The following is a 230686-nucleotide window of genomic DNA, read 5'->3' as shown; positions in this document are numbered from 1 at the left end:
CGGCCTGCTGTGCGGCTGCGGCAGCCAGGGCTGCTGGGAGCAGTACGCCTCCGGCCGCGCCCTGGTCCGCTACGCCCGGCAGCGCGCCCACGCCACCCCCGAGAACGCCACGGTCCTGCTGGGCCTCGGCGACGGCACCCCCGAGGGCATCGAGGGCAAGCACATCAGCCTGGCCGCCCGGCAGGGCGACCCGGTGGCCGTCGACTCCTTCCGTGAGCTGGCCCGCTGGGTCGGCGCCGGCCTCGCCGACCTGGCCTCGCTGTTCGACCCGTCGGCGTTCATCGTCGGCGGCGGCCTCTCGGACGAGGGCGACCTGGTCCTCGACCCGATCCGCAAGTCCTTCCGCCGCTGGCTCGTCGGCGGCAAGTGGCGCCCGCACGCGCAGGTGCTCGCCGCGCAGTTGGGCGGCAAGGCCGGACTGGTGGGGGCCGCGGACCTGGCCCGACAGGGCTAGCCGGCACGGTCCGCGGAGCACCCGGCTTCCGGCAGACAGGCTTCGGCACTTCGGCTTCACTGGAGGGCTCATGCTCGCGGACCTGCCCGCATCCTCGACCGAAGCGGACGCCTCCGTGGTCCGCGTGCTCAGCTACAACATCCGCTCCATGCGGGACGACGTGGGGGCGCTGGCCCGGGTGATCCGGGCCTGCGCCCCCGACGTCGTCTGCGTGCAGGAGGCCCCCCGGTTCTTCCGCTGGCGGAAGGCGGCGGCGCGGCTCGCCCGGGCGTCCGGTCTGGTGTACGTGACCGGCGGTGCCACTGCCTCCGGGCCGATGATCCTCTCCACGCTCCGGCCGCGGGTGGAACGCGCCGAGGACGTGCTGCTGCCGCGCACTCCCGGGCTGCACCAGCGTGGTCTCGCCACCGCCGTCCTGCGGTTCGGGCGGGCCCGGCTCGGCGTCGTCAGTTGCCACCTCAGCATCCGGGACGGGGAGCGATACGCGCAGGGGCGGCTGGTCCTGGAGCGGGTGGCCGCGCTGGGCGTGCCGCACGCCGTCGTCGCCGGGGACCTCAACGACCGGCCCGAGGGGCGGACGTTCGGGTTGCTGGCGGGGGAGATGCGGGACGGGTGGGCCGTGAAGCCCTGGGGGCGGGAGCATACGACGCGGCTTGGGGATCCGTTGCAGCGGATCGATGCGGTGTTCGCCACGGGCGGGGTGGAGGTGCTGGGGTGTGGGGTGCCCATGGGGCTGCCCGGGGTGAGTGAGGCTGATCTGCGGGCCGCTACGGATCACCTGCCGGTGCTTGCGGCACTGCGGGTGCCGGCGGAGCCGGCGTAGGGTGCCCCGGTCCCGCCCTTTCACCGTTTCCTGGGGGCAAGCCCCCAGACCCCTGAATCGGTGAAGGGGAGGGGCCGGGGCTCACACCACCGCGCCGCGCCCCGGATCATCCTCGTCCTCGTCCCCGTCCCGCATGCGCAGCACCAGCGTGGCGAAGCCGCCGAGGAACCCCCCGATGCCCAACAACGTGATCCACCACGTCAGTTCCTGCCGCAGCAGCACCATGATCAGCAGAAGCAGCGGGCCGCCGAGGACGGCGATCCAGGCGAAGCGGGAGGTGACGTCGCCGGTGGGGAGCGGTGGTGGCTCGGGCGGGACGAAGTGGCCCTCGTCGTCCGGGTCGTCGTCGGCGCCCTCGGGTGCCTTCGGGGTGGCCCAGTCGCGGGGGCCGACGCCGGGGGCGTAGACGATGAAGCCGCCGGGGCGGTCGGGTCCGCCGGGAGCCGGGGGAGGCTCGGTGGCCGTGGAGGTGGCCGCCGCAGCGGTCCCCTCCTCGTCGCCCGTCGCGGGCCAGCGGCCTTTCTCGGGGTCGGGCTGTTCGCCGTAGGCCGCGACGAGTTCCGCCCAGGCGGCGTCCTCGTCCAGCGGGTCGCGGCTGTCGTCGCGGTCGTGGCCCGCGTCGCGCTCAGCCACGGGAGGCCGTCCCCTGCGGGGTGGCCCCGGGTGCGGGGGTCCCCTGCCGGGTGAGCCGGGTGATGAACGCGTGCGTGTCCTCGAAGACCGCGGGGGCGTCGTGGTCCAGGGTGGCCACGTGGTAACTGCGCTCCAGGAGCCGCTCCGTGACGTCCCGGGAGGAGACCCGGGCCAGGATGCGGGCGGAGTCGGCCGGCGGGACGACGTGGTCCTCGGTGCTGTGCATCAGCAGCAACGGCTGGGTCACCTGGGGCAGTTCGCGGTCCACGAGCTGGAGGAAGCGGTGGAAGGAGTAGGCGGCGTGCAGCGGGACCCGGTCGTATCCGACCTCATGGCAGCCGGGCTTGGCGATGTCACTGGCGATGCCGGCCGTCGACGGGACGAGGTGGCGCAGCAGCGGCAGCGCCTTGACGCCGAGGCCGTGCACCCGGTTGGCGGGGTTGACGAGGGCGAGGCCGGAGACCGCGTCCCCGTGCCGGGCCGCGAGCCGCAGGGCCAGCGCGCCGCCCATCGACAGCCCGCAGAGGAAGACCTGCGCGCAGCGCTCGCGCAGGGCCCACAGTTCCCGGTCGACCTCGGCGTACCAGTCCTGCCAGCCGGTGATCTGCATGTCCTGCCAGCGGGTGCCGTGCCCCGGCAGCAGGGGGAGCGAGACGGTCAGGCCGCGCCCGGCGAGGTGGTCGGCCCAGGGCCGTACGGACTGCGGGGAACCGGTGAAGCCGTGGCAGACGAGCACGCCGACCTCTCCGCCGTCGTGGCGGAACGGCTCGGCGCCGGGGAGGAGCGGCACCGGGATCTCCGATCGATGGAGCGTGACCGCGGGCACGACGCGCGGCGGCCGCGGAAGGACAGGGTCTGTCCCTCAGCCTACGCGGAGCGCCGCATCGCGGGTAGGCGGGTTAAGGTCTCCTCGTCACACACAGGAGGTTCTCGGTTGTTCTACGGCGCTATGAAGCTGTCCATCGGCGGGTCGCTGAAGCTTGCCTTCAGGCCCTGGGTGGAGGGCCTGGAGAACGTGCCCGTCGAGGGGCCCGCGATCCTCGCGAGCAACCACCTGTCGTTCTCGGACTCGTTCTTCCTTCCCGCGGTCCTGCCCCGGAAGATCACGTTCATCGCGAAGCAGGAGTACTTCACCTCCCCCGGGGTCAAGGGGAAGCTGACGGCCGCGTTCTTCAAGGGCGTCGGCCAGCTCCCGGTGGACCGCTCCGGCGCCCGCGGCGCGGGCGAGGCGGCCATCAAGAGCGGCATCGAGGTGCTGGAGCGCGGTGAGCTCTTCGGCATCTACCCCGAGGGCACCCGGTCCCCCGACGGCCGCCTCTACCGCGGCAAGCCGGGCGGCCTGGCCCGGGTCGCGCTGGCCACCGGGGCGCCGGTGATCCCCGTGGCGATGATCGACACGGAGAAGATCCAGCCGCCGGGCAAGGTGATGCCCAAGCTGATGCGCCCCGGCATCCGGATCGGCAAGCCGCTGGACTTCAGCCGCTACCACGGCATGGACGGTGACCGCTTCATCCTCCGCTCGGTGACCGACGAGGTCATGTACGAGATCATGAAGCTCTCCGGCCAGGAGTACGTGGACATCTACGCCACGGCCGCCAAGCGGCAGATCGCCGACGCGGCGAAGAAGAAGGCCGAGGAGGAGAAGGAGGCCGAGAAGGCCGCCAAGGCCGCCGGCCTCGACCAGCCGGCGGAGAAGCGCAAGGGACGCCGGAGCGAGTAGCGGGCGGCGGGAGCGAGGACAGGGGCGGGCAGGCTCGGACGGGAGCGGGCGGGGGATGACGGACGGCGGCGGCACGGGACGTACCGGCCGAATACGCATGTCGGTGGAGCTGCCGCTGTGGCGGGCGCTCACCGGCTACCGGATCGTCACCCTCTGCTATGCCCTCGTGCTCTTCGTCCCCGACTACCACGAGTACGCCCACCCGCTCGGTGCCGCGCTCTACATGGGCGTACTCACCCTGTGGACGCTGCTCACCTGGAACCGCGTCTCGTCCGCCGAACGCTGTACCGGCCGCTTCCTCGTAGCGGACCTCGTCGTCGCGCTCGGCGGCATCCTGCTCACCGGCGTGCTGGACACCCGGTTCCGGATCGAGGACGGCGCCGCCACCCTCCCGTCCGTCTGGACCGCCGGCGCGGTCCTCGGCTGCGCCATCAAGGGCGGCTGGCGCTGGGCGGCCGGCGCCGCCACCCTCGTCGCCCTCGCCAACGCGATCGAACGCGAGGGGCTGCCCCGCGACACCCTCCACGACGTCCTGCTCGTCTGGGTCGCCAGCATCGCCATCGGCTACGTCGTCGAGGTCGCCCGGGTCAGCGAACGCACCCTCGCCCAGGCGCTGCGCATCGAGGCGGCCAACCGCGAGCGCGAGCGGCTCGCCCGGGACATCCACGACAGCGTCCTCCAGGTCCTCGCCATGGTCCAGCGGCGCGGCGCCGCCCTCGGCGGCGAGGCCGCCGAGCTCGGCCGGATGGCGGGCGAACAGGAGATCGCGCTGCGCACCCTGGTCGCCGGCGGGCTCGTCCCGCCCCGCAGGTCGCAGGGGCCCGCGGGGGCCCGGCCCGTCGACGCGGCCGCCGCCGAGCCCCTGCCCGTCCCCGCCGCCCGCGCCCCCGAAGGCCCCTGCGACCTGCGGGCCCTCCTCGCCCCCTACGCCGGCCCCGCGGTGACCTTCGCCGCGCCCGGCACCCCCGTCCTGCTGGAGTCGGCCGCCGCGGCGGAGCTCGCCGCGGCCGTCGGCGCCGCCCTGGACAACGTCGAACGGCACGCGGGCGAGGACGCCCGGGCCTGGATCCTCGTCGAGGACGAACCCGGCCAGGTGATCGTCAGCGTCCGCGACGACGGACCGGGCATCCCCGAGGGCCGGCTCGCCGACGCGGAACGCGAGGGACGCATGGGCGTCGCCCTGTCCATCCGCGGCCGGCTCCGCGACCTCGGCGGCACGGCGGAACTGGTCTCCGTGCCCGGCCAGGGCACCGAGGTCGAACTGACGGTCCCACGAGTCCCGCGAAAGAGTGAGGTGTGACGGCGGTATGACGGTTGCGGAACAGGCCGTGAAGGTGATGGTGGTCGACGACCACCCGATGTGGCGCGACGCCGTCGCCCGGGACCTCGCCGCCGCCGGCTTCGACGTGGTCGCCACCGCGGGCGACGGCCCCCAGGCCGTCCGCCGCGCCCGCGCCGCCGCCCCCGACGTGCTCGTCCTCGACCTCAACCTGCCCGGCCTGCCCGGCGTCGCGGTCTGCAAGGAACTCGTCGGCGAGAACCCCGCGCTGCGCGTCCTCGTCCTCTCCGCGAGCGGCGAACACGCCGACGTCCTGGAGGCGGTGAAGTCCGGCGCCACCGGCTACCTGGTCAAGTCCGCGAGCACGGACGAACTCGTGGCCGCCGTCCGCAGCACCGCCGCCGGCGACCCCGTCTTCACCCCCGGCCTGGCCGGACTCGTCCTCGGCGAGTACCGGCGCCTCGCCGCCGAACCCGCCCCCGCCGCGCCCGCCTCGGGACCCTCCGCGCCGGAGGCGCCCCGGCTCACCGACCGCGAGACCCAAGTGCTCCGGCTCGTCGCCAAGGGCCTCTCGTACAAGCAGATCGCCGAACGGCTGGTTATTTCCCACCGGACGGTGCAGAACCATGTGCAGAACACCTTGGGCAAGCTCCAACTGCACAACCGGGTGGAGCTCGTCCGCTACGCCATAGAGCGAGGTCTCGACGACGCCTGAGCCACCGGTCCGCCGCGGCCGGGCGGTCGTCCCGGCTGGAGGGAAGGTGTGCGTCATGCGTGTCGGAGTGCTGACCGGCGGAGGCGACTGCCCCGGGCTCAACGCGGTCATCCGGGCCGTCGTCCGCAAGGGCGTCCAGGACCACCAGTACGAGTTCACCGGCTTCCGGGACGGCTGGCGCGGGCCGCTCACCGGCGCCGCCGTCCCCCTCGACATCCCGGCCGTCCGCGGCATCCTGCCCCGCGGCGGTACCGTACTCGGCTCCTCCCGGACCAACCCCTTCAAGGAACGCGACGGCGTCCGCAGGATCCGCGAGAACCTGGCCGCCCTCGGCGTCGACGCGCTCGTCGCCATCGGCGGCGAGGACACCCTCGGCGTCGCCGCCCGGCTCTGGGAACAGCACGGCGTCCCCTGCGTCGGCGTCCCCAAGACCATCGACAACGACCTCTCCGCCACCGACTACACCTTCGGCTTCGACACCGCCGTCAACATCGCCACCGAGGCCATCGACCGGCTGCACACCACCGCCGAATCCCACATGCGCGTCCTCGTCGTCGAGGTCATGGGCCGGCACGCGGGCTGGATCGCCCTCCACTCCGGCCTCGCCGGCGGCGCCAACGTCATCCTCATCCCCGAGCAGCGCTTCGACCTCGACGAGGTGTGCGGCTGGGTCACCTCGCGGTTCCGGGCCAGTTACGCGCCCATCGTGGTCGTCGCGGAAGGCGCCATGCCGGTGGACGGCGAACTCGTCCTCAAGGACGCCTCCGCCGGCCTCGACTCCTTCGGGCACGTCCGGCTCTCCGGAGTGGGGGAATGGCTCGCCAAGGAGATCGAACGACGGACGGGGAAGGAGGCGCGGACGACGGTGCTCGGCCATATCCAGCGGGGTGGGACACCGAGCGCTTTCGACCGATGGCTGGCCACCCGCTTCGGGCTGCACGCGATCGCCGCGGTGCGGGACGGGGCGTTCGGGCGGATGGTGGCGCTGCGGGGGACGGAGATCGTCCGGGTGCCTCTGGGGGAGGCGACGGCTTCTTTGAAGACGGTGCCGGCGGAGCGGTACGAGGAGGTGCGGGTGCTTTTCGGCTGACGCCGGGGGGCTGCCCCTGTCCCTCCCCCAGAGGGGGGACCCCCACTTCACCGTTTCTTGCGGGGGCGGGCCCCCGCACCCCCCGAAGCGCCGGACGGGCTGTGGTCAGCCCGTCCGGCGTTTGAGGACAACCGCGCGGAGCGCGGTTTCAGGGGGTCCGGGGGCCTCCCCGGGAAACGGTGAAGGGGCGGGACAGGGGCGCACCCACCGCGGCCAGCAGCCGCGACACCACCCCCACCCCGTCCAGCGTCAGCACCGACTCCGGATGGAACTGCACCCCGGCGAAGCCGGGCCCACGCAGTGCGTGGACCTCACGCGTCACAGCGTGCACCGCGACCTCGACGCCGTGCGCCGCCAGCTCTCCCGCGACAGCGGCGCCGCACCGCGCCGTGAACGTGTTGTAGAACCCGACCGTCTCGGAGCGCCCGAAGAAGTCGATCCGCTCCTGCGCCCCCTGGAAGGGCACCGCCTTCCGGACGATGTCCAGTCCCAGTTCGGCGGCGATGAGTTCGTGGCCGAGGCAGACGCCGAGGAGGCCGTGCCGGTGGCCGGCGAGGAGGTCGGCGGTCAGTCCGCGCAGCAGCCGCATGCGGGGGTCGGCGGGGTCGGACGGGTCGCCGGGGCCGGGGCCCAGCACGACCGGGCCCTGGTGGGCGAGGGCGGCGTCGCGCAGGCCGGGCTCGTCGAAGCGGCGGACGGTGACGGCGAGCCCGGAGGCCCGGAGCAGATGTGCGAGCATCGCCGTGAACGTGTCCTCGGCGTCGACGACGAGCGCGTGCCCGGACGTCGTACCGGAGGGGGACTGCTCCCGCATGCGGAGCCAGAACGGCGCCAGGTCCGCCCGCCGCGCGTCCAGCGCGGCCCGCACCCGCGGGTCGTCGGCGAGCCGGGCGGGGGTGCCGGCGGCCGGGCGGCCGGTGGGGGGCCGGACGCCGAGCGCCGCCAGGACGGCCGCCGCCTTGGCGTGCGTCTCGGCGATCTCGCCGCGCGGGTCGGAGTGCCGGACGAGGGTGGCGCCGACGGAGAGCCGCAGCCGGCCGCGCCGGTCGATGTCGGCGGTGCGGATGAGGATGGGGGAGTCGAGGGTGCGGGCGCCGCCCGCGTCGCGGCCGATGAGGGCGAGGGCGCCCGCGTAGTAGCCGCGCCCGTCGGCTTCGTGGCGGCGGATGACGCGACAGGCGTTCTCCACCGGCGATCCGGTGACCGTCGCCGCGAACATCGTCTCCTTCAGCACCTCCCGCACGTCCAGCGACGACCGTCCGCGCAGTTCGTACTCGGTGTGCGCGAGGTGGGCCATCTCGCGCAGCCGCGGGCCGACCACCACGCCGCCCATGTCGCCGACGGTGCACATCATCTTCAGCTCCTCGTCCACGACCATGGACAGTTCCTCCACCTCCTTGCGGTCGTGGAGGAAGGCGAGCAGCCCCTCGGCGGACGGCCCCTCGGCCGGGTAGCGGTAGGTGCCGCTGATCGGGTTCATCACCACCGTGCCGCCGGACATCCGGACGTGGACCTCGGGGCTGGCCCCGACCAGCGTCCGGTCGCCGGTGTGCACGACGTACGTCCAGTACGCGCCGCGCTCGCCGGACAGCAGCCGGCGGAAGAGGGCCAGCGCGTCGGCCGGTCCGAAACCGTGGATCTCGCCCTCGAAAGTGCGGCGGACGACGAAGTCCGCCCCTTCGCCGCCGCCGATCTCGTCCCGGACGACCCGCTCGACGGTCCGGGCGTACTCCTCGTCGCCGACGTCGAACGCGCCGCCCTCCACCCGCACCTCGTGCGCGGGGAGCGCGGCGAGGACGTCCGCGAGCGGGAGCTCGTACGTCTCCTCGGGGCGCAGGACGAGCAGCGGCGTGCCGTCGTCGTGGACCTCGAAGCCGCGCTCGCGCAGTTGCCGGAACGGGACGAGGGCCAGCGCGTCGTGCGCCGGGGCGCCGGCCGCGGGCGGGCCGTCGGGCAGGGCGATGTCCGCCAGGCGTCCGGCCTCGGCGACCGGGCCGGTGAGCAGTTCGACGGTGTCCCCGGCCAGGCCGGGGGTGCGGCGGTGGAGAAGGGCGAACGGCGGGTGGTCCGGGGCGGTGAGCCGGGCCAGGAGGGCGGGGAGGGCGGCGGTCGTGGTGTCGTGCACGGGGGTTCCTTCCGGTGGGAGAGGAACGGCCGGGCCCGGAAACGCCGAAGGCCGCCCCTCGGGCGGCCTCGCGTCGGTTGGGTACGCGCAGTCAGTGGGCCGCCGGATGAGCGGTCCACCACCAGTTCTGGTTGCTGTACGCGTACATGCCGCGCACCTTACCGGATGATGTGCCGGATGGCGGAGAAGTTCGTCTCACAGTCCGGTCCTCCGGATGGACGGGTGCCCGCACCCCGTAATGTGGGAGCGTGACCGTGAACGCTGAAATCCACGCCGGTGGCAACACCTGGCGCTCCCTGCCCGCGGCGCAGCAGCCTGACTGGCCGGACTCCGAGGCTCTGCGCGATGTGATCGCCGAGCTCGAGTCCTATCCGCCGCTGGTCTTCGCCGGTGAGTGCGACCAGTTGCGTCAGCGTCTGGCCGCCGTGGCCCGGGGCGAGGCGTTCCTGCTCCAGGGCGGCGACTGCGCCGAGGCGTTCGACGCGGTCGGCGCGGACCAGATCCGCAACAAGCTCAAGACGCTGCTCCAGATGGGGGCGGTGCTCACGTACGCCGGTTCCGTGCCGGTCGTCAAGGTCGGCCGGATCGCCGGCCAGTACAGCAAGCCGCGTTCCAAGCCGACCGAGACCCGGGACGGCGTGACCCTGCCGACCTACCGGGGCGACTCGGTGAACGGCTTCGCCTTCACGCCGGAGGCCCGTACCCCGGACCCGCAGCGGCTGAAGCGGATGTACCAGGCGTCGGCGTCCACGCTGAACCTGGTGCGCGCCTTCACCACGGGCGGTTACGCGGACCTGCGCCAGGTGCACGCCTGGAACCAGGACTTCGTCCGCTCCTCGCCCTCCGGCCAGCGCTACGAGCAGTTGGCGCGGGAGATCGACCGGGCGATGAACTTCATGAACGCCTGCGGGGTGGACCCGGAGGAGTTCAGGACCGTCGAGTTCTACGCCTCCCACGAGGCGCTGATCCTGGACTACGAGTCGGCGCTGACCCGCGTCGACTCGCGGACCGGCCGGCTGTACGACGTGTCGGGCCACATGGTGTGGATCGGCGAGCGCACCCGGCAGTTGGACGGGGCGCACATCGAGTTCGCGTCGAAGATCCGCAACCCGATCGGGGTCAAGCTGGGTCCGACGACCACGCCCGAGGAGGCGCTGACCCTCATCGAGCGGCTGGACCCGGAGCGCGAGCCGGGCCGGCTGACCTTCATCACCCGGATGGGCGCGGACAAGATCCGCGACAAGCTGCCCACCCTGGTGGAGAAGGTCACGGCGTCCGGTGCCCAGGTGGTGTGGGTCTCCGACCCGATGCACGGCAACACCTTCGAGGCGGCCTCGGGCCACAAGACCCGTCGCTTCGACGACGTGCTGGACGAGGTCAAGGGCTTCTTCGAGGTCCACAAGGAGCTGGGCACCCACCCGGGCGGCATCCACGTCGAGCTCACCGGCGACGACGTCACCGAGTGCGTGGGCGGCGGCGACGAGATCTTCGTCGACGATCTCCACCAGCGGTACGAGACGGCCTGCGACCCGCGGCTCAACCGCAGTCAGTCGCTGGACCTGGCTTTCCTGGTCGCGGAGATGTACCGGGACCAGTGAGGGTCGTTGACCCGGCATACGCGAGGGGCGCGGATCTGTGATCCGCGCCCCTCGGCGTACCCGCGCGTTGTCGCCGCCGGAGCGGTGCGGGTAAGGTAAGGGTTACCTACCTTTTTGATCTTCTCCTTCGGCGAGGCGGTGACCGCGTGTACGTCTGCTCGTGCTTCGGCATCACGGAGCAGCAGGTGCGTGAGCACGCGGAGAACGGCGCGTGCACGCCCCGGCAGATCGCGTCCGCGAGCAAGGCGGGCACGGACTGCGGAAGCTGCGTACGGCGCATCCAGGCCCTGCTCGGGCGGGGCGCCTGCCCGCGGCGGGAACTGGTGGACCGGGGCTCCCGGGATCCGCTGGGCGCCGACCCGAACGCGCTCGTACCGACGGCGGGGCCGGCCGCGCCGCCCGCCCCCTCCGTACCGCCGGTGTCGTCCGTACCGACCGTGCCGGCCGTACCACCGGTGGCGCCGCCCGTGCCGCCGGCGGACGGGATCGCCCGCGCGGCCTAGTGTGACGCCTCGCCGCTCGACTGCTCGATGAACTGCGCCAGGTACAGCGGCTCACCCAGCTTCTCGATCAGCTCCAGTTGGGTGTCGAGGTAGTCGATGTGGTCCTCCTCGTCCGCGAGGATCGACTCGAAGATGTTCGCCGAGGTGATGTCGCCCTTGGCCCGCATCACCTCCACCCCGCGCCGGAGGCGGTCGATCGCCTCCACCTCGACCTGCCGGTCGGCCTGGAACATCTCCGTGATCGTCTGCCCCACGCGGACGTGGAAGAGCCGCTGGTAGTTGGGCAGCCCCTCCAGGAAGATGATCCGGTCCGTGAGGACCTCGGCGTGCCGCATCTCGTCGAACGACTCCGCCCGCGTGTGTTCCGCGATCTTGGTCCAGCCGTGGTGTTCCTGCATCTTCGCGTGCAGGAAGTACTGGTTGATGGCGGTCAGCTCGCCCGTCAGTTGCTCGTTGAGGAATTCGATGATCTCCGGGTCGCCCTGCATCGCGCGGGCTCCTTCCCAAGCTCATACCGGCAGGATGCGCGCATCCTCGCACCGGCCCACCGGGCCGTCCAGTAAGTGCACACTTAGTGGGAGTTGTCGGGATAGCGGGCGGCCCCCGGTCACCGGCATCCGCCGGGGTCTGACACCATGGAGGCATGGGTCAGTCGGGACGGTCGGGTCAGTCGGAAAGCCGTAAAGGGGAACATCTCCGGCTGCCTCCGGGGCAGCGTCTCCAGCGCGGCTGGCCGGTGACCCACTACGGGCCCGTACCGCGGTTCCGCCCGGACCGCTGGGAGTTCCGGGTCTTCGGCGCGACCGCCGACGGCGACAAGCGCTGCTGGACGCACGAGGAGTTCTCGGCCCTGCCGTACACGACGGTCGTCGCCGACCTGCACTGCGTCACCAAGTACAGCGTCCTCGACGCCGAGTGGGGCGGCGTCGCCACCCGCACCATCCTCGACCTCGCCCCTCCCGCGCCCGACGTCACCCACGTCATGGTCTGGGCCGAGTACGGCTACAGCTCCAACCTGCGGCTCTCCGACTTCGCCTCCGACCGGTCGATCTTCGCCACGCACAAGGACGGTGAACTGCTGACCGCCGAACACGGGTTTCCCGTGCGGCTCGCGGTGCCTCATCTGTATGCGTGGAAGGGGCCGAAGTGGGTGCGGGGTGTCGAGTACATGAGGGCTGATCGGCGGGGGTTCTGGGAGGAACGCGGGTACCACAACGTGGGGGACCCGTGGGCGGAGCAGCGGTACTCGTACCAGGAGGCGCCGGGGGACGGGCCCGAGCTTTAGGGGTCCCTGGAGGGTGAGCCCGTCCGGCGTTTGAGGACAACCGCGCGGAGCGCGGTTTCGGGGGTGCGGGGGCTTGCCCCCGCAAGAAACGGTGAAAGGGAGGGGCCGGGGCGACTCCCCGGGGCCTCAGCCCCGCAACCCCTTCAGCCGCGCCACATCCGCCGCGTGCCCGTCCTTCCCGCCCGGCGTCTCGATCGTCAGCGGGACGCCCGCCGTCTCCGGGTGGGAGAACAGCTCCGCGAACGGCGCGGCCCCGATATGACCGGCGCCGATGTTCTCGTGCCGGTCCTTGTGCGCCCCGGCCACATCCTTGGAGTCGTTCGCATGGATGAGGCCGAGCCGCCCCGGCCCCACGACGGAGACGAGCTCGTCCAAAGCCGCCTTCATGCCGCCGGGAGCGGCGAGGTCATGGCCCGCCGCGAAGAGGTGGCACGTGTCGAGGCAGACGCCGAGCTTCGGGTGGTGCGCGAGCACCTCGAAGTAGGGGCCGAGATCGGCGATCCAGGAGCAGAGCGACGCCCCCTGCCCGGCCGTCGGCTCCAGCAGCAGGCGAGGGTCCTCGTCGTCCGTGAGCTCGTCGAGGAGCGGCAGCAGCCGTTCGCCCACCTGGGCCAGGGCCTCGGCGCGCGGCCGGCCGCCGGTGGCCGCGCCGGTGTGGACGACGACGCCCCGGGCGCCGATCTGCCGGCCTCGCCGCAGGGAGTGCCGCAGTGATTCGACGGACCGCTCGGCGGTCGCCTCGGTGTGGGAGCCGAAGTTGATCAGGTACGGCGCGTGGGCGTACACCGGCAGCCCGGCTTCCGCGCAGCCCGCGCGGAACTCCTCGTCCTGCCGCGGGCTGCCGGGCGGGGTCGCCCAGCCGCGCGGGTTGGCGACGAAGACCTGGACGGCCTCGGCGCCGATCTCGCGTGCGTACGGCAGGCCGGTGCGGGCCAGGCCGCCGGCCACCGGGATGTGGCCGCCGACGGGGTTGCGGGGTATGCCCGCCGTCGCGGTGCCGGACATCACAGTGCTCCCTTGAGGCGGATGGTGATCGTGTCGCCGCGCGCGGCCTTGTCGCCGGCCCGGACCGACTGGCTCTCCACGGAGTCGCGGGGGAAGAAGAACGGCCGGTCCACCCGGACCTCGAAGCCCGCGGCGGCCAGGATCCGCTTGGCCTCGGCCTCGCTCTTCCCGGTGACGTCGGGGACGGTGAGCATCTCCTTGCCCTTGGACAGGGTGACGGTCACGGTGTCGCCCTTGGCCGCCTGCACGCCCCGGGCGGGGGACTGCTCGGCGACGTCGCCCTTGTCCCGGTCGGAGTAGACCTGCGCGTCCGAGACCTTGATCCGCAGGCCCGCGTCGCCCAGCACGGACTGGGCGTCGTCGGGCGACAGGCCGGACACGTCCGGCACCTCCACCGGCTCGCCCTTGCTGACGATCAGCGACACCGGCGTGTCGGGGCGGCGCTCGTCACCGCCCCGGGGGTCGCTGGCGAGCACCTCGCCCTGCGGGGTCTCGTCGCTGAACTGCGTCCGGACGTCGCCGACCGTCAGACCCGCCTGGGTGATCCGTTTCTTCGCCTCGTCCAGCCGCATGCCGACGACGTTGGGCACCTCGGCCCGCTCCGGGCCGCGCGAGACGACCACCGTCACCCGGCCGGTGTGCCGGATGCGCTCGCCGGGCTTGGGGTCGGTGGACATCACGTGGCCGCGCTCGACGGTGTCGCTGAACTCGGGCCGGATCCGCAGCTTGAGCCCGGCCTTGTCCAGCTTCTTCTCCGCGTCCGCCTGGGTCAGGTCCAGCACGGCGGGGACGGAGGTGAACTGACCGGCGTTGATGTACCACACGCCCGTAGCGGCCAGCAGCGCCAGCAGCACACCGGCCACCACCAGCACCGCGCGCCGCGGCCGGCGCCGCAGGGCGGCGAGCCGCCGGGGGCGGGCCGGGGGAGCGGGCGGCGGGGGCTCGAGGGCGCCGTCGATGCGCGCCGTCATGTCCATCGGGTCCGGTGCGGGCGCCTCCGCCGGAGGCAGCGGCTGCGCGGTGACCGGACGCGGCAGGACGCTCGTCGGGTCCTCGTCGTCCACCGCGACCCGCTCCCCGGCCAGCGGGGGCCGGGCGTCCAGTTGCTCGCGGGTCAGCGTCGCGCGCGCGGCCCGGACCAGGCCGAGCATGCCGACGGCGTCCGACGGCCGCAGCTCGGGGTCGCGGGCGGTGGCCACCGTCACCAGGTCGTCGAGCTCCGGGGCCATCCCCGGGACCTCCTGCGACGGCGGCGGCACGTCCCGGTGCAGGTGCTGGTAGAGGATCTGGGCGGGGCTGGCGCCGCTGTGCGGCTTGACGCCGGTGAGCATCTCGTAGAGGACGACGCCGCACGCGTAGACGTCGGTGCGGGTGTCCGCCGTGCCGTGCTCGATCTGCTCGGGCGCGAGGTAGGAGACGGTGCCCAGGATGGACCCCGTGTTGGTGGCGCTGCTGGTGCCCACGGTGCGGGCCAGTCCGAAGTCGGCGACCTTGACCCGGCCGTCGTCGCCGATCAGCACGTTCTCCGGCTTCATGTCCCGGTGCACCAGCCCCGCGCGGTGGGCGGCGCCCAGCGCGGCCAGCACCGGCTCCACGATGTCCAGCGCCGCCCTCGGCTGGAGCGCGCCCCGCTCGCGCAGCACGTCCCGCAGGGTGCAGCCGGCCACGTACTCCATCGCGAGGTAGACGAATCCGCGATCCGTCCCCTGGTCGTAGACGCCCACCACGTTCGGGTGGTCCAGGCGCGCGGCGGACTTGGCCTCCCGGATGAAGCGCTCGACGAAGACCTTGTCCGCGGCGAGGGCGGGGTGCATCACCTTCACGGCGACCACCCGGTCGAGCCGGGTGTCCAGGGCCCGGTACACCGTGGCCATGCCGCCCGCGGCTACCCGCGCCTCGATGCGGTAGCGGCCGTCGAGCAACTGGTCGACGAAGGGGTCCGGCAGGGTCGTATCCACGGTTGACGAGTCTACGAGTGATCGGGGGCGGGCCGTACGCTCGTGCGTCCGGACGGCGGGGTGGTCGTGCCCCGGTCCCCCCTTTCGCCGTTTCCCGGGGCCGCGCCCCGGGCCCCCTTTTCGCGGCTCCGCCGCTCGTCCTCAGACGCCGGACGGGCCGAAATGGCCGGGGCCACCCCTCTCAGCGCGCGCTGAACGCCGGCCGCTCCGGGTCCAGGACCGCCCTGCCCGCCGTGGGCGACGACGCCTCCGCGAAGTGGCGGCGCGGGATCCGTCCCGCCCGGTGCGCCAGCCGGCCCGCCTCCACCGCGTGCCGCATCGCCTCCGCCATGAGGACCGGCTCCTGGGCGCGCGTCACCGCCGAGGCGAGCATGACGGCGGCACAGCCGAGTTCCATGGCCAGGGCGGCGTCCGACGCCGTGCCCGCGCCCGCGTCCAGGATCACCGGGACCTTCGCCCGTTCCGTGATGAGCTGGAAGTTGTGCGGGTTGCGGATGCCGAGGCCGGAGCCGATGGGGGAGCCGAGGGGCATGATCGCGGCGCAGCCGACGTCCTCCAGGCGGCGGGCCAGGACCGGGTCGTCGTTGGTGTACGGCAGGACGGTGAAGCCGTCGTCGACCAGGATCTCGGCGGCGTCGAGCAGCTCGATGGGGTCGGGCAGCAGGGTGCGCTCGTCGGCGATGACCTCCAGCTTCACCCAGTCGGTGCCCAGCGCCTCGCGGGCCAGCCGGGCGGTGAGGACGGCCTCGCCGGCGGTGAAGCAGCCGGCCGTGTTGGGCAGGGCCCGGATGCCGTGCCGTTCGAGCACGGAGAGGACCGAGCCGCGGACCGCCGGGTCGAGGCGGCGCATCGCGACGGTGGTGAGTTCGGTGCCCGAGGCGAGGAGGGCCCGTTCCAGGACGTCGAGGCTGGGTGCCCCGCCCGTGCCCATGATGAGGCGGGAGGTGAAGGGGGTGCCGGCGATGGTGAGCACGTCGTCCGCCATGTCAGCCTCCCTGGACCGCGGTGAGGATCTCGACCCGGTCGCCGTCGCGCAGGGGCGTGTCCGCCCAGCGGCCGCGCGGGACGACGGTCTCGTTGACGGCGGCGGCGACGCCGCCGGGGGAGTCGGCGCCCGTGAGGCCTGTGACGAGCGTGGCGAGGGTGGTCCCGGGCGGGACGGTGCGCCGCTCGCCGTTGACGTGGACCGTGTGGACGGCGGGGGTGCCGGAGACGCGGGGCGATTCCGTGCCGGTCATGCGGAGGGCTCCTGAGCGAGGGAGGACGGGCGGGGGCCGGCCGGCGCGGCGAACCGGCGGGGGCTGAACGGACGGGCCTCCTCGGGCAGCCGTCCGGTGGTGAGCACCTCGGCCATGACGTCGCCGGTGAGCGGGGTCAGCAGGACGCCGTTGCGGTGGTGGCCGGTGGCCAGGTGGAGGCCGGGGAGTCCGGTCGGGCCGAGCAGGGGCGCGTTGTCGGGGGAGCCGGGGCGCAGCCCGGCCGAGGTCTCGGCGAGCGGCAGTTCGGTGAGGCCGGGCACCAGCTCGTGCGCGTCGCGCAGCAGCTCGTAGACGCCGCCGGCGGTGACGGTGGTGTCCCAGCCGAGTTCCTCGCTGGTCGCGCCGATCACCAGCTCGCCGTTCTCGCGGGGGACCAGGTAGACGTGACCGCCGCGGACGACCGCCCGGACGGTGCGGGAGAGGAACGGCCGGTACGCCTCGGGGACGCGCAGCCGCAGGGTCTGGCCCTTGACCGGGCGGACCGGCGGCAGGACGTCGTCCGGCAACCCGGCCAGCCGGCCGCTGTGGCTGCCGGCCGCCAGCACGGTCTGACCGGCGGCGACCCGCTCGCCGTCGGCGAGTTCGACGCCGACGGCCCGGTCGCCGTCCAGCAGCACCCGGGCGGCCGCCGCGCGGTGGAAGGCCACTCCGGCACGTTCGCACGCGGTCAGCAGGGCGGCGGCCAGCCGCCGGGGGTCGGTCTGGTGGTCGCCGTCCACCCGCAGGCCGCCCTGGACGCCCGGGGCGAGCATCGGCTCCAGGCGGCGGCACTCACGGCCGGACAGCCACTGGGCGTCGAGGCCGCAGCGCTGCTGGAACGCGCCGAGTTCGCGCAGGTGGGCGCGGTCGTCGGCGTCGAGGGCGACGGCCAGGGTGCCGCAGGCGCGGTAGCCGGTGTCCCGGCCGCTCGCCTCCTCCAGCTCGGCCGTGAAGCCGGGGTAGCGGCGGGCGGAGGCCAGGTTGAGGGCGAGCAGCGCCTGCTCGCCGTAGTGCAGTTCGGTGACGGCCGCCAGCATTCCGGCCGCCACCAGGGCGGCCCCGCCGCCGGGCGCCGGGTCGGCGACCGCGGTCCGCAGGCCCCGCTGGGCCGCCCGCCAGGCGGTCACCAGGCCGATGATCCCGCCGCCGACCACCAGGGCGTCGTACGGTGCTGAGCGAGAAGACGCGTGCATGGGCGTCCAGCCCCTCCCTTCGCCGGCATGACCCGGATCAGGTTCGTACGGTCGGAGGCCGTCCAGCCTCCCTCTCAGCCCGGTCCGTCCGGGCTCCCGCGAGTGCTTGTGCACCGGCCACCCTAGTACGGGCCGCGAACGCGGCGGAAGGCGGCGGGAGGCCGCCGGAAGGCGCGCGGCGCGGTGGTGTTGTGTCGGAGGTCTCGCCGCACGGTGCTCCGGGAGACCTCGTCCGCCCCCCTACAGTGATCAGGTGAGTGAGCAGACGAACACCCGCAGTGGTACGGCCCCCGGGCACTCCGAGGACACAGCCGAGGACACAGCCGGGGGCACGGCGCGGCGGCGCGTCGTCGTGGCCGGCGCCGGCATGGCCGGCGTGCAGACCGCCGTCGCCCTCCGCGAGCAGGGCTGGGAGGGCACGATCACCCTGCTGGGCGCCGAGCCCCACCCGCCCTACGACCGGCCGCCGCTGTCCAAGGCGGTGCTGCTCGGCAAGGCGGAGGGGTCCGCCTTCGAGGTCGACTTCGCCTCCCTGGACATCGAGCTCCGACTCGGGCTGGAGGTCACCGGCCTGCGCCCCGCCGACCACGAGGTCGACACGGTGCGCGGCCCGGTCCCGTACGACGTCCTGGTGGTGGCCACCGGCGCCGAGCCGGTCCAACTGCCCGGCGCCGAGGACCTGCCGGGCGTGCACCTGCTGCGCACCCTGGACGACGCGGAGCGGCTGCGCCCGCTGCTGGAGCGCAAGGGCGACGTGGTCGCCGTCGGCGCCGGCTGGATCGGCGCCGAGTTCGCCACCGCCGCCCGCGAGGCCAACTGCCGGGTGACCGTCGTCGAGGCCGCCGACCGGCCGCTGGCCGGGGCGCTGCCCGCCGAGGTCGCCGCGCACATGGCCGACTGGTACGCCCAGAGCGGTGCCCGGCTGCTCACCGGCGCCCGGGTGGCCGCCCTGGAGCCGGGCGCCGTGCTGCTGGCGGACGGGACGCGGCTCACCGCCGACGCCGTCGTGGTGGGCATCGGCGCGCGGCCGGCCACCAACTGGCTCGCCGGCTCGGGCGTCGAGCTCGCGGCGGACCGGTCCGTCGTCACCGACGACCGGCTGCGGACGTCCGTCCCGGACGTGTACGCGGTCGGGGACTGCGCCTCCTTCCCCTCCGCCCGGTACGGCGAACGGCTCCTCGTCCACCACTGGGACAACGCCCTCCAGGGGCCGAAGACCGTCGCGGCGAACATCGCGCACGGGCCGGCCGAGGGGCCGGTCTACGACCCGGTGCCGTACTTCTGGTCCGAGCAGTTCGGGCGGTTCGTGCAGTACGCGGGGCACCACGCGGCCGCCGACGAACTGGTGTGGCGCGGGGATCCGGCGGGGGCGGCGTGGACGGTGTGCTGGCTGCGCGCCGGCGTCCTGGTCGCGGTGCTGGCCGTGGGGCGGCCGCGGGACCTGGCGCAGGGACGGAAGCTGATCGAGAAGGGCGCGGTCGTGGACCGGGCGCGGGTGGCCGATCCGGCGGTGCCGCTGAAGGCGGCGGTGGGGTGAGGTGCCCCGGTCCCTCCCCCGGAGGGGGGACCCCCACTTTCACCGTTTCTTGAGGGGGCGAGCCCCCGTGCCCTCTGAAACCGCGCTCCGCGCGGTTGACCTCGAACGCCGGACGGGCCAAACCGCCTCCCCCGGGTGTCCCCGGGTACCGGCTGTCCGTGGCGGATGGCAGGCTTGTCCCGTGACCGAGATTGACACGAAGATCGACGCCCTCGTCTCCGAGTGGCTCACCCTCCCCGACATCGCCGAGATGCTCGACGTGGAGGTGACACGCGTACGGCAGTTGGTGAAGGAGGGCCAACTGATCGCCGTGCGCCGCGGGGAGAACCGGGCGCTCCAGGTGCCCGCCGCCTTCATCGGCGAGGGCAAGGTGATCAAGGGCCTCGCCGGGACCCTGACCCTGCTCAAGGACGACGGGTTCACCGACGAGGAGATGCTGGAGTGGCTGTTCACTCCCGACCCCACCCTGCCGGGCACGCCCGCGCAGGCGCTGCGGGAGAATCGCGGCACGGAGGTGAAGCGGCGCGCCCAGGCGCTCGCCGTCTGACCGTTCCGCAGTGAACCGCCCGCGGTGCGCGGACGGGCCCGTCCCGTCCGCGCACCGCCGACCCCGGGGGGAACCCACGATGTCCGCCACCGCCCGTACGCTCCCGCACGCCCCGGCCGGCTCCGCCCGCGAGGCCCTCGCGGGGGCCCGCCTGTACCTGTGCACCGACGCGCGCAAGCGCCAGGGCGACCTGCCGGAGTTCCTGGAGGCGGTCCTCGCCGGCGGCGTGGACGTCGTACAGCTCCGCGACAAGGGCATGGAGGCCGGTGAGGAGCTGGAGCACCTGCCCGTCCTGGCCGACGCCGCCCGCCGGCACGGCCGGCTGCTCGCGGTGAACGACCGCGCCGACGTCGCCCACGCGATCCGCGCCGACGTCCTGCACCTGGGCCAGGGCGACCTGCCCGTGCCCGCCGCGCGGGCCGTCCTCGGCGACGACGTGCTGATCGGCCGTTCCACGCACAGCGAGGCCGAGGCCGAGGCGGCGATGAGCGAACCGGGCGTGGACTACTTCTGCACCGGCCCCTGCTGGCCCACGCCCACCAAGCCCGGCCGCCCCGCGCCCGGTCTCTCCCTGGTCCGGCACACCGCGGCGCTGCGGCCCGAGCGGCCCTGGTTCGCCATCGGCGGCATCGACGAGGGCAACCTCGACCAGGTCCTGGACGCCGGGGCCCGGCGGATCGTCGTCGTCCGCGCCCTGACCGAGGCCGACGACCCCGGTGACGCCGCCGCCCGACTGGCCCGCCGGATCCGCGAGCGGGACTGAGGCGCGCCATCCGGCCGTGGGGCGGCCGTCGGCTCCGGTAGGTTGTCGTGTTCCTGTTCAACTTTGGATCATGGCAGAAGGAGACGGCCGGTGCGCGAGGCAGCACGGATCACGGGGGCGGCACTGGTGGCCGCTGTGCTGATGACGGGATGCTCCAGCGGCGGTGACGACAAGGACGGCAAGAAGGCCGACGCCAAGCCGGACCAGGCGACGGCCCGGTCCGCCGCTCCCGCCCAGGGCGGCGGTGCGACCGGAGGCGGCTCCGAGGGCAAGCCGGCCGCCGGCTCCCCCGAGGGCGTCTACCTGGCGCGGACCGCCGACGGACCGGTCGCCCTGACCATCGCCGCCGGGCAGGTCGCCCTGGCGTCCGACGGCGGCAAGCGGACCTGCACCGGCCCCCTCCGCGGCAAGTCCTTCATGCTCAAGTGCTCGGACAACGGCGAGAAGCGGTCGATGGGGCTGATCGAGAAGTCCGACGCCACCTCCCTGGTCGTCTTCTGGGAGGGCGGCCCGAAGGAGACCTTCACGCGGCAGGGCGGCGGCGCCAAGCTGCCCGGCGGGCTGGGCGGCCTGCCGAAGCTCGGCGGCTGAACCGCTCGGCTGAACCGCTCGGCTGATCCGGTCCGGTCCGGTTCGGTCCGGTTCGGCCGGACGGTCCCGGTCCGTCTCAGACCGTCCGCAGCATCTGTGCCGCCGCCAGTTCGCGGTAGGCGGCACAGGTGGACAGCAGGTCCTCGTGCCGGCCGGCGGCCACGGCCCGGCCCTCGTGCAGGACGACGATGCGGTCGGCGTTCTGCACGGTGGACAGCCGGTGGGCGATCACCAGGAGCGCGCACTCCTCGGTGATCTCGCGCATCACCCGCCCCAGGGCCAGCTCGTTGACCGCGTCGAGCTGTGACGTGGGCTCGTCCAGCAGCAGCAGCGCCGGGCGGGTGAGCAGGGCCCGGGCCAGCGCCACCCGCTGGCGCTCGCCGCCCGACAGGGTGGCGCCCCGCTCCCCGACCGGCCCGTCGAGCCCGCCCGGCAGCCGGTCCACCACCTCGGCGAGCCGGGCCAGTTCGACGACCCGCCGCACCTCGGCCCGGCTCGCGCCCGGTGCCGCGTAGGTGATGTTGTCCCACAGGGAGCCGTGGACGATGTGGGTGTTCTGGTCGACGACGGCGATGCGCGCCCGGCACTCCGTACGGGACATGGCCGTCGCCGGCCGGCCGTCGAACAGCAGTCGCCCGGCGTCCGGTTCGTAGAAGCGGGCGGCCAGCGCGAAGACCGTACTCTTCCCCGCCCCCGATCGGCCCACCAGCGCGATCTGCCGGTGCGGCGGCACCTCCAGCGAGACGCCGCGCAGCACCGGCCGGCCGGGGCGGTAACCGAACTCGACGTGTTCCAGGGCCAGGACGGGAGGGGCTGAGGAGGCCGGTGGGATGACAGAGGTCGGTGGGGTTGCGGGGGATGGGGAGGTGACAGGGGAAAGCGTGTCCGGAGCCGGCTCCGGCTGTGCGGCACCCGTCGGTTCCACCGGCAGCCCGAGCGCCTCCTCCACCCGCCCGAGCGCCCCCACACCCCGCTGGATCAGCCCCGCCGCGCGGAACACCGACGACAGTGGCACCACCAGGTAGCTGGCGTACAGCAGGAAGGCGACCAGGCCGCCGAGGCTGTGGGTGCGCCCGTCCACCCGCAGCCCGCCGATGACCAGGACGAGCAGGAACGAGCCGTGGACGGCCAGTTCGACCGCCGGGCTCATCACCGCCGCCAGCCGCGCGGTGCGGACCCCGGCGCCGTACGCCGCGTCCACCCGCTCCCCGATCCGGGCGGCCTCCCGCTCCTCGGCCCGGTGCACCCGGACCATCGGCAGGGCGCCCAGGGCCCGTTCCAGATCGGCCGCGACGGCTCCGACGGCGTGCTGCGTCCGCTCCGAGGCCGTGCGGATCCCGCTGAGGACGCAGGTCACCACCGCGGCGGCCGCCGCCACCGTGAGGGCGACCAGGAGGAGGAGCAGTGGGTCGAGCCAGAGCATCAGCGCCACCGCCCCCGCCGAGGCCAGCACCCCGGTGACCAGGTCGACCAGCGCCTGGGAGACGACCTCGCGCAGCACGGTGGTGTCGACGGTGACCCGGGAGACGAGGTCGCCGGTGCGGTGGCGCTCGTACTCCCGCATGTCCAGCCGCAGCAGCCGGCCGGTCAGGCGGTGGCGCAGCGCGCGGACGACGCCCTCGCCCATCCGCTCCAGCAGGAAGCGGCCCACCGCGGCCGTGGCGGCCTCGGCCACGAACAGCGCGGCCAGGAAGAGCAGCGGCCACAGCAGCCGGCCGTCCGCGCTCGCGTCCACGATCCGCTGCGCGAGCAGCGGCTGCGCCAGCCCCAGGGCCGATCCCACCAGGGTGAGGGCGGTGGCGGTGGCCAGCGCCGTCCGGTGGCCGGTGGTCAGCCCGAACACCGTGCGGACCGCGCCAGGACCGCGCCGCCCGGCCCCGGCCGGGGTCACGGCAGCGGCCGGCGCCGGGACGCCGGGGCGGGGGCGACGGTGAGCAGCCGGCTGAAGTAATCGTCCGGAACGCCCTCGTCCACCGGCCGGCCCTCCGCCTCCACCCAGGCGTGCGCGCTGAACGGCGGCACCTTGCGCACCCCCGTGCACCAGGTCGGCCAGTGGCCGTCGAACCGGCACAGCAGGGCCGTGCCGATCGACCGTGGCAGACAGCCGCGCGGCCCGGCGCAGTACAGGCTGACGGCGCACACCGCCCGGCGCGCCGCGGCGGCCCGTCCGTACGAGGCGGGGGCGGCGCCCCGGCGGAGCAGGGCGAGGACCGAGCGGAGCCGGCGGGGCGGCAGCAGGGCGAGCGGGAAGGCGACGGCCAGGGCGCAGCGCGCGGCCAGCCGCCGGGGGAACGGGACGCCGGAGGGCCGGACCAGGGCGCTGGGGGTGGTCATGCGGCCAGCCCCGCGTCCCGCAACAGGGCGACCAGCGCGGCGACGTCCGCGGCGGCCCGCCGCCGGTCCACGGCGAACTCGGTGACGAGCGCCTCCACGGCGTCCGTCTCCCCGCCGCCGCCCATCAGGGTGCGGACGACGAGCGTGCCGGTGGGGTTGAGCTCCCAGTAGCGGCCCTTGCGCTGGTCGAGGAGGACCGTGCCGTAGGCGGTCTCCGCCGTGGCGACGTCCGGGGCGAACCGCAGTGCCATGGAGCTTCCCTTCCTGCGGACGCCGTCGTCCGCGGTCCTGGGGTGCGAGTGCGGGTGCGGGTCAGCGGGCGAGGGTCCGCAGCCACACCTCGCAGCCGATCGTGGAGTAGAGGATCGCCTCGCTCAGGCCGGGCGCTGCGGGCCGCCGGGCGAGGGCGGTCAGGGCGTCGGCGTCGACCAGCCCCAGTCGGGCCAGGGACGAGTCCTCCCAGAGCTTCACCAGGTCGCCCCGGTGTTCCCGCAGCCCGTTCGACGCGTCCATCGAGGCGTGCGCCTTGTCGGTGCGGGCCAGGCACGCGTCCGGGACGATCCCGCGCATCGCCGCCCCCAGCAGCGGCTTGTACTCCCAGGGGGTGACGCGGGCGCGCGGGTCGACGGCCAGGCACGCCTCGATCACCCGGTCGTCGAAGAACGGCGACGCCATGGGCAGTCCGGCCCGTGCCGCCATCAGGTCCCACTGGCGGACGATCCGGGCGCAGATCCGGATCTGTTCCAGGTCCTGGTGGAGGCCGCGGTCCCGGTGCAGCGGCTCGGCGGTCGCGGCGGCCCGGCGCAGGGCCCGCCGGACGGTGTCGGCGGCCTCGGGGGTGACCCAGGGGAACAGCCGGGGCGGCGTGTCCCAGCCCAGCGCCCCCTCGGCGCCGGGCGGCAGCGGGTCCCGCAGGTGCGCCGCCGTGGAGGCCAGCCAGCGGCCGTAGGGGCGGGAGTCGGCGAGCGTGCGCACGGTCGGGACCAGGGGCCACTGGTAGAGGGTGCGGAAACCGCGCAGCCGCCGCAGCGCGAACCAAGGGCGCGTCCGCAGCAGCCGGTGGTAGTAGCCCTCCGAGCACCAGGCCACGTGGTCGCCGCCGATGCCCGTCAGGTGGACGGAACTGCCGCGGCGGGCCAGCTCCGGCAGGTGGTGCAGCGCCCGGGCCCGGTCCATGACACCGATGGTCGGCTCGTCCATGGGGTCGTCGATGTCCAGCAGGTCGGTGTAGACGAGCGGGGACGCGTCCGCGTCCCACACCACGTGTTCGACGTCCGGGAGGTGGCGGGCGGCGCGCCGGGCCCAGGCCAGGTCCGTGTCGGCGGGGTCGCGCCCCGGCCAGGTGCTCGCGACGACGCGGGCCGGGGAGTCGGCGGCCAGGAAGCAGACGGAGGTGGAGTCCAGCCCGCCGGACAGGTCGCAACTGACCGTGCCGCCCCGGTGGGTGCGGGCCGCCACGGCCTCGGTGAGCGCCTGCCGCACCAGCGGCGCGCCGCCGGCCATCGAGCGCACCGGCTCGGGCGGCGTCCACCAGCGGGAGTGGCGGGCCGAGCGCCCGTCGCGGCTGATGTACAGGGCGTCCTCGGCGGGGACGGCGGTGACGCCGCGCCACGGCGAGCGGGCGAACAGCGGGTGGGGGACGGGCCACAGCAGCCGTACGGCCAGCTCCTCCTCGTCCGGGGTGGAGTCCAGGGCGTGGGCGAGCGGCAGGGCGTCGCTCGCGGCCGTCTCGACGCCGCCGACGGTGGCCCGGAAGACCAGCTTGAGGCCGGACGCCGTGCCCTGGACGCGGACGGCGCCGTCCAGCGCGGCCACCAGGTGGAAGCTGCCGGGCAGGGCGCGGGCCAGGCCGTCCAGCGCGGTCAGGTCGCGGAGCGCCGCCGCCCGGCGGCGGAGCTCCGCGGGCCGGACGGGACAGCAGCCGATCACCGCCAGGGCGGCCCGGCCGGTCCGTACGGCGGTGACGTCGCCGTCGTGCCAGTGGCCGGCGATCCACGGCCGGCCGGAGGGGTGGGGGATGGTCCGGGTGTCCTGGCGGATGAGGGAGCGGGCCGCGGAGAGCGCGTCGTCGCAGTCCGGAAGGACCACGAAACGCGCCGCACCCGGGCCCGCTCCCCCCGCCTCGCGAGGCGTAGGCATTCAGCCCTCTGTCTCCGGCCGCCGGTCTCAGTTCTTGCTGAGGATCAGACGGTCGTTGCCCGAGGTGCGGAGCAGGCCGGTCTTGGCGCGGAACGTGCCGCGCTTGACCAGGGTGGGAGCCTCGTACGTCTTCTTCATGACGCCTCCTTGATTCGGAGTATCCTTTTCGCCCCGGATTCCGTCCGGTCGGCCGTGGCCTCCCGGGGGAGAGGTGCCCCGGCAGGGGGCCGGTGCCGGTCCGGCTCCAGGGCGTATCGCCATGCTATCCATGCCAAAAGGATTCATCGCAATCCAAGTCCGATAATCACCGGGAAAACGGGAGTGCGCTCATCCGAGTGCGCCGGTCGGTGGGGCGGAATTCGGTCCCGGTGAAATCAGGGAAAACAGAGGTGATCCACAGGATCGCGCGGGTGTGTCATTGTCTTCGAAAAGCGGACGGGAATTCGCCGCGCCGGAAATCCGGAATCCCTTCCACCGGGCCGGGAAAATCCGGAAAGTCGGGGTTTCGGGAACGGTGTACCGGACACCCTGGGCCGGGAAGCGGCCAGATCGTGGACAGCGTTGGGAAGATCGTCCCAGCGCTGGTTAACTTGACCGGTATGGCCCTTGGCACAGCCTCCACCAGGACGGATCACGCCCGTACCGTGCGTGACCTGCTCGCTTCCGGCGAGCGTTCGTACTCCTTCGAATTCGCGGCCCCCAAGACCGAGAAGGGCGAGCGGACGCTCTGGAACGCCATCCGGCGGATCGAGGCGGTCGCGCCCACCTTCGTCTCCGTGACCTACGGCGCCGGCGGCTCCTCGCGCGAGGGCACCGTACGGGCGACGGAGCGCATCGCGACCGACACCACCCTCACCCCCGTCGCCCACCTCACCGCCGTCAACCACTCCGTGGCCGAACTGCGCAATGTCATCGGCCAGTACGCGGACGTCGGCATCCGCAACATGCTCGCCCTGCGCGGCGACCCGCCCGGCGACCCCACCGGCGAGTGGGTGCGTCACCCCCAGGGGCTGCACTACGCCGTCGAACTGGTGCGGCTCATCAAGGAGTCCGGCGACTTCTGCGTGGGCGTCGCGGCCTTCCCCGAGATGCACCCGCGCTCCACCGACTGGGACACCGACGTCCGCCACTTCGTCGACAAGTGCCGGGCCGGCGCCGACTTCGCCATCACCCAGATGTTCTTCCACGCCGAGGACTACCTGCGGCTGCGCGACCGGGTCCAGGCCGCCGGCTGCGAGACGCCGATCATCCCCGAGGTCATGCCCGTCACCAACGTCCGCCAGATCGAACGGTTCGCGCAGCTCAGCAACGCGGCGTTCCCCGCGGACCTCGCGGAGCGGATCCGGGCGGTGGAGGACGACCCGGCGGCTGTACGCTCGATCGGGATCGAGTACGCGACGGAGCTGTGTGCCCGGTTGATGGCCGAGGAGACCCCGGGGCTGCACTTCATTACCCTGAACCACTCCACGGCCACCTTGGAAATCTACGAGAACCTGGGACTGCACCAGCGGTCCTGACGGCCCGCCGGTCACGGCGGCCGGACTGGAGGGGCGATTCATGGGCTGGACGGTCCTCTACTTCGCGTTCGGCGTCGTCGCGCTCTGGCTGCTCGCCGAAGTGCTGTTGCAGTACAAGGCCCGGCTGCGGTGGCGGCTGCTGGCCTTCACCGGCTTCCTCGGGGTGGTGGCCGGTGTGGTCATCCCGTCCGTGGCGGTCATCGTCGTCGGCGCCGTCGCCTTCGCGGTCGGCCAGATCTACGTCACGCTGTCGTTCCGGCGCGGCTTCTCGGCCGGGTGGGCGCTCCGGCGCTCGGGCCGGGACGGCGGGCGGCCGGGCGCGGACGGCTCCGCCGAGGGCTCGGGCCGGTCCGGCCGTTCCTCCCGGTCCGCCGGCCCCGCCCCCTCCGGCCGGGCGGCCCGCCGGCGCGGCCGCCCCGAGCGGACCGGCTCCGAGCCGGCCCCGGCCGCCGCACCGCCCGCCCCCGGCACGCCGCGCGCCGCCCGCAAGCGGCTGACGGAGGCCGAGGCGGGGGCGGCGACGGCCATGATGCCGACGGTGCCTCAGCAGCCCACCGACGAGCGCGGGGTGCCCGGGCCGGCGGGGCCGGCGGCACCGGCGGGACCGGGGGACACCGCCGCGTTCCCCGTGGTCGAGGAGGGGGCCTCCGTCTTCGGCGGCACCTACGACTACGGCTACGGCCAGGGCCAGGGCCAGGATCAAGGGCAGGGGCAGGGGCAGTACGCCGCGTACTCCGACCCGTACGTCGGGGCCGGCGCGCAGCCCTCGCCCGGGTACGAGCAGCCGCAGCCGTACGACGTGTACGGGCAGCAGGGCGGCTATGCGCCGCAGCAGCAGTACGGGCCTTACGGGCAGTACGACATGGACACCCCGCCGGGTGGGGTGTGGGTGCCGCAGCAGCGGCAGGGCGAGGACGGGCAGACGCCGCCGGCTCCGCCGCAGGGGTACGGGTACTGAGCTCGCCCCGGTCCCTCCCTTTCGCCGTTTCCCGGGGGCAAGCCCCCAGACCCCCTGATCGCGGCTCCGCCGCTCGCCCTCAAGCGCCGGACGGGCTGATTCAGCCCGTCCGGCGCTTGAGGACAGCGCCCGCGGGGTGCTTCGGGGGTGCGGGGGTCTGCCCCTGCGAGAAACGGTGAAAGGGAGGGGCCGGGGCACGCCTCACTGCGACCCCCGGAACCCCGCCCCCTCCACGATCAGCCCCGCCACCAGCGCCCCCGACATCCCCGCGTGCGCCAGCCCACCTCCCGGATGGGCAAACCCGCCCACCCGGAACAACCCGGGCAACTCCCCACTGTTCGAGGGGAACAGAAAAGCCCCTCCACCACCGCTCAGAGCGGGCGCGGGCACGCCCCCGCCCGGAGCCCCCGTGACCCGCTCCGTATCGGCGGGCGTCCGCACCTCCCGCCACAGCACCCGCTCCGCCACCCCGGGAACGGCCGCCTCGGCGGCCGAGAGCATCCGGTCGGCGAACGCGGCGACGACCCCCGTGTCCGCCCAGTCGACGCGCCCGTGGGGAGCGACGGTCGCCGTGAGGGTGACGGCCTCGTGCCCGTCGTCGGGCCGTACGGCGGGGTCGTCGGGGCGGAGGACGGTGACGGTCGGCACGTAGTCGGTGCCGGCCGCGTCGAAGACGCCCGCCAACTCGCCCGCACGCCACGGCGCGTGGACGACCGTGCGGTGCGCGACCCCCGCCGGCCGCTCCCCGCGCAGGGCGAGGAAGACGGTGAACCGGCCGGGGTACGAAGGCGCCGACGCCGGATCCGGCGCGCCGGTGACGACGAAGGCCGCCTCCTCGACGGTCCCGTCGGCGAGCCGGACGCCCGCCGCGCGGCCGTCCTCCTCGACCACCCCGGTCACCTCGGCGCCGAACCGGAACTCCACCCGTCGGGCCAGGCACCGCCGGTGCAGCGCGTCGGCGAGGCCGCGCAGGCCGCCGGCCACGTACCAACTGCCGAAGGTCTGCTCCAGGTACGGCAGGACGGTGGCGCTCGCCGGCGCGGTGCGCGGGTCGAGGCCGTAGGCCAGCGCGTGGCTCTCCAGCAGGGCGGCGAGCCGGGGGTCGCGCAACTCCCGGTCCGCGACGGCCGCCAGGGTGGCGGGCGCGCTGCGCCGGAAGAGGCCGCGCCGCGCCGGGTAGGCGTCACGGGCCAGGGCCGCCCGCTCCGCCGGGTCAGCGCTCAGCGGCTCCTCCAGCAGCGGGCGACGTGTCGCGTCCCAGGCCTCCCGGGCCCGGTTGACCAGCTCGCTCCAGCGTTCGCCCGCGCCCGGGCGCACCGCCTCGTCCAGCGCCCGGACGACGCCGGCGCGCGAGGCGTTGGGCAGCGCGAACGCCGTCCCGTCGGCGAAGAGGTGGGCGCTCGCCGGGTCCACCTGGGCGAGGTCGACGCTCCGCTCCAGGGACTCCTTGCCGGTCTTGACGAACAGGTCGCGGTAGACGGCCGGCAGGTGCAGCAACTGCGGCCCCGTGTCGAAGACGAAGCCGTCGCGGGCGAACCGTGCGACGCCTCCGCCGTGGGTCCCGCCGCGCTCGTACACCGTCACCGAGTGGCCCGCGACGGCCAGTCGGGCGGCAGCCGCCATGGCGCCCATGCCGGCGCCGATCACCGCAATTCGTGCCATGCCGCCGACCTTATCCGGAGGCGTTCATGCCGCCGGGGGCCGCCTCGGCCGTCGCGCGCCCCTCCCGCCGCGCCGCCCGCCGCTCCTTGCGCCGCCGCAGGAACGCGCGCACCCGGCGCCACAGGACCACCACCGTCCCGATGCCCAGCACCAGCAGCGTCCCGGCGATGCCCGCCGCGACCGCCGGATGGAACAGGGCGAAGACGACGAGGGCGGCCACGCCCAGGTCCTCGGCGATGCTCACCAGGATGGTGCTGAGCGGCTCGGGCGAGCTGTTGACCACCATCCGCGTGCTCATCTTCACCAGGTGTGTCACCAGTGCCGTCGTCCCGCCCAGTGCCCCGCAGGCCACCTCCGACAGCGAACCGCCGCTCTGCCCGGCCAGCAGCGCCCCGACCATCGCCCCGCAGGCGGGCCGGACCAGCGTGTGGACCACGTCCCACACCGTGTCCACGTACGGGACCTTGTCGGCGACGGCCTCGCAGAGGAACAGCAGCCCGGCGACGACCAGCACCTCCGGGCGCTGCAGCGCCCCGGGCACGTCGTCGCCGATGCCGGCCCTGCCGCAGAGGCCGAGCAGCAGGACCACCGCGTAGGCGTTGATCCCGCTCGCCCAGCCGCTGGTGAACACCATGGGGAGTACGGACATGGGGATGATCGTAGGCGGGAGTGCTCAGTCGGTGCGCATCCCGTACTCAGCCGGACGCCGCCGCTTGAGTACGGGATGAGTACCGGTACGGATGAGCCCGCGCCCCGGCACGCGGCAGAGTGAGGGCGTGGGGGGAGCACGGCGCCCGCACCGCCGGCACGGGGCGGCGGAGCGGGCGCCGCGCCCGGGCCGTCGGGGCGATCAGCGGGCGTGGCCTCCCACGCGCCCCTGCAACAGCCGTGACAGCGCCGCGTGCACCTCTTCCACCGACCGCTCCGGCTGGAACGACTGCCAGTCCAGTGCGGCGACAAGCACCATCCCGAACAGCGCCGACGCCGTCAGCGGTACGTCGATCTCCGGGCTCAGCTCGCCTCCGGCGACGGCCTCCGCCAGCACCCCCTCGATCACGGCGATGGCCTTCTGCCGCACCTGCATCAGCGTGGACTGCCAGGCCCGGTTGGTGCGCCACAGCTCCGCGACGTAGAGCTGCATCAGCGCCGGGTAGCGGGCGATGAAGTCCAGGCCCGCCCGCACCATCGCGTCGAGGGCGTCCACCCGGCCGCCGCCGCGGGCCGCGGTGTCGTCGGCGGCCTGGCGCAGGGAGACGGTCAGCAGCTCGATGCCGTCCCGCAGGAGTTCCTCGAAGAGCACCGTCTTGCTCGCGAAATTGTAGTAGACGGTGCCCTTGGCCACCCCGGCGCGTTCGGCGATCTCGTCGACGGTGGTGGAGGAGAAGCCCTGTTCGGCGATGAGGGTGACGGCCGCCTCGAAGAGGCGGCGCCGGGTCCTGCCGCGGCGCGTACTGCTGCTGTCCATGACGGTGATTCTCCCTGTACGCACCGTGTCCTCCGGTACGGGCCTCACAGGCTGAGCTCCGGATGCAGGTCCCGGACCGTCCAGACCTGCCGGCGCCGGGCCGTCCACGCGGTGAGCGCCAGGGCGCCCGCCGCGAACGCGGCGAGGACGGCACACGCACGCCATACGGCCGCCGGGTCGCCGCCGGTGATGAGGTGGCGCAGCCCGTCGACGACGTAGCTCATGGGCAGGAAGGGGTGCACCGCGTTGAAGAAGCCGGGGCTGGTCTGCACCGGGTACGTGCCGCCCGCCGACGTCAACTGGAGCATCAGCAGCATCAGGACGAGGATCCGGCCCGCCGGTCCGAAGCGGGCGTTGAGCCACTGCACGATCGCCGCGAAGCAGGCCGTCACCAGGCAGAGGAAGCCGATCGTGCCCGCCGCGCGGGCCGGGTGCAGGCCCAGCCCCCAGCACAGGACGGCCAGCAGGGCGCCGGCCTGGAGCACACCGACGGCGACGACGGGCAGCCAGCCCGCGAGGGCGGTCCGCCAGGCGGGGGCGCCGACGGCCAGGGCGCGTCGGTTGAGCGGCGGGAACAGCATGTAGGCCACCATCGCGCCGACCCAGAGGGAGAGCGGGATGAAGTACGGGGCGAAACCGGTGCCGTAGTTCGGCGCCTTGTGGGTGGCGCGGGAGGCGAGGCCGACCGGGTCGGCCATGACGCCGGTGCGGGCGTCGCGCTCGTCCTTGCCGTAGTCGGGGATCTTCTTGACGCCGTCGTGCAGCCCGCCGGCCAGCTTCGACGAGCCGTCGGAGAGCTTGACCATGCCGTTCCGGAGCGAGCCCGCGCCGTCGCGGAGCTTCCCCAGTCCGTCGTCGAGGCCGGTGGCGCCCTTGCGGGCGGTGCCGAGGCCGTCGCGCAGCTTCCCGGCGCCGCCGTGCAGCTTCTCCGCGCCGTCCGCGACGCGGTGGGCGCCGGAGTCCAGGGCGTTGACGTCGCGGACGGCGGCGTCGATCTCGGCCGCCAGGGTGGGCGCCTTGTCGCGGAGCTTCTCGGCGCCGGAGCGGAGGGCGTCCAGTTTGGCCGGGAACGCATCGAGTTCGCCGTTCCGGTTCTGCACGAGGGTGTCGAGCTCGCGGGCGCCCAGGGCGGACTGCCGGGCGGCGAACAGCGCCTTGCGCAGCTTCGGACAGAACGCCGGCGGTTCGGCGGCCCGTTCGCAGAGCTCGGTGTAGGAGTCGCCGAGCACCTGGGCGCCGGCCGCGCTGCCCCGGGCGAGTTTCGCGGTGGTGGCGGCGGACGGCAGGTCGTCCAGATGCCGGCGGAGCGTCCGTGCCTCGGCGGCCACCTTGCGGGCGTCCTCGCCGATCTCGCGGGCGTGGTCCTTCACATAGCGGGCGTCGGGGCCGGCCGCCGCGCCGTTGACCCGGTCGGCCAGCTTCCGGGTGCCGGCCGCCACCTTGCCGGCGCCCTCGGCGAGCCGCCCGGAGGCGTCGTCCAGCTTCCCGGCCCCGCCGTGGAGTTCGCCGACGCCCTTGCGGAGCCGTCCGCTGCCCTCGGCAGCCTTGGCGAGGCCGTCCTTGAGCTCGCCGGCCCCCTTGCGGGCGGTGCCGATGCCGTCGCCCAGTTTGTCCGCGCCCTCGGCGGCCTGCTCGGTCTTCCCGTGCAAGGTGGAGAACGAGACGAAGATCCGGTCGTAGAAGGAGCGGGACGCCTTGCGCGAGGCGGCGGCCCGGACCTCGGAGAAGACGGTCCGGGAGATCGAGCCGACGATGTAGTTGTTGGCGTCGTTCGTCCGGACCTGGAGCGCGCCGGTCTCCGGGGAGTCACCCGCGCTGGAGGCGACGCGCCGGCTGAAGTCGGCGGGGATGGTGAGCGACAGGTAGTACGTGCCGTCCTCCAGGCCCTTGCGGGCCTCGGCGGCGCTCGTCTCCCGCCACCGGAACGTCTTGCTGTCGTGCAGGCCGTCGACGATGGAGTCGCCGGCGGTGAGCCGCTTGCCGTCCACCGTGGCGCCCCGGTCGGCGTTCACCAGCGCGACGGGCACCTTGTCGAGCCGCCCGTAGGGATCCCAGAACGACCAGAGGTAGAGCGCGCCGTAGAGCAGAGGCAGGAGCAGCAGCGCGACGAGCGCGGCCCGCGGCAGCGCGCCCCTGCCGAACTTCCTGAGCTCAAGCGCGGCCAGCTTCGGCGAGCGCATCGGCCGCCTCCTCTCCGCGCGTGGCGACGATGACGTCGGCGTCCTCGGGCGCCTCGCCGCAGGCGGCGAGCACGGTGGTGCCCGTCTCCGCGACCGACCGCAGCAGCGCCCAGGCGTCCGCCCGTTCGGCGGGGCCGAGTTTGAGGTCCGCGTCGTCGACGGCGACCAGGCGCGGGCCGCCGATCAGGGCCAGGGCGAGCGACAGCCGCAGCGACTCCGGCCGGCCGAGGTCACGGGCGAGGGTGCGCGGGCCGGCGGGCAGCGCGTCCACGTCTAGTCCGACGGTGGCCAGGGCCGCCTCGGCGCGGGCCTCGGCCGCGGCCCGGCGCTCGCCCGGCGGGCGCAGCAGCTCGCGGAACCCTCCGGTGAACCGGCGGCACAGCAGGACCCGTTCGCGCAGGTGCTCCGCGACGCTGAGCGCGCCCTCCGGCTCGCAGACGCCGGCCATGTGGGCGAGGGCGGTGAACCGGCGGACCGCGGCCATCCGGCGAGGCAGGGGCACTCCGCCGACCTCGGCTTCTCCGGCGGTGACGCGCATTCTTCCGGTGAGGGCGAGCAGAAGACAGGTACGGCCCGATCCGGACGGGCCCTCGACGGCGACGAGGGCGCCGGGGTCCGCGGCGACGTCCACGCCGCGGAAGGTCCACCCGCGGGGCCCGGCGAGGCCGAGTCCGCGGGCCGTGACGGCGGCTCCTGGCGAGGTGGGGTCCATACGGCGGCCTCCGGGTGACGTGGCGGTGGTGCGGCTCCGGTACGGGAAAGCGTGTTGCACTGACCAGTCAGTGCAAAAAGTATGGCGCACCCCCCGACTGCCCCCGCACCGGGGTGGCATGTACCGGCGACCATGGAGGTAAGCGCAGGTCAGGGCGATTGTCAGTGGTGTGCAGGACGATGGCGGCAGACGGTGGTACGGGTGTTCGGCCCGGACCGCCCCGACGGAGGAGGTTCGTCATGGCCCGCAGCAGGAGCGACGTCCGCCTTTCCTCGGCCGTTCCGGCGGCCGTTTCCCCGGACGGCCCCGCGGTCCCGGCCGCGCCCGGGGTGTGGGACGTGCCCCCGCCCGCCCGCGCCACCGCCCCGCCCGCCGTCGTCGAGCTCCTCACCCAGGCCCGGCGCAGCCTGGTGGAGGCCGCCGCCCTCGACGCCCCGCACGAGCGGTTCGCCACCGCCCACCTCGCCGCGCTCCGCACGGCCGCCGCCGTCCTCGCCGCGCGCGGCCGGCCCGAGACCACGGCCCGCCGACGGCACCGGATCCGCAGCGCCTGGGAGGTGCTGCCCGAGGCCGCGCCCGAACTCGCCGAGTGGAGCGCCCTGTTCGCCGCCGGCGCCGAACGCCGGGCGCGGGCCGAGGCCGGCATCGCGTCGGCGGCGGACGAACGGGAGGCCGACGAGCTGCTGCGCGCCGCCGCGATGTTCCTGCGCCTCGTCGAGCGGGGGCTCGACCTCCAGCCCCGGCTGCCGGCGCAACCCGCCCCCGGGCAGGGGAGGGTGGGGTGACCGCGCCGGCGGCCCGCCGGCGGGCGCTCCACCGGGTGCGGAGTGCGGGCGGCCGGGGCCCGGCCCATTAGGCTGGGGCCGCCGACGACCGTCATCCGCCACCGCCGTCCCGGCGGTGCCGCCACCCGCGCCGAGGAGCCACCCGCCGTGTCCGAGCCTTCCCTGGGTGGGGAGACCCCATCGCGCCCCCGTGCGTCCCTGCGTACCGCCGTGGTCTGGGAGGTCCTGCGGGACGCCCTGGACCGGCGGGCCGAGGCCGGCGGCGCCGGTGCCGGCCTGGAGGTCCTCGACGCGGGCGGCGGCAGCGGCCAGTTCGCCGTCGAGGTGGCCCGCCTCGGCCACCGGGTCACCGTCGTCGACCCCAGCCCCAACGCGCTGTTCGCGCTGGAGCGGCGGGCCGCCGAGGCCGGCGTCGCCGACCGGGTGCGCGGCGTGCAGGGCGACACCCAGGGGTTGTTCGACGTGGTCGGGCGCGGTGCCTACGACGCCGTCCTCTGCCACGGCGTCCTGGAGTACGTGGACGACCCCGCCGAGGGTCTGCGGGCCGTCGCCGCGGCCCTGCGCCCCTCCGGCGTGCTCAGCCTGCTCGCCGCCGGCCTCGGCGGCGCCGTGCTCGCCCGCGCCCTCGCCGGCCACTTCACCGAGGCCCGGCAGGCCCTGACCGACCCCGACGGGCACTGGGGCACCGGCGACCCCGTGCCCCGCCGCTTCACCGCCGGCCAACTGTCGGACCTGGCCGGCGGCGCCGGCCTGGACGTCAAGGCCGTCCACGGGGTCCGCGTCTTCGCCGACCTGGTCCCCGGCGTGCTCGTGGACGCCCAGCCCGGCGCCCGGGACGCCCTGGCGCGGCTGGAGGCCGAGGCGGCGGCGCTGCCCGCCTTCCACGCGGTGGCCACCCAGCTCCACGTCCTCGCCGAACGGCCCTGACCGGGGGGCCGCCCGGCCCCCGTCCCGCACCGGAGCCGCACGACCCCGCCCGAACTGCCCGTTCGCCCCGTATGATCGGTAGACACCGTCCGGCATGACGGGTCGGCGGGCAGGGAATGAACGTTGCGACATCACACGACCGTCACACCACACCGCCGACCGCACACCGGACCGGTGGGCGAATTGGCGCAGAGGGGCGGGTTTCACGGGGGCGATTCCCTGCCTATCCTGAAAGGGTCGCACCCCGGTCGCCCCCCGCGACCGACGAGTAGGAGGACTCCGTGCCGCTCTCGGAGCACGAGCAGCGCATGCTCGAGCAGATGGAGCGAGCGCTGTACGCCGAAGATCCCAAGTTCGCCACAGCGCTCGAAGGCAGCGGCCTGCGCACGTACACCCGGCGACGGGTCTACCAGGCGATCGCGGGCTTCCTGGTGGGCATCGCGCTCCTCATGGCCGGAATGGTCGCCCAGTGGATCTGGATCAGCGTGGTGGGCTTCCTCGTCATGCTGGGGTGTGCGGTGCTCGTGGTGACGGGGTGGCGCAAGGCCCCCCGGCCCGGCGGCGCCGCGCCACACGGCGCGGGCCCGATGGGCGTCGGCGGCAGCCTGGCGGCGCGCCGCCAGGCGCGGCAGCGGCGCTCGATGATGGACCGGATCGAGCAGCGGTGGCAGCGGCGGCGGGACGAGCAGGGGCGCTGACGCTTCCGCGCTGCGGTGGGCGGGTCGGGGCTTGTGCCCCGGACCTCCCCCAGAGGGGGCACCCCCACTCGCCGTTTGAGGACAACCGCGCGGAGCGCGGTTTCGGGGGTGCGGGGGCAGGCCCCCGCAAGAAACGGTGAATGGGGGTGCCCCCTCCGGGGGAGGGACAGGGGTCTCCTACCGCCGAAGGCGAAAGCCCCGCAGCGCCCCGCCCAGTGACGCCGGCGCGAGAAACGCCCGCAGCCGCGCCCCCCGGCTCGCCGCCCCCCGAAGCCCGGCGAGGACGGCGGCGACCTCACCCAAGGGAACCCCGGCCGCGGGCCGTGGAGCGTACAGAGCCCGCTCCACCGCATCGGCCACCCGAGAAGCCGCCGCAGCCGTCTCCGCCCCCAGCCCCCCGTCCGAAACGATCCGCTCGACCGACCCCCGAGGCGTCCGCGTCGCGTCCGGAGCGATGCCGTAGTCCCAGGCGGTGTCCAGCAACTCCCGCCAAGCGGCGAGCGTGCGCCGCGCCGCCTCCTCCGGATCGCCGGGTTCCGGGCCGCCGAGGCGGCGGGCCCGGCGGCGGGCCCGCCACAGGGGCGGTACGGCCGGCAGGGCCAGCAACAGCGCGCCCGCGGCGATCAGCGGGATGACCGGGACGCCGGAGTCCGACCCCGGTCCGTCGTCGGAGGTCCCCGAGAAGCCCGTCCCGGACCGGCCGGGGCACTCGGCGTGCGACGGCCGTCCGGGGCAGTCCGCGCCCGCGGTCGGTGCCGGCCGGGGCGCGGCGGAACGGTCCGGGGCGGGCACGGGGGCGCTCGGCGACGCCCCCGGGGCGGGCTGCTCGACGGTGTACACCGGCCGGCTGCCCCGGCTGGGCGTCGGCTCGAAGCGGGTCCAGCCGACGCCCTCGAAGTACAGCTCCGGCCAGGCGTGGGCGTCCTTGGAGCCCACCGACAGGGAACCGTCCCCCTGCGGGTCGCCCGCGGTGAAGCCCACCGCCACCCGCGCCGGGATCCCCAGGGTCCGGGCCATCGCCGCCATCGAGAAGGAGAAGTGGACGCAGAAGCCCCGCTTCTCCTCCAGGAACCGCGCGACGGCCTCGTCGTCACCACCGGTCCGCACGTCGGTGTCGTAGGTGAACCCGCCGCCGACCGCGAACCACTCCTGGAGCCGTACCGCCCGCTCGTAGTCGCTGCGCGCGCCCCCGGTCACCTGCCGCGCCCGCTCCGCGACGGTCGCGGGGAGCGTCGACGGCACCTTGGTGTACTCGCGGCGCAGCCCCTCGGGCGGCCGGGGTGCGTTGGCCAGTTGCTCGGCCGTCGGCTGGGCGGCCAGGCTCGAGACCTGGTAGCGCAGGCCCCGGGTGGTCTGCCCGTGGTCGCCGACCAGCGTCCGGCCCTCCGGCTCGTACCGCCACTGGCCGCTCACCCGTACCGAGTCCGCCGGGTAGGGGAGCGGCAGGTAGTCCTGCCCGTAGGTGTCGGCGGCCACCACCGAGGTGTTCACCCGCACCGTGCGCACGTCGGGGGAGAGGCCCTGGGGCGCGGGCAGCCGGTCCGGCACGTCGGTGACCCGCCGCTCCGACGTGCGCCAGGTGGCGCCGTCGAACCGGTCGAGCGCGACGATCCGCAGGTAGAGGTCCTGCGGGGACTCCGACGAGGTGCGGTACCGCAGGAGCTCGCGGTTCTCCCGCTGGTTGAGGCTGTCCCGCAGCGAGACCAGCGGGTTGACCGCGGAGATCGTGCCGCCCTCGCGTTCCTGGCCCGAGGCCCGGCCGCGCGGCGCCAGCAGGCCGCCGCCGATCGCGGGCAGCACCGCCGGGACGGCAAGGGCCACCCCCAGCGCCAGGACCCCGATCCGGCGGCCGGCCCGGCCGAAGGCGAACGCGCCCGCGAGCGCGCCTCCCACCGGGCCCCCCGGCCCGGGTCCCGCGGCTCCGGCCGGGCCGGCGAGCCCCCGGCGGGCCAGGCGCTCCCGGCTCTCCGCGAGGAGCAGCAGCAGGTAACCGGCGGCGCCCGCCAGGAACCACAGCCAGTCCCGGCCGCCCTGCGCCAGCCCGGCCCCGACCGAGTACAGCGCCAGCAGCGGCAGCCCGGCGGTCGCCGCGCTCCGGTAGGTGACCGCCACCGCGTCCACGATCAGGCCGATCACCAGGACGCCGCCGACCAGCATCAGCCGGATGCCCGGGGACGCGGGCGCCGGTATCGCGTACCGCCCGATGTCCTCGGCGCCCTGGTGCAGCAGTCCGGAGAACTCCCGGAAGGCGGACGGGCCCGGCAGCAGCCCGGCGACCGCGTGGTCGCGGGCGAAGACCAGGGTGAGCAGCAGCAGCCCGGCGAGCGCCTGGGCGGCGACCGCCACCGGCCGGGGCGCCGCGAACCGCCGGACCGCCACCCCCGCCGCGGCCTGCACCGCGAGCAGCGCCGCCGCCTGCACCAGCCAGCGGGCGCCGTCCACCAGCGGCACCATCGCGCAGGCGGCCCCGACGGTCGCCGCCACGGCGCAGACGGCGGCCCGTATACCACCGCTCATCCGCGTCCTCCCCGCTCGCGCACGGACCACGCGGTCACGTCCGTCCCCCCGGCACTCCGCCGCCCGGCCATCGGCACAAAGGTCACTTCCGACACCCCCGACACGCTCGCCGCCTCTCTCGCCGACGACACCCGCGTCACCGGCGTCATCGGCCCCCTCCCTCTCATCCGCCCCACCGCCCCGCCACTCCGTCCGAGGTCAGCCCGCGCCCCACCGGCGTGCCCGCGAGGCGCCACAGTTCCGGGAACGGGGTGTGCGGCGTCAGGGCGAGGGCCGACCAGCCGGCCGCGTGCAGGGTGTGCAGCGGGGCGAAGGCGTTCGGATGGCCCGGGGGGGCGTACGGCCGGACCACCGGGTCGAGGAGGAAGGCGACCGCCGTGGTGCCGCGCCGCCGCAGCCCGGCGGCGCGCGCGGCCTCCTCCTGGGTCAGACCGCCGAAGAACGCCACGAGGAGCCCGCCGGTGTCGCCGCGCAGGGCGTCGTGGGCGCCGGACAGACCGGTGCCGGCCGAGTGGTCGACGACCGCCAGGGCGTCCAGCAGCGTGCCGGCCGCGTCCGCCGGGTCGGAGCCCGCCCCGCCGGCCCGGCCGCCGACGCCCTCCGGGCCGGGGATCCAGGCGCCGGTGTCGGTCAGCAGCCGCACGGTGAAACCCAGCCCCAGCAGGTGCGCGGCGACGGACGCGGTCGCCGCCACCGCCCGTTCGAACGGCGAGCCCGGCCCGGACCCGGGGTAGGCGACGCCCCGCGTGTCGAGCAGCACGGTGGCGTGGGCCCGCCGCTGCTGCTCCTCCCGGCGCACCATCAGCTCGCCGGCCCGGGCGGTGGCCCGCCAGTGGATCCGGCGCACGTCGTCGCCGTGCCGGTAGGCGCGCGGGATGATGTCGTCGTCGCCCGCGAGGGCGAGCGTGCGCAGGCTGCCGTCACCGCGTCCGGCCGCGTCGCCGGCCACCCGCAGCGGCGGCAGCGGCTCGCAGTACGGGACGGCGGTGAGCATCGCGCTCGTGCCGAAGCCGCGGGTGACCTCGCACATGCCGAACGGGTCGGTCAGCCGCATCCGCAGCGGCCCCAGCGGGTAGCGGCCCCGCAGGTCGGCCCGGACCCGGTAGGCCACCTCGCGGTGCCCGCCCGGCTCCATCCGGTCCAGGACGAACCGCGGGTGCGGGCCGAGCACCCAGGGCACCCGGTCCTCGACCGGCAGCGGGCCGACGGGGATCCGGGAGGCGTTGGCGACGCGCAGCCGCACCTGCGCCTCCTGTCCGGCCGTCACCCGGGCGGGGGACACCAGGCGGTCGCCGGTGATCCGGTGCCGGGTGCGGTGCACGACCAGGACGCACACCAGCGGCAGCACGGCCAGCAGCAGCCCCACCCGCAGCAGGCCCTCCTGGCCCAGGACGTAGGAGCAGACGACGGCGGCGCCTCCCGCGGCCAGGAACGACCGGCCGCGCGTGGTCAGCCCCCCGAACGCCGCCCGCAGCCCGCCGTCGCCGTCGGCGGCCGGTTCCTCCGGGGGGTACGGGTCGTCGGTCACGGCCGTCGCGCCTCCGGGGGCCGCGGCGCGGCCTGTTCCGGGACGGGGACGGGGGTGAGCCGCAGGATGTCCAGGACGATCTGCTCCGGCGTGCGCCGGTTGAGCTGCGCCTGCGCGGTGGGCAGCAGCCGGTGCGCCAGCACCGCGACGGCCTGGGCCCGGATGTCGTCGGGCAGCGCGTAGTCGCGGCCCGCCAGCGCCGCCGTCGCCTTCGCGGCCCGCAGCAGGTGCAGGGTGCCGCGCGGCGACGCGCCGAGCCGCAGCTCGGGGTGGTGCCGGGTGCCGTTGACCAGGTCCACCGCGTACCGCCGCACCGGCTCGGCGACGTGCACGGCGCGGACGGCCTCGACCAGCTTGACGATGTCGTGGGCGTGCGCGGCCGGCTGGAGGTCGTCCAGCGGGGAGGCGCCCCCGTGCAGGTCCAGCATCCGCAGCTCGGCCTCCGGGCTGGGGTAGCCCATGGAGACCCGGGCCATGAACCGGTCGCGCTGCGCCTCCGGCAGCGGGTAGGTGCCCTCCATCTCGACCGGGTTCTGGGTGGCCACCACCATGAAGGGGCTGGGCAGTTCGTGGGTCCGGCCGTCGGCCGTGACCTGGCGCTCCTCCATCGACTCCAGCAGCGCCGACTGGGTCTTGGGGGAGGCGCGGTTGATCTCGTCGCCGATGACGATCTGCGCGAAGATCGCCCCCGGTCTGAACTCGAACTCCCGCCGCTCCTGGTCGTAGACGCTGACGCCGGTGATGTCGGACGGCAGCAGGTCCGGCGTGAACTGGATGCGCCGCACCGAGCAGTCGATCGAGCGGGCCAGTGCCTTGGCGAGCATGGTCTTGCCCACCCCCGGCACGTCCTCGACGAGCAGGTGCCCCTCGGCCAGCAGGACGGTCAGCGCGGTCCTGACGACCTCCGGCTTGCCCTCGATCACGCCCTCGACGGAGGCGCGGACCCGCTCCGCCGTACTCGTCAGATCACTCAGGCCCGCTCGTTCGTCAAAGGTCGTCACCCCGGCCCTCCTCGGCCCGTCCACGCGTCCACGGGATCCCGTCCCCCCACCGGGAACGGCCCCTCCCCAACCCCACCGGCGTCCCGCCCGCGCGTGGCGGACGGGACGGCGGCTCGCTTTCGCATTCTCGCCGCCCGCGCGGCGCGACGGCACCGCGGGCGGGCCGTCAGTGCTGCCGCGGGTCGATCTCCCGCAGCAGCCCGGTGGTCACGTCGAAGACGAAACCGCGGACGTCGTCCTTGTGCAGCAGGAACGGGGAGGTGCGCACCCGCTGCATGGACTGCCGGACGTCCTGGTCCAGGTCGCGGAACGCCTCCACCGCCCACGGCGGGCGCTGGCCGACCTCCTCCTCGAGCTCGTGCCGGAAGTCCTCCGTCAGGTTCAGCAGACCGCAGCCCGTGTGGTGGATGAGGACCACCGAACGGGTACCGAGGGCGCGCTGGCTGATGGTCAGGGACCGGATGATGTCGTCGGTGACGACTCCGCCGGCGTTGCGGATGGTGTGACAGTCGCCGAGCTCCAGGCCGAGCGCGGCGTGCAGGTCGAGGCGGGCGTCCATGCAGGCGACGACCGCGACCTTGAGGACCGGCCGGGCGTCCATGCCCGGGTCGGTGAACTCGGCGGCGTAGCGCGCGTTGGCCGCCACGAGACGGTCGGTGACCGTGGAGTGGCCGGCGTCGGCGCCGGAGGTGCTGGGGGGCGGAGACGCGGATATCGACATGTGCACGAAGGTAGTCGGCTACCGGCCCGTCGGCCCCCCGAAGAGCCGGGCAAACGCCGTAAGGGCGGCCATCTGTGAGGCAAGCCACAGCTCGGGGAGGTGTGCGGCCGTCCGGGTGAGCCCGCCGCCGAGGCCCGTCCCCCGGCGCGCTGGGCGGTTGATTGACCGGCGGGACGAGTGGACTAAAGTGGCGCGAAGTGGGAGGCGAGCCGCTCCCTCGACGTACCGGAACCCAACGACCAGGCCGTCCCAGTCGTACCAGGAAACCCGCACGTGCGCGACGTGACCGTACCCCTCGGCCTCCTCCCGCTCCCCGGCCGTCCCGCGCCGCCCGCCGGCGCCGGGCCGGGCGGCGCATCCCCTTCGAGCGGGCGGGGACCCGGCGGTGCGTGCGCCCCGCGCCGTACCGCACTCCCAGAAGGGCGCATGAGCAGCAACGCGCGTCACGTCCCCGTCATGCTCCAGCGCTGCCTGGACATGCTCGCCCCCGCCCTCACGGAGCCCGGCGCCGTCGTCGTCGACTGCACACTGGGGGCCGGAGGGCACAGCGAGGCGCTGCTCACCGCCTTCCCCGAGGCCCGGCTCGTCGCCCTCGACCGCGACCCCACCGCCCTCGCCCTGGCCGGCGAGCGGCTGGCCCCCTTCGGCGACCGCGCCACCCTCGTCCAAGCCGTGTACCACGAGCTCCCCGAGGTGCTGGAGCGGCTGGGCATCCCGCGCGTCCAGGGTGTCCTGTTCGACCTCGGCGTGTCGTCCATGCAGCTCGACGAGGCCGACCGCGGCTTCGCCTACGCGCAGGACGCCCCGCTCGACATGCGCATGGACCAGACGAAGGGCATCAGCGCCGCCGAGGTCCTCAACACCTACCCGCCCGGCGAACTCGTCCGCATCCTGCGGGCGTACGGCGAGGAGAAGCAGGCCCGGCGGATCGTCGGGGCCGTCGTCCGGGAGCGCGAGAAGGAGCCCTTCACCCGCAGCGCCCGGCTGGTCGAGCTGATCCGCGACGCGCTGCCGCAGGCCGCCAAGCGCACCGGCGGCAACCCCGCCAAGCGCACCTTCCAGGCGCTGCGCATCGAGGTCAACGGCGAACTGGCCAGCGTCGAGCGGGCCGTCCCGGCCGCCGTCAAGGCGCTCGCGGTGGGCGGCCGGATCGCGGTGCTCTCCTACCAGTCGCTGGAGGACCGCATCGTCAAGCAGGTCTTCGCGGCCGGCGCCGCCACCACCGCGCCCCCCGGCCTGCCGGTCGTCCCCGAGCGGTACCAGCCCCGGTTGAAGCTCCTCACCCGCGGCGCCGAGCTGCCCACCGAGGCGGAGATCGCCGAGAACCGCCGGGCCGCCCCCGCCCGGCTGCGCGGGGCGGAGCGGATCCGTGAGGACGTGACGGACACGCCATGACGACCGTCGCGCGCGCCCGGGGCACCGCCGGCGGGAGCCGGCTCGGCCGGCTGCTGCCGGTCGGGACCGGCGGCGCGCGGCGTACCCCTTTCGTGCTGCTGGTCGTGGTGCTGCTCGGCTCCGGCCTGATCGGCCTGCTGCTGCTCAACTCCTCCCTCAACCAGGGCTCGTTCGAGCTGAGCAGGCTCCAGCGGAAGACCACCGAGCTGACCGACCGGCAGCAGGCGCTCCAGCAGGAGGTCGACCAGCTCGCCGCCCCCGACGCGCTGGAGCGCCGGGCCCGGGAGCTGGGCATGGTCCCCGGCGGCAGCCCCGCCTTCCTCAACCCCGACGGGACGGTCAGCGGCGTTCCCGCCCCCGCGCCCGAGGCCGGCGCGGCCCCCGCCGACGGCGGGGCGGACCCGGCCGCGTACCGGCAGCCGCCGGCCCCGGCCCCCGCCCCGGTGCCGTCGGTGGTGCCGTCGGCGGTGCCGGCCCCCGGGAGCCCGTCCGCTCCGAACGCCCAGCCCGCTCCGGCCGCGGCGCCACCGGCACCCACCGCACCGGCAGCACCCTCAGCCGCAGCACCTCCAGCCCCAGCAGACCCCACCCTCCCCGGACTCCCAGGCAGGTGACGTCGTGACGGCGCCCAGGCAGCAGCCCCGCCGCCCGGTTCCCGGGCCCGCCCGCCCCGCCGCGGTCCGCCCGGCGCGCCCCCGCGTCGGCACCCGCCCGCTGCGCCTGGGCAGCCCCAGGCCCCGGCTCCGGCTGATCGGCCTCGGCCTCACCCTGGTGCTGCTGGTGTTCACCGTGCGGCTGCTCCAGGTGCAGGCCGTCGACGCGGACGCCTACGCCGCCCGCGCCAACGTCAACCGCTACATCCCCGTCACCCTGGCCGCCGAGCGCGGCGCCATCACCGACCGCAACGGCGTCGACCTGGCCACCACCGTCGACGCCTACGACATCACCGCCGCCCCCGACCTGCTCAGCCCCAAGCGGACCGGGATCCGGAACGCCGCCCGCAAGGCCGCCGAGCTGCTGGCCCCGGCCCTCGGAGCGCCCGCCGACGAGGTGGAGGAGAAGCTCACCGCCAACCCCGCCGCCAAGTACGTGGTCCTGGCCCGGCAGCAGACCCCGCAGGTCTGGGACCGGATCCGGGAGCTGAAGCAGGGGAGCGCCGCCCGCCTCCGCGGTGGGCACGGCACCCTGAACCTGCTCACCGGCGTCAACCGCGAGGCGCACAGCAAGCGCGTGTATCCCAACGGCGACCTCGCCGCCGGGATACTGGGCTTCGTCAACGCCGACGGCAAGGGCGGCGGCGGGCTGGAGGCCCAGCTCGACGGCGAGCTGGCGGGCAAGGACGGCAAGCGGGTCTACGCCCAGTCCGGCGGCCGTCAGGTGCCCACCGGCGACCTGAAGGAACAGGCGGCCGTCCCCGGCTCGGACGTCGAGCTGACCCTCGACCGGGACATCCAGTGGGCCGCCCAGAGCGCCATCGCCGCCCAGGTCCGCGCCTCCGCCGCCGACCGCGGCTACGTCGTCGTCCAGGACGCCCGCAACGGCGAGATCCTGGCCATGGCCAACGCCCCCGGCTACAACCCCAACGACCTGGCCCACGCCGACCGCGCCGCCCTGGGCAACGCCGCGCTCCAGGACGCCTACGAGCCCGGCAGCGTCAACAAGGTGATGACCATGGCCGCCGTCCTGGAGGAGGGCGTCGCCACCCCCGCCACCCGGGTGGAGGTCCCCAACCGGCTGCCGCGCGCCGACCGGGCGTTCGCCGACGACATCGACCACGCCACCTGGCACCTCACCCTCAACGGCGTGCTCGCCAAGTCCAGCAACATCGGCACCATCCTGGCCAGCGAGCAGCTCGGCAAGACCCCGGAGGAGTCCGGCGCGGTCCTCTACTCGTACCTGCGCAAGTTCGGCCTGGGGCAGCCCACCGGGCTGGGCTTCCCGGGCGAGACCCCCGGCATCCTGGCCCCGGCGAAGGAGTGGAGCGCCTCGCAGCGCTACACCGTCCCGTTCGGCCAGGGCCTGTCCCTCAACGCCGTCCAGGCCGCCTCCGTCTACTCGACCATCGCCGGCGGCGGCGAGCGCGTCCGGCCGACGCTGGTCCGCGGCACCAAGGGCCCCGACGGGCGGTTCGTGCCCGCGCCCGCGCCGCCCCGCACCCGGGTGGTGAGCGAGAAGACCGCCAAGCTGGTGTCGGAGATGCTGGAGTCGGTGGTCGACGACCGGGACGGCACCGGGACCAAGGCGAAAATCCCCGGCTACCGGGTGGCCGGCAAGACCGGCACGTCCAACCGGGTGGATCCGCGCACCGGCCGCTACCACGGCTACACCGCCTCCTTCGCCGGCTTCGCCCCCGCCGACCAGCCCCGGGTCACGGTCTACTGCGCCATCCAGAACCCCACCCAGGGCAGCTACTTCGGCGGCCAGATCTGCGGACCGGTGTTCCAGCGGGTCATGTCGTTCGCGCTGAAGACGCTCCAGGTGCCGCCCTCCGGCAGCGAGCCGCCGCGGCTGCCCGTGGAGTACTGACCGTGCCGCCGCGCCGCGCCGCAGGGCCGTGCCGACTGTGACGCACCGCACGTCGGAACCGGGGAACCGCGGCCCGGCGCGCCCCTCGCTTCGCGACGGGCCGGGTGCGCCCGGTACGCTCACCGCCGTGCCCCACGCTGATCAGTCCCCAGCCCCCACCCCGGAACCCACCGCTCCGGGAGCGCCCCGCCCCACCCGGGTCCGGCCCGTGCCGCTCACGGAGCTCGCCGGTCAGCTTGGCGTCCGCGCCCCCGAGGGCGCGGGAAGCGCGGTGACCGGCATCACGCACGACTCCCGCGCCGTCCGCCCCGGCGACCTCTACGCGGCCCTGCCCGGCGCCCGGTTCCACGGCGCCGCCTTCGGCGAGCAGGCGGCGAAGCTTGGTGCCGCGGCCGTGCTGACCGACCCGGCGGGCGCCGAGCGCGCCGCCGCCACCGGTCTGCCGGTCCTGGTCGTCGACGACCCGCGCGGCCGGATGGGCGCCCTCGCGGCGGCCATCTACGGTGATCCCGGCCGCGACCTGCTGCGCGTCGGCATCACGGGCACCTCGGGCAAGACCACCACCGCCTACCTCATCGAGGGCGGCCTGCGCGCCTGGGAGCGGTCGCGCGCCGCCGAGGACGGCCGGCCGGCCGGGCTCACCGGGCTGATCGGCACCGTCGAGTCCCGCATCGGTGACGAGCGCGTCAAGTCCGAGCGCACCACCCCCGAGGCCACCGACCTCCAGGCCCTGTTCGCGGTGATGCGCGAGAAGGGCGTCCGCTCGGTCGCCATGGAGGTCTCCAGCCACGCGCTGGTGCTCGGCCGCGTCGACGGCTGCGTCTTCGACGTCGCCGTCTTCAACAACCTCAGCCCGGAGCACATGGAGTTCCACTCCGACATGGAGGACTACTTCCGGGCCAAGGCCGAGCTCTTCACCAAGGAGCGCAGCCGCCTGGGCGTGGTCAACCTCGACGACGCCTACGGCCGCCGGCTCGCCGGGGGCGAGTCCGAGGTCCCCGTCGTCACCTTCTCCGCCGAGGGCCGCGCGGACGCCGACTGGCGCGCGGTGGACGTCGAGTCCGGCCTGTTCGACTCGACGTTCACCATCGAGGGCCCGGACGGGGTCTCCGTCCCCGCCCGTTCGCCGCTCGCCGGCCCGTTCAACGTCGCCAACGCGCTCGCCGCCGTCGTGGCGCTGGTCGCCGCCGGCGCCGACCCGAGGACCGCCGCGGACGGCGTCGCCGCCGTCGCCGGCGTCCCCGGCCGGCTGGAGCGCGTCGACGCCGGGCAGGGCTACCTCGCCGTCGTCGACTACGCCCACAAGACGGACGCCGTCGAATCGGTTCTCCGCGCCCTGCGCAAGGTCACCCCCGGCCGCATCCACGCCGTGCTCGGCTGCGGCGGCGACCGGGACACCACCAAGCGCGCCCCGATGGGCGCCGCGCTGGCCCGGCTCGCCGACACCGCCGTCCTGACCTCGGACAACCCCCGCTCCGAGGATCCCCTCGCGATCCTCGCCACCATGCTCGCGGGCGCCGCCGAGGTGCCCGCCGCCGAACGCGGCGCCGTCCTGCTGATGGAGGACCGCGCCGCCGCGATCGCCGCCGCCGTCGCCCGCGCCGAACCCGGCGACACCGTCCTCGTCCTCGGCAAGGGCCACGAACAGGGCCAGGACATCGCCGGAGTGGTACGCCCCTTCGACGACCGCCAGGTGCTGCGCGAGGCCATCGAGCGCGGCGCCGGTTCACACGCGGTCACCAAGCACCGGAACGACCAGGGATGACAGACCGCCATGCGCGCACAACCCTCCCCTTGGCAGCCCGACCGAACGGCTGGAGGTGACCCCAGGTGATTCCCCTGTCCCTCGCCGAGATCACCGCCCTCGTCGGCGGGCGGCAGCACGACATACCGGACCCGGACGTCCTGGCCACCGGCCCGGTCGTCTACGACTCCCGTGAGGTGGTCCCCGGCGGCCTGTTCGCGGCCTTCGCCGGGGAGCACGTCGACGGCCACGACTACGCCGGACGCGCCATCGAGGCCGGTGCGGTGGCCGTACTGGCCACCCGGCCCGTCGGCGTACCCGCCATCGTCGTCCCGGACGTCGTGGCAGCCCTCGGGGCGCTGGCCCGCGCGGTCGTGGAGCGCCTGGGCGCCACCGTCGTCGGCCTGACCGGCTCCGCCGGGAAGACCAGCACCAAGGACCTGATCGGGCAGCTCCTGGGCCGCCTGGGACCGACGGTGTGCCCGGCCGGCAACCTCAACAACGAGATCGGCCTCCCGGTGACCGCCCTGCGCGCCACCGAGGAGACCCGCCACCTCGTCCTGGAGATGGGTGCCCGCGGCGTCGGCCACATCCGCTACCTCGCCGAGCTCACCCCGCCGCGCATCGGCCTCGTGCTCAACGTCGGCTCCGCGCACATCGGCGAGTTCGGCGGCCGGGAGCGCATCGCGCTGGCCAAGGGCGAGCTGGTGGAGGCGCTGCCGGCGGCGGCCGAGGGCGGCGTCGCGGTGCTCAACGCCGACGACCCGCTGGTCCGCGCCATGACCTCGCGCACCAAGGCCCGTACGGTCCTGTTCGGCGAGGCCGCCGACGCGGACGTGCGGGCGGCGGACGTCCGCCTCACCCCGGACGGCCGGCCCGCCTTCACGCTGCACACCCCCACCGGGTGCGCCGAGGTGACCATGCGGCTGTACGGTGAGCACCACGTGTCGAACGCGCTCGCCGCCGCCGCCGTCGCCCACGAGCTGGGCATGCCCGTGCAGGAGATCGCCTCCGCGCTCTCCGAGGCGGGCCAGCTCTCCCGCTGGCGGATGGAGGTCACCGAGCGCGCGGACGGCGTGACGATCGTCAACGACGCCTACAACGCGAACCCCGAGTCCATGAAGGCCGCGCTCCGCGCGCTGGCCGCCATGGGCGAGACCGCCAGGGCGCGGGGGGGCCGCACGTGGGCGGTGCTCGGCCGGATGGCCGAGCTCGGCGAGGAGTCGCTCGCCGAGCACGACGCGGTCGGGCGGCTGGCCGTCCGGCTCAACGTCAGCAAGCTCGTGGCAGTCGGGGACAGGGAAGCGGCCTGGCTGTGCATGGGCGCCTACAACGAGGGTTCGTGGGGTGAGGAGTCGGTGCACGTGTCCGACGTGCGGGCGGCGGTCGACCTGTTGCGCAGGGAGCTGCGCCCGGGAGACGTCGTCCTGGTGAAGGGGTCCAGGTCGGTCGGGCTGGAACAGGTCGCGGAGCAACTGCTCGCGGGTGAGGGCGAGGTCACCGGTCGATGAACCAGATCCTTGTCGCCGGAGTCGTCGGTCTCTTCCTGACGCTCATCGGCACCCCGCTGCTGATCAAGTTCCTCGCCCGCAAGGGCTACGGCCAGTTCATCCGGGACGACGGTCCGCGCGGTCACGCCGGGAAGAAGGGCACGCCCACCATGGGTGGCATCGCCTTCATCCTGGCCACCCTGGTCGCGTACGCCGTCACCAAGGTGGCGACCAGCAGCAAGCCGACCACCTCCGGCCTGCTGGTGCTGTTCCTGACCGCCGGCATGGGCCTGGTCGGCTTCCTCGACGACTACATCAAGATCGTCAAGCAGCGCAGCCTCGGCCTGCGGGCCAAGGCCAAGATGGCCGGCCAGTTGATCGTCGGCATCGCGTTCGCGGTGCTGGCCCTGCAGTTCGCGGACACCCGCGGCCAGACCCCGGCCTCCACCCGGCTGTCGTTCACCCAGGACTTCGGCTGGACGCTGGGCCCGGTGATCTTCGTGGTCTGGGCGCTGTTCATGATCCTCGCGATGTCGAACGGCGTGAACCTCACCGACGGCCTCGACGGCCTCGCCACCGGCGCCTCGGTGATGGTCTTCGGCGCGTACGTGTTCATCGGCACCTGGCAGCACGGCCAGTCCTGCGGCAACCCGCTGACCGCGGGCGCCGCCTGTTACGAGGTCAGGGACCCGCTCGACCTCGCCGTCGTCGCCTCCGCGCTGATGGGCTCCTGCTTCGGCTTCCTGTGGTGGAACACCTCGCCCGCCAAGATCTTCATGGGCGACACCGGCTCGCTCGCCCTCGGCGGCGCGCTCGCGGGACTGGCCATCTGCTCCCGCACCGAGCTCCTCATCGCCGTCCTCGGCGGTCTGTTCGTCCTCATCACCATGTCCGTGGTGATCCAGGTCGGCTCGTTCCGCCTCACCGGCAAGCGCGTCTTCCGGATGGCCCCGCTCCAGCACCACTTCGAACTCAAGGGGTGGAGCGAAGTCCTGGTGGTGGTCCGCTTCTGGATCATCCAGGGCCTGTGCGTGGCCGTCGGCCTCGGAATCTTCTACGCGGGATGGCTGGCCATCAAGTGACCACCTCGGAATTCCACGGCAAGCACATCACCGTCGCCGGCCTCGGCGTGAGCGGCGTCAGCGCCGCCCGCGCCCTGGCCGGCCTCGGCGCCCGGGTCACCGTCGTCGACGGCGGCGACGGACCGGCCCTGCGCGAGCGCGCGGCCGGTCTCGGCGACGCCGTCACCGTCCGGCTGAACGACGCCGACACCCTCCCCGAGGGCACCGACCTCGTCGTCACCTCGCCCGGCTGGCGCCCGGACAGCCCGCTGTTCACCGCCGCCGCCGAGGCCGGCGTCGACGTCGTCGGCGACGTCGAGATCGCCTGGCGGCTCCGCGGCGAGGGCGCGCCCCCGTGGCTCGCCGTCACCGGCACCAACGGCAAGACGACGACCGTCCGCATGCTCGCCTCCATCCTGGAGGCCGCCGGCCTGCGCACCGCCGCCGTCGGCAACATCGGCACCCCCATCGTCGACGTCGTGCTCTCCCAGGAGCCCTACGACGTCCTCGCCGTCGAGCTCTCCAGCTACCAGTTGCACTGGGCGCCCTCGCTGCGCGCCCACTCCGCGGCCGTCCTCAACCTGGCCCCGGACCACCTGGACTGGCACGGCTCGATGCGGGCGTACGCCGCCGACAAGGGCCGGGTCTACGAGGGCAACCGGGTCGCCTGCGTCTACAACACCGCCGACCCGCGCACCGAACAGTTGGTCCGCGACGCCGACGTCGAGGAGGGCTGCCGCGCCATCGGCTTCACCCTCGGCGCCCCCGGCCTCTCCGAACTCGGCGTGGTCGACGGCATCCTCGTCGACCGGGCGTTCGTCGCCGACCGGCAGCGCAACGCCCAGGAGCTCGCCGAGGTCTCCGACATCCACCCGCCGGCGCCGCACAACATCGCCAACGCCCTGGCCGCCGCCGCCCTGGCACGCGCCTTCGGCGTGGAGCCCAAGGCCGTCCGCGACGGCCTGCGCGCGTTCCGGCCGGACGCCCACCGCATCTCCCACGTCGCCGACGTGGCCGGGGTGGCGTACGTGGACGACTCCAAGGCCACCAACACCCACGCCGCCGAGGCGTCCCTGGCCGCCTACGAGTCCGTGGTGTGGATCGCGGGCGGCCTCGCCAAGGGCGCCACGTTCGACGAGCTGGTCACCGGTGCCGCCAAGCGGCTGCGCGGCGCCGTCCTGCTCGGGGCCGACCGGGCCCTGATCAAGGAGGCGCTGGCACGACACGCCCCGGATGTCCCGGTGGTGGACCTCGACCGGACCGACACTGGGGCGATGGCCGAGGCCGTCCGGGAGGCGGCCCGGCTCGCCGCCCCAGGCGACACCGTCCTGCTGGCCCCGGCCTGCGCGTCGATGGACATGTTCACCCACTACGGCGAGCGGGGCGAGGCGTTCGCGGCGGCGGTCCGGGAACTGGCCGGCCAGGCCGGGCCCGGGGAGTCCGCCGACGGCCGCGCCACGGAGAACTAGCCGCCACGGCCCCGCGCCGCGGGCCGGGCGGCCCGGAACAGCAGCGGAGGGGACCCGGATGTTGCACGCCGACCACGTCCACGCCACCGCGGGGCCGCCCGGGGCCTGGACGGCCCTCCGCGGGCCCTCCGCGCGTCCCCGGCCCGCCCGCCCCTCCGGCGCCGCCCCGGCCCGCGGGGCGGCGGGCAGGGGCCCGGGAACGGGCGGCCCGCCGCGCGGCCGGCTCCCCGGCGGCCCGGGCGGGCTGCGCGCGCTGCACGCCCGCGCCCGCCGCGCCTGGGACCGGCCCCTGACGGCGTACTACCTCATCCTCGGCGGCTCGCTGCTGATCACCGTGCTGGGCCTGGTGATGGTCTACTCGGCCTCCCAGATCAAGGCTCTGCAGAGCGGCCTCGCCCCCACCTACTTCTTCCGCAAGCAGCTCCTCGCCGCCGCCATCGGCACCGTCCTGCTGCTGACGGCCGCCCGGCTGCCGGTGAAGGTGCTGCGGGCGCTCGCCTACCCGCTGCTCGCCGTGTCGGCGTTCCTGCTCGTCCTGGTCCAGGTGCCCGGCATCGGCGAGACCATCAACGGCAACACCAACTGGATCTCCCTCGGCGGCCCCTTCCAGGCCCAGCCCAGCGAGTTCGCCAAGCTCGCCCTGGTGCTCTGGGGCGCCGACCTGCTGGCCCGCAAACAGCACAAGAAACTGCTCACCCAGTGGAAGCACCTCCTGGTGCCGCTGGTCCCCGTCACGTTCGTGCTGCTCGGCCTGATCATGATCGGCGGCGACATGGGCACCACCGTGGTGCTCACCTTCGTCCTCTTCGGCCTGCTCTGGGTCGCCGGCGCCCCCACCCGGCTGTTCGCCGGAGTGATCGGTGTCACAGGGGCCCTCGCCGTCCTGTTCATCAAGACCAGTGCCAACCGGATGTCCCGCCTGGACTGCATCGGCGCCACCGACCCGGGCGCCAACGACCAGTGCTGGCAGGCCGTGCACGGAATCTACGCGCTGGCCAACGGCGGCTGGTTCGGTGCCGGACTGGGTGCGAGCGTCGAAAAATGGGGCGAACTGCCCGAGCCCCACACCGACTTCATCTTCGCGATCACCGGCGAGGAGCTGGGTCTGGCGGGGACGCTGTCGGTCCTCGCCCTCTTCGCGGCTCTAGGCTATGCGGGTATCCGCGTGGCCGGACGCACGGAGGACCCCTTCGTGAGGTACGCCGCGGGAGCGGTGACCACCTGGATCACGGCCCAGGCCGTGGTCAACATCGGTGCGGTGCTCGGCCTGCTGCCGATCGCCGGTGTGCCGCTCCCGCTGTTCTCCTACGGAGGGTCCGCCCTGCTGCCGACCATGTTCGCCATCGGGCTCCTGATCGCCTTCGCGCGCGACGAACCCGGTGCGCGGGCGGCGCTGGCCATGCGGCAGCCTGGGGTGAGATGGAAGACGATGAGACGGCGCGTCAAGAAGCGGCCGTCCGGAGAGCGGTGAATTTCGGTGCATGTCGTACTCGCCGGCGGGGGGACCGCCGGCCACATCGAGCCCGCGCTCGCCCTCGCGGACGCCCTGCGCAGGCAGGACCCGACCGTGGGGATCACGGCGCTCGGCACGGAGCGCGGGCTGGAGACCCGGCTCGTGCCCGAGCGGGGCTATGAGCTGGGCCTGATCCCGGCGGTGCCGCTGCCGCGCAAGCCCACGCCCGAGCTGATCACCGTGCCCGGGCGGCTGCGCGGCACCATCAAGGCCGCCGAGCAGATCCTGGAGCGCACCAAGGCCGACTGCGTGGTCGGCTTCGGCGGCTATGTGGCCCTCCCCGGCTACCTGGCCGCCAAGCGGCTCGGCGTGCCGATCATCGTCCACGAGGCCAACGCCCGCCCCGGCCTGGCCAACAAGATCGGCTCGCGCTACGCGGCCGGCGTCGCGGTGTCCACCCCGGACAGCAAGCTGCGCAACGCCCGCTACGTGGGCATCCCGCTGCGCCGCACGATCGCCACCCTGGACCGGGCGGCCCTGCGCTACGAGGCGCGCGCCGCGTTCGGCCTGGAGCCGAACATGCCGACCCTGCTGGTGTCGGGCGGCTCCCAGGGCGCCCGGCGGCTGAACGAGGTCGTCCAGGCCGTCGCCCCGTCGCTGCAGCGCTCGGGCATCCAGATCCTGCACGCGGTCGGTCCGAAGAACGACGTGCCGCATGTCGACAACATGCCCGGAATGCCGCCTTACATCCCGGTATCGTATGTGGACCGCATGGACCTCGCGTACGCCGCGGCCGACATGATGCTCTGCCGCGCGGGCGCGATGACCGTCGCCGAACTCTCCGCCGTCGGGCTCCCGGCCGCCTACGTCCCGCTGCCCATCGGCAACGGCGAACAGCGGCTCAACGCCCAGCCGGTGGTCAAGGCCGGCGGCGGACTGCTGGTCGACGACGCCGAGCTGAGCCCCGAGTGGATCCACCACAACGTGCTCCCGGTGCTCACCGACCCGCACCGGCTGTACGACATGTCCCGCGCCGCCGCCGAGTTCGGCCGCCGGGACGCCGACGAGCTGCTGGTCGGCATGGTCTACGAGGCGATCGCCGCCCGCAGGGGCTGAGGTCGCGGGCAGGAGGCTGGGAAGCGTGGCCGGACCGACGACCGCCCGGCGCGGTGACGAACGGAACCGTAAGCCGAAGCGGAAGTCGCCGGCCGGCTCCTCCCAGGCTCCCAAGAACGCCGGCAAAGGCGGGAAAAAAGGCGGAAAAGAGGGCGGAAAGTCCTCGTCCGCCGGGACGGCGGGGGCCCGCACGGGCCTCCGCCGTTTCCTGCCCCGCCGCCCCCGCCTCGTCCTCTGGGCGGTCGCGGCCGTCCTCCTCGGCGCCGGCGCGGGCTGGGTGCTCTACGGCTCGGACTGGCTCCGCGCCACCCACGTGGACGTGGCCGGCGTCGAGGTGCTCTCCGCCGACGAGGTGCGCGAGGCGGCGGCCGTCCCGCTCGGCGACCCGCTGGTCTCCGTCGACACCGACGCCGTCGAGGAGCGGCTGCGCGAGCGGCTGCCCCGCATCGAGTCCGTCGACGTCTCCCGGGACTGGCCGCACGGCGTCGCCGTGGAGGTGACGGAGCGCCAGCCGCGGGCCATCGTCGAGAAGGGCGGGAAGTTCGTCGAGATCGACGGCTCCGGAGTGCGCTTCGCCACAGTCGACCGGCCGCCGGCCAAGGTGCCGCGGCTGGTGATGGAGGCCCCGGCGGGCGCCCCCGGCACCCGCCGCTTCGGGCGCCCCCGCCTCGAACGCGAGGGCGTGCGCGCCGCCGCCGCGCTCCCTGCCGAAGTGCGCCGCGACACCCGCGTGATCCGGGTACGCTCATACGATTCGATCATCATGGAGCTGACGGGTGGTCGGACCGTCGTCTGGGGCAGTGGCGAACGGGGCGATGCGAAGGCCCGTTCGCTGACCGCGCTGATGAAGGCGGCGCGAGGCGCGGACCACTTCGACGTGAGCGCCCCGGGTGCCCCTGCGGCGTCGGGGAGTTGACGGCGGTCGGGTACCGGCAGCACCCTGGTTGGCTACGCCTATGGGTGATCACATAGGGTGAAAAGAAAAACGGGAGGTTCGGCGTGTTCGTTGAACACGCGCCACTTGTCGACCTAGTGTCCTGTTCCGAGAACCCAGGGAACAGTGGCACGGGTAACCCTAAACTTCAACGTTAGGGTTCGGGTTGGCATTGCGAACCGTCCCCCAGGCATACGTAACTCGAGGCGAGAGGCCTTCGACGTGGCAGCACCGCAGAACTACCTCGCAGTCATCAAGGTCGTCGGTATCGGCGGCGGTGGCGTCAACGCCATCAACCGGATGATCGAGGTCGGTCTCAAGGGCGTCGAGTTCATCGCGATCAACACCGATGCACAGGCCCTGCTGATGAGCGACGCCGACGTCAAGCTCGACGTCGGCCGGGAGCTCACCCGGGGTCTCGGCGCCGGCGCGAACCCGGACGTCGGCCGCAAGGCCGCCGAGGACCACCGCGAGGAGATCGAGGAGGTCCTCAAGGGGGCCGACATGGTCTTCGTGACCGCGGGCGAGGGCGGCGGCACCGGCACCGGCGGCGCCCCCGTCGTGGCCAACATCGCCCGCTCGCTGGGCGCCCTGACGATCGGTGTGGTCACCCGCCCGTTCACCTTCGAGGGCCGCCGCCGGGCCAACCAGGCCGAGGACGGCATCGCCAGCCTCCGCGACGAGGTCGACACCCTCATCGTCATCCCGAACGACCGGCTGCTGTCCATCTCGGACCGTCAGGTGAGCGTGCTCGACGCGTTCAAGTCGGCGGACCAGGTGCTGCTCTCCGGCGTGCAGGGCATCACCGACCTCATCACCACCCCGGGCCTCATCAACCTGGACTTCGCGGACGTCAAGTCCGTGATGTCCGAGGCCGGTTCCGCGCTGATGGGCATCGGCTCGGCACGCGGCGACGACCGCGCGGTGGCCGCCGCCGAGATGGCCATCTCCTCGCCGCTGCTGGAGGCGTCCATCGACGGCGCCCGCGGCGTCCTGCTCTCCATCTCCGGCGGCTCCGACCTCGGCCTCTTCGAGATCAACGAGGCGGCCCAGTTGGTCAGCGAGGCGGCCCACCCCGAGGCGAACATCATCTTCGGCGCCGTCATCGACGACGCCCTCGGCGACGAGGTCCGCGTCACCGTCATCGCCGCCGGCTTCGACGGCGGCCAGCCGCCGGCCAAGGGCAGCCGCGACAAGGTGCTCGGCTCCTCCTACGGCCGCGAGGAGACCCCCGCCGCGCCGGCGCCGGCCGTGAGCCGCACCGAGCGCCCGGCCGAGCCGGTCCGCCCCTCGTTCGGCGGCCTGGGCAACGTGACCCCGCGCACCGAGGAGCCGGTCCCGGACCCGGTCCCGGTCGCCGAGGTCCCGCCGCCCCCGGTCGCCTCCCCGCAGGTGCCCCCGGCCCGCCCGTACCAGGACTCGACCGCCGAGGAACTGGACGTTCCCGACTTCCTGAAGTGACCCGGCAGGACGTGACCCCGGTGATAGGAAACCCGGCCCCGGACACCCGGGGACGGCCCCACGTGGCACACGCGAGCGGCGCGCACTTCGCCTTCACCGACCGGTGGGGCGGGGTGAGCGCCGCTCCGTATGCGGAGCTCAACCTGGGCGGCGCGGTCGGCGACGACCCCGCGGCGGTCCGGACCAACCGCGAGCGGGCGGCCCGTTCGCTGGGCATCGACCCGGCGGCGGTCGTCTGGATGCACCAGGTGCACGGCCGGGACGTGGCCGTGGTCGACGGACCGTGGGATGGGGGTACCTCCCATGCCGTCAAGGCTATGGGGGATGACGACGAGATCCCCGCGGTGGACGCGGTGGTGACGGACCGCCGGGGGCTCGCCCTCGCGGTGCTGACCGCCGACTGCACCCCCGTCCTGCTGGCCGACCCGGTCGCCGGGATCGCGGGCGCGGCCCACGCCGGCCGTCCCGGCCTGGTCGCCGGGGTGGTGCCCGCGGTGGTCGAGGAGATGACCGGGCTCGGCGCCGACCCGGCCCGGATCCTCGCGCACATCGGCCCGTCGGTCTGCGGCGGCTGCTACGAGGTGCCGGAGGCCATGCGCGCCGACGTCACCGCGGTGGTGCCCGAGGCGTGGGCCACCACCCGGTGGGGGACGCCGGCCGTGGACGTGGCCGCCGGGGTCCGGGCGCAACTCGCCCGAATGGGCGTCAGCCTCGCGGGGCAGTCGGACGTTTGCACGATGGAATCGGCGGACCACTTCTCCTACCGGCGCGACCGCGTCACCGGACGGCTCGCCAGTTATGTGTGGCTCGGCGACGACTGTCCGGACGACTGTGCGGGGGAAGGGGTGACGGGTCGATGACGGACCGTGGAGCGCAATTGGCCGACAACCTCGCCCGGGTGGAGGAACGTATCGCCCGCGCCTGCGCGGCGGCGGGCCGAAAGCGTGACGAGGTGACCCTGATCGTGGTCACCAAGACCTATCCCGCGAGCGACGTCCGGCTGCTCGCGGAACTGGGAGTCCGTCATGTCGCGGAGAACCGCGACCAGGACGCCGCCCCGAAAGCCGCGGAATGCGCGGATCTCCCGCTCACCTGGCACTTCGTCGGTCAATTGCAGACAAACAAAGTGAAAAGCGTGGTGAATTATGCCGACGTGGTGCACTCCATTGACCGGGTGCGACTGGTCACCGCGCTTTCCGCCGCCGCGGTACGGAAAGGCCGGGGACCCGGACGGGAAATCGGCTGTCTGATCCAGGTGGCCCTCGACGCGGAGACCGGCGACGGCGCCGGCCGCGGCGGCGTCGCGCCGGACGGGGTGGCGGCCCTCGCCGACGCCCTGGCCGAGGCCGAGGGGCTGCGCCCGGCGGGGCTCATGACGGTCGCTCCGCTGGCCGGGCCCTACGCGGGCCGGCCCCGGGAGGCCTTCGAGCGGCTGCGGGAAATCGCAACGGACCTGCGCGCGGCGCATCCGGCTGCGAACATGGTGTCCGCGGGAATGAGCGCGGATCTGGAGGACGCCGTGGCGGCGGGTGCGACACATGTACGCGTCGGCACAGCGGTACTCGGAGTCCGACCCGGCCTCGGGTAACGTCGCCAAGAGTCGGACCACAGCACAAAATATGGTCATTCCCGTCAAAAGGCGGGCGGACCAAGTGGATCCAGCGCCGTTGAGGAGCCGATCCACCACAGAGCGGAGGACGCAGAGAATGGCCGGCGCGATGCGCAAGATGGCGGTCTACCTCGGCCTCGTGGAGGACGATGGGTACGACGGCCGGGGATTCGATCCCGATGACGAGTTCGAGCCCGAGCCGGAGCCCGACCGGCGCCGGCAGCAGCACCAGCAACACCAGGCGCAGCAGACGCAAACGGACGAACCGGTACGGGTCGCCCAGCCGCCGGCACAGCGTGAACCGGCTCCGCTGACAGCGGAAACGGGACGACCCGCCCGAATCGCCCCCGTGTCGTCCATCACACCCGAACGCCACTCCCTGGAGAAGAACGCACCGGTGATCATGCCCAAAGTTGTGTCCGAGCGGGAGCCTTACCGCATCACGACATTGCACCCTCGGACCTACAACGAGGCCCGTACCATCGGGGAACACTTCCGTGAAGGCACCCCGGTGATCATGAATCTGACCGAGATGGACGACACCGACGCGAAGCGACTTGTCGACTTCGCCGCGGGTCTGGTCTTCGGCCTCCACGGCAGCATCGAACGGGTGACGCAGAAGGTGTTCCTGCTGTCTCCTGCTAACGTCGATGTCACGGCGGAGGACAAGGCCCGCATCGCAGAGGGCGGGTTCTTCAACCAGAGCTAGAGACGCACAATCAGGCAATGCCGGTGAGAGACGGTCAATAGGCCGGGCACAAGGGGAGAGGGAAGCGCGAGGATGGACATCGCACGGCAGGTGGTCTACATCGCGCTGTACGTCTTCCTCATGGTGCTCATCTTCCGGTTGGTGATGGATTACGTCTTCCAGTTCGCCCGCTCGTGGCAACCCGGTAAGGCGATGGTGGTCGTCCTTGAGGCCACCTACACTGTCACCGATCCGCCACTCAAGCTTCTGCGGCGGTTCATCCCGCCGCTGCGTCTCGGGGGCGTGGCGCTCGACCTGTCCTTCTTCGTACTGATGATCATCGTCTACATCCTGATCACCGTCGTGGAGCGGCTGTGAACGCGGCTGTGAACGATACGGTCTTGCCGATTGCCGACGACTACGTTGAGGTGAAGAAGAGATGCCGCTGAGCCCCGAGGACGTGCGGAACAAGCAGTTCACGACCGTCCGCCTCCGAGAAGGCTATGACGAGGACGAGGTCGACGCCTTTCTCGACGAGGTCGAGGCCGAACTGACCCGCCTGCTCCGGGAGAACGAGGACCTGCGCGCCAAGCTGGCGGCAGCGACCCGAGCCGCGGCGCAGAACCAGCAGCAGCAGAACATGCGCAAGCCCGAGCCGCAGGACCAGCGACCAGGTCCCGGGGCGCCGGTGCCCGCCGCCATATCAGGCCCGCAGCCGGTGCCGCCGAACCAGCAGCAGATGGGCGGCCCGCCGCAGCTTCCGGGCGGTGCCCCGCAGTTGCCGGCCGGGCCGGGCGGACACGGCCACGGTCCCCAGGGCCCGCACGGCGCGGGTCCGATGGGACAGAACCCCATGGGCCAGGGCGGTCCGATGGGTGGCCCCATGGGCGGTCCCATGGGTCAGGGCGGTCCCGGCCCCATGGGCCAGGGCGGTCCGATGGGCCAGGGCGGTCCCGGCCCGATGGGTCAGGGCGGCCCGATGGGCGGCCCCGGTCCCCAGATGCAGCAGCAGGGCCAGGGCCCGGGTGGCGACAGCGCCGCTCGTGTGCTCTCGCTCGCGCAGCAGACGGCCGATCAGGCGATCGCGGAGGCCCGCTCCGAGGCCAACAAGATCGTCGGCGAGGCCCGCAGCCGCGCCGAGGGCCTGGAGCGGGACGCCCGCGCCAAGGCCGACGCGCTGGAGCGGGACGCGCAGGAGAAGCACCGTGTGGCCATGGGCTCCCTGGAGTCCGCCCGCGCCACACTGGAGCGCAAGGTCGAGGACCTGCGCGGCTTCGAACGCGAGTACCGCACGCGGCTGAAGTCCTACCTGGAGAGCCAGCTCCGCCAGTTGGAGAACCAGGCGGACGACTCGCTCGCCCCGCCGCGCGCCACCAACGCCCCGTCGCTGCCGCCGGCCCCCTCGATGAGCGGGTCCATGGCGTCGGCCGGTGCGGGCATGGGTGGTCACAGCATGGGCGGCAACTCGTCCATGGGCGGTGGCCACGGCCAGTCGTCGGGCAACCAGTCGTACGGCGGCCAGCAGCAGATGTCGCCCGCGATGACCCAGCCGATGGCCCCGGTACGGCCGCAGGGGCCGCAGCCGATGCAGGCGCCCTCGCCGATGCGCGGGTTCCTCATCGACGAGGACGACAACTGACGGGCTTCGCCCGTTAGCGGGTGTCGTCGGACAATCACCAACGGGCCGGGCCCCGGGGATATCCCCGGGGCCCGGCCCGTTGTCGTGTGGTGTGCGCATGTATGCTGATCGGCAGCGCCGGGGTGTGTAGTTCAGTAGGTGGAACGCCTCGATGGCATCTAGGATGACGGCGGTTCGATTCCGTCCCGCTCCGGCGCGTTGGCTTTGGTGGAAGGGTGGGGCCCCGGTCCCGCCCTTTCGCCGTTTCTGCGGGAGGGCCCGCATCCCCGGCATCGCGGCTTCGCCGCGAGGTCCTCAAACGCCGGACGGGCTGAGTGGTGCGCCCGGGCGCGAAACCCAGCCCGTCCGGCGTTTGAGGACAACCGCGCGGAGCGCGGTTTCGGGGGTGCGGGGGTCGGCCCCCGCAAGAAACGGGAAGGGGCGGGGCTGGGGAGAAAACTCCCCGGCCCCGCCCCTTTTCGGCGGCTACGCCTTGCGCAGGCGGAACGTCAGGGACAGGGAATCGTCCGTGAACGGCTCGCCGAACGCCTCGTCACCCTCGCCCGTCGCGAAGTCCGTCGCCAGGACCTCGTCCGCGATGAGGGAGGAGTGGTCGGCGAGAGCCGTCCGCACCTCCTCATCGGAGGACGACCAACGCAGGGCGATCCGGTCGGCCACATCGAGACCGGAGTTCTTGCGTGCCTCCTGGATGAGGCGGATCGCGTCCCGGGCCAGCCCCGCGCGCCGCAGCTCCGGGGTGATCTCCAGGTCGAGGGCGACCGTCGCGCCGGAGTCGGAGGCGACGGACCAGCCCTCGCGCGGCGTCTCGGTGATGATGACCTCGTCGGGGGTGAGGGCGACGGTCTCGCCGTCCACCTCCACGGAGGCGTTGCCCTCGCGCAGGGCGAGGGACAGGGCCGCCGCGTCGGCCGCGGCGATCGCCTTGGCCACGGCCTGGACGCCCTTGCCGAACCGCTTGCCGAGGGCGCGGAAGTTGGCCTTGGCGGTGGTGTCGACGAGGGAGCCGCCGACCTCGGAGAGGGAGGCGAGCGAGGAGACGTTGAGTTCCTCGGTGATCTGGGCGCGCAGCTCCTCGCCGAGCGTCTCGAAGCCGGCCGCCGCGACCAGCGCGCGGGACAGCGGCTGGCGCGTCTTGACGCCGGACTCGGCGCGGGTGGCGCGGCCGAGCTCGACCAGGCGGCGCACCAGCACCATCTGGCGCGACAGCTCCGGGTCGATCAGGGACGTGTCGGCCTTCGGCCAGGTCGCCAGATGCACCGACTCCGGGGCCTCCGGGTCGACCGGGACGACCAGGTCCTGCCAGACCCGCTCGGTGATGAAGGGCACCAGAGGGGCCATCAGGCGGGTGACCGTCTCGATCACCTCGTGCAGGGTGCGCAGCGCGGCCGCGTCGCCCTGCCAGAAGCGGCGGCGCGAGCGGCGGACGTACCAGTTGGAGAGGTCGTCCACGAACGCGGACAGCAGCTTGCCGGCGCGCTGGGTGTCGTAGGCCTCCAGGGCCTGCGTGACCTGGTCGGTGAGCGTGTTGAGCTCGCCGAGCAGCCAGCGGTCCAACAGCGGGCGGTCGGCCGGGGCCGGGTCGGCGGCCGAGGGGGCCCAGCCGGCGGTGCGGGCGTAGAGGGCCTGGAAGGCGACCGTGTTCCAGTAGGTGAGGAGCGTCTTGCGGACGACCTCCTGGATCGTGCCGTGGCCGACGCGGCGCGCCGCCCACGGGGAGCCGCCGGCCGCCATGAACCAGCGGACCGCGTCGGCGCCGTGCTGGTCCATCAGCGGGATCGGCTGGAGGATGTTGCCCAGGTGCTTGGACATCTTCCGGCCGTCCTCGGCGAGGATGTGGCCCAGGCAGACGACGTTCTCGTACGACGACTTGTCGAAGACGAGGGTGCCGACGGCCATCAGGGTGTAGAACCAGCCGCGGGTCTGGTCGATGGCCTCCGAGATGAACTGCGCCGGGTAGCGCTTCTCGAAGAGCTCCTTGTTCTTGTACGGGTAGCCCCACTGGGCGAACGGCATGGAACCCGAGTCGTACCAGGCGTCGATGACCTCCGGCACCCGGACGGCGGTGTGCGCGCAGCCCTCGGCGGTGCAGGGGAAGGTGACGTCGTCGATGTACGGGCGGTGCGGGTCGAGGCCGCTCTGGTCGGTGCCGGTGAGCTCGGAGAGCTCGGCGAGGGAGCCGACGCAGGTGAGGTGGTCGTCCTCGCAGCGCCAGATGGGCAGCGGGGTGCCCCAGTAGCGGTTGCGGGAGAGCGCCCAGTCGATGTTGTTGGTCAGCCAGTCGCCGAAGCGGCCGTGCTTGACCGACTCCGGGAACCAGTTGGTCTTCTCGTTCTCCGCGAGCAGCTTGTCCTTGACGGCCGTGGTGCGGATGTACCAGGACGGCTGCGCGTAGTAGAGGAGCGCGGTGTGGCAGCGCCAGCAGTGCGGGTAGCTGTGCTCGTACGCCACGTGCTTGAAGAGGAGGCCGCGCGCGCCGAGGTCGGCGGTGAGCGCCTCGTCGGCCTTCTTGAAGAACTGCCCGCCGACGAGCGGCAGGTCCTCCTCGAAGGTGCCGTCGGCGCGGACCGGGTTGACCACCGGCAGGCCGTAGGCGCGGCAGGTGCGGAGGTCGTCCTCACCGAAGGCCGGGGCCTGGTGGACGATGCCGGTGCCGTCCTCCGTCGTCACGTACTCGGCGTTGACGACGTAGTGGGCGGCGTCGGGGAACTCGACCAGGTCGAAGGGGCGGCGGTACGTCCAGCGCTCCATCTCGCGGCCGGTGAAGCGCCGGTCCGTGGCCGTCCAGCCCTCGCCGAGCGCCTTCTCGAGGAGCGGCTCGGCGACGACCAGCTTCTCCGTGCCGTCGGTCGCCACGACGTAGGTGACGTCCGGGTGCGCGGCGGCGGCCGTGTTGGAGACCAGCGTCCACGGCGTCGTCGTCCAGACCAGCAGCGCGGCCTCGCCGGCGAGCGGGCCGGAGGTCAGCGGGAAGCGGACGAAGACGGACGGGTCGACGACCGTCTCGTAGCCCTGCGCCAGCTCGTGGTCGGACAGGCCGGTGCCGCAGCGGGGGCACCAGGGGGCCACGCGGTGGTCCTGGACCAGCAGACCCTTGTCGAAGATCTCCTTCAGCGACCACCAGACGGACTGGACGTAGTCCGGGTCCATGGTGCGGTAGGCGTCGTCCAGGTCCACCCAGTAGCCCATGCGGGTCGTGAGCTCGGTGAACGCGTCGGTGTGCCGGGTCACGGACTCGCGGCACTTGGCGTTGAACTCGGCGATGCCGTACGCCTCGATGTCCTGCTTGCCGGAGAAGCCCAGCTCCTTCTCGACGGCGAGCTCGACCGGCAGGCCGTGGCAGTCCCAGCCGGCCTTGCGGCCCACGTGGTAGCCCTGCATGGTCCGGAAGCGCGGGAAGACGTCCTTGAAGACGCGGGCCTCGATGTGATGCGCGCCCGGCATGCCGTTTGCGGTCGGCGGGCCCTCGTAGAAGACCCACTCGGGCCGGCCCTCGGACTGCGCCAGGGTGCGGGCGAAGATCTTCTGCTCCTGCCAGAAGTCGAGCACGGCGCGTTCGAGCGCGGGCAGGTCGACCTGGGCGGGGACGGAACGGTACTGGGGCGCGGCGCTCTGGGGGCTCGCGGAACTCATCGGTGGCTACCTCCGGCTGGACGGTTGTGCGCTGTCCGTCGGAGGGACGAGAGCCGTTGTCCGTACTCCCGCGGTACCACCCTCCTTGGCCGCAGGCGTGTGCCTCCGGCCCCCTCATTGGGGTCGCGATGCCGGTTCTACTCGCCGGGGGTGTGTGGCCACACCCCTGGCTTTCCTCCGGCGGCTCCGGGGTGATCTTCACACCGCGCACGCCTCCGGGCTCACACCGTCCCCGGATCGCTCATGGCTGCGTGCGGCGCTACTCGTCCCATCCACGCCTTTCGCTGCGCCCAGTGTACGGGGCGAGGGCGGGGCGGGCCGACCGGTTATTCCGCCCGGCGCGGGGCCGGGCGCGTCCCGCGGGTTACAGGGCCGGGCGCGGGGCACACGGGTCGGCACCGGCGTGCCCCGTTGCCGCGTGCTCCGAGCCGATTTATCGTTCCCGCACGATTCGCGCGCAAGATCATAAAATGTGAAGGGGTCGCGGTCATGGCGGAGAAGTCCTCGACTGGGGCGGCCACGGCGCGGGGGCCTGCCGGCCGGGTCGGCCGGACGGGACGGGCCGGGCGGGCCCGTCGGGGTGGTGGGGCCCGCCGGGTGCGTCCTGTCCGGCGGAGTGGGCTGCTGTGACGGTGGGAGCGGCGGCCGGCACGAAGACGGCGAAAGCGGCGAAGAAGGCTCCGGCGAAGCAGGCTTCGGCGAAGCAGGCTTCGGCGAAGAGGGCATCGGGGGAGAAGACCTCGGTGAAGGCGCGGGCCAAGGGTTCGGTCAAGGATTCGGCCAAGGCTTCGGTGAAGACCGTCTCGGCCGGAAAGGCATCCGCCAAGAAGACGGCGTCGAAGGCCGCCGCGCAGGGTGCGCCGGGGCCCGAACAGGCGACGGTGCGGGGGTCTGCCGGGAGGGCGGCGGTTCCTCCCGCGAAGAAGGCGGCCGGGGCGGTGGCCGGGAAGAGATCCGGGAAGGCGGCGGTGAAGGCGGCCCCCGCGAAGAAAGCCGCCGCGAAGGCGACCGCGAACGAGTCCGCCGCTGGGAAGACGGCGAAGGCCGGGCCGGGCACGGGTGCCTCGTCGAAGAAAGCATCGGCAAAGAAGGCCGCTTCCAAGGCGGCGCCCACCGGGAAGGCCGGGGCGAAGGAGACGGCGGCCGGGGAGGCGGCGCGCTCGGCGGTGAAGAAGGCTTCCACGGGGAAGGCCGGGCGCCCGGCCGAGAAGGCACCGGCGAAGAAGGCGACGGCGAAGAAGGTGGCGCTCACCGCTGCGGCGGCGGGCGGGGAAGCCGCTTCTTCCGGCAGGAAGAGCGCGTCCTCGGCCCCGGAGGCGTCGGGGAGAGGAACGGCGTCCGCCAGGAGCGTCGGCGGGAGGTCGGGCAAGGCGGCGGCGGGTGGGGCCGTGGCCGCTGCCGCGAGGGGCGGATCCTCGGGCGGGAAGGTGCGGGGGAAGAAGACGGTGACCGTGGCGGGCGGGGGAGCGGCTGGGGGTGAGGCGCCTCGGAGGCCCGGGTCCGGCGCGGGGACGCATAGTGCGGCGACGGCCGGAAAAGCGGAGGCCACAGCCGCGGGCTCCCGCGAAGAGGCGAGGGCCGCGGCGGGGAAGAGGTCGGCGAAGAAGGCGGCCTCCGCTTCGGCGCGGGGCGGGCGGACCGGGGCCTCGGCGGCGGAAGCGTCGGCGGGGGCCGGGGGACCGGCCGCGGCGGCGGGAGCGGCGCCCGCTCGGGAGCGGGGTGACGGCAAGGCCATGCCGGCGAAGAGCGTCGCGTCGCCGCACCGGACGCGGCTGTCGGGACGGCCCGCGCCGGCCGCCGCACCGGCCGCCGCGCCGGCCGTGGCGCGGAAGGCGGCCCCGGTCAAGACCGGGGCCGTGGGGGAGGGCATCGTCGTCGCGGGGGACGCGGCGTCGGCGGGTACCACCAAGGAGACGGGAGCCGGAAACGTGGTTGCGAAGAAGACGGTGGGCGAGGTGCCGGACGCGACGAAGGTGCCGGGGGCGAGGGCGGACGGCGCGGGCGCGGGTGACACCGCGGCTGCCGGGGAGCTGCCCGTGCGGCCCGGCGAGGAGCCCTGGTCGCAGGGGGAGGCGGACGAGGCGCGGGCCGTGCTGGAGAGCGAGGTCGCGCGGCTGCGGGGGGAGATCCGGTCGGCGGAGGAGGCGGTCAGCGGGCTGATGCGGGACTCGGGGGACGGGGCGGGGGACGATCAGGCCGACACCGGGACGAAGAACACCGCCCGGGAGCACGAGCTCGCCCTCGCCGCCAACGCCCGGGAGATGCTCGACCAGACCGAGCGGGCGCTCGTCCGTCTGGACGCGGGTACGTACGGTCTCTGCGAGAGCTGCGGCAGGCCGATCGGCAAGGCCAGGATGCAGGCGTTTCCGCGGGCCACGCTGTGTGTCGAGTGCAAACAGCGCCAGGAACGTCGCTGACCCCGCGCGGGTGGCGTGCCGTACCCTCGTCCTCATCCGGGCAGTGCACCCGGAGCCCATCAGACACAGCGGTGCTCGGCACTGTCATGACCGGTGGTGGGTGACGCACGGAACCGAAGGACTCACGTGACAGAGGCGGAGCAGGCCGGACGGCCCACCGGTGCGCCGGAGGGGACCGACGTGACCGGAGGGACGACAGGCGGCGAGGGCGCGACCAGGGGCAGGCGCCGGCTCGTGGCGCTGTTCTCGGTCGCCGCCTTCGCCTATCTCCTCGACCTGTCCAGCAAGATGCTCGTCGTGGCGAAGCTGGAGCACCACGACCCGGTCGAGGTGTTCGGCAGTTGGCTCCAGTTGGACGTGATCCGCAACCGCGGGGCCGCGTTCAGCCTGGGCGAGACGATGACCATCGTCTTCACGATCATCGCCTCGGCCGTGATCCTGGTGATCGCCCGGATCGCGCGCAAGCTCTACAGCCTGCCCTGGGCCATCGCGCTGGGCCTGCTGCTGGGCGGCGCGCTCGGCAACCTCACCGACCGGCTGTTCCGTTCGCCCGGCGGGTTCGAGGGCGGGGTGGTGGACTTCATCGCCCCCGCCCACTTCGCCGTCTTCAATTTCGCCGACTCGGCGATCGTCTGCGGTGGCTTCCTGATCGTGATCCTCTCCTTCCGCGGGCTGGACCCGGACGGGACCGTCCACCAGGACTGACCTCGCATCGGGGAGCCCCGGCCAGGGCTGTCGTACGGCGGCGGCTCACCCGTCCGGCATACTCGACGGGTGAGCACGATTCCCGAGATCCGCGCCCTGCCCGTACCCGACGGCCTGGAGGGCGAGCGCGTCGACGCCGCCATCGCACGCATGTTCGGGTTCTCCCGTACCAAGGCGGCCGAGCTCGCGGCCGCGGGCAAGGTCCAGGTGGACGGTGCCGAGGCCGGCAAGTCCGACCGCGTCAGCGGCGGTGCCTGGCTGGAGGTCGAGATGCCCGCGCCGCCCGCGCCGGTGCAGATCGTCGCGGAGCCCGTCGAGGGCATGGAGATCGTCCACGACGACGAGGACATCGTCGTCATCGTCAAGCCGGTCGGCGTCGCCGCGCACCCCAGCCCCGGCTGGACCGGCCCCACGGTCATCGGCGGCCTGGCCGCCGCCGGCTACCGGATCTCCACCTCGGGCGCGGCCGAGCGCCAGGGCATCGTGCACCGGCTGGACGTCGGCACGTCCGGGCTGATGGTCGTCGCCAAGTCGGAGCGCGCCTACACCCTGCTCAAGCAGCAGTTCCGCGAGCGCACGGTCGACAAGCGGTACCACACGCTCGTCCAGGGGCACCCGGACCCGATGAGCGGCACCATCGACGCGCCCATCGGCCGGCACCCGAACCACGACTACAAGTGGGCCGTGACCGCCGAAGGCAAGCCCTCGGTCACCCACTACGACCTCATCGAGGCGTTCCGCGCCGCCAGCCTCCTCGACGTGAAGCTGGAGACCGGCCGCACCCACCAGATCCGCGTGCACATGTCCGCGCACCGCCACCCCTGCGTCGGCGACCTGACGTACGGCGCCGACCCGACGCTCGCCAAGCGGCTGAAGCTCACCCGCCAGTGGCTGCACGCCGTCCGGCTCGGCTTCGAGCACCCGTCGGACGGGCGCTGGGTGGAGTTCGCCAGCGAGTACCCCGAGGACCTGCGGCGCGCCCTGGAGATCGTGCGCGCCGAGAGCGCGTGAGCGGGATCCCCGCCCAGGTGCGGGTCGTCGCCGGGCCGGAGGAGCTGGAGGGCTGCTTCGCGGTGCGCCGCGAGGTGTTCGTGGGGGAGCAGAAGATCCCCGAGGCGGAGGAGCTGGACGCTTATGACGTCCACGCCGTCCACCTGCTCGCCACCGGCCCGTCCGGGCCCGTCGGCACCGTCCGTTTCCTGCACGGCGAGCCCGCCCGCCGGAAGTACGCCCACGCGGGCGTCGCGGACGACCTCACGGCCGTGCTCGGCCGGCTGGCCGTGGGCCGGGCGGCGCGCGGCACGGGACTGGGCGTCGCCCTGGTCCGGGCCGTGGAGGACGAGGCCCGGCGGCTGGGCCTCACCCGCGTCTACCTGGAGGCGCAGACGCACGCGCTCGGCTTCTACGAGCGACTGGGGTACGCGGCGTTCGGTCCCGAGTTCGACGAGGGCAGCGGGATACCGCACCGGGCGATGAGCAAGGAGCTCTGACCTTTCCCCGGCTCCGGCCCTTCCCCTGCCTGGCTGAGGCCTTTCCGCCGGCTGCGGCCGTGCCACCCGCCGCGACCGCTTCTCCCGCCGCGATCGCTTCTCCCGCGGCGGCCTCCCCGCCCACCGCGCTGACCACGGGCGTCGGCACCCCCGGGGCCGCCTGACGAGCCGCTTCATGGCACGCTGGGGTGAACGACTGTTCCCCCATGCGCCCCGGAGGGCACTCGTGGACCAGCTAGCCCTGTTGTTCGTCTTGCTGCTCGGGGCGCTCGTCACGGTACCGCTCGGCGACCGGCTCGGCCTGCCCTCCCCGGTGCTGATGACGCTGGGCGGGATCGTCCTGGCCCTGCTGCCGTTCGTGCCGAACGTCGACGTCCCGCCGGAGTTCATCCTCCCGCTGGTCCTGCCGCCGCTGCTCTACGCGTCGGCGCAGCGCACGTCCTGGCGGCAGTTCGCGGCCAACAAGCGGCCGATCTTCCTGCTGGCCGTCGCACTGGTCTTCGTCACCACCTCGGCGGTCGCGGCCGTGGCGCACGCGGTCGTGCCGGGGATCTCGCTCGCCGCGGCCGTGGCCCTGGGCGCGCTCGTCGCCCCGCCCGACCCCGTCGCCGCGACCGCCGTCGCGGGCTCGATCGGGCTGCCGCGCCGCCTGGTGTCGATCCTGGAGGGCGAGGGGCTCTTCAACGACGTGACCGCCATCGTGCTCTACCACGTGGCCGTCGCCGCGGCCGTCAGCGGCAGCTTCTCGGTGCCGAAGGCCATCGGCGAGCTGGTGTTCTCCGCCGTGGTGGCGCTGGCGGTCGGCCTGGGGCTCGGCTGGGGCGCGAAACGGCTGATGGACGTCCTCGGCGACGCGACGCTCCAGATCGGGCTCACCCTGCTGGTGCCGTTCGTCTCCTACGTCCTCGCGGAGGAGTTCAAGGGCTCCGGGGTGCTCGCGGTGCTGACCACCGCCCTCTTCCTCGCCGAGTTCGCGAGCGACGCGGACGACGTCCTGGGACGGCTGGCCGGACACACCTTCTGGGAGATCGTCGACACCCTCGTCACCGGCGTCGCCTTCGGCCTCGTCGGCCTCGAACTGCACAACGCCGTCGAAACCGCCTCCGGCCGCTGGGGCGAGATGCTCGGCATCGGCGGCATCGTCCTCGCCGTCGTGGTCGTCGTGCGGCTGGCGTGGCTGCTGCCCGCCGCCTGGCTCGCCAAGCGGCTGCACAAGGGCCGCGACGTCGACGAGGAGATCCTCACGAGCTGGCGGGAGACCATCGTGATGTGGTGGTCCGGGATGCGCGGGGTGGCGACCGCGGCGCTCGCCCTGGCCATTCCGCTGACCACGGACGACAAGTCGGCCTTCCCGGCCCGCGACGAGATCCTCTTCATCGCCTTCGCCGTCATCATCGGCACCCTCGTCGTCCAAGGGCTGACGCTGCCCTGGCTGGTCGACCTGCTCGGCGTGCGCGCCGACACCGACTGGACCCGCGAGCTGGAGCGGCAGCTCGCCATCCGGGCGGCCAAGGCGGCCCGGCACCGGCTGCTGGAGATCGAACAGGAGGAGGAGCTCTCCGAGGACCTGCGGGAGATGCTGCATCGGCGCGCCTACGACGTGGGAGCGCGCATCAGCCCCGAGATGGTCGACGAGGAGCGGCGCGAGGCGCACTCCCAGCGCGTGCAGCGGCTGCACACCATCCAGCGCATCCAGGCCGAGCTGCTCTCGGCGGCGCGGCACGCGGTGCTCGACGCGCGGAGCGAGCCGTGGATGGATCCGGAGGTGGTGGACCGGGTGCTGCGGCAACTGGACATGCGGTCGTTGCGGGGGATGTGAACGGGTGCCGCTGGCGGTCCGGCTCCGGGCCACTCAGACCGGGCCCAGGTCCTTCGGAACGGGCCCCAAGTCTCTCGGGACGGGTCACGGCCTCTCCGATCAACCCCCGGGTCTTCCCGAGCGGTCCCGGGTCTCTCAGACCGGGCCCGGCCCCGGGCCGATGTCGCCCGACGTGGGCGGTACCTGCCGGCGGTCCGGGGTCTCGGCCGGGCCCGGTGCGGGTGCGGTGCTGATGCGCGGCAGGGCGTAGGGGTGCTTCCTGCGCAGCCACTCGACCAACTGCTCGCGCACGACGCAGCGCAGCGTCCAGATGTCGTCGGCGTCCTTGGCGGTCACCAGGGCGCGCACCTGGATGGTGGTCGGGGTGGTGTCCGTGACGACGAGGCTCCACGCTCGGCCGTCCCACTCCCTTGCCCCCTTCACCACCTCGTACAGCCGCTCGCGCATGAGGTCGATGGGGGCGGAGTGGTCCAGGTGGAAGAAGACCGTGCCGGTCATCCGGGGGTTGCCGCGCGACCAGTTCTCGAAGGGCCTGCTGGTGAAGTACGAGACCGGCATGGTGATGCGGCGCTCGTCCCAGGTGGTGACCACCAGGTAGGTGAGGGTGATCTCCTCGACCGTGCCCCACTCGCCGTTCACCACCACGGTGTCGCCGATGCGCACCATGTCGCCGAACGCTATCTGCAGGCCCGCGAAGAGGTTGCCCAGCGTGGACTGGGCGGCCACACCGGCCACGATGCCGATCAGACCGGCGGAGGCGAGGACGGACGTGCCGATCGTCCGCATGCCGGGGAAGGTCAGCAGCATCGCCGCCACCGCGACCACGCAGACGGCCGCCGTGACGATGCGGCGGATCAGCGTCACCTGGGTGCGGACCCGGCGCATGCGGGCCGGATCGCGGCTGGTGGCGGCGTAGCGCGCGTACGCCGCCTCGACGATGGCCGTGGCCACCCGCGTCGCGAGCCAGGCGCAGGCCCCGATGAGCACCAGGGTGAGCAGCCTGGTGACCAAGGTCTCATGTTGTTCGGACAGCTCGGCCGAGTCGTAGCCGCCGCGTAGCAGCGCCGTGCACAGCACCAGCCGCAAGGGCATGCGGCAGCGGCGCAGCAAATGCCACAACGGGGCTTCCGGATGCCGTTCGGCAATCCGGCGAACCGTTTTGTCAGCGGCCCAGCCCACCACGATGGTGACGACCAGGGCAGCGCCGAGGACTGCGAGAGGCCGCAGCACGTCCTCCATGAGCACCAGCTCCTTCCGGCGTCCTGCCGGGCGAGCGTCCCTCCTTCGACCGTAGCTGGCACGATGGAGGCCACGCGATCCAGCCCTGCAAGGAAGTGACTCCGGTGCCGTCTCCTACCACGATCGTCCTGTTCCATTCGGCTTACGGACTGCGATCGGCCGTACACACCGCCGCCGAGCGGCTGCGTAGTGCCGGGTACGACGTGCACGTACCCGACCTCTACGACGGGCGGACGGCCGACACCGTCGAGGACGGTATGGCGATCAAGGACGAGATCGGACGGGAGGAGCTGCTGCGCCGGGCGATCACGGCTGCGGCGCCGCTTTCCGAGCGGGGGCTCGTGTACGCGGGGTTCTCGCTGGGCGGGTCCATCGCGCAGAATCTCGCGCTCGGCGATGAGAAGGCCCGGGGGCTGCTCCTGTTCCACGGCACGTCCGATCTGGCGGAGGACGCAGCGGTGGACGAGCTGCCCGTACAGCTTCATGTGGCGGACCCGGATCCGTTCGAGCCGCATGACTGGCTGAACGCTTGGTACCTGCGGATGGGGCGGGCGGGGGCGGAGGTCGAGGTGCACCGGTATCAGGGGGCCGGGCATCTGTTTACGGACCCGGACCTTGACGATTTCGACGCGGAGGCTGCGGAGCGGGCCTGGCGGGTGGCGCTCGCGTTCTTGGGGGAGTTGTAGGGGCCCCGGTCCCGCCCTTTCACCGTTTCTTGCGGGAGGGCCCGCGCCCCGGCATCGCGGCTTCGCCGCGAGGTCCTCAAACGCCGGACGGGCTGGGTGTCGCGCCCTGGGCGCGCACTTCAGCCCGTTGGGGGTGCCCCCTCCGGGGGAGGGGCCGGGGCACCCCTATCGCGTCAGCGCTCAGCGCACCGGCGCCTTCACCCGCTCCACCCGCTGCGTCCCCGCGAGCGTCCGGTACGACCGCGCCCACTTCGACGTCGCCTTCGGGTCGCGCTTGTCGGAGAGGACGTAGTAGTCCATCTGCGCGCGCTCGGCGGTGATGTCGAGGACGCCGTAGCCGTGGGAGTCCATGTCGACCCACTTCACGTGCCGGTTGGCGGCCTTGATGGCGGCGACCGCGGGGAGGGAGACCGTGTGCGGGAGGACGTGGAGGGTGTCGTCGAGGTTGTCGGCGGTGACGGAGGTGACGACGAACTCGGTGGCGACCGAGCGGGAGGCGGGGTACGTGGCGGCCGTCTCCGGGATGTCGTTGGCCCAGGCCATGTGGATGTCGCCGGTGAGGAAGACCGTGTTGCGGATGCCGTGGCCGGTGAGGTGGCCGAGGAGTTCGCGGCGGTCGTGGGTGTAGCCGTCCCACTGGTCGGTGTTGGCGGCGATGCCCTCCTCGGGCAGGCCGAGCAGCTTGGCGAGCGGCTTGAGGAGGTGGGCGGGCATGGCGCCGAAGGCGAGCGGGGACATCATCACCGGGTTGCCGACGAGCCGCCAGGTGGTGTCGGAGGCGGCCAGGCCGTCCTTGAGCCAGTCGAGCTGGGCGCGGCCGGTGAGGGTGCGGGAGGGGTCGTCGACCGCGCCGCTGCCGGCCTTGACCTGCTCGGAGCGGAACGAGCGCAGGTCGAGCAGGTGCAGGTCGGCGAGGCGGCCGAAGCGCAGCCTGCGGTAGGTGGTGCCTTCGACGGAGGGACGCACCGGCATCCACTCGAAGTACGCCTTCTTCGCCGCCGCCACGCGGTCCTTCCAGTCGCCCTCGGCGCCCGGCGTGTGGTTGACGGCGCCGCCGGACCAGGCGTTGTCGGCGAACTCGTGGTCGTCCCAGATGGCGACGAACGGCAGGGCCGCGTGCAGGGCCTGGAGGTCGGGGTCCGTCTTGTAACGGCCGTGCCGGGTGCGGTAGTCGGCGAGCGTGACGATCTCGTGTCTGGGCTCGTGCGGGCGGACGACGTACTTGGCGGCCGGGTACTCGCCCGACTTGTACTCGTAGAGGTAGTCGCCGAGGTGCAGCACCGCGTCCAGGTCGCGGCGGGCCGCGAGGTGGCGGTAGGCGGAGAAGTGGCCCGACTCCCAGTTGGCGCAGGAGACCACGCCGAAGCGGAGCCCGTCCGTGTGGGCGTCGGGGGCGGGGGCCGTGCGCGTCCGGCCGGTGGGGGAGTGGATTTCGCCCGCGCCGCCGGTGACGGTGAACCGGAAGAAGTAGTCGGTGCCGGGCCGCAGTCCGCGGACGTCGGCCTTGACCGTGTGGTCGCCGGCGGCGGACGCGGTGACCGTGCCGGAGACGGCGACCCGGCCGAACCCGGCGTCCTCCGCCACCTGCCAGCTCACCTGGACGTCCGGCCCGAGGCCCGAGCCGGGGACGGCCTCCGGGGCCGGGGTGACCCGGGTCCACAGCAGGATGCCGTCGGGCAGCGGGTCGCCGGAGGCGACGCCGTGCAGGAAGGCGGGGGCCGTCGCCGTCTCGGCGCGGACCGCGGCGCGGGCGGCGGTGGCCGCCCCGGCGGTCGGGGCGACGGCGAGGGGCAGCAGGGCGGCGGTCGCCGCCGCACCGGTCACGGCGGCCCGGCGGGATATGGGGGGACGTGGGTTCACGGGCGATAACTTTAACGCCGTTCGCACGTATGAGCGCCCACCCTGACAGGAGTTCGTCCGGCCCCTCCCGTGCCGTCACCTCCGCTTCGCCCCGTGTTCCCCGCCGGGCGGCGTGGGGGGCCGCCGAACGGCGGGAGGCGGACGGCCCCGTGGCCGTCCGCCTCCCGAGTCCCCGCCCGCGCGCTACTTCTTGCGCGGACCGAACTCCTTGTCCATGACCTGCTCGTACAGCTCCTTGGACGCCGGCGGCATCGGGCCCCTGGGGCCGTCCACGGTCAGCTTCTTCTTGCCGTGCAGCACGGTCGGGGTGCCGTCCACGCCGTCCTTGCCGAAGAGCTTGCCCATCTCCAGCGCCCACCGGTCGTAGACGTGGTCGTTGACGCTCTTCTCGAACTTCGCGTTGCCCTTCAGGGCCGGGACCTCCTGGGCGATCTCCAGGAGCTTCTTGTCGTCGGCGAAGGCGTCGTCCCGCTCGTCGGGGTGGTTCTTCTTGGAGTAGAGGGCTTCCTTGAAGTCGAGGAACGCGTCCGGGCTGACGTTCAGGGCGGCGCCCAGCGCGCTGACGGCGTTCTTGGAGCCGTCGCCCATGAGCTGCCGGTCGAGGAAGTTGACCATGACGAAGCGGACCTTGAACCGACCGGCCTTCATGTCCTGACGGATGGTCGAACCGACTTCCTGCTCGAAATCAGAGCACATCGGGCAGCGCGGGTCCTCGAATATGGTCAGGGTCTCCTTGGCGCCCTTCTGGCCGATGACGATCTCGTCGCCGTTCTCGCCGGTGGTGTTGGCGGGCTTGACGAGCGTCTTCTCGGAGGCGGCCTTCCAGTGGTCGCTGGTGCCGTCGTTCATCTTGGTGACCGCGACGACCACCCCGGCCGTGACGGCCAGGACGCCCACGACCGCGGCGGCCACGATGAGTTGGCGCTTGGTCTTGTCCTTCTTGGCCTGGCGCTCGCGTTCGGCACGCAGCCGTTCGCGGGCGGCCTGCTTGTTCTGGGCGCTGTTGCGGTTGCTCATGGTGTCTCTCCGCTGAGGGTGTACGAATGTCGGGACTGCTCGCTCAGGCTGTGCAGGCCCGGGGCGGTCCGCGTCGTACGACGGAGTGGAGGAGCAGGGGGAGCGCGCGCGGGCGCCGGGTGTCGCGGCGCGGGCGGCGCGCCGGGCCCGCCGCGCCGGGCACCGCGGTCGTGGCGGTGACCAGCAGCAGCGGGCGGAACGCGAAGGCGGCCACCGCGCGCACCAGTCGGGCGAGGGCCACCTCGCCGCGGTGGAGCCAGGCGGCGGCCAGCAGGCCGACAGCGATGTGCAGGGCGAGCAGCAGCCACGGGAGGGCGGAGCCGACGGCGTCGGCCCCGCCGTGCGGAGCGGTCGCCAGATGCGCCAGCGGCGTCCCCACGTCGCCGCCGCGGCAGACGAGGTCGATGCCCATGGAGCGCAGCGGGCCCGCGACCGGGCCGCCCGCCGCGCCGTAGCAGGCGTGCTGGCCGGTGGTGAAGACCGTGTCGGCGGCCAGTTCGAGGGGGACGAGGAGGGCGGCGATGTGCCCGTAGCCCCGTTCCCGGCCGGCCAGGGCGTAGGCGAGGACGAAGAAGGCGGCCGACAGCGCGGCGACCGTGGACACCGGCAGCGGCATCCGGGAGAGGAGGACGTGGGAGGCGGCCGAGAGGGTGACGCAGACGGCGGTGAACAGCGCGGCGCGCAGCGCCCGCAACCGAACTCCCGTCCCCTTCATAACCGGGAAGTGTGCCATGACACGCCGTGATTGTCGTGTGGAGATTCGGCATCTTCCGGCGGAGCCCCGGTGGGACCGGTGGAGCCCCGGTGGGACGGGAGCCCGGCGGGCGGGCGGTCGCCTCGGCCGCTACTTCAGCCGTGCGTCGACGGCCTGGCGGAACTGCTCGGCGGTCAGCGGAGCGCCCTTGCCCTGGGGCGTGTCCACGGTCAGTTTCTCGCCGTCCAGCTTGAGGGTCGGCGTCCCGGTCACGTCCTTGTGGCTGTCGAACTCGTCGGACATCTCCAGCGCCCACTTGTCGAAGGTGCCGTCCTTGACGTTCTTCTCGAACTTCGCGTTGCCCTTCAGGGCGGGGACCTGCTGGGCGATCTTCAGCAGGGTGTCGTCGTTCGCGAAGGCGTCCTTGGTCTCGGCGGGGTGGTTGGCCTTGGCGTAGAGGGCCTTGTCGTAGGCCGAGAACGCCTCGGGGCTCACGTCGAGGGCCGCGCCGACGGCGCTGAGCGCGTTCTTGGCGCCGGTGCCGCCCATGCCGCGGTCGAGGAAGGCGCCGATGTGGTACGAGACCTTGTACTTGCCGGCCTTGACGTCCTTGTCGACGGTGTCGCCGACGTTCTGCTCGAAGACCGAGCAGACCGGGCAGCGCATGTCCTGGAAGATCTCCAGGGTGTGCTTGGCGTTCTTGTCGCCGATGACGATCTCGGTGCCCTTGTCGCCCGCGGTGTGGGCCGGCTTGACGAGGGTCTTCTTGGCGGCGGCCTCCCAGGCGGAGTCCTTGCCGTCGCCGCCGAGCTGGGTCACGGCCACGGCGATGCCGGCCGCGACGGCGAGGACGCCGACGGCCGCGCCGCCGACGAGGAGCTGGCGACGGGTCCGCTCCTTCTTCGCCTGCTGTTCGCGCTCGGCGCGCAGCCGCTCGCGGGCGGACTGCTTGTTCTCCCAGTTGTTGCGCTTGCTCATGATGCCGCTTCTCCGTGCTGTGGCTGAGGGGGTTCCGGTCAGGCGGGGAGGGGCCGGGCCGGGGGGCCGCGCCGGATGACGGAGTGGAGGAGCAGGGGGCGCGCCTCGGGCGGGAGGGCGTGCGGGGCGCGCCGTACGGGCGCGGCGGCGGCCCGGACGGCGGGGGTGACGCGGGCCGTGGCCAGGCGCAGCGGGCGGAAGGCCGCGGCACCGGCGGCACGGGCCAGTCGGGCGAGGGCCGTCTCGCCCCGGGCCAGCCAGGCGGCGGCCAGCAGGCCGGCCACGAGGTGGCCGGCGAGCACCAGCCAGGGGCCGGCCCCGGTCCCGGCGGCGCGGGCCAGCGGGCCGCCCACCCCGCCCGGGCCGCAGATCAGGGTGAGGGCGCCGGGCAGCGGCCGGCCGCCGGCGTCGTAGCAGGTGTGCTGTCCGGTGCCGAGCGCGGCGCCGGCGGCCAGCTCCAGCGGGACGAGGAGGGCGGCGATGCGCCCGTACCCCCGTTCGCGGCCGTACAGCGCCCAGGCCGCGGCGTAGACCCCGGCGGCGACCGCGGCCACGACGGTCACGGGGAGCTGCCGGCCGGACAGCAGGACGTGCGAGGAGGTGGACAGCAGTACGCACAGCGCCGTGAACAGGGCCGCCCGCAGGGCCCGCGGCGGTGCTGCCGATATGTCCATATAGCGAGTCTGGCACGTATCGCGGTAAGCGCTGCTTAAAGGGCGATTCATACTGGTCGTACTCGAATGTTCATACGAAGGGTCGCCCGTGCTGTGGGCGACCCCCGGTGAGGGCGTGGCGCCGGAGGCGGGCCGGTACCCTTCAGGACTGCCGAGCCCCCTGTTCCCGTCCGCCCCGCCGGAGGTCCTCCACCGTGAGCAAGCCGCCCTTCACGCACCTGCACGTCCACACCCAGTACTCGCTGCTGGACGGTGCCGCGCGGCTCAAGGACATGTTCAATGCCTGCAGAGAGATGGGCATGACGCATATCGCCATGACCGATCACGGCAACCTGCACGGCGCGTACGACTTCTTCCACCAGGCCAAGAAGGCCGAGATCACCCCGATCATCGGCATCGAGGCGTACGTGGCCCCCGAGTCCCGCCGCAACAAGCGGCGCATCCAGTGGGGCCAGCCGCACCAGAAGCGCGACGACGTCTCCGGCTCCGGTGGTTACACCCACAAGACCATCTGGGCGGCGAACAGGACCGGCCTGCACAACCTCTTCCGGCTCTCCTCGGACGCCTACGCCGAGGGCTGGCTCACCAAGTGGCCCCGGATGGACAAGGAGACCATCTCCCAGTGGTCCGAGGGGCTGATCGCCTCCACCGGCTGCCCCTCCGGCGAGCTCCAGACCCGGCTGCGCCTCGGCCAGTACGAGGAGGCCCGCAAGGCCGCGGGCGAGTACCAGGACATCTTCGGCAAGGACCGCTACTTCCTGGAGCTGATGGACCACGGCATCGAGATCGAGCGCCGGGTCCGCGAGGACCTGCTGAAGATCGGCAAGGAGCTGGGCATCCCGCCGATCGTCACCAACGACTCGCACTACACCTACGCGCACGAGGCGAGCGCCCACGACGCCCTGCTCTGCATCCAGACCGGCAAGAACCTCTCCGACCCCGACCGCTTCAAGTTCGACGGCTCCGGCTACTACCTCAAGTCCACCGACGAGATGTACGCCGTGGACTCCTCCGACGCCTGGCAGGAGGGGTGCCGCAACACCCTTCTCGTCGCCGAGCAGATCGACACCACCGGCTGGTTCGAGAAGCGCGACCTGATGCCGAAGTTCGACGTCCCCGAGGGGTACACCGAGATCACCTGGTTCCAGGAGGAGGTCCGGCGGGGCATGGCCCGCCGCTTCCCCGGCGGGGTGCCCGACGACCGCCAGAAGCAGGCGGAGTACGAGATGGACGTCATCATCCAGATGGGGTTCCCGGGCTACTTCCTCGTCGTCGCCGACTTCATCATGTGGGCGAAGAAGAACGGCATCGCCGTCGGCCCCGGCCGGGGCTCCGCGGCCGGCTCGATCGTCGCGTACGCCCTGGGCATCACCGACCTCGACCCCATCCCGCACGGCCTGATCTTCGAGCGGTTCCTCAACCCCGAGCGCATCTCGATGCCCGATGTCGACATCGACTTCGACGAGCGCCGGCGCTCCGAGGTGATCCGGTACGTCACCGAGAAGTACGGCGCCGACAAGGTCGCCATGATCGGCACCTACGGCACCATCAAGGCCAAGAACGCGATCAAGGACTCGGCCCGCGTCCTCGGCTACCCGTACGCCATGGGCGACCGCATCACCAAGGCCATGCCCGCCGACGTCCTCGGCAAGGGCATCCCGCTCTCCGGCATCACCGACCCCAGCCACCCGCGCTACAGCGAGGCGGGCGAGGTCCGGGCGATGTACGAGAACGAGCCGGACGTGAAGAAGGTCATCGACACCGCGCGCGGCGTCGAGGGCCTGGTCCGGCAGATGGGTGTGCACGCGGCCGGCGTGATCATGTCCAGCGAGACGATCACCGACCACGTCCCGGTCTGGGTGAGGCACTCCGACGGCGTCACCATCACCCAGTGGGACTACCCGAGCTGTGAGTCGCTCGGCCTGCTGAAGATGGACTTCCTCGGCCTGCGCAACCTCACGATCATGGACGACGCCGTCAAGATGGTGAAGGCCAACAAGGGGATCGACATCGATCTCCTGAGCCTCCCGCTCGACGACCCCACGACCTTCGAGCTGCTCCAGCGCGGCGACACCCTCGGCGTCTTCCAGTTCGACGGCGGGCCCATGCGGTCCCTGCTGCGGCTGATGAAGCCCGACAACTTCGAAGACATCTCCGCCGTGTCCGCCCTGTACCGGCCGGGCCCGATGGGCATGAACTCGCACACCAACTACGCGCTCCGCAAGAACGGCCAGCAGGAGATCACGCCGATCCACCCCGAGCTGGAGGAGCCGCTCGAAGAGGTCCTCGGCGTCACCTACGGTCTGATCGTCTACCAGGAGCAGGTGCAGAAGGCCGCCCAGATCGTCGCCGGCTACTCGCTCGGCGAGGCCGACATCCTCCGCCGCGTCATGGGCAAGAAGAAGCCCGACGAGCTGGCGAAGAACTTCGTCTTCTTCAAGGAGGGCGCGAAGAAGAAGGGCTTCTCGGAGGAGGCCATCCAGGCGCTCTGGGACGTGCTGGTCCCGTTCGCCGGCTACGCCTTCAACAAGGCGCACTCCGCCGCGTACGGCCTGGTCTCCTACTGGACCGCCTACCTCAAGGCCAACCACCCGGCCGAGTACATGGCGGCGCTGCTCACCTCGGTCAAGGACGACAAGGACAAGTCCGCGACGTACCTCAACGAGTGCCGCCGCATGGGCATCAAGGTGCTCCCGCCGAACGTCAACGAGTCCGAGGCCAACTTCGCCGCCCAGGGTGACGACGTGATCCTCTTCGGCCTCACCGCCGTCCGGAACGTCGGCGCCAACGTCGTCGACTCGATCATCCGCTGCCGCAAGTCCAAGGGGAAGTACACCTCCTTCCCCGACTTCCTGGACAAGGTCGAGGCGGTCGTCTGCAACAAGCGCACCGTCGAATCGCTGATCAAGGCCGGCGCGTTCGACGAGATGGGGCACACCCGCAAGGGCCTCACCGCGCACTACGAGCCGATGATCGACAACGTGGTGCAGGTCAAGCGCAAGGAGGCCGAGGGGCAGTTCGACCTCTTCGGCGGCATGGGCGAGGAGGACAGCAGCGAGCCCGGGTTCGGGCTCGACGTCGAGTTCTCCGACGTCGAGTGGGAGAAGTCGTACCTCCTCGCGCAGGAGCGCGAGATGCTCGGCCTCTACGTCTCCGACCACCCGCTCTTCGGCATCGAGCACGTCCTCAACGACAAGGCCGACGCCGGGATCAGCCAGCTCACCGGCGGCGACTACGCCGACGGCGCGATCGTCACCATCGGCGGCATCATCTCCGGCCTCCAGCGGAAGATGACCAAGCAGGGCAACGCCTGGGCCATCGCCACCGTCGAGGACCTGGCCGGCTCCATCGACTGCATGTTCTTCCCCGCCACCTACCAGTTGGTCTCCACCCAGTTGGTCGAGGACGCCGTCGTCTTCGTCAAGGGCCGGCTGGACAAGCGGGAGGACATCCCGCGGCTGGTCGCCATGGAGCTGATGGTCCCCGACCTGTCCAACGCGGGCACCAACGCACCGGTGATCATCTCCATCCCCACGGTGAAGGTCACCCCGCCGCTGGTCGAGCGGCTCGGCCAGGTGCTCACCCACCACCGGGGCTCCACCGAGGTGCGCATCAAACTCCAGGGCGCGCGCAAGACGACCGTGCTCCGCCTGGACCGGCACCGGGTCACCCCCGACCCGGCCCTCTTCGGCGACCTGAAGCAGTTGCTCGGGCCGTCCTGCCTGGCCGGCTGACCGACCGGTCGCGTACGACGGAGGGCGCGCCCGCTGACCGCGGGCGCGCCCTCACGTGCATCCGGGCGCCGGTCAGTTGTGGCCGAAGCGCTTCTGCCGGCTCTTGTGGGCCACGTCCGCCGGCGTCACCCGTGTCGACTGGGCCTCCATGGCCGATTTCTGCGCCTCCTGCCGGCCGCGCTCGCTCTGCGTCGCCTTCTGCTGGCTCCGGTCCTGCTTCTTGTTCTTGGCCATGGCCGTTGTTCGCCTCCACTCCGGATGCCCCCCGGGTGTTTCCGCACAACACCCTGGCACGCGCCGACGAAACCCGCATTTCGGTCCATAACCATGTGTGACAGCGATACTTCTCGGCCGCACCCCGTATCCGCCACGCCGATGATCCAGTTCGGACTGATAACCCCCGTGCGGTCGGGCAGACTCCTGGGAAAGCCATGTGACATCCGGGGCACTGCCGTGCCGGGGGCGACCGCATCACCCGACATGCCGGACATGCTGGACTTACGGAGAGAAGGTGCACCGTGGACCGCTGCGTCGTCCTGGTGGACGCCGGGTACCTGCTGGGCGCCGCCGCCAGCCTGCTGGCCGGGGAACCCGCCCGGTCCCGCATCACCGTCGACCACACCACTCTCATCCAGGGCCTGCGCGAACGCGCCGAGGACGACACCCAACGCCCCCTGCTCCGGATCTACTGGTTCGACGGCGCCCCCGACCGGGTGCCCCAGCCCGAGCACCGCCGGCTGCGCGTGATGCCCCGGGTCACCGTCCGGCTCGGCGCCCTCACCCGCACCGACGGCCGCTGGGCGCAGAAGGGCGTCGACGCGGCCATGCACGCCGAGCTCACCGAACTCGCCCGCAACCGGGCCTGCTCCGACATCGTCCTCGTCACCGGCGACGGCGACCTGCTGCCCGGCCTGATGTCCGCCAAGGAACACGGCGTCGCCGTCCACCTCTGGGCCGTCCAGGCCGCCGACGGCGACTACAACCAGTCCGAGGACCTCGTCGCCGAGGCCGACGAACGCCGCGTCCTCGACCGCACCTGGATCACCCGCGCCGTGCGCGCCCGCGAGCTCACCGGGTCCTGCGCGCCCGCGCCCACCGCCGAGCCCGAGATCGCGGCGATCCTCTCCGCGCCGCTGCCCGAGAGCGGTGGGCCGGGGGAGCGGGTCGGGGCGTCGGCCGTCTCCGCCGAGCCGCGCGAGCCCGTACGCAACGGGGTACGGCCCGCGCCCGCGCCCGCCGGCGGCGTCGCCGCGGCCACCGCCGAGCGGGGTGACGTGTCGGGCACCCGGACCGTGCCCACCCCCAAGGACCTCGCCGTCCTCGGCAAGGGGCCCGCCGCCGGGCCGGCCGTGTCCGCGCCGCCCGCCCTCGGGCACCCCAACGCCACGCTGCGGTGGTCCTCCGACCGGGGGCTGGTCGACCGGGGGCCCGGCAACGGCTCCGGAGAGCCTCCCGAGATCGCCGCCCTGCCGACGCTCGCCCAGCTCACCAGCGCGGAACAGCGGTGGGCCGACCGGGAGGAGGACATCACGACGGTCGGAGGCGATCCTTTCGAGGTCGGGCAGGTGTTCGCGCGGCGGTGGACGGAGCGGATCACCGACTCCGTGCATCTACAGCACCTGTCGACGGAGTACCCGCGGATTCCTCATCGGATCGACGGGGAGTTGCTGCGGTACGCGGCGCGGTTCGGATTGCTGGCGCATAAAGACGATCAGATTGACGAGCGGGACCGGTATGCGATTCGGGCCGGGTTCTGGCGGGAGATCGATGCGCGGACCGCTGCGGAGCATGCGCCTGCGGGGGATTGAGGGTGCCCCGGTCCCGCCCTTTCACCGTTTCCTGGGGGCTGCGCCCCCAGACCCCCCTTTTCGCGGCTTCGCCGCTCGTCCTCAAGCGCCGGACGGGCTGGATTTAGCCCGTCCGGCGTTTGAGGACAGCGCCCGGAGGGCGCTTCGGGGGTGCGGGGGCCTGCCCCCGCGAGAAACGGTGAAAGGGCGGGACCGGGGCAACACCCCCGCACCCCCGACGCAGCCGCTCCCCGCCGTACGCGTACCCTCATAGCTCGTGAGGATGGGCGTGAAGCAGGCGGCAGGGCACGCCGGAGAGCCGGTGGTGTGCTCCGTGCGCGGTCTCGTGAAGACGTACGCCGCCGCTCGCGGCCGTCGCGGAACACCGGCCGACCAGGAGATCCGCGCCAGCGACCGCATCGACCTCGACGTCCGCCGAGGCGAGATCTTCGGCCTCCTCGGCCCCAACGGCGCCGGCAAGACCACCCTCGTCCGTCAGCTCACCGGCCTCCTCCGCCCCGACGAGGGCAGCGTCGAGCTGCTGGGGCACGACCTCGTCCGGTACCCGGACCGCGCGGCGCGGCTCGTCGGCTACCTCGGGCAGCAGTCGAGCGCGCTGGACGAGCTGACGGTGGCGCTGGCCGCCGAGACGACCGGGCGGCTGCGCGGTCTCGGGCTGCGGGCGGCGCGGGCCGAGCGGGACGCGGTGCTGGACGAGCTCGGCCTCGGGCCGCTCGCGGGCCGGCCGCTGAAGAAGCTCTCCGGCGGCCAGCGCCGCCTCGCCTGCTTCGCCGCCACGCTGGTCGGCGACCGCCCGCTGCTGGTCCTGGACGAGCCGACCACGGGCATGGACCCGGTCGCCCGGCGCGCGGTGTGGGCCGCCGTCGACCGGCGGCGCGCCGAGCGCGGTGCCACCGTCCTGCTCGTCACCCACAACGTCATCGAGGCCGAGACCGTCCTCGACCGGGTCGCCGTGCTGGAGCGCGGGCGCATCATCGCCTGCGACACCCCGGCGGGGCTCAAGGAACTCGTCGCGGACGAGGTGCGGCTCGACCTCGTCTGGCGGGACGCGCCGCCGCTCGACGTCCCCGAGGTCGCGGCGCTCCGCGACACCGCCACCGAGACCGGCCGCCGCTGGTCGCTGCGGCTCGGCCACGCCGAGGCGCGGGCGGCCGTCGCCGCCGTGACCGGCGGCCCCGCCTTCGCCGCGCTCGACGACTTCACGCTCGCCACGCCCAGCCTTGAGGACGTCTACCTCGCGCTGGGCGGCCGTGCGGAAGGTCTGGTGAAGGGATGACGAGGGCCCGCAGAACGTCCGCCGCCGTGCCGCCGCCGCCCGTACCGAACAGGAGTCGTTCCGCGTGAGTGCTGTGTCCGCAGAAGCGGTGTCCGGAAAGGTACGGGAGCGGGGTGCGGCCCGGCCCCGGCCCGTGGGCGGGGAGCCCGCGCCGCTGGCGCCGCGCGCGCGGCTGCTGCCCGCGCTGGCGGCCGTCTACCGGGCGCAGCTCTCGCGCGCCCGGGTGGCGCGGATCCCGCTGCTGTTCGTGGCGACCTTCCAGTCCGTCGGCATCATGATCCTGATGCGCGGGGTCGTGGACGGCGGCGACGAGGCGCGGGCCGTGGTGGCCGGCTCCAGCGTGCTGGTCGTCGCGTTCGTCGCGCTCAACCTGCTGGCCCAGTACTTCGGCCAGTTGCGGGCGAGCGGCGGGCTCGACCACTACGCGACGCTGCCCGTGCCGCCCGCCGCGGTGGTACTGGGGGCGGCGGGCGCGTACGCCTCGTTCACCGTGCCCGGGACGGCCGTCACCGCCGTCGCCGGCAGCGTGCTGTTCAAGCTGCCGCTGGCCCACCTGTGGGTGCTGGCCGGCGTCATCCCGCTGTCCGGGGCCGCCCTCGCCGGGCTGGGCGCCGCCCTCGGGCTGCTCGCGCCCCGGCAGGAACTGGCGACGCTGCTGGGGCAGCTCGGCATGTCGGCCGCGCTGCTGCTCGGCGTCCTGCCCGTCTCGCACATGCCCGCGCCCATCGCCCTGGCCCGCGACCTGCTCCCGTCGACGTACGGCGTCGAGGCGCTCGCCCGCAGCTTCGACGCGCACCCCGACTGGCTGCTGGTCGCCGGCGACCTCGGCGTCTGCGCGGGCGTCGGCGTCGTCTCGCTCGCCGTCGCCACCTGGGCCTACCGCCGGGCGGCGGTGCGGTGAGGCGCGGGACCCGGGGGACGCGCCGCGCCGCCCGTACTGCCGCCGACGCGACTGCCACGACCTGGCACGATGGCGGGGTGACCGCACCACTGACACCCTCGTCGAACGACCCGACCCCGCCCGGCCACGGAACCCCGGCCCCCTCCTACGAGAGCCGGAGCCTCCTGGACGCGGTGCGCGCCGAACTGCCCGCCGCGGGCGTCGTCGCGGCGGCCGTGACGGTCTCCGGGGCGCTCTTCGGGCTGCTGTGGGTGTGGCTGGCGCCGCACGTGCCGCTGATCTCGGACGGCCGCGCGGTCTTCCTCAAGAACTCGGAGGGCGAGCAGGCGATCGGCGCCGACGGCACCTTCGCCCTGCTGGGCCTGGGCTTCGGCGTGGTGGCCGCGGCCCTCGTCTTCCTCCTCCGGCGGGCCGGCGGCATCGCCGTCGTCGCCGCCCTGGCGGTGGGCGCCCTGCTGGCCTCCGTGCTCGCCTGGCGGCTGGGCGTCTGGCTCGGACCCGCCTCCGACGTGGCGGCCCACGCGCGGGCGGTCGGCAAGGGCGTCGTCTTCGACGCGCCGCTGCGGCTCGGCGCCAAGGGGATGCTGCTGGCCTTCCCGATCGCGGCGATGGCCGTTCACCTGGCCCTCACCGCGGCCTTCGGACCGCGGGACCCGGAACCGGTCCCGCCGTGGGAGGCGGGCGCCGGTTCTCGGTGAGCTTTAGGCCGGGCGGCGGCCGTGGTTGGCTCGGTTCTTCTTGAGACGCCACTTGCGCTTGCGGGTGCGCTTGGACATGTGGGCCCTTTCGTGGGCGGTCGGGTGACGCTTCGCGCTCCTGTCGTAGCGCGGCGTTCCGCCGCCGTCTAGGCCCCGGTCCCTCCCCCAGAGGGGGGACCCCCACTTTCACCGTTTCTTGCAGGGGCTGCGCCCCCGCACCCCCGAAGCGCGCTGCGCGCGCTGTCCTCAAACTCCCCCAGAGGGGGCACCCCCAACGGGCTGATACAGCCCGTCCGGCGTTTGAGGACGAGCGGCGAAGCCGCGACAAGCGGGGTCTGGGGCGCAGCCCCAGGAAACGGCGAAGGTGGGGGTGCCCCCTCTGGGGGAGGGACCGGGGCCCCCTCACACCCGCGCGATGTCCGCGACCTTCGCCCCGGTCAGCCGCACCAGCACCCCCGGCTCCAATTCCACTTCCAGCCCCCGGCGCCCCGCCGACACATGGATCGTGGGATGCGCGAGCGCGGACGCGTCGACGGCAGTCGGGAGCCGCTTCCGCTGGCCCAGTGGCGAGATGCCACCCCGCACGTACCCGGTGCTGCGCTCCGCCGCCGCCGGATCCGCCATCGCGGCCCGCTTGCCGCCCACCGCCGCCGCCAGGGCCTTCAGGTCCAGGGAGCCGCTGACGGGGACGACGGCCACCGTCAGGGCGCCGTCCACCTCCGCGACCAGGGTCTTGAAGACACGCCCGGGCTCCACACCGAGAGCGTCGGCGGCCTCCTCGCCGTAGGACGCGGACGCCGGGTCGTGGGTGTAGGCGTGCAGGGAGAAGGGGGCGCCCGCCTTCTCCAGGGCGACCACGGCGGGGGTGCCGCCTGACGTACCTGCGGCTTTCTTCGCCAACTCGGCTTCGCCTCCGCTCAGTTGGGACTCGTCGGCTGCCGGGTGAAGTCCACCGCCGGCAGCGAGGGGAGCTTACCGATCAAGGCGGTCTCGGTGCGCAGGAGTTTCAGCTCGTCCGCCAGCCGGGAGGCGGTGTCGGGCGCCTGGAGCAGCCGCTGTTTGGCCGGGACGTCGAGCATGGTGGCCGAGGCGACCAGGTAGGACAGGACGGACGGCTCCTCCGGGATGTCCTGCCGGCCGGAGAGGGTCCGTTCGCTGGCCCCCGCGAGCCGCTTCTGGTAGGCGCGGAACGCCCGCAGCACCCCTGAGGCGAGCGCGCCGGCGCCCTCGCCCGGACGTTCCTCCAGCGGTTCCGTCTCGCCGGTGAGGAACGGGCCCGTCGCGTCCACCGACAGCAGCCGGAACCGGGTCGTCCCGGTGGCGAGGACCTCGAACGTGCCGTCCGGCCGTTCCCGCAGGGTCGCGGCCTCCGCGACGCAGCCGACGGCGTGGAAGGCGGCCATCGGGTCCGGGCCGAAGCCCGTCGCGGGGCCCGGCTCCGGCCGGGTCTCCGCCGGCAGCCCCGGGGCGCTGTGCGCCACCTCGAAGCCGTCGCGGATGGCCACGACCCCGAACCGGCGCGGGGCGTCGTCGGGCAGTTCCGCGAGGTGGCGCATCATCGCGCGGTACCGCTGCTCGAAGACGTTCAGAGGCAGGACGAGGCCCGGGAACAGCACCGAGTTGAGGGGGAAGATCGGGAGGCGCGCGGTGGTCACAGCCGGTAAGCCTAGGCCCTGCGGGGGCGGGAGCGCTCCCTTCCGACCGGTCCCCGGTCTCCGCGGCCGTCGGCGACCTCGGTCACTGCCGGCGCAGCAGCCGCGACGCGCCCGCCGCGACCGTCGTGGCCAGCACCCAGCCGACCAGCACCAGCGCCGTGGCCAGCCACTGCCCCGCCCCGCTGGTCTTCCACGCCCCGCCCTGCCCCAGGTCCACGACGGGCAGCAGCAGGTCGAGGGTGTAGAGCGCGGCGTTCCAGGTCGGCGCGCCCTCCTGTGGCTTGACCGGCGGCAGCGGGTGCCGGGCGAACCACAGGGTGCCCAGCGCCCACAGCACCGCCATCCACAGCGCGGCCCGTCCGGGGCGGTAGCCGTAGGCCACCGTCCAGTCCTGGAGGTAGCCCCACGCCTTCCCGGCCAGGGGCAGCGTCTCGCGGCGGCGGCGCTGCTTGGCGAGCAGCACCGCCCGGGCGTCGGTGTCCTCGCCGCTGACCCGCAGCGAGGCGGCCAGGCACTCGTAGGGTTCGGGCGCGTACTCCGGGGTCGCGGCGGCCACCCACTCCAGCCGCCGGGCCAGCGGGAACGAGCCGTGCGGTATCAGCGTCTCGTACGAGAACCCGGCCATCACCAGCCCACCCGGGCCGGGCCAGCTCTCCCACCGGTCGACGAGGTTGACCACCCGCGCGCCGGACAGCACCACCCGCCCGTGCTCCGGCCGCTGCCCGAGGAAGCGCAGCTCCGGCGTCTGGATCCGGCGCAGCGACACCTCCTGGCCGTCGGACAGCAGCAGCCGTGCCCCGCTGAAGTCGAGCGCGTCGCCGAACCGCCCGTCGTCCAGCCGCATCCCGCCCTCGCAACTGAAGTTCCGCAGCCGCGTCCCGTAGGCCGGGCCGCTCGGGGAGATGCCGTACGGGGGCGTGGCGCCCGAGACGACCGGGCCCTCCTCGGCGGCGGGCGTGAGGTAGACGGTCCGCTCGACGGTGAGCTGCGGGGCGTTGAGCGCCCGCCGGCCGAAGGGGTTGCTGAGGGTGGTGCCGCGCAGGCTGAGGGAGGCCCCTATCTTCGCGCCGCGCAGGCTCAGTTCCCCGTACGCCCGGGCGAGCTCCGCCTGGAGGTCCTGGCCGACGGTGAGGCCGTCGGCGGCGATGCACACCCCGCGCCGGTCGCGGCGGACCACGGCCTGGTTGAGCAGCAGGTCGGTGCCGACCCGGGCGTCGCTGAGCCGGATGCCGCGCCGGACCACGCAGCGCGGCAGGTGCAGGTCGCCCTCGGTGTGCAGCCGGGCGGCCTCCAGCCGGGGGAGGGAGCAGCCCACCAGCCGCAGGGTGGTGAACCGGCACTCGGGCAGCAGCACCTGCTGTTCGAAGCGGCAGTTCTGCAGCTCCACGTAGGGGACGACCGTGCCGCCGGACAGGTCGAGCAGCCCGGTGATCTGCACGCCGTTGAGCTTGAGCGCCGGCACCCGGCCGGGTAACGCCGGCGGGCCGTCCAGCAGCAGCAACGCGATCACCCGGGCCCGTACACTGCGCTCGGGGCCCCAGGTGTAGGGGCCGTCGGGGTCGTTCCGCTCCGGGTGCGGGGTGCGCAGGTCGTGGGTGGTGCCGCAGCGGAAGGCCTGCCACATGCCCCGTTCGGCCGGGGTGAGCTCCAGGCCGGGGGGCGGATCTCCGTCGGAGGACGCGGTCACGGTTCCCTCCCTCTCGAGCGCCCGGTCCGGCGCCGCACGCCTGTGACTCCCGTGGCGCCGACCGCGCGTACTGGCTCGATTCCCGGTGGGTGACCGCTTGAACACGCAGCGTGCGACGACTTTGACGGGCGCCCGTCAAGGGCGTCCCCGGGTGGGTGCGGCGGAGTGAAGATCGATTCCCGTGCGGCGTATCACTGGGTGGTACGGAGAGCCGTGCGCCGGGACGGGTCTGAGACAATTGGCCATGTGATCTCCCGAATCGATCTGCGCGGCGGAGCCGTCACCGACGGCGTCATCGACCGCGACCTGCTGCCCCGAGCCGAACTCGACGTCGAGGCCGCCCTGGAGAAGGTGCGGCCCATCTGCGAGGACGTGCATCATCGCGGGACGGCGGCACTGATCGACTACGCGGAGAAGTTCGACGGCGTCACCATCGACCGGGTGCGCGTCGCGCCCGAGGCGATCGAGCGCGCCCTGGCCGAGCTGGACCCGGCGGTCCGCGCCGCCCTGGAGGAGTCCATCCGCCGCGCCCGCCTCGTCCACCGCGAGCAGCGCCGCACCGACAAGACCGTCACCGTCGTCCCCGGCGGCACGGTCACCGAGCGCTGGGTGCCTGTCGAGCGCGTCGGCCTGTACGTGCCGGGCGGCAACGCCGTCTACCCGTCGTCCGTCGTGATGAACGTCGTGCCCGCGCAGGAGGCCGGTGTCGCCTCGCTGGCCGTTTCGTCCCCGCCGCAGAAGGCCCCTTCTCCTGATCATTGGGGCGGCGGCCTCCCGCACCCGACGATCCTCGCCGCCTGCGCCCTGCTCGGCGTCGACGAGGTGTACGCGGCCGGCGGCGCCCAGGCCATCGCCATGTTCGCCTACGGCACCGACGAGTGCCGGCCCGCCCAGTTGGTCACCGGCCCCGGCAACATCTGGGTCGCCGCCGCCAAGCGGCTGCTCAAGGGCCGCATCGGCATCGACGCCGAGGCCGGCCCGACCGAGATCGCCATCCTCGCCGACGACACCGCCGACGCGGCGCACGTCGCCGCCGACCTGATCAGCCAGGCCGAGCACGACACGCTGGCCGCCGCCGTCCTCGTCACGCCCTCCGAGGCGCTCGCCGAGGCCGTCGAGGCCGAGCTGAAGACCCAGGTCGCCGCGACGAAGCACGTCGAGCGGATCACCGAGGCGCTGGCCGGCCGGCAGTCCGGGATCGTCCTCGTCGACGACCTCGACCAGGGCCTCGCCGTCGTCGACGCCTACGCCGCCGAGCACCTGGAGATCCAGACCGCCGACGCCTCCGCCGTCGCCGCCCGGGTCCGCAACGCCGGCGCGGTCTTCGTCGGCCCGTACGCGCCCGTCTCCCTCGGCGACTACTGCGCCGGCTCCAACCACGTCCTGCCCACCGGCGGCTGCGCCTGCCACTCCTCCGGCCTGTCCGTGCAGTCCTTCCTGCGCGGCATCCACGTCGTGGACTACAGCCGCGACGCGCTCGCCGACGTCACCCACCACGTGGTGACGTTGGCGGAGGCGGAGGACCTGCCGGCGCACGGCGCGGCGCTCAAGGCGCGGTTCGACTGGAAGGTCCCTGGTAAGAGCGCGTGACCCGCATCGACGACCTTCCCCTCCGGGACGAACTGCGCGGCAAGACCCCCTACGGCGCGCCGCAGCTCGACGTCCCCGTCCGGCTGAACACCAACGAGAACCCCTACCCGCTGCCCGAGGCCCTGGTCGCCCGGATCGCCGAGCGCGTCGCCGAGGCCGCCCGGCACCTCAACCGCTACCCCGACCGGGACGCGGTCGAGCTGCGCACCCGGCTCGCCGAGTACCTCACCCGTACCGGCGGGCACGTGGTCGGGTGCGCGAACGTGTGGGCGGCCAACGGCTCCAACGAGGTCCTCCAGCAGGTGCTCCAGACCTTCGGCGGGCCCGGGCGTACGGCGATGGGCTTCGAGCCCTCGTACTCGATGCACGCCCTGATCTCGCGCGGTACCGGCACCGACTGGCTCGCCGGGCCGCGCCGGGACGACTTCACCATCGACGTGGACGCGGCGGTCGCGGCCATCGCCGAGCACCGCCCCGACGTGGTCTTCGTCTGCTCGCCCAACAACCCCACCGGCACCGCCGTGGACGCGGAGACCGTGCTGCGGCTGTACGACGCGGCGCAGGCGGCCAAGCCGTCGATGGTCGTCGTGGACGAGGCGTACGGCGAGTTCAGCCACCACCCGTCGCTGCTGCCCCTGATCGAGGGCCGGCCGCACCTCGTCGTCTCGCGGACGATGTCCAAGGCGTTCGGCGCGGCCGGGCTGCGGCTGGGCTACCTGGCCGCCGACCCGGCGGTGGTGGACGCCGTCCAGTTGGTCCGGCTGCCGTACCACCTCTCGTCCGTCACCCAGGCGACCGCCCTCGCGGCGCTGGAGCACACCGACACGCTGCTCGGCTACGTCGAGCGGCTCAAGTCCGAGCGGGACCGCCTGGTCGCCGAGCTGCGGGCGATGGGCTGCGAGGTCACCGCGTCCGACGCGAACTTCGTCCAGTTCGGGGTGTTCGAGGACGCCCACGCCGCCTGGCAGGCCATTCTCGACCGGGGCGTCCTGGTCCGGGACAACGGCGTGCCCGGCCGGCTGCGGGTCACCGCGGGCACCCCCGAGGAGAACGACGCGTTCCTGGACGCGGTGCGCGCCGTCATGAAGGAGAACCGATGAACCACCGCGTGGGTCGCGTCGAGCGGACCACCAAGGAGACGTCCGTCCTGGTCGAGATAGACCTCGACGGGACCGGGCAGGTCGACGTGTCGACGGGGGTCGGCTTCTACGACCACATGCTCGACCAGTTGGGCCGGCACGGGCTGTTCGACCTCACCGTCAAGACCGACGGCGACCTGCACATCGACACCCACCACACCATCGAGGACACCGCCCTCGCGCTGGGCGCCGCCTTCCGGCAGGCGCTCGGCGACAAGGTGGGCATCTACCGGTTCGGCAACTGCACGGTCCCGCTGGACGAGTCGCTGGCCCAGGTGACCGTCGACCTCTCCGGCCGGCCGTACCTGGTGCACACCGAGCCCGAGAACATCGCGCCGATGATCGGCACCTACGACACCACGATGACCCGGCACATACTGGAGTCCTTCGTGGCGCAGGCGCAGATCGCGCTGCACGTCCACGTGCCGTACGGGCGCAACGCGCACCACATCGTGGAGTGCCAGTTCAAGGCGCTGGCGCGGGCGCTGCGGTACGCGTGCGAGCGCGACCCGCGCGCCGCCGGAATTCTCCCGTCCACGAAGGGTGCGCTGTGAACGGCCTCTCCACCGCCCTGATCCTGGTCGGGCTCTTCCTCGTCGGCGGGATCATCTCCTTCGCCAAGCAGGGGATGCCCAAGGGCGTCATCGTGCTGCTGGGGATCGGTGCCGCGATGGCGCTGACCGCCGGGGTGATGCGGATCGAAAGCCTGTGGTCATGAGCAAGAAGGTCGTCGTCTTCGACTACGGGTTCGGCAACGTCCGGTCGGCCGAGCGGGCCCTCGCCCACGTCGGCGCCGATGTCGAGATCACCCGCGACTTCGACCGGGCCATGAACGCCGACGGCCTCCTCGTCCCCGGCGTCGGAGCCTTCGCCGCCTGCATGCGGGGACTGCGGGAAGCGCGCGGCGACTGGATCGTCGACCGGCGGCTGTCCGGCGGCCGGCCCGTGATGGGCATCTGCGTCGGCATGCAGGTCCTCTTCGCCCGCGGCGTCGAGCACGGCGTCGAGACCGACGGCCTGGACGAGTGGCCCGGCACGGTCGAGCCGCTCAAGGCCCCGGTCGTCCCGCACATGGGGTGGAACACCGTCGCCCCCGCCGAGGGCTCCGCCCTCTTCGCCGGGCTCGACGCCGACACCCGCTACTACTTCGTGCACTCCTACGCCGTCCGCGACTGGAGCCTCGAAGTCACCAACGAGGCCATCAAGCCGCCCCTGGTGACCTGGGCCGAGCACGGCGAGCCGTTCGTCGCGGCCGTCGAGAACGGGCCCCTGTGGGCCACCCAGTTCCACCCCGAGAAGTCCGGCGACGCCGGATCCCAGCTCCTCACCAACTGGATCGGAACCCTGTGACCAAGCTCGAACTCCTCCCCGCCGTAGACGTCCGCGACGGCCAGGCGGTGCGTCTGGTCCACGGCGAGTCGGGCTCCGAGACCTCGTACGGCGACCCGCTCGCCGCCGCCCGCGCCTGGCAGGACGCCGGCGCCGAGTGGCTGCACCTGGTCGACCTGGACGCCGCCTTCGGCACCGGCGACAACCGGGAGCGGATCGCCGAGGTCGTCCGGGCCATGGACATCAAGGTCGAGCTGTCCGGCGGCATCCGCGACGACGCCTCGCTGGCCGCCGCCCTCGCCACCGGCTGCACCCGCGTCAACCTCGGCACCGCCGCCCTGGAGACCCCCGAGTGGGTCGCCAAGGTCATCGCCCAGCACGGCGACAGGATCGCCGTCGGCCTCGACGTGCGCGGCACCACCCTGCGCGGCCGCGGCTGGACCCGCGACGGCGGCGACCTCTACGAGACGCTCGCCCGCCTCGACTCCGAGGGCTGCGCCCGCTACGTCGTCACCGACATCGCCAAGGACGGCACCCTCCAGGGCCCCAACCTGGAACTGCTGAAGAACGTCTGCGCGGCCACCGACAAGCCGGTCGTCGCCTCCGGCGGAGTCTCCTCCCTTGACGACCTCCGGGCGATCGCCAGTCTGGTACCGGAAGGTGTCGAAGGCGCGATCGTGGGCAAGGCCCTCTACGCGAAGGCGTTCACCCTGGAAGAGGCCCTGGAGGCAGTGTCCGTATGAGTGAGACCCCGGCCCCGCAGCGCGTGCAGACAGACAGCCCCTGGGAAGCGACGATCGGCTTCGCGCGTGCCGTGGCGGCCGGGGACCGGGTGCACGTCGCCGGGACCATGCCGCTGGTCGACGGCGTCCTCGTCGGCGAAGGCGACCCGTACGAGCAGGCCCGGGCCGCCTTCTCCAACGCGCTCGCCGCGCTGGAGCGGTTCGGCCTCGGCCCCGAGTCCGTCGTCCGCACCCGGATGTACCTGACCCACGCGCGGGACGTCGACGAGGTCGGCCGCGCCCACAAGGAACTCTTCGACGGGATCCGGCCCGCCGCGACCATGGTCGTCGTGTCCGGCTTCGTCGACTCGCGCGTCCTGGTCGAAGTAGAAGTAGAAGCATTCAGAGGAGTAACGGCGTGACCCTCGCGGTCCGAGTCATCCCCTGCCTGGACGTGGACAACGGCCGGGTCGTCAAGGGGGTCAACTTCCAGAACCTGCGCGACGCGGGCGACCCCGTCGAGATGGCCCGCCTCTACGGGCGGGAGGGCGCCGACGAGCTCACCTTCCTCGACATCACGGCCTCCTCCGGCAACCGCGAGACCACCTACGACGTGGTCCGGCGGACCGCCGAGCAGGTCTTCATCCCGCTGACCGTGGGCGGCGGGGTGCGGACCGCCGACGACGTCGACAAGCTGCTGCGCGCCGGGGCCGACAAGGTCGGCGTCAACACCGCCGCCATCGAGCGGCCGGACCTCGTGCGGGAGATCGCCGAGCGGTTCGGGCGGCAGGTGCTCGTGCTGTCCGTCGACGCGCGGCGGACGCCGTCCGGGTCCTTCGAGGTCACCACGCACGGCGGACGGCGGGGGACCGGGATCGACGCGGTCGAGTGGGCACACCGGGCGGCCGAGCTCGGGGCCGGGGAGATCCTGCTCAACTCCATGGACGCGGACGGGACGAAGGACGGGTACGACACGGAGATGATCACCGCTGTGCGGCGGCATGTGTCGGTGCCGGTCATCGCCAGCGGTGGGGCGGGGAAGCTCGCCGATTTCGCGCCGGCGGTGGCCGCCGGGGCGGACGCGGTGCTGGCCGCTTCCGTCTTCCACTTCGGCGATCTGCGGATCGGGGAGGTCAAGGGGGCGCTGCGGGATGCGGGGCATCCCGTGCGGTGAGGTCTGCCCCTGACCCGCCCTTTCGCCGTTTCTTGCGGGGGCTCCGCACCTGCACCCCCGGACGGGCTGAAATCAGCCCGTCCGGCGTTTGAGGACAACCGCGCGGAGCGCGGTTTCGGGGGTCTGGGGGCTTGCCCCCAGGAATCGGCGAAGGGGTGGGACCGGGGCGCCCTCAAATCCCCAGCCGCGCCGCCAGCAGCTTCGCCTTCGCGACCTCGTCGCCTTCCAGTTCCACCCGCGCGGCGGCCTGCCGCCCGAAGGCGAACAGCGTCAGCTCACTGGGTTCACCGGTGACGGTCACCACCGGGACGCCCCGGTTGCCGACCGCCGTGCGCCCGTCGGGGCGGCGGAGGACGAGTCCGACGGGAGCCTTGCGGCCGAGGACGCGGGCCATCTTCTCCAGGCGGGACCAGAGCGCGTCGGCGAAGACGGGGTCGAGTTCGCGGGGCGTCCAGTCGGGCTGGGCGCGGCGGACGTCCTCGGTGTGGACGTAGAACTCGACGGTGTTCGCCGCCTCGTCGATCTGCTTGAGGGCGAACGGCGAGGTGCGCGGCGGCCCGGTGCGGATGAGCTGGATCAGTTCCTCGTACGGCTTGGCGGCGAACTCGGACTGCACCCGCTCCAGGCGGGCGGCCAGCGGTTTGAACAGGGCGCCGGCCGCGGCGTCCGAGCGGCGTTCGCGCACCACGATGTGGGCGGCGAGGTCGCGGGCGCTCCACCCCTGGCAGAGCGTCGGGGCGTTCGGACCCGCGGTCTCCAACAGATCCGCGAGAAGCAGGCGTTCGCGCTGTGCGTGGGTCGACATGGCGGCAGCCTACGGTCGGCGCCGCCGCCGTGCCACGGCGCCGCGCCCGCCGGGTGCCCGGCCGCGGCGCCCCGGCCCCGGTCTACTCGGGCAGCGGTGCCGTCAGCTTGGCGCCGCCCGGCTTGTCGCTGCGGGCGATCCAGCAGGTGACGCGGCGCTCCCCGGTCAGCAGGTACGTCCGCTCGTTGGGGTAGAGCGCGAAGTAGTAGTACAGGCGGCCGTCGTTCACGGCGCGAAGCCGCCGCTCGGCGTCCGGCTTGCAGAGCCCCCGGGCCTTCTCCTGGATGTCCGTCTCGGTCAGCAGGCCGTTGCTCAGCGTCCGGTTGGTGATCGCCTCGCCGTCGTGGCTGCCGTCGCAGGACTTCTTCTCCACGCGGGTGACGGACGGGGTCATCGCCGGGTGGTCGAAGCACTCGCCGGGCTTGACGACGACCATGGGCACCACGATCGACGAGGAGCCGGAGGGCGACGGCTCGGCGGTGGGCGTCGGCGGGAGGGGTATGTGCGGGAGCGTGGGGAGGGGGGACGGTCTGGACGTCGGGGCGTCGCTCGACGAGGCGCTGGGCGTGGAGGAGCCCTTGGCGGCCGGTTTGTCGTCGCCTCCGGAGTCCTTGTTCGCGTAGATGACGCCGCCCACGATCAGGCCGACCACCAGCACCGCGCCGACCACGATGGCGGCGATCTTCGCCCCGCCGCCCCCCGAGGGCGGCGGGGGCGTGCCGGGCTGCGACCCGTAGGGGCCGTATCCGGGCGGCTGGTTCTGGCCGTAGGGCTGCTGCGGGCCCTGCCCGTAAGGGGACTGGCCGCCGTAGGGGGACTGGCCGCCACCGTACGGCGGGGGCTGCTCCGGCGGCGGGCCGAAGCCCGTCGGCGGTCCGAAGCCGCCGCCGCCCCCGGGCGGCTGCGGCGGGTTGGAGGGAGGGGGAGGAGGCGGTGAGGTCATGACGGAAGCATGCCGTATCCCTCGGACATCCATGCGACCGGTCCAAGAGCGGCACAATGGCTCCATGAACGGCAACGCCCTTTCCAGTTCCGAGCCCGCGCGGCCGGCCCCGGCCGTCCCGGACGCCCCGGCCGTCCCCGGCAGCACCGCGCTCGACCCCGCGGTCGCCGCGCGCCTCAAGCGCACCGCCGACGGGCTCGTGCCGGCCGTCGCCCAGCAGTACGACACGGGCGAGGTGCTGATGCTCGGCTGGATGGACGACGAGGCGCTGCACCGCACCCTCACCACCGGCCGGTGCACCTACTGGAGCCGCAGCCGCAACGAGTACTGGGTCAAGGGGGACACCTCCGGTCACGTCCAGCGGGTGAAGTCCGTGGCCCTGGACTGCGACGGCGACACCCTCCTGGTCAAGGTCGACCAGACCGGCCCGGCGTGCCACACCGGGACGCGCACCTGTTTCGACGCCGGTGACCTGCCCCTGGGCCAGTAGGCTCCGCTGCCATGGCTGCCACCACCGCTTCCGGCCCCGCTCCCGGTCCCGCTCAGGTCCCCGACGCCGACACCTTCCGCGCGCTGGCCAAGGACCGCCGGGTCATCCCGGTCACCCGGCGCTTCCTCGCCGACGGCGACACCCCGGTCGCCCTCTACCGCAAGCTCGCCGCCGAACGGCCGGGTACCTTCCTGCTGGAATCCGCGGAACAGGGCCGCAGTTGGTCGCGGTACTCCTTCATCGGCGTCCGCAGCGCCGCCACCCTCACGGCACGCGACGGCGAGACCCACTGGCTGGGCACCCCGCCCGTCGGCGTTCCCACCGACGGCGACCCGCTGCGCGCCCTGCGCGCCACCGTCGAGGCCCTGCACACCCCGCGCGACCTCATCGAGGGCGCCGGGCTGCCGCCCTTCACCGGCGGCATGGTCGGTTACCTGGGCTACGACGTCGTGCGCCGCCTGGAGAAGATCGGCGACCGGCACGGGGAGGGCGACGGGCTCGGGCTGCCCGAACTCACCATGCTGCTCACCTCGGACCTCGCCGTCCTCGACCACTGGAACGGCACGGTCCTGCTGATCGCCAACGCGATCAACCACAACGACCTGGAGACGGGCGTCGACGAGGCGTACGCGGACGCCGTCGCCCGCCTCGACGCGATGACCGCCGACCTGCACCGGGCCGTCCCCACCCACCCCACGGTGCTGCCGTCCGCCGAGCTGCCGGAGTTCACCGCCCGCTGGGGCGGCGCCGACTACCAGGCGGCCGTCGAGGACATCAAGGAGCGCATCCGGGCCGGCGAGGCGTTCCAGGTGGTGCCCTCCCAGCGGTTCGAGACGCCGTGCGCGGCCTCCGCCCTGGACGTCTACCGGGTGCTGCGGGCGACCAACCCGAGCCCGTACATGTACCTGTTCCGGTTCGACGGGTTCCAGGTCGTCGGCTCCAGCCCCGAGGCGCTGGTGAAGGTCGAGGACGGGCGGGCCATGGTCCACCCCATCGCCGGCACCCGCCCGCGCGGCGCCACCCCGCAGGCCGACGCCGCCCTCGCCGAGGAACTCCTCGCCGACCCCAAGGAGCGCGCCGAGCACCTGATGCTCGTCGACCTCGGCCGCAACGACCTCGGCCGGGTCTGTGAGCCGGGCAGCGTCGAGGTCGTCGACTTCATGTCGATCGAGCGCTACAGCCACGTCATGCACATCGTCTCCACCGTCACCGGGCGCCTCGCCCCCGGCCGGACGGCGTTCGACGTGCTCACCGCCTGTTTCCCGGCCGGCACCCTCTCCGGCGCGCCCAAGCCGCGGGCCATGCAGATCATCGAGGAGCTCGAACCGTCCCGCCGCGGCCTGTACGGCGGCTGCGTCGGCTACCTGGACTTCGCCGGGGACTCGGACACCGCCATCGCCATCCGCACCGCCGTCCTCCGTGACGGCACCGCCTACGTCCAGGCGGGCGCGGGCGTCGTCGCCGACTCCGACCCGGTGGCCGAGGACACCGAGTGCCGCAACAAGGCCGCCGCCGTGCTGCGGGCCGTGCACGGCGCCGCCCGGCTCACCCGCCCGGGGGCACCGGCGTGACCCCGGCTGCGCGGCACGCTCGGGCGCAGGGGATAGTGGAAGGGTGAGCGCAGCCGTACCCCACCCCCGCACCCGCACCGAGCCCGGACCCGGCCGGAGCGCCCGGCGCAGCGTCGGCGCCGCCCTGTTCCTGACGGCCGCCGGCGCCGCGCTCGTGCTGCTCGCGGGCGGCCGGACCTGGTCCGAGGGCACGGCGGCGGGCGTCCGGGACGCCGCCCGCGAGCAGGCCACCGGCCAGGACGTCACCGGCCTGCCCGGTGCCCTCGCCATCGTCGGGCTGGCCGCCCTCGTCGCCGTCTTCGCCGTGCGCCGGGCCGGCCGCACGCTGGTCGCCGCGGTGCTGGCGCTGTCCGGCGCGGGCGTCGTCATCGGCTGCGTCACCGGCGCCTCCGACACCGGGGCCCTGGAGGAGAAGGCGGCCAGGACCACCGGCCTGTCCAGCGCCGCCGTCGAGCACGTCACCCACACGCCGTGGCCCTGGGTGGCCCTGGCCGGCGGCGTCCTGCTGCTGCTCGCCGGGCTGCTCGCGCTGCGCTACGGCCGCCACTGGCCCTCCATGGGCGGCCGGTACGAGCGCGACGGCACCCCGCGCGCCCGCCGCCCGCGCCGGGCGCCGGACCCGGAGCGGCCCGAGGAGATCTGGAAGGCCCTCGACCGGGGAGAGGACCCCACCGGCGACCCCGCGCCCCGATAGCCGCCGCCGGGGGCGTCCCCAGGCCCACCCCACGTCGAGCCGGTCACCGGCCGTCAGGAACAATGACCATGAGGGTCATGCGCCCGCAGGCGCGATTCGGCGACCCCCAGCAACGAGGAGTCAAGTCATGTCGGGTCAGGTACACCACGGACAGACCCCGGCCGCCTGGACCGGTGTCATCATTTCCTTCATCGGCTTCTGCGTCGCCAGCGCGTTCATCGTGATGGCCAAGCCGGTCGGCTTCTGGGCCGGGGTCGGCGTCATCTTCCTCGGCGCGATCGTCGGCGGCATCATGCGCCTGATGGGCCTCGGCCAGGCCCCCAAGATGGGCTCGCGGCCCAAGGCGGACGCCCAGCCGCAGAACGGCTGACCCGCGGTCCGCCGCACCCACTCCCCCCTCGCGCACGGCGCGGCCCGGGCCCGTACGTCCTCCGTACGAGCGGCCTGAGCCGCGCTTTCGTGTGTCCGCACCGCGGCGGGTTCCCGGCCGCGCGGTCGCGCCCCCGCGCCACCCGGCGGAGACTGGCGGGGTGAGGGAGTCCGCTTCCGGCCCCCGCCGGGCCACCACCGCGCCGTCCGTCCGCCGGCTGGGCGCGCCGCTCGGCGTCGCCGCCGGGCTCGCCGCGGCGGCGGCCCTGGTCCGGACGGTGGACCCGAACGAGCCCGGTCACTACCCCGTCTGCCCGCTGTCGCGCCACACGGGCCTGCTCTGCCCCGCCTGCGGCGGCCTGCGCGGGCTGTACGCCCTGCTGCACGGTGACCTCCCGGCCGCCCTGCGCGCCAACGCCCTGGCCGTCCCGGGCTACGCCGTCTTCGCCGTCCTCTGGGCCGCGTGGTGCGTCCGCGCGGTGCGCCACGACGGCGGGATGCCCCTGGCCCTGCGGCCGGTCCACTGGTGGGGCGTCGGAGTCCTGGTGCTGGCCTTCACCGTGGTGCGGAACCTGCCCTGCGGGGCGGTGCTCGCCCCGTGACGCCGGGCTTCGGCACCGGCGGACGCGACGCCGCCGTCAACCGGATGCACGACCTCCGTCCGACGGCAAGTACCATCACAGTGTGCTGGTGGGATGAGTACGAACCGCATCAGCCCAGATCATCCGAGCCCGGAAGGGGGCCGCTCGCGTGAGTGTGCTCGACGAGATCATCGACGGAGTCCGTGCCGACCTCGCGGAACGGCAGGCGCGCGTCGGCCTCGACGAGCTCAAGGAGCGGGCCGCCAAGGCCCCGCAGGCCAGGGACGGCGCCGCCGCCCTGCGCGGTGAGAACGTCTCCGTGATCTGCGAGGTCAAGCGCTCCAGCCCGTCCAAGGGCGCGCTGGCCGCCATCGCCGACCCCGCCGGGCTCGCCGCCGACTACGAGGCCGGCGGTGCCTCCGTCATCAGCGTGCTGACCGAGCAGCGCCGCTTCGGCGGCTCGCTCGCCGACCTGGAGGCCGTCCGCGCCAAGGTCGACATCCCGGTCCTGCGCAAGGACTTCATCGTCACCGCCTACCAGTTGTGGGAGGCCCGCGCCTACGGCGCCGACCTCGCGCTGCTGATCGTCGCCGCCCTGGAGCAGGAGGCCCTGGTCTCCCTGATCGAGCGGGCCGAGTCCATCGGGCTCACCCCGCTGGTCGAGGTGCACGACGAGGACGAGGTCGAGCGGGCGGTCGCCGCCGGCGCCCGCGTCATCGGCGTCAACGCGCGGAACCTCAGAACGCTGGAGGTCGACCGGGGCACCTTCGCCCGGGTCGCCCCCGAGATTCCGGACGGCATCGTCAAGATCGCCGAGTCCGGGGTGCGCGGCCCGCACGACCTCATCGCCTACGCCAACGACGGCGCGGACGCGGTGCTCGTCGGCGAGTCCCTGGTGACCGGGCGCGACCCCAAGGCGGCCGTCGCCGACCTGGTCGCCGCCGGCGCCCACCCGGCCCTGCGGCACGGCAGGAGCTGAGGACGGCATGACCGCGTACGCGCGCCTGGCCCGGGGGTGCCGCCCCCGGGGCTGCCGCGCGCCGGCGCGGCGGGTGCGCGGACGCCGTGTCCGCTACCACATCGGGTGCGAGCCCGGACAGATCAACGGGCGCCGATGGCGCCGGACCGCTCACCCGTAGCCGGTCCCTTCGGCGAGCGCGCGCGGGGTGTGTCCCCGCGCCTTGCCCGCCGCCCTTTTCTGTCACAGGAGTACCTCCGTGTCCTCTGAGTTCTTCGTTCCCGACCCCGAGGGCCTGGTGCCCAGCGCGGCGGGCTACTTCGGCGCCTTCGGCGGCACCTTCATCCCCGAGGCGCTGGTCGCCGCCGTGGACGAGGTCGCCGTCGCCTACGAGAAGGCCAAGTCCGACCCGTCGTTCGCGGCCGAGCTCGACGACCTGATGGTCAACTACACGGGCCGCCCCAGCGCCCTCACCGAGGTGCCGCGGTTCGCCGAACACGCGGGCGGCGCCCGGGTCTTCCTCAAGCGCGAGGACCTCAACCACACCGGGTCCCACAAGATCAACAATGTGCTGGGCCAGGCGCTGCTCACCAAGCGCATGGGCAAGACGCGCGTCATCGCCGAGACCGGCGCCGGGCAGCACGGCGTCGCCACCGCCACCGCCTGCGCCCTCTTCGGTCTCGACTGCACCGTCTACATGGGCGAGGTCGACACCGAGCGGCAGGCGCTCAACGTCGCCCGGATGCGGATGCTCGGCGCCGAGGTCGTCGCCGTGAAGTCCGGCAGCCGCACCCTGAAGGACGCCATCAACGAGGCGTTCCGCGACTGGGTCGCCAACGTCGACCACACCCACTACCTCTTCGGCACCGTCGCCGGGCCGCACCCGTTCCCCGCCATGGTCCGCGACTTCCACCGGGTCATCGGCGTCGAGGCCCGCCGGCAGATCCTGGAGCGCGCCGGGCGGCTGCCCGACGCGGCCGTCGCCTGCGTCGGCGGCGGCTCCAACGCCATCGGCCTGTTCCACGCCTTCCTGGCCGACGCGGACGTCCGGCTGATCGGCTGCGAGCCGGCGGGACACGGCGTCGAGACCGGCGAGCACGCGGCCACCCTCAGCGCCGGCGAGCCGGGCATCCTGCACGGCTCCCGCTCCTACGTCCTCCAGGACGACGAGGGCCAGATCACCGAGCCGTACTCCATCTCGGCCGGCCTGGACTACCCCGGCGTCGGCCCCGAGCACGCCTACCTCAAGGACTCCGGGCGCGGCGAGTACCGGGCGGTCACGGACGACGCCGCGATGCGGGCGCTGCGGCTGCTGTCCCGCACCGAGGGCATCATCCCGGCCATCGAGAGCGCCCACGCCCTGGCCGGCGCCCTGGAGGTCGGCCGGGAGCTGGGCCGGGACGGCCTGATCGTCGTCAACCTGTCCGGCCGCGGCGACAAGGACATGGACACCGCCGCCCGCTACTTCGGCCTCTACGACACCGACGCCGAGGTGGCCGCCGACCGCACCGACACCGCCGAGATCGAGGGGGACGCCAAGTGAGCGGGAACGCCGAGCTGTTGACCCGTACCCTCGCCGCGGCGAAGGCCGAGGACCGCGCCGCGCTCATCGCCTACCTCCCGGCCGGCTTCCCGACCGTGGACGGCGGCATCGCGGCGATCAAGGCCGTCTTCGACGGCGGGGCGGACGTGGTCGAGGTGGGGCTGCCGCACAGCGACCCCGTCCTCGACGGGCCCGTCATCCAGACCGCCGACGACATCGCCCTGAAGGGCGGCGTCCGGATCGCGGACGTCCTGCGGACGGTGCGGGAGGCCCACGCGGCCACCGGCAAGCCCGTCCTCGTCATGACCTACTGGAACCCCATCGACCGCTACGGCGTCGAGCGCTTCACCGCCGAGCTGGCCGAGGCGGGCGGCGCGGGCTGCATCCTGCCCGACCTGCCCGTCCAGGAGTCGGACCTGTGGCGCGAGCACGCCGCCAAGCACGGCCTGGCGACGGTCTTCGTCGTGGCGCCGAGCAGCAGGGACGCGCGGCTCGCCACCATCACCGCGGCGGGCAGCGGCTTCGTCTACGCGGCCTCCCTGATGGGCGTCACCGGCACCCGCGTGTCCGTCGGCGCCCAGGCCCGGGAGCTGGTCGAGCGCACCCGCGCCACCGGCACCGCGCTGCCCGTCTGCGTGGGGCTCGGCGTCTCCGACGCGGCGCAGGCCGCCGAGGTCGCCGGGTTCGCCGACGGTGTCATCGTCGGCTCCGCGTTCGTCAAGCGGATGCTGGACGCCCCGGACGAGGCGGCCGGGCTCGCGGCGGTGCGGGAGCTGGCAGGGGAGCTCGCGGAGGGCGTCCGCAAGCGGGGCTGATCCCGCACCGGACGAGGCCGGGTACTCCGTTCGAAGGAACCTGGGACCGGGGGTGCGCTGGGGCGCACCCCCGGTTCGTTGTACGGGGACGTGAACGAGAAGAGCAGCAGCGACGGAAAGCGCAGCGCCCGCGAGCGCCTGCAGGAACAGCGCCAGAAGGACATCGCCCGCGCCAAACGCAAGAGGGCGATGATCGCGGGGCTGGCGGTGGTCGGGGTGCTGGGCACCGGCGCCGGCGTCGCGGCCGTCGTCGCGAACACCGGCGGGGAGAAGAAGGACGAGGCCGCGGGCCCGCCGCTGCCCCCGCAGGGAGCCCTCGGCAAGGACGGTTCCACCATCCCCGTCGGCAAGAAGGCGGCCAAGGCCACCCTCACCGTCTACGAGGACTTCCGCTGCCCGGCCTGCGCCCTGTTCGAGAACGCGTACCGGGACACCGTGCGCGACCTGGAGCAGGAGGGCAAGCTCAAGACCGAGTACCACATCGTCACCCTCATCGACCGGAATCTCGGCGGCACGGGCTCGCTGAAGGCGGCCAACGCGGCGGCCTGCGCGCAGGACGTCGGCAAGTTCGCCGCCTACCACGACGTCCTCTACAAGAACCAGCCGCCGGAGACGAAGGACGCCTACGCCGACACCTCCCGGCTGTACGAGCTCGCCGAGCAGGTCCCGGGGCTGAACACCCCCGGCTTCCAGAAGTGCGTGGACGACGGCATGCACGACACGTGGGTGAAGCAGGCGCACGAGGCGTTCCGCAAGGGCTCCTACAAGGCGACCCCGACCGTGCTGCTCAACGGGAAGAGCGTGTACGGGGACCCGGCCCACCCGCTGACCCCGGCGAAGCTGCGCGAGATGACGGTGGCGGCCGCCAAGAAGAAGCACTGAGGCGGGCGGGGTGAAGAAACACTGAGGCGGGCGGGGCGAAGAAGCACTGAGGCGGGCGGGGCTCGCTTCCGCGTGCGGGACCCACTTCCCCGTGTGGGGCGCGGGGCCCGTTACGGAGCTGTTGTCCCGGGTGGGTTGCCGCTCGCGCGCCCCGGCAGGGTAGCGTCGGTGATGCCATGAATCTCGCATACATTCCCAGCCCGTCGACCGGCGTGCTCCACCTGGGGCCGGTCCCGCTGCGCGGCTACGCCTTCTGCATCATCATCGGCGTCTTCGCCGCCGTCTGGCTCGGCAACCGCCGCTGGGTCGCGCGCGGCGGCCGGGTCGGGACCGTCGCCGACATCGCCGTCTGGGCCGTGCCCTTCGGCCTCGTCGGCGGCCGGCTGTACCACGTGATCACCGACTACGAGCTGTACTTCGGTGAGGGGCGGAACTGGGTCGACGCCTTCAAGATCTGGGAGGGCGGGCTCGGCATCTGGGGTGCCGTCGCCCTGGGCGCGGTCGGCGCCTGGATCGGCTGCCGCCGGCGCGGCATCCCGCTGCCCGCCTGGGCCGACGCCGTCGCCCCCGGCATCGCCGTGGCCCAGGCGATCGGCCGCTGGGGCAACTGGTTCAACCAGGAGCTCTACGGCAAGCCGACGGATCTGCCCTGGGCGCTGAAGATCGACGCGGATCCGGGGATCGGACGGATCGCCGGGACGTACCACCCCACGTTCCTGTACGAGTCGCTCTGGTGCCTCGGGGTCGCCGCCCTGGTGATCTGGGCCGACCGGCGCTTCAAGCTGGGGCACGGGCGGGCGTTCGCGCTGTACGTGGCGGCGTACACGGTGGGGCGCTTCTGGACGGAGTACCTGCGGGTCGACGACGCGCATCATGTGCTCGGGCTGCGGCTCAACGGGTGGACGTCGATCGTGGTGTTCCTGGCGGCGGTGGTGTACATCGCCGTGTCCTCGAAGAAGGTCCCCGGGCGGGAGGCCGTGGTCGAGCCGGGCGTCTCCGACGCGGTGCTGGACGAGTCCGGTCCGGACGTGAAGGATGCTCCTCCGGCGAAGCCGGCGGATGCTCCGAAGTCGGCGGATGGCCCTGAGGCGGCCAAGAAGCTCTGAGTGCTGCGCTGGGGCGGGATGGGGGTGCCCCTGTCCCGCCCCTTCCCGTTTCTTGCAGGGGCTGCGCCCCCGCACCCCCAAGCGCCCTGCGGGCGCTGTCCTCAAGCGCCGGACGGGCTGAATCAGCCCGTCCGGCGCTTGAGGACGAGCGGCGGAGCCGCGACAAGGGGGTCTGGGGCGCAGCCCCAGGAAACGGCGAAGGGGTGGGACCGGGGCACCGCAAAACCCCAGGTCAGCGAGGTAAGTTCGGCCTTCCTTGCTAGCGCGGACATGCCATCCGCGCGTACCTTCGAACCGATAGGGATCAGGGCGCAAGGCCCGCCCCCCCCGGCGAAGGAGCAACCCACCATGGCCGTCCTCGACACCGCCGCCACCACCCACATAGCCCACCGCGACAACCACACGCACCGCGATGTGAACGGCGGCTGGCTGCGTCCGGCCGTGTTCGGGGCCATGGACGGCCTCGTGTCGAACCTCGCGCTGCTGACGGGTGTCGCGGGTGGGGACGCGACGTCGCAGACGCTGGTGATCACCGGTCTGGCCGGTCTCGCGGCGGGCGCGTTCTCGATGGCGGTGGGGGAGTACACGTCGGTCGCGTCGCAGCGCGAGCTGGTCCTCGCGGAGCTGGACGTCGAGCGGCGTGAGCTGCGGAAGCACCCGACCGACGAGCTGGAGGAGCTGGCCGCGCTCTACGAGTCGCGCGGGGTGGAGCCGGCGCTGGCGCGCGAGGTGGCGCGGCAGTTGTCGAAGGACCCGGAGCAGGCGCTGGAGATCCACGCCCGGGAGGAGCTGGGCATCGACCCCTCCGACCTGCCCTCGCCGATGACGGCGGCGCTCGCCTCGTTCGGTTCGTTCGCGCTGGGCGCGTTGCTGCCCGTCCTTCCGTACCTGCTCGGCGCGTCGCAGTTGTGGCCCGCGGTGCTGCTGGCGTTGCTGGGGCTGTTCGCCTGCGGTGCGGTCGTCGCCCGGGTCACCGCGCGCGGTTGGTGGTTCAGCGGACTGCGGCAGTTGCTGCTCGGCGGGGCGGCGGCCGGTGTGACGTATCTCCTGGGTATTGCCTTCGGGACCGCCGTCGGGTGATGCTCTATGCGGGCGACCGCATAACGAACACGCGTCACGAGCGGGTTTCCGCGCGGTTTCAACCCTTCGGCAACAGGGCACATCTTCACAAGCGCCCGTGGGCAGTGCGGCCCGCGCCGTGTGCGCTCCATCCTCGTGGGTCTCGTGGATCCCGCCCCTGTTGTCCACATAGTGGAATCCATCTTCCACTGTGCGAGAAGCGGGTCATCATGTAGCCTGCACCAACTTTCGCGGAGGGCCAGCGTCGTCCCTCGGCACATGCACCGCCATGAATGCCAAGACGACGGGAGCGCCGATGCGTTCTGCATCCCACCCCGCTCAGCAGGGGATGTACGACCCCCGCCATGAGCACGACGCCTGTGGCGTCGGCTTTGTCGCGACTCTGACCGGCGAGGCGAGCCACGCCCTGGTGGAACAGGCGCTCACCGTCCTGCGCAACCTGGAGCACCGCGGCGCCACCGGCTCCGAGCCGGACTCCGGTGACGGCGCGGGCATCCTGCTCCAGGTCCCGGACGCCTTCCTCCGCGAGGCCGTGGACTTCGCCCTCCCGGAGCCGGGCGCGTACGCGGTCGGCATCGCGTTCCTGCCCGCCGAGGGCGGAGACGGCCGTGACGCCGTCGTCTCGCGCATCGAGACGATCGCCGCCGAGGAAGGGCTGACCGTCCTCGGCTGGCGTACCGTCCCCGTCGCCCCCGAGCTGCTGGGCAGCGCGGCACGGGCCACCATGCCCGAGTTCCGGCAGTTGTTCGTCTCGGACCGGCACGGCGTCGCCGACGGCGGGAGCACCGGAATCGCGCTGGACCGCAAGGCGTTCGTGCTGCGCAAGCGCGCCGAGCGCGAGGCCGGCGTCTACTTCCCGTCGCTCTCCGCCCGCACGATCGTCTACAAGGGCATGCTGACCACCGGCCAGTTGGAGCCCTTCTTCCCGGACCTGTCCGACCGCCGGTTCGCCACGGCCATCGCGCTGGTCCACTCCCGCTTCTCCACCAACACCTTCCCGAGCTGGCCGCTCGCCCACCCGTACCGGTTCGTCGCCCACAACGGCGAGATCAACACCGTCAACGGCAACCGCAACTGGATGCGCGCCCGCGAATCGCAGCTCGCCTCCGGCCTGTTCGGACCGGCGGAGAGCCTGGAGCGGACGTTCCCCGTCTGCACCCCCGACGCGTCCGACTCCGCCTCCTTCGACGAGGTGCTGGAGCTGCTGCACCTGGGCGGACGTTCGCTGCCGCACAGCGTGCTGATGATGATCCCCGAGGCCTGGGAGCACCACGCCTCCATGGACCCGGCCCGGCGCGCCTTCTACCAGTACCACTCCACCCTGATGGAGCCCTGGGACGGCCCGGCCTGTGTCACCTTCACCGACGGCACCCTCGTCGGCGCCGTTCTCGACCGCAACGGGCTGCGTCCCGGCCGGTACTGGGTCACCGACGACGGGCTGGTCGTCCTCTCCTCCGAGGTCGGCGTCCTGGACATCGACCCCGCCCGGGTCGTCCGCAAGGGCCGGCTCCAGCCGGGGAAGATGTTCCTGGTCGACACGGCTGGGCACCGCATCATCGAGGACGACGAGATCAAGGCCGGTCTCGCCGCCGAGCAGCCCTACCAGGAGTGGCTGGAGGCCGGGCTGATCGAGCTCAAGGACCTCCCCGAGCGTGAGCACATCGTGCACACCCACGCCTCGGTCACCCGCCGCCAGCAGACCTTCGGCTACACCGAGGAGGAGCTGCGCGTCATCCTCGCGCCGATGGCGAACTCGGGCGCGGAGCCGATCGGTTCGATGGGCACGGACTCGCCGATCGCCGCGCTCTCGGCCCGGCCCCGACTGCTCTTCGACTACTTCACCCAGTTGTTCGCCCAGGTCACCAACCCGCCGCTGGACGCGATCCGGGAAGAGCTGGTCACCTCGCTGGTCTCCTCCCTCGGCCCGCAGGGCAACCTGCTGGAGCCGACGGCGGCGTCCTGTCGCAGCGTCACCCTGCCGTTCCCCGTCATCGACAACGACGAGCTCGCCAAGCTCATCCACATCAACGCCGACGGCGACCTGCCCGGCCTCAAGGCCGCCACCCTCTCCGGCCTGTACCGGGTCTCCGGCGGCGGCGAGGCGCTGGCCGCGCGGCTGGAGGCGATGTGCGCGGAGGCCGACGCGGCCATCGCGGCCGGCGCCCGGCTGATCGTCCTCTCCGACCGGCACTCCGACGCCGAACACGCCCCGATCCCGTCGCTGCTGCTCACCTCGGCCATCCACCACCACCTCATCCGCACCAAGCAGCGCACCCAGGTGGGGCTGCTGGTCGAGGCCGGCGACGTCCGCGAGGTGCACCACGTCGCGCTGCTCATCGGTTACGGCGCGGCGGCCGTCAACCCGTACCTCGCCATGGAGTCCGTCGAGGACCTCGTCCGCGCCGGCACGTTCCTCGACGGCATCGAGCCCGAGGACGCCATCCGCAACCTCATCAAGGCGCTCGGCAAGGGCGTGCTGAAGGTGATGTCCAAGATGGGCATCTCCACCGTCGCCTCCTACCGCGGCGCCCAGGTCTTCGAGGCCGTCGGCCTGGACGAGTCCTTCGTCGACACCTACTTCCACGGCACCCCCACCAAGATCGGCGGCGTGGGCCTGGACGTCGTCGCCCGCGAGGTCGCCGCCCGGCACGCCAAGGCGTACCCCGCCACCGGCATCGCCGCCACCCACCGGCGGCTGGACATCGGCGGCGAGTACCAGTGGCGGCGCGAGGGCGAGCCGCACCTGTTCGACCCCGACACCGTCTTCCGGCTCCAACACGCCACCCGCACCCGGCGCTACGACATCTTCAAGCAGTACACCGGGCGGGTGAACGAGCAGTCGGAGCGGCTGATGACGCTCCGCGGGCTGTTCGCGTTCGCGAGCGACCGGGAGCCCGTCCCTCTCGACGAGGTCGAGCCGGTGAGCGAGATCGTCAAGCGGTTCTCCACCGGCGCGATGTCCTACGGGTCCATCTCGCAGGAAGCCCACGAGACGCTGGCCATCGCCATGAACCGGCTGGGCGGCAAGTCCAACACCGGCGAGGGCGGCGAGGACCCGGAGCGGCTGTACGACCCGGCGCGGCGCAGCGCCATCAAGCAGGTCGCCTCCGGGCGCTTCGGGGTGACCAGCGAATACCTGGTCAACGCCGACGACATCCAGATCAAGATGGCCCAGGGTGCCAAGCCCGGCGAGGGCGGCCAACTGCCCGGCCACAAGGTCTACCCGTGGGTCGCCAGGACGCGGCACTCGACGCCGGGCGTCGGCCTCATCTCCCCGCCGCCGCACCACGACATCTACTCCATCGAGGACCTCGCCCAGCTCATCCACGACCTGAAGAACGCCAACCCGGCCGCCCGCATCCATGTGAAGCTGGTGTCCGAGGTGGGCGTCGGAACGGTCGCGGCGGGTGTGTCCAAGGCGCACGCCGATGTCGTCCTGATCTCCGGGCACGACGGCGGTACGGGCGCCTCGCCGCTGACGTCGCTCAAGCACGCGGGCGGCCCCTGGGAGCTCGGCCTCGCCGAAGCCCAGCAGACGCTGCTGCTCAACGGGTTGCGCGACCGGATCGTCGTCCAGGCCGACGGGCAGCTCAAGACCGGGCGGGACGTCGTGATCGCCGCGCTGCTCGGCGCGGAGGAGTTCGGTTTCGCGACCGCGCCGCTCGTCGTCTCCGGGTGCGTGATGATGCGCGTCTGCCACCTGGACACCTGCCCGGTCGGCATCGCCACGCAGAACCCCGTGCTGCGCGAACGGTTCGCCGGCAAGGCCGAGTTCATCGTCAACTTCTTCGAGTTCATCGCGGAGGAAGTGCGGGAGCTGCTCGCCGAGCTGGGCTTCCGGACGCTGGAGGAGGCCGTCGGCCACGCCGAACTCCTCGACACCGGGCGGGCCGTGGACCACTGGAAGGCGCAGGGCCTGGACCTGGCCCCGCTGTTCCACGTCCCCGAGCTGCCCGAGGGCGCCGCCCGGCACCACACCGTCGCCCAGGACCACGGGCTGGCCAAGGCGCTCGACAACCAGCTCATCAAGCTGGCCGCCGACGCGCTCGACACGGTGGGGGCGGAAGAGGCCCAGCCGGTGCGGGCGCAGGTGCCCGTCCGCAACATCAACCGGACCGTCGGCACGATGCTCGGCCACGAGGTCACCAAGCGGTACGGCGGCGCCGGGCTGCCCGACGACACCATCGACATCACCTTCACCGGCTCGGCCGGCCAGTCGTTCGGTGCCTTCCTGCCGCGCGGTGTCACCCTGCGGCTGGAAGGCGACGCCAACGACTACGTCGGCAAGGGCTTGTCGGGCGGCCGCATCGTCGTCCGCCCGGACCGGGCCGCCGACCACCTCGCCGAGTTCTCCACCATCGCGGGCAACACGATCGGTTACGGCGCCACGGGTGGCGAGATGTTCCTCCGGGGTGCGGTCGGGGAGCGGTTCTGCGTCCGCAACTCGGGTGCGGTGGTCGTGTCGGAAGGCGTCGGCGACCACGGCTGCGAGTACATGACCGGCGGCCGGGCCGTCGTCCTCGGACCGACGGGACGGAACTTCGCGGCCGGCATGTCGGGCGGCGTCGCCTACGTCCTGGACCTGGACCCGCGCAACGTCAACAAGGAACTGGCGGGGGCGGCCGGGCCGGTGGACGCCGCCGACGCGCGATGGCTGCACGGCGTGGTGCGCCGCCACCAGGAGGAGACGGGGTCCACCGTGGCGGCCGGCCTCCTCGCCGACTGGGACACGGCGGCCGCGCGCTTCCGCAAGGTCGTCCCGCCCACGTACCAGGCAGTGCTCGCCGCCAAGGACGCCGCCGAGCGAGCCGGTCTCTCCGAGACCGAGACCCACGAGAAGATGATGGAGGCGGCGACCCATGGCTGATCCGAAGGGCTTCCTGACCACCGGGCGCGAGGTCGCCCCCACCCGTCCCGTCGCGGAGCGCGTGCGCGACTGGAACGAGGTGTACGTCCCGGGCTCGCTGCTCCCGATCATCAGCAAGCAGGCCGGCCGCTGCATGGACTGCGGCATCCCGTTCTGCCACAACGGCTGTCCGCTGGGGAACCTCATCCCCGAATGGAACGACTACGCGTGGCGGGGCGACTGGCGGGCGGCGAGCGAGCGGCTGCACGCTACTAATAACTTCCCCGAGTTCACGGGGCGTCTGTGCCCCGCGCCGTGCGAGTCGGCGTGCGTGCTCGGCATCAACCAGCAGCCCGTCACCATCAAGAACGTCGAGGTGACGATCGTCGACAAGGCGTGGGAGGCGGGCGACGTCACCCCGCAGCCGCCGGAGCGGTTGTCGGGCAAGACCGTCGCCGTCATCGGCTCCGGCCCGGCCGGCCTCGCGGCAGCGCAGCAGTTGACCCGGGCGGGTCACACGGTGGCGGTGTACGAGCGCGCCGATCGTATTGGTGGACTGCTGCGGTACGGCATTCCCGAGTTCAAGATGGAGAAGCGCCACATCAACCGGCGCATCGAGCAGATGCGGGCGGAGGGGACGAAGTTCCGCACCGAGGTCGAGATCGGGCGTGACGTCGACGCGGCGAAGCTGCGCGGACGGTACGACGCGGTCGTGATCGCCGCGGGCGCGACGACCTCGCGCGACCTGCCGGTGCCGGGGCGGGAGCTGCGCGGCATCCACTTCGCGATGGAGTACCTGCCGGTCGCCAACAAGGTGCGGGAGGGCGACTACGTCGCCCCCACCATCACGGCGGAGGGCAAGCACGTGGTGGTGATCGGCGGGGGTGACACGGGCGCGGACTGCGTGGGGACGGCCCACCGGCAGGGCGCGCTGTCGGTGACACAGTTGGAGATCATGCCGCGGCCCGGGGAGGAGCGTTCCGCTGGGCAGCCGTGGCCGACGTTCCCGATGCTGTACAAGGTCACCTCGGCGCACGAGGAGGGCGGGGAGCGAGTGTACTCGGTGTCCACGACCCACTTCGAGGGCGACGAGGAGGGGCAGGTGCAGTGGCTGCACCTGGTGGAGGTGGAGTTCAAGGGCGGGAAGCTGGAGCAGAAGCCGGGGACCGAGCGCCGGATTCCGGCGCAGTTGGTGACGCTGGCGATGGGCTTCACGGGCACGGACCGGGAGAACGGGCTGGTGGAACAGCTCGGACTGGAACTGGACGCTCGCGGGAACGTGGCGCGGGACGAGTCCTACGCGACGAACGTGCCGGGCGTCTTTGTGGCCGGTGACGCGGGGCGCGGCCAGTCGCTCATCGTCTGGGCGATCGCGGAGGGCCGCTCGGCGGCGCGGGCCGTCGACCACTACCTGACGGGGACGAGCACGCTCCCGGCCCCGATCCGCCCGACGGACCGGGCACTGGCGGTCTGAGGCGTTTATCGGCTGTGGCGTTCGTTTGGGTGTGACGTCCGTTTGGTTGTGACGTTCGCTTGATCGCGGCGTCCGTCTGGCTGTGGCGTTCGTCTGCTTGGCTGTGACGTCCGTTTGGCTGTGGCGTCCGCGCTCCCGATGTCGGCCGGGGGCGCGGACGCTGCGCGTTTCCGCCGTGTTGGCGCTCCGGGTGGCCGGAAGTCACTCGTGCGGTGGCACGGGGTGGTGGCGGGGTGGTCGGATCGCCTGTATCAGGAAGCGACTCGACTCTCCTGGAGGCATGACATGCGACGACGGTTGACGACAGCGGCCACCGCCCTCGTCCTGGCGGGCCTCGGCCTGACGGGCACGGCGGTCGCCGCCCCTGCCACGGCCCCCACCGCCCGGCCCGCCGCCACGGCCGACTGCCCGACGGGCTGGGGCAGCTCCGACAAGTCCGCTCCCGGCCACAACTACCGCTCCCTGAAGAACATCCGCACCGGCAGCCACGCGTGCTACGACCGCATCGTCTTCGACCTGGGCGACGCGTCACCGGGGCTCGGCTACCGGGTCGGCTACGTCGACGAGTTCCACCAGGACGCCTCCGGCGACCTCATACCCGTCAAGGGCGGCGCCATCCTGCAGGTCTACCTCACCGCCCCGAGCTACGACTACAACACCGGCAAGCCGTCCTACCCGGGCCGCGGTGGGCAATCCCTCCCGGGCATCGACCTCACGGGCTACCGCACCTTCCAGGACACGAAGTTCGGCGCGAGCTTCGAGGGCCAGACACAGGTCGCGGTGGGCGTACGGGCCCGGCTGCCGTTCAAGGCGGAGCAGGTGGGGGACAAGTTGGTGGTGGATGTGGCGCATAGTTGGTGAGGTGGGGATGACGCGACGTGGGCGTGATGGGTGGTATGGCGGCTTTGCCGGACTTTCAGGAAGTGAGTAAAAACGCGGGCCGACGCGGGTAAAACCGCAGGTGGCGGCCTGTGATCCCCGCGCGTGCGGGGGTGGTCCCGCGAAGTGACCGAGCGGGGCGGGTTGGTCCAGGTGATCCCCGCGCGTGCGGGGGTGGTCCCGGCCCCCGCCATGGCGCCGGGGAGCTGCTCAAGTGATCCCCGCGCGTGCGGGGGTGGTCCCTAACTAACCACCCGGGGGCCGGAGATGCCCGGGTGATCCCCGCGCGTGCGGGGGTGGTCCCCCGCTTCCGGATTACGACCCCTCATCTGGTTAGTGATCCCCGCGCGTGCGGGGGTGGTCCCTGGCGCTCCGGGGTGTCCACGAAGATGACCGAGTGATCCCCGCGCGTGCGGGGGTGGTCCCCGAAAGGACACACGAATGGAAGCGCACGACTTGTGATCCCCGCGCGTGCGGGGGTGGTCCCTTGAACGTCTCCCCGGTGAAAAACCGAGAGGGGTGATCCCCGCGCGTGCGGGGGTGGCCCCTTCGGGCGCGGTGGCTGGAAGTACACCGACGGGTGGTCACCGCGCCCGGGGCCCGAGCCGCCGACCGGCTACGAAAGGCCCTCGCGTGGCCCGTGCGCGGGAGGGGTCTCCGGCCTCGTTCAGGAGTGCCGCAGTTGGTGGTGGGTCAGGTAAGCGCCCGCCAACCGCATCGTCCGCTCCGGGTTTCCCGGATTCGCTTCCGGTTGGCGTTTGGCGTTCAGGTGGGTGCATACCGGGCAGCCGGGGGCCGGGGCCGGCATGGCGCGGGGGCCCGATGAGTGGGGGAGGGGGATCAGGGGGCGGAGGGGGACGTGGGGACGGGGCATCAGCATGGGGGGTCCCCTGGGGTGGTGTGTTCGCGTGCCGGTTCCGGTGGGCTTGCGGGGAGCGTGTGGTGGGTGGGGGGAGCGGGGGTCTCCCGGGTGCTGCTCGGGGGAGGGACGCGGGGTGCGCGGGAGTGCGCTACCCGCAGCGCGTCCCTTAGGCATTCGGACAGGCGTGTGCCGACGAAGCGCAGTTCGTGTTCCGGGGCCGACGGGTCGTCCAGTACCTCGTGGGCGTACTCCAGTACGTCGGCGGCCAGCGCCAGTTGGAGGGTTTCCACGTCGTTGGCCAGCCGGGACAGGTGTCCCCACCGGTCGTCGTCCGTCAGGAGCAGGCACGGTTTTCCGTCCTCCGTGGCCCAGGGCAGGAGCCGGGCCGTGTGCCATCCTGAGGCGGTGTCGGGGAGTGTGCGTCGCCGCTGCCCGTCCTCGTCGGTCCTGTGGGTCACCTGCGGTCCTTTCTCGTCGCGGGTTCGACGAGGGGACCGTATGGGCCCCGCCTCACCCGGACCACGGGCGGGACGCGGCAGTTCGCGTGGGAGACCGTGCGATGTACTTCGTTCCGGAGTGCTTAGCCCGCGACCCCCAGGTGGGTGGCCATGTCGCGCATGTCCTGTGTGAGGGTGCGTTTGCGGGTGCGCAGGATGTCCGTCATGACGTAGCGGGCCATGGGCTGGTGGGTGAGCCAGGCGCCTGACGTGCGGCGGAGGCCGGTGAGTTCGTCCATGGCGTCCTGGTGGGAGCCGAGCCGGGTGTGGGCCTGGGCGATGTCCAGGCGGTGGCGGCCCCAGTTGGGCGGGGTCGGGCGGCCGAGGGCGTGGACCGCGTTGTCGCTCAGCAGGCCGTCGTCGGCGCGGCGGAGGACGGCCCGGGCGTCACCTACCAGGGCCAGGTCCTCCACGGCTTTCATCTCGGCGGTCACCGGTCCGAAGCCGCCCCAGTGGTCGGGGAAACCGGTGAACTCGACGTTCAGCGCGCTCGCGGCCGTACCGGCCATCCGTCGCGCCTCCCGGGCGACGTCCGGGCGGTTGTTGCGGATGGACGCCGACGCGACCCGGAGCCAGAGTTCGCCCCAGACGGCCAGCCGCGCGGGGGCGGCGTCGGACATGCGGGGCTCGATCTCCTGCGCCGTGGCGGCGGCGAGTTCCTCGCTCTCGTCGAAGCGGTCCTGGCGCAGCAGCAGCCAGCACAGGCCGACGATCCCGGTGGCGGCGAGCTGGACGCGTTCGGCCTCGCGGGCCACCCGGATGGCTTCCACCAGGGCGTGGTACGCCATGTCGTACTGCCGCACCTGCGTGAGGTACTTGCCGGTGAGCAGCAGGATGTGGCACCGCGCGACCTCGGCCTGCCGTTGTTCCCCCTCATCGAGGGCGGCGACCGCGGCCTCGGAGTCCCGCAGCAGCTTGGGGAGCCGTTTCGCCACCGCGTCGTACTGGTCTGCCCAGTAGAGGGCGTGGCCTTCCCGCACGCCTTGGTGAAGGGTGGGGAGTTCGACGGCCTCGACGGCTTCCGCCGGCTCCGGCACGCGGCCGGCGAGTCCGACGGGCGGCATCAGGGCCTTGCGCAGCTCGACCAGCGAGCGCCGGTTCGTCTCGTCCAGGGGGCCGAGAACGGGCTTCGGGGCCTCCGTCGCGAAGAGCGCGGACGTGGTCACGCCCAGCGCGCGGGCCAGGGAGTGCAGCGTCTCGATCCGGACGTCACCGCCCTGTTCCACCTTGCGGACCGTGCTCAGTGACAGCTCGGCCGCCTCGGCCAGGCCCTCCTGGCTCAGACCGGCCGTCCGCCGGTACTTCCGCAGATTGTCGGCCAACCCTGTGGACATGGAGCTCACCATCCTTCCCGACGCCAGCGTATGGCCCGCCGCGTGCCGTACAAGGATGCGATTGCGACGGGTAAACCACCGGATGTACAAGGCCAGTTGTATTCGGCGGGCGTGCGGAAGGGCGCCGAGCGCCCGCGCGCTCACACGTTCAGGTGAGCGCCGATCATCGGTCTGTCGTATCCGGCGCACCGCGCCCTATGCAGGACGCATGGACGAACTCCCCGCTCAGAGCGGGCAACCGATTGTCTCCCGCCGACAGTTCACCGTCGCCGCCGGTGCGACCACCGCCGCCGTCGCCGCGCTCGGTGCGCCTGCCGCCGCCCCGGCGGCAGCGGCACCCGCCGCCGGCTCCGAGTCCACCGCCGACTGGGACACCTGCGTGGCGGTGGCCCGTGCCCTCCTCGTGGTGGACGAGAACGACCGGCCGCTGGTGCCGGAGTACAAGAGGATCCTGGACGACGGGCTGCCGCGCAGCGGCAAGAAGAAGGCCCGGAAGGTGCTGGTGGTGGGCGCCGGGCCGGCCGGGCTGGTGGCCGCGTGGCTGCTGAAGAGAGCCGGGCACCACGTGACGCTGCTGGAGGCGAACGGCAACCGGGTCGGCGGGCGGATCAAGACGTTCCGCAAGGGTGGGCACGAGCACGCGGTGCAGCCGTTCGCGGATCCGAGGCAGTACGCGGAGGCCGGGGCCATGCGGATCCCCGGCAGCCATCCGCTGGTGATGAGCCTGATCGACGGGCTCGGGGTGAAGCGCCGGCCGTTCTATCTGGTGGACGTGGACGGGCAGGGCAAGCCTGTCAACCACGCCTGGCTGCACGTCAACGGGATCCGGATGCGGCGTTCCGACTACGCCAAGGATCCCCGGAAGATCAACCGGTCGTTCGGCGTTCCCCGTGAGTTGTGGGACACGCCGTCGTCCACCATCCTGCGCCGGGTCCTGGACCCCGTGCGCGACGAGTTCAGCACGGCCGGGGCGGACGGCAAGCGGGTCGACAAGCCGATGCCGGAGCGGGTGAAGGGCTGGGCGCGGGTCATCCGGAAGTACGGGGACTGGTCGATGTACCGCTTCCTGACCGAGGAGGCCGGGTTCGACGAGCGCACCCTCGACCTCGTCGGGACGCTGGAGAACCTGACGTCGCGGCTGCCGCTGTCGTTCGTCCACAGTTTCATCAGCCAGTCGCTGATCAGCCCGGACACCGCGTTCTGGGAGCTGGTCGGCGGCACGGCGACGCTGCCGGACGCGCTGCTGAAGAAGGTGGACGACGTACTGCGGCCGGACCGGCGGGCGACGCGCATCGAGTACTGGTCCCCGGACCGGGCGGGGGCCGACCGCGCGACCCACGTCCGCGAAGGCGGGCCGCACGTCTGGATCGACACCGTGTCGGAGGGGCGGGACGGCAAGGTCGTCCGTGAGCAGTTCACCGGCGACCTCGCGATCGTCACCGTGCCGTTCACCGGGCTGCGGCACGTCCAGGTGAGCCCGCTGATGTCGTACGGCAAGCGGAGGGCGGTCACCGAGCTGCACTACGACAGCGCGACCAAGGTGCTGCTCGAATTCAGCCGCCGGTGGTGGGAGTTCAGCGAGGAGGACTGGAAGCGGGAGCTGGAAGCCGTCCAGTCGGGGCTGTACGCCAAGTACCGGGACGGAAAGGCGCCCGCCGACGGCAGCCTGCTCGGCGTCCACCCCTCCGTCCCGCACGGTCACATCACCCAGGCGCAGCGCACCCACTACGCCGCCAACTACTGGGCCGGGCGCGACCAGCCCGAGGCGGCGCACATCGTCGGCGGCGGTTCGATCTCCGACAACCCCAACCGGTTCATGATCAACCCCTCCCACCCCGTCCCGGGCAGCGAGGGCGGCGTCGTCCTCGCCGTCTACTGCTGGGCCGACGACGCCTCCCGCTGGGACTCCCTCGACGACGAGGCGCGCTACCCGCACGCCCTCTGCGGTCTGCAACAGGTCTACGGGCAGCGCGTCGAGGTCTTCTACACCGGCGCCGGCCGCACCCAGAGCTGGCTGCGCGACCCCTACGCGTACGGCGAGGCGTCCGTCCTCCTCCCCGGCCAGCACACCGAACTCCTCGGCGCCATCCGCGAACCCGAGGGCCCGCTGCACTTCGCGGGCGACCACACGTCCGTCAAGCCCTCGTGGATCGAGGGGGCACTCGAATCCGGCGTCCGGGCGGCGCTGGAGGTGCATCTGGCCTGAGGGCCGAGCCGAGCCGATCCGTTCCAGGGGCCCGGTGTGCCTGCCGGACGGGCGGACGGGTTCATGGGAACTCCCCTGCCCGTCCGCCCGCGAGGTGAGTTCTTGAGGAAGGTGGACCTGCGTCCGCACGCGACGCTGCCCGGCGCCGTACGACGGTGCGCGTGCGGCCGTTCTCCTTGTCCTGCCCGGCGGGCGGGTCTTCCTGGTGGTCGGCGCCGAAGCGCGGAACGCCCGGCTCGACGGCGCGCCTCTCAGCCGGTTCTCCGACGCCGTCGGACGCAGGTGGCGGCTTTACGTACGGGGGCGGTCGGTACGGCAGTGGTACGTCCTGGACGTCCGGCCCACCGGATCCGTCTGACCCATTGGACCCGTCTGTCCCGCCGGGCCCGTATGGCCTGCCGGACCCGCCAGCCCCGCCAGCCCTGCCGGACCCGCCGAATCCACCAGCCTCGCCTGTCCCCCCTCCTCCGCTTGGCGCGCGGGGAGCGTCAGTCGCCACCGGACCTCACCGTCCTGCCACTCCCCGGTGGGCGCCAGACCGCAGGCGGCGGCCACGGTGGCGGAGGCGCGGTGGTCCGGGTGGATGTGCGCGATGACCGTCCGTACGCCCCGGTCCGCCAGCCAAGCGATCCATGCGTGGGCCGCCTCGGTGGCCAGCCCCTGCCGCTGCCAGGCCACTCCCACCACCCACGCGATCTCAGGGACCGGCCACGGACCGGTCGCCTCCGACCCGGTCACCTCCGACCCGGTCACCGTCGCCTGGACCGTGCCCACCAGCCGTCCGCCGTCGCGGAGCCGGAGCACCCGGTTGTGCCAGACGATGGCGGGATCGGGGGAGCCCGCCGCCAGGCGGCGGTAGCGGTCCCGTAGCTCCCCTGCCGTGCTCGGGGCGCCGCCGGTGAACTCGTACAGTTTCGGGTCGGCCAGTACGGTGGCCATCTCGTCGGCGTGGTCGACGCGGAGCGCCGCCAACTCCAGCCGCCGCGTACGGAGTACGCCGTGGGCGCCGCCCGCGCCGCCTTTCCGGTCGCCCGGCAGGGGCCCCGCGGCGGGTGGGACGACGGCGAGCGGTTCGTCCCGGTCCCGCTCCGGCGGCCGGTGTACGGAGGGATCGTTCGGGAGGCTCACGGAAGCGGAGCCTACGGTCGGGGGCTGGTGAGACGGAAGCCTTGGCCCGGTGAGCGCGGATCCCGGTGAGCGTGGACCCCGCCCTCGCGCGCCCCCTCATGTCGTCGCCGCGCCCGCGCGTGCCGCGCCCCTCACGTCCCCGCCGAGCGTGCCACCACCTCGCTGAAGACCACCCGCGCGTCCTCCGTGTACACCCCCACGCTCCCCTTCAGGTACGGGCGTTCGCCGTCCTCGTAGGCGACCAGGCCGCGGCCGTCCACGCTCACCTCCATGCGGGCGCCGCGCTGGGCGACGCGGACGTCGGAGGTGCGGCCGATGGGGAAGGGGTCGCCGCCGGTGGCGAGGAAGCGCTGGCCGCCGGGGTAGGCGGGGTCGCGTTTGCCGAGTTCCCAGCCGTTGGGCTTGAGGGTGATGTAGTAGAAGTGCTCGGGGTCGGTGTAGGCCCAGACCAGCCAGGGCACCTCCCACGGGTTGGGCTTGGGGGTGCGGAGCTGGGCGACGGTGCGCATGCGGGCCTCGTAGTCCACGTTCTCGTAGGTCGCCGTGGAGACGACGAGGCCGGCGTGGGTCTCGTCGGCGCGCCGGGCCGGCTTGGGGGAGAGGGCCAGGCCGTCGTGGCGGCCGACGTTGGTGCCGTGGCCGTCGAAGACCGACCGCCAGGGGCCGTGGACCGAACCCTCGGCCCAGGGGCGTTCCGGCGCGCCCCCGCCGCCCCACAGGGCGTCCGCCGCGAAACCGAGGCCGACGAGCACGGCGACGGCGAGGGCGGCGAGGGCGAGCTGCCGGTGAACTCTGCTCATGCCGTCGAGTATGACCCCGGGCCCTCGGGAAGGCGGGCGATCACCTGATCGGTGGCCTGATCGGTGGACCGGACGGTGGACCCGTCGAGGGACCGGCCGGTGGGCGGGACGTCCGCGTCCGCGCCGAAGTCCTCCGCGAGCTGGGCGATGATGCGTTCGGTCGCCCGGCCGTCGCCGAACGGATTTCCGGCCTCCGCCATGCGGGCGTACTCCTCGGGGTCGTCAAGGAGCCGCTCGGTCGCCGCCAGGATCGCGTCGGGCACGGTGCCGACCAGTCGGGCGGCGCCCGCCTCGACGGCCTCCGGGCGTTCGGTGGTGGTGCGCAGGACGAGGGCCGGCTTGCCGAGAGAGGGGGCTTCCTCCTGGACGCCGCCTGAGTCGGTGAGGACGAGGTCGCAGGCGGCCAGGGTGGCGGAGAAGTCCAGGTAGCCGAGGGGTTCGACGACGCGGACGCGCGGGTGGCCGGTCAGCTCGGGGAGCAGGGCGTCGCGCACGGCGGGGCTCTTGTGCAGCGGGAGCAGGATCTCGACGTCACCGCGGTCGGCGAGGCGGCGTATCGCGCGGCCCATGCCGCGCATGACGTCACCCTGGTTCTCGCGGCGGTGGAGGGTGAGCAGGACGCGCCGCAGGCCGGGGCCGCCGGTGAACTGGTCGCGGCCGGTGCCGCGTTCGAGCACCCAGAGGAGGTTGTCGATGACCGTGTTGCCGGTGGTGAGCACCTCGGAGGCGGGCACCCCCTCGGCGGCGAGGTGCCGGGCGGCGCGCGGCGTCGGGGCGAAGTGCCAGCGGGCCACGCGGCCGATGAGCCGGCGGTTGAGCTCCTCGGGGAACGGGTTGTCGAGGACGCCGGTGCGCAGCCCGGCCTCGACGTGGGCGACGGGGACGTGCTCGTAGAACGCGGCGAGCGCGCCGGTGAGGGCGGTGGTGGTGTCGCCCTGGACGACGACGAGGTCCGGCCGCAGGTCGCGGACCACCTCGCCGAGGCCGTCCACGAGGCGGGCGGTGAGGGTGGACAGTTCCTGCCGTTCGCGCATCACGTCGAGTTCGGTGCGGCGGGGGACCCGGAGCAGGTCGAGCATCTGGTGCAGCATCTCGCGGTGCTGTCCGGTGGTCACGACGAGCGGGTCGAACAGCGGGGAGGCCGCCATGGCGCGGGCCACGGGGGCGAGTTTGATGGCTTCGGGGCGGGTGCCGAGGACGAGCATGGCGCGTACCGGGGCGTTGATCATGTTCGGGGACATGGGTCTCCCTGGGCGGTGGGTGTTTCCGTGTCGTGCGGTGGAGGAGTGACGGGCGCCGTCCGCGTCTCGCGCGGGCGACACCCGGCGGGCGCGCCGCGGACGATGTCCGGGCGCGGAAGTGCGGGCGGAGGTGTGGGGGCGGGCCGGGAGTGTCCCGGCGCGCGGGGACGTCCGTCAGGAGGCGCGCCTACGCCCCCCGCGTGACGTCACGTACGGGCCGTCTTCAGCCAGGTGCGCTTGCCCGTGAGCATGCGCCACAGGCCCCACCATCCGGCGGCGAACCAGATGTAGCCGTAGAAGATGAAGACGTGGGACAGCAGCACCGCCTGGACGAGGCCGAGTCCCTGCTCCCGCCGGGAGTAGACCCAGCCGTACACATAGGCGGCGGTGAAGGAGAGGACGTACGGGCCGAGCACCCACATCGGGGAGATCAGCGGCCGGCCGGCCTCGACCGAGCCGATGACCGTGCCGACGACGGCGACCAGGAACGACACCGGCAGCAGCGAGGTGAGCAGGATCAGCACCGGGCTGGAGAGGTGGTACAGCAGGTCCACCGCGGCCCGGGTGGGCACTTCCCTGACGATCAGCGGGACGAGCCCGGCCGACTGGAGATGGCCCTGGAACCAGCGCGACCGCTGCCGGACCAGCTTCCGGACGTCGAGGACGGCCTGCTGGGAGACGGCGGCGGAGGTGCAGTGCTGGTTGGTCCAGCCACGGGCGATCAGGCGGACACCGAGGTCCAGGTCCTCCGTCAGGGAATCGCTCCAGGGGCCGGAACCGTCCGGGCCCAGCAGCGTGTCCAGCGCGGCCAGCCGCATGAACTGGCCGTTGCCGCCCATCCCGACGCTGCCGATGGAGCGGCGGGCGCTCTGGAAGATGTCGCCGTAGATGACGAACTCCATGTCCTGGAGCCGGGCGAGCAGGCCTTTGTGCCGGTTGTACATCCGCACGCCGATCTGGGTGCCGCCGGTGCGCGGGTCGTCGAAGTACGGGTCGACCGCCTGGATCACATGCTGGTCGAGCCGGCCGTCGGCGTCCACGACGCAGACGATGACGTCACGGGGGTCGCGGCCGTCCAGCAGCCCGGACGAACGCAGGTGCGCGATACCGGCGTTGAGGGCCGCGCCCTTGCCCTTGCGGGCGTTCGGCAGGTGTCTGCGCAGCAGGTGCACCTTGCCCGGGTGGGCGGCGCCGGCCGTACGGGCGATGTCGGCCGTGCGGTCGTCGGAGGCGTCGTCGATGACCAGGGCCAGCGTGTTGCGGGCGGGCAGCGCGGTGATCCGCGCCAGGCTCTCGGCCAGCACCTTCTCCTCGTTGAGGCAGGCGAGGAGGAAGACGTAGAAGCGCTGTTCCCGGGGGCCGCGCGAGCGGCGGAAGCGGCGCCGGGAGATGAGGAAGAGGGAGGTGTTGTAGCAGCCGGCCATCACGATGATGGCGACGCTCGACCAGAGCAGGAGCTCGTCGAGCGGGAGGCCGCCGATCCGGGCGCTGCCGGGCAGGAGTGCCCGGGTGGTGAGAGCGTCGGCGGGGAGTGTCCGGGGGGTGAGTGCCCGGACGGTGAGTGCGCCGGTGGTGAGCGCGTCGACGGCGGGCGCGTCGGTCATGAGCGACCACCGGAATTCCGTATCCGGTACCAGCATTTCAGCGAAAGCAGGACGGCGGCTATCGAACAATAGAGCAGGAAGCCGGCTCCCGCTGCCTCCTGGAGGCCTCTCGCGAACGGCAGACCCGGCATCACTTTCGGCGCCGCGGTCAGCCCGGCCAAGGGCACGACGGTGCCCAGAGCAGGTTTTCCGTACATGGGTTCCCCCCCCCATTTTCCGCCTCCTGCGAGGCGTGCGCTGGGAACGTACCAGATCGTTCTGACGGCCCGGTCATACATCAGAGAAGTAAGAGAATTCGGGAATGTAAATTCTTGCGACCGGTCGGTAGTTCTGACAGTCGGCGCCGCGATTGTTACCTGTGTGACCTGCGGTCTATGCCAATCACCGGGATCCCTGGGATTTCGGCCCACATGCCCCCGAAATTCGGTGAGAGCGTCACGGATATGGCGAGTGCGTCACGGATATGCGGAAGCGCATTGACAGGCCCGGGGGGTCACACCAGAATCTGCCAACTGTCGGCTCGGTGCCGGCGATGCCGCAACGGCAGTCAGGGGGGAATGAGGATGAGAATTTCCCGAAGAAGACTGGGAAAGCCCCGGGTTTCGCTTACGCTTTCGATAGTCGCCGCTCTGTTGGGCGGTTTCGCGATATCCGAGGGCGCCGGAGCCGCCGACGCGCCGACGGCCTCACGGCCCCGCCCGTCGCACGCCCTGCAGGGCATCGGGCCGGCCGCGCTCTCCGACCTCGGGGTCAAGGACCTCAAGGCCTGGGAGTCCGTGCGGCTCGCCAACGACCGGCTGCGCCGGGCGGGCAAGCTCGTCGTCCCGACGCCGAAGGCCGGCGGCCCGAGCGGCGCGAGCAGCACCGGTGACCCGGGCGGCACGACCGGTACCGGCGGCACAGGCGGTGGGGTGAGCGCCCGCCAGGTAGCCGCGCCCGTGACGGGCGTCCCCGCCGTCACTCCCGCCGTCGCCCGCCTCCAGGGCCCCGACCAGGGCCCCGCCCAAGGGCCCGCCCAGAGCTCCACCACCGTCCGTCCTGCCGCCCTGGCCGGGACCTCGACGCTGGTCCTCTACGACACCACCGGCCCCTACGGGTACCTGGGCGAGCTCTACGCCATGGCCGCAGCCAACCTCGCCGGCCACTTCGGGACCGTGACCGCCAAGCCGGTCTCGGCGTACACCGCGGGCCTGGTCAACCAGTACACGGCCACCGTGTACCTCGGCTCGACGTACTACGGCGGTACCGTCCCGGACGCCGTGCCGGCCGCCTTCTACCAGGACGCGCTGGCCACCTCCCACCCGGTCACCTGGGTCGGGGACAACATCTGGGGCATGGCCAACGCCGTCGGCGTCGAGGCCTTCAAGCAGCACTACGGCTGGGACCCCACCAACTCGTTCTTCGAGAGCGGGGGAACCGTAGGGAACATCACCCAGGTGACCTACAAGGGGCAGCAGCTCACCCGGAAGATCCCCGCCGGCTTCGACGGCGGCGTGCTGCATCCCGCCCTGGCGTCCGGACCGGGCTACCCCCAGGTCACCCAGCTCGCCCAGGCCACCGACGCCAACTCCGGCGACACCAGCCCCTGGGCGATCCGTTCGGGCAACCTGACGTACCTCGGCGAGATCCCGTTCACCTACGTCTCCGAGAGCGACCGGGTGATCGCCTTCGAGGACCTGCTCTTCGACGGGCTCGCCCCCGCCACCGCCGAGCGGCACCGGGCGTTCGTCCGGCTGGAGGACATCAGCCCGAAGGCCGACCCCAACGAGCTGCGGCAGGTGGCGGATTACCTCGCCGCGCAGAAGATCCCCTACGGGATCAACGTCATCCCGGTCTACACCGACCCCAAGGGCGTGTACAACAGCGGGCGGCCCGAGACGGTCACGCTCGCCCAGAGCCCCCAGGTCGTCTCCGTCCTGAAGTACATGCTGGCGCACGGCGCGGTGCTGATGGACCACGGCTACACCCACCAGTACAGCAACGTGAACAACCCCTACAGCGGGGTCACCGGCGACGACTTCGAGTTCTTCCGCGCGCACGTCGACGCGTCCGACAACGTCGTCTACGACGGGCCGCCCGCCGAGGACTCGGCCGTGTGGGCGCAGTCGCGCGTCACCTCCGCGCTGGCGGCCTTCACGGCGGCCGGGCTGCCGAAGCCGACGGTGTGGACGACACCCCACTACGCGGCCTCCGGGACGGACTACCGTGTCCTCGGACAGAACTTCTCCGCGCGTCTGGAGAGATCCTTGTACTTCGCAGGCACCCTGCCCGGCACCACCGCGAACGCCGGCCGGTACATCGGCCAGTTCTTCCCGTACGCCGTGAAGGACGTCTACGGCACCACGGTCCTGCCGGAGAACCTCGGCAACTACGAGCCCGAGCCGTACAACAACCACCCGGCCCGGCTCCCCGCCGACCTGGTCGCCTCGGCCAAGGCCAACCTGGCCGTCCGCGACGGCGTGGCCAGCTTCTTCTACCACCCGTACTACGGGACGGCGCCGCTCCAGCAGACGGTGGACGGCATCCGCGCCCTCGGGTACACCTTCGTCGGCCCCACGGACCTGAACCAGTGAGCGCGAAGAAGAGGGCGGTCGTCGCCCTGGCGGCCGCGGCCGCCCTCTTCCTCGCGGGCTGCTCCTCGGACGACTCCTCCGACGCGCCCGCGTCCCCGCCCGCCGGCACCGCGAGCGGCGGGACGAGCGGGGGGACGAGCAAGCGCCCGGACAGCCGGAAGGAGGTCCCGCTGAAAGGGATCACGCTCCCCGCCTGGAACCGCAAGGACTACGAGAACCCCGAGGCGAAAACGTATCTGCGGCAGATCGCCGCCACCGGCGCCCGGTGGGTGACCTTCACCCCCACCTGGTACCAGGACAAGCTCACCGACACCGGCATGCGGCCCACCGACGAGACGGCCGACGACGACAGCCTGCGCCACATCGTGCGCCTCGCCCACGCCGCGGGCCTCAAGACGATGATCAAACCGCATGTGGACCTGACCGGCGGCGAGGACCGCTCGGGCATCCGGCCCGCCGACCCGGACGCGTGGTTCGCGGCGTACGGGCGGTTCATCACCCACTACGCGGACCTCGCCGCCGAGACCGGCGCCGAGCAGTTCTCCGTCGGCACCGAACTCGCCGGCGTCTCGCGGGACGGCGAGCACTGGAAGAAGACCGTCGCCGCCGTCCGCACCCGCTACAAGGGCCCGCTCACCTACGCCGCCAACTACGACGAGTACCGCGACGTCGCGTTCTGGAAGAGCCTCGACCTCATCGGCATCGACGCCTACTGGCCGCTCGGCGAGAAGCCCACCGCCGACGTGGCGCAACTGCGCGAGGCGTGGCAGCCGGTGGTGAAGGAACTGGCGGCGTTCTCCGCCGCCCAGGGGCGCAGGATCCTCTTCACCGAGGCCGGCTACGTCAGCCAGAAGGGCAGCACCACCGCCCCGTACTCGTGGACGGTCAGCAAGGCCGCGGGCGACGCCGAACAGGCCGCCGGGTACGAGGCGTTGCTCGCCGCCTTCGAGGGGAAGAAGTGGTGGGCCGGAGTGTGCTGGTGGATGTGGGACGACTGGCCGGACACCGGGGAGACGCCGAAGAAGCTCGCGTACACGCCGCACGGGAAACCGGCGGAGAAGGTGTTGCGGAAGTGGTGGGGGAACGGGTGAGCGGGTGAGCGGCGTGGCGGGTGGGAGGTATGGCGGGTGGGACGCGTGACGGGTGGGCTGCATGGCGGGTGAGTGGCGAGGCGGGCGAGCGGCAAGGCGGATGGGCGGCGAGGCGGGTGAGAGGCGAGGGGCTTCTCACGTCTCGCAGTCGTGCACGCTCCCGCAGAGGCCGCACCGGGCCCGGAGCCGCCCCCGGACCGGGACGCGGATGCGCTGGTGACAGGTGGGACAGGGGAAGCTGACGCGTTGCGGATCGCGCCCCTCGAACGCGTACTCGGCGGCGGGTGAGGAGGGGCCCGCGCCGCGTTCGGCCGCCCGGCGGTCGCGGGCGTACCGGTGCCGCCCGAGCCGGCCCGCCGCCGCCAGCGGCGGACGCCGCGCCTCCCGGCGGGCCCGCGCCGCACCCGCGACGTACGCGTCGTAGGCGCGCGGACTGGTGAACCAGGGCGCGGGGTCCTCGGCGAAGACCTCGGCGCGCTGGGCGAGGACGTAACCGAACTCCTCCGGGGTGAGGTAACCGAGCTTCTGCGTGCTGACCGCGTCCTCGCGGTACGCGTCGAGCAGCAGCCAGCCGGCGCCGAGGTAGGCGGCGACGGTGTCGGTGAGGATCTCGTTGTCCCGGGTGCCGGGGAAGTCGAGACCCAGCCGGTGCAGGTAGACGTGGGTCACCTCGTGGGCGAGGGCGGCGCCGATGTCCCCGCGGTGCTTCTTGAAGCGGGAGTTGAGCTCGACGAAGTACTCGGGCCCGGCCGCGAGTTCGACGTTGCCGGCATGCCGCATGTCGCGGAAGGAGACGATCATCCGCGCGTCCGGCAGCCGCAGGTGCCGCACCATGACGCCGGCGATCCGCTGGACGCCGAGGTAGGGGTCCTCGTCGTCGGAGAACGCGACGTCGGACGGCGCGACGCTGAGGGCGAAGGTGCGCAGGGTGTCGGGGGACAGCCGCCGGTAGAGGGCGGTGATCGCGGAGTGCACCGTGTCCAGGTGCGGGAAGCCGTGCAGGATCTCGACGCCCGTGCCCACCCGTCACCACCCCCGTGGCTTCGCCGGTCCCCCGTCCTCCCACCTTACGGGGGCGGGGGTGGGCGCGGGGAGGGTGCGGGGCCGGCGCCCGGGTCCGGGCCGGGGGAGGTTGCGGACCTGGGGGCGGGCCGGGGCTGCGGGGTCCTGGCCGGAAGCGTCCTTGCCGCCGCTCGCGTCCGCTCCGATACTCGGCACACCGCGTTCACCAGGTTCCGCTTCGGGCGAGCATCGGCAGCTTGTCATGAACCTGACGGATGACTGGTGAAACGCTCGACCCTTCATGAAGGGACCCCCCTTGAGCACTCACCTCATGGCCCTCAAGAGAACCGTCGCCGTCGGAGCCGTGGCCCTCGCCGCGTTCAGCCTCCAGCCCGGCGGGGCGCAGGCGGACGGCCGGCCCGGCCAGGGCGTCGTCGGCGGCGTCCTCGCACAACAGGGCGAGTTCCCCTGGATGGTCCGCCTCTCCATGGGCTGCGGCGGCGCCCTCTACACCCGGCAGATCGTCCTCACCGCCGCGCACTGCGTCGACGGCAGCGGCGCCAACACGTCCATCACCGCCACGGCCGGCGCCGTCGACCTCACCTCCGCGCAGGCGGTCAAGGTCAAGTCCACCCGGGTCCTGCAAGCCCCGGGCTACGACGGCAACGGCAAGGACTGGGCCCTGATCAAGCTCGCCAAGCCGCTGGACCTGCCCACCCTGAAGACCGCCGGCACCACCGCGTACGACTCCGGCACCTTCACCGTCGCCGGCTGGGGCGCCACCCGCGAGGGCGGCGGACAGCAGACGAAACTGCGCAAGGCGCAGGTGCCGTACGTCGACGACGCCACCTGCGGCAAGGCCTACGGCGGCAGCCTCATACCGGGCGAGGAGATCTGCGCCGGGTACGTGGACCAGGGCGGGGTGGACACCTGCCAGGGTGACTCCGGCGGGCCCATGTTCCGCAAGGACGAGGCGGGGGCCTGGATTCAGGTGGGCATCGTGAGCTGGGGGACGGGGTGTGCGCGGCCGGGGTACCCCGGGGTGTACACCCAGGTGAGCACGTTCGCGAAGGACATCGCGGCGGGGGCGGCGGGGCTGGGCGGCTGAGTGACGGATGCCCCGGTTCCGTGGATGCCGGACGGGCCGAATCAGCCCGTCCGGCGTTCGGGGGCGGCGCGCGCGGCGTGCGTGGCGTGCTGTGGGGGCGCGGGGGCTTGGCCTCGCAACGAACGGGACGTGAGGGTGCCCCCTGGGGGTGAGGGGTGGGGGCTCGGGTGCCGTGGGGGAAGGCGTCCGGCGCCGTGGGGGAAGGGTCCCGGGTGTCGGGGGAGGACCCCAGGCGCCGTGGGGGAGGGGTCACGGCACCCCCACCGCCCGACTCCGGTATGACGCGCGCCGACGCACCATCCTCCTTTCGGCCGAGCCGGAACACCCCCGATATGGCCCGCCGGTCGAGGTGTACGAAGCACGAAGGCCCGTAACGTGGATCCGCGGCGCCCGAGCCGCCCCGCAGGACCACGACAGAAAGAGCACCTCCGTGCCCGCCAGGACCCGTATCGCCGCCGTCACCCTCCTCGCCGCCGCGAGCGTGGCGCTCCTGCCGGTGACCGGCGCACAGGCGGCGGACGCCGGGCACCGCGACCGCACCGTCGAGGACCGGGCCGTCGTCCGCCACGACGGACCCCGCGAGCCGTCGGACGCCTCCTCCGCGCCCCGCGAGGAGACCGCCGTTCACCCGGCCGCGCGAACAGCCGGGCGCGAGGTGAACCCCCGTCAGCACGACCCTCGCGTCACCCACCGGGAGCACTCCGGCGTGTCGCGTCCCGCGGCGCCGCTCCGGCCGGCCGGCCGGCTCCACGGAGTGCGGCGGGCCGAGCAGACCGGACAGGCCGAGCAGACCCGACAGGCTGGACAGGCCGGACAGGTGACGAGGACCAAGCACGCCAAGCCAGTGAAACCGGTGAAGCGCCACGAGGCCGCCAGCAACCCCGTCCGCCGCATGGTGCAGGCCGGCCAGACGGTCGGGGGCCGGCGTGACGCCGGCACGCCGCTCGCCGTGGGCGGCGCGGCACTGCTGGCCGTCGGCGGGGGCGCGTACGGACTGCGCCTCGCGAGCCGCCGCCGCGCGACGCGCGCCGACGTGTAGCCCCCCGGCCCCCACGCGCCCCCGTTCTCGCCGCGGCCCGCGGCACACCGCCGCCTGCTGTTGCGGCCCCCGGCCGCCCCCGGTGACATGGAGGGACGCGCGGCGGACGGCCGGAACCGGCCAGGGGCCGGCCCGAGGACGACCCGGCGACCGCCCGGGCGGGACGAGCACCAAGGGGACGACATGGCGATCACCGTCGTCATCGCGGACGACCAGGAGATGGTCCGCACCGGCTTCCGGATGATCCTGGAGAGCCAGCCCGACATCGACGTCGTCGCCGACGTCGTGGACGGCGAGGCCGCGCTGGCCGCCGTCGAGGAGCACCGACCCGACGTGCTGCTCCTGGACATCCGCATGCCCAAGCTGGACGGCCTGGAGGTCACCCGCCGGATCTCCGCGCTCACCGCCGCCGAGCCCGAGCGCGGCGGGCGCCCCCGCATCGTCATCGTCACCACCTTCGACCTCGACGAATACGTCCACTCGGCGCTCCGCGACGGCGCCTCCGGGTTCCTGCTGAAGGACGCCAGCCCCGCCATGCTCGTCGAAGCGGTGCACGCCGCGGCCGTCGGCGACTCCCTCATCTCGCCCGCCATCACCGTCCGGCTGCTCCGCGACCTCGCCCCGGCGGGCGCGGCCGGAACGAGCGGTGGCGGCCGCTCCGTCAAGGTGCCCTCCGAGCCGCTGACCGAGCGCGAGGAGGACGTCGTCCGCTGCCTCGCGCGCGGGGCCACCAACGCCGAGATCGCCGCCGAACTGTTCATCTCCCTGTCCACGGTCAAGACCCACCTGGCCAACGTGCAACTGAAGCTCGACGCCCGGAACCGCGTCGAGATCGCCGCCTGGGCCTGGGAGAGCGGGCTGGCCACGGGTGGTACGTGACCGGCCGCGCCGGACTCGCCGTCCGGCACCCGCGGGGTGCCGCCGTCGCCAAGGCGGCGCTCGCCGTCTTCCTGCTCGGCCTGGTCGGTTTCGAGGGCCTCGTCCTCGCCCGGCAGCCCAGCCCGCCGCACGCCGTGGTCCTGGCCTCGGGCGTCGCCGTCTGCCTGTGCGCCGTGCCGTACACCTGGATCCCGCTCGACCTGCGCGCGGGCGTCGCCGTCGGCGTGTCCTGGACGACCTCCGCCGTCCTGATGGCCGGACCCCACCCCGGCGCGGTCTGGGGCATGGGGGAGGACGTCGCCCTGCTGGTGCTGCTCACCAACGTCGTCCAACGCTCCCCGGCCCGGCGCGCGGCCCTCCTGGGCCCGGCGCTCGCCCTGGCCGCGCTCGCCGCACCGGTGCGCGACCTCGACCCGGGCCGGTTCACGGCCGTGTTCACGCTGCTCACCGTGGTCGTCGGCGGGTACTCGCTGATGCTGCGCGCCCAGTCGGCCCAGCGCGTCCGCGACATGGCGGCCGTCCGGACCGCGGAACGCCTGGAACTGGCCCGCGAACTCCACGACCTCGTCGCCCACCACATCACCGGCATCGCCGTCCAGGCCCAGGCGGCGCGCTTCACCTCCGTCGAGGGGGACGCGGCCGCCCGCGCGTTCGAACGCATCGAAGGGTCGGCGGGCGAGGCGCTGGGCGCCATGCGCCGCCTCGTCGGCATCCTGCGCGAGGGCGCCGAACCCGAGACCGAGCCCGTCGCGGGCCTGCCCGAGGTGCGGTCCCTCACCGAGCGGTTCACCCGCACCGGCCCGCCCGTCGCCCTCTACATCGAGCAGGGCATGGAGAACTGGCTCCCCGGCGACATCGCCGCCGCCGTCCACCGCGTCGTCCGCGAGGCCCTGACCAACGTCCGCAAGCACGCCGCCGACGCCACGGCCGTCCGCATCGGCGTCCGCGGCGTCCCCGAGGGCGTCGAACTGCGCATCGCCGACGACGGCCGCCGGCCCGCCCCGCTCCCCGACACCGCCCGGGGCGGTGGCTTCGGCCTCGTCGGGCTGGCCGAACGCGCCAAGGCCATGGGAGGCCGGCTCACCGCGGGACCGGCGCCGGAGGGCGGATGGCTGATCACCGCGGTGTTCCCGGTGGAGCGGCGGCGGTGAGTGTTCGGGGTCTGCGGACGCTTTCGACGTCGTGTCGGGTGTCGGGGTGTCGGGCGGCCTGGGTGATCGGCGTGTGTGGTCGGCGTGGTTCGTGTGGCTCGCAGGACCCCTGCGGCAGGCATGACCGGCATGACCTGCGTGGCACGCATGGCTTGCGCGAGATGTGGGGCGTGTATGGCCTGTACCTCTGTACGTCCGTGCGGCCTGCGTGGCCTGCGTGATCTGCGTGGCCCGCGTGGTCAGGGTGTGCCGTGGAAACCGGCGAGTTGGTCCGCCGAGGCGATCACGCGGTCGACGAAGCCGTACTCCAGCGCCTCCTGGGCCGTGAAGTAGTGGTCCCGGTCGGAATCCGCCTCGATCTGCTCCACCGGCCGGCCCGTGTGGTGGGCGATCCGCTCCTGCACCAGACGCTTGACCGCCCGCATCTGAACGATCTGGATCCTGATGTCCGACGCGGAACCCGCGAGCCCCGCCGAGGGCTGGTGCATGAGGATGCTCGCGTGCGGCAGCGCGTACCGCTTCCCGGGCGCGCCCGCGCAGAGCAGGAACTGCCCCATGGACGCCGTGAAGCCCAGGGAGAGCGTGGCGACGTCGTTCGGGATGAACTGCATGACGTCGTAGATGGCCAGCCCGGCCGTGATCGAGCCGCCCGGCGAGTTGATGTAGAGGTGGATGTCGCGGTGCCGGTCCTCGGCGGAGAGAAGCAGCATTTCGGCGCAGATCCGGTTCGCGATCTCGTCGTCGACCTGCTGCCCGAGCACGATGATCCGGTTGCGCAGCAGTCGCTGGAAGACGTGCTCGGCGGCGGGGGACGCCGGCGGCGCGGCGGGAGAGGCCAAGGCGGGGGAGTGCGGGGAGCGTGGGGAAGGAAGGGAAGGAGGGGAAGCCAGGAGGGTCGGGGCGGCGGACAACGGATATGCGCTCATGACGTCAGGAAAACCGCAGCTCACGGGTGCTGTCCAACAACTTCCGCGGGCACTTTGACAACCCGGGGTTGTCGGTTGAGTCTGACGCCATGGAACCCGATCTCCCGGGCATGCGTGCCTTCGTCGCGGTCGCCGAGGAACTCCACTTCGGCCGGGCCGCCGCCCGCCTGTTCCTCACCCAGCAGGCGCTGTCCAAGCGCGTCCGTCGCCTGGAGGACGCGCTCGGCGCGCCCCTCCTCGAGCGCACCACCCGCAGCGTCGAACTAACGTCTGCCGGGCGGCGGTTGCTGCCGCTCGCCGTGGATGCGCTCACGGCCTTCGACGCGGCCGTCCGGACCGTCCGCGGCGCGGTGCGGCCGCTGCGCGTCGAGGTCTTCGCCGAGCGCTTCACACCGCTGCGGGTGCTGCGCGACACCGTCGCCCGGACGCCGGGGGTCCGGGTGGAGCCCAGCATGCGGCAGGGGCTGGCCGGCGCACTCCCGGCCGTGCTCGGCCGCGAACTCGACGCCGCGTTCGGCCGCGTCCACGACCTCGGCCGGCCCTGGCCCGCCGACCTCCGCCACCGGCCCGTCCACCTCGAACCCCTCCACGCCTACGTACTCGCCGGGCACCCCCTCGCCGACCGGACGTCCGTCCGTCCGGCCGACCTGCGGGACGCCGGGATCGCCATGCCCGACCCCGGCGGCGCGGAGGAGTGGCGCGGCTATCTGACCCGCTTCTGCGACGAGTTCGGCATCCCGCTGCGGTTCACGGCACCGGCGGTGGGCGCGCGGGACTACGGTGAGCACATGCTGCGCGAGGGGCGTGCGGTGACGGTGGGGGAGGCGGGGATGGACCTGCCGCACGACGGGCGGCTGCGCCGCCTCCCGATCGTGGACCCCGAACCCCTGCACCTGTGGTCCGTCACCTGGCACCGCTCCAACCGAGACCCCCAACTGGGCGCTCTGCTTCGGGCTTTGCCCGAGCCGGGGGAAGGCGCCGGACCGATGGATGATGCCTGGCCGGCGGATGATGCCGAAGCTTTGGATGGTGCCGGAACTATGGGTGGTGCCGGCGGTGTCGGGCGGCGCGGCGGGCGGCCGGCCGCCGTCTGGCTGCCTGAACCGGACCGTGAGGCGCTGGCCGCGTACCGCGGCACGGTCCCGGGCCGGAACCGCCGTCCCGGCCCGGGACCGAGGTGAGGGCACCGCGGGGGTCGTCCGCGGGGCTACGAGTAGCAGAGGCAGAACGGGTGCCCCGCCGGGTCCGCGAAGACCCGGAAACCCGACGTCGTCCCGCCGCTGTCATGCAGGAAACGCGCCCCGCGCTCGGTCACCTCCCGCTGCGCGCGCTCCAGGTTCTCGCGCGGGCCGACGGAGAAGTCCAGGTGGAACTGCTGGGGGTGCTCCGGGTCCGGCCACCGCGGCGGACGGTGGTCCTCCACCTTCTGGAAGGCGATCCGGGTGTTGCTCTCGGGGTCGTTCAGCCACACCCAGGCCGGGTCGCTCGCGTCGACCTTCCAGCCGAGGATCGCCCCGTAGAAGGCGGCGAGCGCCGCGGGGTCCGGACAGTCGATGACGGTGCAGTCCAGTTTCGCGATCATGCTGTGATGCTCCTGCACTCCCGGTGAGTTGTCCACCGGGCAAGAACGAACCCTGTGTTCTGGGGCGAGTGTGACGTCTGTTCTCTAACGAGCCTCCTGATGCGAACATCCGGACCAGTTGGTCCGGTCCGGACGGCTTCACGCCGCACGATCTGGGAACAACACCTCCACAGGGCCGTCCCGCTGGTCACCGTCATCGGCCGGTGATCAGCGGGACGGAGGTGTACACCACCCGACTTACCGGCTGCCCCGCCGACCGCCCTGCCGAACGTCCCACCGCCGATTCCGGCGAACGCCCTGACGCCGGTCGCGGGGGAGCGCCCTACCGCCGGCCCCTACCGCCGGCTACGGCGAACGTCTCACCGGCGCCCACGGTGAACGCCCTCGCCCCGGGCTGCGGTGATCGCCTCACCGTCGGCTACGGCGTACGCCTCACCGACGCTCGCAGTGAACGTCCCCGCGGGCTCCGGTGAACGCCTCATCCGCCGCTACGGCGTACGCCTCACCGACGCTTACGGTGACCGTCCCTGCCCCTCGGGCTCCGGTGAGTGCCTCACCGACGCTTACGGTGAACCTCCCCGCCTCCCGGGGGTCCGGTGAATGCCCCACCGACCGCTACGGCGTACGCCTCACCGACGCTTACGGTGACCGTCCCCGCCTCGGGCTCCGGTGAGCGCCCCACCGACGGTTCCGACGAGTGGCCGGCCGGCAGCCCGCCGAGCGACCGTCCGGCAGCCCTTACGAGCGACCGGCCGTCGCACCGCCGAACGGTCGGCCGGTGCTCTGCCCGTTCACCCCGCGGCTCATCCCTTCGGCTCATCCCTTCGGTTCACCCCCTCGGCTCGTCTCCTCGGCGCCTCGCCCCTCACCGGGCCCGCGAAGTGCTTCCGCGCCCGCCTCCGGAACCGGTTCCAATGACGGCCGCATCGTCCCCGCGCGCTCCATCTCCAGCACCAGCAGCTCGTTCAGCCCCGTCCGCAACACGGGCCCCGGGACCCAAAGCGTGAGCTGCGGTCCGGCGGACCAGTACCGTCCCAGACAGAAGCCGTTCACCCACACGAACCCCCGTTCCCAGCCCGGCAGTCGGAGTACCGCGTCGCCACCCGCCGGCAACCGGAACGCGCCGCGGTAGAGCCCCGGTTCGTCCCCGCCGGCCGGCCGCCACCGCACCACCGCCAGCGCGCCGTCCTCCTCGAGCGCCGCGAGCCGCAGCCCCCGCGTCCGCACGCCGTGGACGTACTGGCCTCCGTGTAACAGTCCGCCCGTCAGTCCCTTCCGTTCGCCCAGTCGCGGACCGTAGTTGACCCTCCCCAGCGACTCCACCCACAACTCGACCGACGCCGGCCCCGGAACGTCCCCGATCAGCCCGTCCTCCTCACGGAGCACGGCCGTCCGTACGCCGTCCACGGAGACGACGGCCAGGTCCCGCAGCCCGGTCACGCGCAGCGGCAGCGCCCGGCGCGGCCCCGGGACCGTGAACCGGTAGCGGACGACACCCCGGTCCACCCCCAGCTCCTCGAACGACGGCGGCAGTACGGTCTCCCGCGCGGATCCGCCGAGCGCGTCCATCACCTCGGCCGGCGGTGCCCACCGAGTGAGCTCCGCGCGCACGGGCTCCCGCAGCGCCGGGGGAGCGGGCGGCGGGTCCGGCGGCGGGCCGTCCCCGAAGGCTGTCAGCACCTCGCGGAAGGCGTGGAACTTGGCCGTCGGCCGGCCGTATTCGTCGACGGGCGCGTCGTAGTCGTAGGACGTCACCGTCGGGCACAGGGCGCCCCGGTGCTGCTCGCCGGCCCGGTTCGCCCCCGCCCAGCCGCCGAAGTTCGTCCCGCCGTGCGCCATGTAGACGTTCACGGACGCCCCGCACTCCAGCACCTCCCGCAGGGCCTCCGCCGCCTCCCCGGCGTCCCGCGCGGCCGGCGTACCGCCCCAGTGGGCGAACCAGCCGCACCAGAACTCCATGCACATCGACGGCCCGGCCGGCCGGTGGCGGCGCAGCGCCCGGAAGGCCTCCCGCGCTCCCGCGCCGAAGTTCACCGTCGCCGTGGCACCGGGGACCGTCCCGCCCGTGAGCATGTGGTCCTCCGGCCCGTCCGACGTCACCAGCGGTACCACCACCCCCGACGCCCGCAGCCGTCCCACGAGGTGTTCGAGGTACCTTTGGTCGCTGCCGTACGAGCCGTACTCGTTCTCCACCTGCACCAGCACGACCGGCCCGCCCCGGCCGAACTGCCGCCCGGCGATCTCGGCGCACACCGCCGCCAGCCAGCCGTCCGTCGCGCGCAGGAACTGCGCATCGCTCGTCCGGACCCGGCGCCCCAGCCGTCCCGTGAGCCAGAACGGCAGCCCGCCGTTCTCCCACTCCGCGCAGATGTACGGCCCCGGGCGCACGATCGCGTACAGGCCCGCCGCACCCGCCGCGTCCAGGAACCGGCCCAGCTCGCCCACGTCGTGGAACCGGCCCTCGGCGGGCTCGTGCCGGTTCCACGGGACGTATGTCTCCACGCAGTTGAGCCCCATCGCCCGCAGCATCGCCAGCCGGTGCGGCCAGTGCCCCTCGTGCACCCGGAAGTAGTGCAGGGCCCCCGACAGCAGCCGCACGGGACGCCCACCGATCCGGAACCCGTCCTCCGCCACGGTGAAGTCCGGCACAGCAGCCCCCCAGCCCCGTCGCCCCGCCCGAGCGGCCCGGACGGCCCGGGCCGCGCCCATCCTGACCCACGCCGGCCGCCGCCGTCACCGGGGCACGAGGCGCGACGGGGGGCGTACCACCGGGCCGCCGGAGCACCGGCCGCGACCCCCGCCCGCCGTCCGGGCACCCGTACCACCCGCCCCCGCCCTCCCCCCTCTCCCGGGGCCTCGGCGGTCACCGGTCGGATCATCGAATCGGCGTGGACGGCCGGTACCGCATAAGGTCGGTCGATATGAACGACAGCACCAATTCCGACCGCCCCGGCGCCGACCGTCCCGCCCCCGTCCCGTCCGGCGAGGCGGCCCCGGCCGCCGCCGCGGCCGGAGCGGGCGCGCCCGATGACGCCGTGCGGGCCGAGCTCTCCCGGCTGCGGGACAGCATCGACAACATCGACGCCGCGGTGATCCACATGCTGGCCGAGCGCTTCAAGTGCACCCAGCAGGTCGGCCACCTCAAGGCCGCGCACAAGATGCCGCCCGCCGACCCGGCCCGCGAGGCACGCCAGATCGCCCGACTGCGCCTCCTCGCCGAGAACGCGAAGCTGGACCCGGCGTTCGCGGAGAAGTTCCTCAACTTCATCATCGCCGAGGTCATCCGGCACCACGAGACCATCGCCCGTACCTAGCAGCCGTCCGCCCGCCGGAGAGCCCCTGCGCTCGCTCCAGGGGCCGGAGGGCCCGTACCGGTGCGTGTACGAGCGGCGGCGGCCGGGACCGGGCGGCCGGCCCATACCGCCCCTGCCCCCGCCCACTGGCCGTGTCCCCGCCGGCCGTGTCTCCACCGGCTGCGTCTCCACCAGCCGGGCGTCCGCCGGCTGCGCCTTCCCCGCCCGTGCCTTCCCCGGCCGGGCCCCCGCCTGTTGTGCCTGCCCCGGCCCCGCCTCCGCCTGCCCCGCCTGCCCCAGCCCCGCCTCCGCCGGCCGCGCCTCTCCCGCCCGTGCTTCCGCCGCCCGCGCCTTTCCTGAGCGTGCCCCCTCCGGCCGCGCCGCCCCCGGCCGCACGCGGGCCCGGGCCCCCGGCGCCGCCCGCCCGGCCGGCAGGTGCCCAAAACACCTCGTCCGTCGTCGGGACGCTGCGGCAGCATGGCTCCCATGACCGTACTGACGCACGACGAAGCACAGGCCAGGGCCCGGCTCCTGGACGTCCACAGCTATGACATCGACCTGGATCTCACCCGAGGCGAGGAGCACTTCCGCTCCACCACGGTCATCCGCTTTCACGCCCGCACCACGGGTGACACCTTCGTCGAAGTCCGCCCCGCCGCCCTCCTGAGCGCCACTCTCGACGGCCGCCCCCTCGACACCGCCTCGCTCGCCGACAACCGGCTCCCGCTCGCCGGGCTCACCCCCGGCGACCACGAGCTGCGCGTCCAGGCCGACATGAGCTACTCCCGTACCGGCGAGGGCATGCACCGGTTCACCGACCCCGCCGACGGCGAGACCTACCTGTACACCCAGCTCTTCCTCGACGACGTCCAGCGCGTCTTCGCCGCCTTCGACCAGCCCGACCTCAAGGCCGTCTTCTCCGCGACCGTCACCGCGCCACCCGCCTGGACCGTTCTCGGCAACACCGTCGCCACCCGCGTCGGGCCGCCCTCCGAAGGCCGCTGGAAGCTGCCCCCGAGCCGGCCCCTCAGTACCTACTTCGTCGCCTTCGCCGCCGGCCCCTGGCACAGCGTCCGCACCGAACACGCCGGACTGCCCTTCGCCCTGCACTGCCGCCGGTCCCTCGCCCCGCACCTCGACGCCGACGCCGACGAGCTCCTCGACATCACCCGCCGCTGCTTCGACCGCTTCCACCAGATCTTCGACGAGCCCTACCCCTTCGACTCCTACGACCAGGCGTTCGTCCCCGAATACAACTTCGGCGCCATGGAGAACCCCGGCCTCGTCGTCCTCCGCGACGAATACGTCTTCCGCTCCGCCGCCACCGACACCCAGCGGCAGACCCGCGCCGTCACCATCGCCCACGAGATGGCCCACATGTGGTTCGGCGACCTCGTCACCCTCCGGTGGTGGGACGACATCTGGCTCAACGAGTCCTTCGCCGAGTACATGGGCTACCAAGTCCTCACCGACGCCACCCACTTCACCGGCACCTGGACCGAGTTCGCCATCAGCCGCAAGGCCTGGGGCTACGATGCCGACCAGCGCGAGACCACCCACCCCGTCGCCCCCGAACCCGGCGCCGTCCACGACACCGCCGCCGCCCTCCTCAACTTCGACGGCATCTCCTACGCCAAGGGCGCCTCCGCCCTGCGCCAACTCGTCGCCTGGCTCGGCGAGAAGGACTTCCTCGCCGGCATCAACGCCCACTTCGCCCGGCACCGCTTCGGCAACGCCACCCTCGCCGACTTCCTCGACTCCCTCGCCGGCGCCTCCGACCGCGACGTCCACGCCTGGGCCGCACAATGGCTCCGCACCACGGGCGTCGACACCCTCACCCCCCGGATCACCACGACCGACGGCCACTGGCAGCTCACCGCCGACCACGAGGGCACCCGCCCCCACCGCATCGGCGTCGGCCTCTACGACCACGACCCCGACGACCCCCGACGCCTCACCGCCCGCCCCCGCACCGAGACCGACGTCCCACCCCATCCCGGACCCACGCCCCTGCTCACCGGCACCGGGCCCCGGCCCGCCCTCGTCCTCCTCAACGACGGCGACCTCGGCTACGCCAAGATCCGCCTCGACCCCGACTCCCACGCCACGGCCCTCCGCACCCTCTCGGGCCTGCCCGATCCCCTCAGCCGCGCGGTCCTCTGGAACGCCCTCCGCGACCAGGTCCGCGACGGCCTCCTCGCCCCCGCCGCCTACCTGCGGGCCACCCGCGAGCACCTCCCGCACGAGACCGACAACGCCGTCGTCGAAGGCGTCCTCACCTTCGCCCGCACCCAGATCGCCGACCTCTACCTCCCCGGCGACCACCGCGACGACGCCCTCGCCACCCTCCGCGACACCTGCCGCGACCTCCTGCGCCGCACCGAGGGAGGCACCGCCCCCGGCCCCCGCCTCGCCGCCGTCCGCACCCTCATCGCCAGCGCCGCCGACCCCGGCACCCTCCACGACTGGCTCCGCGCCGGCACCGTCCCCAACGGGCCCGCCCTCGACCCCGAACTGCGCTGGCGCGTCCTCACCCGCCTCGCCGTCCTCGGCGCCGTCACCCCCGACACCATCGACGCCGAACTCGCCGCCGACCCCAGCGCCACCGGCCGGGAAGGCGCCGCCCGCTGCCACGCCGCCCTCCCCGACCCCGCCGCCAAGCAAGCGGCCTGGCACGCCCTCTACGCGGACGACAACCTCTCCGCCTACCTCTGGACCGCCACCGCCCAGGGCTTCTGGCAACCCGAACAGCTCGACCTCACGCGCGTCTACCGCGACCACTACCACCACGACGCGACGGCACTCGCCGCCCGCCGCGGCACCGCCCTCGCCAACGCCGCCGGCAACCATGGATTCCCCCGTCCCCACATCGACCACGACACCCTGCGCCTCGGCGAGGAATGCCTGAGCGGCACGGAACCGACCCCCGCGCTCAGGCGTCAGCTCCGCGACCGGCTCGACGACCTCCGCCGAGCCCTCACCGTTCGCTACCCACAGTGAACACCACCCCACTGACAATGACCCCCGCCAGGCCCGTCACCGCATGACAAAGGCGCCCGCACCCCGGTTCGGGGTGCGGGCGCCAGGCCCGAAAAACGCTGCCTACGTCAGCCGCGCTTGTCCTCGATCGCGTTCGCCGGCTCGGCCGTGCGGAGCTCCTCCAGGAAGCGGTCCACGATGCCGCTCTCCCGCGCGTACGTCTCGACCGACTCGCCGACGATGCGGCCCGCCAGCTCGGTGGCCAGCGCGCCGACCTGCTCGCGCAACTGCGCCTCGGCCATCGTGCGCTCCGCGTCGATCATCGCGTGACCGGCGGAGACGATCTCGTCGCGCTGGCGCTGGCCCTCGGCCCGCAGCTCGGCGATGATCGCGTTGCCCTGCTCGACCGACTCCTGCCGCAGGCGCGCGGCCTCGTGCCGGGCCTCGGCCAGCAGCGCCTGGTACTCGGCGTGGACCCGCTCCGCCTCGGAACGCGTCTCCTCCGCCTCGCCGAAGCGCCCCTCCGTGGCCTGCTCACGCTCGGTGAGGACCTTGTTGATCCGCGGCAGGATCCCCTTCGCGATCACCGCGAAGACGAGGAAGAAGAGCACCAGACCCAGGACGAGGGGGGCGACGTCCGGCTTGAGCGGTCCGATGTCGATAGCAAGGTTCATCATGGCCATGGGGTGCAGGGTAGTCGACGCCGCGCCCGGGGCGCGCCCCGCACTCCGTCGCACCCCCTTCTCGCCCGCGCGACCCCCTGCTTCCCGCTCGCGCGGGGTCCGTACCACCATCGGGGGAAACATCCCCCACAAGGCGTCACGTCGCAGGTACAGCCGGTAGCTTGAAGCGTCCCAAAGTATCGAACAAAAAGGGCATAAACGACTTGTCCGGCTGTGTTCGCCGCCGCCCACGGGAAGGCCGCACCCCCGCATGAGCAACCCTCCGTCCTCCGACCACACTCCCGACGCACCCCTCGACTTCGCGGGCATCGGCATCGGCCCCTTCAACCTCTCCCTCGCCGCCCTCGCCCACCCGCTCGCCGACCTCCGCGCGGCGTTCTATGACGAGAATCACACGTTCCGGTGGCACCCCGGACTGCTCATCGACGGCACCCGTATCCAGGTTCCCTTCCTCGCCGACCTCGTGACCCTCGCCGACCCCACCAGCCCCTGGACCTTCCTCAACTACCTCAAGACACGCGAACGCCTCTACCCCTTCTACTTCGCCGAGCGCTTCCACATCCAGCGCGCCGAATACGACGCCTACTGCCGCTGGGTCAGCGAGAACCTCACCGGCCTCCACTTCGGCCACCACATCGACGCCGTCCGCTGGAATCCCGAACGCGTCCTCTTCGAGATCGACTACACCCAGCTCGACCGCGACGGCGAGGCCGAGGCCCTGGGCCGCACCTACGCGCGCAACGTCGTCCTCGGCATCGGCACCACCCCCGACATCCCCGAACCCCTCCGCCCCCTCGTCGAGGCCCACGGCGTCCCCGTCCACCACTCCGCCGACTACCTCGACCACCGTGCCGACCTCCTCGCCGCCGACCACGTCACCGTCATCGGCTCCGGGCAGTCCGGCGCCGAGATCTTCCTCGACCTGCTCCGCCACCGCCCCGTGGGCCGCGAGAAACTCCACTGGCTCGCCCGCACCCCCGCCTTCGCCCCCACCGAGACCAGCCGCCTCGGCCGCGAACACTTCACCCCCGACTACGGCCAGTACTTCCACGCCCTCCCCGAACCCGTCCGCGACCAGGCCCTGCCCCAGCAGTGGCAGCTCCAGCAGGGCATCGACCCCGCCACCATCACCGCCATCCACGACGAGCTCTACCGCCGCAGCCTCCACGGCGGCTGGCCCGACACCACCCTCACCCCGGGGGTCTTCGTCCGCACCGCCGGACGCGTCGGCACCACCCGCGTCGAGCTCCACCTCGAACACCACCAGCAAGGCACCCGATCCCGCCTCACCACCGACGCGGTCGTCCTCGCCACCGGCTACCGCGAACGCCGCGTCGACCGGCTGCTCGCCGCCCTCGACCCCTACATCCGCCGCGACTCCGGCGGCCGGCCCCGCATCGACGCCCAGCACCGCCTGGTCCTCGATCCCCTGGTCAAGGGCGCCGTCCACGTCCAGAACGCCGAAACCCACACCCACGGCATCGGCAGCTCCGACCTCGGCCTCGCCGCCTGGCGCAGCGCCACCATCCTCAACGCCATCACCGGCACCACCCATTACCCGCTGCCTCAGCGCACCGCCTTCACCAGCTTCGGTCTGGAGCCGCGGCCCACGCCACGGCCCCACACCACACCGTCCTCAGAAAAGCGGCACACCATCCCGCGTCAGCTTCCAGTCCACTGACGCGAACCTGGCCACGTCGATCACCTGCTGGGCCTTCACCCACCCGATGATCGTGTTACGGATCTCCTCCGAATTCGCCCACACCTGCTTCGCCCGCGCCACATGCGGGAAATTCCCTCCTCCGCTCGCCCGGTAGTTGTTCACCGCCAGCACGAACTGCGCGGAATCGTCCAGCGGCTTCCCGTCGAACAGCAGCTTCCCGATCCGCGCACCCGGCGCCTTCGCCACGTCGATCTCGTAGGAGAGACCGCTCACCACGTCGTAGTTGTAATCCGGAATGCTCTCCGCGTTCGTGAGCTTCGCCGGATCCACCGGTGCCCCCGCCGGCGTCCGCACGTAATACCGCGCCGAGAATTCCAGGTACTCCCGCAACTGGGCGCCGGTCAGCACCCGCGCCTCCAAGGTGTTCTCGAACGGATACAGCCCCGCCACCTGACGTACCGACACCTGGCCCGCCGGAACCGCCGCCGTCCGCGAGAAACACGAAGCCTGCGACAGCACCGGCAACGACGCGTACGCCGTGCCCTTCAACGCCGCCCGCACCGTCTCCGCCTGCACGTGGTTGATGAAATCGATGACGGGCGTGTCCCGGTACGGCGCCTCCGCCGCGCTCATCGCCGCCGTCGACGTCCCGATCCGCTGGTTGACGTACGCCACCACCTTCCGGTGCTGACCCCGCACCAGGCCGGTGACCATCGCGTCTTCCTCGGCGGTGTTGGAATTCAGCACCTTCGACGACACCGACGCGACCTGCCAGCGACCCCGCTCCCACACCAGGTCGAAGTCGAACAGCGTCAGCCGCTGCCCCCACTTCAACGGCTCGGACAACACCACCGACCGGCCCGTCTCCTTGTTCACCACCCGGTACTCCGGCACCTCCACATGCGCGTGTCCCACCAGGATCGCGTCGATCCCGGGCACCCGCTCCGCCACCAACGCCGCCGCGTTCTCCACATGGGGCAGCGCGTCACCGTAGGACGACGTCCCGCTCATCCCCGAATGCGCCGACACGATCACCACGTCCGCGCCCATCGACCGCAGTCGCGGCACCCACTTCGCCGCCTGCTCCTCCAGGCCGGGGAACACCATCTTCCCCTGCACATTCGCCTTGTCCCAGATGGCGATCCCCGGATTCGTCAGACCCAGCACCGCCACCCGCACATCCCGCCCGTGCGGCGTCCGCATCCGCTTGATGACATACGGCCGGAACGCCGGCCGCATCGTCTTCGCGTCCAGCGCGTTCGCCCCCAGCAACGGGAAATGGCACTGCTGCTCGAACTTCCGCAGCACCGGAATGCCGTAATTGAACTCGTGGTTCCCCAGCGCCGCCGCGTCGTATCCCATCGCGTTCATCGCCAGCGCCATCGGATGCACCGGCCCCCGGTGCCCGGTGATCGGCTCCACCCGCGCGTAGTAGTACGCCAACTGCGTACCCTGAATGGTGTCGCCCGCGTCGATCAGCAGCGTGTTACGCCGCCCCTTCTCCTTGCGGACCTGCTTCACCAACGTGGAGATCTTCGCCAGGCCCACATCGTTGTGCGCCTTGTCATCGAACTCGGCATCGGTGAAGTAGTCCCAGTTGAAGACGTTCCCGTGCAGATCCGTGGTGCCCATGACGGTGAACGCGTACCGCTTCGTCCTGCCGTGCCCGTGGCCCCCGGACGCCCCCTGCCCCGCGAGGGACTGCTCGGCGGCCGCCGCCGACGCGGCGCCCACCGCTCCGGTCAGGGCCACACCCGCCCCCGTAGCGGCCGTACGCCCCAGGAAACGCCTGCGGTTGAGCGGCATCGAATTCCCCATCCCTTTACCTGACGATCTCACCGCACCCGGCCCGGAGCCGACTGCGTCCGACAACGACACCGGGCGGCCGCAACACCACGACCCCCCGGTACAACGCGCGTAGATTCTGACCCCCACAGGCACCGAGGCAACACCCTTGCAAGGTTGCGATCCGATGACTCCGGACAGTCCCGCCGACGAACACGGACTGAGACGCTAGCCCCATGACCGCAACCGAGCCGCTGCCCTACGGAACCCCCGACACGCCGCGCGTCGCCGTCCGCGGCGAGGCCCACCTCGAAGTCGACCCCGAAATCGCCTGTCTCGGAATCACCATCAGCGCCCGCGGCACCGACCGCCACAAAGCCCTGGACGATCTCACCCGCCGCAACAACCACATCATCGAACTGCTCAAAACCCACGGCGACGCCGTCGAGAAAATCGAAACCGGCTCCATCACCATCACCCCCCAACTCAACGACAAAGGCCGCCACGAACGCATCCGCGCCTACCGCGGCCACGTCCACCTCACCGCCACCCTCAGCGACTTCACCATCCTCGGCGAACTCACCACCCGACTCGCCGACCTCGAACTCACCCGCATCGACGGACCGTGGTGGGCCCTCCGCGCCGACTCACCCGCCCACCGCGAAGCCCGCCGCCAAGCCGTCCACGACGCCGTCCGACGCGCCCGCGAATACGCCGAGGCCCTCGGCTCCCGCCTCGTCGCCCTCGTCGAACTCGCCGACACCGGCGCCGAACACCCCGCCCCCGCCCCACCCCCCGGCCGCCCCGCCATGCTCCGCAGCGCCGGCTACGCCGGCTCCGCCCCGCCCGCCCTCGACCTCGAACCCCAACGCCAGAGCGTCTACGCCCATGTCAATGCACGGTTGACCATGACCCCGCCGATCCTGTGAACCGGCGCGCGAGGGGGCGCCCCACCGCTCATCGGAGCGCCCCCGCGCACGTTTCACTAGTTGTCAACAGACCTTTACCCAACGGACGTTGGGTGGCCGTGTCCGGCAGATTCTCTACCCACCGGTAGGTCATAAGGTCGTGCCATGCGCCGAGCGAAAATCGTCTGCACCCTGGGGCCCGCCACCGACTCGTACGAGCAGATCAAGGCCCTCGTCGAAGCCGGCATGGACGTCGCCCGCTTCAACCTGAGCCATGGCACCCACGCCGACCACGAGGCGCGGTACGAACGGGTGCGGAAGGCCGCCGAGGAGACCGGCCGCAACGTCGGCATCCTCGCCGACCTTCAAGGCCCGAAGATCCGCCTCGGACGGTTCCTCGAAGGCCCCGTACTCCTTGAACGCGGCGACACCTTCACCATCACCGTCGAGGACGTCCTCGGCGACCGCCACCAGTGCGGCACCACCTACGACGGCCTCGCCGACGACGTCACCCGCGGCGAACGCATCCTCGTCGACGACGGCCGCGTCACCCTCGAGGTCACCGAAGTCAACGGACCGCGCGTCCACACCGTCGTCCTTGAGGGCGGCATGGTCTCCGACCACAAGGGCCTCAACCTCCCCGGTGTCGCCGTCTCCGTCCCCGCCCTCTCCGCGAAGGACGTCGAAGACCTCCGCTGGGCCATCACCACCGGCGCCGACATCGTCGCCCTCTCCTTCGTCCGCAGCGCACGGGACATCGACGACGTCCACCGCGTCATGGACGAGGAGGGCCGCCGCCTCCCCGTCCTCGCCAAGATCGAGAAGCCGCAGGCGGTCGAGAACCTCGACGGCATCGTCGCCGCCTTCGACGGCATCATGGTCGCGCGCGGCGACCTCGGCGTCGAAATGCCGCTCGAAACGGTCCCGATCGTGCAGAAGCGCGCCATCAAACTGGCCAAGCGCAATGCCAAGCCCGTCATCGTCGCCACCCAGATGCTCGACTCCATGATCGACGCATCCCGGCCCACCCGCGCCGAAGCCTCCGACGTCGCCAACGCCGTCATCGACGGCACCGACGCCGTGATGCTCTCCGGCGAGACCAGCGTCGGCAAATACCCCATCGAAACCGTCCGCACCATGAGCCGCATCCTCCAGACGGCCGAAGAGGACATCCTCGCCCAGGGCCTCCCCCCGCTCACCGAACGCAGCAAGCCCCGCACCCAAGGCGGCGCCGTCGCCCGCGCCGCCGCCGAGATGGGCGACTTCCTCGGCGCCAAGTTCCTCGTCGCCTTCACCCAGTCCGGCGACACCGTCCGCCGCCTTTCCCGCTACCGCTCACCCATCCCCCTCCTCGCCTTCACCCCCGAACCCGCCACCCGCTCCCAACTCAACCTCACCTGGGGCGTCGAAACCTTCCTCGGCCCCATGGTGCAGACCACCGACGAAATGGTCAGCCAGGTCGACGAATACCTGCTGCGCATCGGCCGCTGCCGCAAGGGTGACATGGTCATCATCACGGCCGGCTCCCCGCCCGGCACCCCTGGCACGACCAACCTCGTGCGGGTGCACCACATCGGAGAGGACGACGGGCCGAAGGGGTGACCCCACGGGCCGGCCGGCGAGGGGTCAGTATTTCGGGCCGATGTGCGCGTCCATGAGGGCCACGGACGCGCGCCGGGCGACCGAGACGTTGAACGGCGCGCCGTTGCGGCGGGTGACCGTCCACTCGACGCCGACCTTGTCGAGGGTGTCGCAGTACAGCCGCCGGATGTCGTCGGACTTGTTGGTGAAGAAGTAGCGGGGGTACTCGTAGCGCTTGCGTTCACCGCCGATGAGCCGCGTGGTCCGGTTCGTCATCCGGCAGCCGTCGGAGTGGACGAGGCCTCTCAGGAACTCCCATGGGTGCGCATCGACGACGGACCGCTGCCACGGCACCAGCGCGATGGTTCGCTCGTGTTTCCTGCCGGGACCGTGCTGGGGAAAGAGGCACGCCCAGTGCTTGCTGCAACTGGTGACGGAGACGCAGCCCTGCTTTCGGACGACGCATACGCTGTTCTCGGGGCGGACCCGCGTCATCGCGGTTCGGCAGGCGTCGATGAGTCCCGGCCACGCGTCCGCGCAGGCGACGCGCAGCGTGTAACCGCCGCTCGGATGTTCGCTGAGGCAGCCGTCGCCGAGGTAGAGCCCCAGGAGGTAGGCGTAGGCGGGAGCGTCGGCGGGCGGCTCGGGCCGGGGGCCGCACAGTGAGCAGCCGGTCCGCTTGGGCTCCACACGGATGAGCCACTGCCGGATCGCGTGCCGGGATATGCCGGTCTGCCTGCTGACCGAGTTGAGACTGAAACCCTGGTCTACGAGGGCGAGGGCCTGTCGGCGCGTGGCGAGGTCGTACACAGGAGCGAGCGTGACGCGCTCGGTGTCATCGATCCCGCGGATCGGGGCCTTGTCCACCTGAAAGGGTGAAGATCCCCAACGTCGGCTATCGCGCCGTGACCTTGGAAATGAAGGTAAAGTGCCCCGGGTCGGACTCGAACCGACACTGTATGGGTTTTGAATCCATTGCCTGCTGCCAATTGGGCTACCGGGGCCTTGCAATGTAAGGAGAGTGTATACCCCTGCGGTACTCAAAACTACCGCACTCGGTACCCTCATGGAGCACCGCCTTTCCAGGACCGAGGAGACCCGTGAGCGCCGCCGAGCCCCAGCCGCCCGTCGACGACGAGCCGCAGCACACCCCTCCGCAGACCACCCGTGTCGTGATCGCCGAGGACGAGGCGCTGATCCGTCTCGACCTCAAGGAGATGCTCGAGGAAGAGGGCTACTCCGTCGTGGGCGAGGCGGGCGACGGGGAGACGGCGGTCGCGCTGGCGCGGGAGCACCGGCCGGATCTGGTGATCCTGGATGTGAAGATGCCGGTGCTCGACGGGATCTCGGCGGCCGAGCGGATCGCGGCCGAGTCGATCGCCCCCGTGCTGATGCTCACCGCGTTCTCGCAGCGTGAGCTCGTGGAGCGGGCGCGGGACGCCGGGGCCATGGCGTACCTGGTGAAGCCGTTCAGCAAGAGCGACGTCGTGCCGGCGATCGAGATGGCCGTGTCGCGGTTCACGGAGCTGAAGGCGCTGGAGAAGGAGGTCGCGGACCTTTCCCAGCGGCTGGAGACGCGCAAGCTGGTGGACCGTGCGAAGAGCATTCTGCAGACGCAGTACGGGCTGACGGAGCCGGCGGCGTTCCGGTGGATCCAGAAGACGTCGATGGACCGCCGGATGTCGATGCAGCAGGTGGCGGAGGCCGTCATCGAGGACGCGCGGGAGAAGAAGGCGGCCAAGGAGCAGCCGCAGTAGCGGCCGGTGGTTGTTCGGTCCTGTTTCGCGGGGCCCGTGTCCGGGGTGGACGCGGGCCCTTCGTGTCGCCTGGGGCGGGGTGCGGGGTCAGTCCTCGCCGAGGTAGGCCTTGCGGACGGACGTGTCGCCGAGGAGTTCGGCGCCGGTGCCGGAGAGGACGATGCGGCCGGTTTCCATGACGTGGCCGTGGTCGGCGAGGGTGAGGGCGGCCTGGGCGTTCTGTTCGACGAGCAGGATGGTGGTGCCGTCGGCCTTGAGCTCGGCGATGGTGGTCATGATCTTCTGCATCATGATCGGCGAGAGGCCCATGGAGGGTTCGTCGAGCATGAGGAGTTTGGGGCGGGACATCAGGGCGCGGGCCATGGCGAGCATCTGCTGTTCGCCTCCGGAGAGGGTGCCGGCGGGTTGGCGGGCGCGTTCGCCCAGGATCGGGAAGAGGCGGTAGGCGTGCTCGATGTCCTGGGCGATGGCGGTGGTGTCCTTGCGCAGGAAGGCGCCGAGCTGGAGGTTCTCGGCGATGGTGAGGCGGGGGAAGATGTGGCGGCCTTCGGGGGAGTGGGCGAGCCCGAGGGCGACGATGCGGTGGGCGGGGATGCGGGTGAGGGGGTGTCCGTCGAAGCGGATGCTGCCGGCTGTGGGGCGGAGGAGGCCGGAGAGGGTGCGGAGCGTGGTGGTTTTTCCGGCGCCGTTGGTGCCGATGAGAGTGACGACCTCTCCGGCGTGGACGGTGAAGGAGATGCCCTTGACGGCTTCGATCTTGCCGTAGGCCACGCGGAGGTCGCGGACTTCGAGGAGGGCCGTCATCGGGGGTCGTTCTCCTCGGGGTGAGGGCGGGGTGTTCCGTTGGGGGCCGCGGTCGGGTGCTGTGGGGCTTGTGTTCGCCCGTCCGCCGGAGTCTCCGTCGCGGCCGGTGTCTGTGCCCTCGCCTCCGGCTGTGTCCTGGCCTCCGACTGTGCTCGCGCTTCCGACTGCGCCCGTTCCGCCGCCGTCGCCGCGGCGGCCGCCGCTTCCGCCGCCCGGGCCGCTTCCGCCGCCTCGACCTCGGCGGCCTCGTCCTGTCCCGGTGCGCCTTCGAAGGGGGTGCCGAGGTAGGCGGCGATGACGCGTTCGTCGCTCTGGACGGTCCGGGGGGTGCCTTCGACGAGTTTGCGGCCCTGGACGAGGACGGCGACGTGGTCGCAGAGGTTGAAGATGAAGCGTATGTCGTGCTCGATGACGAGGACGGCGATGCCCTGGTCGCGGATGGCGAGGACGAGGTGTTCGGCGGCGCGGGTCTCCTGGGGGTTCATGCCGGCGGTGGGTTCGTCGAGGAGGAGCAGGCCGGGGTCGCTGGCGAGGGCGCGGGCGATTTCGAGCCTGCGCTGTTCGCCGTACGGGAGGTTGCGGGCGAGGTGGTCCGCTTTGTCGGCGAGGCCGGTGAAGTCCAGGAGTTCGCGGGCGCGTTGGTGGGAGGCGCGTTCGGCGCGGTGGAATCCGGGGCCGCGGAGGAGGGCGGAGAAGAGGCCTTCGTGGGTGCGGGTGTGGCGGCCGACGAGGACGTTCTCCAGGACGGTCATGCTCGGGAAGAGGCGGATGTTCTGGAAGGTGCGGGCGATGCCTGCCTGGGTGACCAGGTGGGGTTTGGCGGGGAGCACGGTGTCGCGGTACGTGACGGTGCCTTCGGTCGGGACGTAGAGGCCCGTGAGGCAGTTGAAGAAGGTGGTTTTCCCTGCGCCGTTGGGGCCGATGAGGCCGACGATCTGTCGGTCGTGGACGGTGAGGTCGACGGACTGTACGGCGGTGAGGCCGCCGAAGCGCATGGTGACGCCGGTGGCGGTCAGGACGGGTGTGGCGCTGGGGACAGTGGTGGCGGTGACGTCGGGGGCCATGGGGTCACGTCTCCGCTCGGGTGAGGGGTGCGGCGCCGGGAGGGGCGGCGTCGTGGAATTCGAGCTGTTTCCGGCGGTCGGCGACGAGGCCCTCAGGGCGGAAGCGCATCAGGAGGATGAGGGCGACTCCGAAGAGCAGGAGTTGGTAGTCCTGCATGAAGTCCATCTTGTTCGGGATGAGGTACAGGAGGGCGGCGCCGACGATGGGGCCGGTGATGGTGCCCATGCCGCCGAGGATGACGGCGGCGAGGAGGAAGGCGGAGTTGGGTGGGACGGTTCCGGCGAACTGGTACTGGTCGGGTGTGGCGGTGGTGATGACGTGCGCCTGGACGGTGCCGGCGAGGCCGGCGAGGGCGGCGCCGAGGGCGAAGGCGAGGAGTTTGAGGCGGAAGGCGTTGATCCCCATGGCGGTGGCGGCGGTCTCGTCCTCACGGATGGCGATCCAGGCGCGGCCGATGCGGGAGGCGGCGGCGCGGCGGAAGACGAGGACGACGGCGAGGGTGGCGAGGAGCATGAGGAGGTAGTAGTTGCCGAAGCGGCCGATGGGGGTGCCGAGGAGGTCGTGGGTGTCGCCGAAGTCGAAGCCGCCGATGGCGAGGTCGGGGATGTTGGGGATGCCCATGGCGCCGTTGGTGATGTCGGGGCCGGTTTTCCCGTTGAGGTTGAGCATGGTGATGCGGAAGATCTCGCCGAAGCCGAGGGTGACGATGGCGAGGTAGTCGCCGCGGAGGCGGAGGGTGGGGGCGCCGATGAGGACGCCGAAGACGAGGGAGGTGCCGATGCCGGTGAGGATGGCCGCCCAGAACGGGAAGTGGACGCCGGCGGCGGATTCGGGGGAGCCGGAGACGAGGGCCGCGGTGTAGGCACCGACGCCGAGGAAGGCGACGTATCCGAGGTCGAGGAGGCCGGCGAGGCCGACGACGACGTTGAGGCCCAGGGCGACGGTGGCGAAGATGAGGATGCTGGTGGCCAGGTTGGTGTAGGTGTCGCTGGTGAGGGTGAGGGGGAAGGCCGCGGCGGCGATGAAGGCGGCGGTGAGGGTGATGGTGTGGTGCCGGGCCGTGAGGGTGGCGAGGCGGGTGGTGAGGCCGGAGCGGCCGAGGGCGGCCAGCCCGGTGCAGGCGAGCAGGAGGTAGCCGACGAAGAGTTCGCCGTACTCGGCTTCGATGCCGTAGGTGAAGAGGCCGAGACCGACGGCGAAGGCGGCGGCGACGACGAGGATTTCGGCCCAGGCGGGGAGTCGGGCGGGGGCGGCGGTACGGCCGGGAGTGAGGCTGTGGCGGAAGCGGTGCCAGGGGTTGGCGGGTGGCTTGTTCCCTGAGCGGTCCGAGCCGGCGGCAGGGCCCGGGGTCGGTGCGTGCCCGGAGTGGGCAGAGTGCTCGGAGCGGTCAGAGTGCTCGGCGGCTTCCGTGCGGCCTGGGCCCTCGTCGCCCGCTGAGCTTTCCGAGTGCGCCAAGCCGGCCGGGGGCTGAGAGCCGGCCGAGCCCGCGGAACCGCCCGAGCGCCGTGCCCGTGCTCCGTCCTCCGCCCGTTCTCCGCCCTCCGCCCGTTCTCCGCCCTCCGCGCGCTCCCCGTCCTCCGCCCGTTCCGGATAGGGCAGTGCCGGGGGCAGGGCCAGGGCGCCGAGGAAAGCGGCGAGGGTGGCGGCGCCGGCGAGGAACCCGCCGGGTTCGAGGTTGACGAGGCCGCCGAGGTCGGTGGTGATGGCGCCGAGTGTGTACCAGGTGGCGGCGAAGGTGCCGAGGGCCAGGAGGAGGGTGGGGGCCGTGGTGCCGGAGGGCGCGAGCCAGCGGAGGCCGCGGACGCCGTAACCGGCCAGGACGTGCAGCAGGGTGAGGGCGGCCCCGGCGAGAGTGATGTTCTGGAGCCCGCCGGGATAACCGGTGACGGTGAGGTTCCCGGGGAACGAGGTGGTCCAGGTCCAGGCGAGAAAGGTGGAGACGATCGCGAGGAGCGCTCCGGCGCCGGTGAGGAGGCGGGCGGCCTTCGGGGGCAGCGGGAGCGTGGCGCGCACCGGGGCCGTGCCGGGGGCCGGGACAGCGGCGGACGGTCGTCCTCCGGTGTGGTGGCGGTCGAGGGACACGGTCATCACGCCCGATCCGCGACGCGTTCGCCGAGCAGCCCCTGGGGCCTGAGCAGCAGGACGAGGATGAGGAGGACGAACGCCCAGACGTCCTTCCAGGAGCCGCCGCCGAACTGGGCCATGCCGGGGATCTCCTCGATGTAGCCGGTGGCGAGGGCTTCCGCGACGCCGAGGACGACACCGCCGAGCATGGCGCCGTAGATGTTGCCGATGCCGCCGAGTACGGCCGCGGTGAAGGCCTTGAGGCCGGTGATGAAGCCCATGCGGAAGTCCACCTGCCCGTATTTGAGGCCGTGGGCGACGGCGGCGACGGCGGCGAAGGTGGCGCCGATGGCGAAGGCGATGACGATGATGCGGTCGGTGTTGATGCCCATGAGCTTGGCGGTGTCCGGGTCCTGCGCGGTCGCCTGCATGCCGCGGCCGGTGCGGGTTCCGGCGACGAAGAGGCCGAGGGCGAGCATGCACAGCGGCGCGGCGATCAGCAGGAAGACCTCGCCCCGCTGCACGGTGGCGCCGAGTATCTCGAAGGACTCGCCCTTGAACTGGGGGAACACCCTGGCCTTCTTGGCGTCGGGGTACCACTTCCAGACGGCCTGCTGGAGTGCGATGGAGAGGCCGATGGCGGTGATGAGCGGGGCGAGGCGCGGGGCGCCGCGCAGGGGGCGGTAGGCGAAGCGTTCGGCGGCCACGGCGATGGCGACGGCGGCGGCGACACCGCCGAGGATCATGAGGGGGAGGGCCAGGAGCAGCGCGGTGCCGTCGGGTAGGGCGAGATGGACGGTGAGGGCGCCGAAGCCGCCGACCATGAAGATCTCGCCGTGGGCGAAGTTGATGAGCTGGACGATGCCGTAGACCATCGTGTAGCCGATCGCGATGAGGCCGTACATCGCGCCGAGGATGAGTCCGTTGGCCAGTTGTTGCGGCAGTTCGTGCACCGCCGGGCCTCCGTGGGATGAGACGTGCGGGGGACGTGCCGGGGACGTGCGGGGGAAGGGGGTCGCGGGCGGCCGGCGCGGGCCGGTGGGGCCGCGCCGGGTGGTGGGCGCCCATGGGCGGGTGAGGGCCGTGAGGGGAATCGTTTCGGCGGGAGCAGGCGGGAGCCGGCAAGGGCCGTTACCGGTCGCGGAGTCCGATCGGGGCCGTCTCAAGGGCCGTCGAGGGCGCGCCCGTGGGTCAGCGTTTGAACTCGGCGCTGTGGCGTGCCTTCCAGGCGTTCCCCTCGACCTGGTAGGCGGTGATCATGGTGTTGGTGGTGTCGCCGTACTTGTCGAAGGAGACGGTTCCGGTGACCCCGTCGAACTTGACCTTGCCGAGGGCCTCGACGACCTTGGCACGCGCGCCGTCCGGAAGTTTGCCGCCGTTGTCGGCGACGACGGCCTTGACGGCCTGGATGATGGCCCAGGTGGCGTCGTAGGTGGAGCCGCCGTAGGCCTCGTAGCGGTCCTTGTAGCCCGCGGCTTTGTAGTCGTCGATGAACTTCTTGGCGGAATCGAGCTGTTCGACGGGTTTGCCGACGGAGGTCGCGTAGTCGCCGGCGGATTTCTTGTTGAGTTTGATGTAGTCGGCGCTGTACATGCCGTCGCCGCCCATGAGCGGGGCCTTGACTCCGCTCTCCTTGAGCTGCTGGCTCAGGGGGGCGGCGGCCGGGTATTCGCCGCCGTAGAAGACGAGGTCGGCGCCGGAGCTCTTGGCCTTGGAGACGATGGCCTTGAAGTCGCGGTCCTCGGGGTTGACGTGCTCGGTGCCGGCGATCTTTCCGCCGAGGCTTGTGAACTGGGTGGAGAAGGCGGCCGCGAGGCCGACGCCGTAGGTCTTCTGGTCGTCGATGACGTAGGCGGTCTTGGCCTTGATGCGGTCGTGGGCGTATGCGCCGCCGAAGGCGCCCTGAACCTCGTCCGTGGTGGCGGTACGGAAATAGGTGCTGAACTGGCGCTTGCGCTTGTCCTGCTTCCAGTCCTTGCCCTGGGTGAGGTCGGGGGTGGTGTTGGCCGGGGATATCAGGGCCAGGGTGTTGGACTGTGCCACCTGCTGCATGGACTGGGCGACGCTGGAGTTCAGCGGGCCGACGACACCGACCACCTTCTTGTCGCCGGCGAGTTTGGTGGCGTTCTGCTGTCCGGAGGTGGGCTGGGCCTGGTCGTCCAGGGCGGACAGTTCGAAGGTGACGCCGGGGACTTCGCTGTTCTTGTTGGCGTTGGTGACGGCGAGGTGGGCGGAGTTCTTGATGCCCTGGCCGAGAGCGGAGAGGTCGCCGGTCAGGGGGGCGTCGAGACCGATCACGACGGTGGTCTTCCGGCCGCCTTTGTCGCCGTTGTCGCCCCCTTTGTCGTCGTCGCGTGATCCGCAGGCGCTCAGCGTGAGGGCCCCGGCGGTGAGTGCGGTGGTGAGCAGGAGCAAGGGACGGTGTCGCACGGTCAGTCCTTTCCCTGGCGCGGCGGCCTGCCGGGGTGCAGGCGCCGTATCGCTCGCCGGGCAACGGCGGAGGGTGGGAACGGGTGCGGACCGCCCGGCGGGGTGGTGGATGGCCGTGACTGTAAGGGCTGGGCGACAGCGTGGGGCAGAGGTGTCGTCCAGGATGTGACTCTCTTGTTATGACGGAGATCACATTCCGCAAACGCGGATCCGGATCGATCGCCCCGGGCTCACCGGCCGGCCGTGGAAGGCGCAACGGCCCTCCACGGCCGGGGAGTTGTCAGGCGGTCGGCTGCGGGTTGTCGCGGATGACGCAGGTGAGGCGGGCGGAGCAGACGCGCCTGCCCTGCTCGTCGGTGATGGCGATCTCGTAGGTGGCGCTGGTGCGCCCGCGGTGCACGGGGGTGGCGACACCGGTGACGAGACCGGAGCGGAGCCCGCGGTGGTGGGTGCAGTTGAGGTCGACGCCGACGGCGATCCGCGTGGGGCCGCCGTGCAGCATGGCGCCGACCGAGCCGAGCGTCTCGGCGAGGACGGCGGAGGCGCCGCCGTGGAGCAGCCCGTAGGGCTGGGTGTTGCCCTCGACCGGCATGGTGCCGACGACGCGGTCGGGGGAGGCCTCGACGACGCGGACGCTCATGCGCTCGCCGAGGTGGCCCGCCGAGAAGAGGGCGGGCAGGTCCAGGCCGCTGTCGGCCCAACTGTCGAGGATCTCCTGCGGAAAGACGGTCCGGCTCTGTTCGCCCATGCTTCTCGGCTCCCCTGGTGCTCTTGATGTACGTGAGGTGCGCGTGGCAGCAGGTACGCGAGGTACCTGAAGTAACGCGTAGACGTTTGTTATCAGGTGGTGTCGGCGGGGCGGTCGGTGGGTTCGAGCCGGATGACGACCGACTTGCTCGCGGGCGTATTGCTCTGGTCCGCGGTGTGGTCGAGCGGGACCAGGACGTTGGTCTCCGGGTAGTAGGCGGCGGCACAGCCGCGCGCCGTCGGGTAGTGGACGACGCGGAAGCCGGAGGCGCGCCGTTCGGTGCCGTCCGTCCATTCGCCGACGAGGTCGGCGTACGCGCCGTCGGCGAGCCCGTGGTCGCGGGCGTCGTCGGGGTGGAGGAGGACGACGCGGCGGCCGTTCTTGATGCCGCGGTAGCGGTCGTCGAGGCCGTAGATGGTGGTGTTGTACTGGTCGTGCGAGCGGATGGTCTGGAGGAGCAGACGGCCCTCCGGGACGTGCGGGAACTCGACGGGCGCCGCGGTGAAGTTGGCCTTGCCGGTGGTGGTGGGGAAGGTGCGGGAGTCGCGGGGCGCGTGGGGGAGGGTGAAGCCGCCGGGGTGCGCGACGCGGGCGTTGAAGTCCTCGAAGCCGGGGATCACGCGGGCGATGCGGTCGCGGATGGCGCCGTAGTCCTCCTCGAAGCGCTCCCAGGGCGTGGCGGAGCCGGTGCCGAGGACGGCGCGGGCCAGCCGGCAGACGATGGCGGGCTCGGAGAGCAGGTGCGGGCTCGCGGGGTCGAGCCGGCCGCGCGAGGCGTGAACCATGCCCATGGAGTCCTCGACGGTGACGAACTGGTCGCCGCCGCGCTGCCGGTCGCGTTCGGTGCGGCCGAGGGTGGGCAGGATGAGGGCCCGCGCCCCGGTGATCACGTGTGAGCGGTTGAGCTTGGTGGAGACGTGAACGGTGAGGCGGGCGCGGCGGACGGCCGCTTCCGTGACGTCGGTGTCGGGAGTGGCGGAGACGAAGTTGCCGCCCATGGCGAGGAAGACCTTGGCCCGCCCGTCGCGGAGCGCCCGGATGGCCCGGACCACGTCCAGGCCGTGCTCGCGGGGCGGGGCGAAGCCGAACTCCTTCTCCAGGGCGTCGAGGAAGGCGGGCGCGGGCCGCTCGAAGATGCCCATGGTGCGGTCGCCCTGGACGTTGCTGTGGCCGCGGACGGGGCAGACGCCGGCGCCGGGGCGGCCGATCGCGCCGCGCAGCAGCAGGAGGTTGACGATCTCCTTGATGGTGACGACGGCGTGCTTGTGCTGGGTGAGGCCCATGGCCCAGCAGACGACGGTGCGCTCGGAGTCGAGGACCATGCGCAGGGCCGCCAGGATCTCCTCCCGCGCCAGACCGGTGGCGCGCAGGGTCTCGTCCCAGTCCGCGGTGCGGGCGAGGGCGGCGAACTCCTCGTAGCCGTGGGTGTGCTCGCGGACGAAGTCCTCGTCGACGGCGCCCTCGGTCTCCAGGACCAGCCGGTTGAGGAGGCGGAAGAGGGCCTGGTCGCCACCGAGCCGGATCTTGAGGAAGAGGTCGGTGAGCGGGGTGCCGGCACCGGCGAGGCCGCGCGCGTTCTGCGGGTTCTTGAACCGTTCGAGGCCCGCCTCGGGCAGCGGGTTGACGGTCATGATCCTGGTGCCGCCGCGCTTGGCCTTCTCCAGGGCGGAGAGCATCCGGGGATGGTTGGTGCCCGGGTTCTGCCCGGCGACGATGATCAGGTCGGCCTTGTAGAGGTCCTCCAGCAGGACGCTGCCCTTGCCGACGCCGAGGGTGTCGGTGAGGGCCGAGCCGGAGGACTCGTGGCACATGTTCGAGCAGTCGGGCAGGTTGTTGGTGCCGAACTCGCGGGCGAACAACTGGTACAGGAACGCGGCCTCGTTGCTGGTGCGTCCCGAGGTGTAGAAGACGGCCTCGTCGGGCGAGTCCAGGGCGCGCAGCTCGTCGGCGATGATGCCGAAGGCCCGCTCCCAGGTGACCGGCTCGTAGCGGTCCGCCCCCTCCGCGAGGTACATCGGGTGGGTGAGACGGCCCTGCTGGCCGAGCCAGTAGCCGCTGCGGCCGGCGAGGTCCCCGACCGGGTGGGCGGCGAAGAAGGCGGGGGTGACCCGGCGGAGCGTGGCCTCCTCGGCGACGGCCTTGGCGCCGTTCTCGCAGAACTCCGCGGTGTGCCGGTGCTCCGGCTCGGGCCAGGCGCAGCCGGGACAGTCGAAGCCGTCCTTCTGGTTGACCCTGAGCAGGGTGAGCGCGGTGCGCCGGACGCCCATCTGCCGCTGGGCGGCGCGCAGCGAGTGCCCGATGGCGGTCAGGCCCGCCGCCGCGTGCTGCGGCGCGGTGACCTCGGGAGCGTCCTGGACGGGGTCGCCGGTCGGTGGTTTGCCTGCCATCTCGTTCCCCCTGAGCGGTGAGGCGGTTCGCGTGGAGTGCTGCCGGTGACGATCCTGTCACGGGGGTCGGACAGCCGGGGCGGCGGCGGTGTGGCGGGGATTGTCAGTGGGTCGTGGCAGGATCGGGGGCGTGGCAGCAAAGGCATCGAAATCACCGTCCGACGCGACCGAGCCGACCGGCCCCGAGGCCGTGGGAGGAGGTGCGGGAGGCCGTCCCCGTCTGCTCCTGATGGACGGGCACTCCATGGCGTACCGGGCGTTCTTCGCGCTGCCCGCGGAGAACTTCACGACCTCCGGCGGCCAGCCGACGAACGCGGTGTACGGCTTCGCGTCGATGCTCGCGAACACCCTGCGTGACGAGAGCCCCACGCACTTCGCGGTGGCGTTCGACGTGTCGCGCAAGACGTGGCGTTCCGAGGAGTTCGCGGAGTACAAGGCGACCCGGTCCAAGACCCCGGACGAGTTCAAGGGGCAGGTGGAGCTGATCGGCGAGCTGCTGGACCACATGCGGGTGCCGCGGTTCGCCGTCGACGGGTTCGAGGCCGACGACGTCATCGCCACCCTGGCGACCCAGGCCGAGGCCCAGGGCTTCGAGGTGTCGATCGTCACCGGCGACCGGGACGCGTTCCAGTTGGTCAGCGACGCCGTCACGGTGCTGTACCCGACCAAGGGCGTCTCGGAGCTGACCCGCTTCACGCCGGAGAAGGTCCAGGAGAAGTACGGCCTCTCGCCCGCCCAGTACCCGGACTTCGCGGCGCTGCGCGGCGACCCGTCGGACAACCTGCCGGGCATCCCGGGCGTCGGGGAGAAGACCGCCGCGAAGTGGATCAACCAGTTCGGTTCGTTCGCCGAGCTGGTGGAGCGGGTCGACGAGGTCAAGGGCAAGGCCGGGCAGAACCTGCGGGACCACCTGGAGGCGGTCAAGCTCAACCGCCGCCTGACCGAGATGGTGCGGGACGTCGAGCTGTCGACGGGCCCGGAGGGGCTGGTGCGGGAGGGGTACGACCTCACCGCGCTCGGCGGGCTGCTGGACCGCCTGGAGATCCGCAACCGGAGCCTGCGCGACCGGCTGTGGGGCACGGACCCGGCCGCGGTCGTCGAGGAGGCGGCCGAGGAGTCGGAGATCGAGCTGGACGGCCGGATGCTGGGCCAGGGCGAGCTGGCCGCGTGGCTGGCCGACATCCCGGCGGACGTCCCGGCCGCCGTGGTCGCCGGCTACGACTGGAAGCTCGGCACGGGCGACGTCCACGAGGTGGCGCTGGCCCTGCCGGACGACCGCGCGTGCTGGTTCGTCCCGCAGGAGCTGTCCGAGGACGACGACCGGGCGTTCGCCGCCTGGCTGGCCGACGCGGACCGCCCCAAGGTGCTGCACATGGGCAAGCGCGTCGTCCGCGTCTTCGCCGAGCGCGGCTGGCGGGTCGAGGGCGTCACCATGGACACCGCCGTCGCCGCCTACCTGGACGAGCCGGGGTCCCGGCCCTTCGAGACGGACCCGCTCAACCGCCACCGGCAGAAGCGGGCCGGCAAGGTCCGCGTCAACAAGGGCAAGCGCCAGCTCACCGAGCTGGAGGTGCTGGTCGAGGACAAGCTCGGCCGGACCCTCCCGCGTGTCGACCCCGACAAGGCCGAGGCCGGCCAGCAGGCATTCGACTTCGACGGCACGGCCGACAAGGAAGCGGCCGAGAAGCTGATGGTCGAGGCCCGCGCGGTCCTCGACCTGGGCGTCTTCTACGAGCGGAAGCTCGCCGGGACGGGCGGGCTGGAGCTCATGCGCGACCTGGAGCTCCCGGTCGGCGACCTGCTCGTCGCCATGGAGCGCGAGGGCATCGCCGTCGACCGGGCCCGCCTGGAGCGGCTGTCCGAGGAGTACCTGGGCGAGATCGAGCAAGCCGTCGCCGAGGCGCACCGCGCCGCCGGCCGCGAGTTCAACCTGTCCTCGCCCAAGCAGCTCCAGGAGATCCTCTTCGAGGAGCTCGGCCTGCCCAAGACCAAGAAGATCAAGACCGGTTACACCACCGACGCCGACGCGCTGGCCTGGCTCGCCGCCCAGACGGAGAACGAGCTGCCGGTCGTCCTGCTGCGCCACCGCGACCGGGCCAAGCTCAAGACCACCGTCGACGGCCTGATCAACAACCTGGCGGCGGACGGCCGGATCCACACCACCTTCAACCAGATGGTGGCCGCCACCGGCCGGCTGTCCTCCACCGACCCCAACCTGCAGAACATCCCGGTGCGCACCGGCGACGGCAGCCGCATCCGCCGCTGCTTCGTGGTCGGCGAGGGCTTCGAGTCGCTGATGACGGCCGACTACAGCCAGATCGAGCTGCGCGTCATGGCCCACCTGTCGGAGGACGAGGGCCTCATCGAGGCGTTCACCTCCGGCGAGGACCTGCACACCACGGTCGCCTCGCAGGTCTTCGGCGTCGCCAAGACCGAGGTCGACCCGGAGATGCGCCGCAAGATCAAGGCCATGTCGTACGGGCTGGCCTACGGGCTGTCCGCGTTCGGCCTCTCGCAGCAGCTCGGGATCTCCCCGGGCGAGGCGGGCGGCCTGATGGACACCTACTTCGAGCGGTTCGGCGGGGTCCGCGACTACCTGCGCCGGGTCGTCGAGGAGGCCCGCGCCACCGGCTACACCGAGACGATGCTCGGCCGCCGCCGCTACCTGCCGGACCTCAACAGCGACAACCGCCAGCGGCGGGAGATGGCGGAGCGCATGGCGCTCAACGCGCCCATCCAGGGCACCGCCGCCGACATCGTCAAGGTCGCCATGCTGCGGGTGGCCGAGGCGCTGACGAAGGAGAAGCTCACCACCCGGATGCTGCTCCAGGTGCACGACGAAATCGTGCTGGAGGTGGCCCCGGGCGAACGGGAGAAGGTCGAGGAGCTGGTCCGCCGGGAGATGGCCGCGGCCGTCACCCTGCGGGCCCCGCTCGACGTGTCGGTGGGCGTCGGCGGCGACTGGGAGTCCGCCGCCCACTGAGCCCGTGACAGCCGCCGCGCACCCGCCGACCCCGGTACCGAGCGTGTACCGGCCGTCGGCGGGTGCGCGCGTTTCCGGGGGACGTGAGGCCGGTGTTTCCGGGGTGCCCGAAGTTTTTCCGGTGAGATCGGTGTGCGCACGCCCGTTCCGTGACACACGATGGAGGGAAACCCGAACGGCCGGTCCCCGGCACAGGGGACCGCGGAGCAGAGGAGGCTCGCCGTGAAGGAGAGTCCCGAGGACGCGTCCACGGCATCAGCGCCGCAGCGGCTCTACACCGGGAGTGAGCGACCCTTCGACCCCGAGGACCTGGTCATGGCCTCGGGGCACGACGTCACTCCGGAACGGGTGGAGGCCGCCAGGCGGCACATCGAGGAGAAGGGCGCGGCGGCGCTGGAACGCTATCTGCCCTGACCGGGCCCGCCCGGCGCCCTACCGGCGCCGGGCGTTCGTCCGCCGGGTGGGCTCCGCCGTCGACGGGTCCTCCGGCCAGGGGTGCCGCGGATAGCGGCCCCGCAGCTCGGCCCGGACCGCCCGGTAGCCGTCGCGCCAGAACGAGGCCAGATCCGCCGTCACCGCCGCCGGCCGCCCGGCCGGGGACAGCAGGTGGACGACGACCGGAACCCGCCCGCCGGCCACCGTCGGCGTCCGCTGCCAGCCGAACAGCTCTTGGAGCTTGACGGCCAGCACGGGCCGCCCGCTGCCGTAGTCGACGCGGATCCGTGAACCGCTGGGCACCTCGATCCGCTCCGGGGCCAGCTCGGCGAGCCGGGCCGCCTCCCCGCCCGCCCAGGGCAGCAGCCGCTCCAGGGCGGCCCGGGCGTCCACCCGCTCCAGGTCGGCGCGGCGCCGCGCCGCGTCCAGGTCCGGTCCCAGCCACGGCTCGACGTCCGCGAGCAGCGCTTCGTCGGAGACGTCCGGCCACGGCGCGCCCAGCTCACGGTGGAGGAACGCGAGCCGCTCGCGCAGCCCGGCCGCCTCAGGGCTCCAGCGCAGCAGCCCCACGCCCTCGGACCGCAGCCCCTCCAGCAGGGCCGCGCGGAGCAGGCCGCGGTCGGGGTCGGACAGCGGCCGGGAGGCCAGCTCGACCGCGCCCAGGCGCGCGACGCGCCGGGCCACCACGTCGCCGCGCTCAGCCGACCAGCCCACCTCCTCACCCTCCTCGTACAGGGCCCCGGCGGTCGCCCGGGCCGTCTCCTCGTCGATCACCGCGCCCAGCCGTACCCGCGCCGACGCCGAGGCCACCGGCCGGTCGGCCACGGCCACCGCCAGCCAGGGCGCGCTGCGCAGCCGCGAACCGTCGCCCAGGACGGCGCCGGTCCCCGACACCATCAGGAACGCGCCCTCGCCGCGCGCCCGCGCCACCCGCTCGGGAAACGCCAGCGCCGCGACCAGACCCGCGGCGGCGTCGTCGGTGAGCCCCTCCCCGGCGCCCCCGGGCCTCCCCCCGGCGACACCGCGCAGGGCCGACTCCAGCCGCCGCGCCTCCGTCCGCCAGCGAGCGGCATAGGCGTCACCGCCCCGGCGCGCGGTCCGCCAGGCGGCCGCCAGATCGTCGCCGTACTCGCGCGGCGGCTCCTCGCTCAGCAGCGCCACGATCTCGGCCGTGCGCCGCGCCCCCACCTCCGCCGCGCCGTCCAGCAGCGCCCGGGCCAGCCGCGGGTGCACACCCAGCCGGGCCATCCGGTGCCCGCGCGCGGTGGGCCGGCCGTCCGCGTCCACGGCGCCCGTGGCCGTCAGCACGGCGCGCGCGGCGGCGAGTGCGCCGGGCGGCGGTGGGTCCAGCAGCGCCAGCCCGTTCGCCTCCGGATCGCCCCAGCAGGCCGCCTGGAGCGCGAACGCCGCCAGGTCGGCGACCAGGATCTCCGGCTGCGGGAACGCGGCCAGCCGCGTTTCCTCCGCCTCCGCCCAGCAGCGGTAGACGGCCCCCGGCGCCTCCCGCCCCGCACGCCCCGCCCGCTGCCGGCCGGCCGCCCGGGACGCCCGGACGGTGGTCAGCGCGCTCAGCCCGCGGGCGTGGTCCGTACGAGGCTCCCGGGCCAGCCCGGAGTCCACCACCACGCGGACGCCCGGCACGGTCAGGCTCGACTCGGCCACCGACGTCGCCAGCACCACCCGGCGCGTCCCCGACCCGCCGGCCAGGACCGCCTCCTGCACCGCGGCCGGGGCCCGTCCGTGCACCTGGAGCACCTCGGCCCCGAGCCGCGCCGGGCCGCCCAGCAGCCCCGCGACCCGGGCGATCTCGCCGACGCCGGGCAGGAAGCACAGCACGTCGCCCGTGCGCTCGCGCAGCGCCCGCCGCACCACCCCGGCCACATGCTCCAGCAGAACGGGGTCCACCCGCGTCCCGTGCGGCGGCCGGACCGTCCGCTCCGGCGGCGCCCACACCACCTCCACCGGGTGCGACACGCCCTCGGCCGTGACCACCGGCGCGTCGCCCAGCAACCGCGCCCACCCCGCCGCGTCGGTCGTCGCCGACGCGGCGACCAGCCTCAGCTCCGGCCGCAGCGCCGCCCGCACGTCCAGCAGGAACGCCGCCGCCGTGTCGGCGTCCAGGTGCCGCTCGTGACACTCGTCGAGCACCACCACGTCGACGCCGGGGAGCTCCTGGTCACGCTGGAGCCGCTGCAACAGCACACCGGTCGTGACCACCTCCACGACGGTCCCGGGCCCGGCCTTGCGCTCGCCGCGCACGGTGAACCCCACCCGGCCCCCGGGCTCCTCGCCCAGCAGCCACGCCATGCGCCGGGCCGCCGCCCGGGCGGCGATGCGCCGCGGTTCGGCCACCAGGACCCGCCGGACCGGTCCCGAACCCGGCACCAGCCCCGCCAGCACCAGCGGGACCAGCGTCGTCTTGCCCGTTCCGGGCGGCGCGCAGAGCACGGCGGTGCCCTGCCCGTCCAGGGCGGAGACGAGCGCGGGCAGCGCGGTGCGGACGGGGAGCCGGTCGAGGACGTCGGTACGGATCACGCCGACCAGTGTCGCCGACCCCTCGAAAACGGACGGATCCGCACCCCGGCCGCACCCTTCCGGCCACAAGGTGACCGACTATCCGGAACCCCGTTGATCACCCCTCCGGGCGGTGTGCATGCTGCTCGCCCCTGCCCGCGCGGAACAACCGGAGTGACACTCCGTAACGGTGTTTCCGCAGTTCAGAGCCGGTCCGGAGCACTCCGGGCCACAGAGGTCGCCTTGTGAACGCCGCTCTCGCCACCCTGCCCGTCCTCGTCACCCTGGTACTCCTGGCCCTGGGGGTCCGCGCGCTGTACGCCGCCCTGGCCGCCCTGGCGGCCGCGCTGACCCTCACCGCCACGGCCTTCCGCACCCCCCTGGCCGACCTCGGCGACGCCTCCCAGCGCATGCTGCCCACCATCGTCGAACTCGCGGCGATCCTCTTCGGCGGCATCCTGCTCAGCGAACTGATGACCCGCACCGGCGCCCAGGCGCGCATGGGCGAACGGCTCGGCAGCGCCTGCAGTTCGCCGGGGCGCGCGGTCCTGCTGGTGACGCTGGGCGTCACCCCCTTCGCCGAGTCGCTGACCGGATTCGGCATCGGCGTGATCGTCGCCATCCCACTGCTGCGCCGGCTCGGCCTGCCCCCGGCCCGCGCCGCCGTCGCCGGCCTGCTCGGGCTGGTCACCGTCCCCTGGGGCTCGCTGGCGCCCGGCAGTCTGGTCGCGGCGGAACTCGGTGACGTCGACTTCCAGCGGCTCGGCGTCGACTCCGCCCTGCTGTCCGCCCCCGTCTTCCTCATCTGCGGCGCCGCCGCCCTGACCGTCGCGCTCGGCGCCCGCCGCGCCCTGGCCTCGGCAGGCGACCTGGCCATCGCCGTGACCGCGCTCTGGGGCACGGTCTGGGCCGTCGACACCTACGTCGGCGTACCGCCCGCCGGAGTCCTGGGCGGGCTCGTCACGATGACCGCGCTGCTCCTCGTCTCCCGGCTGCGCGAGCGGAACGGCGGACGCGGCGAGCCCGTCGGCCGGGCCCTGTCCCCCTACGCGTTCCTGGTGGCCGGCCTGCTGGTGAGCCGGGCGGTCCTGGAGACGGCCGGAATCACAGAGGGGTGGTGGACGGTCGTCGCCGGCCCCGCCGGCTGGCTGCCGCTGACCGCGGTCCTCGCCCCCCGGCTGCTGGGCGCCCGCGAGCCGGTGCTGGGCGGGGCGGCCCGCGCCGCCTTCGGCCGCTGGTGGCAGGTGACCCTGACGACGGCCGTCTTCCTCGCCCTGGGCACCCTGCTCACCGTCACCGGCATGAGCCGGGAAATCGCCGCGGCCTGCGCCTCGCTCGGCTCGTCGTACCTCTTCCTCGCCCCCTGGATCGGCGCGGTCGGCGGGTTCCTGGCCGGTTCCAACACCGGGGCCAACGCGATGTTCGCCGCCGGCCAGGCCGAGACCGCCCGGGCGCTCGGCCACTCCGCGGCCCACCTCGTCGCCGTGCAGAACGTCAGCGCGGCCCTGGCCTCCGGCGCCGCCGGCGCACGCGTCGCCCTGGCGGCGCAACTGGCGGAGAACGCGCCGGGCCCCGCATCCGTCCGCCCTCGGACCGGGCCGGCCACGGCGGTCGGGGGAGCGGACGGGGGCGGCGCCACCTTGCGGGCTGCCACCGCTGCCACCGCTGTCACCGTCACCGCTCCCACGACGGCCACGGACACGATCGCCGGGCCGGCCGCCGACACGCCGGTGGACGCGCGCTGGGTGCTGCGGACGGTGCTCGGCGTGCACGCCCTGGTGTTCCTGACCGTCGGGGTGATCGGCGTCCTCTGGGGCTGACCCGCCCGGGGGCCGGGCCGGTCCGCGCGGCGGGAGCCGCTCGCGGACAGGACGCCGCGTGGCGCCGGGTTGCTCAGTCCCGTTCGCAGACGAAGATCGCCGTGCCCGGGATCAGGTGCCCGCGCAGCGGGGACCAGCCGCCCCACTCATGGGTGTTCCATTCCGGCCATTCCGGCTCGACGAGGTCCACCAGCCGGAAGCCGGCCGCCACCACGTCCCGCACCCGGTCGCCGAGGGTCCGGTGGTGCTCCACGTAGACGGCACGGCCCGTCTCGTCCTGCTCCACGTACGGGGTGCGGTCGAAGTAGGAGGCCGCGACGGAGAGGCCCTCGGGGCCCGGCTCGTCCGGGAAGGCCCAGCGGATCGGGTGGGTGACCGAGAAGACCCAGCGGCCGCCGGGCCGCAGCACCCGGCGCACCTCCCGCATCACCCGCACCGGGTCGGCCACGAACGGCACCGCGCCGTACGCCGAGCACGCCAGGTCGAAGGAGCCGTCCGCGAACGGCAGCGCGCCGGCGTCCGCCTCCACCAGGGGCACGCCGCCGCCGATCCGCAACGCGTGCTGGAGCTGCCGGTGCGAGAGGTCGAGCGCCACCGGCCGGGCCCCCTGGGCGGCGAGCCAGCGCGAGCACTGGGCGGCTCCGGCGCCGATCTCCAGGACGGCCCGGCCGGCCAGGTCCGCGGCCGGGCCCAGCAGCCCGGCGTCCGCCTCGTCCAGCCCTTCCGGACCCCATACGAAGCGGTCGTCGCCGAGGAACGCGCCGTGCTCCCGCTGGTACTCGTCGGCGTTTGTGTCCCACCAGCCCCGGCTGGCCCGGCTGCTCTCGGCCTCGCCGGTGTTCCGGCGGGTCGCCTCGGGCTCCGCGCCCTCGACGTCCTGGAGGCCCTCAAGGTCCTGGAGGTCCCGGCGGTCCTGCCGCGGCTCGTACGTTTCTGGCGTCATCTGAGTGGTCGCGATCCCGGGATGGTGGGGGTGAGGGGTGCTCGGAGGTAAGGTGTTCGGCCGCCGGGAGGCCCGAAAGGGCTTCCACAACGCGAGTTGTGCCGGGTTTGGGGTGTTTTGTCCCTGGTGTGCGCCTTCGCGCATTGACCGTGCCCGGCTGCCCCCGTATGCTACAAGTTGCGCTGCGAGCCTGCGCGCCTCGGACCGAGCAGGCCGCTTTCGTACTTGTTGTATGTCCCCTCGGTTGTCGAGGCGCCTTCGGAGCGATCCGGAGAGTGCGCTTCTAAGCTGTCCGGCTTCGGCGGTGCGATATACGGGCTCATGGCGTGGCAGTACCTACGACTCAATGTCCGTACCGGAGCCCTTTCCCACATGACGAGCAGCACCGAGACCACCGCCACCACCCCGCAGGTTGCGGTCAACGACATCGGTAACGAGGAAGCCTTCCTCGCCGCGATCGACGAGACGATCAAGTACTTCAACGACGGCGACATCGTCGACGGCGTCATCGTGAAGGTCGACCGGGACGAGGTCCTGCTCGACATCGGTTACAAGACCGAAGGCGTCATCCCTTCCCGCGAGCTCTCGATCAAGCACGACGTCGACCCCAATGAGGTCGTCAGCGTCGGTGACCAGGTCGAGGCCCTCGTTCTCCAGAAGGAGGACAAGGAAGGCCGCCTGATCCTCTCGAAGAAGCGCGCCCAGTACGAGCGTGCCTGGGGCACCATCGAGAAGATCAAGGAAGAGGACGGGATCGTCACCGGTACCGTCATCGAGGTCGTCAAGGGTGGTCTCATCCTCGACATCGGCCTCCGCGGCTTCCTCCCGGCCTCCCTGGTCGAGATGCGTCGCGTCCGCGACCTCCAGCCCTACGTGGGCAAGGAGCTCGAGGCGAAGATCATCGAGCTGGACAAGAACCGCAACAACGTGGTCCTGTCCCGCCGCGCCTGGCTGGAGCAGACCCAGAGCGAGGTCCGTCAGACCTTCCTCACCACCCTCCAGAAGGGTCAGGTGCGCTCCGGCGTCGTCTCCTCCATCGTCAACTTCGGTGCCTTCGTGGACCTGGGTGGCGTCGACGGTCTCGTCCACGTCTCCGAGCTGTCCTGGAAGCACATCGACCACCCCTCCGAGGTCGTCGAGGTCGGCCAGGAGGTCACGGTCGAGGTCCTGGACGTCGACATGGACCGCGAGCGCGTCTCCCTGTCGCTCAAGGCCACCCAGGAAGACCCGTGGCAGCAGTTCGCCCGGACCCACCAGATCGGTCAGGTCGTCCCGGGTAAGGTCACCAAGCTCGTTCCGTTCGGCGCGTTCGTCCGCGTCGACGAGGGCATCGAGGGCCTGGTCCACATCTCCGAGCTGGCCGAGCGCCACGTGGAGATCCCGGAGCAGGTCGTCCAGGTCAACGACGAGATCTTCGTCAAGGTCATCGACATCGACCTCGAGCGTCGTCGCATCAGCCTCTCGCTGAAGCAGGCCAACGAGTCCTTCGGTGCCGACCCGTCCGTGGTCGAGTTCGACCCGACCCTGTACGGCATGGCCGCGTCCTACGACGACCAGGGCAACTACATCTACCCCGAGGGCTTCGACCCCGAGGCCAACGACTGGCTGCCGGGTTACGAGAAGCAGCGCGAGGAGTGGGAGCGCCAGTACGCCGAGGCGCAGCAGCGCTTCGAGCAGCACCAGGCGCAGGTCATCAAGTCCCGCGAGGCCGACGAGCAGGCCGCTGCCGAGGGTGCTGCCGCTCCGGCCGCCGCCTCCGGCACCGGCAACGTCTCCGGCGGTTCGTACTCCTCGGAGTCGGCCGACAACTCCGGCGCCCTGGCGTCGGACGAGGCGCTGGCCGCCCTCCGCGAGAAGCTGGCCGGCGGCCAGAGCTGACGCTCTGACCGGCCGCGGTTGACCGCAGGCTGACGTGAGGCCCGTTCCCCTCCGGGGGAGCGGGCCTCACGCGTGTTCCGGGCCCGGGGCCGCCGCGGGGAATGGCGGCGGCTCCCAAGGACGTTCCCTCCCAAGGAACATGAGGAGGAACGGTCACCGTGTTGGATCCGCAGGGTTTGTACGAATGGGAGCCCAAGGGGCTCGCCGTGGCCGACCTGGCCCTGGCTCAGGAAACCGCCGGCCTGGTCATGCTCTACCACTTCGAGGGGTACATCGACGCCGGCGCGACCGGTGAGCAGATCGTCGAGCGGCTGCTCGACCAGTTGCCCAGCCAGGTCGTGGCCCGCTTCGACCACGACCGGCTCGTCGACTACCGGGCGCGCCGCCCGCTGCTGACGTTCCGGCGGGACCACTGGAGCGACTACGAGGTCCCGAAGATCGAACTGCGGCTCGTCCAGGACGCCACCGGCGCGCCCTTCCTCCTGCTCTCCGGACCGGAGCCGGACGTGGAGTGGGAGCGGTTCGCCGCCGCCGTACGGCAGGTGGTGGAGCGGCTGAAGGTACGGCTTTCGGTCAACTTCCACGGCATCCCGATGGGCGTGCCGCACACCCGGCCGGTCGGCATCACCCCGCACGGCAACCGCACCGAGCTGGTTCCGGGGCAGCGTGGCCACTTCGACGAGGCGCAGGTGCCCGGCAGTGCCGAGGCACTCCTCGAATACCGGCTGGCGGAGGCGGGCCACGACGTCCTGGGCATCGCCGCCCACGTCCCGCACTACGTCGCCCGGTCGCCCTACCCGGACGCCGCGCTGGTCGCCCTGGAGGCGATCACCTCCGCCACCGGCCTGGTGCTGCCCAACGCCGCGCACACGCTGCGCAGTCAGGCACTGCGGACCCAGGAGGAGATCGAGCGGCAGGTCGCCGAGGGGGACGAGGAACTGGTGGCGCTCGTCCGCGGGCTGGAGCACCAGTACGACGCGGTGGCCGGCGCGGAGACGCGCGGGAGCCTCGTCGCGGAGCCTTTGGAACTGCCCTCCGCCGACGAACTGGCCGCGGAGTTCGAGCGGTTCCTCGCCGACCGGGAGGGCGAGGGCGGCCGGTGAGCCGGCGGCCGATAGCGTGGGGCCCATGGTGAAGGTGGGTCTCACGGGCGGTATCGGCGCGGGGAAGAGCGAGGTGTCGCGGCGGCTGGCCGCGCACGGAGCGGTGGTCATCGACTCGGACCGGATCGCGCGGGAGGTGGTGGAGCCGGGAACGGCCGGACTGGCCGCGGTGGTCGCGGAGTTCGGGCCGGAGGTGCTGGCCCCGGACGGCTCCCTGGACCGACCCCGCCTCGGGGCCGTCGTCTTCGCCGACGCCGGACGGCTGGCCGCGCTGAACGCCATCGTGCACCCGCTGGTGCGCGCCAGGTCGGCCGAGCTGGAGGCCGAGGCGGCGGCGGACGCGGTCGTCGTGCACGACGTGCCGCTCCTGGTCGAGAACGGCCTCGCCCCGCTGTACGACGTGGTGATCGTCGTGGACGCCCGCGAGGACACGCGGCTGGACCGGCTGGTGCGGCTGCGGGGCATGGCGCCGGAGGAGGCCCGGGCGCGGATGGCCGCCCAGGCGACGCGCGAGCAGCGGCTCGCCGCGGCCGACATCGTGATCGCCAACGACGGTCCCGTGGCCGAGCTGGAGGCCCGGGTGGACGAGGTGTGGGCGGGACTGCGCGCCCGGGCGGCCGAACGGCGCGGGTGAGGGCGAGCCGTGCGGGCAGGGGCGAGCCGTGTTGGGGGAGGGCGAGCCGTGCGGGCAGGGGCGCCCGGGCGCCGGTGTGACACGGCGGCATTACGGCGTGACTGCGTGACGGCGCGGCCGGGAATAGGGCTTGACGCGTCGGCGTTGTGCGGGCCGCATCCTCGTCCTTCGGGGCCGTCGAGGGGTTGTCGACGAACCACCGAGGGGCCGAAGAGGGGTTACCGACAGGGAAGGACCGTGCCCGTGGCCGAGCCGACACCCGAGACGCACGTCATCGACTTCCGCTCCGCCGAGCGGCTGCTGGACGCCCGCGACCCGCGCGGCGCGGTCAAGCTGCTGGACTCGGTCATCGCCTCCCATCCGGAGAACACCGCGGCCCGCCTGCTGCGGGCCCGCGCCTACTTCGCCGCCGCCCGGCTGCGCCCGGCCGAGCAGGAGTTCCAGTACGTGCTGGAGCGCGAGCCGGACAACGCGTTCGCGCACTTCGCCCTGGGGCGGACGCTGGTGCGCGCGGGACGCCCGCAAGAGGCCGTACGCCACTTCCGGCTCGCCGCGGCGCTCGACCCGCGGCCGGACTTCGTGGCGGCGGCCCGCTTCGACGACAAGGGCTGAGCGCGCGGGTTCACCGGGAGACGGCGAGCGGGCGGGCAGGGGCCGCGGCCTTGTCCTGCTTTCGCGGGCCGGCGCGGGCCGGAAGAGCCGGTTCGCAAGGGGGGAGCTCGGCGCCGGCGACTTCGGGCCTGGGCGGCGGAGAGGCCGGGCCCTCGGGCCGGCTCATCCGGACCGTTCTGCCGGGTAGTGAGCGCAGGCTGTCTTCCCGGGCAGGCCGGTTCCCAGTGGAGGCCGTCTTCCCGTGTGCGGCCCGTTTCGCCGATGAGGGCCATTCCGCCGATGAGGGCCGTTCCGCTGACGCGGGCCGTCGGCCCGGTGCGGGCCGGTGGTGTGGTCAGGGCCGCGGCCCCGGCGGCTTCCCGTCCCGGAGCGGCTCGTACGGCGGCACGTCGCGGCCCGGCTGGTAGTGCGGGCCCTGGCGGATGTGGTGGATCACCACGGTCAGATCGGCGACGGTCACCAGGGCCAGCGCGGCGAAGGCCGCCGCCCAGCCGGGGTGGCCGGTGAGGGCGAACAGCGCGGCCCCCGCACCGGCGAACACCAGGCCGAAGACGGCCAGCCCGCAGCGCAGCCGCAGCGGACTGCGGGCCGTGAGGGGCTCGTTTCCCGTACGCATGGGCACCATCTCCCCCTCCAGGATCCACCCGCCGTCGCCCGCGCGGAACCCGGACCGCCCGCCCCCGCCCGCGTCCCCGGGCGCCGCCGGGTCAGACGAGCTGTCGTATCTCGCCCCGGACGCGGTAGAAGCCCCCGGAAGCCGGCGTGAGGGAGTCGACGACGTAGCGGGCGCCCGCCCGGCGGATGTGGCGCGGGAACTGGACGTTCCAGGCGGGCTCGAAGCCCTCGGAGACCACGTGCACGCGCAGCCGTCCGCCTTCCCGGACGCACTCGACGACGACGCCCGACGCCGGGACGGCGTCGATGGTGGCCACGGTGGTCGCCGGGGTGTAGGTGGGCAGGGCGGCGGCCGACTTGATGTCGCGCGGCACCGGGACGGTGCCGGAGCGGGCGGCGCCGATCGCCGCGTCCGAGGCGTCCACGCACACCAGGGAGCCGTCGGTGGTGACCATGTAGAGCCGCTCGTCCAGGTACTGCATGGACAGCGCCGAGCCGCCGCCGGTGCCGAGCTTCCACAACCGGGTGCCGTCGGCGTCGAAGCAGTAGACGGACGAGGAGTTGTCGCCCGCGAAGACGTACCGCCCGCCGGGGGCGGTGGCGCAGGAGTAGACGACCCCGTCGCACCGGTACGTCGCCTCGACGGCGCCCGTGGCCTTGGAGAGCCGCTGTACGACGTGGAGGGCGGTGCCCGCGTAGACGGAGTGGTCCTCCTGCCAGCCGAAGAGGACCGCGCCGGGGGTCGGACTGTGCCACAACTGCCCGGTGCCGTCGGCGGCGTACGCCGTCACTCCTGAGAAGTGGCCGTGGTAGACGGCGCGTTCGTCCCGGCGGACCATCCAGGCGTGGTGTCCGGCGCTCCGCCGGGACCACTGGTGCTCGTCCTCGTGGTCGATGACGGTGAGCGTGCCGTCGCTGTCGGAGACGTTGAGCACGCCTTCGTGGATGTCGAGCCAGAAGATGTCGACGGCCGAGGTGATCTCGTAGGCCGCGAAGGGCAGCTTGGACGACAGGTCGTAGACGGTCCCGTCGTCACACCCCGCGTAGATCCAGAAGTCGTCCGCCACCAGGCACTTGACGCCGTCGGGCAGTCGGTAGCGGGCGAGGACCTCGCCGCCGTGGCCGAGCGTGAAGACGTCGCCGGCCTGGTTGCCGACCCAGCAGCGCTCCTCGTCGACGTGGATGCCGAAGGCCGCGGCGCCCGTGCGGAAGCGCCACAGCACCGGGGCCACCGCGCGGGCGGTCGACGGGGCCGAGGTCACCTCGCGGCGCGTCACCGGCCGGGCGGCCCGTCCGCCCGGCACGGCCGGTGCGTAGCCCTTGCGGACCTTCTCCCCGACCTTCTTCGCGGCGGCGGCCCGGGCCTTGGCCTCGGTGGGAAAGGTGGAGGTCTGCACCTGCCCCGGCGCGCCGATCCGGCCGTAACGGACGGTGACGGTGGTGCCGGCGACCGTGACCTCGTAGAACTTGTGCGCGCCGCCGCCCTCCTGCGAGAGCTCCAGGTAGGTGCGCTCGGACGCGCCGGACGCGGGCGGTGTGACGGACATGGCAGGGCCCCCTTCCCCGGCGGCCTCGGCTGGCCGCCCTCACTGCCCGGAACGTTAGGGGGTGCCACTGACAACGGGTCGTTTTCGCAGGTCGCCGCAGGTATGCCGCCCGCGGTCCAGGCCGCGGGCGGCGTATCGCGCGGGGCGGGTCAGGTGGCGTCCTGGAGGCCGGCCCGGGTGAGGGCGGAGTCGCCCTCGGCGTCCTTCTCCAGCGCGTCCGCGATCACGTGCGGGGCGTTGGTGATGATCGCGTCCACGCCGAGGTGGGCCAGGGCGACCGCGCGGCCGGGGTCGTCGACGGTCCAGGCGGAGACCTCCAGCCGCCGGCCGTGCGGGCCCTTGACGCCGTGCACCGACCGCACCCAGGCCGCGTTGATCTTGCTGTGGTCGGGGTTGATCTGATCGGCGAACTTGGCGTAGTCGCGGAGCTCGGCGGGCTTGGGCGCGCCGAGGAAGCCGGTCTTCACGTCGGGGCGCAGGCCGTGGAAGGTCCTGAGCGAGGCGGCGTTGAAGCTCTGGACCACCAGCCGGCCGCCGACGTGCCGCCGGTCGAGCCAGCCGGTGCGGCGGAGCTCCGCCACCAGTTGGCGCTCGACACCCGGGTACAGCTCGGGGGCCTTGACCTCCAGCAGCAGTCTCTGGCGGTTGTGGTCGACGCGCCGGAGGTAGCTCTCCAGGGTGGGGACGCGCTCGCCGGCGAAGCGGCGGTCGAACCAACTGCCCGCGTCCAGCTTCCGGATCTCGGCCAGGGTGAAATCGCCGACCTTCCAGGGCGCCCGGTCGGGGAAGCGCTTCTTGACGTCGGTGGTCCGGGTGAGGGTGGTGTCGTGGATGACGACCAGTTTGCCGTCCTTGGTGCGCTGGACGTCGTTCTCGACCCAGCCGACGCCCAGCTTGGCGGCTCTGTCGATGGAGGCGAGGGTGTTCTCGGGGGCCTGGACCGGCACCCCGCGGTGGCCGATCGTGAGCGGCACCCGGGCGTGTTCCGTGGCAGCGGAGTCCGGCGCGGCACCGGCGTCCGGAGTGGCCTCGGCGGCCGGTGCGACGAGGCCCAGCGCGACCGGGACGGTCACGGCCAGGCCCAGGAGGGTACGGGTCACGGGGGAGGCTGGGCGGATGCGCATCGGGGCTCCTCGCGGCGTCCGGGGTGCCGGGCGCGGGTGGCGACCGGTCCATGGCGTACGGAGACAGTCGTACCGGATACCCCCGCCCCCGCGCAGCAGGAAGGACGGCCGGGCGGCGGATCGTCCGCAGGATCCTCACTTCTGGTCCATCTGGGAAAACCGCAGGTGAGGGCGGTGACACCGGCCATTGTCAGTGGCAGGTCGTACGGTGGTCCCATGCGGCCCGTTTCCCAGATCGAACGCAAGGTGGCGCCTTTCGAGGTCGTCAGCCCCTTCCAGCCCAGCGGTGACCAGCCGGCGGCCATCGACGAGCTGGAGCGGCGCATCCGCGCCGGCGAGAAGGACGTCGTCCTGCTCGGTGCCACCGGTACCGGCAAGTCGGCGACCACGGCGTGGATGATCGAGAGGCTGCAGCGGCCGACGCTCGTCATGGCGCCCAACAAGACGCTCGCGGCCCAGCTCGCCAACGAGTTCCGCGAGCTCCTGCCCAACAACGCGGTCGAGTACTTCGTCTCGTACTACGACTACTACCAGCCCGAGGCGTACGTCCCCCAGTCGGACACCTACATCGAGAAGGACTCCTCGATCAACGAGGAGGTGGAGCGGCTGCGCCACTCCGCGACCAACTCGCTGCTCACCCGGCGGGACGTGGTCGTGGTGGCCTCCGTGTCCTGCATCTACGGCCTGGGCACGCCCCAGGAGTACGTGGACCGCATGGTCCCGCTCAAGGTCGGCGAGGAGATCGACCGGGACGACCTGCTCCGCCGCTTCGTGGAGATCCAGTACACCCGCAACGACCTGGCCTTCACCCGGGGCACTTTCCGGGTGCGCGGGGACACCATCGAGATCTTCCCGGTCTACGAGGAACTGGCCGTCCGCATCGAGATGTTCGGCGACGAGATCGAGGCGCTGTCCACGCTGCACCCGCTGACCGGCGAGGTCATCTCGGACGACCGGGAGCTCTACGTCTTCCCCGCCAGCCACTACGTCGCCGGCCCCGAGCGGATGGAGAAGGCCATCGCCGGGATCGAGGCGGAGCTGGAGGAGACCCTCGCCCGGATGGAGAAGCAGGGCAAGCTGCTGGAGGCCCAGCGGCTGCGCATGCGCACCACGTACGACATCGAGATGATGCGCCAGATCGGCTCCTGCTCCGGCATCGAGAACTACTCGCTGCACATGGACGACCGCGAGCCCGGCTCCCCGCCCAACACCCTGCTCGACTTCTTCCCGGACGACTTCCTGCTCGTCATCGACGAGTCGCACGTCACGGTGCCGCAGATCGGCGCCATGTACGAGGGTGACGCCTCCCGCAAGCGGACGCTGGTCGAGCACGGCTTCCGGCTGCCGTCCGCCATGGACAACCGCCCGCTGAAGTGGGAGGAGTTCACCGAGCGCATCGGGCAGACGGTGTACCTGTCCGCGACGCCAGGGAAGTACGAGCTGGCGAAGTCCGACGGCTATGTCGAGCAGATCATCCGGCCCACCGGCCTGGTCGACCCGGAGGTCGTCGTCAAGCCGACCGAGGGCCAGATCGACGACCTGGTGCACGAGATCCGCGAGCGCACCGAGAAGGACGAGCGGGTCCTGGTCACCACCCTCACCAAGAAGATGGCCGAGGATCTGACGGACTACTTCCTTGAGCTCGGCATCCAGGTGCGCTACCTGCACAGCGACGTCGACACCCTGCGCCGCGTCGAGCTGCTGCGCGAGCTGCGGGCCGGCGAGTACGACGTGCTGGTGGGCATCAACCTGCTGCGGGAGGGCCTCGACCTGCCCGAGGTGTCGCTGGTGGCGATCCTCGACGCGGACAAGGAGGGCTTCCTGCGCTCCGGCACGTCGCTGATCCAGACCATCGGCCGGGCGGCGCGCAATGTCTCCGGCCAGGTGCACATGTACGCCGACAAGATCACTCCGGCGATGGAGAAGGCCATCGACGAGACCAACCGGCGCCGCGCCAAGCAGATCGCGTACAACAAGGAGCGGGGCATCGACCCGCAGCCGCTGCGGAAGAAGATCGGTGACATCGTCGCCACCATCGTCCGCGAGGAGATCGACACCCAGGAGCTGCTGGGCTCGGGCTACCGGCAGCCGGCGGACAAGGGCAAGGGCGGCGAGAAGAAGGGGAAGGCGCCCGTCCCGACGGCCGCCGGCGGCGGCAAGAGGGGCAAGGCGAAGCCGGCCGTCGCGACCGACCGGCCGGCGGCGGAACTCGCGCAGCTCATCGAGGACATGACGGACCGCATGCGGGCGGCCGCCGCGGAGCTCCAGTTCGAGGTGGCCGCACGGCTGCGCGACGAGGTGGGCGAGCTCAAGAAGGAGCTGCGGCAGATGAAGGAGGCCGGGGTCGCCTGACGCCGCGTCCGCCCCCACGGCCCCGCGGAGCGCGTCGCCGGGCCGTCGGGGCGGAAGGTGCGGTTCCTTCGACCGGCTCTTCGTCCGTCACCTTTTGTCCGGAAAGCCCCGGCGGAGATGTCGCAAGACCGCCACAAACCGCCCTGGGTGGAGCGGGCGGCAGCGGGAGTGCATAGGGTCGTTCCATGCGCCGCGCACGCGCGGCGTTCCGGGGGAAGCACCGTATGACGGTGTCCGAACGACGATCGAGAAGGGACCGCGCGTGACAGTCAACTTGTCCAAGGGTCAGGGCATCAGCCTGCAGAAGGCCGGCGGGGGAAGCCTGACCGCGGTGCGGATGGGGCTGGGCTGGAAGTCGGCCCCGCGCCGGGGACTGTTCAGGTCGCGCACCAAGGAGATCGACCTCGACGCCTCCGCGAGCATGTTCGCCGACGGCCAGCACATCGACGACGTCTGGTTCAACCACCTGGTGAGCCACGACGGTTCGGTGCGGCACACCGGGGACAACCTGGTCGGCGGCGCCGGCACCGGCGGCGACGACGAGACGATCCTGGTCGACCTCGACCGGGTTCCCGTCCACGTCGACCAGATCGTCTTCGCGGTGAACTCCTTCAGCGGGCAGACCTTCTCCGAGATCACCAGCGCCCACTGCCGGCTGGTCGACGACAACACCGGCGAGGAGCTGGCCCGCTACACGCTCGACGGCGGCGGCCCCTACACCGCGCAGATCATGGCGAAGGTCCACCGTGTGGCCGGCGGCTGGCAGATGACGGCCATCGGCACCCCGTCCAACGGCCGCACGATCCACGACCTCTACCCGGTGATCGCGACCATCCTGTAGGTCTCCGCCGGGGGCGGGTCCGACGGGGCGGACACGGAGCGGGAAGTACGGAACGGCCCGGTGGCGCGGCGCCACCGGGCTTCCGCGGCGCACAGGACACAAGGAGGGGGAGCAGGGCGATGACGGTCGAGCTGGTACGGGGGCAGAACCACCCGCTGACCGAGAGCCGGTTGCAGATCCGGGTCTCGGCGGGGGACTCGGTGGTGGTGGGGGCCGCGCTCGGCGGCCCGGACGGCCGGGTCGCCGACGCCGGACAGGTCGCCCGCCCCGGCTCCCCGCGGCTGCCGGGGGTGGAGGCGCCGGACGGCGTCGCCCCGGCGCAGCGGCTCGCCGTCGAACTCGACGCCCTGCCCGACTCCGTGCACCGCGTGCACGTCCTGCTCGCCCTGCCGCCCGGCGGCCGGGGCCCGGCCCGGTTCGGGGCGACGGCCGCGCCGTTCGTCGCCGTGTCCGGGGCCGGCGGCGACGACATCGCCAGCTTCACCGTCACCGAACTGGACGCCGAGACCGCCCTGGTGGCCCTGGAGCTCTACCGACGCCAGGGCGCCTGGCGGGTCCGGGCCGTGGGCCAGGGCTACGCGGGCGGCCTGACCGAGCTCTTCCGCGATCTCGGAGTGGACAGCGCCGCCGAGCTCGCCGCCGAGCTCGCCGCCGAGCTCGCCGCGGGCGTCGGGACGGAGGCGGCCGAGGCGGCGGGGGGTGCGGCCGTGTGTTCGACCCCGCAGCACTCGGCACGGCACGCCGGGAGCGGCAGCCGGCACGGCGGGACGGCAGTGGACGACTGGCCCGCCGAGCCCGCCGTTCCCGAGCCGGCGACGTCCACCACCGGTGCCGCTCCCCAGGCCGTCCCCGCGTCCGAGACCCCGTCCCCGGCCGGGCCCGTGGACTACCGGCACCCCCGCCGCCGGGCCACCGAACCCCCGCAGCCGGCCCCCGCCGCCCCGGCCGCCCGGCCGGGGACACCGCCGGAGCCCGTGGCGGGCGACGCCGCCGGCTGGACCATGGAGGAGCGCCTCTACAACCAGGTGTGGGGCATGTTCGAGGACCTGGCCCGGAGCACCGCCGCGTACCGCAGCGCGGTCGGCTTCGCCGAGTCGCGCCTGGAGAAGGAGCTCGACCGGGTGCTCTCCGATCCGGCCACCCGGGTCGGGCCGGCCGCCGACGCGGCCCGGGAGGAGGCACGCGCCAAACACGGCGGCCTCGTCGAGCAGGCCCGGGCGGTACTCGACCGCGACCTCGCCCAGCTCACCGCCGAGGCCGAGGTCGTCGAGCACGCCCTGCCACCGGCCCTCGCCCGCTGGGACAGCCCCGTCTGGCACGCCTACCAGGCACCGCTGGAGACGCCGCTGGCGCTGCGCCTGGGCGATCTGCACCTGCCGGAGCGGCGGGGGCTGCGCATCCCCATGCTGGTACGGCTGCCGCTCCAGCGCGGCCTGTGGGTCGACTGCGGCCGCGCGACCGGCTCGGGCACGGACATGGCCGACCCCGCCGAACTGCGCCGGCTGGCGATGGACTGCGCCGTGGCCCACGCCGCGCGGCTGCTGGCGGTGCACCCCGTCGGCGAGTTCGCTGTGCACGTCCTCGATCCGGCCGGTTCCGGCGCGGCGGCGCTGGCGCCGCTCGTCGGGAACGGGGTGCTGGCCCGGCCCCCGGCGGCCGGCGCCCAGGGGGTCTCCGCCGTCCTGACCGAGCTGACCCGGCGGGTGGACCTGGTGCAGATGGCGGTCCGCAGCGGAGCCGCCGACGCGCTGCCGCCCGATCTGGACACCGCCGAACAACTGCTGATCGTCAACGACTTCCCGCACGGCTTCGACGACCGCGCGGTCACCCAGCTCCGCTACCTCGCGGACGAGGGGCCCGCCGTGGGCGTGCACCTGATGATGGTGGCCGACCGGGAGGACTCCCGCGGTTTCGGTCCCGTGCTCGATCCGCTGTGGCGCTCGCTGCTGCGGATCACGCCGGTGCCCGACGATCATCTCGCCGACCCGTGGGTCCGGCACGCCTGGACGTACGAACCGTCGCTGGCCCCCGCCGGCAGCGATGTGGTGGGCAGGGTGCTGTGGCAGGTGGGGCAGGCGAGGCGCGCGTACGGGCTCTGAGTCCGGGGCTCGGGGCTGCCCTTGGGATTCTCTTTACTCTTTCTTGGGACTTCCTGTACCTTTGTGGTGCGGAGGCACCCCGGTGGCGGCGGTCACCGGATCGGCGGGCGTACCGGCGACCGTGACAGCGCGCAGGGGCCTCCGGCAGCGACGACGCTGGAAGTTGCCGTACGAGATGCCGGAGGACCCATGGACGTCTCCCTGACACTGTGGCTGCTGACCGTCGCCGGTCTGTGTGCCCTGATCGCCGCCGACTTTTTCATCGGCGGCCGGAAGCCCCACGAGGTCTCCCTCAAGGAAGCCGGCACCTGGACGGTCGTCTGGGTGATCCTCGCCGGACTGTTCGGCCTGGGACTGCTGTTCCTGGGCGGCGGGCAGCCGGCGGGCGAGTTCTTCGCCGGCTACATCACCGAGAAGTCGCTGAGCGTCGACAACCTCTTCGTCTTCGTCCTGATCATGGGCAAGTTCGCGGTGCCCACCGTCTACCAGCAACGGGTGCTGATGGTCGGCGTGCTCATCGCCCTCGTCCTGCGGGCGGTGTTCATCGGCGCGGGCGCGGCGATCATCGCCAACTTCTCCTGGGTCTTCTACCTCTTCGGCGCGTTCCTCGTCTGGACCGCCTGGAAGCTCATCCAGGAGGCGCGGGCGGACGGGAACGAGGAGGAGGAGTTCGAGGAGAACCGCTTCCTGAAGGCGGTCGAACGGCGCTTCCCCTCCACGGACCGCTATCACGGCACCAAGCTCTTCGTCGTGGAGGGGGGACGGCGTCTGATGACGCCGATGCTGATCGTCATGCTGGCGATCGGTACGACCGACGTCCTCTTCGCGCTGGACTCGATACCGGCGATCTTCGGCCTGACGCAGGACGCGTACATCGTCTTCACCGCCAACGCCTTCGCCCTCATGGGCCTGCGCCAGTTGTACTTCCTGATAGGCGGCCTGCTACGGAAGCTGGTCCACCTCTCGTACGGCCTGTCCGTGATCCTCGGCTTCATCGGCGTCAAGCTGGTGCTGCACGCCCTCCACGAGAGCGGGGTGGCGGTGCCCGAGATCGGCATCCCGGTCTCGCTCGGTGTCATCTGCGCGGTGCTCGCCGTCACCACCGTCACCAGCCTGCGCGCCTCCGCGAAGGCCGAGCGGGCCGCTGCCGAGAACGGTCGGGAGCACGCGGGGGTCTGACTCGACGCGCTCCCACCGAGGGCCGGGGAGCTTGGCCGGGGGCGCGGTGTCCGGCGCCTTCGCCACCGGCTCCTTTGCCACCGTGTCCGGCGCCTCCGCCACCGTGTCCGGCGCCTCCGCCACCGTGTCCGGCGCCTCCGCCACCGTGTCCGGCGCCTCCGCCACCGTGTCCGGTTCCTCTACTACCGCATCCGGCACCTCCGCCGCCGTGTCCGCTTCCGCCGCCGGCCGGGTCTCCGGCAGCAGGGCGAAGCAGATCAGGCTGAGCAGCGCGACGGCGACGAGGAAGACGGCCACGCCCCACGGCGACTGGTCCCCGCGGGTGAGCGCGGTGGCGACGAGCGGGGTGACGGCGCCGCCCAGGATCCCCGCGAGGTTGTAGCCGACGGTGGCGCCCGTGCAGCGCACCCTCGGCGCGTAAAGCTCCGGCAGGTACGCGCCGACCACGGCGAACGAGATCATGAAGGCCAGCATCGCCACGACGAAGCCCACCGTCATGAGGACGGGGTCGCCGGTGTGCAGCAGGGCGACGAGCGGGAACATCCACAGGACGACGGCCACGCAGCCGGCCAGGCACAGTGGGCGCCGTCCGAAGCGGTCGCCGAGGAGGGCGAGCGGCGGGGTGGCGATGCCCGAGGCGACGACCGCGATCATGACGCAGACCAGCATCACGGGGCGGTCGACACCGAGCCGTTCGGTGCCGTAGGCCAGGGCCCAGGTGGTGACCGTGTAGTAGACGGCGTAGCCCATGGCCAGGCCGCCGGCGCTGAGCAGGACGAGCCGCCAGTGGTCGCGCACCACCTCGGTGATCGGCAGTCGGGCGCGTTCGCCGGCGGGCAGTTCGCGGAACTCGGGGGACTCGGTGATCCGGCTGCGGAGCAGCATGCCCCCCACCGCGAGCACGCCCGCCACCCAGAAGGGCACCCGCCAGCCCCAGGAGCGGAACTGCGCGTCGGTGAGGCCGACGGAGAGGCCGAGGGTGAGGCCGTTGGCGAGCAGGAAGCCCAGCGGCGGGCCGAGTTGGGGGAAGCACGCCCACAGCGCGCGGCGGTGTGCGGGGGCGTGCTCGGTGGTGAGCAGCACGGCGCCGCCCCACTCGCCGCCGAGCCCCAGCCCCTGGAGGAAGCGCAGGACGAGGAGGAGCAGCGGGGCGGCGGCGCCGATCGCGGAGTACGGGGGCACCAGCCCGACGGCGACGGTGGCGATGCCGGTCAGCAGCAGGGAGATGACGAGGACGGGCCGTCTGCCGTACCGGTCGCCCACGTGTCCGAAGAGCACGGACCCCAGGGGGCGGGCGATGAAGCCCACGCCGAAGGTGCCGAACGCCGCGAGCGTACCCATCAGGGGAGAGGCGGTGGGGAAGAAGAGCGGCCCCAGCACCAGCGCGGCCGCGGTGCCGTAGGCGAAGAAGTCGTAGTACTCGATGGCCGTCCCGACGAGGGAGGCGGTCGCCAGGCGGAGCATGGCCGGAAGACCGGCGGGGGAGCCGTCACGGTGCATGTACCGTCCAACTTCCCTCGGCGGTGCGGGACACGGGGCGTACGGGCGCGTTTCCGGGGGCGCGAAGGAAGCATTGCTTCCGGTTACAGTGCGACGGGCGTGCGCCCCCGGCGTCCCTCCGTCACCCTAACGGCGGCGGCCGGAGGCACGCCCGTCACACCCGAATCACCAGCCGCGCTCGCGCCACTCCGCCAGGTGCGGCCGCTCGGCGCCGAGGGTGGTGTCCGCCCCGTGCCCGGGGTAGACCCAGGTCTCGTCCGGGAGCCGGCCGAAGAGCTTGGTCTCCACGTCACCGAGCAGACGGGCGAAGGCATCCGGATCGTCATGCGTGTTGCCGACCCCGCCCGGGAAGAGGCAGTCGCCGGTGAACACGTGCGGGTGGCCGTGCGGATCGTCGTAGACCAGCGCGATGCTGCCCGGGGTGTGGCCGACCAGGTGGACGGCGGTGAGAGCCACCCGGCCCACCCGGAGGGTGTCGCCGTCCTCGACCGGGATGTCCGTGGGCACCGGGATGCCCTCGGCGTCGTACCGGCCCGCGTAGGTGCGGGCGCCGGTGGCGTCGACCACCTCGCGCAGCGCGCCCCAGTGGTCCGCGTGCCGGTGGGTGGTGACGACGCCGGCGATGCCGCCGTCGCCGATCAGGCCGAGCAGCGTGTGCGGCTCGGCCGCGGCGTCGATCAGCACCTGCTCGTCCGTGGCGCGGCAGCGCAGCAGATAGGCGTTGTTGTGCATCGGACCGACCGCGACCTTGGAGATGATCAGGTCGGTCAGCTCGTGTACGTCGGCGGGCCCGCCGACCTTCACCGCTCCCGTGTATGCCATGGGATCAGCGTAGTTCCTCGGTCCGACAGCGGGCCGGGGCGGCGGGCGCGCCCGGCGTCACAGGGGCGGCAGCGCGGGCAGCAGGGCCCCGCCGGTGTCCAGGGCGGTCGCGTCGCTCCGGCCGGCGAGCCAGCCCAGCAGCGCGGACGCGGGTCCGGAGACCCGGAGCCAGGGGCCGTCCGTGCTGCCCGTCCGCCACTCCCGTCCGTCCTCCGTGACGAGCAGCAGGGACGGCACCTCGGGGTGGCCGGAGAACCGCTCGGCCAGGAAGCCGATCTCCCGGTCGGTGAACTCCGCGGGCAGGTCCTCCAGCCCGTAGCCGATCCCGAGGTCCACATGGTGCAGTTCGACCTCGATCAGCCGCCGGAAGGGCACCCGGGAGGCGCGGTCCGTGATGCCGTTGCGCAGTGTGACCGTGCGCGAGGGGTCGCCGGGGTCGCCGGCGGCCTCCAGGAAGCGCCGCGAGCTGTCCCGCAGGTCCGCGAGGTGGACGGCGAGGGGGCGTGGGGCGTCCCGCTCGATGTCGGCGTCACGGACGGCGGCGCCGGCGTACATGGGCCGTCCGGCGAGCACGTTGACCAGGGCGTCGGCGTTGCGCGCGAGGTGGGCCAGGACATGGCCGCGGGTCCAGCCGGGTAGCCGGGAGGCCTCGGGGAGAGCGGATTCCGGGAGCTTGCCCACGGCGGTCAGCAACCGGTCGGTCGCCTCGCCGACCAGGGCGATGTCGTGCTCGTGATCAGCCATGGGCCGACGATAGCGCCGCCACTCGTTCGGGTGAAGGAGAGCGACTCCGGCCGTAAATCGAATGTGCGTGCTATACGCTCGGGATGCGGCATCCTGGAGAGATGGCCGCAGCGCTCTCGTACCCCTGGCTGGGTCGGGAGCATCGCTCCGCACTGACCCCTGCTGCCGCGACGGGCCCGTTTCCAGGGCCGGCGTCGCGTGGCGGCGGGGCCGGCGCACCCCCTCGTCTTCTCAAGAAAGGTGCCGACCGGCGTGGCAGACCGTCTCATCGTCCGTGGCGCGCGCGAGCACAACCTCAAGAACGTCTCGCTCGACCTCCCCCGTGACTCCCTCATCGTCTTCACGGGTCTTTCCGGGTCGGGCAAGTCGTCCCTCGCCTTCGACACGATCTTCGCCGAGGGGCAGCGCCGCTACGTCGAGTCGCTCTCCTCGTACGCACGGCAGTTCCTGGGCCAGATGGACAAGCCCGACGTGGACTTCATCGAGGGCCTGTCCCCGGCCGTGTCCATCGACCAGAAGTCGACCTCGCGCAACCCGCGCTCCACGGTCGGCACGATCACCGAGGTCTACGACTACCTCCGCCTGCTGTTCGCCCGGATCGGCAAGCCGCACTGCCCCGAGTGCCGGCGGCCGATCTCCCGGCAGTCGCCCCAGGCCATCGTCGACCGGGTGCTGGAGCTGCCCGAGGGCAGTCGCTTCCAGGTGCTGTCGCCGCTGGTGCGCGAGCGCAAGGGCGAGTACGTCGACCTCTTCTCCGACCTCCAGACCAAGGGCTACAGCCGCGCCCGGGTGGACGGCCAGACGATCCAGCTCACCGAGCCGCCCAAGCTGAAGAAGCAGGAGAAGCACACCATCGAGGTGGTCGTCGACCGCCTCACCGTCAAGAGCAGCGCCAAGCGCCGGCTGACCGACTCGGTCGAGACCGCGCTGGGCCTGTCCGGCGGCATGGTCATCCTGGACTTCGTCGACCTCCCCGAGGACGACCCCGAGCGTGAGCGGATGTACTCCGAGCACCTCTACTGCCCGTACGACGACCTCTCCTTCGAGGAGATGGAGCCGCGCTCCTTCTCCTTCAACTCGCCCTTCGGCGCCTGCCCGGACTGCACCGGTATCGGCACGCGCATGGAGGTCGACCCGGAGCTGATCGTCCCGGACGAGGACAAGAGCCTCGACGAGGGCGCCATCAGCCCCTGGGCGCACGGCCAGAGCAAGGACTACTTCCACCGCCTGGTCTCCGCCCTCGCCGACGAGCTGGGCTTCCGCACGGACATCCCCTGGGCGGGGCTGCCGCAGCGTGCCAAGAAGGCCCTGCTGAACGGTCACCGGACGCAGGTCGAGGTGCGCTACCGCAACCGGTACGGCCGCGAGCGCGCGTACACCACCTCGTTCGAGGGCGTCATCCCGTTCGTCAAGCGCCGGCACTCGGAGGCGGAGAGCGACTCCAGCCGCGAGCGCTTCGAGGGCTACATGCGCGAGGTGCCGTGCCCGACCTGTGAGGGCACCCGCCTCAAGCCGGTCGTGCTGGCGGTCACCATCCAGGACCGGTCCATCGCGGAGGTCTCCGCGATGTCCATCAGCGAGTGCGCCGACTTCCTGCGGGACATGACGCTCACCGGCCGCGAGAAGAAGATCGCCGAGCGCGTCCTCAAGGAGGTCAACGAGCGGCTCCGCTTCCTCGTCGACGTCGGCCTGGACTACCTCTCGCTCAACCGCGCGGCGGGCACCCTCTCCGGCGGCGAGGCGCAGCGCATCCGGCTCGCCACGCAGATCGGCTCGGGCCTGGTCGGCGTGCTGTACGTGCTGGACGAGCCGTCCATCGGTCTGCACCAGCGCGACAACCACCGGCTCATCGAGACGCTGGTGCGCCTGCGGGACATGGGCAACACGCTGATCGTCGTCGAGCACGACGAGGACACCATCAAGGTCGCCGACTGGGTCGTGGACATCGGCCCGGGCGCCGGCGAGCACGGCGGCAAGGTCGTCCACAGCGGCCCGCTGGCCGAGCTGCTGGCCAACGAGGCGTCGATGACCGGGCAGTACCTCTCCGGCCGGCGGGCCATCGCCACCCCGGAGGGGCGGCGCCCGATCGACCGGAAGCGCGCGCTGACCGTGCGCGGCGCCCGGGAGAACAACCTGCGCGACATCGACGTGTCGTTCCCGCTCGGGGTGCTCACGGCCGTCACCGGTGTCTCGGGTTCCGGCAAGTCCACGCTGGTCAACGACATCCTGTACACGCACCTGGCCCGTGAGCTGCACGGCGCCCGCACGGTCCCCGGCCGGCACACCCGGGTGGACGGCGACGACCTGGTCGACAAGGTCGTCCACGTCGACCAGTCGCCGATCGGCCGGACGCCGCGCTCCAACCCGGCCACGTACACCGGGGTGTTCGACAACATCCGCAAGCTGTTCGCGGAGACGATGGAGGCGAAGGTCCGCGGCTACCTGCCGGGCCGCTTCTCCTTCAACGTCAAGGGCGGTCGGTGCGAGAACTGCTCCGGCGACGGCACCATCAAGATCGAGATGAACTTCCTGCCGGACGTCTACGTGCCCTGCGAGGTCTGCCACGGTGCGCGGTACAACCGGGAGACCCTGGAGGTGCACTACAAGGGCAAGTCCATCGCCGAGGTGCTGGACATGCCGATCGAGGAGGCGCTCGGCTTCTTCGAGGCGGTCCCGACGATCGCGCGCCACCTGCGGACCCTCCACGAGGTCGGCCTCGGGTACGTGCGTCTCGGGCAGCCCGCCCCGACGCTGTCCGGCGGCGAGGCGCAGCGCGTCAAGCTGGCGAGCGAGCTCCAGAAGCGCTCGACGGGCCGCACGGTGTACGTCCTCGACGAGCCCACGACCGGTCTGCACTTCGAGGACATCAACAAGCTGATCTCGGTGCTGTCGGGTCTGGTCGACAAGGGCAACAGTGTGATCGTCATCGAGCACAACCTCGATGTGATCAAGACGGCCGACTGGATCGTCGACATGGGCCCGGAGGGCGGCAAGAACGGCGGCATGGTCATCGCCGAGGGCACTCCGGAGGAGGTCGCGGCCGTCCCGGAGAGCCACACGGGCCGGTTCCTGCGCGAGATGCTCGGCGGGCGGGTGGCCGGCGCCGATCCGGAGGCCGCCCCGAAGCGTGCCACCGGCGCCCGGAAGGCGCCCGCGAAGAAGACCGCCGCCAAGGCGACGGCTGCCAAGTCCACCGCCACGAAGAAGGCGGCGGCCAAGAAGACGGCGGCCAAGTCGACGGGCAAGAAGCCGGCGACGAAGACGGCGGCGCGGCGGGCCTGAGCGCGCTGCCGACACCGGTCCCGGCCTCCCTCGGAGGCCGGGACCGGCCGCGTTCCGGAATCTTTCCCGCGGGCCGGTGCGGGCCCGGAGGCGGGCCGGCGCGTGCCGTGCGCGGCGCCCCGCGGCACACGCGGCACGGGCACGGGCGGGCGCGGTACGGGTGCAGGGGCCGGTACGGGTACGGGTGTACGACCTGGCGCGGCAGGCAGGCAGGCAGGCAGGCGGCGCGGGCGGGCGCGGTGCCTGGGGCCCACCGCGCGGAAGGCGCCCGGGCGGGGCCGGTATCGTCGGACCGATCGTCACAGCAGTCCCGGCGGCACCGCCCGTCGGCGTACCCCGTGGGAGCCTCCATGACCAGCCGGCAGCCGACGTCCTGCTGCGCCTCCCGCCGTACCGTCCTGCGCGGGGCCGCGCTCGCGGGCGCGGCCGGGCTGGGCGTCACCGCCTGCGGTACCGGGGAGGCCGGTGTGGCCTCCCCGACCCCCACCGCCCCCGTCGAGCTCGGGGCGGCGAGCGAGGTCCCCGTCGGCGGGGCGCGGCTCTACCGGGAGCAGCGGGTGCTGGTCACCCGGCCGAAGAAGGACGAGTACCGGGCGTTCAGCGCCGTCTGCACCCACGCCGGCTGCGTCGTCTCCAAGATCGAGGAGGGGGCGGCGGTCTGCCGCTGCCACGGCAGCAGGTTCGACGCGAGCAGCGGCAAGGTGCTGCACGGCCCGGCCTCCGTCCCGCTCCCCGAGGTGCCGGTCCGGGTGGCCGGCGACCGGCTGGTGGCGGGTCCGGAGGCCCCCGGGGTGTAACCGGGGGCGGGTCCTACGACCAGTCCCAGCCGATCCCCACGATCCCCGGGCGCACCGCCTGTTCCACCATGTGCACCCCCGGGTGCCGCCCGGCCAGGGTCAGTTCCCGCTGCCCGCTGCGCGGCGCGCTCGCCGTGGTCTGGGCGAAGCTGTGGCAGCGCACGGGCAGCGCGGCGGCGTCGAAGCGCACCTGGAGGACGTACTGCCCGCCGGCGAAGCTGAAACCGCGGACGTACTCGCTGCTCTGGCCGCCCGTCCCGTCGTCGAAAGCGTAGCCGAGAAGGTGCGTCTCGCCGCACCGCAGCCGGGTGTCGAACAGCAGCTCCGCGACCAGGACGCCGGCCCCGGCGTGCCACCGGACGCGCCCCACGCGGCAGTTCTCGGTGGCGCGCACGGTGACGCGGGCCGGATCGCAGCCCGGGTCCCCGTAGTGGATGGCGACGTAACGGTCCACGCCGTCCCGGTGCGCCCGGACGACGTGGTGGGATTCGCGGCCGCGGAGTTCGCGCCGGGCCCCTATGTGCACATGCTCCAGGTGGCAGACCGTGTGCAGCCCGCCGTCGGCGGGGGACTCCAACTCCGCGAGCAGCCGTTCCGCCGGGCGGGCCGCGTCCATCAGGGCCCGTAGCGAGCGGGCGGCGGGGCGCTCCGCGGCCGGGCGGGCCGCCGGTTCCAGTAACCGGGTCAGGGCCTGCGCGGGCAGGTCGAGGATCTCCTCCAGCAGGCGCACCGCGCGCAGCGACTCGGGCCGCTGGGGTCTTCGGGCGCCTTGCTGCCAGTAACTGAGGCTGGTGACACCGACGGTGACGCCGCGTTGGGCGAGCCGGCGCTGCACCCGGTGCAGGGCCAGACCGCGGGCCGTCAGTGCGGTCCGCAGCGCCAGATGGAAGGGCCCGGTGCGCAGTGCCTGGGCCAGCTCGGCCTCGGCGTTCCGGGATCTGGTCCGTACCATGTGCTCGCTGCCTCCTGTGAATATTCACTCGGGGTGACCGGGGTCACGGCCGCGTGGAGGACAGCCTTCCTCCTGACGGGCACAGAGCGTTCACAACCGTCGTGATCCGTTCACTTGGGTGTTCCCCTCCGCATTCAAGCCGGTTGACCCGCACCCGACAACATCCGATGCTCCTCACCAGCGTCCGGACGCGCTCCTCCACCGAACGATCCCCACCACGGGAGGAACGTCCATGTCCCGTGCCTCGGCACAGCTCGAAAGACCCGGCATACCCGGGAAAACCCCCACCCCCCGCCCGCGCGGCAGACGACTCTCCGTCGCCGCCCTCACCGCGGCCGCGCTGATCGCGCTGCCCGCCGCCACCGCCACGGCCGCCCCCACCGGCCACGAGCTGCGCGGCGCCAACCGGCTGAACATCTCCATGCAGGCCCAGCAGAAGAACAACTGGTGCTGGGCCGCCTCCGGCAACACCATCGCCACCTGGTTCGGCCGCAAGTACAGCCAGAACCAGTTCTGCAACGCCGCCTTCAACCGGCAGCAGGGCAGCGACTGCCCCAACAACCAGGCCAACCTGGGCAACGTCCAGACCGCCCTGCGCTGGGCCGGCATCAACAGCGGCTCCTACGTGGACGGCTGGCTGCGCTACCCGACCGTGCAGAGCGAGATCAACGCCAACCGGCCCATCGAGACGCGCATCGGCTGGAAGTCCGGCGGCGGCCACATGCACGTCGTCTACGGCTACGACGACTCCAACAGCATGGTCTACTGGGGCGACCCGTGGCCGAGCAGCAACCGCTACAACTGGGCGTCGCATAGCTGGTACGTGAACAACAACCAGTTCGCCTGGACGCATTCGCTCTACCGGATCGGCGGGTGAACACCATGACCGTGCGCCAACCGCACCGCCCCGGCCGGACGTACGCCCGCGCCGCGGCCGCCGCCGCCCTGGCCGTCGGGGTGCTCGCCCTCGCCCCGCTCGCCCACGCCGCTCCGCCGCCCGCGGCCCCCGCGCCGCCCGCCGCAGGACTGGCGGCGGCGCACGACGCGGCCTCGGCCGCGCCGACGCTGGACACCCTGTCCCGGTTCTTCGCCCGGGACGGCGCCCTCGCCAAGGCGGACGCCAAACCGCGGATCGAGGGCGCGACCGTGCCCGTCTACGCCCTCTCGCCCGACTTCGTCGCGGGCAAGCGGAACGCACCCGTCGCCACGCTGGAGTACCTCGCCAGCAAGGCCGTCTCGGCGGACGGCCAGAAGGCGTCCGTGTGGACGGCCGGCGGCGGCACCGACTGGAAGGTCGTCAACATCGCCACCGGCGACGACGAGACGCGCTACGCGGCCGAGGGGGCGAAGAAGCTCAGCGGCGGCACCGTCTTCCGCGAGCCCCAGGTCAACGCCTGGTACGTACAGCGCGCCGACCGGATCCTGCCCCTGAACCCGGAGGCCGTCCGGGCCGTCGGCGCCCGCGGCACCACCGTGGACGCCTACCGGGACCGCGTCCACAAGGCGTACGGCGACAAGCTGCCCGGCTCGGCCTACGCGAAGAAAGGCCTGGCCGGCGGCTACGGAGGCGAGGACGGGGCTCAGGCGGCCCCGGAGGCCGGCGCCCCGGCGCCGCTCGCCGCCGAACCGGCCGGTTCCGCTTCCGGCTCGGACCCGGGCGCCGGTTCCGGTTCCGGCGCATCCACCACCCTGGCGGCCTCGGCCGGCGGCGCGGCCCTGGCCCTCGGCCTCGGCACCGTCGCCGTCCGCAGGCTCCGGCGCCGCTGACGCGACGCCGGCAACCCCCCACACGCCCCGGCCCCGGCGCCCTCCACGCGCCGGGGCCGGGGCCGGTGCGTCCGCGAGACCGGCTTGTCAGTGCCCGCAAGTAGGGTGTGAGACATGGCCGACCCCAGCAGCTACCGACCCAAGCCGGGACAGATCCCCGACTCGCCCGGGGTGTACCGGTTCCGTGACGAGCACGGCCGGGTGATCTACGTCGGGAAGGCGAAGAGCCTGCGCCAGCGGCTCTCCTCGTACTTCCAGGACCTCGCCGGTCTGCACCCGCGCACCCGCACGATGGTCACCACCGCCGCCTCCGTCGAGTGGACCGTCGTCGCCACCGAGGTCGAGGCGCTGCAGCTCGAATACTCCTGGATCAAGGAGTACGACCCGCGCTTCAACGTGAAGTACCGGGACGACAAGAGCTATCCGTACCTGGCCGTCACGCTGAACGAGGAGTTCCCGCGCGTCCAGGTCATGCGTGGCGCCAAGAAGAAGGGCGTGCGCTACTTCGGGCCTTACGCGCACGCCTGGGCGATCCGCGAGACCGTCGACCTGATGCTCCGTGTCTTCCCCGTCCGCACCTGCTCGGCCGGGGTGTTCAAGCGCTCCGCCCAGATCGGCCGCCCCTGCCTGCTCGGCTACATCGGCAAGTGCTCCGCGCCCTGCGTCGGCCGCGTCACCCCCGAGGAGCACCGCGAACTGGCCGAGGAGTTCTGCGACTTCATGGCCGGCCGCACCGGCGCCTACCTCCGCCGGCTGGAGCGGCACATGCAGGAGGCGGCCGAGGAGATGGAGTACGAGAAGGCCGCCCGGCTCCGCGACGACATAGGGGCGCTCCGGCGCGCCATGGAGAAGAACGCCGTCGTCCTCGCCGACGCCACCGACGCCGACCTGATCGCGGTGGCCGAGGACGAGCTGGAGGCGGCCGTGCAGATCTTCCACGTGCGCGGCGGCCGGGTGCGCGGCCAGCGCGGCTGGGTGACCGACAAGGTCGAGGCGGTGGACACCGCGGGCCTGGTCGAGCACGCGCTCCAGCAGCTCTACGGCGAGGAGCAGGGCGACGCGGTGCCCAAGGAGGTCCTCGTCCCCGCCCTGCCCGACCCCGTCGAGCCGGTCGCCGAATGGCTCACCGCCCGCCGCGGCTCCCGCGTCGACCTGCGCATCCCGCAGCGCGGCGACAAGAAGGACCTGATGGCGACGGTCCAGCGGAACGCCCAGCAGGCGCTGGTCCTGCACAAGACGAGGCGCGCCTCCGACCTCACCACCCGCTCCCGTGCCCTGGAGGAGATCGCCGAGGCCCTGGGCCTGGACTCCGCGCCGCTGCGCGTCGAGTGCTTCGACATCTCCCACCTCCAGGGGCAGGACGTGGTGGCGTCCATGGTCGTCTTCGAGGACGGGCTGGCGCGCAAGAGCGAGTACCGCCGTTTCCAGATCAAGACCTTCGAGGGGCAGGACGACGTCCGGTCCATGCACGAGGTCGTCTCCCGCCGCTTCCGCCGCTACCTGCGGGAGAGCCAGAAGACGGGGGAGTGGACCGTGGAGGAACGGGCCGAGGAAACCGACGTCCCGGACGAGGACACCGCCGGCCCCCGCGACGACAACGGCCGCCCCAAGCGCTTCGCCTACCCGCCGCAGCTCGTCGTGGTCGACGGTGGCCGGCCCCAGGTGCAGGCCGCCCGCCGCGCGCTGGACGAGCTGGGCATCGCCGACGTCGCCGTCTGCGGCCTCGCCAAGCGTCTGGAGGAGGTCTGGCTGCCGGACGAGGAGGACCCGGTCGTCCTGCCCCGCACCAGCGAGGGCCTCTACCTGCTCCAGCGCGTCCGCGACGAGGCGCACCGCTTCGCCATCGCCTACCAGCGCGGCAAGCGGGCCAAGTCGATGAAGGCGTCTCCGCTGGACGCCGTCGCCGGCCTGGGCGACAGCCGCAAGCAGGCGCTGCTCAAACACTTCGGCTCGGTGAAGAAGCTGCGCGCGGCCACCGTCGAGCAGATCTGCGAGGTGCCCGGGGTCGGCCGGAAGACCGCCCTGGCCGTCGCCGCCGCCCTGGCCGAAAGCGCCCCGCCCGCCCCCGCCGTCAACATGGCGACGGGCGAGATCCTGGACGAGGCCGAGGGATGATGGAGACGAGCGCGAGGGGCGCGGGAGCGGCCGCCGGGCGCGTGACCCCGGTCCCGCCCCCGGTCCCTGCGAGGATCAGGGAAAGAGCTCAGGGAAAGCCGGACGGACGGGGCCGCGACCACGGTCCCGCCGGCAGAACGGGGGACACCACATGCAGCACGGCATGAACGAGAACGATCGGGACGGAGCAAAGGTGAGTACGGGCACGACGGCGGACACGACCGGCGAGGCGGCGGGCATCCCCGAGCTGGTCATCATCTCGGGCATGTCGGGGGCGGGCCGCAGCACCGCCGCCAAGTGCCTGGAGGACCTCGGCTGGTTCGTCGTCGACAACCTGCCGCCCGCCCTCATCCCCACCATGGTCGACCTCGGCGCCCGCTCCCAGGGCAACGTGGCCCGGATCGCCGTGGTCGTCGACGTCCGCGGCCGGCGGTTCTTCGACAACCTCCGGGAGTCCCTCGCGGACCTCGCCGCCAAGAAGGTCAAGCGGCGGGTGATCTTCCTGGAGGCGTCCGACGACGCCCTCGTGCGCCGCTTCGAGTCGGTGCGCCGCCCGCACCCCCTCCAGGGCTCCGGCCGCATCGTCGACGGCATCGCCGCCGAGCGCGACCTGCTCCGCGAGCTGCGCGGCGACGCCGACCTGGTCATCGACACCTCCAGCCTCAACGTCCACGAGCTGCGCGCCAAGATGGACGCCCAGTTCGCGGGCGAGGAGGAGCCGGAGCTCCGCGCCACCGTCATGTCCTTCGGCTACAAGTACGGCCTGCCCGTCGACGCCGACCTGGTGGTGGACTGCCGCTTCCTGCCCAACCCGCACTGGGTCCCCGAGCTGCGCCCCTTCACCGGCCTCAACGAGGAGGTCTCGGGCTACGTCTTCAACCAGCCCGGCGCCAAGGAGTTCCTCGACCGCTACACCGAGCTGCTCCAGCTCATCGCGGCCGGCTACCGCCGCGAGGGCAAGCGGTACGTGACGATCGCCGTGGGCTGCACGGGCGGCAAGCACCGCTCGGTGGCCATGTCCGAGAAGCTCGCCCACCGCCTCGTCTCGGAGGGTGTCGAGACCGTCGTCGTCCACCGGGACATGGGGCGCGAGTGACCGGCCGCGGTTTCCGGATGCGCCGCGCCCGCCGGGTCGTCCCCGGCGGTCCCCGCGGCGCCGAGCGGCGCCTCCAGCGCCGCACCCAGCCCAAGGTCGTCGCCCTCGGCGGCGGCCGCGGGCTGTCCGCCTCGCTCGCCGCGCTGCGCCGGATCACCGGCGACCTGACGGCCGTGGTCACCGTCGCCGACGACGGCGGATCCAGCGGCCGGCTGCGCGACGAGCTCGGCGTGCTGCCCCCGGGCGACCTGCGCAAGGCCCTCGCCGCGCTGTGCGGGGACGACGACTGGGGGCGCACCTGGTCGCGCGTCGTCCAGCACCGCTTCGCCAGCGAGGGCGACCTGCACGGCCACGCCGTCGGCAACCTGCTGATCGTGGCCCTCTGGGAGCAGCTCGGCGACCACGTCAAGGCCCTGGACCTGGTCGGCAAGCTGCTCGGCGCGCACGGCCGGGTGCTGCCCATGTCCGCCGTCCCGCTGGAGCTCCAGGCGCTGGTCCGCGGCCACGACCCCCGCGAGCCGGATGCCGTCACCACCGTCCGCGGCCAGGCCACCGTCGCCCTCACCCCGGGCGAGGTGCACTCCGTGCACGTCGTCCCGGAGGACCCGCCCGCCGTGCCCGAGGCCGTCGAGGCGGTCCTGGACGCCGACTGGGTGGTCCTCGGTCCGGGCTCCTGGTTCTCCTCGGTGATCCCGCACCTGCTGGTCCCCGAGCTGCTCACCGCGCTCCAGGAGACCAAGGCCCGCCGGGTGCTCTCGCTGAACCTCGCCCCCCAGCCCGGCGAAACCGAGGGCTTCTCCCCGCAGCGTCATTTGGAGGTTTTGGCCCGACACGCCCCTAAACTCGCCCTGGACGTGGTGCTGGCCGACGAGGCCGCCGTGCCCGACCGGGACAGCCTCCGGGACGCCGCCAAGCGGCTCGGCGGCACGGTCGAGCTGGCGCCGGTCGCCGCCCAGGGGAGTTCCGCTACGCACGATCCGGAACTGCTGGCCGCCGCGTACGACCGTATTTTTCGGATGCATGGAAGGATCGGCCCATGGCGATGACGGCAGCGGTGAAGGACGAGATCTCCCGGCTTCCCGTCACCCGGACCTGCTGCCGGAAGGCGGAGGTCTCGGCGATCCTCCGCTTCGCCGGCGGCCTGCACCTGGTCAGCGGGCGCATCGTGATCGAGGCGGAGCTGGACACCGGGATCGCGGCGCGACGGCTGCGCAAGGACATCCTGGAGATCTTCGGCCACGCCTCCGACCTGGTCGTCATGGCCCCCGGCGGACTGCGCCGCGGCAGCCGGTACGTGGTGCGGGTGGTGGCGGGCGGTGACCAGTTGGCTCGCCAGACCGGCCTGGTCGACGGCCGCGGCCGGCCGATCCGCGGCCTGCCGCCGCAGGTCGTCTCGGGTGCCACCTGTGACGCGGAGGCCGCCTGGCGCGGCGCCTTCCTGGCCCACGGCTCGCTGACCGAGCCCGGCCGCTCCTCCTCCCTGGAGGTCACCTGCCCCGGCCCGGAGGCGGCGCTCGCCCTCGTCGGCGCCGCCCGCCGGCTCCAGATCGCGGCCAAGGCCCGCGAGGTGCGCAACGTCGACCGGGTGGTCGTCCGCGACGGCGACGCCATCGGCGCGCTGCTCACCCGGCTCGGCGCCCATGAGTCGGTGCTGGCCTGGGAGGAGCGCCGGATGCGCCGCGAGGTGCGGGCCACCGCCAACCGGCTGGCCAACTTCGACGACGCCAACCTGCGCCGCTCCGCCCGGGCCGCCGTCGCCGCCGGAGCGCGGGTGCAGCGGGCCCTGGAGATCCTCGGCGAGGAGGTCCCGGAGCACCTCGCCGCCGCGGGCCGGCTGCGCATGGAGCACAAGCAGGCATCGCTGGAGGAGCTGGGCGCCCTCGCCGACCCGCCGCTCACCAAGGACGCCGTGGCCGGCCGGATCCGCCGGCTGCTCGCGATGGCCGACAAGCGCGCCCAGGACCTCGGCATTCCCGGCACCGAGTCCAACCTGACGGAGCTGGCCGATCTGCCGGAGGACCTGGTGGACGGCATGGTCAAGGGCATGGCCGGCTGACACCGGCCGTGTCGGCGCTTCTCCGGCCGCCGCGGGCCGACGGCGGGCGCCCCGGCCGGTTCCGCGGGTCCTGCCGATGCGGTCCCTGCCGCCGCCCCGGTCCGCCCTGCCGCGCCGGCCTGCGCCGCGGGCCCGGCGCGCCGGTCCGGTCCGGCCGCCCTCACCGGTCCCGCCGGACTTCTCGATCCGGCCGGTCCGGCCGGTTCAGGCCGACTTCGCGGCGGGTGCCCCGGCGGGCGGCCCGCCCCGCCGGGTACGACGTCTGCGCCCCCGTCCAGGCCCTATTGACATGCCCATGGGCCCTCGGAAGCCTGTCGACCGGCATGGACGGGACAGACAACGGCAAGGGGGGTTCATGAGACGCAGGACACGAGCGACCCTCGTGGCGGCATCGCTGCTGCTCGGTGGAGTCACCGCGGCACCCTTCGCACAGGCCGCACCTTTCGCACCCGCCTCACCCGCACGACCGGACGCCGGCGCCGCCGACGCCTCCGAGGCGCTGACCGTATGGACCGGCGAGGTCACCCAGGCCCAGGTGCCCCTGCTGCTCAAGGCGGGCGTCGACGGACACGAACTGGGCCGGCCCGCCGGGGACCGGGCCGTCCCGGTCGAGCTCTACCTCACCCCCGGACAGGCCCGCGAACTGCGCGGCCAGGGTGTGAAGCTCACCGAGAAACGGATGTCGCCCCGCGCCCGGGAACGCCTCGAGGCCGCGGGCGACGGCGTCTTCCGCCCGTACAGCGGGCCCAAGGGCCTCCAGCGGGAGATCGTCGACACCGGCCGGGCCCACCCGGGGCTCACCAAGGTCGTCAGCATCGGCAAGACCGTGCGCGGCCAGGACATCCTCGCTCTCAAGGTCGGCAAGGACGCGGCCAGGAGCGAGGACGGCTCCAAGCCCGCCGTCCTCTACATGTCCAACCAGCACGCCCGGGAGTGGATCACCCCGGAGACCACCCGGCGGCTGATGCACCACTACCTCGACCGCTACGGCAAGGACCCGCGGATCACCCGGCTCGTGGACCGCACCGAACTGTGGTTCGTGCTCTCCGCCAACCCCGACGGCTACGACCACACCTTCAAGGGCCCCGAGACCCGGTTCTGGCGGAAGAACCTGCGCGACAACAACGGCGACGGGAAGATCACGGCGGGCGACGGCGTCGACCTCAACCGCAACTTCCCCTACAAGTGGGGCTACGACAACGAGGGCTCGTCCCCCGACCCGGCCTCCGAGACCTACCGCGGGCCGGCCCCCGCCTCCGAGCCCGAGACCAGGGCGCTGGACGCGTTCCAGAAGCGGATCCGCTTCTCCTACGCCGTCAACTACCACTCGGCTGGCGAGATGCTGCTGTACGGCGTCGGGTGGCAGGTCGCCACGCCCACGCCCGACGACGTCCTCCTCAGGTCCCTGGCCGGGACACCGGAGAAGTCCGCGATCCCCGGCTACCGGCCGCAGCTCTCCTCCGAGCTGTACACCACCAACGGCGAGGCGGACGGCCACGCGGCCAACGTCAACGGGACGCTGATGTTCACCCCGGAGATGTCGACGTGCCGCACCGCCTCGCGCGCGGACACCTCAGGACGCTGGGACCCGGCCGACTGCCCTTCCGAGTTCGCCTTCCCCGACGACAGGAAGCTGATCCAGGCGGAGTTCGCCAAGAACCTCCCCTTCGCCCTCTCCGTCGCCGAGACCGCCGCCCGCGGCGACCGCCCGGCCTCCGTGACCGGTCTGGGCGCCCCGGACTTCACCCCGCACGCGTTCACCGCCTCCTACGCGCGCGGCACCGGCCAGACCGTTGCCGTCACCGCCCGCAAGAGCGTGCGCGACAAGAGGCTCAACTACCGCGTGGACGGCGGGAAGACGCGCACCGCGGCCGTCACGCCCTGGAAGGGCGGCAAGCGCTACGGCGGACACGACAACGTCCGCTTCGACGAGTACCGGGGCACCGTCCCGGCCGCCCGCGAGGGGGCCAAGGTCGAGGTGTGGTTCACCGGGCGCACGGCCGAGGGCAGGACCACCCGCGGCCCGTCCTTCACCTACACCGTCTGGCACCGCCCGCAGGCCGACACCCTCGTCATCGCCGACGAGGGCGGCACCGCCCCGGCCCGGCACGCCGTCACCTACACCGAGGCGCTGAACGCCGCCGGCCGCAAGGGCCTCATCTGGGACGTGGCCCGGGACGGCACCCCCGACCCGCTCGGTGTGCTCTCCCACTTCAGGACGGTCCTGTGGTACACGGGCGACAACAAGCCGAGCGGCGACACGCTGCTCGCCGTCCGCGCCTACGTCAACGAGGGCGGCAAGCTCATCACCCTGGGTGAGCGGGCCGGCGGCGCCTCCCGGGTCGGCCGGGCCGACACGGACGACTTCGCCCAGTACTACCTGGGCGCCTACGCCCGCACCCAGGTGAAGCACCCGAAGCGCTTCGCCGGGACCGGGCCGCTGGCCGGCGTCCGCGCCGACCTCGCCGACGCGCCCGGCAACCCGCTCGACGCCGCCGGCGCCCACGTCGTCACCTCCGACAGCCTGCGCTCCCGCGACTTCCCCCAGTTCCGCAGCGCGCCGGCCGGCGACTACCCCGGCGTCCGGACCGCCTACGAGCCGTGGGCCGGGAACTGGATGGCCGCCGCCCGGCACAAGGACCGGTCCTGGATGCGGCTCGCCCGCACCGTCGACCTGACCGGCGTCCGCGCCACCGCCAGGCCGGCGCTCGGCCTCCGCCTCAGCCTCGACACCGAACCGGGCTACGACCAGGCGATCGTCGAGGCCCACACCGTCGGCCGGGACGACTGGACCACCCTGCGCGACACGAACGGCGGCACCACCGACGAGGTCCCCCAGGGCTGCGCCGAGCTGGTCGCGGCCCACCCCTTCCTCAAGCACTACCTGACCGTGGCCGGCGAGGACTGCGCCGCCCGCGGCACCAGCGGCGTCTGGCACCGCTTCAGCGGCACCACCCAGGGCTGGCACGCCGCCTCCTTCGACCTGAGCGCCTACGCGGGCAAGAAGGTCGAACTGGCCGTCTCCTACGTCACCGACGCCGGGACCGGCGGATCGGGCGTGCTCCTCGACGAGGCCGTCGTCACCGGCGGTGACCGGGCGGCCGAGGGTTTCGAGAGCGGAACCCTGGGCACCTGGAAGACTCCCGGCGCACCGGCCGGGAGCGCCCGGAACGCCGGTGACTGGGCGGCCTCCCGGGCCCTCGCCCACTCCTCCGCCGCGGTCGTCACCCCCGACACGGCGCTGCTGGGCTTCGGCCTGGAGCACGTCCGGGACGGCAAGCAGCGCGCGGCTCTGCTGCGCGCCGTACTGCGCGCCGTGCACGGCTGACCGAGGGGCGCCCGAACGGGAGGTAACCCCCTGTGGTAACGGTCCGCGCCCCCTTGTGCGAGGGGGCGCGGACCCCTGTCCCACCAGGGCCCGCCAATGTCACGTACGTCCCGTGTTGGGGGTAGGGTCGGTGGTGGTCGGGGACATCCCATTTACAGTCGCCGGGACAGACCGGCACACCAACGAGGAGATCGGTTCGTGACGATCCGCGTAGGCATCAACGGCTTTGGCCGTATCGGTCGAAACTACTTCCGTGCGCTCCTGGAGCAGGGTGCGGACATCGAGATTGTCGGTGTCAACGACCTGACCGACAATGCCACCCTGGTCCACCTGCTGAAGTACGACAGCATCCTCGGTCGCCTGAAGCAGGACGTCAGCCACACCGACGACTCGATCACCGTCGGTAACCAGACGTTCAAGACGATGGCCGAGCGCGACCCCGCCAACCTGCCCTGGGGCGAGCTGGGCGCCGACATCGTCATCGAGTCCACCGGCATCTTCACCAAGCGCGAGGACGCCGCCAAGCACCTCGCCGCCGGCGCGAAGAAGGTCCTCATCTCGGCCCCGGCCAAGAACGAGGACATCACCATCGTGATGGGCGTCAACCAGGACAAGTACGACGCGGCCAACCACCACGTCATCTCCAACGCCTCCTGCACCACCAACTGCGTGGCGCCGATGGCCAAGGTCCTGGACGAGACCTTCGGCATCGTCAAGGGCATGATGACGACGGTCCACGCGTACACCAACGACCAGCGCATCCTGGACTTCCCGCACAGCGACCTGCGTCGCGCCCGCGCCGCCGCGGAGAACATCATCCCGACCTCGACGGGCGCCGCCAAGGCCACCGCCCTGGTTCTCCCGCAGCTCAAGGGCAAGCTGGACGGCATCGCCATGCGCGTCCCGGTCCCGACCGGCTCGGTCACCGACCTCGTCCTGGAGCTCGACCGCGAGACCACCAAGGAAGAGATCAACGCCGCCTTCCAGAAGGCCGCCGAGGGTCAGCTCAAGGGCATCCTCGAGTACACCGAGGACCCGATCGTCTCCTCGGACATCGTCAACTGGCCGGCCTCCTGCACCTTCGACTCGCAGCTCACCATGGTCCAGGGCAAGCAGGTCAAGGTCGTCGGCTGGTACGACAACGAGTGGGGCTACTCCAACCGCCTGGTCGACCTGACCGTCTTCGTCGGCGGCCAGCTCTGATCTCTCTGCCCGCTGGTCGTACGATCACAGGCATCGGGATGTAGGGGACGGGGCTCGTGCGACGCGACGACGCGTCGGGCGGGCCCCGTCCCATGACTGACCCCCAACGGAAGTCACCGGAGTCACCGCATGAAGACGATCGACGAACTCGTCCAGGACGGCGTCGAGGGCAAGCGGATCTTCGTCCGCGCCGACCTCAACGTGCCGCTCGACGGCACCACCATCACCGACGACGGCCGCATCCGCGCCGTCGCCCCGACGATCGCCAAGCTCGCCGCCGCGGGCGCCAAGGTGATCGTCGCCTCCCACCTGGGCCGCCCGAAGGGCGCCCCGGACCCCGCGTTCTCGCTGGCCCCCGTCGCCAAGCGGCTCGGTGAGATCCTGGGCAAGGACGTCTCGTTCGCCACCGACACGGTCGGGGACAGCGCGAAGGCCACCGTCGCCGCCCTCGGCGACGGCGAGGTCACGCTGCTGGAGAACCTCCGTTTCAACGCGGGCGAGACCAGCAAGGACGACGCCGAGCGCGGCGCGTTCGCCGACGCCCTCGCGTCGCTGGCCGACCTCTACGTGGGCGACGGCTTCGGCGCCGTGCACCGCAAGCACGCCTCGGTCTTCGACCTCCCGGCGCGCCTGCCGCACGCCGCGGGCGACCTGATCGCCACCGAGGTCGGCGTCCTCAAGAAGCTGACCGAGGACGTCAAGCGGCCGTATGTCGTGATCCTCGGCGGCGCCAAGGTCTCCGACAAGCTGGGCGTCATCGACCACCTGCTGGAGAAGGCCGACCGCATCCTCGTGGGCGGCGGCATGGCGTACACCTTCCTCAAGGCCAAGGGTCACGAGGTCGGCATCTCGCTGCTCCAGGAGGACCAGATCCCGGCCTGCCTGGAGTACCTGGCCCGGGCCGAGAAGCGCGGTGTGGAGTTCGTCCTCCCGGTGGACGTCCTGGTCTCCGCCGAGTTCCCGGACCTCAAGGGCAAGACCCCGGCAAACCCGGACCTCGTCGCCTCGGACGCCATCCCGGCGGACAAGGAGGGCCTGGACATCGGCCCGAAGACCCGGGAGCTGTACGCCTCGAAGCTCGCCGACGCCGGCACCGTCTTCTGGAACGGTCCGATGGGCGTCTTCGAGCACCCCGACTACGCGAACGGCACCAAGGCCGTCGCGCAGGGCCTGCTGGACTCGCCGGGCTTCACCGTCGTGGGCGGGGGCGACTCGGCCGCGGCCGTGCGCATCCTGGGCTTCGACGAGAACGCTTTCGGCCACATCTCGACCGGCGGCGGCGCCAGCCTCGAATACCTCGAGGGCAAGACGCTCCCCGGCCTCGCCGCACTGGAGGACTGAACCACGTGAGTGCTCGTACCCCGCTGATGGCGGGCAACTGGAAGATGAACCTCAACCACCTCGAGGCCATCGCCCACGTCCAGAAGCTCGCCTTCGCCCTCGCGGACAAGGACTTCGAGGCCGTCGAGGTCGCCGTCCTGCCGCCGTTCACCGACCTGCGCTCCGTGCAGACGCTGGTCGACGGTGACAAGCTCAAGATCAAGTACGGCGCGCAGGACATCTCCGCGCACGACTCGGGCGCGTACACCGGGGAGATCTCCGGCCCCATGCTCGCCAAGCTGAAGTGCTCCTACGTGGCCGTCGGCCACTCCGAGCGCCGCCAGTACCACGGCGAGTCGGACGAGCTCTGCAACGCCAAGGTCAAGGCCGCCTTCAAGAACGGGATCACCCCGATCCTCTGCGTCGGCGAGGGTCTGGACGTCCGCAAGGCGGGCAACCAGGTGGCGTACACCCTCGCGCAGCTCGACGGCGGCCTGAAGGACGTCCCGGCCGAGCAGGCGGAGAACATCGTCATCGCCTACGAGCCCGTCTGGGCCATCGGCACCGGCGAGGTCGCCACGCCCGAGGACGCGCAGGAGGTCTGCGGTGCCATCCGCGGCCGCCTCGCCGAGCTGTACTCCCAGGAGCTGGCCGACAAGGTCCGGATCCAGTACGGCGGCTCGGTGAAGTCGGGCAATGTCGCCGCGATCATGGCGCAGCCCGACGTGGACGGCGCGCTGGTCGGCGGTGCCGCGCTGGACGCCGACGAGTTCGTCAAGATCGTCCGCTTCCGCGACCAGTAGCGGTATCCCGACGGGCCCCGCCCGTCGTACCCTGTCGGGGCCGGGACCGGCGCAAACGCGCCACCCGGCCCCGCAGCGTCATCGTCCAGTGTCCGTCCGTGACAGTCCGAGAGAGTTGGTCCAGCCGTGGTCATGGGGTTCTCGATCGCCCTCATCGTCTTCAGCCTGCTGATGATGATGCTGGTGCTCATGCACAAGGGGAAGGGCGGCGGCCTGTCCGACATGTTCGGCGGCGGCATGCAGTCCTCCGTAGGCGGTTCCTCGGTCGCCGAACGCAACCTGGACCGGATCACCATCGTCGTGGGCCTGCTGTGGTTCGCCTGCATCGTGGTGCTCGGGCTCCTGATGAAGTTCGATAGCTGACGCTCCGTCGCACCCTCGGCCTATGATGGTGACCGCGTCTTCACGGCCGGTCGGTAACTCCTGCCGCTGGACGCGCGTTGGGCCTTACGTAGACTGGGGCGCCCGCGGCGGAGCGGACTGTCACGCTCCGCGGCACCATCACGCAGGGAGTTACGACCGTGGCAAGTGGCAACGCGATCCGAGGAAGCCGGGTCGGGGCGGGGCCTATGGGGGAGGCGGAGCGGGGCGAATCAGCCCCACGGCTGCGCATCTCCTTCTGGTGCTCGAACGGGCACGAGACGCAGCCGAGCTTCGCCAGCGACGCGCAGGTGCCGGACACCTGGGACTGCCCGCGCTGCGGCTTCCCGGCCGGCCAGGACCGGGACAACCCCCCGGACCCCCCGCGCACCGAGCCCTACAAGACGCACCTCGCGTACGTCCGGGAGCGGCGCAGCGACGCGGACGGCGAGGCCATCCTCGCCGAGGCACTGGCGAAGCTGCGCGGGGAGATCTGAGGACCGCCCCGCGAGAGCACGCATGAGCGGCATGAAGACGACCGGCCCGGTCGGGAGGCACCCACCTCCCGGCCGGGCCGGCCGCGTTCTCCGGGCGAACCGTTTCGGCCCCCCGGAGGGTGACGCCGCGCGCCGGAATGGACGTTCCATCAATTAGGTTGGTGGGAGGCGAGAGAGCTACGAGAAGAACGAAGGACTGATGTCCGGCATGAACGCTGAAGCCCGTCACAGGCTCGACCGCACGCCCGAGTGGAACGCCCTGGCCAAGCACCGGGAAGAGCTGGGGGAGGCGCACCTCCGCGAGCTGTTCGCGGACGACCCGCGGCGGGCGCAGAGGTACGCGCTGACCGTCGGCGACCTCTACGTCGACTACTCGAAGCACCTGGTCACCGACGACACCCTGCGCCTGCTGCGCGAGCTCGCGAAGGCGGCCGGGGTGGCGGAGCTGCGGGACGCGATGTTCCGGGGCGAGAAGATCAACACGACCGAGGGCCGCGCGGTGCTGCACACCGCCCTGCGCGCGCCGGAGTCGGCGGTGATCGAGGTGGACGGGGAGAACGTCGTCCCCGCCGTGCACGCGGTGCTGCGGAAGATGCGGGACTTCGCCGGGCGGGTGCGGTCGGGCGCGTGGAAGGGCCACACCGGCAAGCGCATCCGTAACGTCGTCAACATCGGTATCGGCGGCTCGGACCTCGGTCCGGCCATGGCCTACGAGGTGCTGCGGCCCTACGCCGATCGCGACCTGACGCTCCGTTTCGTCTCCAACGTGGACGGCGCGGACCTGCACGAGGCCGTGCGCGACCTGGACCCGGCCGAGACGCTGTTCATCGTCGCGTCGAAGACCTTCACCACCATCGAGACCGTCACCAACGCCACCTCCGCGCGGAAGTGGCTGCTGACGGGGCTCGGGGCCGGTGACGACGCCGTGGCCAAGCACTTCGTGGCGCTGTCCACCAACGCCGAGAAGGTCGCCGACTTCGGCATCGACACCGCCAACATGTTCGAGTTCTGGGACTGGGTCGGCGGGCGTTACTCGTACGACTCGGCCATCGGGCTCTCCCTGATGATCGCCATCGGCCCGGACCGTTTCCAGGAGATGCTCGACGGCTTCCACCTCGTCGACGAGCACTTCCGCACCGCGGCGCCCGAGGAGAACGTGCCGCTGCTGCTCGGCCTGCTGGGCATCTGGTACGGCAACTTCCACGGCGCGCAGTCGCACGCGGTGCTGCCCTACAGCCACTACCTGTCGAAGTTCACGGCCTACCTGCAGCAGTTGGACATGGAATCCAACGGCAAGTCCGTGGACCGGGAAGGGCGGCGCGTCGAGTGGCAGACCGGGCCGGTGGTGTGGGGGACCCCCGGCACCAACGGGCAGCACGCTTATTACCAGTTGATCCACCAGGGCACCAAGCTCATTCCCGCCGACCTGATCGGCTTCGCCCGGCCCGTGGAGGAGCTGGAGCCTTCGCTGGCCGCCCAGCACGACCTGCTGATGGCCAACCTGTTCGCCCAGGGACAGGCGCTCGCCTTCGGGAAGACGGCGGAGGAAGTGGCGGCGGAAGGGGTGCCCGCGGAGCTTGTGCCGCACAAGACGTTCCAGGGGAACCGTCCTACCACGACGATCCTGGCGGATGCTCTGACGCCGTCCGTGCTGGGGCAGTTGATCGCTCTGTACGAGCACAAGGTGTTCGTACAGGGGGCTGTGTGGAACATCGACTCCTTCGATCAGTGGGGAGTCGAGCTCGGGAAGGTGCTGGCCAAGCGGGTTGAGCCGGCGCTCTCCGAGGGGGCGCAGGTGGAGGGGTTGGACGCGTCCACCGCCGCGCTCGTCGCCCGGTACCGGGCGGTTCGGGGGCGCTGACGCGCCCCGGGGGGTGCCCCGGTCCCTCCCCCGGAGGGGGGACCCCCATTTCACCGTTTCCTGGGGCTGACGCCCCAGACCCCCACACCGCGCTCCGCGCGGTTGTCCTCAAACGCCGGACGGGCTGAATCAGCCCGTCCGGCGTTTGAGGACCTCGCGGCGAAGCCGCGATGCCCGCCCGTCAGGGCGAAGCCGGCGGGTACAGCCCCCGCGGCAACTGCGAAGCCGCCGGCTGGTCGAGCAGCCAGAGCGTGCGGCTGCGGCCGTAAGCCCCCGCCGCCGGAGCCTGGATCTCACCCGCCCCGCTCAGCGCGAGCGCCACCGCGTTGGCCTTGTCCTCGCCCGCCGCCAGCAGCCACACCTCCCGCGCCGCGCGGATCGCCGGCAGGGTCAGGGAGATGCGGGTGGGCGGCGGCTTGGGGGCGCCGTGGACGCCGATGACCGTGCGGTCGGTCTCCCGGACGCCGGGCAGCTCGGGGAAGAGCGACGCGACGTGGGTGTCGGGGCCGACGCCCAGCAGGAGGACGTCGAAGGACGGCACGGGGCCGTGGTCCTCCGGGCGGGCGGCGGCGGCCAGTTCGGCCGCGTAGGCCTCGGCGGCCGCGTCGGCGTCGTCGTACCGGCCGTCGGCCGCGGGCATGGCGTGCACGCGGGCCGGGTCCAGGTCGACGGCGTCCAGCAGGGCCTGGCGCGCCTGGGTGATGTTGCGTTCGGCGTCGCCTTCCGGGAGGTACCGCTCGTCGCCCCACCACAGGTCGAGGCGCGACCAGTCGACCGCGTCCCGGGCGGGCGCGTCGGCGAGGGCCGCGAGCAGCCCGTTGCCGTTGCGCCCGCCCGTGAGGACCACGGACGCCGTGCCGCGCGCGGCCTGGGCGTCCACGATCTTCGTGATCAGCCGGGCCGCGGCGGCCCGGGCCATCAGTTCCTTGTCCCGGTGGACGACGATCTGCGGAGCGGTGCTCACTTGGACGCCGCCTTCTTGGACGCGCTCTTCTTCGGGGCGGGCTTGTCCTCGGAGGCGGGCTTGTCCTCCGCGGCCGGGGCCTCGGGGGACTGCGCGGGCGCGCCCGCCGCCGGGCGGACCGCCGCGGCCTCGCCCAGCCGCTCCACGCCGTACTTCAGCGCGGACTCGTAGATGTCGTCCGGGTCGAGCCGGCGCAGTTCCTCCGCGAGGAGCTCGGCGGTCTCCCGCCGCTTGAGCGCGACGGCGCGGTCCGGCTGGCCCTTCATGGTGAGCTTGGCCAGTGAGCCGTCCGGGCGGTCCAGGATGATGACGCCGTCCTTGGTCTCCAGGCGGACGGCGGTGAGGCCGGGCCCCTCGGAGACGGTCCGGCGGGCCTGGATGCCGAGGCGGTCCGCGAGCCACATGGCCAGCAGCTCGCCGCTGGGGTTGTAGCCCTCGCCCTCGACCTCGGCGCCGGTGACCTCGACGGCCTGCTGGTCCAGGGCCGCCGCGAGCATCGAGCGCCACGGGGTGATCCGGGACCAGGCCAGGTCGGTGTCGCCGGGCGCGTAGTTCGCGGCGCGGGCCGCGAGCTCCGAGACCGGGTCCTCGGCCGCGTAGGTGTCGGTGACCCGGCGCTGGGCCAGGACGCCGAGCGGGTCCTTGGCCGGGTGCAGCGGCGAGTTGACCGGCCACCAGACGACCACGGGGGCGTCCGGCAGCAGCAGCGGCAGCACGACCGACTGGGCGTGGTCTATGACCTCGCCGTAGAGCCGGAGGACGACCGTCTCGCCGGTGCCGGCGCTGGTGCCGACGCGGACCTCGGCGTCCAGCCTGGCCTGTGCGCGGTCGCGCGGGGAGCGGCTGACGCGCTTGATGACGACGAGCTTGCGCGACGGGTGCTCGCGGGACGCCTCGTTGGCGGCCTTGAGCGCGTCGTAGGCGTGCTCCTCGTCGGTGACGATGACCAGCGTGAGGACCATGCCGATGGCCGGGGTGCCGATGGCGCGGCGGCCCTGGACCAGAGCATTGTTGATCTTGCTGGCCGTGGTGTCCGTGAGATCGATCTTCATGGCCGGCGCCAGCTCCGTCCGTCTCGTGCGAGCATCTCGTCCGCCTCGACCGGCCCCCAGGTACCGGCCGGGTAGCGGGCGGGCGTGCCGTGCTTGTCCCAGTACTCCTCGATCGGGTCGAGGATCTGCCAGGAGAGCTCGACCTCCCGCAGGCGCGGGAAGAGGTTGGCGTCGCCGAGCAGCACGTCGAGGATGAGCCGCTCGTACGCCTCCGGGCTGGACTCGGTGAACGACTCGCCGTAGGCGAAGTCCATCGAGACGTCCCGGACCTCCATCGAGGTGCCCGGCACCTTGGAGCCGAACCGCAGGGTGACGCCCTCGTCCGGCTGCACCCGGATGACCAGGGCGTTCTGCCCCAGCTCCTCGGTGGCGGTGTCGTCGAAGGGGGAGTGCGGGGCGCGCTGGAAGACGACCGCGATCTCAGTGACGCGGCGGCCGAGCCGCTTGCCGGTGCGCAGGTAGAAGGGGACGCCCGCCCAGCGGCGGTTGTCGATCTCCAGCTTGATCGCGGCGTAGGTGTCGGTCTTCGAGTGCGGGTCGATGCCCTCTTCCTCGCAGTACCCGACGACCTTCTGGCCACCCTGCCAGCCGGCCGCGTACTGGCCGCGGACGGTCTCCTTGCCCAGGTCCTTGGGGAGCCGGACGGCGCCCAGCACCTTGGTCTTCTCGGCGACCAGGGCGTCCGCGTCGAAGGAAGCGGGCTCCTCCATGGCGGTCAGCGCCAGCAACTGGAGCAGGTGGTTCTGGATGACGTCGCGCGCGGCGCCGATGCCGTCGTAGTAGCCGGCCCGGCCGCCGATGCCGATGTCCTCGGCCATGGTGATCTGCACGTGGTCCACGTAGGACCGGTTCCAGATCGGCTCGAAGAGGGTGTTGGCGAAGCGCAGCGCCAGGATGTTCTGGACCGTCTCCTTGCCCAGGTAGTGGTCGATCCGGAAGACCTCGTTGGGCGGGAAGACGTCGTGGACGATGCTGTTGAGCTCCTGCGCGCTCTTCAGGTCGTGGCCGAACGGCTTCTCGATGACCGCGCGCCGCCAGGACTTCTCCGTCTGCTCGGCCAGGCCGTGCTTCTTGAGTTGCTGGACGACGGTGGGGAAGAACTTCGGCGGGACGGACAGGTAGAAGGCGAAGTTGCCGCCCGTGCCCTGCGCCTTGTCGAGCTCCTCGATGGTGGCCTTGAGGGTCTCGAACGCGTTGTCGTCGTCGAAGTCGCCCTGCACGAAGCGGCAGCCCTGCACGAGCTGCTGCCACACCTCCTCGCGGAACGGCGTGCGCGCGTGCTCCTTGACGGCGTCGTGCACGATCTGCGCGAAGTCCTCGTTCTCCCAGTCGCGGCGGGCGAAGCCGATGAGGGAGAAGCCCGGCGGCAGCAGACCGCGGTTGGCGAGGTCGTAGACGGCGGGCATCAGCTTTTTACGGGACAAATCGCCCGTGACGCCAAAGATGACCAGGCCGGACGGCCCCGCGATACGCGGGAGCCGCCGGTCCTGTGCGTCACGCAGCGGGTTGCTGCGGATCAATTCACGCCTCCGGTGCGAGGCGCTTGAGCTCCGCCTCCGTCGACTTGAGCAGGTCGTTCCAGGACGCCTCGAACTTCTCGACGCCCTCGTCCTCCAGCAACTGGACGACCTCGTCGTACGAGATCCCCAGCTTCGCGAGCGCGCCGAGCTCGGCCTTGGCCTGCTCGTACGTGCCGCGGACGGTGTCGCCCTTGACGTCGCCGTGGTCGGCGGCGGCCTCCAGGGTGGACTCCGGCATGGTGTTCACCGTGTTCGGGGCGACCAGGTCGTCCACGTACAGGGTGTCCTTGTAGGCCGGGTCCTTGACGCCGGTCGACGCCCACAGCGGGCGCTGCTTGTTGGCGCCGGACTTCTCCAGGGCCAGCCAGCGGTCGGAGGAGAAGACCTCCTCGTACGCCTGGTAGGCGAGGCGGGCGTTGGCCAGCGCGGCCTTGCCGCGGAGCGCCTTGGCCTCCTCGGTGCCCAGCGCGTCCAGCCGCTTGTCGATCTCGGTGTCCACGCGGGACACGAAGAAGGACGCCACCGAGTGGATCAGCGACAGGTCCAGGCCGGCCGCCTTGGCCTTCTCCAGACCGGTCAGGTAGGCGTCCATGACCGCCCGGTAGCGCTCCAGCGAGAAGATCAGCGTGACGTTGACGCTGATGCCCAGGCCGAGGGTCTCGGAGATCGCAGGCAGACCCGCCTCGGTGGCCGGGATCTTGATCAGGGTGTTGGGGCGGTCGACCAGCCAGGCGAGCTGCTTGGCCTCGGCCACGGTGGCGTGGGTGTCGTGCGCGAGACGCGGGTCCACCTCGATGGACACCCGGCCGTCCTGGCCGTCCGTGGCGTCGAAGACCGGCCGCAGGATGTCGGCGGCGTCACGCACGTCCGCCGTCGTGATCATGCGGATGGCCTCCTCGACGGTGACCTTGCGGACCGCGAGGTCGGAGAGCTGCTGCTCGTAGCCGTCGCCGCTGGAGATCGCCTTCTGGAAGATCGACGGGTTGGTGGTGACACCCACCACGTGGCTGTCGTCGATCAGCTCGCGCAGATTGCCGGACGTGATGCGCTTGCGGGACAGGTCGTCCAGCCAGATCGCGACGCCCTCCTCGGAGAGGCGCTTGAGTGCGTCTGTCATGGGTTCTACATCTCCTACTGGATCGTGTGCTTGCGCGTCAGCGGCGGCCGGCGTCGGCCAGCGTCTCGCGGGCGGCCTCGACGACGGCTTCCGAGGTCAGACCGAACTCCTGGAACAGCACCTGGTAGTCGGCGGAGGCGCCGAAGTGCTCCAGCGAGACGATCCGGCCGGCGTCACCGACGTAGCGGTGCCAGGTCAGGCCGATGCCCGCCTCGACGGCCACCCGGGCCTTGACGTCCGGCAGCAGGACGCCGTCGCGGTACGCCTGGTCCTGCTCCTCGAACCACTCGACCGACGGCATCGAGACCACACGGGTCGGAACGCCCTCGGCCTGGAGGGTCTCGCGGGCCTCGACGGCCATCTGGACCTCGGAACCGGTGGCGATCAGGATCACCTGGGGACGGCCGCCCTCGGCCTCGAACAGCACATAGCCGCCCTTGGCGGCGCCCTCGTTGGCCTCGTACGTCGGGACGTTCTGGCGGGTGAGGGCCAGACCGTGCGGCGCCGGGTTGGTGGCGTGGCGCTTCATGATCTCGCGCCAGGCGATGGCCGTCTCGTTGGCGTCGGCCGGGCGGACCATGTTCAGGCCCGGGATGGCGCGCAGGGCGGACATGTGCTCGACCGGCTGGTGCGTCGGACCGTCCTCGCCGAGGCCGATGGAGTCGTGCGTCCACACGTAGGTGACCGGCAGCTTCATCAGCGCGGCCAGGCGGACGGCGGGACGCATGTAGTCGGAGAACACCAGGAAGGTGCCGCCGTAGACGCGGGTGTTGCCGTGCAGCGCGATGCCGTTCATGGTCGAACCCATGGCGTGCTCGCGGATGCCGAAGTGGATCGTGCGGCCGTACGGGTTCGCCTCGGGGAGCGGGTTGCCCTCCGGGAGGAACGACGAGGACGCGTCGATCGTGGTGTTGTTCGAGCCGGCGAGGTCGGCGGAGCCGCCCCACAGCTCGGGGATGACGCCGCCGAGGGCCTTGAGGACCTCACCGGACGCCTTGCGGGTCGCGACGGACTTGCCGGCCGGGAAGACCGGGAGGACCTTCTCCCAGCCGTCGGGCAGCTCGCCCGCGTTGATCCGGTCGAACTCGGCCGCGCGCTCCGGGTTGGCCTCGCGCCACTTGGCGAGCTTCTTCTCCCAGGTGGCGTGGGCCTCGCGGCCGCGGTCGACGACCTTGCGGACGTGCGCGAAGACGTCCTCGTCGACCTGGAAGGTCCGCTCGGGGTCGAAGCCGAGCACCTCCTTGGTCGCGGCGACCTCGGCGTCGCCGAGCGCCGAGCCGTGCGCGGCCTCGGTGTTCTGCGCGTTCGGGGCCGGCCAGGCGATGATCGTGCGGGCCGCGATCAGGGAGGGACGCTCGGTCTCCTCCTGCGCCGCCTTCAGCGCCGCGTACAGCGCCTGCACGTCGAAGTCGCCGTTGGCGGCCTGCTCGATGCGCTGGACGTGCCAGCCGTAGGCCTCGTACCGCTTGAGGACGTCCTCGGAGAGGGCCGTCGCGGTGTCACCCTCGATCGAGATGTGGTTGTCGTCGTAGAGGGCGACGATGTTGCCGAGCTTCTGGTGGCCGGCCAGCGAGGACGCCTCCGCGGAGATGCCCTCCTCCAGGTCGCCGTCGGAGACGATCGCCCAGATGGTGTGGTCGAAGGGCGACTCGCCCTTCGGGGCCTCCGGGTCGAACAGACCGCGCTCGTAGCGGGCCGCCATCGCCATGCCCACGGCGTTGGCGATGCCCTGGCCCAGCGGGCCGGTGGTCGTCTCGACGCCGCGGGTGTGGCCGTGCTCCGGGTGGCCCGGGGTCTTGCTGCCCCAGGTGCGGAAGGCCTTGAGGTCCGACAGCTCCAGGCCGTAGCCGGCCATGAAGAGCTGGACGTACAGCGTGAGGCTGGTGTGACCGGGAGAGAGGACGAAGCGGTCGCGACCGGTCCAGTCGGCGTCGCTCGGGTCGTGCCGCATCAGCTTCTGGAAGAGCAGGTACGCGGCGGGCGCCAGGCTCATGGCCGTGCCGGGATGGCCGTTGCCGACCTTCTGCACGGAGTCCATGGCCAGGACGCGGGCGGTGTCGACGGCCCGCTGGTCCAGTTCGGTCCACTCGAGGTCTGTGGTGGTCGGCTTGGTGCTCACCCTAGGTCAGGGCTCCTCTCCACATTGTTTCTCTGCCGGGGGCGGTATGTTCCGCCACGACGCGGCGGTCCCGAGCCTACCCCTGCGGGAACGCCCGTTTTTTCCGCGCGGTCTCGGCGGACGGTCGGCAGCTCTCCGGCTGCCCCCGGCACGCCTCGGGCAACCGGATCGGGGTGGTAAAGATTCCCGGCCGACGGGTGTCCGTCATGTGTCAAGCGTGCGATGCGGCGCCGGAGCGCGCCTCTCGGAAGGTCCTCGCGAGGCGCCCGCCCGGAGTGCGCCGGGGGCCGCCGGAACCCGGTTTCACCCGCATTCCCCGGGGACCAACACGACCCACCCCGGCGGAGGCCGTGCCATGCCCTGCGTCTAGAGTGGCTTGGTACGCGCAAGCCTTACCCGGCAGAACGGGCCGGATGTGCTTGCTGGCCTTATCTCTGTCAGGGGTGTGCGTGACGGCCGTCGAATCCCGTCCTGCGGGGGTACTCGTCGAGAGCCCCGGTCATCACCGGCCGTTCGGGGCCCGTGTCAAGGCTTTCGTGGCGCTGACGAAGCCGCGCGTCATCGAGCTGCTGCTGATGACGACGGTCCCGGTGATGTTCCTCGCCGCCGAGGGCGTCCCCGACATGTGGCTGGTGCTGGCCACCTGCCTCGGCGGTTATCTCTCCGCCGGCGGCGCGGGCGCGTTCAACATGTACTACGACCGCGACATCGACGCCATGATGGACCGGACGTCCCAGCGCCCGCTGGTCACCGGCATGGTCTCGCCGCGCGAGTGCCTGGTCTTCGCCGCGGCGCTCACCGTCGGTTCGACCGTCTGGTTCTGGTTCCTGGTCAATCCCCTGTCGGCGATGCTCTCGCTCGGCGCCTCGCTCTTCTACACCGTCGTCTACACGATGATCCTCAAGCGCCGCACCGCGCAGAACATCGTCTGGGGCGGCATCGCGGGCTGTCTGCCGGTCATCATCGGCTGGTCCGCGGTGAAGAACGAGGTCTCCTGGGCCTCCCTGATCCTCTTCCTCGTCATCTTCTTCTGGACGCCGCCGCACTACTGGCCGCTGTCGATGAAGGTGAAGGACGACTACGAGCGGGCCGGCGTCCCCATGCTGCCGGTCGTCGCGGGCAACAAGGCCGTCGCGCGGCAGATCGTCCTCTATAGCTGGGTGATGGTGGGCGTCTCCCTGCTGCTGACGCCGCTCGGGTACACCGGCTGGTTCTACACGGTCGTGGCCGTGGCCTGCGGCGCTCTCTGGCTCAAGGAGGCGCACGCCCTCCAGGCCCGCGCCAAGGCCGGGATCACCGGGGCGAAGCTGAAGGAGATGCGGCTGTTCCACTGGTCCATCACCTACGTCTCGCTGCTGTTCACGGCGGTCGCGATCGATCCCTTCCTGCGGTAGTCCGCGGTCGTTCCGGACGGGTTGTCCCCACGGGCGGCGCGGGGGGTGAAAGCCACCCGCGCCGCCCGTCGCCATTCCGGCTACCCGTCGGTAGCATCCTGGGCATGGCAGACACCAAGCAGGCCGGCGACACGGAGGCCGGGAACGCCCCGCTGGACGCCAGGGCGCAGCGGCGGGCGGCCCGGCTGGCCAAGGAGATCGGCGACTTCGCACGGACCCACGGCGGAAGCGCGGAGGGGCAGCTCGCCCACATAGGGCGCGGCAGGACCCGGATCGCCCTGGTGGGCGCGGACGGGCAGTGGGGGAACCTGGTGGCCCCCTCGTACGCGACGGCGGAGAAGGCCCTCGAACTGGCCGCACCGGCCGGACTGGCCGTCCGCGAGGACTTCGACGGGGAGATGGCCGCGAAGGTGCGCACCGGCCCCTACGAGTGGTCGCGGATGGCCGGGATCCAGGTGGGCGGACCGTCCAACGGCTGAGCGGCCCGCGGGCACGCCGGAGCGCGGGACGGCTGGACGGTGAAAAGGAAGTGACGCCGGAGGGCCGGCACCCGAGCGGGTGCCGGCCCTCCGGCGTCACTTCTTCGATGTCCCGGCTTCGGTGTCCCGGTCCTGGGTACCTCGGTCTCGGGAGCCCCGGTCCTCGGCGGCTCCTTTTCGGCGGCTCAGCGCTCCGCGGCGGCCAGGACCGTCGGCTCGGGCTCCGCGGCGGGCGCCGGGAGCGACACGAGCTCACCGCGGTCCCGCAGCGAGAGGAAGGCGCGCAGCACGGCGATCCAGACCAGACAGGATCCGAACATGTGCACCCCGACGACGAACTCGGGCGAGTCGTTGAAGTACTGCACATAGCCGATGGCGCCCTGCAGCATCAGGACCACGAACAGCTCCACCACCCGGCGCCGCGGGCCGCCCGGCGCCTTCACCGCCCGCAGCGCGAACCACAGCGCCACCGTCAGGCCGAGCACGATGAAGACCAGGTCCACGTGCAACTGGGTGATCTCCCGGAAGTCCAGCGGGATGCGGTGGACGTCCTTCGAGGCGTCGCCCGCGTGCTGGCCGGAGCCGGTGACCACGGTGCCCGCGACGATCAGCAGGCCGGTCGCGACGACCAGCACCCAGCTCAACTGCCGCACCGGGCGGGCCACCAGGTCGCGCGGAGTGTCGTCGCCCTCGCCCGCCCGCTGCCACATGACGACGGCGACGGTCAGCAGCGCCGTCGAGGCGAGGAAGTGCGTGGCGACGATGTACGGGTTGAGGCCGGTGAGGACCGTGATGCCGCCGATGACACCGTTGCTCGCGACGATCCAGAACTGGGCCCAGCCCAGCCGCGTCAGGTCCCGGCGACGCGGGGTCCGTGCGCGGGCCGCGATGATCGCCACGCCGACGACCGCGCAGAGCACGTAGGTCAGCATGCGGTTGGTGAACTCGATGACGCCGTTGATGCCCATCGCGGGGGTGGGCGTGAGGCTGTCCTCGGTGCACGTCGGCCACGTCGGGCAGCCCAGACCGGACTGCGTGAGCCGGACCGCGCCACCCGTCACCACGATGATCACGGCCATGACGACGCAGGCGAACGAGGCCCGCCGGACGAAGCGCGCGGACGGCTGCCAGCGGTCGGCGACGGCCTGCAGGGGATTCATCGAATTCGGCACGGGCTCATCGTAAGGGCCCGCTTGTGCATGGATTCACGAGGGGTGGGGCGCGGCGCGAAACCCGAGGTGAGCGCCGCCCCACCGGCCCCTCGCGCCGGGAGGGTCACTCCCAGCGGAAGAAGCGGCCCGCCGCGCCCAGGCCCAGCACCGCCCACACCGCGAGGATGCCGAGGTCCCGCCAGGGCATCCCGGCGCCGTCCCGCAGCACGTCGCGGAGCCCGTCGGAGAGGGCCGAGATCGGCAGCAGCTCCAGCGCCGCCCGCGCGGCGTCCGGGAAGCGGTCCAGCGGCACGATCACCCCGCCGCCGACCAGCAGCAGCAGGAAGACCAGGTTGGCCGCCGCCAGCGTCGCCTCCGCCTTGAGCGTGCCGGCCATCAGCAGGCCGAGCCCGGAGAACGCCGCCGTCCCGAGCACGAGCAGCAGGACCACGGCGAACGGGTCGCCGTGCGGCGACCAGCCGAGCGCGAAGGCGATCACCGTCAGCAGGACGATCTGGAGGACCTCGGTGACCAGCACCGACGCCGTCTTGGCCGTCATCAGCGCCCAGCGCGGCAGCGGGGACGCGCCGAGCCGCTTGAGGACCCCGTACCGCCGCTCGAAGCCGGTGGCGATGGCCTGGCCGGTGAAGGCGGTGGACATCACGGCCAGGGCGAGGATGCCGGGAGTGAGGAAGTCGACGGCCTCGCCGTCGCCCGTGTCGACCACGTCGACCGTGCTGAACAGGACCAGCAGCAGCGTCGGGATGACGACCGTCAGCAGCAGTTGCTCGCCGTTGCGCAGCAGCATCCGGGTCTCCAGCGCGGCCTGCGCCCGGATCATCCGGGGGAGCGGAGCGGCGCCGGGGCGGGGCGTGAAGGTGCCCGGTGTGGAAGGAGGGGAAGGAGGGGTCATGCGCGCGGTTCCTTGCCGGTCGGTTCGACACTGTGTCCGTCCGCGGGGCGACCCCCGGGCCCCCGGCCGGTCGTGGGGTAAGGCATCAGGCCCTCAGCTCCTTGCCGGTCAGCTCCAGGAAGACGTCCTCCAGCGTGTGCCGCTCGACCGCTATCCGGTCCGGCATCACGCCGTGCTGCGCGCACCAGGTGGTGACCGTGGCGAGCAGTTGCGGGTCGACGGAGCCGGTGACCCGGTACGAGCCCGGGGCCAGTTCCACGGCCGCGCAGTCGGCGGGGAGGGCCTTCAGGAGGGAGGCGACGTCGAGGCCGGCCCGGCCGGTGAAGCGCAGGGTGTTCTCCGCGCCGCCCTTGCAGAGCTCCTCGGGGCTGCCCTGGGCGATGACCCGGCCGGCGTCGATGATCGCGACGTCGTCCGCGAGCTCCTCCGCCTCCTCCATGTGGTGGGTGGTGAGCACGACGGTGACGCCGTCCTCGCGCAGCTCCCGGACCAGGTCCCAGGTCGCGCGGCGCGCCTGGGGGTCGAGGCCGGCCGTGGGCTCGTCCAGGAAGACCAGCTCGGGGCGGCCGACCACGGCCATGGCCAGGGAGAGCCGCTGCTGCTGGCCGCCGGAGAGCCGGCGGTAGGCGGTGCGCCCGCAGCCGCCGAGGCCGAGGCGCTCGATCAGCATGCCGACGTCCAGCGGGTGGGCGTGCAGCGCGGCCATGTGCCGCAGCATCTCGTCGGCGCGGGCGCCCGAGTAGATCCCGCCGCTCTGCAGCATCACGCCGACGCGCGGGCGCAGGGCGGCGGAGTCGGCGACCGGGTCGAGGCCGAGCACCCGGACGGTGCCGGCGTCGGGGCGGCGGTAGCCCTCGCAGGTTTCGATGGTGGTGGTCTTGCCGGCCCCGTTGGGGCCGAGGACGGCGGTGAGGGTGCCGGCCGCGACGGACAGGTCGAGACCGTCCACCGCGGTCTTCGTCCCGTACCGCTTGACGAGGCCGTGGACCTCGACCGCCGGCGACCGGCCGGTGGTCCGGGAGTCCCCCGGAAAGGCGCTGCGCATGGCGGGAAGTCTACGAACCCCGCGGGCCCCCGGACGCCGCCGGGGTGCGGGGGCCACCGTGCCGGTTAGGTGACCCTAAGTGATCGAGACCACCGGAGGACGGCCCGCCGAGGCTTGTCCCGGCTCAGGTAATTACGCAACAATGGTGTTGTGAAATACGCGGGCGAGGCACCGGAAGGTCCCGCGGCCGGGACGGCCGCCGGGTCGGACGCTCGCGTACCCGCTTCGTCCCCCGGCTCCGAGTCGGTGCCCGCCGCCCGGGAGGCCGCATCCCTGGGACGCGAGGAGCGCGCCCATGACGAGCAGCGCGGCACCCGCGCCCGGGTGGCCCGCTCCATCCTCGACCACGGCCCGTCCACCGCCGCCGAGCTGGCCCTGCGCCTGGAGCTCACCCAGGCGGCGGTCCGCCGCCATCTGGACGTGCTGGCGGCCGAGGGCATGGTCGAGCCCCGCGAGAAGCGGGTCTACGGAGCCCGCACCCGCGGCCGGCCCGCCAAGGTCTTCGCGCTCACGGACTGTGGCCGGGACGCTTTCGACCAGGCCTACGACAAGCTCGCCACCGACGCCCTGCGGTGGATCGCCCAGGCCGCCGGCGGCGGCGAGATGGGCGAGGCCGCGGTCGCCGCGTTCGCCCGGGCCCGGATGACCGCCCAGGCCGAGGGCTACCGGGCCGTCCTGGAGGCCGCGCCCCCCGAGGAGCGGGCCCGCGTGCTGGCCAGGGCATTGACCGAGGACGGGTACGCTGCTACGGCGCGCACAGCGCCGGTCGGCGAACAGCTCTGCCAGCACCACTGCCCGGTCGCCCATGTCGCCGAGCAGTTCCCGCAGCTTTGCGAGGCGGAGACCGAGGTCTTCTCCCGCCTGCTCGGGACGCATGTGCAACGTCTGGCCACCATCGCCCACGGCGACGGGGTGTGCACGACGTTCATCCCCAAGACAGCGTCCACCAAGACGACCACCACCGCATCCACCAGCACGGCCGGGAGGAACCCCGCATGACTCTCCCCACGGAGACTGCCCACCCTGAGCTCGAGGGCCTGGGCACGTACGAATACGGCTGGGCCGACTCCGACGCGGCCGGCGCCGCGGCCAAGCGAGGCCTCTCCGAGGAGGTCGTCCGCGACATCTCGGCCAAGAAGTCCGAGCCGGAGTGGATGCTCAAGCTGCGCATGAAGGGCCTCAAGCTCTTCGGCAAGAAGCCCATGCCGACCTGGGGCTCCGACCTCACCGGCATCGACTTCGACAACATCAAGTACTTCGTCCGCTCCACGGAGAAGCAGGCCGCCTCCTGGGAGGACCTGCCCGAGGACATCAAGAACACCTACGACAAGCTGGGCATCCCCGAGGCCGAGAAGCAGCGCCTCGTCGCCGGTGTCGCCGCCCAGTACGAGTCCGAGGTCGTCTACCACCAGATCCGCGAGGACCTGGAGGAGCAGGGCGTCATCTTCCTGGACACCGACACCGCCCTGAAGGAGCACCCCGAGCTCTTCCAGGAGTACTTCGGCACCGTCATCCCCGCCGGTGACAACAAGTTCGCCGCGCTGAACACGGCCGTGTGGTCCGGCGGCTCCTTCATCTACGTCCCGCCGGGCGTCCACGTCGACATCCCGCTCCAGGCCTACTTCCGGATCAACACGGAGAACATGGGCCAGTTCGAGCGGACGCTGATCATCGTCGACGAGAACGCCTACGTGCACTACGTCGAGGGCTGCACCGCCCCGATCTACTCCTCCGACTCGCTGCACAGCGCCGTCGTGGAGATCATCGTCAAGAAGGGCGGCCGCTGCCGCTACACGACCATCCAGAACTGGTCGAACAACGTCTACAACCTGGTCACCAAGCGCGCCGTGGCGTACGAGGGCGCGACCATGGAGTGGATCGACGGCAACATCGGCTCCAAGGTGACGATGAAGTACCCCGCCGTCTACCTGATGGGCGAGCACGCCAAGGGCGAGACGCTGTCCATCGCGTTCTCCGGCGAGGGCCAGCACCAGGACGCCGGCGCCAAGATGGTCCACATGGCGCCCAACACCTCCTCCAACATCGTCTCCAAGTCGGTGGCGCGGGGCGGCGGCCGCACCTCGTACCGCGGTCTGATCGAGATCGGCGAGGGCGCCCACGGCTCCAAGTCCAACGTGCTGTGCGACGCGCTGCTGGTGGACACCATCTCCCGCTCGGACACCTACCCCTACGTGGACGTCCGCGAGGACGACGTGTCCATGGGCCACGAGGCGACCGTCTCCAAGGTCAGCGACGACCAGCTCTTCTACCTGATGAGCCGCGGTCTGTCGGAGGACGAGGCCATGGCGATGATCGTGCGCGGCTTCGTCGAGCCGATCGCCCGCGAGCTGCCGATGGAGTACGCGCTGGAGCTCAACCGGCTGATCGAGCTGCAGATGGAAGGCTCGGTCGGCTGACGTCCGCCGCCTTCGACCGCAGCGACCCTTTTTGACAGGAAGAGAGCACCACGACAGCCATGGCTGACAACACTCCCGCCGGCAGCACCACCGACGGCGCCATCCAGGTGGGCGGGGCCAAGCAGCCCATCGACGCGCGGGTCAGCGCCCCCGCCTCGTACGACGTCGCCGACTTCCCCGTGCCGCACGGCCGCGAGGAGGAGTGGCGGTTCACCCCGCTGGAGCGCCTCCGCGGTCTGCACGACGGCACGGCCGTGGCGGACGGCGCCGGCGTCAAGGTCGAGGTGACCGCCCCCGCGGGCGTCACCGTGGAGACCGTCGGCCGGGACGACGCCCGGCTCGGCAAGGCCGGCAAGCCGGTCGACCGGGTGGCCGCCCAGGCGTACAGCTCCTTCGAGAAGGCGTCCGTCGTCTCGATCCCCAAGAACACCGTGCTCACCGAGCCCGTGCGGATCGCCGTGCACGGCGAGGGCGGCGTGGCCTTCGGCCACCAGGTCGTCGAGATCGGCGCCTTCTCCGAGGCCGTCGTCATCATCGACCACACCGGTGACGCCATCCTGGCGGCCAACGTCGAGTACCTGCTCGGCGACGGCGCCAAGCTCACCGTCGTCTCCGTCCAGGACTGGGACGACACCGCCGTCCACGCCGCGCAGCACACCGCGCTGGTCGGCCGCGACGCCCGCTTCAAGTCCGTGATCGTCACCTTCGGCGGCGACCTGGTCCGCCTCCACCCGCGCGTCGTCTACGGCGCCCCCGGCGGCGAGGCCGAGCTCTACGGTCTGTACTTCACCGACAACGGCCAGCACCAGGAGCACCGCCTCTTCGTCGACCACGACACGCCGCACTGCCGCAGCAACGTGGTCTTCAAGGGCGCCCTCCAGGGCAAGGACGCGCACGCCGTCTGGATCGGCGACGTCCTCATCCGCGCCGCGGCCGAGGGCACGGACACCTACGAGCTCAACCGCAATCTCGTCCTCACCGACGGCGCCCGCGTCGACTCGGTCCCCAACCTGGAGATCGAGACCGGTGAGATCGTCGGCGCCGGCCACGCCTCGGCGACCGGCCGCTTCGACGACGAGCAGCTTTTCTACCTGATGGCCCGCGGCATCCCCGCCGACGAGGCCCGCCGTCTGGTCGTCCGCGGCTTCTTCGCCGAGCTCGTCCAGCAGATCGGCGTCCCCGAGCTGGAAGAGCGCCTCATCGCCAAGATCGAGGCCGAGCTGGAAGCGTCCGTCGCATGACCTACGTACGCGTCGCCGCGCTCGGCGAGCTGGAGGAGGACACGCCCAAGCGGGTGGAGGTCGACGGCACCCCCGTGTCGGTCGTCCGCACCGAGGGCGAGGTCTTCGCCATCCACGACATCTGCTCGCACGCCAACGTGTCGCTCTCCGAGGGCGAGGTGGAGGACTGCGCCATCGAATGCTGGCTGCACGGTTCCACCTTCGACCTGCGCACCGGAAAGCCCTCGGGTCTCCCGGCCACCCGACCGGTCCCCGTTTACCCCGTCAAGATCGAAGGAGACGGCCCAGACGCGTCTGTGCTCGTTTCCGTCACCCAGGAGTCCTGAGTTCCCCATGGCAACGCTTGAGATTCACGACCTGCACGTCTCCGTCGACGCCGAAGGCGGCCCCCGGGAGATCCTGCGTGGCGTCGACCTGACCGTGAAGCAGGGCGAGACCCACGCCATCATGGGCCCCAACGGCTCCGGCAAGTCCACCCTGGCCTACTCGCTGGCCGGTCACCCCAAGTACACGATCACCGGCGGCACCGTCACCCTCGACGGCGAGGACGTCCTGGAGATGTCCGTCGACGAGCGCGCCCGCGCCGGCGTCTTCCTCGCCATGCAGTACCCGGTCGAGGTGCCCGGCGTCTCGGTGTCCAACTTCCTCCGCACCTCCGCCACCGCGATCCGCGGCGAGGCCCCCAAGCTGCGCACCTGGGTGAAGGAGGTCAAGGAGTCCATGGCGCGCCTGCACATGGACCCCTCCTTCGCCGAGCGCAACGTCAACGAGGGCTTCTCGGGCGGTGAGAAGAAGCGGCACGAGATCCTTCAGCTCGAGCTCCTCAAGCCGAAGATCGCGATTCTGGACGAGACCGACTCGGGCCTGGACGTCGACGCCCTGCGCATCGTCTCCGAGGGCGTCAACCGAGTCCGTGAGACCGGGGAGGTCGGAACCCTGCTGATCACGCACTACACCCGCATCCTGCGCTACATCAAGCCGGACTTCGTGCACGTCTTCGCGAACGGCCGCATCGCCGAGTCCGGCGGCGCCGAGCTCGCGGACAAGCTGGAGGAAGAGGGCTACGAGGCGTACACGACGGGAGGCGTCACCGCGTGACACCGATTCCGGGGCTCCTCGACACCGAGGCGATCCGCAAGGACTTCCCCATCCTCGACCGCGTCCTGCACGACGGCAAGAAGCTCGTCTACCTGGACAACGCGGCGACGTCCCAGAAGCCGCGCCAGGTGCTCGACGCCATCAACGAGTACTACGAGCAGCACAACGCCAATGTACACCGCGGCGTCCACGTCCTCGCCGAGGAGGCCACCGCGCTCTACGAGGGCGCGCGTGACAAGATCGCCGCGTTCGTCAACGCTCCCAGCCGCGACGAGGTCATATTCACGAAGAACGCCTCGGAGTCGCTCAATCTGGTGGCGAACATGCTCGGCTGGGCCGATGAGCCCTACCGGGTGGACCACGACACCGAGATCGTCATCACGGAGATGGAGCACCACTCCAACATCGTCCCGTGGCAGCTTCTGGCGCAGCGCACGGGCGCGAAGCTGAAGTGGTTCGGCCTCACCGACGACGGCCGGCTCGACCTGTCGAACATCGAGGAGATCATCACCGAGAAGACCAAGGTCGTCTCGTTCGTGCTGGTCTCCAACATCCTGGGCACGGTCAACCCGGTCGAGGCGATCGTCCGGCGCGCCCAGGAGGTCGGCGCGCTGGTCGTCGTCGACGCCTCGCAGGCCGCGCCGCACATGCCGCTGGACGTCCAGGCGCTCCAGGCCGACTTCGTGGCCTTCACCGGCCACAAGATGTGCGGCCCGGACGGCATCGGCGTGCTGTGGGGCCGGCAGGAGCTCCTGGAGGACCTGCCGCCGTTCCTCGGCGGCGGCGAGATGATCGAGACCGTCTCGATGCACTCGTCCACCTACGCCCCGGCGCCGCACAAGTTCGAGGCCGGTACGCCCCCGATCGCCCAGGCCATCGGTCTCGGCGCGGCCGTGGACTACCTGTCGGCCATCGGCATGGAGAACATCGCGCGGCACGAGCACGCGATCACCGAGTACGCGATCCGGCGGCTCCAGGAGGTCCCCGACCTCCGGCTGATCGGCCCCACCACGGCCGAGGACCGCGGCGCGGCGATCTCCTTCACGCTCGGCGACATCCACCCGCACGACGTGGGCCAGGTCCTCGACGAGCAGGGCATCGCCGTCCGGATCGGCCACCACTGCGCGCGGCCCGTCTGCCTGCGGTACGGAATTCCGGCGACCACGCGGGCGTCGTTCTACCTGTACTCCACCCCCGCCGAGGTCGACGCCCTGGTCGAGGGTCTGGAGCACGTCCGGAACTTCTTCGGCTGATGGGCAGCGGACTGTGAAGCTTGATTCGATGTACCAGGACGTCATCCTGGACCACTACAAGCACCCGCACGGCAGGGGCTTGCGGGACGGCGACGCCGAGGTGCACCACGTCAACCCGACCTGCGGCGACGAGATCACCCTGCGCGTCCGGCTCTCCGGTGAGACGATCGAAGACGTCTCGTACGAGGGCCAGGGCTGCTCGATCAGCCAGGCCAGCGCCTCGGTCCTCAACGAGCTGCTGGTCGGCAAGGAGCTCGGCGACGCCCGGCGGATCCAGGAGACCTTCCTGGAGCTGATGCAGTCCAAGGGCCGGATCGAGCCGGATGACGCGATGGAGGAGGTGCTGGAGGACGCGGTGGCGTTCGCCGGCGTCTCCAAGTACCCCGCGCGGGTGAAATGCGCTCTCCTGAGCTGGATGGCGTGGAAGGACGCGACCGCCCAGGCGCTGGGCGAGGGCGCCGCAAGCACTGAGAGCACCGAGAGCACTGCGAGGAAGACCGCATGAGCGACGAAGTGACCACCAAGCCGGCCACCGAGGAAGAGGTCCGCGAGGCCCTGTACGACGTGGTCGACCCCGAGCTGGGCATCGACGTCGTCAACCTCGGCCTGATCTACGGCATCCACATCGACGACGCCAACATCGCCACCCTCGACATGACGCTGACGTCCGCGGCCTGCCCGCTGACCGACGTCATCGAGGACCAGGCGAAGTCGGCCACCGAGGGCATCGTCAACGAGCTCCGGATCAACTGGGTCTGGATGCCGCCGTGGGGCCCCGACAAGATCACCGACGAGGGCCGCGAGCAGCTCCGGGCACTCGGCTTCAACGTCTGAGCGTCCGCTCGCCGTGCGAGCGCCTGCTCTTCCGGCAGCCCGCCACCCCGTACCGCGGGGGTGGCGGGCTGCCGTCGTGTGCGGGGTTCCCCGGGCGGGGCGGGTCAGCGGGCGGCGCCGAACCAGCGTTCCAGGGACGCCACCAGGCCGTCCCCCGCCGTCGTCCCCGCCCAGCAGACGTGGCCGTCCGGGCGGAGGAGGAGCGCGTCGGCGGACGGGGGTGTGGGGGCGGTGGTCCGGTCGACGCGGTCCGTCCAGGGGGCGGCGAGGGTGTCGAGGGCCGGGGCCGGGGCGGGGGAGCGGGTGAGGAGGAGGCCCCGGCCGTCGGGGAGGCGGGGGCCCGGGAAGCGGGCGCCCAGGAGGGGGTGGCCGGGGACGTCGGGGCCCATGGGGTAGCGGATGTCGAGCCCGGAGATCATGCCGGCGACGCGGCGGTTGGCGGCCGGCTCCGCGAGGAGGGCGGAGACGGTGGAGCGCAGGGCGCGGATGTCCTCGTCGGGGTGCATCAGGGCGAGCTGGGCCCGGGTGTTCTCCAGGACCGCCGCCCCGACCGGGTGGCGTTCCGCGTGGTAGGTGTCCAGCAGGCCGCGCGGTGCGTGGCCGCGGACCGTGGCGGCGAGTTTCCAGCCGAGGTTGAAGGCGTCCTGCACCCCGAGGTTGAGACCCTGGCCGCCCGCCGGGAAGTGGATGTGGGCCGCGTCGCCGGCCAGCAGCACCCGGCCGACGACGTACCGCTCCGCCTGCCGGGAGGCGTCGGTGAACCGGGAGGCCCAGCGGATGTCGCGAAGGGCGAAGCGGGGGCCGGGGCCGGCGGCGAGGGCGGTGCCGACCTCCTCGGGGGTGACGGGGGTGTCGCGGCCCACGGTCTGGTCCGGGGCGGCGAAGAGGAACCGGAACACACCGTCGCCGAGGGGCATCAGGAAGGGGCCTTCCCGACCGTCGAACGCGGGCAGGCGCCACCGCGTGGGCAGCGCGTCGTGGGGCTCCGGCACGATGTCGGCGACGACCAGGGAGATCCGTCCGTCCCGGCCGGGGAAGCCGACGCCGAGCTCGCCGCGCACCCGGCTGCGTCCGCCGTCCGCCCCCACCAGGTGGCCGGCGCGCAGGGTGGTGGTGCCGTCCGGGCCGGTGACGGTGGCGGTGACGCCGTCCGCGTCCTGGGCGAGGGCGGTGAGTTCACGGCCGCGCAGGACGGGGACGCCGCACTCGGTGAGGCGGTCCTCCAGGAACCGCTCGACGCGGGCCTGCGGGATGCCGACCTGGTAGGGGAAGCGGGTGTCGAAGGGCGAGTAGTCCAGCGGGATGCCGGCGAAGTGGCCCTGGGGCAGGGTGGTGAGGGCCTGGGCGGCGATCGGCTCCAACCAGCCGCGCGCGTCCAGGACTTCGGCGGTACGCGGCTGGAGGTTGAGGGCGCGGGACTGGCCGCTGCGTTCGAGGGACCGCTCCAGGACGACGGTGCGGACGCCCGCGAGGGCGAGTTCGTTGGCGAGCGTCAGTCCGGTGGGGCCGGCTCCGACGACGATGACGTCCGGGGTCATGCCGAGTGCCTCCGCTCTCAGGCTTTCAGTCCGCGCCGGGTGACGTAGACGTTGTGGAAGATCAGCAGGCCGGCCAGGACGACCAGCCACTGCACCGTGCTCACCAGGGGGACGGAGTCCACCGGCAGCGTCAGGGCCAGGACGACCCGGACCGCGGCGTCCAGCGTGAAGACCGCGCCCCAGACGGCCGTGAGCACCCGTACGTCGCGGCGGAACGCCGGCTCGGTGTCCCAGCGGGCGGCCCAGGCGCGCCATCCGGCCTCGCCCAGCTTGGCGGTGACGACCGTCTGGCCCAGGTACATGACGAACGGGCGGCGGGTGGGCAGGGTGCCCGAAATCCACAGGCCGATCAGGCCGAACAGCCAACTGTCACGCACCAGCAGGACGCGCGGGTCACCGCTCACCAGGGACATCAGGGCGCCGAGCAGCATCAGACAGAGGGTGAACAGCCCCATGGCGTCCACCCGTCCGCGCCGGACCATCCCGTGGACGAGCCAGGGCACGGCGAGCAGGCTGCCCACCGCCAGCGCGGCCCACTGGCTCGCGCCGGCGGCCTGGAGCCCGTAGAAGGCGGCGAGCGGGAGGACGAGCTCGAAGAGGAGCTGGAGGGCGAGGTGTCTGCGCAGGGCGGCGGTCTTCCGCCGCTCGGTGGGCGGGGTCGCGGGGACGGTCACGGGATCGGTCACGGGGCCGGTGCTCACGAGGTCCTCCGGGTGGCGCGGTCGAAGAGGTCGGCGAGGTGGCGGCCGTGGGCGACCGCGTCGAAACCGGGGTCGTGGGCGGCGCGCGTCACGAGCGCGTCGATGGCGCCGCGCAGCGCGTACACCAGGGTCGCCGGGTCGAACTCGCCGAACTCCCCGGCTTCCTGGCCCCGGCGCACGGCGGCGATCAGGCTGTTCAGCATGGTGTCCGTGGCGGCGGTGAACTCCTGCGCCGAGGGGCTGCCGCTCCGGATCCCGGTGAGCACCTCCACCATGGCGTGCAGGTGCTTGGGGTAGACGTCCAGCAGCGCGAGGTTGGACTCGATGTGCGCGCGGAGCCGCCCGGGAGCGGTCGGCTCGGCCTCGATCCGGGGACGCATGTACGCGTCGGCCACCCGCATCACCTCGGCCACGACCTCGCGCATCAGGTCGTCCTTGCCGGCGAAGTGGTACGAGATCATCCCGGTGCTGCTCAGCCCGGCCTGCCGCGCGATCCGCGTGAACGACGCCTTGGCGTACCCCACTTCGGCGATGACCTCGATCGCGGCGTCGACGATCTGCGCCCGTCTGGCGGCCTCGATGAACGTCCGGTCGGCGGCCGGTGCCGCTTCTTGCTTGCCTTCGCTGCTTTTTGCTCGCATGAGCAAAAGGTAACGGGGGTTTGCTTGGCTGAGCAAGGATTGGTTTGGTCAAGCAATACGTCCGACGGCCGGTGACGGCGAGGGCCCGGGTGGGGGTGGTAGAGGCGACAGGGGTGATGGGGGATGGCGGGCCGGGGTCATGCCCCGCCCGTGAACAGCAGCCGGTCCGGCGTTCCGTCGCGGAGTCCGCTCAGCACCCCCTGCGTCGCCTGGCCCGCCAGCCACTCGGACACCGCCTGCGCCGACGCGTCCGGGTGCGCCGCCTTGTAGAGCGCCGCGACCCCGGTGACGTGCGGCGCCGCCTGCGAGGTGCCGCTCTTCGCCGTGGCGCCCCCGCCGGCGCGGGCGGAGACGATGTCCAGGCCCGGGGCGAGGAGGCGGAGGCAGGGACCCCAGTTGCTGAACGACGCCATGTGGTCGTCCTGGTCCGTCGCCCCCACGACCACCGCGCCCGGCGCGCTGCCCGGCGAGTTGGCGCAGGCGTCGGTGGCCGCGGTCGCGGCCTGCGCGTTCCCAGCCGAGACCACGGGCGGCACTCCGCGGCCCGCGACCGCGGCCACCGAGGCGTTCGTCGCCGCCGAGTAGGGGCCGTTGAGCGAGGCGTTCAGCACGGACGCCGGTCCGGCGTGCTGGGCGACCCAGTCCAGGCCGGCCACGAAGCGGGAGGCCGACGTCGTCCCCTCGCAGTCCAGCACCCGCACGCTGACCAGCGTCACCTTCCGCGCGACGCCGTGCTCCCCGCCGCCGATGATCCCCGCCACGTGCGTGCCGTGTCCCGAACCGGTCAGGCAGTCGGAGCCGTCACCGGCCGGATCGACCAGGTCGACGCCCTTGCGGGCACGCCCGCCGAACTCGGGGTGGGTGTAGTCGATCCCGGTGTCCACGACGTACGCGGTGACGCCCTCGCCGGTGCCGGCGACCGCGAACTGCCCGTCCAGGGGCAGTCTCCGCTGGTCCACCCGGTCCAGTCCCCAGGACGTCGCCGGCCCGGCGGCCGACTGCCGGAGGACCGCGTCCTCCTCCACGGACCGTACGTCCGGCGAACGACGGACGGAGTCCAGTTGCGCGGGACTGAGCGAGGCGGCGAAGCCGAGCAGGGCGTGCTGGTAGACGGTGTCCGGCGTGACACCCAGCCGGGTGGTCAGCGTGCGCGGACTGGCGCCCTGGCGCAAGGTGACGATGTAGTGGCCGGCCACGGCCCGGCCGCCGGTCCTGTGCAGCGGGGCGCGGGGTGCCGGGGGGTCGGGGCGGGGGGTGGCGAGGGCCAGGGTGAGGGCGAGGAGAGCGAGAAGGGCGGGAGGGGAGAAGGAGCGGTGCGGCGGTCTCATGTCCCCTGGATAGGCGGAGGGGTGGTGGGGTGCGATCCGGGTGGGCCATTCGGTCTGCCCCTGTTCCGCCCTTTCGCCGTTTCTTCCGGGGTGCCGTCCCGGACCCCGTAGCGCGGCTTCGCCGCTCGTCCTCTCCCGCGTTGCGTACGCCCGTACACAGCGTTGTGTACCCTCGTACACATGGTGTACCTGACCCTGGCAGGCGCGATCGCATCCGAGATCGCCGCCACCACCTGCATGAAGTACAGCGACGGCTTCAGCAGGCTGTGGCCCTCGCTCGGGACGGCGGCCGGCTACCTCCTCGCCTTCCTGCTGCTCGCACGGACCCTGAAGACCATGGACGTCGGCACGGCGTACGCCATCTGGTCCGGCGCGGGCACGGCGGTCGTCGCCGCGATCGGCATGCTCTTCCTGGGCGAGGCGGCCAACGCGGCACGCATCGGCGGAATTCTGCTGGTGATCGCGGGTGTCGTCGTCCTCAACCTCGGCGGGGCCTCCCACTGATGCCCCGCCGCTACGACCCCGCCCGCCGCGACCGCATCGCCGAGGCCGCCGTCCGCGTCGTCGCCGCCCGCGGCCTCGGCGCGCTGAGCCACCGGGCGGTCGCCGCCGAGGCCGACGTACCGCTGGGCTCCACGACGTACCACTTCGCCACCCTCGACGACCTGCTGGTGGAGGCGGTGCGCCGGACCGCCCGGGAGTGGCTGGACGCCCTGACGGCCTGGGAACGGGACCTGCCCGAGAACGCGCCGCTCGCCGACGCCGTCGCCGACCTCGTCGCGGAC

199 protein-coding genes, 1 tRNA gene, 1 pseudogene, 1 CRISPR repeat array and 1 riboswitch (2 of these 203 only partly in view) are annotated in these 230686 nt (G+C 72.7%); of the genes and pseudogenes, 120 read left to right on the top strand and 81 right to left on the bottom strand.

What is annotated here, in order from left to right; translation table 11 throughout:
• Together ACZ6X9_RS12510 and ACZ6X9_RS12505 are read left to right on the top strand one after the other, a co-directional pair.
• Positions 1-454: the final stretch of an ROK family glucokinase gene (locus ACZ6X9_RS12510; protein ID WP_469777959.1), read on the top strand. The gene continues 488 nt to the left of window position 1, outside the view; only the last 454 of its 942 coding nucleotides appear in the window; its start codon lies beyond the left edge, outside the window; its stop codon occupies positions 452-454.
• Positions 455-524: 70 nt separating this feature from the next.
• Complete coding sequence (locus ACZ6X9_RS12505; RefSeq protein WP_469777958.1) at positions 525-1277, top strand: endonuclease/exonuclease/phosphatase family protein; 753 nt, start codon at positions 525-527, stop codon at positions 1275-1277.
• An 81-nt stretch (positions 1278-1358) separates the two neighbouring features.
• Here the strand turns inward: ACZ6X9_RS12505 and ACZ6X9_RS12500 are convergent, their stop codons facing one another.
• Complete coding sequence (locus tag ACZ6X9_RS12500) at positions 1359-1910, bottom strand: hypothetical protein (RefSeq protein WP_469777957.1); 552 nt, start codon at positions 1908-1910, stop codon at positions 1359-1361.
• Positions 1903-2700: an alpha/beta hydrolase gene (locus ACZ6X9_RS12495; RefSeq protein ID WP_469777956.1), complete on the bottom strand. Its 798-nt coding sequence runs from the start codon at positions 2698-2700 to the stop codon at positions 1903-1905. Before ACZ6X9_RS12495 ends, ACZ6X9_RS12500 begins: the two co-directional genes overlap by 8 nt.
• A gap of 159 nt (positions 2701-2859) precedes the next feature.
• Between ACZ6X9_RS12495 and ACZ6X9_RS12490 the strand changes: the two genes are divergently transcribed.
• Genes ACZ6X9_RS12490 through ACZ6X9_RS12475 form a run of 4 tightly spaced genes read left to right on the top strand, consistent with a single transcriptional unit; the run spans position 2860 to position 6714 of the window.
• Complete coding sequence (locus ACZ6X9_RS12490; RefSeq protein ID WP_469778638.1) at positions 2860-3630, top strand: lysophospholipid acyltransferase family protein; 771 nt, start codon at positions 2860-2862, stop codon at positions 3628-3630.
• 55 nt (positions 3631-3685) lie between these two features.
• Complete coding sequence (gene macS, locus ACZ6X9_RS12485; protein WP_469777955.1) at positions 3686-4930, top strand: MacS family sensor histidine kinase; 1245 nt, start codon at positions 3686-3688, stop codon at positions 4928-4930.
• Positions 4931-4937: 7 nt separating this feature from the next.
• Positions 4938-5624, top strand: a complete 687-nt coding sequence (locus tag ACZ6X9_RS12480; RefSeq protein WP_469777954.1) for a response regulator — start codon at positions 4938-4940, stop codon at positions 5622-5624.
• A gap of 55 nt (positions 5625-5679) precedes the next feature.
• Positions 5680-6714 (top strand): 6-phosphofructokinase, encoded by a 1035-nt coding sequence (locus ACZ6X9_RS12475; RefSeq protein ID WP_469777953.1) that lies wholly within the window; start codon positions 5680-5682, stop codon positions 6712-6714.
• A gap of 148 nt (positions 6715-6862) precedes the next feature.
• Here the strand turns inward: ACZ6X9_RS12475 and ACZ6X9_RS12470 are convergent, their stop codons facing one another.
• Positions 6863-8839 carry an anthranilate synthase family protein gene (locus tag ACZ6X9_RS12470; protein ID WP_469777952.1) on the bottom strand — a complete coding sequence of 659 codons (1977 nt, stop codon included), beginning with the start codon at positions 8837-8839 and terminating at the stop codon, positions 6863-6865.
• Between the two features lie 91 nt (positions 8840-8930).
• Positions 8931-8987 (bottom strand): trp operon leader peptide, encoded by a 57-nt coding sequence (locus tag ACZ6X9_RS12465; protein WP_469778637.1) that lies wholly within the window; start codon positions 8985-8987, stop codon positions 8931-8933.
• A gap of 100 nt (positions 8988-9087) precedes the next feature.
• On the opposite strand from ACZ6X9_RS12465, the gene ACZ6X9_RS12460 reads away from it, so the two are divergent.
• The gene (locus ACZ6X9_RS12460; protein WP_469777951.1) at positions 9088-10437 is read left to right on the top strand and encodes a class II 3-deoxy-7-phosphoheptulonate synthase; all 1350 of its coding nucleotides are present in this window, start codon (positions 9088-9090) and stop codon (positions 10435-10437) included.
• 146 nt (positions 10438-10583) lie between these two features.
• On the top strand, positions 10584-10940 hold the full coding sequence (locus tag ACZ6X9_RS12455; RefSeq protein ID WP_469777950.1) for a (2Fe-2S)-binding protein: 357 nt from the start codon (positions 10584-10586) through the stop codon (positions 10938-10940).
• Here ACZ6X9_RS12455 and bfr read toward each other — a convergent pair.
• Entirely contained in the window at positions 10937-11428 is a 492-nt protein-coding gene (bfr, locus tag ACZ6X9_RS12450; RefSeq protein ID WP_469777949.1) for a bacterioferritin, read from the bottom strand. The two genes, ACZ6X9_RS12455 and bfr, sit on opposite strands and share 4 nt — an antisense overlap.
• Positions 11429-11583: 155 nt before the next feature.
• Here bfr and ACZ6X9_RS12445 point away from each other — a divergent pair, with 155 nt between their 5' ends.
• Positions 11584-12225 (top strand): sulfite oxidase-like oxidoreductase, encoded by a 642-nt coding sequence (locus ACZ6X9_RS12445; RefSeq protein WP_469777948.1) that lies wholly within the window; start codon positions 11584-11586, stop codon positions 12223-12225.
• 126 nt (positions 12226-12351) lie between these two features.
• Here ACZ6X9_RS12445 and ACZ6X9_RS12440 read toward each other — a convergent pair whose 3' ends face one another.
• The 5 genes from ACZ6X9_RS12440 to thiO form a co-directional block, all read right to left on the bottom strand.
• Positions 12352-13230: a deoxyribonuclease IV gene (locus ACZ6X9_RS12440; RefSeq protein ID WP_469777947.1), complete on the bottom strand. Its 879-nt coding sequence runs from the start codon at positions 13228-13230 to the stop codon at positions 12352-12354.
• A complete protein-coding gene (gene pknB / locus ACZ6X9_RS12435; protein WP_469777946.1) occupies positions 13230-15188 on the bottom strand; it encodes a Stk1 family PASTA domain-containing Ser/Thr kinase in 1959 nt (652 codons plus the stop codon). The genes ACZ6X9_RS12440 and pknB overlap by 1 nt, the downstream gene beginning before the upstream one ends.
• Before the next feature lie 181 nt (positions 15189-15369).
• Entirely contained in the window at positions 15370-16173 is an 804-nt protein-coding gene (locus ACZ6X9_RS12430; RefSeq protein WP_469777945.1) for a thiazole synthase, read from the bottom strand.
• A 1-nt stretch (position 16174) separates the two neighbouring features.
• Positions 16175-16426 (bottom strand): sulfur carrier protein ThiS, encoded by a 252-nt coding sequence (gene thiS, locus ACZ6X9_RS12425; RefSeq protein WP_469777944.1) that lies wholly within the window; start codon positions 16424-16426, stop codon positions 16175-16177.
• Positions 16423-17619, bottom strand: coding sequence for a glycine oxidase ThiO (thiO, locus tag ACZ6X9_RS12420; protein WP_469777943.1), 1197 nt, complete (start codon positions 17617-17619; stop codon positions 16423-16425). Before thiO ends, thiS begins: the two co-directional genes overlap by 4 nt.
• A riboswitch (TPP riboswitch) is annotated at positions 17617-17729 on the bottom strand. Its footprint overlaps the gene before it by 3 nt.
• A 143-nt stretch (positions 17730-17872) precedes the next feature.
• Between thiO and ACZ6X9_RS12415 the strand changes: the two genes are divergently transcribed.
• The 4 genes from ACZ6X9_RS12415 (at position 17873) to ACZ6X9_RS12400 (ending at position 21057) form a co-directional block, all read left to right on the top strand.
• The gene (locus ACZ6X9_RS12415) at positions 17873-19156 is read left to right on the top strand and encodes an NAD(P)/FAD-dependent oxidoreductase (RefSeq protein WP_469777942.1); all 1284 of its coding nucleotides are present in this window, start codon (positions 17873-17875) and stop codon (positions 19154-19156) included.
• A gap of 181 nt (positions 19157-19337) precedes the next feature.
• Entirely contained in the window at positions 19338-19703 is a 366-nt protein-coding gene (locus tag ACZ6X9_RS12410; protein WP_469777941.1) for an Rv2175c family DNA-binding protein, read from the top strand.
• A 79-nt stretch (positions 19704-19782) separates the two neighbouring features.
• Positions 19783-20466: a thiamine phosphate synthase gene (gene thiE, locus ACZ6X9_RS12405; RefSeq protein ID WP_469777940.1), complete on the top strand. Its 684-nt coding sequence runs from the start codon at positions 19783-19785 to the stop codon at positions 20464-20466.
• Between the two features lie 90 nt (positions 20467-20556).
• Positions 20557-21057, top strand: a complete 501-nt coding sequence (locus ACZ6X9_RS12400; RefSeq protein ID WP_469777939.1) for a hypothetical protein — start codon at positions 20557-20559, stop codon at positions 21055-21057.
• A 76-nt stretch (positions 21058-21133) separates the two neighbouring features.
• Here the strand turns inward: ACZ6X9_RS12400 and ACZ6X9_RS12395 are convergent, their stop codons facing one another.
• From ACZ6X9_RS12395 to ACZ6X9_RS12375, 5 genes are all read right to left on the bottom strand, one after another.
• Positions 21134-22948: an ABC transporter ATP-binding protein gene (locus ACZ6X9_RS12395; protein WP_469777938.1), complete on the bottom strand. Its 1815-nt coding sequence runs from the start codon at positions 22946-22948 to the stop codon at positions 21134-21136.
• Positions 22945-23391: a lasso peptide biosynthesis B2 protein gene (locus ACZ6X9_RS12390; RefSeq protein ID WP_469777937.1), complete on the bottom strand. Its 447-nt coding sequence runs from the start codon at positions 23389-23391 to the stop codon at positions 22945-22947. Before ACZ6X9_RS12390 ends, ACZ6X9_RS12395 begins: the two co-directional genes overlap by 4 nt.
• Entirely contained in the window at positions 23388-23642 is a 255-nt protein-coding gene (locus ACZ6X9_RS12385) for a lasso peptide biosynthesis PqqD family chaperone (protein WP_469777936.1), read from the bottom strand. The genes ACZ6X9_RS12390 and ACZ6X9_RS12385 overlap by 4 nt, the downstream gene beginning before the upstream one ends.
• Positions 23643-23703: 61 nt before the next feature.
• Positions 23704-25479: a lasso peptide isopeptide bond-forming cyclase gene (locus tag ACZ6X9_RS12380; RefSeq protein ID WP_469777935.1), complete on the bottom strand. Its 1776-nt coding sequence runs from the start codon at positions 25477-25479 to the stop codon at positions 23704-23706.
• 78 nt (positions 25480-25557) lie between these two features.
• Complete coding sequence (locus tag ACZ6X9_RS12375) at positions 25558-25668, bottom strand: keywimysin-related RiPP (protein WP_106429645.1); 111 nt, start codon at positions 25666-25668, stop codon at positions 25558-25560.
• A gap of 461 nt (positions 25669-26129) precedes the next feature.
• Here ACZ6X9_RS12375 and metF point away from each other — a divergent pair, with 461 nt between their 5' ends.
• Positions 26130-27047 carry a methylenetetrahydrofolate reductase [NAD(P)H] gene (gene metF / locus ACZ6X9_RS12370; RefSeq protein WP_469777934.1) on the top strand — a complete coding sequence of 306 codons (918 nt, stop codon included), beginning with the start codon at positions 26130-26132 and terminating at the stop codon, positions 27045-27047.
• A gap of 40 nt (positions 27048-27087) precedes the next feature.
• Positions 27088-28005 (top strand): hypothetical protein, encoded by a 918-nt coding sequence (locus ACZ6X9_RS12365; protein WP_469777933.1) that lies wholly within the window; start codon positions 27088-27090, stop codon positions 28003-28005.
• A 201-nt stretch (positions 28006-28206) separates the two neighbouring features.
• Here the strand turns inward: ACZ6X9_RS12365 and ACZ6X9_RS12360 are convergent, their stop codons facing one another.
• From ACZ6X9_RS12360 to ACZ6X9_RS12340, 5 genes are all read right to left on the bottom strand, one after another.
• Positions 28207-29667 carry a phytoene desaturase family protein gene (locus ACZ6X9_RS12360; protein ID WP_469777932.1) on the bottom strand — a complete coding sequence of 487 codons (1461 nt, stop codon included), beginning with the start codon at positions 29665-29667 and terminating at the stop codon, positions 28207-28209.
• A gap of 10 nt (positions 29668-29677) precedes the next feature.
• Positions 29678-30316: a DUF4126 domain-containing protein gene (locus ACZ6X9_RS12355; RefSeq protein WP_469777931.1), complete on the bottom strand. Its 639-nt coding sequence runs from the start codon at positions 30314-30316 to the stop codon at positions 29678-29680.
• 201 nt (positions 30317-30517) lie between these two features.
• Entirely contained in the window at positions 30518-31132 is a 615-nt protein-coding gene (locus ACZ6X9_RS12350; protein WP_469777930.1) for a TetR/AcrR family transcriptional regulator, read from the bottom strand.
• Positions 31133-31176: 44 nt separating this feature from the next.
• Positions 31177-33312: a YhgE/Pip family protein gene (locus ACZ6X9_RS12345; RefSeq protein ID WP_469777929.1), complete on the bottom strand. Its 2136-nt coding sequence runs from the start codon at positions 33310-33312 to the stop codon at positions 31177-31179.
• Positions 33284-34024, bottom strand: a complete 741-nt coding sequence (locus tag ACZ6X9_RS12340) for an ATP-binding cassette domain-containing protein (RefSeq protein WP_469777928.1) — start codon at positions 34022-34024, stop codon at positions 33284-33286. The genes ACZ6X9_RS12345 and ACZ6X9_RS12340 overlap by 29 nt, the downstream gene beginning before the upstream one ends.
• Positions 34025-34263: 239 nt before the next feature.
• Between ACZ6X9_RS12340 and ACZ6X9_RS12335 the strand changes: the two genes are divergently transcribed.
• The 3 genes from ACZ6X9_RS12335 (at position 34264) to ACZ6X9_RS12325 (ending at position 36434) form a co-directional block, all read left to right on the top strand.
• On the top strand, positions 34264-34809 hold the full coding sequence (locus tag ACZ6X9_RS12335) for an SAV_6107 family HEPN domain-containing protein (protein WP_469777927.1): 546 nt from the start codon (positions 34264-34266) through the stop codon (positions 34807-34809).
• 147 nt (positions 34810-34956) lie between these two features.
• Positions 34957-35736: a methyltransferase gene (locus ACZ6X9_RS12330; RefSeq protein ID WP_469777926.1), complete on the top strand. Its 780-nt coding sequence runs from the start codon at positions 34957-34959 to the stop codon at positions 35734-35736.
• 281 nt (positions 35737-36017) lie between these two features.
• Positions 36018-36434 (top strand): DUF3040 domain-containing protein, encoded by a 417-nt coding sequence (locus tag ACZ6X9_RS12325; protein ID WP_469777925.1) that lies wholly within the window; start codon positions 36018-36020, stop codon positions 36432-36434.
• 177 nt (positions 36435-36611) lie between these two features.
• Here the strand turns inward: ACZ6X9_RS12325 and ACZ6X9_RS12320 are convergent, their stop codons facing one another.
• From ACZ6X9_RS12320 to ACZ6X9_RS12305, 4 genes are all read right to left on the bottom strand, one after another.
• The gene (locus ACZ6X9_RS12320) at positions 36612-38951 is read right to left on the bottom strand and encodes a transglutaminase TgpA family protein (RefSeq protein ID WP_469777924.1); all 2340 of its coding nucleotides are present in this window, start codon (positions 38949-38951) and stop codon (positions 36612-36614) included.
• A 163-nt stretch (positions 38952-39114) separates the two neighbouring features.
• The gene (locus tag ACZ6X9_RS12315) at positions 39115-40479 is read right to left on the bottom strand and encodes a DUF58 domain-containing protein (protein ID WP_469777923.1); all 1365 of its coding nucleotides are present in this window, start codon (positions 40477-40479) and stop codon (positions 39115-39117) included.
• Positions 40476-41480, bottom strand: coding sequence for an AAA family ATPase (locus tag ACZ6X9_RS12310; protein ID WP_469777922.1), 1005 nt, complete (start codon positions 41478-41480; stop codon positions 40476-40478). The genes ACZ6X9_RS12315 and ACZ6X9_RS12310 overlap by 4 nt, the downstream gene beginning before the upstream one ends.
• Positions 41481-41646: 166 nt before the next feature.
• Complete coding sequence (locus ACZ6X9_RS12305; protein WP_469777921.1) at positions 41647-42201, bottom strand: beta-class carbonic anhydrase; 555 nt, start codon at positions 42199-42201, stop codon at positions 41647-41649.
• Between the two features lie 426 nt (positions 42202-42627).
• Here ACZ6X9_RS12305 and rsmH point away from each other — a divergent pair, with 426 nt between their 5' ends.
• From rsmH to ACZ6X9_RS12225, 16 genes are all read left to right on the top strand, one after another.
• Positions 42628-43596, top strand: coding sequence for a 16S rRNA (cytosine(1402)-N(4))-methyltransferase RsmH (rsmH, locus tag ACZ6X9_RS12300; RefSeq protein ID WP_469777920.1), 969 nt, complete (start codon positions 42628-42630; stop codon positions 43594-43596).
• Entirely contained in the window at positions 43593-44210 is a 618-nt protein-coding gene (ftsL, locus tag ACZ6X9_RS12295) for a cell division protein FtsL (protein ID WP_469777919.1), read from the top strand. The genes rsmH and ftsL overlap by 4 nt, the downstream gene beginning before the upstream one ends.
• Positions 44211-44214: 4 nt before the next feature.
• Positions 44215-46122, top strand: coding sequence for a peptidoglycan D,D-transpeptidase FtsI family protein (locus ACZ6X9_RS12290; protein ID WP_469777918.1), 1908 nt, complete (start codon positions 44215-44217; stop codon positions 46120-46122).
• 37 nt (positions 46123-46159) lie between these two features.
• The gene (locus ACZ6X9_RS12285) at positions 46160-47887 is read left to right on the top strand and encodes a UDP-N-acetylmuramoyl-L-alanyl-D-glutamate--2,6-diaminopimelate ligase (protein WP_469777917.1); all 1728 of its coding nucleotides are present in this window, start codon (positions 46160-46162) and stop codon (positions 47885-47887) included.
• Between the two features lie 65 nt (positions 47888-47952).
• A complete protein-coding gene (locus ACZ6X9_RS12280) occupies positions 47953-49377 on the top strand; it encodes a UDP-N-acetylmuramoyl-tripeptide--D-alanyl-D-alanine ligase (RefSeq protein ID WP_469777916.1) in 1425 nt (474 codons plus the stop codon).
• Positions 49374-50438, top strand: a complete 1065-nt coding sequence (gene mraY / locus ACZ6X9_RS12275; protein WP_223766829.1) for a phospho-N-acetylmuramoyl-pentapeptide-transferase — start codon at positions 49374-49376, stop codon at positions 50436-50438. The genes ACZ6X9_RS12280 and mraY overlap by 4 nt, the downstream gene beginning before the upstream one ends.
• Positions 50420-51886: a UDP-N-acetylmuramoyl-L-alanine--D-glutamate ligase gene (gene murD, locus ACZ6X9_RS12270; protein WP_469777915.1), complete on the top strand. Its 1467-nt coding sequence runs from the start codon at positions 50420-50422 to the stop codon at positions 51884-51886. Before mraY ends, murD begins: the two co-directional genes overlap by 19 nt.
• Positions 51887-51944: 58 nt before the next feature.
• Positions 51945-53357 carry a putative lipid II flippase FtsW gene (gene ftsW / locus ACZ6X9_RS12265; RefSeq protein WP_469777914.1) on the top strand — a complete coding sequence of 471 codons (1413 nt, stop codon included), beginning with the start codon at positions 51945-51947 and terminating at the stop codon, positions 53355-53357.
• A 6-nt stretch (positions 53358-53363) separates the two neighbouring features.
• Positions 53364-54455, top strand: coding sequence for an undecaprenyldiphospho-muramoylpentapeptide beta-N-acetylglucosaminyltransferase (gene murG / locus ACZ6X9_RS12260; RefSeq protein ID WP_469777913.1), 1092 nt, complete (start codon positions 53364-53366; stop codon positions 54453-54455).
• A gap of 25 nt (positions 54456-54480) precedes the next feature.
• Positions 54481-55371: a cell division protein FtsQ/DivIB gene (locus ACZ6X9_RS12255; protein ID WP_469777912.1), complete on the top strand. Its 891-nt coding sequence runs from the start codon at positions 54481-54483 to the stop codon at positions 55369-55371.
• Between the two features lie 240 nt (positions 55372-55611).
• Positions 55612-56850, top strand: a complete 1239-nt coding sequence (gene ftsZ, locus ACZ6X9_RS12250; protein ID WP_004955836.1) for a cell division protein FtsZ — start codon at positions 55612-55614, stop codon at positions 56848-56850.
• A gap of 62 nt (positions 56851-56912) precedes the next feature.
• On the top strand, positions 56913-57710 hold the full coding sequence (gene pgeF / locus ACZ6X9_RS12245) for a peptidoglycan editing factor PgeF (RefSeq protein ID WP_469777911.1): 798 nt from the start codon (positions 56913-56915) through the stop codon (positions 57708-57710).
• Positions 57707-58438: a YggS family pyridoxal phosphate-dependent enzyme gene (locus ACZ6X9_RS12240; protein ID WP_469777910.1), complete on the top strand. Its 732-nt coding sequence runs from the start codon at positions 57707-57709 to the stop codon at positions 58436-58438. Before pgeF ends, ACZ6X9_RS12240 begins: the two co-directional genes overlap by 4 nt.
• Positions 58439-58556: 118 nt before the next feature.
• The gene (locus ACZ6X9_RS12235; RefSeq protein WP_469777909.1) at positions 58557-59168 is read left to right on the top strand and encodes a cell division protein SepF; all 612 of its coding nucleotides are present in this window, start codon (positions 58557-58559) and stop codon (positions 59166-59168) included.
• 72 nt (positions 59169-59240) lie between these two features.
• Positions 59241-59525 (top strand): YggT family protein, encoded by a 285-nt coding sequence (locus ACZ6X9_RS12230; RefSeq protein WP_469777908.1) that lies wholly within the window; start codon positions 59241-59243, stop codon positions 59523-59525.
• Positions 59526-59586: 61 nt separating this feature from the next.
• Entirely contained in the window at positions 59587-60786 is a 1200-nt protein-coding gene (locus ACZ6X9_RS12225) for a DivIVA domain-containing protein (RefSeq protein ID WP_469777907.1), read from the top strand.
• 465 nt (positions 60787-61251) lie between these two features.
• Here the strand turns inward: ACZ6X9_RS12225 and ileS are convergent, their stop codons facing one another.
• Together ileS and ACZ6X9_RS12215 are read right to left on the bottom strand one after the other, a co-directional pair.
• Complete coding sequence (gene ileS / locus ACZ6X9_RS12220) at positions 61252-64416, bottom strand: isoleucine--tRNA ligase (protein WP_469777906.1); 3165 nt, start codon at positions 64414-64416, stop codon at positions 61252-61254.
• Between the two features lie 487 nt (positions 64417-64903).
• Positions 64904-66151: a hypothetical protein gene (locus ACZ6X9_RS12215; RefSeq protein ID WP_469777905.1), complete on the bottom strand. Its 1248-nt coding sequence runs from the start codon at positions 66149-66151 to the stop codon at positions 64904-64906.
• On the opposite strand from ACZ6X9_RS12215, the gene ACZ6X9_RS12210 reads away from it, so the two are divergent.
• The 5 genes from ACZ6X9_RS12210 (at position 66150) to ACZ6X9_RS12190 (ending at position 70847) form a co-directional block, all read left to right on the top strand.
• Positions 66150-66833 (top strand): TraR/DksA family transcriptional regulator, encoded by a 684-nt coding sequence (locus ACZ6X9_RS12210; protein WP_469777904.1) that lies wholly within the window; start codon positions 66150-66152, stop codon positions 66831-66833. The two genes, ACZ6X9_RS12215 and ACZ6X9_RS12210, sit on opposite strands and share 2 nt — an antisense overlap.
• A gap of 126 nt (positions 66834-66959) precedes the next feature.
• A complete protein-coding gene (gene lspA / locus ACZ6X9_RS12205; protein WP_469777903.1) occupies positions 66960-67538 on the top strand; it encodes a signal peptidase II in 579 nt (192 codons plus the stop codon).
• 69 nt (positions 67539-67607) lie between these two features.
• Complete coding sequence (locus ACZ6X9_RS12200; RefSeq protein WP_223767002.1) at positions 67608-68549, top strand: RluA family pseudouridine synthase; 942 nt, start codon at positions 67608-67610, stop codon at positions 68547-68549.
• Positions 68546-69028 (top strand): GNAT family N-acetyltransferase, encoded by a 483-nt coding sequence (locus ACZ6X9_RS12195; RefSeq protein WP_469777902.1) that lies wholly within the window; start codon positions 68546-68548, stop codon positions 69026-69028. Before ACZ6X9_RS12200 ends, ACZ6X9_RS12195 begins: the two co-directional genes overlap by 4 nt.
• 226 nt (positions 69029-69254) lie before the next feature.
• Positions 69255-70847 carry a Na+/H+ antiporter gene (locus ACZ6X9_RS12190; RefSeq protein ID WP_469777901.1) on the top strand — a complete coding sequence of 531 codons (1593 nt, stop codon included), beginning with the start codon at positions 69255-69257 and terminating at the stop codon, positions 70845-70847.
• A gap of 135 nt (positions 70848-70982) precedes the next feature.
• Here the strand turns inward: ACZ6X9_RS12190 and ACZ6X9_RS12185 are convergent, their stop codons facing one another.
• Positions 70983-72086: a mechanosensitive ion channel family protein gene (locus tag ACZ6X9_RS12185; protein ID WP_469777900.1), complete on the bottom strand. Its 1104-nt coding sequence runs from the start codon at positions 72084-72086 to the stop codon at positions 70983-70985.
• Between the two features lie 104 nt (positions 72087-72190).
• Between ACZ6X9_RS12185 and ACZ6X9_RS12180 the strand changes: the two genes are divergently transcribed.
• Entirely contained in the window at positions 72191-72772 is a 582-nt protein-coding gene (locus ACZ6X9_RS12180; protein WP_469777899.1) for a dienelactone hydrolase family protein, read from the top strand.
• A 180-nt stretch (positions 72773-72952) separates the two neighbouring features.
• Here the strand turns inward: ACZ6X9_RS12180 and ACZ6X9_RS12175 are convergent, their stop codons facing one another.
• The 5 genes from ACZ6X9_RS12175 to ACZ6X9_RS12155 form a co-directional block, all read right to left on the bottom strand.
• Entirely contained in the window at positions 72953-74632 is a 1680-nt protein-coding gene (locus ACZ6X9_RS12175) for an alkaline phosphatase D family protein (RefSeq protein WP_469777898.1), read from the bottom strand.
• A gap of 183 nt (positions 74633-74815) precedes the next feature.
• Positions 74816-75649, bottom strand: coding sequence for a thioredoxin domain-containing protein (locus ACZ6X9_RS12170; RefSeq protein ID WP_469777897.1), 834 nt, complete (start codon positions 75647-75649; stop codon positions 74816-74818).
• Positions 75650-75692: 43 nt separating this feature from the next.
• The gene (locus ACZ6X9_RS12165; protein ID WP_469777896.1) at positions 75693-76364 is read right to left on the bottom strand and encodes a hypothetical protein; all 672 of its coding nucleotides are present in this window, start codon (positions 76362-76364) and stop codon (positions 75693-75695) included.
• Between the two features lie 129 nt (positions 76365-76493).
• Positions 76494-77321, bottom strand: a complete 828-nt coding sequence (locus tag ACZ6X9_RS12160; RefSeq protein WP_469777895.1) for a thioredoxin domain-containing protein — start codon at positions 77319-77321, stop codon at positions 76494-76496.
• Between the two features lie 38 nt (positions 77322-77359).
• Positions 77360-77995 (bottom strand): hypothetical protein, encoded by a 636-nt coding sequence (locus ACZ6X9_RS12155; protein WP_469777894.1) that lies wholly within the window; start codon positions 77993-77995, stop codon positions 77360-77362.
• A gap of 194 nt (positions 77996-78189) precedes the next feature.
• Between ACZ6X9_RS12155 and dnaE the strand changes: the two genes are divergently transcribed.
• Positions 78190-81729 (top strand): DNA polymerase III subunit alpha, encoded by a 3540-nt coding sequence (gene dnaE, locus ACZ6X9_RS12150; RefSeq protein ID WP_469777893.1) that lies wholly within the window; start codon positions 78190-78192, stop codon positions 81727-81729.
• A gap of 72 nt (positions 81730-81801) precedes the next feature.
• Here dnaE and ACZ6X9_RS12145 read toward each other — a convergent pair whose 3' ends face one another.
• Positions 81802-81963, bottom strand: a complete 162-nt coding sequence (locus ACZ6X9_RS12145) for a hypothetical protein (RefSeq protein WP_469777892.1) — start codon at positions 81961-81963, stop codon at positions 81802-81804.
• A gap of 284 nt (positions 81964-82247) precedes the next feature.
• Here ACZ6X9_RS12145 and ACZ6X9_RS12140 point away from each other — a divergent pair, with 284 nt between their 5' ends.
• The 4 genes from ACZ6X9_RS12140 (at position 82248) to ACZ6X9_RS12125 (ending at position 86412) form a co-directional block, all read left to right on the top strand.
• Entirely contained in the window at positions 82248-83537 is a 1290-nt protein-coding gene (locus tag ACZ6X9_RS12140) for an NYN domain-containing protein (protein ID WP_469777891.1), read from the top strand.
• 304 nt (positions 83538-83841) lie between these two features.
• Positions 83842-84813: an ABC transporter ATP-binding protein gene (locus ACZ6X9_RS12135; protein WP_469778636.1), complete on the top strand. Its 972-nt coding sequence runs from the start codon at positions 83842-83844 to the stop codon at positions 84811-84813.
• 64 nt (positions 84814-84877) lie between these two features.
• The gene (locus ACZ6X9_RS12130; RefSeq protein WP_469777890.1) at positions 84878-85714 is read left to right on the top strand and encodes an ABC transporter permease; all 837 of its coding nucleotides are present in this window, start codon (positions 84878-84880) and stop codon (positions 85712-85714) included.
• Between the two features lie 77 nt (positions 85715-85791).
• The gene (locus tag ACZ6X9_RS12125; protein WP_469777889.1) at positions 85792-86412 is read left to right on the top strand and encodes an ABC transporter permease; all 621 of its coding nucleotides are present in this window, start codon (positions 85792-85794) and stop codon (positions 86410-86412) included.
• A gap of 3 nt (positions 86413-86415) precedes the next feature.
• On the opposite strand, the gene ACZ6X9_RS12120 is transcribed toward ACZ6X9_RS12125, so the two are convergent.
• The 4 genes from ACZ6X9_RS12120 to ACZ6X9_RS12105 form a co-directional block, all read right to left on the bottom strand.
• Entirely contained in the window at positions 86416-86490 is a 75-nt protein-coding gene (locus tag ACZ6X9_RS12120; protein ID WP_420895160.1) for a 50S ribosomal protein bL37, read from the bottom strand.
• A 324-nt stretch (positions 86491-86814) separates the two neighbouring features.
• Positions 86815-87312, bottom strand: coding sequence for a Cys-tRNA(Pro) deacylase (gene ybaK, locus ACZ6X9_RS12115; protein ID WP_469777888.1), 498 nt, complete (start codon positions 87310-87312; stop codon positions 86815-86817).
• A 17-nt stretch (positions 87313-87329) separates the two neighbouring features.
• On the bottom strand, positions 87330-88067 hold the full coding sequence (locus ACZ6X9_RS12110) for an LON peptidase substrate-binding domain-containing protein (RefSeq protein WP_469777887.1): 738 nt from the start codon (positions 88065-88067) through the stop codon (positions 87330-87332).
• 82 nt (positions 88068-88149) lie between these two features.
• Positions 88150-89754 (bottom strand): oxidoreductase, encoded by a 1605-nt coding sequence (locus tag ACZ6X9_RS12105; protein ID WP_469777886.1) that lies wholly within the window; start codon positions 89752-89754, stop codon positions 88150-88152.
• A 246-nt stretch (positions 89755-90000) separates the two neighbouring features.
• Here ACZ6X9_RS12105 and hisD point away from each other — a divergent pair, with 246 nt between their 5' ends.
• From hisD to hisF, 8 genes are read left to right on the top strand one after another with little or no spacing between them, the layout of a single operon-like run.
• Positions 90001-91344, top strand: a complete 1344-nt coding sequence (hisD, locus tag ACZ6X9_RS12100; RefSeq protein WP_469777885.1) for a histidinol dehydrogenase — start codon at positions 90001-90003, stop codon at positions 91342-91344.
• The gene (locus ACZ6X9_RS12095; protein WP_469777884.1) at positions 91341-92444 is read left to right on the top strand and encodes a histidinol-phosphate transaminase; all 1104 of its coding nucleotides are present in this window, start codon (positions 91341-91343) and stop codon (positions 92442-92444) included. Before hisD ends, ACZ6X9_RS12095 begins: the two co-directional genes overlap by 4 nt.
• Entirely contained in the window at positions 92441-93037 is a 597-nt protein-coding gene (gene hisB / locus ACZ6X9_RS12090) for an imidazoleglycerol-phosphate dehydratase HisB (RefSeq protein WP_004955323.1), read from the top strand. The genes ACZ6X9_RS12095 and hisB overlap by 4 nt, the downstream gene beginning before the upstream one ends.
• Positions 93034-93201 (top strand): hypothetical protein, encoded by a 168-nt coding sequence (locus tag ACZ6X9_RS12085; RefSeq protein WP_223766975.1) that lies wholly within the window; start codon positions 93034-93036, stop codon positions 93199-93201. Before hisB ends, ACZ6X9_RS12085 begins: the two co-directional genes overlap by 4 nt.
• A complete protein-coding gene (gene hisH, locus ACZ6X9_RS12080; protein WP_469777883.1) occupies positions 93198-93833 on the top strand; it encodes an imidazole glycerol phosphate synthase subunit HisH in 636 nt (211 codons plus the stop codon). The genes ACZ6X9_RS12085 and hisH overlap by 4 nt, the downstream gene beginning before the upstream one ends.
• Complete coding sequence (gene priA / locus ACZ6X9_RS12075) at positions 93830-94555, top strand: bifunctional 1-(5-phosphoribosyl)-5-((5-phosphoribosylamino)methylideneamino)imidazole-4-carboxamide isomerase/phosphoribosylanthranilate isomerase PriA (RefSeq protein ID WP_469777882.1); 726 nt, start codon at positions 93830-93832, stop codon at positions 94553-94555. Before hisH ends, priA begins: the two co-directional genes overlap by 4 nt.
• On the top strand, positions 94552-94956 hold the full coding sequence (locus ACZ6X9_RS12070; RefSeq protein WP_469777881.1) for a RidA family protein: 405 nt from the start codon (positions 94552-94554) through the stop codon (positions 94954-94956). The genes priA and ACZ6X9_RS12070 overlap by 4 nt, the downstream gene beginning before the upstream one ends.
• Positions 94953-95708, top strand: a complete 756-nt coding sequence (gene hisF, locus ACZ6X9_RS12065) for an imidazole glycerol phosphate synthase subunit HisF (protein WP_469777880.1) — start codon at positions 94953-94955, stop codon at positions 95706-95708. Before ACZ6X9_RS12070 ends, hisF begins: the two co-directional genes overlap by 4 nt.
• A 172-nt stretch (positions 95709-95880) precedes the next feature.
• Here the strand turns inward: hisF and ACZ6X9_RS12060 are convergent, their stop codons facing one another.
• Both ACZ6X9_RS12060 and ACZ6X9_RS12055 read right to left on the bottom strand, forming a co-directional pair.
• A complete protein-coding gene (locus ACZ6X9_RS12060; protein ID WP_469777879.1) occupies positions 95881-96513 on the bottom strand; it encodes a TIGR03085 family metal-binding protein in 633 nt (210 codons plus the stop codon).
• Positions 96514-96595: 82 nt separating this feature from the next.
• Complete coding sequence (locus ACZ6X9_RS12055) at positions 96596-97456, bottom strand: hypothetical protein (protein WP_469777878.1); 861 nt, start codon at positions 97454-97456, stop codon at positions 96596-96598.
• Positions 97457-97520: 64 nt separating this feature from the next.
• On the opposite strand from ACZ6X9_RS12055, the gene hisI reads away from it, so the two are divergent.
• From hisI to ACZ6X9_RS11980, 15 genes are all read left to right on the top strand, one after another.
• Positions 97521-97946 carry a phosphoribosyl-AMP cyclohydrolase gene (hisI, locus tag ACZ6X9_RS12050; RefSeq protein ID WP_469777877.1) on the top strand — a complete coding sequence of 142 codons (426 nt, stop codon included), beginning with the start codon at positions 97521-97523 and terminating at the stop codon, positions 97944-97946.
• An 11-nt stretch (positions 97947-97957) separates the two neighbouring features.
• On the top strand, positions 97958-99517 hold the full coding sequence (locus tag ACZ6X9_RS12045) for an anthranilate synthase component I (RefSeq protein ID WP_469777876.1): 1560 nt from the start codon (positions 97958-97960) through the stop codon (positions 99515-99517).
• Positions 99518-99560: 43 nt separating this feature from the next.
• A complete protein-coding gene (locus tag ACZ6X9_RS12040; protein ID WP_469777875.1) occupies positions 99561-100211 on the top strand; it encodes a TIGR02234 family membrane protein in 651 nt (216 codons plus the stop codon).
• Between the two features lie 127 nt (positions 100212-100338).
• Positions 100339-100581 carry an HGxxPAAW family protein gene (locus tag ACZ6X9_RS12035; RefSeq protein ID WP_469777874.1) on the top strand — a complete coding sequence of 81 codons (243 nt, stop codon included), beginning with the start codon at positions 100339-100341 and terminating at the stop codon, positions 100579-100581.
• Between the two features lie 160 nt (positions 100582-100741).
• On the top strand, positions 100742-101182 hold the full coding sequence (locus tag ACZ6X9_RS12030) for a DUF2752 domain-containing protein (RefSeq protein ID WP_469777873.1): 441 nt from the start codon (positions 100742-100744) through the stop codon (positions 101180-101182).
• A 148-nt stretch (positions 101183-101330) separates the two neighbouring features.
• Positions 101331-102140 carry an indole-3-glycerol phosphate synthase TrpC gene (gene trpC / locus ACZ6X9_RS12025; RefSeq protein WP_469777872.1) on the top strand — a complete coding sequence of 270 codons (810 nt, stop codon included), beginning with the start codon at positions 101331-101333 and terminating at the stop codon, positions 102138-102140.
• Positions 102141-102147: 7 nt separating this feature from the next.
• Positions 102148-102300, top strand: coding sequence for a tryptophan biosynthesis modulator TrpM (gene trpM / locus ACZ6X9_RS12020; RefSeq protein WP_469777871.1), 153 nt, complete (start codon positions 102148-102150; stop codon positions 102298-102300).
• Positions 102301-102378: 78 nt separating this feature from the next.
• Complete coding sequence (gene trpB / locus ACZ6X9_RS12015; RefSeq protein WP_469777870.1) at positions 102379-103662, top strand: tryptophan synthase subunit beta; 1284 nt, start codon at positions 102379-102381, stop codon at positions 103660-103662.
• Positions 103659-104477, top strand: coding sequence for a tryptophan synthase subunit alpha (gene trpA / locus ACZ6X9_RS12010; RefSeq protein WP_469777869.1), 819 nt, complete (start codon positions 103659-103661; stop codon positions 104475-104477). Before trpB ends, trpA begins: the two co-directional genes overlap by 4 nt.
• A gap of 90 nt (positions 104478-104567) precedes the next feature.
• Positions 104568-105359 carry a DsbA family protein gene (locus ACZ6X9_RS12005; protein WP_469777868.1) on the top strand — a complete coding sequence of 264 codons (792 nt, stop codon included), beginning with the start codon at positions 104568-104570 and terminating at the stop codon, positions 105357-105359.
• Positions 105360-105535: 176 nt separating this feature from the next.
• Positions 105536-106465 carry a prolipoprotein diacylglyceryl transferase gene (gene lgt / locus ACZ6X9_RS12000; protein ID WP_469777867.1) on the top strand — a complete coding sequence of 310 codons (930 nt, stop codon included), beginning with the start codon at positions 105536-105538 and terminating at the stop codon, positions 106463-106465.
• Positions 106466-106813: 348 nt separating this feature from the next.
• Positions 106814-107545, top strand: coding sequence for a VIT1/CCC1 transporter family protein (locus tag ACZ6X9_RS11995; RefSeq protein ID WP_469777866.1), 732 nt, complete (start codon positions 106814-106816; stop codon positions 107543-107545).
• 295 nt (positions 107546-107840) lie between these two features.
• Positions 107841-112412, top strand: coding sequence for a glutamate synthase large subunit (gltB, locus tag ACZ6X9_RS11990; protein ID WP_469777865.1), 4572 nt, complete (start codon positions 107841-107843; stop codon positions 112410-112412).
• Positions 112405-113865: a glutamate synthase subunit beta gene (locus tag ACZ6X9_RS11985; protein ID WP_469777864.1), complete on the top strand. Its 1461-nt coding sequence runs from the start codon at positions 112405-112407 to the stop codon at positions 113863-113865. Before gltB ends, ACZ6X9_RS11985 begins: the two co-directional genes overlap by 8 nt.
• 285 nt (positions 113866-114150) lie before the next feature.
• On the top strand, positions 114151-114726 hold the full coding sequence (locus ACZ6X9_RS11980; RefSeq protein WP_469777863.1) for an AMIN-like domain-containing (lipo)protein: 576 nt from the start codon (positions 114151-114153) through the stop codon (positions 114724-114726).
• Positions 114727-114836: 110 nt separating this feature from the next.
• A CRISPR array of direct repeats spans positions 114837-115292; the repeat unit is 29 nt; unit sequence GTGATCCCCGCGCGTGCGGGGGTGGTCCC.
• A gap of 325 nt (positions 115293-115617) precedes the next feature.
• Here the strand turns inward: ACZ6X9_RS11980 and ACZ6X9_RS11975 are convergent.
• Together ACZ6X9_RS11975 and ACZ6X9_RS11970 are read right to left on the bottom strand one after the other, a co-directional pair.
• Positions 115618-116064, bottom strand: coding sequence for a hypothetical protein (locus tag ACZ6X9_RS11975; protein ID WP_469777862.1), 447 nt, complete (start codon positions 116062-116064; stop codon positions 115618-115620).
• A 122-nt stretch (positions 116065-116186) separates the two neighbouring features.
• The gene (locus tag ACZ6X9_RS11970; protein WP_469777861.1) at positions 116187-117437 is read right to left on the bottom strand and encodes a helix-turn-helix domain-containing protein; all 1251 of its coding nucleotides are present in this window, start codon (positions 117435-117437) and stop codon (positions 116187-116189) included.
• A gap of 208 nt (positions 117438-117645) precedes the next feature.
• Between ACZ6X9_RS11970 and ACZ6X9_RS11965 the strand changes: the two genes are divergently transcribed.
• Positions 117646-119643, top strand: a complete 1998-nt coding sequence (locus ACZ6X9_RS11965; protein WP_469777860.1) for a flavin monoamine oxidase family protein — start codon at positions 117646-117648, stop codon at positions 119641-119643.
• 291 nt (positions 119644-119934) lie between these two features.
• On the opposite strand, the gene ACZ6X9_RS11960 is transcribed toward ACZ6X9_RS11965, so the two are convergent.
• The 4 genes from ACZ6X9_RS11960 to ACZ6X9_RS11945 form a co-directional block, all read right to left on the bottom strand.
• Positions 119935-120771, bottom strand: a complete 837-nt coding sequence (locus ACZ6X9_RS11960) for a GNAT family N-acetyltransferase (protein ID WP_469777859.1) — start codon at positions 120769-120771, stop codon at positions 119935-119937.
• Between the two features lie 131 nt (positions 120772-120902).
• Positions 120903-121571 carry a calcium-binding protein gene (locus ACZ6X9_RS11955; RefSeq protein WP_469777858.1) on the bottom strand — a complete coding sequence of 223 codons (669 nt, stop codon included), beginning with the start codon at positions 121569-121571 and terminating at the stop codon, positions 120903-120905.
• Positions 121568-122812, bottom strand: a complete 1245-nt coding sequence (gene wecB, locus ACZ6X9_RS11950; protein ID WP_469777857.1) for a non-hydrolyzing UDP-N-acetylglucosamine 2-epimerase — start codon at positions 122810-122812, stop codon at positions 121568-121570. The genes ACZ6X9_RS11955 and wecB overlap by 4 nt, the downstream gene beginning before the upstream one ends.
• A 206-nt stretch (positions 122813-123018) precedes the next feature.
• A complete protein-coding gene (locus ACZ6X9_RS11945; RefSeq protein WP_469777856.1) occupies positions 123019-124416 on the bottom strand; it encodes a glycosyltransferase in 1398 nt (465 codons plus the stop codon).
• A 632-nt stretch (positions 124417-125048) separates the two neighbouring features.
• On the opposite strand from ACZ6X9_RS11945, the gene ACZ6X9_RS11940 reads away from it, so the two are divergent.
• Together ACZ6X9_RS11940 and ACZ6X9_RS11935 are read left to right on the top strand one after the other, a co-directional pair.
• Entirely contained in the window at positions 125049-126989 is a 1941-nt protein-coding gene (locus ACZ6X9_RS11940) for a DUF2334 domain-containing protein (protein ID WP_469777855.1), read from the top strand.
• Positions 126986-128080 (top strand): glycoside hydrolase family 113, encoded by a 1095-nt coding sequence (locus ACZ6X9_RS11935; RefSeq protein WP_469777854.1) that lies wholly within the window; start codon positions 126986-126988, stop codon positions 128078-128080. The genes ACZ6X9_RS11940 and ACZ6X9_RS11935 overlap by 4 nt, the downstream gene beginning before the upstream one ends.
• A gap of 135 nt (positions 128081-128215) precedes the next feature.
• Here ACZ6X9_RS11935 and ACZ6X9_RS11930 read toward each other — a convergent pair whose 3' ends face one another.
• Complete coding sequence (locus ACZ6X9_RS11930) at positions 128216-129103, bottom strand: hypothetical protein (RefSeq protein ID WP_469777853.1); 888 nt, start codon at positions 129101-129103, stop codon at positions 128216-128218.
• 310 nt (positions 129104-129413) lie between these two features.
• Between ACZ6X9_RS11930 and ACZ6X9_RS11925 the strand changes: the two genes are divergently transcribed.
• The 4 genes from ACZ6X9_RS11925 (at position 129414) to ACZ6X9_RS11910 (ending at position 133259) form a co-directional block, all read left to right on the top strand.
• The gene (locus ACZ6X9_RS11925) at positions 129414-130190 is read left to right on the top strand and encodes a serine protease (RefSeq protein WP_469778635.1); all 777 of its coding nucleotides are present in this window, start codon (positions 129414-129416) and stop codon (positions 130188-130190) included.
• A 430-nt stretch (positions 130191-130620) separates the two neighbouring features.
• Complete coding sequence (locus tag ACZ6X9_RS11920) at positions 130621-131229, top strand: hypothetical protein (RefSeq protein ID WP_469777852.1); 609 nt, start codon at positions 130621-130623, stop codon at positions 131227-131229.
• A gap of 183 nt (positions 131230-131412) precedes the next feature.
• Entirely contained in the window at positions 131413-132108 is a 696-nt protein-coding gene (locus tag ACZ6X9_RS11915; protein ID WP_469777851.1) for a response regulator, read from the top strand.
• The gene (locus tag ACZ6X9_RS11910; protein WP_469777850.1) at positions 132105-133259 is read left to right on the top strand and encodes a sensor histidine kinase; all 1155 of its coding nucleotides are present in this window, start codon (positions 132105-132107) and stop codon (positions 133257-133259) included. Before ACZ6X9_RS11915 ends, ACZ6X9_RS11910 begins: the two co-directional genes overlap by 4 nt.
• Before the next feature lie 239 nt (positions 133260-133498).
• Here the strand turns inward: ACZ6X9_RS11910 and ACZ6X9_RS11905 are convergent, their stop codons facing one another.
• A complete protein-coding gene (locus tag ACZ6X9_RS11905) occupies positions 133499-134185 on the bottom strand; it encodes an ATP-dependent Clp protease proteolytic subunit (RefSeq protein WP_469777849.1) in 687 nt (228 codons plus the stop codon).
• A gap of 89 nt (positions 134186-134274) precedes the next feature.
• Between ACZ6X9_RS11905 and ACZ6X9_RS11900 the strand changes: the two genes are divergently transcribed.
• Positions 134275-135366, top strand: a complete 1092-nt coding sequence (locus ACZ6X9_RS11900) for a LysR family transcriptional regulator (protein ID WP_469777848.1) — start codon at positions 134275-134277, stop codon at positions 135364-135366.
• 26 nt (positions 135367-135392) lie between these two features.
• On the opposite strand, the gene ACZ6X9_RS11895 is transcribed toward ACZ6X9_RS11900, so the two are convergent.
• Entirely contained in the window at positions 135393-135767 is a 375-nt protein-coding gene (locus ACZ6X9_RS11895; protein WP_469777847.1) for a VOC family protein, read from the bottom strand.
• Between the two features lie 816 nt (positions 135768-136583).
• Complete coding sequence (locus ACZ6X9_RS11890; RefSeq protein WP_469777846.1) at positions 136584-138416, bottom strand: glycoside hydrolase family 35 protein; 1833 nt, start codon at positions 138414-138416, stop codon at positions 136584-136586.
• Positions 138417-138688: 272 nt separating this feature from the next.
• On the opposite strand from ACZ6X9_RS11890, the gene ACZ6X9_RS11885 reads away from it, so the two are divergent.
• Positions 138689-139081: a chorismate mutase gene (locus tag ACZ6X9_RS11885; protein WP_469777845.1), complete on the top strand. Its 393-nt coding sequence runs from the start codon at positions 138689-138691 to the stop codon at positions 139079-139081.
• A 456-nt stretch (positions 139082-139537) separates the two neighbouring features.
• Positions 139538-142060 carry an aminopeptidase N gene (gene pepN, locus ACZ6X9_RS11880; protein WP_469777844.1) on the top strand — a complete coding sequence of 841 codons (2523 nt, stop codon included), beginning with the start codon at positions 139538-139540 and terminating at the stop codon, positions 142058-142060.
• Positions 142061-142167: 107 nt separating this feature from the next.
• Here pepN and ACZ6X9_RS11875 read toward each other — a convergent pair whose 3' ends face one another.
• Positions 142168-142722: a F0F1 ATP synthase subunit B gene (locus ACZ6X9_RS11875; protein WP_469777843.1), complete on the bottom strand. Its 555-nt coding sequence runs from the start codon at positions 142720-142722 to the stop codon at positions 142168-142170.
• Positions 142723-142972: 250 nt separating this feature from the next.
• On the opposite strand from ACZ6X9_RS11875, the gene ACZ6X9_RS11870 reads away from it, so the two are divergent.
• Positions 142973-144403 carry a lysine N(6)-hydroxylase/L-ornithine N(5)-oxygenase family protein gene (locus ACZ6X9_RS11870; protein WP_469777842.1) on the top strand — a complete coding sequence of 477 codons (1431 nt, stop codon included), beginning with the start codon at positions 142973-142975 and terminating at the stop codon, positions 144401-144403.
• On the opposite strand, the gene ACZ6X9_RS11865 is transcribed toward ACZ6X9_RS11870, so the two are convergent.
• On the bottom strand, positions 144359-146191 hold the full coding sequence (locus ACZ6X9_RS11865; RefSeq protein WP_469778634.1) for a bifunctional metallophosphatase/5'-nucleotidase: 1833 nt from the start codon (positions 146189-146191) through the stop codon (positions 144359-144361). The two genes, ACZ6X9_RS11870 and ACZ6X9_RS11865, sit on opposite strands and share 45 nt — an antisense overlap.
• 215 nt (positions 146192-146406) lie before the next feature.
• Here ACZ6X9_RS11865 and ACZ6X9_RS11860 point away from each other — a divergent pair, with 215 nt between their 5' ends.
• Both ACZ6X9_RS11860 and pyk read left to right on the top strand, forming a co-directional pair.
• The gene (locus tag ACZ6X9_RS11860) at positions 146407-147099 is read left to right on the top strand and encodes an SIMPL domain-containing protein (protein ID WP_469777841.1); all 693 of its coding nucleotides are present in this window, start codon (positions 146407-146409) and stop codon (positions 147097-147099) included.
• Between the two features lie 144 nt (positions 147100-147243).
• Positions 147244-148680: a pyruvate kinase gene (gene pyk, locus ACZ6X9_RS11855; protein ID WP_469777840.1), complete on the top strand. Its 1437-nt coding sequence runs from the start codon at positions 147244-147246 to the stop codon at positions 148678-148680.
• 24 nt (positions 148681-148704) lie between these two features.
• Here pyk and ACZ6X9_RS11850 read toward each other — a convergent pair whose 3' ends face one another.
• Both ACZ6X9_RS11850 and ACZ6X9_RS11845 read right to left on the bottom strand, forming a co-directional pair.
• Entirely contained in the window at positions 148705-149469 is a 765-nt protein-coding gene (locus ACZ6X9_RS11850; RefSeq protein ID WP_469778633.1) for a helix-turn-helix domain-containing protein, read from the bottom strand.
• Positions 149470-149588: 119 nt separating this feature from the next.
• Positions 149589-149663 (bottom strand) — tRNA-Leu (locus ACZ6X9_RS11845).
• Positions 149664-149759: 96 nt separating this feature from the next.
• Here ACZ6X9_RS11845 and ACZ6X9_RS11840 point away from each other — a divergent pair.
• Entirely contained in the window at positions 149760-150416 is a 657-nt protein-coding gene (locus ACZ6X9_RS11840; RefSeq protein ID WP_469777839.1) for an ANTAR domain-containing response regulator, read from the top strand.
• 87 nt (positions 150417-150503) lie between these two features.
• Here ACZ6X9_RS11840 and ACZ6X9_RS11835 read toward each other — a convergent pair whose 3' ends face one another.
• The 7 genes from ACZ6X9_RS11835 to ACZ6X9_RS11805 form a co-directional block, all read right to left on the bottom strand.
• The gene (locus ACZ6X9_RS11835) at positions 150504-151220 is read right to left on the bottom strand and encodes an ABC transporter ATP-binding protein (RefSeq protein ID WP_469777838.1); all 717 of its coding nucleotides are present in this window, start codon (positions 151218-151220) and stop codon (positions 150504-150506) included.
• Positions 151217-152284 carry an ABC transporter ATP-binding protein gene (locus tag ACZ6X9_RS11830; protein WP_469777837.1) on the bottom strand — a complete coding sequence of 356 codons (1068 nt, stop codon included), beginning with the start codon at positions 152282-152284 and terminating at the stop codon, positions 151217-151219. Before ACZ6X9_RS11830 ends, ACZ6X9_RS11835 begins: the two co-directional genes overlap by 4 nt.
• A 4-nt stretch (positions 152285-152288) precedes the next feature.
• Entirely contained in the window at positions 152289-154373 is a 2085-nt protein-coding gene (locus ACZ6X9_RS11825; protein WP_469778632.1) for a branched-chain amino acid ABC transporter permease, read from the bottom strand.
• Positions 154373-155302, bottom strand: coding sequence for a branched-chain amino acid ABC transporter permease (locus ACZ6X9_RS11820; protein WP_469777836.1), 930 nt, complete (start codon positions 155300-155302; stop codon positions 154373-154375). The genes ACZ6X9_RS11825 and ACZ6X9_RS11820 overlap by 1 nt, the downstream gene beginning before the upstream one ends.
• Positions 155303-155540: 238 nt before the next feature.
• Complete coding sequence (locus ACZ6X9_RS11815; protein ID WP_469778631.1) at positions 155541-156764, bottom strand: branched-chain amino acid ABC transporter substrate-binding protein; 1224 nt, start codon at positions 156762-156764, stop codon at positions 155541-155543.
• A 295-nt stretch (positions 156765-157059) separates the two neighbouring features.
• A complete protein-coding gene (locus ACZ6X9_RS11810; protein ID WP_469777835.1) occupies positions 157060-157527 on the bottom strand; it encodes a PaaI family thioesterase in 468 nt (155 codons plus the stop codon).
• Between the two features lie 92 nt (positions 157528-157619).
• On the bottom strand, positions 157620-159914 hold the full coding sequence (locus ACZ6X9_RS11805) for an FdhF/YdeP family oxidoreductase (RefSeq protein ID WP_469777834.1): 2295 nt from the start codon (positions 159912-159914) through the stop codon (positions 157620-157622).
• 130 nt (positions 159915-160044) lie between these two features.
• Between ACZ6X9_RS11805 and polA the strand changes: the two genes are divergently transcribed.
• The gene (gene polA / locus ACZ6X9_RS11800) at positions 160045-162897 is read left to right on the top strand and encodes a DNA polymerase I (RefSeq protein ID WP_469777833.1); all 2853 of its coding nucleotides are present in this window, start codon (positions 160045-160047) and stop codon (positions 162895-162897) included.
• A gap of 222 nt (positions 162898-163119) precedes the next feature.
• Entirely contained in the window at positions 163120-163311 is a 192-nt protein-coding gene (locus ACZ6X9_RS11795) for a hypothetical protein (protein ID WP_004953055.1), read from the top strand.
• A gap of 18 nt (positions 163312-163329) precedes the next feature.
• Here the strand turns inward: ACZ6X9_RS11795 and hrpB are convergent, their stop codons facing one another.
• Entirely contained in the window at positions 163330-165867 is a 2538-nt protein-coding gene (gene hrpB, locus ACZ6X9_RS11790; protein WP_469777832.1) for an ATP-dependent helicase HrpB, read from the bottom strand.
• A gap of 224 nt (positions 165868-166091) precedes the next feature.
• Here hrpB and ACZ6X9_RS11785 point away from each other — a divergent pair, with 224 nt between their 5' ends.
• A complete protein-coding gene (locus ACZ6X9_RS11785; protein ID WP_469777831.1) occupies positions 166092-167666 on the top strand; it encodes an L-lactate permease in 1575 nt (524 codons plus the stop codon).
• Between the two features lie 73 nt (positions 167667-167739).
• Here the strand turns inward: ACZ6X9_RS11785 and ACZ6X9_RS11780 are convergent, their stop codons facing one another.
• Positions 167740-168609, bottom strand: coding sequence for a class I SAM-dependent methyltransferase (locus tag ACZ6X9_RS11780; RefSeq protein WP_469777830.1), 870 nt, complete (start codon positions 168607-168609; stop codon positions 167740-167742).
• Positions 168610-168981: 372 nt separating this feature from the next.
• Here ACZ6X9_RS11780 and rpsA point away from each other — a divergent pair, with 372 nt between their 5' ends.
• The 4 genes from rpsA (at position 168982) to ACZ6X9_RS11760 (ending at position 172836) form a co-directional block, all read left to right on the top strand.
• On the top strand, positions 168982-170487 hold the full coding sequence (gene rpsA / locus ACZ6X9_RS11775) for a 30S ribosomal protein S1 (RefSeq protein WP_469777829.1): 1506 nt from the start codon (positions 168982-168984) through the stop codon (positions 170485-170487).
• 158 nt (positions 170488-170645) lie between these two features.
• A complete protein-coding gene (locus tag ACZ6X9_RS11770) occupies positions 170646-171590 on the top strand; it encodes a PAC2 family protein (protein ID WP_469777828.1) in 945 nt (314 codons plus the stop codon).
• Positions 171591-171615: 25 nt separating this feature from the next.
• The gene (gene coaE / locus ACZ6X9_RS11765) at positions 171616-172224 is read left to right on the top strand and encodes a dephospho-CoA kinase (protein ID WP_469777827.1); all 609 of its coding nucleotides are present in this window, start codon (positions 171616-171618) and stop codon (positions 172222-172224) included.
• Between the two features lie 243 nt (positions 172225-172467).
• Complete coding sequence (locus ACZ6X9_RS11760; protein WP_469777826.1) at positions 172468-172836, top strand: tetratricopeptide repeat protein; 369 nt, start codon at positions 172468-172470, stop codon at positions 172834-172836.
• A 334-nt stretch (positions 172837-173170) separates the two neighbouring features.
• Here ACZ6X9_RS11760 and ACZ6X9_RS11755 read toward each other — a convergent pair whose 3' ends face one another.
• The 3 genes from ACZ6X9_RS11755 to ACZ6X9_RS11745 form a co-directional block, all read right to left on the bottom strand.
• The gene (locus ACZ6X9_RS11755; RefSeq protein ID WP_469777825.1) at positions 173171-173452 is read right to left on the bottom strand and encodes a DUF6343 family protein; all 282 of its coding nucleotides are present in this window, start codon (positions 173450-173452) and stop codon (positions 173171-173173) included.
• Between the two features lie 91 nt (positions 173453-173543).
• Positions 173544-174998: a WGR domain-containing protein gene (locus ACZ6X9_RS11750; protein WP_469777824.1), complete on the bottom strand. Its 1455-nt coding sequence runs from the start codon at positions 174996-174998 to the stop codon at positions 173544-173546.
• Between the two features lie 149 nt (positions 174999-175147).
• The gene (locus ACZ6X9_RS11745) at positions 175148-176122 is read right to left on the bottom strand and encodes a glycerophosphodiester phosphodiesterase (RefSeq protein WP_469777823.1); all 975 of its coding nucleotides are present in this window, start codon (positions 176120-176122) and stop codon (positions 175148-175150) included.
• A 216-nt stretch (positions 176123-176338) separates the two neighbouring features.
• Here ACZ6X9_RS11745 and uvrB point away from each other — a divergent pair, with 216 nt between their 5' ends.
• The 4 genes from uvrB to ACZ6X9_RS11725 all read left to right on the top strand — a co-directional run bounded on the left by uvrB (position 176339) and on the right by ACZ6X9_RS11725 (position 182593).
• Positions 176339-178474, top strand: a complete 2136-nt coding sequence (gene uvrB, locus ACZ6X9_RS11740) for an excinuclease ABC subunit UvrB (protein ID WP_469777822.1) — start codon at positions 176339-176341, stop codon at positions 178472-178474.
• Between the two features lie 262 nt (positions 178475-178736).
• The gene (locus ACZ6X9_RS11735; protein ID WP_469777821.1) at positions 178737-179315 is read left to right on the top strand and encodes a TerD family protein; all 579 of its coding nucleotides are present in this window, start codon (positions 178737-178739) and stop codon (positions 179313-179315) included.
• Positions 179316-179434: 119 nt separating this feature from the next.
• Positions 179435-181414, top strand: a complete 1980-nt coding sequence (locus ACZ6X9_RS11730) for a TerD family protein (RefSeq protein ID WP_469777820.1) — start codon at positions 179435-179437, stop codon at positions 181412-181414.
• Between the two features lie 189 nt (positions 181415-181603).
• On the top strand, positions 181604-182593 hold the full coding sequence (locus tag ACZ6X9_RS11725; protein ID WP_469777819.1) for a TerC family protein: 990 nt from the start codon (positions 181604-181606) through the stop codon (positions 182591-182593).
• Positions 182594-182776: 183 nt separating this feature from the next.
• On the opposite strand, the pseudogene ACZ6X9_RS11720 reads toward ACZ6X9_RS11725, so the two are convergent.
• The 3 genes and pseudogenes from ACZ6X9_RS11720 to ACZ6X9_RS11710 form a co-directional block, all read right to left on the bottom strand.
• Positions 182777-184057: pseudogene (locus tag ACZ6X9_RS11720) on the bottom strand (MFS transporter); the annotation flags it as partial.
• A 201-nt stretch (positions 184058-184258) separates the two neighbouring features.
• Positions 184259-184915, bottom strand: coding sequence for an MBL fold metallo-hydrolase (locus ACZ6X9_RS11715; protein ID WP_469777818.1), 657 nt, complete (start codon positions 184913-184915; stop codon positions 184259-184261).
• A gap of 57 nt (positions 184916-184972) precedes the next feature.
• Positions 184973-185659, bottom strand: a complete 687-nt coding sequence (locus ACZ6X9_RS11710; protein ID WP_469777817.1) for a maleylpyruvate isomerase family mycothiol-dependent enzyme — start codon at positions 185657-185659, stop codon at positions 184973-184975.
• A gap of 252 nt (positions 185660-185911) precedes the next feature.
• On the opposite strand from ACZ6X9_RS11710, the gene uvrA reads away from it, so the two are divergent.
• Positions 185912-188941: an excinuclease ABC subunit UvrA gene (gene uvrA, locus ACZ6X9_RS11705; RefSeq protein ID WP_469777816.1), complete on the top strand. Its 3030-nt coding sequence runs from the start codon at positions 185912-185914 to the stop codon at positions 188939-188941.
• A 350-nt stretch (positions 188942-189291) separates the two neighbouring features.
• The gene (locus ACZ6X9_RS11700; RefSeq protein WP_469777815.1) at positions 189292-189738 is read left to right on the top strand and encodes a QcrA and Rieske domain-containing protein; all 447 of its coding nucleotides are present in this window, start codon (positions 189292-189294) and stop codon (positions 189736-189738) included.
• 13 nt (positions 189739-189751) lie between these two features.
• Here ACZ6X9_RS11700 and ACZ6X9_RS11695 read toward each other — a convergent pair whose 3' ends face one another.
• Entirely contained in the window at positions 189752-190690 is a 939-nt protein-coding gene (locus tag ACZ6X9_RS11695; protein WP_469777814.1) for a hypothetical protein, read from the bottom strand.
• Positions 190691-190922: 232 nt separating this feature from the next.
• On the opposite strand from ACZ6X9_RS11695, the gene ACZ6X9_RS11690 reads away from it, so the two are divergent.
• From ACZ6X9_RS11690 to pgi, 13 genes are all read left to right on the top strand, one after another.
• Positions 190923-191567, top strand: coding sequence for a papain-like cysteine protease family protein (locus ACZ6X9_RS11690; RefSeq protein ID WP_469777813.1), 645 nt, complete (start codon positions 190923-190925; stop codon positions 191565-191567).
• A gap of 5 nt (positions 191568-191572) precedes the next feature.
• The gene (locus ACZ6X9_RS11685; protein WP_469777812.1) at positions 191573-192457 is read left to right on the top strand and encodes a hypothetical protein; all 885 of its coding nucleotides are present in this window, start codon (positions 191573-191575) and stop codon (positions 192455-192457) included.
• A 114-nt stretch (positions 192458-192571) separates the two neighbouring features.
• Positions 192572-194572, top strand: coding sequence for an excinuclease ABC subunit UvrC (gene uvrC / locus ACZ6X9_RS11680; RefSeq protein WP_469777811.1), 2001 nt, complete (start codon positions 192572-192574; stop codon positions 194570-194572).
• A gap of 163 nt (positions 194573-194735) precedes the next feature.
• Positions 194736-195668, top strand: a complete 933-nt coding sequence (gene rapZ, locus ACZ6X9_RS11675; RefSeq protein ID WP_469777810.1) for an RNase adapter RapZ — start codon at positions 194736-194738, stop codon at positions 195666-195668.
• Complete coding sequence (locus ACZ6X9_RS11670) at positions 195665-196714, top strand: gluconeogenesis factor YvcK family protein (RefSeq protein WP_004948031.1); 1050 nt, start codon at positions 195665-195667, stop codon at positions 196712-196714. The genes rapZ and ACZ6X9_RS11670 overlap by 4 nt, the downstream gene beginning before the upstream one ends.
• On the top strand, positions 196705-197724 hold the full coding sequence (gene whiA / locus ACZ6X9_RS11665; protein WP_004948030.1) for a DNA-binding protein WhiA: 1020 nt from the start codon (positions 196705-196707) through the stop codon (positions 197722-197724). The genes ACZ6X9_RS11670 and whiA overlap by 10 nt, the downstream gene beginning before the upstream one ends.
• Before the next feature lie 355 nt (positions 197725-198079).
• Positions 198080-201052: a M14 family metallopeptidase gene (locus ACZ6X9_RS11660; RefSeq protein WP_469777809.1), complete on the top strand. Its 2973-nt coding sequence runs from the start codon at positions 198080-198082 to the stop codon at positions 201050-201052.
• Positions 201053-201250: 198 nt separating this feature from the next.
• Positions 201251-202255 carry a type I glyceraldehyde-3-phosphate dehydrogenase gene (gap, locus tag ACZ6X9_RS11655; protein ID WP_223767740.1) on the top strand — a complete coding sequence of 335 codons (1005 nt, stop codon included), beginning with the start codon at positions 201251-201253 and terminating at the stop codon, positions 202253-202255.
• Between the two features lie 129 nt (positions 202256-202384).
• Positions 202385-203596, top strand: a complete 1212-nt coding sequence (locus tag ACZ6X9_RS11650; RefSeq protein ID WP_469777808.1) for a phosphoglycerate kinase — start codon at positions 202385-202387, stop codon at positions 203594-203596.
• Between the two features lie 5 nt (positions 203597-203601).
• On the top strand, positions 203602-204378 hold the full coding sequence (gene tpiA / locus ACZ6X9_RS11645) for a triose-phosphate isomerase (RefSeq protein ID WP_185943721.1): 777 nt from the start codon (positions 203602-203604) through the stop codon (positions 204376-204378).
• Positions 204379-204510: 132 nt separating this feature from the next.
• Positions 204511-204741, top strand: a complete 231-nt coding sequence (gene secG, locus ACZ6X9_RS11640) for a preprotein translocase subunit SecG (protein WP_040890769.1) — start codon at positions 204511-204513, stop codon at positions 204739-204741.
• A 158-nt stretch (positions 204742-204899) separates the two neighbouring features.
• Positions 204900-205235, top strand: coding sequence for an RNA polymerase-binding protein RbpA (locus ACZ6X9_RS11635; RefSeq protein WP_003957010.1), 336 nt, complete (start codon positions 204900-204902; stop codon positions 205233-205235).
• A gap of 208 nt (positions 205236-205443) precedes the next feature.
• Positions 205444-207096, top strand: a complete 1653-nt coding sequence (pgi, locus tag ACZ6X9_RS11630; RefSeq protein WP_469777807.1) for a glucose-6-phosphate isomerase — start codon at positions 205444-205446, stop codon at positions 207094-207096.
• A gap of 181 nt (positions 207097-207277) precedes the next feature.
• Here pgi and pgl read toward each other — a convergent pair whose 3' ends face one another.
• Genes pgl through tkt form a run of 5 tightly spaced genes read right to left on the bottom strand, consistent with a single transcriptional unit; the run spans position 207278 to position 213868 of the window.
• On the bottom strand, positions 207278-208060 hold the full coding sequence (pgl, locus tag ACZ6X9_RS11625) for a 6-phosphogluconolactonase (RefSeq protein ID WP_469777806.1): 783 nt from the start codon (positions 208058-208060) through the stop codon (positions 207278-207280).
• Positions 208057-209112 (bottom strand): glucose-6-phosphate dehydrogenase assembly protein OpcA, encoded by a 1056-nt coding sequence (opcA, locus tag ACZ6X9_RS11620; RefSeq protein WP_469777805.1) that lies wholly within the window; start codon positions 209110-209112, stop codon positions 208057-208059. Before opcA ends, pgl begins: the two co-directional genes overlap by 4 nt.
• Positions 209109-210632, bottom strand: a complete 1524-nt coding sequence (gene zwf / locus ACZ6X9_RS11615; RefSeq protein ID WP_469777804.1) for a glucose-6-phosphate dehydrogenase — start codon at positions 210630-210632, stop codon at positions 209109-209111. The genes opcA and zwf overlap by 4 nt, the downstream gene beginning before the upstream one ends.
• 1 nt (position 210633) lies before the next feature.
• A complete protein-coding gene (tal, locus tag ACZ6X9_RS11610; protein ID WP_469777803.1) occupies positions 210634-211749 on the bottom strand; it encodes a transaldolase in 1116 nt (371 codons plus the stop codon).
• Positions 211750-211786: 37 nt separating this feature from the next.
• Positions 211787-213868, bottom strand: coding sequence for a transketolase (tkt, locus tag ACZ6X9_RS11605; RefSeq protein WP_469777802.1), 2082 nt, complete (start codon positions 213866-213868; stop codon positions 211787-211789).
• Between the two features lie 449 nt (positions 213869-214317).
• Here tkt and ACZ6X9_RS11600 point away from each other — a divergent pair, with 449 nt between their 5' ends.
• Together ACZ6X9_RS11600 and ACZ6X9_RS11595 are read left to right on the top strand one after the other, a co-directional pair.
• Positions 214318-215262 (top strand): heme o synthase, encoded by a 945-nt coding sequence (locus ACZ6X9_RS11600; RefSeq protein ID WP_469777801.1) that lies wholly within the window; start codon positions 214318-214320, stop codon positions 215260-215262.
• Between the two features lie 104 nt (positions 215263-215366).
• Positions 215367-215741 (top strand): hypothetical protein, encoded by a 375-nt coding sequence (locus ACZ6X9_RS11595; protein ID WP_469777800.1) that lies wholly within the window; start codon positions 215367-215369, stop codon positions 215739-215741.
• A gap of 185 nt (positions 215742-215926) precedes the next feature.
• Here the strand turns inward: ACZ6X9_RS11595 and ACZ6X9_RS11590 are convergent, their stop codons facing one another.
• From ACZ6X9_RS11590 to ACZ6X9_RS11580, 3 genes are all read right to left on the bottom strand, one after another.
• The gene (locus ACZ6X9_RS11590; RefSeq protein ID WP_469777799.1) at positions 215927-216913 is read right to left on the bottom strand and encodes a COX15/CtaA family protein; all 987 of its coding nucleotides are present in this window, start codon (positions 216911-216913) and stop codon (positions 215927-215929) included.
• Between the two features lie 103 nt (positions 216914-217016).
• Positions 217017-217805, bottom strand: coding sequence for an ABC transporter permease (locus tag ACZ6X9_RS11585; protein WP_469777798.1), 789 nt, complete (start codon positions 217803-217805; stop codon positions 217017-217019).
• Positions 217806-217890: 85 nt separating this feature from the next.
• Positions 217891-218850, bottom strand: coding sequence for an ABC transporter ATP-binding protein (locus ACZ6X9_RS11580; protein WP_469777797.1), 960 nt, complete (start codon positions 218848-218850; stop codon positions 217891-217893).
• Positions 218851-219096: 246 nt separating this feature from the next.
• Between ACZ6X9_RS11580 and ACZ6X9_RS11575 the strand changes: the two genes are divergently transcribed.
• From ACZ6X9_RS11575 to ACZ6X9_RS11540, 8 genes are read left to right on the top strand one after another with little or no spacing between them, the layout of a single operon-like run.
• On the top strand, positions 219097-219849 hold the full coding sequence (locus ACZ6X9_RS11575) for a helix-turn-helix transcriptional regulator (protein ID WP_469778630.1): 753 nt from the start codon (positions 219097-219099) through the stop codon (positions 219847-219849).
• The gene (gene sufB, locus ACZ6X9_RS11570) at positions 219846-221267 is read left to right on the top strand and encodes a Fe-S cluster assembly protein SufB (RefSeq protein ID WP_469777796.1); all 1422 of its coding nucleotides are present in this window, start codon (positions 219846-219848) and stop codon (positions 221265-221267) included. Before ACZ6X9_RS11575 ends, sufB begins: the two co-directional genes overlap by 4 nt.
• Positions 221268-221326: 59 nt before the next feature.
• Positions 221327-222508, top strand: a complete 1182-nt coding sequence (sufD, locus tag ACZ6X9_RS11565; RefSeq protein ID WP_469777795.1) for a Fe-S cluster assembly protein SufD — start codon at positions 221327-221329, stop codon at positions 222506-222508.
• Positions 222505-222834, top strand: a complete 330-nt coding sequence (locus ACZ6X9_RS11560; protein ID WP_469777794.1) for a non-heme iron oxygenase ferredoxin subunit — start codon at positions 222505-222507, stop codon at positions 222832-222834. Before sufD ends, ACZ6X9_RS11560 begins: the two co-directional genes overlap by 4 nt.
• A gap of 7 nt (positions 222835-222841) precedes the next feature.
• Complete coding sequence (gene sufC, locus ACZ6X9_RS11555) at positions 222842-223606, top strand: Fe-S cluster assembly ATPase SufC (RefSeq protein ID WP_436780095.1); 765 nt, start codon at positions 222842-222844, stop codon at positions 223604-223606.
• On the top strand, positions 223603-224859 hold the full coding sequence (locus ACZ6X9_RS11550; RefSeq protein ID WP_469777793.1) for a cysteine desulfurase: 1257 nt from the start codon (positions 223603-223605) through the stop codon (positions 224857-224859). Before sufC ends, ACZ6X9_RS11550 begins: the two co-directional genes overlap by 4 nt.
• 13 nt (positions 224860-224872) lie before the next feature.
• Positions 224873-225364, top strand: a complete 492-nt coding sequence (gene sufU, locus ACZ6X9_RS11545; protein WP_469777792.1) for a Fe-S cluster assembly sulfur transfer protein SufU — start codon at positions 224873-224875, stop codon at positions 225362-225364.
• On the top strand, positions 225361-225693 hold the full coding sequence (locus tag ACZ6X9_RS11540) for a metal-sulfur cluster assembly factor (protein WP_004951661.1): 333 nt from the start codon (positions 225361-225363) through the stop codon (positions 225691-225693). Before sufU ends, ACZ6X9_RS11540 begins: the two co-directional genes overlap by 4 nt.
• A 104-nt stretch (positions 225694-225797) precedes the next feature.
• On the opposite strand, the gene ACZ6X9_RS11535 is transcribed toward ACZ6X9_RS11540, so the two are convergent.
• The 4 genes from ACZ6X9_RS11535 to ACZ6X9_RS11520 all read right to left on the bottom strand — a co-directional run bounded on the left by ACZ6X9_RS11535 (position 225798) and on the right by ACZ6X9_RS11520 (position 229901).
• Positions 225798-227231, bottom strand: coding sequence for an FAD-dependent monooxygenase (locus ACZ6X9_RS11535; protein ID WP_469777791.1), 1434 nt, complete (start codon positions 227229-227231; stop codon positions 225798-225800).
• Positions 227232-227248: 17 nt separating this feature from the next.
• A complete protein-coding gene (locus ACZ6X9_RS11530) occupies positions 227249-227917 on the bottom strand; it encodes a VC0807 family protein (RefSeq protein WP_469777790.1) in 669 nt (222 codons plus the stop codon).
• 11 nt (positions 227918-227928) lie between these two features.
• Complete coding sequence (locus ACZ6X9_RS11525) at positions 227929-228573, bottom strand: TetR/AcrR family transcriptional regulator (RefSeq protein ID WP_469777789.1); 645 nt, start codon at positions 228571-228573, stop codon at positions 227929-227931.
• 137 nt (positions 228574-228710) lie between these two features.
• Entirely contained in the window at positions 228711-229901 is a 1191-nt protein-coding gene (locus ACZ6X9_RS11520) for a S8 family peptidase (RefSeq protein WP_469777788.1), read from the bottom strand.
• Positions 229902-230081: 180 nt separating this feature from the next.
• Here ACZ6X9_RS11520 and ACZ6X9_RS11515 point away from each other — a divergent pair, with 180 nt between their 5' ends.
• Together ACZ6X9_RS11515 and ACZ6X9_RS11510 are read left to right on the top strand one after the other, a co-directional pair.
• Positions 230082-230405, top strand: a complete 324-nt coding sequence (locus ACZ6X9_RS11515; protein WP_469777787.1) for a DMT family transporter — start codon at positions 230082-230084, stop codon at positions 230403-230405.
• Positions 230405-230686, top strand: partial view of a TetR/AcrR family transcriptional regulator gene (locus ACZ6X9_RS11510; RefSeq protein ID WP_469777786.1) — the 5' portion only. The gene runs 258 nt beyond the window's last position; only the first 282 of its 540 coding nucleotides appear in the window; the start codon lies at positions 230405-230407; its stop codon lies beyond the right edge, outside the window. Before ACZ6X9_RS11515 ends, ACZ6X9_RS11510 begins: the two co-directional genes overlap by 1 nt.

It is taken from the genome of Streptomyces sp. NPDC052910 (assembly GCF_055585605.1).
The sequence above is the reverse complement of the archived record's forward strand: the minus strand, read 5'-3'. Positions and strand labels throughout refer to the sequence as shown.

Excerpts from the sequence above, each read along its gene's own strand:
- ACZ6X9_RS12505 (WP_469777958.1), top strand. The coding sequence starts at position 525 with ATGCTCGCGGACCTGCCCGCATCCTCGACCGAAGCGGACGCCTCCGTG.
- ACZ6X9_RS12490 (WP_469778638.1), top strand. The coding sequence starts at position 2,860 with ATGAAGCTGTCCATCGGCGGGTCGCTGAAGCTTGCCTTCAGGCCCTGG.
- macS (WP_469777955.1), top strand. The coding sequence starts at position 3,686 with ATGACGGACGGCGGCGGCACGGGACGTACCGGCCGAATACGCATGTCG.
- ACZ6X9_RS12480 (WP_469777954.1), top strand. The coding sequence starts at position 4,938 with ATGACGGTTGCGGAACAGGCCGTGAAGGTGATGGTGGTCGACGACCAC.
- ACZ6X9_RS12475 (WP_469777953.1), top strand. The coding sequence starts at position 5,680 with ATGCGTGTCGGAGTGCTGACCGGCGGAGGCGACTGCCCCGGGCTCAAC.
- bfr (WP_469777949.1), bottom strand. The coding sequence starts at position 11,428 with ATGCAGGGCGACCCGGAGATCATCGAATTCCTCAACGAGCAACTGACG.
- ACZ6X9_RS12445 (WP_469777948.1), top strand. The coding sequence starts at position 11,584 with ATGGGTCAGTCGGGACGGTCGGGTCAGTCGGAAAGCCGTAAAGGGGAA.
- ACZ6X9_RS12440 (WP_469777947.1), bottom strand. The coding sequence starts at position 13,230 with ATGTCCGGCACCGCGACGGCGGGCATACCCCGCAACCCCGTCGGCGGC.
- ACZ6X9_RS12430 (WP_469777945.1), bottom strand. The coding sequence starts at position 16,173 with ATGGCGGACGACGTGCTCACCATCGCCGGCACCCCCTTCACCTCCCGC.
- thiS (WP_469777944.1), bottom strand. The coding sequence starts at position 16,426 with ATGACCGGCACGGAATCGCCCCGCGTCTCCGGCACCCCCGCCGTCCAC.
- thiO (WP_469777943.1), bottom strand. The coding sequence starts at position 17,619 with ATGCACGCGTCTTCTCGCTCAGCACCGTACGACGCCCTGGTGGTCGGC.
- thiE (WP_469777940.1), top strand. The coding sequence starts at position 19,783 with ATGTCCGCCACCGCCCGTACGCTCCCGCACGCCCCGGCCGGCTCCGCC.
- ACZ6X9_RS12390 (WP_469777937.1), bottom strand. The coding sequence starts at position 23,391 with ATGACCACCCCCAGCGCCCTGGTCCGGCCCTCCGGCGTCCCGTTCCCC.
- ACZ6X9_RS12385 (WP_469777936.1), bottom strand. The coding sequence starts at position 23,642 with ATGGCACTGCGGTTCGCCCCGGACGTCGCCACGGCGGAGACCGCCTAC.
- ACZ6X9_RS12375 (WP_106429645.1), bottom strand. The coding sequence starts at position 25,668 with ATGAAGAAGACGTACGAGGCTCCCACCCTGGTCAAGCGCGGCACGTTC.
- metF (WP_469777934.1), top strand. The coding sequence starts at position 26,130 with ATGGCCCTTGGCACAGCCTCCACCAGGACGGATCACGCCCGTACCGTG.
- ACZ6X9_RS12365 (WP_469777933.1), top strand. The coding sequence starts at position 27,088 with ATGGGCTGGACGGTCCTCTACTTCGCGTTCGGCGTCGTCGCGCTCTGG.
- ACZ6X9_RS12360 (WP_469777932.1), bottom strand. The coding sequence starts at position 29,667 with ATGGCACGAATTGCGGTGATCGGCGCCGGCATGGGCGCCATGGCGGCT.
- ACZ6X9_RS12355 (WP_469777931.1), bottom strand. The coding sequence starts at position 30,316 with ATGTCCGTACTCCCCATGGTGTTCACCAGCGGCTGGGCGAGCGGGATC.
- ACZ6X9_RS12350 (WP_469777930.1), bottom strand. The coding sequence starts at position 31,132 with ATGGACAGCAGCAGTACGCGCCGCGGCAGGACCCGGCGCCGCCTCTTC.
- ACZ6X9_RS12345 (WP_469777929.1), bottom strand. The coding sequence starts at position 33,312 with ATGCGCTCGCCGAAGCTGGCCGCGCTTGAGCTCAGGAAGTTCGGCAGG.
- ACZ6X9_RS12340 (WP_469777928.1), bottom strand. The coding sequence starts at position 34,024 with ATGGACCCCACCTCGCCAGGAGCCGCCGTCACGGCCCGCGGACTCGGC.
- ACZ6X9_RS12335 (WP_469777927.1), top strand. The coding sequence starts at position 34,264 with ATGGCCCGCAGCAGGAGCGACGTCCGCCTTTCCTCGGCCGTTCCGGCG.
- ACZ6X9_RS12320 (WP_469777924.1), bottom strand. The coding sequence starts at position 38,951 with ATGAGCGGTGGTATACGGGCCGCCGTCTGCGCCGTGGCGGCGACCGTC.
- ACZ6X9_RS12305 (WP_469777921.1), bottom strand. The coding sequence starts at position 42,201 with ATGTCGATATCCGCGTCTCCGCCCCCCAGCACCTCCGGCGCCGACGCC.
- rsmH (WP_469777920.1), top strand. The coding sequence starts at position 42,628 with ATGAGCAGCAACGCGCGTCACGTCCCCGTCATGCTCCAGCGCTGCCTG.
- ftsL (WP_469777919.1), top strand. The coding sequence starts at position 43,593 with ATGACGACCGTCGCGCGCGCCCGGGGCACCGCCGGCGGGAGCCGGCTC.
- mraY (WP_223766829.1), top strand. The coding sequence starts at position 49,374 with ATGAACCAGATCCTTGTCGCCGGAGTCGTCGGTCTCTTCCTGACGCTC.
- murD (WP_469777915.1), top strand. The coding sequence starts at position 50,420 with ATGGCTGGCCATCAAGTGACCACCTCGGAATTCCACGGCAAGCACATC.
- ftsW (WP_469777914.1), top strand. The coding sequence starts at position 51,945 with ATGTTGCACGCCGACCACGTCCACGCCACCGCGGGGCCGCCCGGGGCC.
- ACZ6X9_RS12240 (WP_469777910.1), top strand. The coding sequence starts at position 57,707 with ATGACGGACCGTGGAGCGCAATTGGCCGACAACCTCGCCCGGGTGGAG.
- ACZ6X9_RS12235 (WP_469777909.1), top strand. The coding sequence starts at position 58,557 with ATGGCCGGCGCGATGCGCAAGATGGCGGTCTACCTCGGCCTCGTGGAG.
- ACZ6X9_RS12230 (WP_469777908.1), top strand. The coding sequence starts at position 59,241 with ATGGACATCGCACGGCAGGTGGTCTACATCGCGCTGTACGTCTTCCTC.
- ACZ6X9_RS12225 (WP_469777907.1), top strand. The coding sequence starts at position 59,587 with ATGCCGCTGAGCCCCGAGGACGTGCGGAACAAGCAGTTCACGACCGTC.
- ileS (WP_469777906.1), bottom strand. The coding sequence starts at position 64,416 with ATGAGTTCCGCGAGCCCCCAGAGCGCCGCGCCCCAGTACCGTTCCGTC.
- ACZ6X9_RS12210 (WP_469777904.1), top strand. The coding sequence starts at position 66,150 with ATGCCGGCGAAGAGCGTCGCGTCGCCGCACCGGACGCGGCTGTCGGGA.
- ACZ6X9_RS12215 (WP_469777905.1), bottom strand. The coding sequence starts at position 66,151 with ATGGCCTTGCCGTCACCCCGCTCCCGAGCGGGCGCCGCTCCCGCCGCC.
- ACZ6X9_RS12185 (WP_469777900.1), bottom strand. The coding sequence starts at position 72,086 with ATGGAGGACGTGCTGCGGCCTCTCGCAGTCCTCGGCGCTGCCCTGGTC.
- ACZ6X9_RS12170 (WP_469777897.1), bottom strand. The coding sequence starts at position 75,649 with ATGAGCAACCGCAACAGCGCCCAGAACAAGCAGGCCGCCCGCGAACGG.
- ACZ6X9_RS12165 (WP_469777896.1), bottom strand. The coding sequence starts at position 76,364 with ATGAAGGGGACGGGAGTTCGGTTGCGGGCGCTGCGCGCCGCGCTGTTC.
- ACZ6X9_RS12160 (WP_469777895.1), bottom strand. The coding sequence starts at position 77,321 with ATGAGCAAGCGCAACAACTGGGAGAACAAGCAGTCCGCCCGCGAGCGG.
- ACZ6X9_RS12155 (WP_469777894.1), bottom strand. The coding sequence starts at position 77,995 with ATGGACATATCGGCAGCACCGCCGCGGGCCCTGCGGGCGGCCCTGTTC.
- ACZ6X9_RS12145 (WP_469777892.1), bottom strand. The coding sequence starts at position 81,963 with ATGGCCAAGAACAAGAAGCAGGACCGGAGCCAGCAGAAGGCGACGCAG.
- hisB (WP_004955323.1), top strand. The coding sequence starts at position 92,441 with ATGAACCACCGCGTGGGTCGCGTCGAGCGGACCACCAAGGAGACGTCC.
- hisH (WP_469777883.1), top strand. The coding sequence starts at position 93,198 with ATGAGCAAGAAGGTCGTCGTCTTCGACTACGGGTTCGGCAACGTCCGG.
- ACZ6X9_RS12070 (WP_469777881.1), top strand. The coding sequence starts at position 94,552 with ATGAGTGAGACCCCGGCCCCGCAGCGCGTGCAGACAGACAGCCCCTGG.
- ACZ6X9_RS12060 (WP_469777879.1), bottom strand. The coding sequence starts at position 96,513 with ATGTCGACCCACGCACAGCGCGAACGCCTGCTTCTCGCGGATCTGTTG.
- ACZ6X9_RS12055 (WP_469777878.1), bottom strand. The coding sequence starts at position 97,456 with ATGACCTCACCGCCTCCTCCCCCTCCCTCCAACCCGCCGCAGCCGCCC.
- hisI (WP_469777877.1), top strand. The coding sequence starts at position 97,521 with ATGAACGGCAACGCCCTTTCCAGTTCCGAGCCCGCGCGGCCGGCCCCG.
- ACZ6X9_RS12045 (WP_469777876.1), top strand. The coding sequence starts at position 97,958 with ATGGCTGCCACCACCGCTTCCGGCCCCGCTCCCGGTCCCGCTCAGGTC.
- ACZ6X9_RS12035 (WP_469777874.1), top strand. The coding sequence starts at position 100,339 with ATGTCGGGTCAGGTACACCACGGACAGACCCCGGCCGCCTGGACCGGT.
- trpM (WP_469777871.1), top strand. The coding sequence starts at position 102,148 with ATGACCGCGTACGCGCGCCTGGCCCGGGGGTGCCGCCCCCGGGGCTGC.
- lgt (WP_469777867.1), top strand. The coding sequence starts at position 105,536 with ATGAATCTCGCATACATTCCCAGCCCGTCGACCGGCGTGCTCCACCTG.
- ACZ6X9_RS11995 (WP_469777866.1), top strand. The coding sequence starts at position 106,814 with ATGGCCGTCCTCGACACCGCCGCCACCACCCACATAGCCCACCGCGAC.
- gltB (WP_469777865.1), top strand. The coding sequence starts at position 107,841 with ATGCGTTCTGCATCCCACCCCGCTCAGCAGGGGATGTACGACCCCCGC.
- ACZ6X9_RS11985 (WP_469777864.1), top strand. The coding sequence starts at position 112,405 with ATGGCTGATCCGAAGGGCTTCCTGACCACCGGGCGCGAGGTCGCCCCC.
- ACZ6X9_RS11980 (WP_469777863.1), top strand. The coding sequence starts at position 114,151 with ATGCGACGACGGTTGACGACAGCGGCCACCGCCCTCGTCCTGGCGGGC.
- ACZ6X9_RS11970 (WP_469777861.1), bottom strand. The coding sequence starts at position 117,437 with ATGTCCACAGGGTTGGCCGACAATCTGCGGAAGTACCGGCGGACGGCC.
- ACZ6X9_RS11965 (WP_469777860.1), top strand. The coding sequence starts at position 117,646 with ATGGACGAACTCCCCGCTCAGAGCGGGCAACCGATTGTCTCCCGCCGA.
- ACZ6X9_RS11955 (WP_469777858.1), bottom strand. The coding sequence starts at position 121,571 with ATGAGCAGAGTTCACCGGCAGCTCGCCCTCGCCGCCCTCGCCGTCGCC.
- wecB (WP_469777857.1), bottom strand. The coding sequence starts at position 122,812 with ATGTCCCCGAACATGATCAACGCCCCGGTACGCGCCATGCTCGTCCTC.
- ACZ6X9_RS11945 (WP_469777856.1), bottom strand. The coding sequence starts at position 124,416 with ATGACCGACGCGCCCGCCGTCGACGCGCTCACCACCGGCGCACTCACC.
- ACZ6X9_RS11925 (WP_469778635.1), top strand. The coding sequence starts at position 129,414 with ATGGCCCTCAAGAGAACCGTCGCCGTCGGAGCCGTGGCCCTCGCCGCG.
- ACZ6X9_RS11915 (WP_469777851.1), top strand. The coding sequence starts at position 131,413 with ATGGCGATCACCGTCGTCATCGCGGACGACCAGGAGATGGTCCGCACC.
- ACZ6X9_RS11905 (WP_469777849.1), bottom strand. The coding sequence starts at position 134,185 with ATGAGCGCATATCCGTTGTCCGCCGCCCCGACCCTCCTGGCTTCCCCT.
- ACZ6X9_RS11900 (WP_469777848.1), top strand. The coding sequence starts at position 134,275 with ATGGAACCCGATCTCCCGGGCATGCGTGCCTTCGTCGCGGTCGCCGAG.
- ACZ6X9_RS11895 (WP_469777847.1), bottom strand. The coding sequence starts at position 135,767 with ATGATCGCGAAACTGGACTGCACCGTCATCGACTGTCCGGACCCCGCG.
- ACZ6X9_RS11885 (WP_469777845.1), top strand. The coding sequence starts at position 138,689 with ATGAACGACAGCACCAATTCCGACCGCCCCGGCGCCGACCGTCCCGCC.
- pepN (WP_469777844.1), top strand. The coding sequence starts at position 139,538 with ATGGCTCCCATGACCGTACTGACGCACGACGAAGCACAGGCCAGGGCC.
- ACZ6X9_RS11875 (WP_469777843.1), bottom strand. The coding sequence starts at position 142,722 with ATGGCCATGATGAACCTTGCTATCGACATCGGACCGCTCAAGCCGGAC.
- ACZ6X9_RS11870 (WP_469777842.1), top strand. The coding sequence starts at position 142,973 with ATGAGCAACCCTCCGTCCTCCGACCACACTCCCGACGCACCCCTCGAC.
- ACZ6X9_RS11865 (WP_469778634.1), bottom strand. The coding sequence starts at position 146,191 with ATGCCGCTCAACCGCAGGCGTTTCCTGGGGCGTACGGCCGCTACGGGG.
- ACZ6X9_RS11860 (WP_469777841.1), top strand. The coding sequence starts at position 146,407 with ATGACCGCAACCGAGCCGCTGCCCTACGGAACCCCCGACACGCCGCGC.
- pyk (WP_469777840.1), top strand. The coding sequence starts at position 147,244 with ATGCGCCGAGCGAAAATCGTCTGCACCCTGGGGCCCGCCACCGACTCG.
- ACZ6X9_RS11835 (WP_469777838.1), bottom strand. The coding sequence starts at position 151,220 with ATGACGGCCCTCCTCGAAGTCCGCGACCTCCGCGTGGCCTACGGCAAG.
- ACZ6X9_RS11830 (WP_469777837.1), bottom strand. The coding sequence starts at position 152,284 with ATGGCCCCCGACGTCACCGCCACCACTGTCCCCAGCGCCACACCCGTC.
- ACZ6X9_RS11825 (WP_469778632.1), bottom strand. The coding sequence starts at position 154,373 with ATGACCGTGTCCCTCGACCGCCACCACACCGGAGGACGACCGTCCGCC.
- ACZ6X9_RS11810 (WP_469777835.1), bottom strand. The coding sequence starts at position 157,527 with ATGGGCGAACAGAGCCGGACCGTCTTTCCGCAGGAGATCCTCGACAGT.
- ACZ6X9_RS11805 (WP_469777834.1), bottom strand. The coding sequence starts at position 159,914 with ATGGCAGGCAAACCACCGACCGGCGACCCCGTCCAGGACGCTCCCGAG.
- ACZ6X9_RS11780 (WP_469777830.1), bottom strand. The coding sequence starts at position 168,609 with ATGACGCCAGAAACGTACGAGCCGCGGCAGGACCGCCGGGACCTCCAG.
- rpsA (WP_469777829.1), top strand. The coding sequence starts at position 168,982 with ATGACGAGCAGCACCGAGACCACCGCCACCACCCCGCAGGTTGCGGTC.
- coaE (WP_469777827.1), top strand. The coding sequence starts at position 171,616 with ATGGTGAAGGTGGGTCTCACGGGCGGTATCGGCGCGGGGAAGAGCGAG.
- ACZ6X9_RS11755 (WP_469777825.1), bottom strand. The coding sequence starts at position 173,452 with ATGCGTACGGGAAACGAGCCCCTCACGGCCCGCAGTCCGCTGCGGCTG.
- ACZ6X9_RS11750 (WP_469777824.1), bottom strand. The coding sequence starts at position 174,998 with ATGTCCGTCACACCGCCCGCGTCCGGCGCGTCCGAGCGCACCTACCTG.
- ACZ6X9_RS11745 (WP_469777823.1), bottom strand. The coding sequence starts at position 176,122 with ATGCGCATCCGCCCAGCCTCCCCCGTGACCCGTACCCTCCTGGGCCTG.
- uvrB (WP_469777822.1), top strand. The coding sequence starts at position 176,339 with ATGCGGCCCGTTTCCCAGATCGAACGCAAGGTGGCGCCTTTCGAGGTC.
- ACZ6X9_RS11730 (WP_469777820.1), top strand. The coding sequence starts at position 179,435 with ATGACGGTCGAGCTGGTACGGGGGCAGAACCACCCGCTGACCGAGAGC.
- ACZ6X9_RS11725 (WP_469777819.1), top strand. The coding sequence starts at position 181,604 with ATGGACGTCTCCCTGACACTGTGGCTGCTGACCGTCGCCGGTCTGTGT.
- ACZ6X9_RS11715 (WP_469777818.1), bottom strand. The coding sequence starts at position 184,915 with ATGGCATACACGGGAGCGGTGAAGGTCGGCGGGCCCGCCGACGTACAC.
- ACZ6X9_RS11710 (WP_469777817.1), bottom strand. The coding sequence starts at position 185,659 with ATGGCTGATCACGAGCACGACATCGCCCTGGTCGGCGAGGCGACCGAC.
- ACZ6X9_RS11700 (WP_469777815.1), top strand. The coding sequence starts at position 189,292 with ATGACCAGCCGGCAGCCGACGTCCTGCTGCGCCTCCCGCCGTACCGTC.
- ACZ6X9_RS11695 (WP_469777814.1), bottom strand. The coding sequence starts at position 190,690 with ATGGTACGGACCAGATCCCGGAACGCCGAGGCCGAGCTGGCCCAGGCA.
- ACZ6X9_RS11690 (WP_469777813.1), top strand. The coding sequence starts at position 190,923 with ATGTCCCGTGCCTCGGCACAGCTCGAAAGACCCGGCATACCCGGGAAA.
- ACZ6X9_RS11685 (WP_469777812.1), top strand. The coding sequence starts at position 191,573 with ATGACCGTGCGCCAACCGCACCGCCCCGGCCGGACGTACGCCCGCGCC.
- uvrC (WP_469777811.1), top strand. The coding sequence starts at position 192,572 with ATGGCCGACCCCAGCAGCTACCGACCCAAGCCGGGACAGATCCCCGAC.
- rapZ (WP_469777810.1), top strand. The coding sequence starts at position 194,736 with ATGAACGAGAACGATCGGGACGGAGCAAAGGTGAGTACGGGCACGACG.
- whiA (WP_004948030.1), top strand. The coding sequence starts at position 196,705 with ATGGCGATGACGGCAGCGGTGAAGGACGAGATCTCCCGGCTTCCCGTC.
- ACZ6X9_RS11660 (WP_469777809.1), top strand. The coding sequence starts at position 198,080 with ATGAGACGCAGGACACGAGCGACCCTCGTGGCGGCATCGCTGCTGCTC.
- ACZ6X9_RS11650 (WP_469777808.1), top strand. The coding sequence starts at position 202,385 with ATGAAGACGATCGACGAACTCGTCCAGGACGGCGTCGAGGGCAAGCGG.
- secG (WP_040890769.1), top strand. The coding sequence starts at position 204,511 with ATGGGGTTCTCGATCGCCCTCATCGTCTTCAGCCTGCTGATGATGATG.
- pgi (WP_469777807.1), top strand. The coding sequence starts at position 205,444 with ATGAACGCTGAAGCCCGTCACAGGCTCGACCGCACGCCCGAGTGGAAC.
- opcA (WP_469777805.1), bottom strand. The coding sequence starts at position 209,112 with ATGAAGATCGATCTCACGGACACCACGGCCAGCAAGATCAACAATGCT.
- tal (WP_469777803.1), bottom strand. The coding sequence starts at position 211,749 with ATGACAGACGCACTCAAGCGCCTCTCCGAGGAGGGCGTCGCGATCTGG.
- ACZ6X9_RS11595 (WP_469777800.1), top strand. The coding sequence starts at position 215,367 with ATGGCAGACACCAAGCAGGCCGGCGACACGGAGGCCGGGAACGCCCCG.
- ACZ6X9_RS11585 (WP_469777798.1), bottom strand. The coding sequence starts at position 217,805 with ATGACCCCTCCTTCCCCTCCTTCCACACCGGGCACCTTCACGCCCCGC.
- ACZ6X9_RS11580 (WP_469777797.1), bottom strand. The coding sequence starts at position 218,850 with ATGCGCAGCGCCTTTCCGGGGGACTCCCGGACCACCGGCCGGTCGCCG.
- sufB (WP_469777796.1), top strand. The coding sequence starts at position 219,846 with ATGACTCTCCCCACGGAGACTGCCCACCCTGAGCTCGAGGGCCTGGGC.
- sufD (WP_469777795.1), top strand. The coding sequence starts at position 221,327 with ATGGCTGACAACACTCCCGCCGGCAGCACCACCGACGGCGCCATCCAG.
- ACZ6X9_RS11560 (WP_469777794.1), top strand. The coding sequence starts at position 222,505 with ATGACCTACGTACGCGTCGCCGCGCTCGGCGAGCTGGAGGAGGACACG.
- sufC (WP_436780095.1), top strand. The coding sequence starts at position 222,842 with ATGGCAACGCTTGAGATTCACGACCTGCACGTCTCCGTCGACGCCGAA.
- ACZ6X9_RS11540 (WP_004951661.1), top strand. The coding sequence starts at position 225,361 with ATGAGCGACGAAGTGACCACCAAGCCGGCCACCGAGGAAGAGGTCCGC.
- ACZ6X9_RS11535 (WP_469777791.1), bottom strand. The coding sequence starts at position 227,231 with ATGACCCCGGACGTCATCGTCGTCGGAGCCGGCCCCACCGGACTGACG.
- ACZ6X9_RS11525 (WP_469777789.1), bottom strand. The coding sequence starts at position 228,573 with ATGCGAGCAAAAAGCAGCGAAGGCAAGCAAGAAGCGGCACCGGCCGCC.
- ACZ6X9_RS11520 (WP_469777788.1), bottom strand. The coding sequence starts at position 229,901 with ATGAGACCGCCGCACCGCTCCTTCTCCCCTCCCGCCCTTCTCGCTCTC.
- ACZ6X9_RS11515 (WP_469777787.1), top strand. The coding sequence starts at position 230,082 with ATGGTGTACCTGACCCTGGCAGGCGCGATCGCATCCGAGATCGCCGCC.